The organism is Candidatus Arsenophonus triatominarum, assembly GCF_001640365.1.
Classification (GTDB): Bacteria; Pseudomonadota; Gammaproteobacteria; order Enterobacterales; family Enterobacteriaceae; genus Arsenophonus; species Arsenophonus triatominarum.
In genome coordinates this window covers 1-229129 of record NZ_LWMI01000006.1, presented here as the reverse complement: position 1 = coordinate 229129, position 229129 = coordinate 1, and the positions used below count along the sequence as shown (strand labels likewise).

The window sequence follows — 229129 nt, the reverse complement described above, 5'->3', positions numbered from 1 at the left end:
ATATTAGTAGTAAGTAAACAATTAATTTTTACTATGGTATCGATACATTTGTTTACGAATTGCCTCAGCAAACTGCTCATGACAACTTCTAAGCGGTGAGCCAGGACGATAAATTAAAACAACCGAACGTGAAGGAACAGGGTTAATACAATCAAGATAATAAACACCATCACGTTTTATCTCTTTCGGTACAGATAAATTTGGCAATAGTGTTATACCACTTCCGGCTGCCACCATGTTACGTAATGTCTCTAAACTGGTGGCGCGAAAGTGGGTATCATCTTTTGCCCCGACCTGAAAACAATATCCCATCGCTTGATCACATAAACAGTGTCCATCTTCCAACATAAGTAATTTCTGGCCAACAAGCTCACGCATTTCAATTTCCTTACGATTGAACCATGGATGCCCTTCATAAATTGCTAATCGCATAGGTTCCTCATACAGAGGAATTTCAATAAAAGCTTCGGTCTCTTTCACTTGCGCTAATATTGCACAATCTAGTTTGCCATTATTTAATTGCGCTAACAAATGGTGTGTTTGTGATTCATGTAAATACATCTCCAATTTAGGAAATAAACGGTGTAATTCTGGAATGATGTGAGGTAAAAGATAAGGACCAATAGTAGGAATTAATCCTATGTGTAACGGGCCTGACATGCTTTCACCTTGTAAGGAAGCCATTTCCTGCAGTATTTTAACTTCTCGCAATACTGTTCTGGCTTGTTCAACTAATAATAACCCCTGCTGAGTAAACAGAACCTTTCGGCTTGTCCGCTCTAATAACATAACACCTAAATCGTCTTCCAATTTACGAATTTGACCGCTTAGGGTCGGTTGACTAACATGGCAAGCATCTGCAGCACGCCGAAAATGTTTATGCTCAGCTAATGCAACAAGGTACTCCAAATCACGAATATTCATGCCTACTCCTTCCCTAAATAGAAATTTGATAGAATCAACCTATCTATTCATCATAATGCATCCAGTTTTCCTATCAACGAAAAAATTCGGCAAAAAAATTTATCTTCATAATTCATAGACAAAAACGAATAAATTAAACGCTTTCGCGGTGAGTTGTTTAGCGCCAATAACTGATTCTACTAAGCAGCTAACATTTCACAACTAAGTTGCGACCATAAATCAATGCTTCAACACCCTATTTATTGAAATTCAGATTCACTAAGCATCGATTGAACACATCACCAATAAAGACTTCACTGAACTTTTATGATCAAATTAATGGTCATTGCTGAATTTAAATCGATATATTGAGATAATTATTTTATCAATAATATTATTATGTTAAAGCAAATATTTTTTTAATCCTTAAATAAAATCTTTATATCGAAATATATTAATCGACGATCCTATACGCCATTAATTTTCCTTTATCCTGTATATATTGTTGTTATCAATAAAAAGAAAATATTAGTATCATCAACCCTCTCATTAATAAATCTTGTACACTGAACTAACATTAATTGTTGTATTTTTATTCAATGAAATACATGAGTACTGAAATTTTAGTCATTAAGGCTGACAATAGTGAAAACCAAACTACCCACATTTATTGAGTTATACCGTCAATTAGTTGCCATACCATCAATTAGTTCTGTCGATGCAAGACGCGATCTAAGTAATGAAACATTAATTAATCTACTGGCAGAATGGCTTACGACTCTAGGTGGTAAAATAACAATTCAACCTGTACCAGATAGCCGCCATAAATTCAATTTACTGGCTACTTTTGGCCAAGGAGAGGCTGGATTACTACTTTGCGGGCATACTGATACGGTTCCTTTTGATGACGGGCGCTGGACAAAAGATCCTTTTCAATTAACGGAATATAAAGACAAGTTATATGGTTTAGGCACCGCGGTATGAAAGGTTTTTTCGCTTTTATTATTGATACTTTACGCAATGTCGATATTGATCAGTTAAAGCATCCCATCTATATTCTGGCAACCGCTGATCAAGAAACCACCATGACCGGAGCAGGTTATTTTGCTACAACTGTCAACGACGGCCGAAAAGTGATCCACTCTTTTACTCAAGATTAGATTCAGTGAATAATTCCGGCTTTTCTTTTCTGCACGAGTTTCGCACAGGCATATAAAATTCCAGAAATGGCTTAAAAGCAATGGTTAATTTGTAAGTTACTAAAACGTATAAATTTGTTTAAACTACAATAAGTTGCTTTTAATTTATAAGATTTTTTCTATTTATATATTATGCTGAATTAAACTTAAAAATAGAGCGTTTTTTTATTGGTGCGAAACTCGTGTTCTGTTTTAATTGATAGCTTTTTCCTTTTATCTGAATAACGTCACGAGCTTCGCACAAAACTAATTTGGGTACGCTGCTAATAAAACACAGATGTGCTTAGTAATAGCATTTTTGATTACGTCCCAATTTTGTTTATAAAGGGTTATTTTTTCAGATATACGACGTTTATGTTGTTCAAACCACGCAGAAATAGCGAGAAAAATATGATTTCTTTGCGCTCGGCTCGTGCGAGCCTGACAGCGTTCAACACCACAATTTTGTTTAACTCCTCGATGATAAACTTCAACAGACCAACGAGCATCCATGATAGATTTGACGTATTCACTGGTGGGATTGTCTTTGTTTGTTACTCTGTAATCAATACGGCCGTTTTTGGCTGTAAATTTGAAAACAGTCACCCAACCGTAGCCTCGTAAGTGTATTGGAGTTCCTTCTTCTGAGATGTCTAACTTGTTCAGTTGTTTGTTATGGTTAACAATCCTGTTTTTCCTCAGCGTGGTTACCCAGACCCAACCATGAGAGCGAATTGATTTCAGATTATCCAGGCTAAGAATACCAGGCATCCATCACTACCGCTTCTGGTATGATCCCTCTTTTTTTAGCAAGAGCGAGCATTTCGGAAAAGTGCGTGTTTTTTGTTTTTCCATCAGAATCTTTATCATAAATACGATAATCAATAGGAATTGATTCAACAGTTGTTAAATTATGCCAAAGTAAATTAACTAAACCGATGCCAGCAATAACATCATGTTCATTACCTGAATATTGATAATGGACCATCTCTATTTTTTTACTACGTGTTTTGGCAATCAATGTATCATCGGCAATTAGTACACAAGGGCTTTTTTTGTCTACAGAAGGTTGAACTAATCGCCATAAGTCTTTAGGTCGAAAACATCCACGAGTTTCGCACAGGCATATAAAATTCCAGAAATGGCTCAAAAGCAATGGTTAATTTGCAAGTTACTAAAACGTATAAATTTGTTTAAACTACAATAAGTTGCTTTTAATTTATAAGATTTTGTCTATTTATATATTATGCTGAATTAAACTTAAAAATAGAGCGTTTTTTTATTGGTGCGAAACTCGTGACATCTACTTTTTAGCCATCGGCTAACAGTGTCATGAGATAAAGGCGATGGGCTTACTTCTGATAACGCCAAGCCAGAGTATCTTACACTGCTTACTTGTAAGAATGTTTTGTAGATATCTTTAATGCATGGATAAACTGACAAAATATAAACATCCTAATTTTTTCTTGTTTTGAACTTTATACTTCTTTTTCGGAGCTTGAGAAACTCGTGATATATTGGGAATTTACCTTGCCGCATAATTGCCCAATCAACCTGCATTTGCTGCCCCGGTTTGGTTTCGAAACGGACAATCGGCTCAGCGAGTTCAGTAAGATTTTCCATAATTGTTTAACAATGCTCTATTGGACATATTCATGGCGGTGATGTGTAGTGGTCAACTAAAATTGGCCACCCTACCTGACTGTTCACGGAACAGTCGCTCTGATTCGTTTGGCGTTAATCCACCCGTTATACCAGTGAGGTCTTATATAGCTAGGCGACTTAATTTTGATTACAAGGTGTGTTATGAGTTATACAATTGATTTTCGACGTAAAGTAATATCTGTAAGGAAAGCCGAAGGTTTAACAATTCGAGAAACTGCGAAACAATTCCGTATTGGAAAAGCGTCTTTAGTACGTTGGCTTAAACGACCAGAGCCAAAAAATTCAACGCCACGTAAGAGGAAGCTCGATAAAAATGCTTTAGCAAAAGATGTGGAACAGTATCCAGATGCTTACCAAAAGGAACGGGCAGAGCGATTCGGTGTTTGTAAAAAGACTATTTGGCAATCCCTTAAAAAGCTGGGATTAACCTATAAAAAAAACTCTATTCCATCCAAAAACCAACGAAAGCGACAGGCTGGCACATCAGCAAAAAAGACAACAGTATGAAAAAAAAGATAAATCTGTTGTTTTTATTGATGAAAGTGGTTTTTCACATGACACTCCACGAACTCACGGCTATTCCCCAAAAGGTCACCGTTGTTTTGGCCTGAAAAACTGGGGTGCTAAGGGAAGAACAAATGTTATTGGCGCTTTATTGGGAACAACCCTTTTTGCTATCGGATTATTTGATTGCAATATTAATCGTGATGTTTTTTATGTTTGGATCACAAAAATATTGCTCCCAGAACTTCCTGAAAATTCTGTTATTTTTATGGACAACGCTAGCTTTCACAAAGGTAAGAATATTGAACAGGCAATTATAAACGCAGGACACCAGATAGAATATTTGCCTGTGTATTCACCAGATTTAAATCCTATAGAACATAAATGGTCTCAAGCTAAACGTAAAAAGATGGAAACAGGATGCACTATCGATGACCTGTTTTTAATACATATGCTGTAATCAAAATTAAGTCGCCTAGCTATATCGCTATAGTAGTGGGTTATGTAGCGAATAATGGCTGACTGAGCAGTACTAAAGCTTTAGTAGCCAGTCGTTGGCACCCATTCGGTCTTCAGACTACGGAAGAATCGTTCCATCGGACTATTATCCCAACAATTCCCTCTGCGACTGATACTTTGGGTCATCTGATAACGCCACAATGCCTGCCTATACTGACGACTGGTATAATGACTTCCCTGATCACTATGGAACATCACCTGTTTGGGATGCCCACGTAGTTCCCAAGCCATTTGTAGTGCTTTGGCGGTTAATTCTGAGTCTGGTGCAAATGACATTGCCCAGCCCACCGGTTTTCGGGCAAACAAATCCAATACCACAGCCAGATAGGCCCATCGTGAGCCTGTCCAAATATAGGTTACATCGCCGCACCAAACCTGGTCAGGCTTTGTAACAGCGAACTGCCTATTGAGCAGATTTGGAATATCAATACGTTCATTTCCACCGCGGTTGTATTTATGTTTTCGCTCTTGGCAACTGACGATGATTAATTCTTTCATCAACTTACCCGCTAACCACCGCCCAAGTTTCACGTTGTGTGTATTGGTAACCATCGTGGCGATAGTCCTTGGCCAGCAGAGCCGCCACTAACGTTCCACGCTTCGCTGACTAGGCTACGTTTTATCGTCCGCTCAATATCTGGCTCCTTAGGCCGACACCAATAGCGATAACTGCTTCGGTGAACATTAAAAATACGACACAAAGTTTTCACCGGATAAAGCACTCTTAGCTTTTCAACTACCGAAAATTTTTCAGTGAGTCGGACATTAAGAGCGCAGTAGCCTTTTTTAAGATGTCATTCTCCATTTCCAGCCGGTGGATTTTTTTCTTCATTTCTCTGAACTCAATTTGTTCAGGTGTTAATGGCAGACCAGGCGATGTTTTCCCTTGACGTTCTAAACGAAGGGCTCTTACCCACCGGCTAATCGCTGAAAGACTGACGTTCATGCCTTTCGCGGCTTCCTGGTAGGTGTAATTTTGGTCAAGGACTAATGGCGGTTTCACATTTAAATTCAGCAGTAATTATTTTACTCATTTCGGCACCTATAAAAATTATGAGGTAAGCATATAGCTAGGCGACTTAATTTTGATTACAAGGTGTGTTATGAGTTATACAATTGATTTTCGACGTAAAGTAATATCTGTAAGGAAAGCCGAAGGTTTAACAATTCGAGAAACTGCGAAACAATTCCGTATTGGAAAAGCGTCTTTAGTACGTTGGCTTAAACGACCAGAGCCAAAAAATTCAACGCCACGTAAGAGGAAGCTCGATAAAAATGCTTTAGCAAAAGATGTGGAACAGTATCCAGATGCTTACCAAAAGGAACGGGCAGAGCGATTCGGTGTTTGTAAAAAGACTATTGGCAATCCCTTAAAAAGCTGGGATTAACCTATAAAAAAAACTCTATTCCATCCAAAAACCAACGAAAGCGACAGGCTGGCACATCAGCAAAAAAGACAACAGTATGAAAAAAAAGATAAATCTGTTGTTTTTATTGATGAAAGTGGTTTTTCACATGACACTCCACGAACTCACGGCTATTCCCCAAAAGGTCACCGTTGTTTTGGCCTGAAAAACTGGGGTGCTAAGGGAAGAACAAATGTTATTGGCGCTTTATTGGGAACAACCCTTTTTGCTATCGGATTATTTGATTGCAATATTAACCGTGATGTTTTTTATGTTTGGATCACAAAAATATTGCTCCCAGAACTTCCTGAAAATTCTGTTATTTTTATGGACAACGCTAGCTTTCACAAAGGTAAGAATATTGAACAGGCAATTATAAACGCAGGACACCAGATAGAATATTTGCCTGTGTATTCACCAGATTTAAATCCTATAGAACATAAATGGTCTCAAGCTAAACGTAAAAAGATGGAAACAGGATGCACTATCGATGACCTGTTTTTAATACATATGCTGTAATCAAAATTAAGTCGCCTAGCTATATCACCTCAACTTAGGTGACCAAATTTAGTATGCCACTACAATGCAGTAAATCGAATTTGTGGGTGTTGTGAATTACATATCGATATTCGTCCACTACCCGGTCTGTCACTAAAAAATTTGGATGAATTATTACATGCCGCACTTAAACCGATTAAACATCGTTGGCCGGATCGCTTAACTATCGAGGAACTTTATCCGCCTATTCCCTGTTTTGAATACCCTATAAATCATAACATGGTGAAAATAATTGAAAATTTATTAGATAAAAAAGCTCAAACCGTTAATTACTTGCACCGAAGCGCCCTTTATTCAAATGCGATGTCCAACATTAATATTAAGGCCAGGTTCGATAGAGCAGGCTCACCAACCTGATGAATTTATTGAACTTAAATATATAAAACCGACAATTGAATTACTCACGAGTTTCGCACCAATAAAAAAACGCTCTATTTTTAAGTTTAATTCAGCATAATATATAAATAGACAAAATCTTATAAATTAAAAGCAACTTATTGTAATTTAAACAAATTTATACGTTTTAGTAACTTGCAAATTAACCATTGCTTTTAAGCCATTTCTGGAATTTTATATGCCTATGCGAAACTCGTGTTACTTTCACAAATGATATCCCATTTTTGCTTGATGTATAGCTAGGCGACTTAATTTTGATTACAAGGTGTGTTATGAGTTATACAATTGATTTTCGACGTAAAGTAATATCTGTAAGGAAAGCCGAAGGTTTAACAATTCGAGAAACTGCGAAACAATTCCGTATTGGAAAAGCGTCTTTAGTACGTTGGCTTAAACGACCAGAGCCAAAAAATTCAACGCCACGTAAGAGGAAGCTCGATAAAAATGCTTTAGCAAAAGATGTGGAACAGTATCCAGATGCTTACCAAAAGGAACGGGCAGAGCGATTCGGTGTTTGTAAAAAGACTATTTGGCAATCCCTTAAAAAGCTGGGATTAACCTATAAAAAAAACTCTATTCCATCCAAAAACCAACGAAAGCGACAGGCTGGCACATCAGCAAAAAAGACAACAGTATGAAAAAAAAGATAAATCTGTTGTTTTTATTGATGAAAGTGGTTTTTCACATGACACTCCACGAACTCACGGCTATTCCCCAAAAGGTCACCGTTGTTTTGGCCTGAAAAACTGGGGTGCTAAGGGAAGAACAAATGTTATTGGCGCTTTATTGGGAACAACCCTTTTTGCTATCGGATTATTTGATTGCAATATTAACCGTGATGTTTTTTATGTTTGGATCACAAAAATATTGCTCCCAGAACTTCCTGAAAATTCTGTTATTTTTATGGACAACGCTAGCTTTCACAAAGGTAAGAATATTGAACAGGCAATTATAAACGCAGGACACCAGATAGAATATTTGCCTGTGTATAGCTAGGCGACTTAATTTTGATTACAGCATATGTATTAAAAACAGGTCATCGATAGTGCATCCTGTTTCCATCTTTTTACGTTTAGCTTGAGACCATTTATGTTCTATAGGATTTAAATCTGGTGAATACACAGGCAAATATTCTATCTGGTGTCCTGCGTTTATAATTGCCTGTTCAATATTCTTACCTTTGTGAAAGCTAGCGTTGTCCATAAAAATAACAGAATTTTCAGGAAGTTCTGGGAGCAATATTTTTGTGATCCAAACATAAAAAACATCACGGTTAATATTGCAATCAAATAATCCGATAGCAAAAAGGGTTGTTCCCAATAAAGCGCCAATAACATTTGTTCTTCCCTTAGCACCCCAGTTTTTCAGGCCAAAACAACGGTGACCTTTTGGGGAATAGCCGTGAGTTCGTGGAGTGTCATGTGAAAAACCACTTTCATCAATAAAAACAACAGATTTATCTTTTTTTTCATACTGTTGTCTTTTTTGCTGATGTGCCAGCCTGTCGCTTTCGTTGGTTTTTGGATGGAATAGAGTTTTTTTTATAGGTTAATCCCAGCTTTTTAAGGGATTGCCAAATAGTCTTTTTACAAACACCGAATCGCTCTGCCCGTTCCTTTTGGTAAGCATCTGGATACTGTTCCACATCTTTTGCTAAAGCATTTTTATCGAGCTTCCTCTTACGTGGCGTTGAATTTTTTGGCTCTGGTCGTTTAAGCCAACGTACTAAAGACGCTTTTCCAATACGGAATTGTTTCGCAGTTTCTCGAATTGTTAAACCTTCGGCTTTCCTTACAGATATTACTTTACGTCGAAAATCAATTGTATAGCTAGGCGACTTAATTTTGATTACAGCATATGTATTAAAAACAGGTCATCGATAGTGCATCCTGTTTCCATCTTTTTACGTTTAGCTTGAGACCATTTATGTTCTATAGGATTTAAATCTGGTGAATACACAGGCAAATATTCTATCTGGTGTCCTGCGTTTATAATTGCCTGTTCAATATTCTTACCTTTGTGAAAGCTAGCGTTGTCCATAAAAATAACAGAATTTTCAGGAAGTTCTGGGAGCAATATTTTTGTGATCCAAACATAAAAAACATCACGATTAATATTGCAATCAAATAATCCGATAGCAAAAAGGGTTGTTCCCAATAAAGCGCCAATAACATTTGTTCTTCCCTTAGCACCCCAGTTTTTCAGGCCAAAACAACGGTGACCTTTTGGGGAATAGCCGTGAGTTCGTGGAGTGTCATGTGAAAAACCACTTTCATCAATAAAAACAACAGATTTATCTTTTTTTTCATACTGTTGTCTTTTTTGCTGATGTGCCAGCCTGTCGCTTTCGTTGGTTTTTGGATGGAATAGAGTTTTTTTTATAGGTTAATCCCAGCTTTTTAAGGGATTGCCAAATAGTCTTTTTATAGCTAGGCGACTTAATTTTGATTACAGCATATGTATTAAAAACAGGTCATCGATAGTGCATCCTGTTTCCATCTTTTTACGTTTAGCTTGAGACCATTTATGTTCTATAGGATTTAAATCTGGTGAATACACAGGCAAATATTCTATCTGGTGTCCTGCGTTTATAATTGCCTGTTCAATATTCTTACCTTTGTGAAAGCTAGCGTTGTCCATAAAAATAACAGAATTTTCAGGAAGTTCTGGGAGCAATATTTTTGTGATCCAAACATAAAAAACATCACGATTAATATTGCAATCAAATAATCCGATAGCAAAAAGGGTTGTTCCCAATAAAGCGCCAATAACATTTGTTCTTCCCTTAGCACCCCAGTTTTTCAGGCCAAAACAACGGTGACCTTTTGGGGAATAGCCGTGAGTTCGTGGAGTGTCATGTGAAAAACCACTTTCATCAATAAAAACAACAGATTTATCTTTTTTTTCATACTGTTGTCTTTTTTGCTGATGTGCCAGCCTGTCGCTTTCGTTGGTTTTTGGATGGAATAGAGTTTTTTTTATAGGTTAATCCCAGTTTTTTAAGGGATTGCCAAATAGTCTTTTTACAAACACCGAATCGCTCTGCCCGTTCCTTTTGGTAAGCATCTGGATACTGTTCCACATCTTTTGCTAAAGCATTTTTATCGAGCTTCCTCTTACGTGGCGTTGAATTTTTTGGCTCTGGTCGTTTAAGCCAACGTACTAAAGACGCTTTTCCAATACGGAATTGTTTCGCAGTTTCTCGAATTGTTAAACCTTCGGCTTTCCTTACAGATATTACTTTACGTCGAAAATCAATTGTATAACTCATAACACACCTTGTAATCAAAATTAAGTCGCCTAGCTATACAAACACCGAATCGCTCTGCCCGTTCCTTTTGGTAAGCATCTGGATACTGTTCCACATCTTTTGCTAAAGCATTTTTATCGAGCTTCCTCTTACGTGGCGTTGAATTTTTTGGCTCTGGTCGTTTAAGCCAACGTACTAAAGACGCTTTTCCAATACGGAATTGTTTCGCAGTTTCTCGAATTGTTAAACCTTCGGCTTTCCTTACAGATATTACTTTACGTCGAAAATCAATTGTATAACTCATAACACACCTTGTGATCAAAATTAAGTCGCCTAGCTATAATGATCAATTGATCGCTAAAAACCAAGAATATCAGTTGGTGGATAGCCAATTTAAAAATAATGGGGAGGGAACGATAACTGCATATGATAGCAGCAATGTTGATAACGCAAATCGCGATCCGGCGGTTAAATTACAAATTGATATGCGCACTAACAGTAACTTTATTGACAAAGGACAAGTAGTTTTTGGAGTTCAAAAAAATGATAAGCCAAGCGTTACTCCAAGTAGTGAAGTAACTCACTATCAATATGGCACTTTAAGCATCATTAAAGACGGCACTAGCACAATGCCTGCTGATTGGGCGAAAGTTTTTACACCACAATAAATCGCATAAAATCAGTCACGAGTTTCGCACAGGCATATAAAATTCCAGAAATGGCTTAAAAGCAATGGTTAATTTGCAAGTTACTAAAACGTATAAATTTGTTTAAATTACAATAAGTTGCTTTTAATTTATAAGATTTTGTCTATTTATATATTATGCTGAATTAAACTTAAAAATAGAGCGTTTTTTTATTGGTGCGAAACTCGTGTCAGTAATAATACCAAGTATGGTTACTGGTAATTACCTACAATAACAGGTTCTAATATAGGCAATAACAGAAATAAAAATAGTTAATTATAAATAAAATCCCTTGAAGATTAATTCAAGAGATTTTTAACCGCTGAATAGATTATTGTAATAAAGAGATATCAGCTACCTGTAAAAATAAATCACGCAACTGACTTAGTAAGGTCAGACGATTGATCCTGACTATTTGATCGCTATCCATCACCATTACATTATCAAAGAAAGCATCGATAACCTCACGCAGTGAAGCTAATTCAGTTAATGCGCTTTGATATTGTCCGTCAGCCAATAATGGTGCCAGTTTATCTTGTAAAACAACCAGATGAGCCGTTAAGGTGACTTCTTCGGGCGCTTTTAACACTGTCGCGGCAACATTGTCATTCAATTTTTCATCTGACTTATTCAGAATATTGGCAACCCGTTTATTAGCTGCCGCCAGTGCTTCTGCCGTTGGCAAAGTCCGAAAATGGGTAACGGCTTTCACACGAGCATCAAAATCTGCCGGTTTAGTTGGGCGACGAGCTAAAACAGCCTGGATAGTATCAATGCGGTAACCTTGCTCTTGATACCAGGCACGAAAACGTCCCAGCATAAACTCAACAACATCATCGACAACATTTTTATTGGTTAGCTTATTAGCATACAACTGAGCCGCCTGCTGAGTTAATGCTAATAAATCCAGATTGTAACCCTTTTCAACAATAATACGTAACACACCAAGCGCCGCACGTCGTAAGGCAAAGGGATCTTTATCGCCCTTAGGCGGTTGGCCAATACCAAAAATACCTACCAGAGTATCCATTTTATCTGCCAGGGCCAACGCAACCGCGACATGATTAGAAGGTAATTGATCACCAGCAAAACGGGGTTGATACTGCTCCTTGATTGCCACGGCCACATCTTCCGCTTCACCATCCCGACGGGCGTAATACATCCCCATAACACCTTGTGTGTCGGTAAATTCGAACACCATATTGGTCATCAAATCACATTTGGATAACAAACCGGCGCGAGTAGCATGATTGACATCGGCACCAATTTTAGCTGCGATCCAGCCGGCTAACACTTCTAAACGATCGGTTTTATCACGCAATGTACCAAGCTGTTTTTGAAATAAAACCGTTTCTAGTCGGGGTAAATATTCTTCTAAACGCTTTTTACAATCAGTTTTAAAGAAAAATTCAGCATCTGCCAAACGTGGACGGATCACCTTTTCATTACCAGCAATGATTTGCTGTGGCTCAGAAGATTCAATATTGGCAACAAAAATAAAATTAGCCATCAAATTACCAATCTGATCATAAACAGGGAAGTATTTTTGATCGCCTTTCATGGTATGAACTAACGCTTCCGCTGGTACAGACAAAAATTTCTGCTCAAATTTTGCGGTTAATACCACCGGCCATTCAACCAATGATGTTACTTCTTCGAGTAAACTATCGGACAATTCAACAGTACCGCCTAATTGCTGCTCTACCTTATTCGCTTCATGCTTGATTAAGGACTTACGCTCTTCATAATCAGCAATAACTTTACCACGTTCACGTAAGATCGCAGGGTATTGTTCTGCTGAATCAATAGTCAGTTCAGCTTCTCCCATAAATCGATGGCCACGGATCACGCGATCGCTCTGAATACCCAATACTTCACCTTCGAGCAGCTGATCACCCAATAACATGATTAAGGTATGAACAGGCCGGACAAATTGTGTTGCCTTGTCTCCCCAGCGCATCAGTTTTGGGATCGGTAACTGATTCAATGCACTCGCTATCATATCAACAAGCAACTCTTTTGCGGCACGGCCTTTACTGGTCGCACGATAAAATAACCACTCCCCCTTATCGGTGACCAAACGTTCTGCCTGCTCAACGGTGATGCCACAGCCACGAGCCCAACCTTCAGCGGCCTTCGTCGGTTTACCTGTCGCATCAAAAGCCTGACTAATTGCCGGGCCACGCTTCTCAACTTCACGATCAGCTTGATGTGCGTCCAAATTGGTTATTTTTAATGCTAAACGACGGGGAGAGGCATACCAAAGCACTTCACCATACTGCAGTTCAGCCTGTTCTAATTGATGTTTAAAATTTGCCGCAAATGATCCAGCTAATGAACGAAGAGCCTTCGGCGGTAACTCTTCTGTGCCGATTTCCACCAGGAAAGTCTGTTGCATAATGACAGCCTCTTAGTTCTTATTTTTACAAATTGGAAAACCTAATGCTTCACGAGCAGCATAATAAGCTGCTGCAACCCCTTTGGTTAAGGTACGAATACGTAAAATATAACGTTGCCGTTCAGTGACTGAAATAGCTTTACGTGCATCCAATAAATTAAACGTATGGGCAGCTTTTAAAATTCGTTCATAAGCGGGTAAAGGCAGTGGTGTTTCTAGTGACAATAAATATTGTGCTTCTTTTTCATATTCTTCAAAACATTTGAATAGAAAATCAACATTAGCATACTCAAAATTATAAGCCGACTGCTCAACTTCATTTTGATGATGAATATCACCATAGGTTGTTTTGCCTAACGGGCCATCAGACCAGACTAGCTCATACACACTGTCAACCGTTTGAATATACATAGCCAAGCGCTCAAGGCCGTAGGTGATCTCGCCGGTAACCGGTTTACACTCCAAGCCTCCGACTTGCTGAAAATAGGTAAACTGGGTGACTTCCATCCCATTTAGCCAAACCTCCCAACCAAGTCCCCAGGCTCCCAAAGTTGGATTTTCCCAGTTATCTTCAACAAAGCGGATATCATGAACAGTGGGATCTAACCCCAATGCTTTTAATGAGCCAAGATATAACTCTTGAATATTATCCGGTGAGGGCTTAATAATGACTTGAAATTGATAATAGTGCTGAAGACGATTAGGATTTTCACCATAACGTCCATCAGTTGGCCGACGAGATGGTTGCACATAAGCAGCAGCGATTGGCTCCGGGCCTAGTGCCCGCAAGCAAGTCATCGGATGCGACGTCCCTGCACCAACTTCCATATCCAATGGTTGAATAATGGTGCAGCCTTGACGCGCCCAGTAATCCTGTAATGTTAGGATCAATCCCTGAAAGGTTTTGGTATCAAACTTTTGCATGTTAGATTTGCGCGATAGATAGATTGTGATTTAAAAAAGTGATTCAGTATACCCTTTGGCGAACAGATATGCAGCACTGATTACACATTGATGTTGTTTTACATGAAAACAGCCTGATAAATCTTTAGTAATTTTAAGTTAGCTGATTGATTAACCCCATCACTAGTTAATCATTAACATTGAAAATTAATTCAAAGGTTATCAGCAAAAAAGATATTTTCAATTTGGCTTATTGCAATACTTTTGTTTTGCCTATTCATATGACTGCGCAAGGTTATTATATAAAATAAAATCATGGTCCGCTACAATTTCATTGCAATTTTAATAACAAAATCTGGCTCTAAATCATTAGCATTGATACTAATATAATAAAAATGGTCTTTACTACTATAAGATATGACGGTTTCACCAGTGAACACGGTGAAATTTCTCACAAAATGAATAAAATTTGTATCATTGCCGGCAATATTATGACTGGCATTATTCAGACGTTAATTGATCAAGTTCATCATAACGTCCAAAATGAATAAACTATTTCACCATTTTTAAACTGTAAACGAAGGTTATTATTCGCTATTGTAGAATCTAATATCTGTTGACTTACTTCATAGAATTGTTTGGCATTTCTTATATCCTCATTCCCGTTTTTATTAGAATCAAGCAGAGCCATTTCCTTATTGATAATATTGTGAAGTTTTTTAGTTAGATAATTTTTAATCATGAAAAACCTCTAATACATATCAACAAAATAATGTAATAAGATTGATATTAATATAAGAAACACTGTTTTTAAGTAAAAATTTAATTATATCAGTTGGTTAATTTGTAAATTACATCTAAACCGCAGCTTTCCAACTTTTAATACTTACTGCATTGAATAATAAAAACCGCCAATATAGCCAATGATTATACTCAGACTGAGTCGTTAATTATTTAGTATTTCCTGGCATCGAAAGGAGCCAAAAAGTTAATGTTTATTTGGCTTTATTGCTAATAAATTCACACTATCACGAATTTCGCACAGGCATATAAAATTCCAGAAATGACGTAAAAGCAATGGTTAATTTGCAAGTTACTAAAACGTATAAATTTGTTTAAATTACAATAAGTTGCTTTTAATTTATAAGATTTTGTCTATTTATATATTATGCTGAATTAAACTTAAAAATAGAGCGTTTTTTTATTGGTGCGAAACTCGTGACTATGTCTTATTGTTATTAATACTCAATAATGGCTCGTTCAGCTTAACTAACTCATTTTTCAAAAAACATTCACTTTCAAATATTATCATAATAAGATATGATATTTACTCATTTATTTTCTATTAAGATAATTAACATAACTTTTTGATATAACAAATTTTTGCTCATTAGCGTCGAATAAAATATTGCAGTAAAACGATTCAATATGAAACAATCCGTTAAATTAAAGTTGCAAAAACAGATGTAATTAACATGAAAATATTATTTTTAATGCTGACATTATTAACTCTAACCAGCTGCACTTCTACAGCCACAATCAACATTGATTGAGCTTGACAAAAAAAGTCGTGAGTTTAACCATTCAGCCCTGTTAAACATTAGTCATATTCAGCAGCTCAAGGCGTCTTCTAATAGTAGCCAAAAATGGCAATATTCGACATTTTTTCCTGCCACCGCTGAACAAGCATCCCCTGTTTATTATTATGCACTCGCTAACGCCCATAAAATTATTATTTATACCGACAATGCCAATTTTTGGCTTACAGTTAAAAATAAACTGCAAGCACAAGGAGCAATGGCAATTTAAAAAAATGTTTTTAGCAAAACAGGCTCAAATTACATTTATTAAAAACTAAAATAGCTAAAAATAAATTAAATAATCTTAATTAAAAATCATTCATTAATACTTCCTAAAGTAATATATTTCTATAACCTTTTGTTAACAAAGTAAATTTATTGATTTCTTATATTAAAATATGCCTTTATGAAAAAGATAACTAACTAATTCAGGATTAACTTTAACACTCAAGTTACAAAAATAATGCTCTTTTAATAACGAATAAAATAAAAATAATCATAATAAAAAGGCATTAATAGACTCGTTTGAATAATTTATTGCCAAATTTATAAAACCTACCATAAATTATAACTTTCCTCTTTTTTTAATTAATTAAAGTATCTATTTTTAGCAATCAAAATGCATTGCCCATTTAATATTAGCGCCTATATCGATATTATTGTCCTGGCAAGTAATAGCAATACTGATTAAAATCCCTATCATCAATTTATTAATATCCGATAATAGACCGATACCTCACAATAGGAGTAATAAAAAAATGACGCCACGACGCTGCCATTGGGTCACTAGCGATGAGGAATATATTGCCTATCATGATCAAGAGTGGGGAAAAGCAGAAAAAAATAGTCAGAAATTATTCGAAATGCTCTGCCTTGAGGGTCAACAAGCCGGTCTCTCTTGGTATACTATTTTGAAAAAACGTGTTGGCTATCGTGACTGTTTCTACCATTTTAATCCAACTAAAATTGCCAAAATGACGCAACAAGATGTTGATCGTTTAATGCAAGAACCCCGTATTGTGCGTAATCGCCTGAAAATTAATGCTATCATTACCAATGCTCAAGCTTACTTAGCCATGATCCAATCAGGTGAAGATTTTAGCCAATTCCTCTGGCAATTTGTCGATGGAAAAACACAAATCAACCATTGGCAACATCAGAGTAAAATACCTACTCATACCAATATTTCTGATCATCTTTCGATTGCTTTAAAAAAACGTGGCTTTAAATTTGTTGGTAGCACCATCTGTTACGCCTTTATGCAAGCAATCGGTATGGTAAATGACCATTTGAGCGATTGTATTTGTCGACAGAAAAAAAACGAGTAATAAAAATATCATTATGATAAATTTATAATCACAAAAATATAAAAGAATTATAATATCGTCTAACTAATTTGCTAATCCAGCCTTTATTATAGCGATAATACCAGAATATTGTTGCCATTTATTTAATAGTCACCTGCAAAGCTGATAAAGAAAAATATGATGCATTCACAATTTGGTAAAAATTTTTCCAATTTATCTAGTATCTCCCTGTTAATGAAAGATCTAAATGAACGATGGGTTCTTGTATTTTTGGTCGCTAAAAATAATGCCATAACTTTATACTCATCATAATGGCACTAGATAAAATAAATAACAGGGTTAGATACTGCAAAACACGTTCAGATAAACGCAACATTAAATATTTGGCCAACGGAATAGCCATTAATGATCCTATGCATAGGGTAAGTGCAAGAATAATGTGAGTATGTCCATTGCGCATATAAGCAATTGCTGATGAACCTGACAAAATAGTTGTTATAAAAATCGAGGTGCCAATCGCTTGTTTGATAGATAATTTTAGATAGCGTAGCAATAGTGGTATAGCTAGGCGACTTAATTTTGATTACAGCATATGTATTAAAAACAGGTCATCGATAGTGCATCCTGTTTCCATCTTTTTACGTTTAGCTTGAGACCATTTATGTTCTATAGGATTTAAATCTGGTGAATACACAGGCAAATATTCTATCTGGTGTCCTGCGTTTATAATTGCCTGTTCAATATTCTTACCTTTGTGAAAGCTAGCGTTGTCCATAAAAATAACAGAATTTTCAGGAAGTTCTGGGAGCAATATTTTTGTGATCCAAACATAAAAAACATCACGATTAATATTGCAATCAAATAATCCGATAGCAAAAAGGGTTGTTCCCAATAAAGCGCCAATAACATTTGTTCTTCCCTTAGCACCCCAGTTTTTCAGGCCAAAACAACGGTGACCTTTTGGGGAATAGCCGTGAGTTCGTGGAGTGTAGTAGTTCAGACTTGATCTGACAGTTGCCGGTTATTTATACAGTACCTGTCAGGTTAAATTTGATTTAAATCTTTTTCTCTCCAAAGTTGTTTTCCATCGTGTAAAGTTGCCATAGGAGTTCGACCGCAACACATTTTTCCTTGATGAGTGCGTTGGTTATTATATTCCGCTAACCATTTATCTAAATCAGCTTGTAATTCATCTAAAGCCCTATAGATTTTCTTACGAAAAGCCACCTGATAGAACTCTTGTAATACAGTTTTATGAAAGCGTTCACAAATCCCATTGGTTTGAGGTGAACGAGCTTTAGTTTTTGTATGATCAATATCATTGATAGCGAGATAAAGTTGATAATCGTGATGTTCAACTTTACCACAATACTCACTGCCTCTGTCCGTCAGTATACGTAACACCGGTAACCCATGCTGGGAATAAAAAGGGAGAACCTTGTCATTTAATAAATCTGCCGCCGTTATCGCGCTTTTTGTTGTGTAAAGCTTACAATGAACGACTTTACTGTAAGTATCAATGTAAGTTTGTTGATAAACACGACTAACGCCTTTTAAATGACCGACATAAAAAGTATCTTGTGAACCCAGATAACCTGGATGCGCTGTTTCAATTTCACCACAGGCTTCATCATCTTGCGCTTTCTTTTCTAGAGCACTGATTTTGTGATTCTGACAGGATAATTCCTTTTGTTGCGATTTTATCTTCAAGCGCTTTTAGGCGTTTTGTAAAATTATCGAGATTATGGCGCAGCCAAATTGTAGTGGTCAACTAAAATTGGCCACCCTACCTGACTGTTCACGGAACAGTCGCTCTGATTCGTTTGGCGTTAATCCACCGTTATACCAGTGAGGTCTTATATCGCTATAGTAGTGGGTTATGTAGCGAATAATGGCTGACTGAGCAGTACTAAAGCTTTGGTAGCCAGTCGTTGGCACCCATTCGGTCTTCAGACTACGGAAGAATCGTTCCATCGGACTATTATCCCAACAATTCCCTCTGCGACTGATACTTTGGGTCATCTGATAACGCCACAATGCCTGCCTATACTGACGACTGGTATAATGACTTCCCTGATCACTATGGAACATCACCTGTTTGGGATGCCCACGTAGTTCCCAAGCCATTTGTAGTGCTTTGGCGGTTAATTCTGAGTCTGGTGCAAATGACATTGCCCAGCCCACCGGTTTTCGGGCAAACAAATCCAATACCACAGCCAGATAGGCCCATCGTGAGCCTGTCCAAATATAGGTTACATCGCCGCACCAAACCTGGTCAGGCTTTAAGCGTGTTGCTTAATAGTGAAATAAGGGTATTTCGGTGATTGAAGTAAATTTTAGGCTGTTCTGAGATGGAAATTCCAAAGACCGGCACTAAGGAGTAAAAAGGTATCATCAATAAAGGGTCTACGATTCCGTAAAATTTGGGTCATACAACCGAGGCGCTTGATACCCGCGATGGCGTGTTCAACCGTAATACGGATGCCCGAGATTATTTTATTTTCTTGTTTTTGTTCAGGCGATAAAGGTCTTTTTCGAGTTCCTTTTTTTGGGATTTGTGTATTAGGATGCTGTTTATCTATACCTTGAAAACCGGTATCGGCCCAGATGGTTACCTCAGGGGGAATATGGCGAATTATATCGACTTTATCGAGTAAGCGTTTATCGTGACGGCGCCCATTTTTGATCATGGGGATAAATCCAATTTTCCTCGTTTCGTCAGTCATAATAAGCCCTTTTCGAGTGGTCTGTCTTTTCTTTCCCGAATACATTTTTTTTCGCCGACGCAGATTCTTAGGCTTTTGGACAGGTCGCTCTGTCCCATCAATAAAGACGTCTTTAACTCCAGGAAAGGCGCGAAAAAATTCCTCAGCAGAGCGAATTTGACGAACGGGCAAAACACATTCTCGCCCCAAGGTCATCTCTAAAACCGGCAATAATATTTTTACCCAGCGACATACCCGTGTTCTATCTAAACCAAAAAGAAGTCCTTGCAAATCATAGGTCGGATAACATTTTAAATACAATAAAATAAAAAGCAGTTTATCTAATGGGGTTGGGATAAATCCTTTCTGCCCTGCACCCATCTGCCGCTCGTGATCTTTTCGATTCTTTTTCCGATAAATCAAATAACAAGCTGAAAATTCAGCGGCTAAATTTTTCAATTCTTCGACTGATAATCCAATGATTGCTTTACATAAACGATTATCTCGTAACAACCGCTCTTTGTTGATTATTTCAAACCGTTATTTTCTAAGTTAAACCTCTTTTTATTGTCTATAGCGTGACAAAAAATGCAAGTCTCTATTCAGCAACTATTTTTTTGTAACAGCGAACTGCCTATTGAGCAGATTTGGAATATCAATACGTTCATTTCCACCGCGGTTGTATTTATGTTTTCGCTCTTGGCAACTGACGATGATTAATTCTTTCATCAACTTACCCGCTAACCACCGCCCAAGTTTCACGTTGTGTGTATTGGTAACCATCGTGGCGATAGTCCTTGCGCCAGCAGAGCCGCCACTAACGTTCCACGCTTCGCTGACTAGGCTACGTTTTATCGTCCGCTCAATATCTGGCTCCTTAGGCCGACACCAATAGCGATAACTGCTTCGGTGAACATTAAAAATACGACACAAAGTTTTCACCGGATAAAGCACTCTTAGCTTTTCAACTACCGAAAATTTTTCAGTGAGTCGGACATTAAGAGCGCAGTAGCCTTTTTTAAGATGTCATTCTCCATTTCCAGCCGGTGGATTTTTTTCTTCATTTCTCTGAACTCAATTTGTTCAGATGTTAATGGCAGACCAGGCGATGTTTTCCCTTGACGTTCTAAACGAAGGGCTCTTACCCACCGGCTAATCGCTGAAAGACTGACGTTCATGCCTTTCGCGGCTTCCTGGTAGGTGTAATTTTGGTCAAGGACTAATTTGGCGGTTTCACATTTAAATTCAGCAGTAATTATTTTACTCATTTCGGCACCTATAAAAATTATGAGGTAAGCATATCACCTCAACTTAGGTGGCCAAATTTAGTATGCCACTACAAATAGAGCGAACGCCACTCCCCGAAACAAAAATGCCTTTTTTTCTTAACTGCGGTGTTGACCGTGTGCAGGGTATTCAATGGCATACTTAACTACAGCGCTTTCAATCTGTTCATCTACTCTATTTTTTACGTTAGGCACCCGTCGATTTTGATCAATTAAAGCGTCTATCCCACCATCGTTAACAAGTTCCTGGTAGCGATAAAACGTATCTCGGGATACCCCCATAATCTTACAGGCTTTTGAGACGTTATTAAGCTCTTCAGCGAGGTTAAGTAACCTGACTTTATGTTTGTGATAGGATTATTTGTTTGATACATAGAATTACCTTTTATTTAATTATCTAATGATGTTAATTAAAACCGGTAACGCTCTTTTTTAAATCAGAATTGTCAGATTAAGTTAAGACTAATATAGATTATACCATCTAGGCGCCCTTTAAAATAGATGGACAATTGAGCAATGGTTAACGCCCAGTTACTAATCGGCATAGTCCATTTGTTGGATACTTGATTGATGCTAATATAGAGTAATTTTAATAAGCTGTTTTCATTAGGAAAAGCCCCTTTGGTTTTAGTTATAGCTAGGCGACTTAATTTTGATTACAAGGTGTGTTATGAGTTATACAATTGATTTTCGACGTAAAGTAATATCTGTAAGGAAAGCCGAAGGTTTAACAATTCGAGAAACTGCGAAACAATTCCGTATTGGAAAAGCGTCTTTAGTACGTTGGCTTAAACGACCAGAGCCAAAAAATTCAACGCCACGTAAGAGGAAGCTCGATAAAAATGCTTTAGCAAAAGATGTGGAACAGTATCCAGATGCTTACCAAAAGGAACGGGCAGAGCGATTCGGTGTTTGTAAAAAGACTATTTGGCAATCCCTTAAAAAGCTGGGATTAACCTATAAAAAAAACTCTATTCCATCCAAAAACCAACGAAAGCGACAGGCTGGCACATCAGCAAAAAAAACAACAGTATGAAAAAAAAGATAAATCTGTTGTTTTTATTGATGAAAGTGGTTTTTCACATGACACTCCACGAACTCACGGCTATTCCCCAAAAGGTCACCGTTGTTTTGGCCTGAAAAACTGGGGTGCTAAGGGAAGAACAAATGTTATTGGCGCTTTATTGGGAACAACCCTTTTTGCTATCGGATTATTTGATTGCAATATTAATCGTGATGTTTTTTATGTTTGGATCACAAAAATATTGCTCCCAGAACTTCCTGAAAATTCTGTTATTTTTATGGACAACGCTAGCTTTCACAAAGGTAAGAATGTTGAACAGGCAATTATAAACGCAGGACACCAGATAGAATATTTGCCTGTGTATTCACCAGATTTAAATCCTATAGAACATAAATGGTCTCAAGCTAAACGTAAAAAGATGGAAACAGGATGCACTATCGATGACCTGTTTTTAATACATATGCTGTAATCAAAATTAAGTCGCCTAGCTATAATGTCCTAAACTGCCGATGAACCGCCTCTACTGCATTGGTCGTATAAATGTGTTTTCTAATGGCTTTAGGGTATCGAAAATAAGCACTGAGCAACTCCCATTTACTTCGCCAGGATTCTAGCACTATCGGGTATTTTTCATCCCATTTCGTTTCCAGTTCATCAAGGGCAAGCTCAGCAGCCGCTTTAGTATCTGCACGATAAACCGGCTTAAAATCAGCCATAAAGGCTTTTTGGTCTTTACTGGCAATATAACGTAAGCTATTGCAAATTTGATGAACTACGCATAGCTGAACTTCTGTCTGCGGGAAAATACTGGCTATCGCTTCTGGAAACCCTTTTAATCCGTCAATACAAGCGATTAAAATATCTTGTATACCACGGTTATGTAAGTCAGTCAGAACGCTCAGCCAATGATGTGCTCCTTCTGTTTCAGACATATAGAGTCCTAACCATTCCTTATGCCCATCGGTGGTTAGTCCAAATACTGTGTAGATTGCCTTATTGATATAGTGACCATCATGTTTTATCTTGTAATGAATGGCATCGAGCCAGACAAAAGGATAGAGTGCCTCCAGAGGGCGTTGTTGCCAGGCTTTTAATTCAGGGAGTAATTTGTCAGTAATATGCGTAATAGCTCCATCTGATATTTCCAGTCCATATAATTCTGCAACATGTTTTTGAATATCACGATAACTCATGCCTAATGCAAATAACGATAGGATTTTGTTATCAATATCCTCTGATAATTTTGTCTGATTTTTCTTAATGAGCTGAGGCTCAAAAGCACCTGACCTGTCTCTGGGCGTTTTCAGTTCAAATTGACCTGATGTCGATTTAACCGTTTTTCGAGTATAGCCATTTTTACGCGTATCGATTGACGTTGTCGATAGTGTAGTGTTCTATTTCTGCCTGCAGGGCAGCTCCGGTCAGCTGTTTTATGAATGGTGTGAGTATTCCATCTGTACCGAGTAAATTTTTACCTGATTGTAATTGCTTCAACGCTTCATCAAAATTAAATGATTGATTTCTCATATGTCATACCTCTTTTTTTTGAGTTTAAGATATGACACAGATTTTGAACACTACCCATCCATACAAAAAAATAGGTTAAAACCGGTAATACAACAACTCCCCCACCAACGCCCGTTAAGCTAATAATTAACCTCGAAATTGCGCCAACTATCAATTCTGCTACGAAAAACATGATTAATTACCTTGCAGAGAGAATTTACATTAACCTGAGTTCGGGATAAGCATTATCAATTATGCTTGAAGATATGTTCCTGCCACAGGTATCTTTGGTTTAGATGGAATTAAACAATATGCAACCCGCCCGGCTAATAAATTCACTACAAAGTTAGCAGGAGAGCGGTGCCGCGTATGCTCTATCTGAAAAAGATTTTTTAACTCATCAAATACCGTTTCAATGACAGAACGATGACGCAAGATGGCTTTGTCGAAACAAGTCTGTTCAACAGGCTTCATTTTCTTCTTGATATTCGTTATAAGGTTAATTCCCATTGTTTTCAGTTGCTGTTTCAGTGAAGCCGATAAATACCCTTTATCCGCATACAAACAACTAGAAAGATCTTTTATCAGCTCAGGCAATGGTTTCCGATCATCTGTGTTTCCTGGTGTAAGTCGAAAACTGAGTATTTCCCCCAAATGATTGATAATTACATGAAGTTTGAAACCAAAGAACCAACCTGTTGAGGTTTTTCCTCGTTCAGTTATCCCATCGAAGACTTTATGCCGGCGGATCCGTAAGTTATCACACACAGCTATCGGAGTAGAATCGGCAACCGACAGACCCGTGCACTTTCCCTTAATTGACTCAAACAGTGCCGTTAAAGCTAAGGCACTGCGCGGAAGTAACTCTACGCAGCATGAATATGATGGCAAGTTAGGAAATTCCTTCCTGAGATATTAACGGACATGATAGAGATAAAATACCTTGAATTGTCTGAATCGGAGTTGATGAAACAAAACCACGAGTTTCGCACCAATAAAAAAACGCTCTATTTTTAACCTGAGTTCGGGATAAGGATCCTAATTTTTTATCACATATTCAAATAGTTAATTTAAAATAATTACATAAAACAGTATTAATTTTGGTTTTTTTCATGATTTTAGTAGAGAAAAATAGCTTCTTTTTTAACCTGCTATCACTAAGAATTTTCCTGCTTTTTTATCTTATTGATTTTAAAATATTTTTTGATAAATCGGCTATTTTTATTTTCTCACAACTATCGCTTATCCCGAACTCAGGTTATTTTTAAGTTTAATTCAGCATAATATATAAATAGAAAAAACCTTATAAATAAAAAACAACTCATTGTAATTTAAACAAATTTATACGTTTTAGTAACTTGCAAATTAACTATTGCTTTTAAGCCATTTCTGGAATTTTATATGCCTGTGCGAAACTCGTGAAAACAACCAGTGTCATCATTTCAGCCAATGAAAGCGGAGTAGACCGTCTACGACGCTTACTACCGTTATTCAGCAAAATTTCATGCATTTTTGGCTAGAAGTCTTTACAAAAATCATCCATCAGGCAATAAAGTTCAGTAAGATTTTCCATAATTGTTTAACAATGCTCTACTCTTTAACCAGATTGTTAGAGTATTTTAACGAAATATGCGCATTCAACTATTTGAATAGCAAGACTTTCACTTTATTTCTTATCCCGAACTCAGGTTACATTAGTGATCAAACGGGCCATCAGGAAAGTGATAGTTAACGATAAATATCAATCCTAAACATGAGGTTAAAATATGGCCAACATACCTGTTCATCAAAGCAGGAACATGATTACAGCCATCGTTCCGGATTTGATGTAAAAGGGAAAATTTATATAGGATGAACTGGAACTAAAATTTCAGTCGCAATAATAACAACCAATAGTCCAACTAAAACTGGAATAGACGTACGTTTAACTACCTCAAAAGGCGAAATTTTTGCCATCCCAGACACCGCAACCACTACGCCGGATACAGGTGACATTGTTCGACCAAGATTAGAGGCCTGTAACATAGGGATCACTAAGTAAGTTGGATTAATTCCCATTTTGTTGGCTAAACGTGGGATCAATTCAACAAAAGAGTAAAATGGCGCATTACCGGAACCGGTTGTCATCGCCGCCAACATAGTAATCACCACCAGAACAATCATCATCATTATAGAGCCAGAACCAAAAGATTGTGACAAATTAATCAAAGAGGAAATAAAACCGATAGTAGTTAATCCTTGCGCAAATACCCCTGCAGCCACTAGCAGTACGACAACTGAGACAAATGCATCAGCCATACCACGATAACAAACATCTAACCCATCAAACACCGTTTTTACTTTAAAACAGCGCACAAATTCAATCAAACTCGTTAGAATAATACAACCAACAATAATCGTAATAATATGTAATTGAAGTGCCCATTTACCATCAAAAATTAAAACCCCAATAATCGGTGTAAAAGGTAAAATAGCATAATAGTCAGGCGCTTTGGTCTTAATTTCATTAACATCAAGCTTTTCTGTTTTTACCTGCTCACGTCTGTCGAGATAGCGCTGCCAAAAAAAGTGGCTAATGGCCATAACAATAATTGCAATAATCGAAATCGGTAAAGTGGTTTTAAAAGCGAAATCGATTAGTGGCATGCCTGATGCTTTCGCTGCTAACACAACATCACCTGATGTAGGAGCCAAAATTATTGCCGCAGGTGAGGCACAGATTGCTGCAGCGGCGCCGCGACTAATGCCGACATTCACCATAATCGGAAATAGGGTCGCCATCAATAAGATCCCTAGTCCCGCTGCTGAAGACACAGCCAGTGACATTAAGCAAGCAACAATATAGGCTGCAACCATTAATGCATAGGGTGAATCAATCATTTGTAATGGCTTAGACGCTATTTTGGCCACAACATCATTAGCCCCGATATGAGTCATATAAGCAGCAAAACCACATAAGATCATAATCATCATCCCTAAATCACCACCACGGTTCATCAGTAGATATTTGATATATTCTAAAATATCGGTGGTTTTCCAACCTGTCACTGGCACATCATTCGGTAATATATTTTTCCCCATAATTGCGCTGATAATAAGCAGCAATATTCCGCCTATCATTAAAACACCGGTGGCCGAATAGCCTTTAATAATATAACGACCTATTCCAATCGTAACCAATACACCAATCAAGAGTTCCATCATTTCACTCCTCTACATCTACACCAAGGCCGTCAAAAAATAATAATAAAAAATTTATTTGATTATCATGGATATTATTTATATTAATAATAAAGTAACTATGAAAAAACAATTTACCAATTAAAGTTTGATTAATAACAGTATTAATCCTTGTTTCGCCTATTTTATCACCATTAAATACTAACTTTTAAGCAGTGTTATCAATTTTTATCTTTTTTTACCTATTTTTAGAACACAAAAGTATTTTTTATACCTAATTATAAGTATTTTTTATAAAAAAACCAAACTGTTACTAATATTTAACAATTAAAAACAAAATAATAATTCATAATAAACAATATATTATGTTATTAAGCGTCAAATTATTGCGGAGTGAGCAACAGAATACCATAATCAATTCTTATGCTTGATGTGATTCATCGATAATATAAGGTGCATTTTCATATGAAGAGATCATTAAAATATACAGCAGGGATTATTGATCTATTAGTAATTATTTATTTAGGCCAACCGCTTCAAACACGATCAAAACTTCAACTAATGAACCTACTGTTAATATTGTGCTTATCGGGGCCGGTATTATGAGTGCGACACTAGCAACATACTTAGCAGAATTGCAATCAGATTGGCAAATCCGCATGTATGAGCGACTAGATAGGATCGCGGGTGACACATCTAATGGCTGGAATAATGCAGGTACCGGTCATTCAGGCTTTATGGAAATGAATTATACACCTGAAAAAGATGGGCAAATTGATATCACTCAAGCAATAGAAATTGCCAATCAGAGGGTGTTCATAATTCTGTGTCAGGGGATTTTATATTTTGATTATACCATCTAGGCGCCCTTTAAAATAGATGGACAATTGAGCAATGGTTAACGCCCAGTTACTAATCGGCATAGTCCATTTGTTGGATACCTGATTGATGCCAATATAAAGTAATTTTAATAAGCTGTTTTCATTAGGAAAAGCCCCTTTGGTTTTAGTTAATTTCCTAAATTGCCGATGAACCGCCTCTACTGCATTGGTCGTATAAATGGGTTTTCTAATGGCTTTAGGGTATCGAAAATAAGCACTGAGCAACTCCCATTTACTTCGCCAGGATTCTAGCACTATCGGGTATTTTTCACCCCATTTCGTTTCCAGTTCATCAAAGGCAAGCTCAGCAGCCGCTTTAGTATCTGCACGACAAACCGGCTTTAAATCAGCCATAAAGGCTTTTTGGTCTTTACTGGCAATATAACGTAAGCTATTGCGAATTTGATGAACTACGCATAGCTGAACTTCTGTCTGCGGGAAAATACTGGCTATCGCTTCTGGAAACCCTTTTAATCCGTCAACACAAGCGATTAAAATATCTTGTATACCACGTTATGTAAGTCAGTCAGAACGCTCAGCCAATGATGTGCTCCTTCTGTTTCAGACATATAGAGTCCTAACAATTCCTTATGCCCATCGGTGGTTAGTCCAAGTACTGTGTAGATTGCCTTATTGATATAGTGACCATCATGTTTTATCTTGTAATGAATGGCATCGAGCCAGACAAAAGGATAGAGCACCTCCAGAGGGCGTTGTTGCCAGGCTTTTAATTCAGGGAGTAATTTGTCAGTAATATGCGTAATAGCTCCATCTGATATTTCCAGTCCATACTAATTCTGCAACATGTTTTTGAATATCACGATAACTCATGCCTAATGCAAATAACGATAGGATTTTGTTATCAATATCCTCTGATAATTTTGTCTGATTTTTCTTAATGAGCTGAGGCTCAAAAGCACCTGACCTGTCTCTGGGCGTTTTCAGTTCAAATTGACCTGATGTCGATTTAACCGTTTTTCGAGTATAGCCATTTTTACGCGTATCGATTGACGTTGTCGATAGGGAGTGTTCTATTTCTGCCTGCAGGGCAGCTTCGGTCAGCTGTTTTATGAGTGGTGTGAGTATTCCATCCGTACCGAGTAAATTTTTACCTGATTGTAATTGCTTCAACGCTTCATCAAAATTAAATGATTGATTTCTCATATGTCATACCTCTTTTTTTGAGTTTAAGATATGACACAGATTTTTGAACACTACCGCCAATCAATTTGAAATTTCCAAACAATTCTGGGCTTACCAACTAAAACACAGGGTTCTTCACCAATCCCAAACTTTTATAAATCCTGTTCCACGCATTGCCTTTGTTTGGGGAAAAGATGACATTAATTTCTTAGCAAAACGCTATGCAGCTATGATCAAAAATCCTATGTTTTATGGCATGAAATATTCTACCTCTGCGGAGGAAATTAAATCGTGGGCACAACTTATTATAACCTGAGTTCGGGATAAGAAATAAAGTGAAAGTCTTGCTATTCAAATAGTTGAATGCGCATATTTCGTTAAAATACTCTAATAATCTGGTTAAAGAGTAGAGCATTGTTAAACAATTATGGAAAATCTTACTGAACTTTATTGCCTGATGGATGATTTTTGTAAAGACTTCGAGCCAAAAATGCATGAAATTTTGCTGAATAACGGTAGTAAGCGTCGTAGACGGTCTACTCAGCTTTCATTGGCTTAAATGATGACACTGGTTATTTTGTTTCATCCACGAGTTTCGCACAAAACTAATTTGGGTACGCTAATAAAACACGGATGTGCTCAGCAATAGCATTTTTGATTACATGCCAATTTTGTTGATAAAGAGTTATTTTTTCAGATATACGACGTTTATGTTGTTCAAACCACGCAGAAATTGCGAGAAAAATATGATTTCTTTGCGCCCGACTCGTGCGAGCCTGACAGCGTTCAATACCACAATTTTGTTTAACTTCTCGATGATAAACTTTAACAGACCAACTGGCATTCATGATAGATTTGACGTATTCACGGGTGGGGTTCTCTTTGTTTGTTACTAAGTAATCAATACGGCCGTTTTTGGCTGTAAATTTGAAAACAGTCACCCAACCGTAGCCTCGTAAGTGTATTGGAGTTCCTTCTTCTGAGATGTCTAACTCGTTCAGTTGTTTGTTATGGTTAACAATCCTGTTTTTCTTCAGCGTGGTTACCCAGACCCAACCATGAAAGCGAATTGATTTCAGATTATCCAGGCTAGAATACCAGGTATCCATCACTACCGCTTCAGGTATGATCCCTCTTTTTTTAGCAAGAGCGAGCATTTCGGAAAAGTGCGTGTTTTTTGTTTTTCCATCAGAATCTTTATTATAAATACGATAATCAATAGGAATTGATTCAACAGTTGTTAGATTATGCCAAAGTAAATTAACTAAACCTATGCCAGCAATAACATCATGTTCATTACACGAGTTTCGCACCAATAAAAAAACGCTCTATTTTTAAGTTTAATTCAACATATAGCTAGGCGACTTAATTTTGATTACAAGGTGTGTTATGAGTTATACAATTGATTTTCGACGTAAAGTAATATCTGTAAGGAAAGCCGAAGGTTTAACAATTCGAGAAACTGCGAAACAATTCCGTATTGGAAAAGCGTCTTTAGTACGTTGGCTTAAACGACCAGAGCCAAAAAATTCAACGCCACGTAAGAGGAAGCTCGATAAAAATGCTTTAGCAAAAGATGTGGAACAGTATCCAGATGCTTACCAAAAGGAACGGGCAGAGCGATTCGGTGTTTGTAAAAAGACTATTTGGCAATCCCTTAAAAAGCTGGGATTAACCTATAAAAAAAACTCTATTCCATCCAAAAACCAACGAAAGCGACAGGCTGGCACATCAGCAAAAAAGACAACAGTATGAAAAAAAAGATAAATCTGTTGTTTTTATTGATGAAAGTGGTTTTTCACATGACACTCCACGAACTCACGGCTATTCCCCAAAAGGTCACCGTTGTTTTGGCCTGAAAAACTGGGGTGCTAAGGGAAGAACAAATGTTATTGGCGCTTTATTGGGAACAACCCTTTTTGCTATCGGATTATTTGATTGCAATATTAATCGTGATGTTTTTTATGTTTGGATCACAAAAATATTGCTCCCAGAACTTCCTGAAAATTCTGTTATTTTTATGGACAACGCTAGCTTTCACAAAGGTAAGAATATTGAACAGGCAATTATAAACGCAGGACACCAGATAGAATATTTGCCTGTGTATTCACCAGATTTAAATCCTATAGAACATAAATGGTCTCAAGCTAAACGTAAAAAGATGGAAACAGGATGCACTATCGATGACCTGTTTTTAATACATATGCTGTAATCAAAATTAAGTCGCCTAGCTATAATATATAAATAGACAAAATCTTATAAATTAAAAGCAATTTATTGTAATTCAAAAAAATTTATACGTTTTAGTAAGTTGCAAATTAACCATTGCTTTTAAGCCATTTCTGGAATTTTATTTGCCTGTGCCAAACTCGTGGATATTTTTAATGCATGGATAAACTGACAAAATATAAACATCCTAATTTTTTCTTGTTTTGAACTTTATACTTCTTTTTTGGAGATTGCGAAACTCGTGTTAATGTTAAATCTAACCATTAACTGGAATATTTGTGGACTACTTGGCGTCGGCAGTATCTGTTTAAATCCGCAAGTTGGCAGTACCACCCTTTCGTGATTGTAACCAATGATTGCTCAACCATCGCCGCGCCTAACATCAATTTTGGCAGCGCACCGTTAGTTAGCAGCTTTCCGAATGTGTCGCAAACCATTTCTATATACTTGCACTAAAGGTAGTCTGTACAATGTGGGGATAAACAATGGTACTAATTCCGTTAGCAATGTGCGTAATATGAAAAAGGGCATTGACTTGATCAGCTATGATATTTACCAAGGTACAACCAATACTCGCTGGGGATCGAGTGGTAGCGAATTGTGGTCTAGTGCCAATTCGACCACTATTAGTGCCGATCAGCTGACCAGTACCTACAATTATGTAGCGAAAGTGCTAACTGGCCAAGCTACCCCGAATCAATCCGGTAACTATAGCGATACACTAACGGTAAATGTCGCTTTTTGATTATCAGGGAGACTATAAAAAGCTGCCACCACTCGCAGCTATGGTAAATCGCCTGTAATAAAAACAGGCAATCGGCCATAATCAAAGCGCCAATCTTAAGCTGCTATTGGCGCCAGAATATGGGTAATTATCAATCGTGACCAAATAGATCGCGGGTATAAACTTTCTGTTTCACATCTTCTAGTTCCGGCACCAATCGATTGGCCAAAATAATATCGCACTGGGCTTTGAAATCGGCCAAATCGGTAATTACTTTGGAGTGAAAAAACTCGCTTTGTTGTAAAACCGGCTCATAAACCACTACTTCGATTCCCTTTGCTTTAATCCGTTTCATCACACCTTGTACTGCCGATGCGCGGAAATTATCCGAGCCAGCTTTCATCACTAACCGGTAAACGCCTACTTTTTGCGGATTTTGACTAATAATCGTTTCGGCAATGTAATCTTTACGCGTTCGATTCGATTCTACGATCGCATTAATCAAATTGTTTGGTACATCATCATAGTTAGCCAGTAGCTGCTTGGTATCTTTTGGTAAGCAATAACCACCATAACCAAAAGAGGGGTTGTTATAGTGGCTGCCAATACGCGGATCAAGTGAAACACCCTCAATAATTTGGCGACTATCCAATCCGCGGTTATGAGCGTAAGTATCTAACTCATTAAAATAGGCCACTCGCATCGCCAGATAAGTATTGGCAAATAATTTTATCGCTTCCGCTTCCGTGGAATCAGTAAATAGCACCGCGACATCTTTTTTCAGTGCGCCTTCTAATAATAAATCGGCAAAAATTTTGGCACGTTCGGAACGTTCACCCACCACAATACGAGAAGGATAAAGATTGTCATATAGAGCTCTGCCTTCACGTAAAAACTCTGGTGAAAAAATGATATTTTTATACCCTTTCTCTTGTTGCAAGCGGGCGACAAACCTCACTGGGATGGTTGACTTAATAACAATGGTAGCGGCTGGATTAATATGGTTTACATCATCAATCACCGCTTCTACAGAAGAAGTATTAAAATAATTAGTTTTGGCATCATAATCAGTCGGGGTAGCAACAATCACATAATCTGCCCCCTGGTAAGCCTGTTGTTTATCCGTCGTTGCCCTAAAGTTCAATTTTTTTTCTGTCAGGAACGCTTCAATTTCTTTATCCACTATGGGTGATTGCTGGTTATTCAGCATTGTTACTTTTTCAGCAATAATATCTAACGCAACCACCTCATGATGTTGCGCTAACAACATCGCATTCGACAGGCCAACATAACCTGTTCCTGCAATAGCAATTTTCAAAACTAACCTCTCAAATATTTAGGATCCAGGCTAAACGTGATAATAAGTCCGATACCAGTCAACAAACGTTTTTACCCCCTTCTTTAATCGAAATCTGTGGCCGATAACCGGTTAACGAAAACAAATCTTTGGTATCAGCCCAGGTGGTATGGACATCACCGGCTTGCATCGGCAGAATATTTTTAATGGCCTTTTGTCCTAATGCCTGCTCGAGAGCCGAAATAAAATCCAATAATTTTATTGGCTGACTATTACCAATATTATAAATACGATAAGGCACATCACAGCTAGCCGTTAAAGATTTATCGCTCTTTTTTGGCGGAATGACATCAGCAATAGATAATATTCCTTCAACAATATCTTCAACAAAAGTAAAGTCGCGGCTCAGATCGCCATTATTATATACATCTATCGGTTTCATCTCCAAAATAGCTTTAGTAAATTTAAATAATGCCATATCTGGCCGGCCCCAAGGACCATAAACAGTAAAAAAAACGTAACCCGGTGGTCGGCAAATTATACAGATGAGAGTAAGCATGCGCCATTAACTCATTAACTCTTTTAGTGGCAGCATAGAGGGAGATGGGATGATCAACGGACATATTGGTAAAACAAGGAAATTGATTATTGGTACCATATACCGAGCTGGAAGAAGCATAGATCAAATGAGGGATTTGGCCATAATAACAACCTTCCAATATCGACAAAAAACCAGTTAAATTACTATCTGCATAAGTGAAAGGATCCTTTAAAGAGTAGCGGACACCCGCTTGCGCTGCCAGATGGATCACTCTATCAAATTTACCTAAGGTAATCACTTCAATTACCTTTTCCCGCTCAATAATATCCAGCCGCAAAAACTGAAATTGCGAATAAATTGTTAAGCGCTCAAGGCGAGCTTTTTTAAACCAGGATCATAGTAATGATTAAGATTATCCAACCCAACAACATCATGACCATGTTGTAATAAACGCTGACATAACGTAAATCCAGTAAAACCGGCACATCCTGTTATTAAATATTTCATAGCTATTTTTAAGTTCTACACGAGTTTCGCAAGCTCCAAAAAAGAAGTCACGAGTTTCGCACAGGCATATAAAATTCCAGAAATGGTTTAAAAGCAATGGTTAATTTGCAAGTTACTAAAACGTATAAATTTGTTTAAATTACAATGAGTTGCTTTTAATTTATAAGATTTTGTCTATTTATATATTATGTTGAATTAAACTTAAAAATAGAGCGTTTTTTTATTGCACGAGTTTTGCACCGACAAATAAACAAGTTATTTTTTAAGTTTAATTCAACATAATATATAATTCGCAAAATTTGCTAATTCAAATATAACTTATTGAAATAAATATATATTTTATATTATTTAGTATCTTGCGGATAAAACATTATTTTAGCTATTTTTAGAACTTTATAGCTAGGCGACTTAATTTTGATTACAAGGTGTGTTATGAGTTATACAATTGATTTTCGACGTAAAGTAATATCTGTAAGGAAAGCCGAAGGTTTAACAATTCGAGAAACTGCGAAACAATTCCGTATTGGAAAAGCGTCTTTAGTACGTTGGCTTAAACGACCAGAGCCAAAAAATTCAACGCCACGTAAGAGGAAGCTCGATAAAAATGCTTTAGCAAAAGATGTGGAACAGTATCCAGATGCTTACCAAAAGGAACGGGCAGAGCGATTCGGTGTTTGTAAAAAGACTATTTGGCAATCCCTTAAAAAGCTGGGATTAACCTATAAAAAAAACTCTATTCCATCCAAAAACCAACGAAAGCGACAGGCTGGCACATCAGCAAAAAAGACAACAGTATGAAAAAAAAGATAAATCTGTTGTTTTTATTGATGAAAGTGGTTTTTCACATGACACTCCACGAACTCACGGCTATTCCCCAAAAGGTCACCGTTGTTTTGGCCTGAAAAACTGGGGTGCTAAGGGAAGAACAAATGTTATTGGCGCTTTATTGGGAACAACCCTTTTTGCTATCGGATTATTTGATTGCAATATTAATCGTGATGTTTTTTATGTTTGGATCACAAAAATATTGCTCCCAGAACTTCCTGAAAATTCTGTTATTTTTATGGACAACGCTAGCTTTCACAAAGGTAAGAATATTGAACAGGCAATTATAAACGCAGGACACCAGATAGAATATTTGCCTGTGTATTCACCAGATTTAAATCCTATAGAACATAAATGGTCTCAAGCTAAACGTAAAAAGATGGAAACAGGATGCACTATCGATGACCTGTTTTTAATACATATGCTGTAATCAAAATTAAGTCGCCTAGCTATATATGTCTGTGCGAAACTCGTGAAGTATAAAGTTCAAAACAAGAAAAAATTAGGATGTTTATATTTTGTCAGTTTATCCATGCATTAAAGATATCTACAAGACATTCTTACAGGTGAGCAGTGTGAGATACTCTGGTTTGGCGTTATCACGAGTTTCGCACAGGCATATAAAATTCCAGAAATGGCTTAAAAGCAATGGTTAATTTGCAAGTTACTAAAACGTATAAATTTGTTTAAATTACAATAAGTTGTAGTAGCTCAGACTTAATCTGACAGTTGCCGGTTATTTATACAGTATCTGTCAGGTTAAATTTGATTTAAATCTTTTTCTCTCCAAAGTTGTTTTCCCTCGTATAAAGTTGCCATAGGCGTTCGACCGCAACACATTTTTCCTTGATGAGTGCGTTAGTTATTGTTATTCGTCTAACCATTTGTCTAAATCAGCTTGTAATTCGGCTAAATTATCGAAGATTTTCTTACGAAAAGCCACCTGATAGAACTCTTGTAATACAGTTTTATGAAAGCGTTCACAAATCCCATTGATTTGAGGTGAACGAGCTTTAGTTTTTGTATGATCAATATCGTTGATAGCGTTGATAATCGTGATGCTCAACTTTACCACAATACTCACTGCCTCTGTCCGTCAGTATACGTAAAATCGGTAATCCATGCTGGGTGTAAAAAGACAGAACCTTGTCATTTAATAAATCTGCCGCCGTTATCCCGCTTTTCGTTGTGTAAAGCTTACAATGAACGACTTTACTGTAAGTATCAATGTAAGTCTGTTGATAAACACGACCAACGCCTTTTAAATGACCGACATAAAAAGTGTCCTGTGACCCCAAAAACCCTGATGTGCTGTTTCAATCTCACCATTGGCCTCATCATCCTGTGCTTTTTTCGAGTGCGCTGATTTGTGATTCTGACAGGATAATCCCTTCTGTCGCTATTTTATCTTCTAGCGCCTTTAGACGTTTTTTAAAATTTTCAAGATGATGACGTAGCCAAATAGAACGAACACCACTTCCCGAAACAAAAATTCCTTTTTTTCTTAGTTCATTACTACTGCGGTGTTCTCCGTGTTCAGGGGATTCAATCGCATACTCAACTACAGTGCTTTCAATTTGTTCATCTACTCTATTTTCTACAAGCCTGTTGCTCAATAGCAAAATTAATTATGACTTACAAAAAAACCAGCCGATGATGATAAAATCATCAATTTTTGCATTAAAAATAACCTATGTAAGATTAAAAAATAAACTATTTTTGTATTTTTTAGATGTATCTAACTTGTTTTTATTTTAAGCAACTTTATTTCACTATTGAGCAACATGCTTTACGTTAGGTACCCGTCGATTTTGATTAATTAAGGCATCGATCCCACCATCGTTAACAAGTTATTGATAGCGATAGAAAGTATCTCGGGATACCCCCATAATCTTACAGGCTTTTGATACGTTATGAAGCTCTTCAGCAAGGTTAAATAACCCGACTTTATGTTTGATGATAGGATTATTTGTTTGATACATAGAATTACCTTTTATTTTATTATCTAATGATTTTAATTAAAATCGGTAACTCTCTTTTTTAAATCACAATTGTCAGATTAAGTTAAGACTAATACGGCATGTCATTTTTCTATTAGCCATTAGTGAAGCTGACTATGAAGAAGCTATCGCTATTTATGAGTTATTTGTAACTTTCGTCAAAGAAAAAGCGACTAAAAGATTAATTAATAGTAGGAATTTCAATGATTTTCAGGTTATTGCTAAAGATAGTTTGAGTCGTATTAATTAATAATTTCCACTTAATAGTGGAAAAGTGGAAATAATAAATAAAAGTGTGATTTTTAGTGATCATTATCATAAGATAGGTAACTTTTTTATCTTTTTGCAAGTCACTTATTTTTAGTTTACTTTAAACTGGCAAGCCAAATTTCCAGAAATCAATTATTATTCAGTAGGCTATTTTCACTTAACGATCTCACTAAATAAACAAATAATTAATCAACTTTACATTACCTAATGTACTGATCTAAAACAAAAATAATAATATTCCAACGCGTTGAATAACAACATAAATAATAAAAAATTAGCCTTTGATTTAGTTAAACTTCCAGTTTGATTAAAATTAATTCTCTATTTTTGTCTTTATTTTTCCAGATATTTGTCAGTTTAAAGTGGAAATGTTTCCTCTCCAAAACCATACTGGAAAGAACTAAAGTTATTAACAATGGCAAAAGACCAGTTTTATATTAATTTCCAAATGGGATAGCGAAAGTTTATGAGTCAATCCTCAATTGTCTTTAATGTCGCAAAAGATAACCTGGATGTAGAAGAGACTGTCACCAATAAATTAATTTCTATTATTGATGGCTGGCTAAAAGCTCAAGGGGCCCATACAACTGATGTTCAACAACAGATGCTACGTTCTCACGTTAAAGCGATGGTAGAAAGAGCAAAAACAGGTGAGTCTTTACCTGAAGTGGATGTCTCACTATTTGAGGAAATATCCCCTGAATCAATTGCCTTAGCCGAGAAAGTTGTTAATACCTTGCCCGGTTTAGCTTACGAAGAGGCTTATCTGCTCTCAGTTCATTTTGAAGTAGCACGTTCTAACTCATAAAGATAATAGGAGAATTAAATATGAAACAGATCCATGTCGTTATTGGTGACCGTTTAGGCAAAGGACAAAAAGTAGCTACCGGTGTTGAAGCTGCCGGTGGTAAAGCAACAGTCATTCCCGGTGTTGCTGCTGATATGAAGTTAGGCGACGCAATGAAAGAGCATAATGCAGACTTTGGGATCTCATTTTGTGGTAGTGGCGGTGCCGGTGCCATTACTGCACAGACTAAGTATGGTTATAAAGCACGTTATGGAATGCGTTCTATTGAAGAAGGCGAAACAGCGATTGCAGATGGCTGTATTGTCCTCGGATTTGGTTTTATGGACAAAGAAGAGTTGGGCGAACGTTTAGTTAAAGCATTCAATAAGAAACATGGCAATGCATGATGAAACAGAAAATTGTAGTGGCCAATTTTAGTTGACCACTACACCCTATTAAAATGTGAGCAACAACAACGAGATGAACGAACTCGCAATCTCTTTAGTCGGATGGCGGGATTCCCAACGCACAAAGAACTTAGTACGTTCGATTTTAAGTTTGCAACGGGCGTTCCTAAGCAGCAAATACAGGAATTAAGCGCATTAACGTTTATTGAGCGTAATGAAAATGTAGTGTTGCTTGGCCAAAGCGGTGTAGGCAAAACGCATTTAGCTATTGGATTAGGATTAAAAGCAGTACAGGCCAAGAGGAAAACCCGCTTTACGACAGCGGCTGAACTGATGTTGCAACTCTCAACGGCTAAACGACAAAATAAGCTCAAACAATATCTATCACGTTCGGTGATGGCACCGAAGTTGTTGATCATAGATGAGATTGGATACCTACCGTTTGGGCGAGAGGAAGCAAACCTATTTTTCAATGTGATTGCCAAGCGTTATGAGCATAGCAGTGTTATATTGACGAGTAACTTATTATTTGGGCAATGGCCCAGTGCCTTTGCTGATGACGTAACATTAACCGCCGCTATGCTTGATCGTTTACTTCATCATTCGCATGTACTGCAATTGAGCGGTGAAAGCTATCGATTGAAAGAGTAAGCGGCGCTCAGGAGCAATAACCGAGTAAAATAGTGGATCAATTTTGATTGATCATATGTTAGCTAAAAAGTGGATCAGTTTTCGGTGATCGTTGACAGAATACAATAACCAACGCACTCATCAAGGAAAAATGTGTTGCGGTCGAACGCCTATGGCAACTTTATACGAGGGAAAACAACTTTGGAGAGAAAAAGATTTAAATCAAATTTAACCTGACAGATACTGTATAAATAACCGGCAACTGTCAGATCAAGTCTGAGCTACTACACGAGTTTTGCACAGCATATAAAATTCCAGAAATGGCTTAAAAGCAATGGTTAATTTGCACGTTACTAAAACATATAAATTTGTTTAAATTACAATAAGTTGCTTTTAACTTATAAGATTTTGTCTATTTATATATTATGCTGAATTAAACTTAAAAATAGAGCGTTTTTTTATTGGTGCGAAACTCGTGTATCAATTTTATTGCACTCTAAAAGTAAAACCCCATTGTAATTTTACTCACAATGGGGTTTTTTATGTTTTAGAGTCAGCCGATAAGCCGGGTTCTGTCGTGGACAACCATTCATCTAGGCCAGCACTTGCGCACTGACTCAAGCAGCCTACCCGGGTTCGATGCGGGCCGCATCTAGTGAACCCCTATTTGGCCTTGCTCCGGGTGGAGTTTACCGTGCCACAAACTGTTGCCAGTTGCGCGGTGCGCTCTTACCGCACCCTTTCACCCTTACCTGTGCTTAATAGCCATCGGCGGTTTGCTCTCTGTTGCACTAGTCGTAGGCTTTCGCCTCCCAAACGTTATCTGGCACCCTGCCCTATGGAGCCCGGACTTTCCTCCCCTTTATTAACAATTACCTAGGGTAATCAACAATAAAGCAGCGGTTGTCTGGCTAACTCCAACGCCGAATTATAGGGATTTAACATTAATTTGTATAGTTATTTATCACAATTGGCCAACAGCTAATCTACTTGATTGCACTATCAGCACTAACTTGTTGTTCAAGGCTATATTTATATAGTGCATTCTTCTTTAAACCATAAATTTCTGCCGTAATAGCTGCCGCCTTCTTTAACGGCAATGATTGCTGTAGTAACGCTAACGTTTTTTTCACCTCTGAGGAAATAGCTGCTTCACCCTCCTGTGGTGCTCTATATCCCTGAACCACCAATACCATTTCGCCACGAGAACGATTTTCATCAACTTTTACCCAATCAAGTAGTTCTCCAACCGGCAAACCATGAATAGATTCCCAGGTTTTTGTTAATTCGCGAGCTAAGACAACATAACGCTCAGCGCCCCAAATAGCGACCATATCTGCTAATGTGTCTAACAAACGATGTGGTGATTCATAAAAAATAAGTGTTCTCGACTCCTCCGTTAACGCTTGCAATACCTCTTGTCGACTCTTACGTTTTGCTGGCAAAAATCCCTCATAACAAAAGCGATCTGAGGCGATACCGGCAGTGGAAAGGGCCGTAATTGCTGCGCATGGCCCTGGCAAAGGAACTACCAGAATACCTGCTTGGCGACAAGATTTTACCAAATGATAACCAGGATCATTAATTAGCGGTGTCCCTGCATCAGAAACTAACGCTATACTTAGTCCCTGTTTTAATTGAGGAATTAATTGATCTGTTTTCTGTTGTTCATTATGATCATGTAAGGAAATCATGCGGGTATTGATAGCAAAGCGCTGCAATAATAAACCCGTACGCCGGGTATCTTCCGCTGCAATAAGATCTACCTGCTTAAGGATCTGCAATGCACGCAGAGTGATATCATCCAAATTACCAATAGGAGTTGGTACAATATATAGTGTTGATACCATTTCTACCTCTATATCTTGATTAGGTTCATTCATTGTTTATTCCGAATAACCAATTAAAATTGAGCAATAATAATTACATCACTGGACAAAGTATGCGTTCTTCAATTTTTGTTAAAAAAGGTTTGATATGTATAGCGATACTATCCTCTCTTTTGTTAGTAGGATGTCATTTCCCAGTAGATCAAAGTAAACCGACTGCCAATGCAACCTTACAAGCAAGCTCTAAAATCAGCCATTATCAATCAATTATTGATGCGGCTAATGGTACACCATCTGCTGAAGCTTTGCGTGCCTATATCGCGCAAGAACCCCTATTAAAAGATAAGGTTAATCACCAGAAAAATATTGATGCTTTTTGGCAAATGTTAATCAGTTTGCCTGCTGAACAAATTCAAAAATTAGCCGTTAGGGCAGATGAAAATGTCTTACAGGGTTGGGTTGATCTGCTTGATTTATACCATAATAACTACCAAGATCCGGGGGCATTACAAAATGCGTTTAATGACTGGAAAATACGCTATCCAGCCAATCCGTGTGTTAAAACTTCCCCAACAGCACTCATACAAATCATTCATCAATCTTCAATCAGTAGCAACCCTAAAATTGGTCTATTCTTGCCTTTAAGTAATAACGGTAAAATATTTGCTGAAGCGATTTTACAAGGTTTCCTTGATGCCCAAAAAGGTTTACCCATCGATCCGACAACCGCGACCAGCTCATCTGAGCAAAATAGCCAAAATAGTGATCCCGTTAAAAGTATTATTGATTCAATTACTAGCAGTAGCAATAATATGACGCAGGAAAACAATCCACAAACCCCATCGCTTGTTATTGACAATGTACCTATTAATAATCAACAGGTTAAAGTATACGATACCAATACTCAATCGATTGAGTCACTCCTGCAACAAGCTGAACAGGATGGCATTACCTTAGTCGTCGGGCCACTTTTAAAACCGGATGTACTTAGAGCTATTCAAATAAATACTCCATTAAATCTTTTGACATTAAATGAATTAGATAATGATAAAATGCCGCTTAAAAATAATGTCTGTTACTTTTCTCTGTCACCTGAAGATGAAGCGGTTAATGCGGCTCGCCATATGGCAAAAGAGGGCAAACATGTACCATTGATCCTGATCCCTTCTTCTCCTTTTGGGGAACGTATCGCAAATATATTTACACAAGAGTGGCAAAAATTGAAACAAACCCCAGTATGTAAACAAAATTTTGGTAATATTGATAGCCTAAAAGCTAGAACTGCTCAAAGTACTGGAATACAGATGATAGGCACTCCAATAGTAATTGCCGAACAGCAAAATACCAACGATACGGCAGAGGCGATTGATGCGGTGTATATTGTAGCCACAAGTGATGAATTGTCATTGATTAAACCGATGATAGATATCGCAACCGATAGTCGCACACGTCCAACGCTTTATGCCAGTTCTCGTAGTCATCAAACAGATTTAAGTACCGATTATTATCTGGAAATGGAAGGCTTACAATTTAGTGAAATCCCTTTACTTGCTGGCGCTAATTCCACTTTACTAACACAAGCTAATCAACGACTCTCTGCTGATTACTCCCTAATTCGTCTTTACGCTATGGGAATTGATGCCTGGTTATTAGCTAATCATTTCAATCAATTACAACAACATGATATTGAATTAAATGGAGCCACAGGCAAACTAAGTGTAAATAGTAACAATTGCATAATTTTTCGTACCCTACCGTGGTTAAAATTTAAACAAGGGACTGCAATTTATTAGCCGCAATGTGAGTTTCCCTGTTGGAGAAATTGATTTAGTTATGAAAGATCAAAACACTTGGGTGTTTGTTGAAGTACGCCTTCGCCGCCATGATAACTTCGGTAATGCATTAATGTCAGTAACTTTAAACAAACGAAAAAAAATACTTGCAGCCGCTAAATTATGGCTGCTTAAACAAAATGAAAACATAGAAACCGCTTTATGTTTATGTCGTTTTGATATTTGTGCTACTACCGGCAATCAATTTGAGTGGTTACCAAATGCCTTTAGTGACTATGATGCCATCCACTAATTATATGTAAGTAGGTCTTAACGTGTTGGAGAAAATTAAAGCCTGTTTTACCGAAAGTATTCAAACACAAATTGCCGCTGCTGAAGCATTACCCGATGCTATTTCTCGTGCAGCGATTATGATCGTTCACGCCTTACTAAATGGCAATAAAATCTTATGTTGCGGCAGTGGCGGCTCAGCAGTTATTGCACAACGCTTTGCGACCAGTATGATCAATCAATTTGAAGCTGAACGTCCGAGTCTGCCCGCTTTATGTCTTAACACAGACAATGCGATTATAACCTCGATCGCTAATGGCCAAAACCCCGAAGAGGTATATGCAAAACAAGTGCGTGCATTAGGCCAATCTGGTGACGTACTTCTTGCAATTGCGACCAAAGGTGATAGTCGCGTTGTGATAAAAGCGGTTGAAGCTTCACTCGCACGTGATATGACGATTGTGGCCTTAACCGGTCATGATGGTGGAGAATTAGCCGGCTTACTAGGTACACAGGATGTAGAAATTCGAATACCTTCGCAAAGAAGCATTAGAATTCAAGAAGTTCACCTATTAACAGTTAACTGTTTATGTGATCTAATCGATAATACACTTTTTCCGCATCAAGATGACTAAGGAGTAATAATGAGACTATTTCCTCTAATTACCATAATATGCAGTACCCTTTTATTACAAGGATGCATTGGGGCTGCTGTAATAGGCTCAGCGGCGGTCGCTACAAAAAGTGCGACGGATCCAAGAAGTGTCGGTCGCCAGGTCGATGATGGAACATTAGAAGCCCGCGTTAGTGCTGCTATTAACAAAGATCAAGAAATTACCCGCAATGCACGTGTTATTACTACAGCTTATGAAGGTAAGATACTGCTTACCGGCCAAGCGCCCGATCTTGCATTAGCCGAAAGAGCGAAACAGATAGCAACCAAAGTAGAAGGTGTTGAAGCAGTTTATAATGAGATCCGTCAGGCAACGCCGGTTGATCTTGGTACGGCTTCTAAAGATACCTGGATAACCACCAAAATAAAATCACAAATTCTTACCAGTGATTCGGTTAAATCATCAACCGTCAAAGTTATTACTGAAGGTGGAGAGGTATTTTTACTTGGTATTCTAACTCAACAAGAAGGAGCTGCTGCAGCAAAAATCGCCAGTGAGACAGATGGAGTTAAACGCGTAACTACCGCATTTACCTACCTTAATTAATATTTTTTCATTTAATATAAAAAGTGATTATCTTTCTAATTTGTTACCCTACAGCCTTGAGGCTGGGTAGCAAATTTTAGGGTAGCGCACTTTAGCTGCTATATTCTACGACGCTCAATAACCTTTGCTATCTTTAACGAAAATGAAATATTTTTAGCACCATTTTAAAATAGCCCAATCCTAAAAAAACCTACACCAACAAATTAAGCAACTTTCCTCGAGATTTAATCGCTTGTGTTATTACCTGAAGTTAATATATTGACAACAATAATTATTTTATATCTAAAGCATAACTCAATCACGAGTTTCGCACAAACCTAATTTGGGTATACTAATAAACCCCCTGATCTGCTCAGCAATAGCATTTTTGATTACATGCCAATTTTGTTGATAAAGAGTTATTTTTTCAGATATAAGGCGTTTATGTTGTTCAAACCACGCAGAAATAGCGAGAAAAATATGATTTCTTTGCGCCCGACTCGTGCGAGCCTGACAGCGTTCAATACCACAATTTTGTTTAACTTCTCGATGATAAACTTCAACAGACCAACGGGCATCCATGATAGATTTGACGTATTCACGGGTGGGATTCTCTTTGTTTGTTACTAAGTAATCAATACGGCCGTTTTTGGCTATAAATTTGAAAACTGTCACACCCAACCATAACCTCGTAAGTGTATTAAGGTTCCTTCTTCTGAGATGTTTAACTTGTTCAATTGTATATTAAGGTTAACAATCCGATTTTTTCTCAGCGTAGCTACCCAAACCCAACCATGAGCTTCAGATTATCCAGGCTAGAATACCAAGCATCCACATCGCTACCGCTTCTGGTATGATTCCTCTTTTTTTAGCAAGTGCGAGCATTTCGGAAAAATGCGTATTTTTTGTTTTTCCATCGGAATCTTTATCATAAATACGATAATCAATAGGAATTGATTCAACAGTTGTTAGATTATGCCAAAGTAAATTAACTTATAGTAGCTCAGACTTGATCTGACAGTTACCGGTTATTTATACAGTACCTGTCAGGTTAAATTTGATTTAAATCTTTCTCTCGCCAAAGTTGTTTTCCCTCGTATAAAGTTGCCATAGGAGTTCGACCGCAACACATTTTTCCTTGATGAGTGCGTTGGTTATTGTATTCGTCTAACCATTTGTCTAAATCAGCTTGTAATTCGGCTAAATTACCGAAGATTTTCTTACGAAAAGCCACCTGATAGAACTCTTGTAATACAGTTTTATGAAAGTGTTCACAAATCCCATTGGTTTGAGGTGAACGAGCTTTAATTTTTGTATGATCAATATCGTTGATAGCGAGATAAAGTTGATAATCGTGATGCTCAACTTTACCACAATACTCGCTGCCTCTGTCCGTCAGTATACGTAAAATCGGTAATCCATGCTGGGTGTAAAAAGGCAGAACCTTGTCATTTAATAAATCTGCCGCCGTTATCGCGCTTTTTGTTGTGTAAAGCTTACAATGAACGACTTTACTGTAAGTATCAATGTAAGTCTGTTGATAAACACGACCAACGCCTTTTAAATGACCGCCATAAAAAGTGTCCTGTGACCCCAAATAACCCGGATGTGCTGTTTCAATCTCATCATTGGCCTCATCATCCTGTGCTTTTTTTTCGAGTGCGCTGATTTGTGATTCTGACAGGATAATCCCTTCTGTCGCTATTTTATCTTCTAGCGCCTTTAGACGTTTTTTAAAATTTTCAAGATGATGACGTAGCCAAATAGAACGAACACCACTTCCCGAAACAAAAATTCCTTTTTTTCTTAGTTCATTACTACTGCGGTGTTATCCGTGTGCAGGGTATTCAATGGTATACTCAACTACAGCGCTTTTAATCTGTTCATCTACTCTATTTTTTACGTTAGGTACCCGTCGATTTTGATTAATTAAGGCATCGATCCCACCATCGTTAACAAGTTCTTGATAGCGATAGAAAGTATCTCGGGATACACCCATAATCTTACAGGCTTTTGAGACGTTATGAAGCTCTTCAGCAAGGTTAAGTAACCCGACTTTATGTTTGATGATAGGATTATAGCTAGGCGACTTAATTTTGATTACAGCATATGTATTAAAAACAGGTCATCGATAGTGCATCCTGTTTCCATCTTTTTACGTTTAGCTTGAGACCATTTATGTTCTATAGGATTTAAATCTGGTGAATACACAGGCAAATATTCTATCTGGTGTCCTGCGTTTATAATTGCCTGTTCAATATTCTTACCTTTGTGAAAGCTAGCGTTGTCCATAAAAATAACAGAATTTTCAGGAAGTTCTGGGAGCAATATTTTTGTGATCCAAACATAAAAAACATCACGATTAATATTGCAATCAAATAATCCGATAGCAAAAAGGGTTGTTCCCAATAAAGCGCCAATAACATTTGTTCTTCCCTTAGCACCCCAGTTTTTCAGGCCAAAACAACGGTGACCTTTTGGGGAATAGCCGTGAGTTCGTGGAGTGTCATGTGAAAAACCACTTTCATCAACAAAAACAACAGATTTATCTTTTTTTTCATACTGTTGTCTTTTTTGCTGATGTGCCAGCCTGTCGCTTTCGTTGGTTTTTGGATGGAATAGAGTTTTTTTTATAGGTTAATCCCAGCTTTTTAAGGGATTGCCAAATAGTCTTTTTACAAACACCGAATCGCTCTGCCCGTTCCTTTTGGTAAGCATCTGGATACTGTTCCACATCTTTTGCTAAAGCATTTTTATCGAGCTTCCTCTTACGTGGCGTTGAATTTTTTGGCTCTGGTCGTTTAAGCCAACGTACTAAAGACGCTTTTCCAATACGGAATTGTTTCGCAGTTTCTCGAATTGTTAAACCTTCGGCTTTCCTTACAGATATTACTTTACGTCGAAAATCAATTGTATAACTCATAACACACCTTGTAATCAAAATTAAGTCGCCTAGCTATATTTGTTTGATACATAGAATTACCTTTTATTTTATTATCTAATGATTTTAATTAAAACCGGTAACTCTAGTAGTGTTCAAAAATCTGTGTCATATCTTAAACTCAAAAAAAAGAGGTATGACATATGAGAAATCAATCATTTAATTTTGATAAAGCGTTGAAGCAATTACAATCAGGTAAAAATTTACTCGGTACGTATAGAATACTCACACCACTCATAAAACAGCTGACCGAAGCTGCCCTGCAGGCAGAAATAGAACACTACCTATCGACAACGTCAATCGATACGCGTAAAAATGGCTATACTCGAAAAACGGTTAAATCGACATCAGGTCAATTTGAACTGAAAACGCCCAGAGACAAGTCAGGTGCTTTTGAGCCTCAGCTCATTAAGAAAAATCAGACAAAATTATCAGAGGATATTGATAACAAAATCCTATCGTTATTTGCATTAGGCATGAGTTATCGTGATATTCAAAAACATGTTGCAGAATTATATGGACTGGAAATATCAGATGGAGCTATTACGCATATTACTGATAAATTACTCCCTGAATTAAAAGCCTGGCAACAACGCCCTCTGGAGGCACTCTATCCTTTTGTCTGGCTCGATGCCATTTATTACAAGATAAAACATGATGGTCACTATATCAATAAGGCAATCTACACAGTACTTGGACTAACCACCGATGGGAATAAGGAATTGTTAGGACTCTATATGTCTGAAACAAAAGGAGCACATCATTGACTGAGCGTTCTGACTGACTTACATAACCGTGGTATACAAGATATTTTAATCGCTTGTGTTGACGGATTAAAAGGGTTTCCAGAAGCGATGGCCAGTATTTTCCCGCAGACAGAAGTTCAGCTATGCGTAGTTCATCAAATTCGCAATAGCTTACGTTATATTGCCAGTAAAGACCAAAAAGCCTTTATGGCTGATTTAAAGCCGGTTTATCGTGCAGATACTAAAGCGCCTGCTGAGCTTGCCCTTGATGAACTGGAAACGAAATGGGGGTGAAAAATACCCGATAGTGCTAGAATCCTGGCGAAGTAAATGAGAGTTGCTCAGTGCTTATTTTCGATACCCTAAAGCCATTAGAAAACCCATTTATACGACCAATGTAGTAGAGGCGGTTCATCGGCAGTTTAGGAAATTAACTAAAACCAAAAGGGCTTTTCCTAATGAAAACAGCTTATTAAAATTACTCTATATTGGCATCAATCAGGTATCCAACAAATGGACTATGCCGATTAGTAACTGGGCGTTAACCATTGCTCAATTGTCCATCTATTTTAAAGGGCGCCTAGATGGTATAATCAAAATATAAAATCCCCTGACACAGAATTATGAACATCCTCGTAACTCTCTTTTTTAGATCAGAGTTGTCAGATCAAGTTAAGACTAATACACAACGGCTTGCCATTTCAATTACTTTTTTAACTAATTTATTGATTCCTTGCCATGCTTCATTTGGTGATGATGCTAACATATAAGCGGGTGTTGTTATTACTTTATTATCTTCATCAACCACAATATCATCAAAGGAGCAAATAATATGTTTTCCTCCCATTTGTTCTATTAGAGCAATAGTTTTTTTATCATTGCCTATTGTTAACTTAACCGCTTTATTTAAAATTTTAGGTAGCATAACAGGCGCAATACACATCAATCCCATGGGCTTACCTTGTTGGTGAATTTCGCGACAAAATGTTAATAAATCTTTATCTATTTCACAATCACTTCCTTTAATAGCAAAATTAGATAAATTTTTTGCTACCCCAAAACCACCAGGAATAATGACTGCACTAAATTTATTTGCATCTGCAGATGATAAAGGTGCTATTTTCCCACGTGAAATACGTGAAGATTCTACCATTATGTTCCTTTTTTCTTGATTTTTTTCTCCATTTATATGATTAATAACATCTAGTTGCTCTCTATTAGGCGCTAAAACACACATTTCAACATTATTTTTACTCAAAGATAACATAGTAAGTACTGATTCATGGATTTCGCTGCCATCGAATACACCACATCCGCTTAAAATTACTGCAATAGGTTTCATATTTGACTCCATTTGTAGTAGATTGTTACTAATTCATTTAATGCGATAACATGGAACTTGATCATAAATTTTAATGAATCTTGTAACAAAAACGATTATATTTGTTATGTTGATTGGCTGACAAAAAAATGAAGGTTTCTATTTTACTCACCATCTACATTGATTCATATCATAATTGGTGAGTAAAAAACGATTTCCCTGGTGTTGGCGCAATATTCGCGCACCCCAACTTCGGTTGGGGGTTATTTTTTTTCAGCGCCGACTAACCATCGCTTCAAAACTTTAACATCTTTTTGCCAATCTACTTTTAATTCATCAAACCATTCCTGAATATTATCCCACCAGGCAGGTAAATCAGGAGATTGGAGCTGTTGAGCTAACTGCTGGAGACGGCGCAAACCAACTGCACCTGTTGCACCTTTAATTTTGTGGGCTTCTACAACAATCCCATTTCGATCTTTGGCCACAATATTAGAATCCAATAAAGATAGGTATCCTGGCATCACATTTTCAAAGATCTTTATGCTCTCTTCAATCAGTTTTGGTCCAACTAATTCGAAGTATTGGTTGAGCATATTGATATCTAATACGTCATCATGATTAGCAAGTTGTTTTAGCGGAATGTTGATGGATTGATTTTTACAATCAATCAAATATTTTTCAATAATCTTTATTAATGCACTTACCGAGAGTGGTTTACTCAATACATCATCCATACCAGCAGCAAGATACTCTTTTTTGTCTTTCAATACATTAGCTGTTAATGCAATTAAAGGTGGAAGTTTATCATTAGCATAGATTTGACGAAACTGACGTGCAATATCGAGACCGGTCATATCAGGAAGTTGGATATCCAATAAAACCAAATCGTAGCTATCAATTTTGAACATTTTTAATGCTTCTTTTCCATTCATAGCAACATCAACGGTATGGCCTAATTTTTCTAATACAGATCGCGCGACGATGATATTTAATTCAATATCTTCCACCAAAAGAATATGCAACTTGGGTAGTAAAACAGCTTCTGGTGTTGGCGTTTCAACCGTTTTTGCAACAATTGGCGCTATAACGGATACAGTGAAGCAAGAACCTACCCCTAATGTACTATCGACCTGTATATCTCCCCCCATGCTTTGCGCTAACCGTTTAGAAACAGCAAGACCAATTCCAGTACCCGTTTCTGGTCGGCCACCAGCACTACCCTTTACCTGATAGTACATGGCAAAAATTTTTTTTTGCTCCTCTTTTGGGATTCCAATACCGCTATCAATAACCTGAATAAAAAGTTGCTCATGTCCTTCATACCAAATACGAACTTTGATCTCACCTTGTTGGGTAAATCTCACGGCATTACCGATTAAATTCCATAGTATTTGCCGTAACCGTGTTGCATCGGTAATGATCTTGCTCGGTAAATTTTCTTTTACTTCTAAGATAAATTTTAAATCTTTAGGTTGTACTAAAAGCCCCGATAAATTTTCAAGATCAGACATAAATTCATTAAAATCAATTTGTTGACTATCTAAACTAACCTTGCAGCGTTCAATCTTATCCATCTCAATAATATCATTGAAAATATTACCTAAAGTGATAGCGCTGACATGAATAGTTTTCAAATAATTTGTTTGTTCATTGGTTAATTCTGTATCGAGTAATATACGACTCAGTCCAACAATCCCATTAAGCGGCGTACGAAGCTCATGGCTGATGGTTGAAATAAACGTTGTCTTATCCCTACTGGCATTTTCTAACGCTTCCTGATAATGCTTACGCTCGGTAATATCGCGTCCAAACCCTACTAACCCATGACGTTTTCCAACCCGATCATAAAACGGGACTTTACGTATTTCAAAGCATGCTTTCCGTCCATCGGGATATACCAACCATTGTTCATAGGTCAGTGACACATTATGACGAAATACTTTTTCATCAGTTTCCAGCTCCTTTTCGGCAACTTCCTCACCATAAATTTCACGATAAGTTAGTCCAATAAGCTGCTTTTCACTGCGACCTGTCAATAATTCCATTGCTCGATTACAACAAGAAAAATCATTATTTTCATCACGATAATAAACAAGATCAGGTGATGCATCTAAAAATGATTGTAATAATATAGACTGCTGTTCAAACTCAAGTTGTGTCTGTTCTCGGCGCTTCATCTCTTTTTGCAATTTTTCTAATAATTCTAAATGCGCCTTTTGTATTTTTTCCCGCTCTGCAATTTCCAAATTGAGCTGAGCAATATTTCCTTTAAGTTTGTCAGTAAGCTCGGCATCACGCTTACGCATAACTTCTAATTTATCAACCATGCCTGATAAACGACGACGAGGCTCTTCAAGTTGTTCGACAACAACAGAAAGAAAATAGACCGCCCAAGGCGTAATAATCAATCCAAAAAAGATAGAGCGAACCAAATCAATATTATGAACATTGCCATATAATAAAATATCAACCGCGATCTGTAATACCATGGCTAATACGACAAGTGCTGTGGCTAATAGTAAGGAAAATCCAATTAAGCCAAGCTTCATCATTAAATCAACATAATATTGAGCAAGTCCTTTAAGCAGCTTCATACACACTCCGATACAAAAAATCAGCTTAAATCATAACTTATATAGATAAAAAACAGAGGGATCTAACATACATTATGAGGGATAATTTACATTTAGATTTTCATGAATAATGAATTAATTTATAAACGAAATTTTATAATTATCAGATAAATAAAAATTTAATAAACAAAAAATATAGATTTAAAAAAGAAAAAAGGGTAGTATTTGATACTCCCCTCAATCATGATATACCTTATTTTATAACACGTAGCGTCGGGCGTCGGCGTCCTTTCGGTGGCTCATCATCAGAAGATGAAATCGGCGTTATTTCTTGCGCTTCGTTTGATAGCTCAGTATCACTAACCAGTACTAAATTTTCACTTTGAGCAATAGAATTACCTGCACCACCCTCATATTCTGGCTCAGGTTCAAACATCATTCCTGCTCCATTTTCGCGCCCATAGATAGCAATAATAGCGCTCATAGGTACTTCAACATGGCGAGGAACGCCACTAAAACGGGCATTGAAGCTGACAATTTCATTAGTCAGTTCTAAATTACCGACGGCAGAAGGTGTAATATTTAAAATAATCTGTCCTTTATGCGCATATTCCATCGGTACATTTACGCCAAAAATATTAACATCCACAACTAAATGGGGTGTCATATTATTGTCGAGAAGCCATTCATAATGAGCCCTAAGAAGGTAAGGACGACGTGGCGACATTCCTAACAATTCCATAATAAATTAACCTGTGGTAGATAAAAGCATCTCACGCTCAGCTTCAGTTAATGAAGCAAGGAAAGAGTCTCGCTCAAATACACGTTCCATATAAGAACGAATGCCCTCTGTTTCTTTTCCTTTAGGGATGTCGATCTTCCAGTAAGGTAAACGCCATAAAAGGGGAGCTAAATAGCAATCAACTAGACTAAATTCTTCGCTCATAAAAAACGGTCTTTCTTTAAAAATTGGCGAGATTGCTATCAGTTCCTCCCTTAACTGCTTACGGGCAGCATCAACTTGAGGATCCTTATTTTCAATCTTATACATCAAAGAATACCAATCCTTGTCTATCCGATATATCATCAAACGACTATTACCACGAGCAACGGGATAAACAGGCATCAATGGTGGATGCGGAAAGCGTTCATCAAGATATTCCATAACAATACGGGAATCATACAATGTTAATTCTCTATCAACTAGCGTTGGTACTGTTTGGTAAGGATTTAGATCAATCAAATCTTGAGGCAAATTACCTGCTTCAACATTCTCAATCTCAACGCTCACGCCCTTTTCTGCCAATACGATCCGCACTTGATGGCTAAATATGTCGGTCGGGCCGGAAAACAGTGTCATTACCGAACGTTTGTTGGCAGCGACAGCCATGAAAACCTCCAAGTTTTATTAAAAAAGAATAAACAGCCATAATATAATTAATCAGGCTATTCTTACATATTTAAAATGCTGGTGAACCAACTTGCTCGGTTAACAGACATTTGACCTTTATTTATTAAACTACAATTAATACATGTTATTTCCACCAAATCTGGTGAGAAATAGATAAGAAAATAATGGCCTACAGTCTATCAGATTTTGTTCAATATGGGGGAAAGTTTGACAAGATTTTATGATAAATGTACAAAATTAAAGCTATTTTTTATTGAAAAAATTAATAAAAAAAATTAAATTAATAATCTCAAGATGATATAAATTTATAACATGCAAAAAGACCGCCTTTAGGCGGGCTTTTTGTTAATAATTTGTTGTAAAAACAAGAAATTAACGTTTAGAGTATTGTGGACGACGACGCGCTTTACGCAGTCCCACTTTCTTACGCTCAACAGAACGCGCATCACGAGTAACAAACCCAGCTTTACGTAGTTCTGAACGTAGTGTCTCGTCATATCCCATCAATGCACGTGTAATACCATGACGGATTGCACCTGCTTGACCAGAAATCCCACCACCTTTAACGGTAATGTATAGATCCAGTTTCTGCAACATATCAACCAATTCTAACGGTTGGCGAACAACCATTCGCGCCGTTTCGCGGCCAAAATATTCTTCTAGGCTGCGTTGATTGATAGTAATATTACCGCTACCTGACTTAATGAAGACACGTGCGGAAGAGCTTTTGCGGCGACCAGTGCCGTAGTATTGATTTTCAGCCATTGCCTATATCCATCCCGATTAAATGTCAAGAACTTGCAGCTGCTGTGCCGCGTGGTTGTGATCACTACCCGCATAAACTTTCATTTTACGGTACATCGCACGACCAAGAGGTCCTTTGGGTAGCATACCTTTAACTGCAATTTCAATTACACGCTCAGGGTGACGGGCAATCATTTCTTCGAAGGTCGCTTGTTTGATACCACCGATATAACCAGTATGGCGATAGTAGATTTTGTCTTCACGCTTGTTACCAGTAACAGCAACTTTTTCTGCATTAACAACAATGATGTAATCACCAGTATCGACATGCGGAGTATATTCCGCTTTATGCTTGCCGCGCAAACGACGAGCAATTTCAGTTGCAAGACGGCCTAAAGTTTTTCCATCTGCATCAACAACGTACCAGTCGCGTTTTACGGTTTCTGGTTTAGCTGTAAAAGTTTTCATTAAAGCTTACCCATATAGTAAGTTACATGTTGGCGAACACTCATATTTTAAAAAATACTTCAGCATGTTCACGCTAATTTTTGTCCAGTAAATCCTACTACCCCTTCGAGTAGTCAAGCTGACATTAATGCAAGATTTTTGGGAAATAAAAAACTTGCTGTAACGTGTGGGGTGGCAAGATTATAGAGAATTTTTTGCCAAAAATCGACCAAAAAAATAAATTTCTCGTCAATTTATTGTATTATTACCCGCTAATCAAGCTATATGAGGTAATTTTAGGTATTCTTCACTCTGCATTTCTTGCAATCTTGATAAACAACGTTGATATTCAAAACGTAACAAATGCCCTTGGTAAAGTTTATCCATTGCTACCTCAGCATTAATAATCAACTTAACTTTTCGTTCATAAAATTCATCAATCAGAGCGAGAAAACGCCTGGCTACATCTTCATGGAGTTCTGACATCAACAAAACATTATACAGTAGTACCGTATGATAATCTTTCGCTAAAACGATATAGTCATTTTGACTACGAGCATCTTCACATAATACTTTAAATTCAATCGATAAAATGCCTTCTGCGGTACAAATTGCCGGCATAGTACGATGATTAATCTCAAGAATAGGAAACCTAACTCCAGATTTGCCGGCTAATTTAATAAATATCTCATCCATACGATTGCAGTTCGCTTCACCAATTGGCGTAAGATAAAGACCGGCTTGCTTCAAAGTACGTAAACGATAATCAATACCTGCATCAACATTGATAATGTCACAATATTTTTTAATTTGTTCGATCGCGGGTAGAAAACGTGTTCGTTGCAATCCATTTCGATAGAGTTCATCTGGAGGAATATTAGACGTTGCTATTAAGCAAATGCCTCTGGCAAATAAAGCTTTCAATAACGTTGCCAAAATCATGGCATCAGTAATATCAGAGACAAAAAACTCATCAAAGCATAAAACATCGGTCCGTTTTTTAAATCTATCGGCAATAATTTCCAATGGATCTGGCTGACCTTGTAACTCAATCATTTCATTCTGCACTCGCCACATGAAACGATGAAAATGTAAGCGTAATTTTCTGCCATCTGGTAAACTCTGATAAAAAAGATCCATCAACCAAGTTTTACCTCGGCCAACACCACCCCACATATATAATCCCTGCACAGACTCACGATTTGTATGAGGTTTCTTAGCAAATAATTGGCCAATTTTATTTTTCAATGATAACTGAGATGTTTTATTAAGCAACTGATGATGAATAATATCTAAACGTGCTATCGCCTCACTTTGCACCTCATCAAATTGATAATCACCGGTAGCCAAAAACTGTTGGTAAAGTTTAGTGGGAGTCAACAATGCCATCAACGTGATACTCCTTAAAAATGTCATAATTTTATTGACCAATGAAACCAATCATAAACGTTATCACGAGTTTCGCACAGGCATATAAAATTCCAGAAATGGCTTAAAAGCAATGGTTAATTTGCACGTTACTAAAACGTATAAATTTGTTTAAATTACAATAAGTTGCTTTTAATTTATAAGATTTTGTCTATTTATATATTATGCTGAATTAAACTTAAAAATAGAGCGTTTTTTTATTGGTGCGAAACTCGTGGTTATATCGATAATCTTTGCTACTTTAATACCTCAAAATACTATGAAATCATTAGCAATAACTTTTCCCACTTTCACTTATGGCCTTTTAACAGGTATAGTGACTGCTATACTGTGAATTTATTTCTATGAAAATAAATGTTGTTTTGTTAATGAAGGAGTCAACATGACTTGGGAATATGCACTAATCGGTCTAATTGTAGGTTTCATTATTGGTGCACTAGTAGTTCGCTTCGGCAATACCAAGCTACGCAACCAACAAGCTTTACAAGCTGAACTTGAAAAGAAAAACCATGAATTGGAAGAATATCGTAAAGAATTGGTTAGCCATTTTGCGCGTAGTGCAGAGTTACTCGATAGCATGGCGCAAGATTATCGTCAACTCTATCAGCATATGGCGAAAAGTTCTCATGAATTGATGCCTAATATGCCAATACAAAACAACCCTTTTAACTATCGTTTGACTGAATCAGAATTAGACAATGATCAAGCTCCCGTTAATTTACCACCTAAAGATTACTCTGAAGGTTCTTCTGGCTTATTTCGCACAATAAAAGAAAAAAGAAGGTAAATTAGGTTACATATATTAATAAAATTGCATCTTTACTTAGTTTTGATGGTAGCGTATCCACCTGATAGAGTTATTTTGTTGTAAAAAATTAATATCATGTAAATACATGTAAAAAAACGATTACTACTATCTGTTGGCTGAACTTTTTTGCATAATTTAAAGTCTTAAACCTGCTGAGGCCTTATTCTATCCAGGATAGCAAATTACCTTAAATAAATTAGGTATGTAAGAGAATTGAATTCATGATGAAAAAAGAGAAACATTTTTTAACTATATTAGCTATGAGTATCAGTCTTTCACTCATAAATATACCTGCAGTAAGTCATTCTGCATCAATGCCACCAATTACTTTATCATCTGGTCAAGAATTACCTAGCCTAGCACCGATGCTAGAAAAAGTACTTCCTGCCGTAGTTAGTATTCGTGTATCTGGAACACATGTTCAAAATCAACAGCTACCCGAAGAATTTAAATTCTTTTTTGGGCCCAATTTTCCCTCACAACAACAAAGTATTCTCCCTTTTGAAGGATTAGGCTCCGGGGTTATTATTGATGCTGAAAAAGGTTATATCCTAACTAATAACCATGTCATCGATAATGCTAATAGCATCCAAATTCAGCTTAATGATGGCAGAGAAATTGACGTTAAGCTTATCGGCCGTGATCCTCAAACAGATATCGCCCTATTACAAATCAAGGATTCAAGTACAGCAAATCTGAAAAAATTGAACTTAGTGGCGATTAAAATAGCTGATTCCGATAAACTGCGAGTTGGTGATTTTGCTATTGCTGTTGGTAACCCTTTTGGCTTAGGTCAAACAACAACATCAGGCATTATTTCTGGATTGGGTCGTAGTGGTTTAAACGTAGAAAGTCTAGAAAATTTTATTCAAACTGACGCTTCTATTAATAGAGGTAACTCAGGTGGCGCATTAGTTAATCTCAATGGTGAACTGATTGGCATTAATACCGCTATTTTAGCGCCTAGTGAGGGTAGTATTGGTATCGGCTTTGCAATTCCGTCCAATATGGCTAAATCTCTTAGCGATCAAATTATCAAATATGGTAAAGTAAAACGTGGATTGCTAGGGATCAAAGGCATTGAAATGACTTCTGATGTAGCGAAAGCATTGAAGATTGATGTGCAAAAAGGGGCATTTGTCAGTGAAGTGATACCAAATTCTGCAGCAGCTAAAGCAGGCATTCAATCTGGTGATATTTTGGTTTCGATTAATAACAACTATGTCAATAGTTTCGCTGAATTGAAAGCTAAAATTGGCACTAGTGAAATCAGTAAGCAGATCACCATCGGTCTACTACGCAAAGGCAAGCCAATGGAAGTGAATGTTACCTTAAAAGATAGTGATTCCAGCAGTACGAAAGCCGAAATTTTAACCACATCACTAATGGGAGCCACTTTGAGCAATAGTACAATCAAAGGCACTAAAGGTGTTAAGGTCGATAACGTTTCGTCTAATTCACCTGCAGCCATGCTTGGCCTGGCAAAAGGTGATCTTATTATTAGTGCCAACGAACAACGGATAGAAAATATTAATCAACTGCGTAAAATTATTGAAACTAAACCTACTGCTTTAGCATTAAATATTTTACGTGGTGATCAAAATATCTACTTATTACTTCGCGGTAATAATATATTCAATTAATCACCCAGCAAACAGGTACTGGTACTGTTAACTATCGTACCTGTTTGTATTTATGGTATCCTGCTATTTTATTATCTCGTTTATCTTTTATTACAGAATACTTACTTATGTTCATCAAGCTTTTTCGTGCCGTCATTGTAGGGCTTGTTATCGCTACTATTTTGCTAATAGCTATTCCATCTATACGCCCAAAAGGACTCACTGACCTCCTCGACGGTAAAAAAGATGATCAACCAATTAGTTATAGTAAAGCGGTACGTAGAGCAGCACCGGCAGTTGTTTATGTTTATAGCAGCGGTACCGGTAGTTTTTCCCAAAATGGGCGCGAATTAACTGCATTAGGCTCTGGTGTCATTATGAGTAGTAACGGTTATATTATTACCAATAGACATGTCGTTAATAACGCGGATCAAATTCAGATTGCACTACCTGATGGATTAATTTTTGACGCACTCATCGTTGGCTCAGATAGCTTAACAGACTTGGCTGTTTTAAAAATAGACGCCGAAAATCTTCCTGTGATTCCGATTAACCCACAACGTAAAGCTCACGTTGGCGATATCGTGTTAGCCATCGGTAACCCCTATAATTTAGGACAAACGGTAACACAAGGAATTATGAGCGCCACCGGGCGTGTAGGGCTAAGTCCCACCCGCCGACAGAATTTTCTACAAACCGATGCATCTATTAATCATGGAAATTCAGGCGGAGCGCTAATTAATACTGAAGGTGAATTGATGGGAATTAATACACTCTCATTTGATCATTCAGAAAATGGTTTTACGCCTGAGGGGTTAGGTTTTGCTATTCCAACAGAATTAGCAACTAAAATTATGGAAAAACTTATTCGTGATGGGCGAGTGATCCGCGGTTTTATCGGTATCACTGCGCGGGACTTACCCCGTATTCGCTCTAACATTAACGATATTAATCAAATTAAAGGGCTACGTATTTTTCAGGTCGCGGCAAATGGCCCTGCAGAAAATGCCGGTATTCAAGTCGGTGACATTATTATTTCTGTTAATGGTCAGCCGGTTATCTCGGCTGCGGAAACAATGGATCAAGTTGCTGAAATTAGTCCTGGCAGTATCGTCCCTGTCACACTACTACGCAACGAAAAAACAATGACTGTCCACGTTAAAATTGAAGAGTACAATGAAGGTAAATCACTACTACAATAAGTAAGAATCAGCAGTCTAACTTATATTAGTCTTAACTTAATCTGACAATTATGATTTAAAAAAGAGCGTTACCGGTTTTAATTAACATCATTAGATAATTAAATAAAAGGTAATTCTATGTATCAAACATAAAGTCGGGTTACTTAACCTCGCTGAAGAGCTTAATAACGTCTCAAAAGCCTGTAAGATTATGGGTGTATCCCGAGATACGTTTTATCGCTACCAGGAACTTGTTAACGATGGTGGGATAGACGCTTTAATTAATCAAAATCGACGGGTGCCTAACGTAAAAAATAGAGTAGACGAACAGATTGAAAGCGCTGTAGTTGAGTATGCGATTGAATACCCTGCATACGGTCAACACCGCAGTAGTAATGAACTAAGAAAAAAAGGCATTTTTGTTTCGGGGAGTGGCGTTCGCTCTATTTGGCTGCGCCATAATCTCGATAATTTCACGAGTTTCGCACCAATAAAAAAACGCTCTATTTTTAAGTTTGATTCAGCATAATATATAAATAGACAAAATCTTATAAATTAAAAGCAACTTATTGTAATTTAAACAAATTTATACGTTTTAGTAACTTGCAAATTAACTATTGCTTTTAAGCCATTTCTGGAATTTTATATGCCTGTGCGAAACTCGTGAATTTTACAAAACGCCTAAAAGCGCTTGAAGATAAAATCGCAGACAGAAGGAATTATCCTGTCAGAATCACAAAATCAGTGCTCTAGAAAAGAAAGCGCAAGATGATGAAGCCTGTGGTGAAATTGAAACAGCGCATCCAGGTTATCTGGGTTCACAAGATACTTTTTATGTCGGTCATTTAAAAGGCGTTGGTCGTGTTTATCAACAAACTTACATTGATACTTACAGTAAAGTCGTTCATTGTAAGCTTTACACAACAAAAAGCGCGATAACGGCGGCAGATTTATTAAATGACAAGGTTCTCCCTTTTTATTCCCAGCATGGGTTACCGGTGTTACGTATACTGACGGACAGAGGCAGTGAGTATTGTGGTAAAGTTGAACATCACGATTATCAACTTTATCTCGCTATCAATGATATTGATCATACAAAAACTAAAGCTCGTTCACCTCAAACTAATGGGATTTGTGAACGCTTTCATAAAACTGTATTACAAGAGTTCTATAGCTAGGCGACTTAATTTTGATTACAGCATATGTATTAAAAACAGGTCATCGATAGTGCATCCTGTTTCCATCTTTTTACGTTTAGCTTGAGACCATTTATGTTCTATAGGATTTAAATCTGGTGAATACACAGGCAAATATTCTATCTGGTGTCCTGCGTTTATAATTGCCTGTTCAATATTCTTACCTTTGTGAAAGCTAGCGTTGTCCATAAAAATAACAGAATTTTCAGGAAGTTCTGGGAGCAATATTTTTGTGATCCAAACATAAAAAACATCACGATTAATATTGCAATCAAATAATCCGATAGCAAACAGGGTTGTTCCCAATAAAGCGCCAATAACATTTGTTCTTCCCTTAGCACCCCAGTTTTTCAGGCCAAAACAACGGTGACCTTTTGGGGAATAGCCGTGAGTTCGTGGAGTGTCATGTGAAAAACCACTTTCATCAATAAAAACAACAGATTTATCTTTTTTTTCATACTGTTGTCTTTTTTGCTGATGTGCCAGCCTGTCGCTTTCGTTGGTTTTTGGATGGAATAGAGTTTTTTTTATAGGTTAATCCCAGCTTTTTAAGGGATTGCCAAATAGTCTTTTTACAAACACCGAATCGCTCTGCCCGTTCCTTTTGGTAAGCATCTGGATACTGTTCCACATCTTTTGCTAAAGCATTTTTATCGAGCTTCCTCTTACGTGGCGTTGAATTTTTTGGCTCTGGTCGTTTAAGCCAACGTACTAAAGACGCTTTTCCAATACGGAATTGTTTCGCAGTTTCTCGAATTGTTAAACCTTCGGCTTTCCTTACAGATATTACTTTACGTCGAAAATCAATTGTATAACTCATAACACACCTTGTAATCAAAATTAAGTCGCCTAGCTATATCAGGTGGCTTTTCGTAAGAAAATCTTCGGTAATTTAGCCGAATTACAAGCTGATTTAGATAAATGGTTAGCGGAATATAATAACCAACGCACTCACCAAGGAAAAATGTGTTGCGGTCGAACTCCTATGGCAACTTTACACGATGGAAAACAACTTTGGAGAGAGAAAGATTTAAATCAAATTTAACCTGACAGGTACTGTATAAATAACCGGTAACTGTCAGATCAAGTCTGAGCTACTAAATCTAACTAAGCTACTGATTTTTACCTTAGTAAAATAGTAGATTATATTTTCTTTGCAATAATACGTTCTATATTGGCTCCTAAACTACGCAGTTTCTCTTCTATTTTCTCATATCCCCTATCGATATGATAAATCCGATCAACAGTTGTTTTTCCTTTCGCAATACATCCAGCAAGTACTAAACTAGCAGATGCCCGTAAATCCGTAGCCATGACTTGTGCACCCATAAGTTGTTCAACACCATGACAAACAACAGTATTTCCTTCTATTTCTGCATGGGCGCCCATACGAATTAACTCTGGGATATGCATAAAACGATTTTCAAAAATAGTTTCTGTTATTGTACTAACACCTTCAGCCACTAAATTAAGTAAGCTAAATTGTGCCTGCATATCGGTTGGAAAGCCCGGATGCGGTTCTGTTCTGATAGTCACTGCTTTTGGCCGCTTACCATGCATATCCAGCTGGATCCAATCCTCGCCAATTTCAATCTCTGCACCCGCTTCACGTAATTTAGCTAATACTGCATCCAATGTAGCTGGTTTAGTATTGCGGCAGATTACTTTACCTCCAGATATAGCAGCTGCAACCAGGAAGGTACCTGTTTCAATCCGATCAGGTAAAATTCGATAAATACCACCACCTAAGCGCGCAACTCCTTCAATAATAATGCTGTCTGTACCTGCACCCGTGATCTTTGCCCCTAATGAATTTAAAAAGTTGGCTGTGTCTTCAACTTCAGGTTCACGAGCTGCGTTTTCAATAACGGTTTTTCCTTCTGCCAGAGTTGCAGCCGTCATAATAGACACGGTGGCGCCGACACTAACTTTATCCATAACAATATTGGCGCCTTGCAAACGACCATCAACCGATGCTTTAACATAACCTTCATCTAAGGTAATTTTGGCACCAAGTTGTTCAAGCCCTGCAATATGCAAATCAACTGGACGCGCACCAATCGCACATCCTCCCGGTAGAGATACTTGGCCTTGACCGAAACGAGCCACTAATGGAGCCAAAGCCCAAATAGATGCACGCATCGTCTTGACTAATTCATAAGGAGCACAAAATTTATTAATACCACGTGCATCAACAAAAATAGCGCCATTACGCTCAACTTTTGTATCTAACTGATTAAGTAATTCAATTGTTGTATCAATATCTTTTAGCTTTGGAACATTTTGTAATTCAACGGGTTCTTCTGCTAAAAGCGATGCAAACAATATCGGTAGTGCCGCATTTTTTGCACCAGAAATCGAGACCTCTCCCATCAAACGAGTTGGCCCCTTTAATCGAAACTTGTCCATCAAGAAATTCTCTATGAGTAATATTTATATTATTAATGCAAAAGTATAGTCTTAAAACCATTAAGCTTACGATCTCTTTTCCATTCTGCGGGGGTATAAGCTTTAATTGATAATGCATGGATCCGATTATCTGCAATATATTCCATTAGTGGTGCATAAATCACTTGCTGCTGCTTAACCCTACTCATACCGTCAAACATTTCACCAACAGCAATTATTTGAAAATGACTACCATCGCCATTGACAATCACTTCATCAAGTTTCAATTGTTCTATTAATACTTGCTTTATTTCATTTGTATTCATAATTAAACTCAATTCTAACATTAAAGACAATCCATCTATCCTAATCGATCTATCATCTGCTGCAAATCAAACAAAACGCCCTTGGCATAAAAATGCACAAGAGCGCTTGCTTTATATATTAAACTATTTTTAAAATTTATGACCCAATTAGTTCATAAAATCCTCAAGTTTATAAAGCCTAATAAGGGTCTTAAAACGCTCACTAATACCTTCAAATACCCATTTATTCTCTGACTGCTGTTCTGATTTTAACCTAATAAACATAGCGAGTCCGGTAGAATCGATATGAGATAACTGGGAAACATTAATCGCGTTAATACCTTTTAGCAACTGATTTCTCTGTTGCCAAAAAGCCGGCAGAGTATCACGATCAAGCTCACCGGTTAAAATCAACATTTGACCTTTCTGCTCCCAAGTCAACATGGGTATCATGATTTTTTATTTTCCAGTGTAATGGGATTTTTTGCACTACTGAGCAACTCTTGTGTCAAGCCGTCAATACCTTTGGTACGTAAAATATTAGCCCATTCATTTTGTTTAGTTGTAATTAAACTAACACCTTCAGTAATCATATCATAAGCCTGCCAATAGCCAGTCTTGCTATTTTTACGCCATTGAAAATCAAGACGTACAGGTGGTCGGCCCTGTGGATCGGCAATTGTTACCCGAATAGCAACCACATTCCTATCACCCAGTGGTTGTTCTGGCGCAATTTGATATTGTTGCCCATGATACATTGCCAAAGCTTGCCCATAAGCTTGTTCCAAATAGGCTTCAATCGCCCGAAAATAAGCATCCCGTTGTGACGGGGTTGCACTACTATAATAAGATCCTAAGACTAATGCTCCTGCATACTTAATTTGTACATAAGGCATAAGTTCTTCACGAACAACCCTGCGTAGGTAATCTGGATTTTGCCGGATCATAGGCAGCTCGTTTTTTAAGCGGGTAAAAGTTTTAGCAGCGGCTTCTTGCATCAGTTTATATGGGTTGGTTTGATCTATCGCCATCGCAAACGGGGCAACCACTAACAAAGCCACTATTAAGAAACGTTTAAACATAAAATAGGTTCCTTTTCTTATCATATTAGATTGTTCATCATGGTGTCGTGGAAGATTTTTCGTTATTTCCGGAAACTGAGCTTGCTCTATTCGAACGATTAGGATCGCCACTTCTATATAAGAATTGCCCAATTAAATCTTCCAATATTATGGCAGGTTTAGTATCTTCAATGCGTCCACCGTCCTTAAGAAAGGTAATTCCCATATCAGGATCATAAAAACCCACATTAAGTGCTAAAAACTGCTCACCTAATAATCCCGCAGTAAGTATCGACAATGAGCTGTTGTCAGGAATATTATCATATTGACTAAAAATCGCTAAGGTAACACGTGGTGTATAAGTTTTCTTATCCAACATAATATCGACTATTCGGCCAACCACCACACCACCTATCTTTACCGGCGAGTTTACTTTCAATCCGCCTACATTGGTAAAAGAAGCAGTAACTTTATAAGTCGGTTGATTACCAAATGATTTAATACCTGCAACTTTTAAACATAAAAAGACAATTGCAGCTAATGCAATCAAAACAAATAGTCCAACTAGAATTTCACTTTTCTTACTTTGCATGAATTAATTCCCAAACATCAGTGCAGTAAGCACAAAATCTAAACCCAACACAGCTAATGACGAATGAACAACGGTTCTGGTTGTTGCACGACTTATCCCTTCCGATGTTGGGATGGCATCATAACCATTAAATAAAGCTATCCAGCTGACCGTAAAAGCGAATACCACACTTTTAATAAAACAGTTGAGAATATCCTTTTTCCACTCAATAGCAGATTGCATCGATGACCAAAAAAAACCTTCATCAATTCCTTTCCAATCAACACCGACTAGCGCACCACCTAATATGCCCACGGCGACAAAAATTAATGCCAGTAATGGCATACTGATCAGTCCCGCCCAAAAACGCGGCGCAATCACTTGACGTAATGGATCAACCGCCATCATTTCCAAACTAGAGATCTGCTCTGTTGCTTTCATCAATCCTATTTCTGCCGTTAATGCAGAACCTGCTCTACCAGCAAATAAAAGTGCGGTCACCACTGGCCCTAGTTCCCTTAATAAAGAAAGAGCTACCATCATGCCAAGACTGGATTCAGCACTAAACATGGTCAAGACTAAATATCCTTGTAAACCAAGTACCATGCCAATGAATAATCCCGATACAGCAATAATTAATAAAGATAAGACTCCTACATTGTAGAGCTGTTTTATTAATAATGGCCATTGTTTTGCAAATTCAGGTTTGCCAAATAAAGCCCGACATAACAAATAGCCAGCACGACCAAATGTCGCCACCATAGCTAGTGAACGATGGCCTAATGCGGCTAATGTATCAATTAGTATCATCCCATCACCCTAATAAATCTGCTGCATAATTTCCTGCCGGAAACTTAAATGGTACCGGACCATCTGCTATACCATCAAGAAACTGCCTAACCCGCGCATCCTTATTTTGTTGCAATTCTTTCGCTGTGCCTTCAGCAATAACATGTTGCTCTGCAACAATATAAGCTTTATCCGCTATGCTCAACACTTCTGGCACATCGTGAGAAACAGTAATACAAGTAATACCTAATGCATGATTAAGTTCATCAATAAGTTTAACCAAAACTCCCATGGTTATCGGATCTTGCCCAACAAAAGGTTCATCAAATAGAATTAATTGTGGATCAAGGGCAATAGCGCGTGCCAATGCTGCTCGTCGCGCCATACCACCTGATAGTTCAGCCGGCATAAGATTGGCCGCACCTCTCAACCCGACTGCCTCTAGTTTCATCATGACCACTGTTCGAATAATTTCTGCTGCTAAAACAGTGTGCTCACGTAAAGGGAAAGCAACATTGTCAAAAACATTCATATCAGTAAACAAGGCACCAGACTGAAACAACATACTCATTTTCTTGCGAGCAGCATAAAGTTCCGCGCGTGATAGTGTTGGAATATTAACACCATCAAACCAAATTTCTCCCTTATCTGGCTGTAATTGTCCACCAATCAAACGTAGCAAAGTTGTTTTTCCAATACCTGATGGCCCCATGATTGCCGTAATTTTTCCCCTGGGGATCGTCAAGCTCATATCGGTAAAAATCAGCCGTTGACCCCGAATAAAAGACATATCTTTGATTTCTACGATATTACCTACAGACTTCTTCATGACAATAATAGCCTTTCTGTCTAATTATCATTTAAGTATATTTACTCAGTATGGAACATATTACCTAAAAACTAGCATATATTCGCTATCAATATTATTGCCAATTTTACTTTTTTTCATTACATCGTCACAATAAACAAATTTTCAAATGTTATCATAGTGAAAAATGCTATTTTTTCTAATAATACAACGTACGGATAATATATTGATGACAGTAATACAAAGCGAGTGATATGAAAAAACGAGTCTTCTAAAGATCTATTAACCCATATAATTAAATTACTTATATCAAATTGGGGAATAAAAATGTCTGAAATTGATTTTCAAAAAACAGCGAAGAAGGTATTGGAGATTGAACGTAGCGGGCTTGCCAATTTGGAGCAATATATCAATGATGATTTTAACCAAGCTTGTGAACTGATTTTTAAATGTACTGGCAAAGTCGTTGTTATGGGGATGGGTAAATCAGGCCATATTGGCCGTAAAATTGCAGCCACATTAGCCAGTACAGGAACACCGGCTTTTTTTGTCCATCCAGGAGAAGCCAGTCATGGTGATTTAGGCATGATTAGTAGTCAAGATATTGTTCTGGCTATTTCTAACTCCGGTGAGTCAAATGAAATATTAGCACTCATTCCAGTGTTAAAACGCCAACATATTGCGCTAATTTGTATGACAAAAAACCCTGCTAGTAGCATGGGAAAAGCGACAGATTTTCACCTTTGTATCAAAGTACCGCAGGAAGCTTGTCCATTAGGTCTAGCGCCAACAACAAGCACAACAGCGATGTTAGTTATGGGAGATGCGATTGCGGTCGCTTTACTTGAAGCGCGGGGTTTTACCGCTGAAGATTTTGCACTTTCTCATCCAGGTGGCACATTGGGACGCAAACTTTTATTAAGAGTGAGTGACCTAATGCATACCAGGAAAAATATTCCAAATGTCATGAAACAGGCAACATTACAGCAAGCATTAGTGGAAATTACTCGCAAAAAACTAGGTATGGTTGTGATTTGTAATGAAGAAATGCAAATTGAAGGTATTTTTACCGATGGTGACTTACGACGCGTCTTTGCAATGAATATTGACTTAAATAATGCCAAAATTACCGATGTAATGACAGCCGGTGGTATTAGGGTAAAACCCGATATGCTAGCGGTTGACGCCTTAAATTTGATGCAACAACACCATATTACTTCCTTACTGGTGGCAAAAGCAGATACACTTATTGGTGTTATTCATCTGCATGATCTTTTGCAAGCTGGCATCATATAATTATTGGAAATAATACATGAATAATGGTAATAAAATAACAACCTGTTATGGCCCAATAGACCAACATATCGTTGAAAAAGCACGTCTTATAAAATTACTAATTTGTGATGTTGATGGTGTCATGACAGATGGCTTAATTTATATGGGGAATAATGGTGAAGAACTAAAAGCATTCAATGTAAAAGATGGTTATGGTATCCGTTGTTTACTGACCTCTGCAATTGAAGTTGCCATTATTACTGGACGTAAAGCTAAGTTATTGAAAGATCGTGCCAAAACACTCGGTATTAATTATTTTTACCAAGGGCAAAGTGAAAAAAAATTAGCTTATAATGATCTGATAACCCGATTAAAACTCCAACCTCAACAGATTGCTTATATTGGTGATGATTTAATTGACTGGCCTGTCATGTCGCAGATAGGGCTTTCGGTTGCTGTAGCTGACGCGCATCCAATGTTGTTAAGTAAAGCGCATTATGTTACATATCAAGTAGGCGGCAAAGGTGCGGTACGTGAAATTTGTGATCTGATTCTGCTTGCTCAAGATAAGATAGAAAATGCCCAAGGTTTATCAATATAGGCAAAAATGAAACAACGATGAGCAAATTTAAGTTTTGGCTTAACATTATATTAACACTAATTGTTTTAGCGCTTATTGGCTGGAACTTAGCTGATTTTAATCAATCAAAAGCACCCGCTATGGTTGATAACAGCCAACCAAATTATCAAACTGGTAATGCCATTACCCATGTCTATGATCCAATGGGTAAATTGGCCTATAAACTGATAATGGATGAGACACACCACTTTTCGAGTAATAAAACCAGCTGGTTTATTAATCCAGTATTAACAACTTATGACACAAAAAGTATCCCCACTTGGGCCGTACGCGCCAATAAAGCCAAATTAACAAACGACAACATGCTCTATTTATATGGTAATGTTCAAGTAAATAACTTAAATCCAACTTCAGATTTACAAAAAATTTTGACGGAAAATGCCATCGTTAACCTAATTACCCAGGATGTTTCATCTGATGATAAAGTCACAGTAATTGGTATCGGTTTACGATCAGTGGGTATGAAAATGCGCGGTAATATGAGAACGCATACCGCAGAGTTAATTGAAGATGTCAAAACCTATTATGAAATCCCCAATAAGCAAACAGCTCCCGAAGGAAACAACTAAAATAATGATATTGGCAAAAAAGATCTTCATTAATGTAGCATTGACTAGTTCAATATTCATATTAAGCTTGCCAGCAATAGCGCTGAGAAGTGATTCTCAACAACCCATTCAGATTGATTCAGTTAAACAGTCACTTGATTTAGAAAAAAATATTACCACATTTACAGAAAATGTTGTCATAAAACAAGGTTCTATAGATGTTCGAGCTGATAAAGTCGTTGTCACTCGTCCGAACGGCGATGCCAAAAAGATGGTTGTCGAAGCCTATGGTACGCCAGCCAATTTCTATCAATTACAAGATGATGGTAAACCGATCAAAGGTCACAGCGATAAAATACGTTATGAAATGGAGAAAGAGCTGGTTATCCTAACAGGTAATGCCTACCTTGAACAACTAGATAGCAATATTAAAGGTGACAAAATTACCTATTTAGTCCCAACCCAACAAATGGAAGCATTTAGTGATAAAGGGAAACGAGTAACGACCACACTGTTACCTTCCCAATTACAAGAAAAAGGCCCTGGGGTAAAAAGTACAAATAATAGTAAGAGTAAATAATAAAAAATGGCGAAATTAACTGCGAAACATTTGGCAAAAACATACAAAAACCGTAAGGTTGTTGAAGACGTCAGCCTGGAGGTCAGTTCAGGTGAAATCGTTGGTTTATTGGGACCAAACGGTGCAGGTAAAACGACAACCTTCTATATGGTAGTTGGTATCGTTCCTCGTGATACTGGAAAAATTGCTATCGACGATGAAGATATTAGTTTACTGCCGCTTCACGAACGGGCTCGTAGGGGAATAGGCTATTTACCACAAGAAGCCTCAATATTTCGCCGGCTAAACGTTTACGATAATCTGATGGCTGTATTAGAAATTCGTAAAGATTTAACATTCGAAGAAAAACAGCAACGTGCCGAAGAATTGATGGAAGAGTTTAGTATTACTCATTTGCGAAATAACCTCGGTCAATCACTTTCTGGCGGGGAGCGTCGCCGTGTAGAAATAGCCCGGGCATTAGCGGCTGATCCTAAATTTATTCTTTTAGATGAACCTTTTGCCGGTGTTGATCCGATTTCAGTATTAGATATAAAAAAAATAATCCAACACTTGAGAGATTATGGTTTAGGCGTATTAATAACCGATCACAATGTGAGAGAGACATTAGATGTCTGTGAACGTGCTTACATTGTCAGTCAAGGTCATCTTATCGCTCATGGAACTCCTAAAGCGATTTTAGAAAATGAACAAGTCAAACGCGTCTATTTGGGAGACGGTTTCCGCCTCTAACCGTGACTAATTAAAGTTGGTAAATTTTTTTATTATGTTATTCCCAAGGAGACTAAGCCAATTTTATGAAACAGAGTTTGCAACTCCGACTCAGTCAGCAGTTGGCGATGACACCACAGCTACAACAAGCTATTCGTTTGTTGCAACTTTCAACATTAGAACTTCAACACGAAATTCAGCAAGCTCTTGAAAGCAATCCTTTACTTGAACAAGATGACCTCTACCAGGAAATTGAAGCATCAGATATTAATGATAACGAACCAGCGGCACTAGATAGTTTTGACGCCATCGAACAAAATGATGTGCCAGGCGAATTACCTTTAGATACTAATTGGGAAGAAATTTATCCCTCAGATAACTATCCAACTCTAACCAATAATTTTAGTGACAATGATTTTCCTATCTACCAAGGAGAAACATTGCAAACGTTGCAAGATTATTTATCCTGGCAAGCATCATTAACACCTTTTACTGAAATAGATGCCGCAATTGCCACCGCCATTATTGATGCTGTGGACGATTCCGGCTATTTAAGCACCACTATTGAAGATATTTACGCGGGTTTAGCCCTAGCAAATATTACCCAGGAAGAAGTTGAAATTGTATTAAAACGGATCCAGCACTTCGATCCGATCGGCGTCGCAGCCAAAAATTTAAAAGACTGCTTACTAATTCAGTTATCCGCGTTACCTCGCGAGACTCCTTTTTTAAAAGAAGCTAAACTAATAATTAACGACCATTTAGAATTACTTGGCAATCGTGATTTTCGGCAACTTAGCCGAAAAACCAAATTAAAAGAAACGGCCTTGAAAGAAGTTATCGATATGATCCAACGATTAGATCCTAAACCTGGGCAAATCATTCAAACTAATGAACCACAATATATTGTCCCCGATGCTCTGGTTCGCAAAATAGATAATGACTGGCAAGTAGCTCTAAATACTGAAAACATTCCACGCTTAAAAATCAATCAACATTATGCTTCTCTAGGTAAATACTCTGATAATGAAAAAGATAATCAATTCATCCGTAACAACTTACAAGATGCGAAATGGTTAATAAAAAGTTTAGAAAGTCGTAATGAAACTTTATTAAAAGTTGCCCAATGTATTGTTGAAAATCAACAACAGTTTTTTGAATATGGTGAAGAGCATATGAAACCTATGGTACTAGCGGATATTGCTTATCAGGTTGATATGCACGAATCGACGATTTCCCGTGTCACATCGCAAAAATATCTACATAGTCCAAGAGGTATCTTTGAACTGAAATACTTTTTTTCTAGCCATGTCAACACTGATACCGGAGGAGAAGCCTCTTCTATCGCTATACGCGCGCTAGTAAAAAAACTTATTGCGACAGAGAACCCTGTAAAACCCTTGAGTGATAACAAATTAACAAGCATACTAGCAGAACAGGGTATTCAAATTGCTCGTCGTACAGTTGCTAAATATCGAGAGTCTCTATCCATTCCACCCTCGAATCAGCGTAAAAAACTGATTTGAATTAACTGAGAAGGAAGATACTATGGAATTTCAAATTACTGGCCAAAATATTAAAATTACGGAAGCATTACGCCAAACCGCGGAAGAAAAGTGTTCAAAACTTGAACAATATTTTGACCATATCAATGCTATTCATGTAATTTTAAAAGTACAGAAATTTAATCAAATTGCTGAGGCAACGGCGAAAGTGAATGGAGCAGAACTACATGCTTCTGCTCAAGAAGATGATATGTATGCGGCAATTGATGCCATGGTAGAAAAAATGGCGCGCCAGCTTACTAAATACAAAGAAAAATTGAAACAACATTAATCTGTGTTATTAAACAACAAGGGCACTATGACACTAAATAATGTAGATTATCGATGCTCGTATCGTTCATACCAGATATTCATTATGGATATCTGGTATAATTGCCCTAAGTGAATAAATTCAATGAACAGTGAAAAAAAATTATCATTAAGCTCGGTATTAACACCATCATGTACACTAAATAATGTACTTTGTACGAGTAAAAAACGAGCACTAGAAATTATTAGTGAAGTTGCTGCAATTGCACTGAATGTACCTGAAAGTGTCGTTTTTGACTCATTATTAACCCGTGAAAAAGTCGGCACAACCGGTATCGGTGGAGGTATTGCAATCCCACATGGCAAATTAAATGAAAGCAATTCATCCGACGCAGTTGGTGTTTTTCTCCATTTAGGTGAACCTATTGCTTTTGATGCCATTGATAATCAGTCAGTCGATTTACTGTTTGCATTATTAGTTCCTTCAGAGCAATGTAAAACACATTTACATACTCTCTCTTTAATTGCCAAACGGTTAGCTGATAAGAACCTATGTCGTCGTTTACGCGCTGCGCAAAGTAATGATGAACTCTATAAAATCATTACTGAATAACTGGTTTCTAAAAAATCTAAGCTAAATAATGATTTTTCATTGTGAAGAAACTTAAGGGGTATGACTCATGGTGCTGATGATAGTCAGTGGCCGTTCTGGTTCAGGTAAATCAGTTGCTCTACGGGCACTGGAGGATATGGGTTTTTATTGTGTTGACAATCTGCCCGTTATTTTACTGCCAGAATTGGCAAATTCACTTGCTGAACGACAAACTTCTGCGGCCGTGAGTATTGATGTTCGTAATATGCCAGACAACCCAACAATTTTCGAAAATGCGTTAAAAAATCTACCTGCTAGTTTTTCCCCACAATTACTTTTTCTTGATGCAGATCGTAATACGCTGATCAGAAGATATAGTGATACACGCCGTTTACATCCACTCTCCAATAAAAATTTATCATTAGAAAATGCTATTGATGAGGAAAATGATCTATTAGAGCCACTCCGCTCACGAGCAGATTTAGTTATCGACACCTCTGAAATGTCAGTACATGAACTGGCTGAAATGCTTAGAGCACGTTTATTAGGTAAACGGGAACGTGAATTGACCATGGTTTTCGAATCCTTTGGCTTTAAACATGGTATTCCGATCGATGCAGATTATGTGTTTGATGTCCGTTTTTTACCTAACCCACATTGGGATCCTAAATTACGTCCTATGACAGCTCTCGATCGTCCTGTTGCTGCCTTTCTTGACCGACACACCGAAGTGCATAACTTTATCTATCAAACACGTAGTTATCTTGAATTATGGTTACCCATGTTAGAATCTAATAACCGTAGCTATTTGACGATTGCTATCGGTTGTACCGGAGGTAAACACCGTTCAGTTTATGTTGCCGAACAACTGGCTGATTACTTTCGTTCTAGAGGCAAAAATGTTCAGTCGCGTCATCGGACGTTAGAAAAGAGAAAGTCATGACTGTCTATCACCGCATTATTATAAAAAATCAACAGGGTATGCAGGCCAGCAATGATGCTCTGTGAACTAATCCAACAATTTGAATCTTCGGTGCTGTTGCGCAATTGCCATAATATAGAAGCTCAAGCAGATAGTGTTATAGCAATGTTGATGTTAGACTCAGAACAAGGTAGTTATATCGATATTGAAGTAACCGGTCCAGATGAAGAGCAGGCAATAGCAATTATTCAATTTTTTCATCATAAACTTGAAGACGATTAACCAGTCTTTTTCAAAAAGTTTAATTAAATCAACGTTATTAGACAGCCACCTTTCACCGCTATCAACTACCTCAAAATTATGCGATATCTGCTAACACTATTATTCTCTCAATGTCATTTAATACGCTGTGGCAAATTGAGTAAAAGTCATTCTGCCACACTAAAATGCTACTGAGTTGGCATCAACCCCATCGATATAGCTAGGCGACTTAATTTTGATTACAAGGTGTGTTATGAGTTATACAATTGATTTTCGACGTAAAGTAATATCTGTAAGGAAAGCCGAAGGTTTAACAATTCGAGAAACTGCGAAACAATTCCGTATTGGAAAAGCGTCTTTAGTACGTTGGCTTAAACGACCAGAGCCAAAAAATTCAACGCCACGTAAGAGGAAGCTCGATAAAAATGCTTTAGCAAAAGATGTGGAACAGTATCCAGATGCTTACCAAAAGGAACGGGCAGAGCGATTCGGTGTTTGTAAAAAGACTATTTGGCAATCCCTTAAAAAGCTGGGATTAACCTATAAAAAAAACTCTATTCCATCCAAAAACCAACGAAAGCGACAGGCTGGCACATCAGCAAAAAAGACAACAGTATGAAAAAAAAGATAAATCTGTTGTTTTTATTGATGAAAGTGGTTTTTCACATGACACTCCACGAACTCACGGCTATTCCCCAAAAGGTCACCGTTGTTTTGGCCTGAAAAACTGGGGTGCTAAGGGAAGAACAAATGTTATTGGCGCTTTATTGGGAACAACCCTTTTTGCTATCGGATTATTTGATTGCAATATTAATCGTGATGTTTTTTATGTTTGGATCACAAAAATATTGCTCCCAGAACTTCCTGAAAATTCTGTTATTTTTATGGACAACGCTAGCTTTCACAAAGGTAAGAATATTGAACAGGCAATTATAAACGCAGGACACCAGATAGAATATTTGCCTGTGTATTCACCAGATTTAAATCCTATAGAACATAAATGGTCTCAAGCTAAACGTAAAAAGATGGAAACAGGATGCACTATCGATGACCTGTTTTTAATACATATGCTGTAATCAAAATTAAGTCGCCTAGCTATATTGAACGCTGTCAGGCTCGCACGAGCCGAGCGCAAAGAAATCATATTTTTTTCGCTATTTCTGCGTGGTTTGAACAACATAAACGTCGTATATCTGAAAAAATAACCCTTTATCAACAAAATTGGGACGTAATCAAAAATGCTATTACTGAGCACATCCGTGTTTTATTAGCGTACCCAAATTAGTTTTGTGCGAAACTCGTGTCTTTGTCAGATAGAGCAGAGCATACGTGGCACCGCTCTCCTACTAACTTTGTAGTGAATTTATTAGCAGGGCGGGTTGCATATTGTTTAATTCCATCTAAACCAAAGATACCTGTGGCAGGAACATATCTTCAAGCATAATTGATAATGCTTATCCCGAACTCAGGTTAAATAATATTTAACAAAGCGTTTATTCTGGGTGGCGATCCTTCAATAAACGGAGCGCATTTGCGGTCACTAATGCAGTGGCACCGGAATCCGCTAAAATAGCCATCCATAAGCCGGTTATGCCTAATAAACTGGTCACCAGGAAGATAGCTTTTAGTCCTAAAGCGATAGTAATGTTTTGACGAATATTGGCTCTGGTTGCTCGTGATAACATAATGATCTCGGCTAATCCAGTTAGCCTGTTATGAGTCAATGCCGCATCAGCGGTTTCAAGAGCGACATCCGTTCCATTACCCATGGCGATGCCAACATTTGCGGCCTTCATTGCGGGAGCATCATTAATACCATCGCCAACCATGAGTGTATGGTTGGTTTTACTGAGTGCTATAATGGCATTGACTTTGTCTTCAGGTAACAGCCCTGCCCGATAATCTAAACCAACTTTTTGCGCAATTGATTCAGCTGCCAGTGGGTTATCACCCGTTAACATGACGGTTTTAATACCCAGTTTTTGCAGTTTATTAACCGCATCAATGGCATCTGAGCGTAATGTATCTTGCATAGCAATAATGCCAAGTAGCTTGTTATCGACTAGTACCACAACAACAGTTTTACCTTGATTTTCAAGTGTTTTTACTGTTTGTTGCCATTGTATGGTTAATATATCGTCAGAGATTTTATTCGGTGCTGATACCAGAATATATTTATCTGCCAAATAACCTTCCACTCCAATACCAGCCAATGCTTTATGATTTTGGGCGGGTTCAACATTTATTTCTAGCGCTTGAGTCTTAGCCAAAATCGCTTTTGCTAAAGGATGGTGTGATCCGCTTTCGATTGAAGCGGTAAATTGCAATAGTGTTTCTTCGGTCACTGTTTCAGCGGTTATGATGTCAGTAACTTGTGGTTTCCCTTCGGTAAGTGTACCTGTTTTATCCAGGGCAACTTGGGTGACAGAACTTAATTGCTCTAAGGCTGCGCCACCTTTAATCAGGGCTCCTCGACGCGTTGCTGCTGCCAGAGCAGAAGTAATTGCCGCTGAAGTAGAGATCACTAAAGCGCAAGGGCAGCCTATTAACAGCAAGGTTAGACCACGATAGATCCATATGTCCCATGATTCAGCAAAAAATAGTGGTGGAATAATAATAATCAATGTTGCGACTAACATAATAAGGGGCGTGTAAATTTGGCTAAAACGATCAATAAATCGTTCAATTGGGGCGCGGCGTTCTTCAGCTTCTTCAATTAATATCATTATGCGATCGATCGCATTTTGACCTTGTTCAGATATTACTTTCATTTGTATAGCACGATCGATAGAAAGTGCGCCGGCTGATACTTTTTCCCCCGTTTTTCGTTCAATAGGCATTGATTCACCGGTTAATGCACTTTCATCAAAACTGGCAAATTCATTCACTAATTCAGCATCAGTGGGTAAACGGCCACCAGGAAGGATTTCAATGATATCGCCTGGTTGCAGTGTTGAGACAGGGACAGTGGTTTTTACACCATTTTTAATGAGCATCGCTTGTTCAGGAATAAGGGCCATTAAACTACTGATGCCTCGGCGTGTGCGTCCAGCGGCATATGACTCTAATCTTTCTCCTATCATAAACAACAACAGTACCATCGCGGCTTCTTCGCTTGCATTAATGAATAATGCGCCTATTGCCGCAACACTCATTAATGTTTCTATTGCAAAAAAAGTACCTGAGCGTATCAGTTGTATTGCTCTAACTGTAATCGGGTAGAGTCCATATAATGTTGTTAAAATAAAAGCAATTTGTCCTACTTTTACATCAATGAAGGAAATTCCCCAACTGATTAACATAAAAAATATTAAAATAATGATAGGGTTAGATTCACTAAATGGATTATTTTGCCTCTTTTTTGCGGCTGATTCGGTGGTATTGAGGTTATATAATTTGAAGCCCGCTTTTTGCACAGCTTTGATTACATCATCACGAACATCATCATCAGCATCGACAATTAACTTTTCGGTTGTAAACAGTACCTTTACTTGTTTGACATGATTGACCTTGCTAACGGCTATTTCAATTTTACGCGCGCAGCTTGCGCAATCCATACCACTTACAATCCAATGAAAGCGGTGCTTTTTTCTTGAAATAAAGGCATTACTTTTCTCATATGTAAGTGTGCATTCACTTATAAGGTTATATTGATTGGTATCACTGCATGCCTGCTGATCTGTAAGTTTAGTGTTACTCTTCGCAGGATGAAGTTCTTCATCAGCGCTATTTTTTGCCGATAGCGATACGGTTTTTTTGCTATGTTTGTGACCAATAACTTTCTTTTTATCGCTGCAGTGGCTATTGGTTGTGCAACATTTTGCAGTATGCTTATGTTGTTGATGGGTATGCACACACAGTATCCCCTTTTTAATTCACTCACTTAAAATTTCGTTTCTATGATTTACTTTACACTTTAGAGTTAACTCTAAAGTCAAACATAAAAGAGGGGATTTTTTGACAAAGAATGCTATTTAGCACGAGTTTCGCAAGCTCCGAAAAAGAAGTATAAAAGTTCAAAACAAGAAAAAATTAGGATGTTTATATTTTGTCAGCTTATCCATGCATTAAAGATATCTACGAAACATTCTTACAAGTAAACAGTGTAAGATACTCTGGTTTGGCGTTATCAGAAGTAAGCCCATCACCTTTGTCTCAGACACTATTAGTCGATGGCTAAAAAACAGGTGTTTTCGACCTAAAGACCTGTGGAGATTAGTTGAAACATATATAGACAAAAAAAGCCCTTGTGTACTAATAGCTGACGATGCACTAATTGCCAAAACACGTAGTAAAAAAATAGAGATGGTTCATTACCAGTATTCAGGTAACGAACATGATGTTATTGCTGGCATAGGTTTAGTTAATTTACTTTGGCATAATCTAACAACTGTTGAATCAATTCCTATTGATTATCGTATTTATGATAAAGATTCTGATGGAAAAACAAAAAACACGCACTTTTCCGAAATGCTCGCTCTTGCTAAAAAAAGAGGGATCATACCAGAAGCGGTAGTGATGGATGCCTGGTATTCTAGCCTGGATAATCTGAAATCAATTCGCTCTCATGGTTGGGTCTGGGTAACCACGCTGAGAAAAAATCGGATTTGTTAACCATAACAAACAACTGAACAAATTAGACATCTCAGAAGAAGGAACTCCAATACACTTACGAGGTTATGGTTGGGTGACAGTTTTCAAATTTACAGCCAAAAACGGCCGTATTGATTACAGAGTAACAAACAAAGACAATCCCACCCGTCAATACGTCAAATCTATCATGGATGCCCGTTGGTCTGTTCGAGAAGTTAAACAAAATTGTGGTATTGAACGCTGTCAGGCTCGCACGAGTCGGGCGCAAAGAATCATAGGTAGTGTTCAAAAATCTGTGTCATATCTTAAACTCAAAAAAAAGAGGTCACGAGTTTCGCACCAATAAAAAACGCTCTATTTTTAAGTTTTAATTCAGCATAATATATAAATAGACAAAATCTTATAAATTAAAAGCAACTTATTGTAATTTAAACAAATTTATACGTTTTAGTAACTTGCAAATTAACCATTGCTTTTAAGCCATTTCTGGAATTTTATATGCCTGTGCGAAACTCGTGGAGGTATGACATATGAGAAATCAATCATTTAATTTTGATGAAGCGTTGAAGCAATTACAATCAGGTAAAAATTTACCCGGTACGGATGGAATACTCACACCACTCATAAAACAGCTGACCGAAGCTGCCCTGCAGGCAGAAATAGAACACTACCTATCGACAACGTCAATCGATACGCGTAAAAATGGCTATACTCGAAAAACGGTTAAATCGACATCAGGTCAATTTGAACTGAAAACGCCCAGAGACAGGTCAGGTGCTTTTGAGCCTCAGCGCATTAAGAAAAATCAGACAAAATTATCAGAGGATATTGATAACAAAATCCTATCGTTATTTGCATTAGGCATGAGTTATCGTGATATTCAAAAACATGTTGCAGAATTATATGGACTGGAAATATCAGATGGAGCTATTACGCATATTACTGACAAATTACTCTGTAGTGGTCAACTAAAATTGGCCACCCTACCTGACTGTTCACGGAACAGTCGCTCTGATTCGTTTGGCGTTAATCCACCGTTATACCAGTGAGGTCTTATATCGCTATAGTAGTGGGTTATGTAGCGAATAATGGCTGACTGAGCAGTACTAAAGCTTTGGTAGCCAGTCGTTGGCACCCATTCGGTCTTCAGACTACGGAAGAATCGTTCCATCGGACTATTATCCCAACAATTCCCTCTGCGACTGATACTTTGGGTCATCTGATAACGCCACAATGCCTGCCTATACTGACGACTGGTATAATGACTTCCCTGATCACTATGGAACATCACCTGTTTGGGATGCCCACGTAGTTCCCAAGCCATTTGTAGTGCTTTGGCGGTTAATTCTGAGTCTGGTGCAAATGACATTGCCCAGCCCACCGGTTTTCGGGCAAACAAATCCAATACCACAGCCAGATAGGCCCATCGTGAGCCTGTCCAAATATAGGTTACATCGCCGACCTGGTCAGGCTTTGTAACAGCGAACTGCCTATTGAGCAGATTTGGAATATTAATACGTTCATTTCCACCGCGGTTGTATTTATGTTTTCGCTCTTGGCAACTGACGATGATTAATTCTTTCATCAACTTACCCGCTAACCACCGCCCAAGTTTCACGTTGTGTGTATTGGTAACCATCGTGGCGATAGTCCTTGCACCAGCAGAGCCGCCACTAACGTTCCACGCTTCGCTGACTAGGCTACGTTTTATCGTCCGCTCAATATCTGGCTCCTTAGGCCGACACCAATAGCGATAACTGCTTCGGTGAACATTAAAAATACGATACAAAGTTTTCACCGGATAAAGCACTCTTAGCTTTTCAATTACCGAAAATTTTTCAGTGAGTCGGACATTAAGAGCGCAGTAGCCTTTTTTAAGATGTCATTCTCCATTTCCAGCCGGTGGATTTTTTTCTTCATTTCTCTGAACTCAATTTGTTCAGGTGTTAATGGCAGACCAGGCGATGTTTTCCCTTGACGTTCTAAACGAAGGGCTCTTACCCACCGGCTAATCGCTGAAAGACTGACGTTCATGCCTTTCGCGGCTTCCTGGTAGGTGTAATTTTGGTCAAGGACTAATTTGGCGGTTTCACATTTAAATTCAGCAGTAATTATTTTACTCATTTCGGCACCTATAAAAATTATGAGGTAAGCATATCACCTCAACTTAGGTGGCCAAATTTAGTATGCCACTACACTCCCTGAATTAAAAGCCTGGCAACAACGCCCTCTGGAGGCGCTCTATCCTTTTGTCTGGCTCGATGCCATTCATTACAAGGTAAAACATGATGGTCACTATATCAATAAGGCAATCTACACAGTACTTGGACTAACCACCGATGGGCATAAGGAATGGTTAGGACTCTATATGTCTGAAACAGAAGGAGCACATCATTGGCTGAGCGTTCTGACTGACTTACATAACTGTGGTATACAAGATATTTTAATCGCTTGTATTGACGGATTAAAAGGGTTTCCAGAAGCGATAGCCAGTATTTTCCCGCAGACAGAAGTTCAGGCTATGCGTAGTTCATCAAATTCGCAATAGCTTACGTTATATTGCCAGTAAAGACCAAAAAGCCTTTATGGCTGATTTTAAGCCGGTTTATCGTGCAGATACTAAAGCGGCTGCTGAGCTTGCCCTTGATGAACTGGAAACGAAATGGGGTGAAAAATACCCGATAGTACTAGAATCCTGGCGAAGTAAATGGGAGTTGCTCAGTGCTTATTTTCGATACCCTAAAGCCATTAGAAAACCCATTTATACGACCAATGCAGTAGAGGCGGTTCATCGGCAGTTTAGGAAATTAACTAAAACCAAAGGGGCTTTTCCTAATGAAAACAGCTTATTAAAATTACTCTATATTGGCATCAATCAGGTATCCAACAAATGGACTATGCCGATTAGTAACTGGGCGTTAACCATTGCTCAATTGTCCATCTATTTTAAAGGGCGCCTAGATGGTATAATCAAAATATAAAATCCCCTGACACAGAATTATGAACACCCTCAAATTTATAGCCAAAAACGGCCGTATTGATTACTTAGTAACAGACAAAGAGAATCCCACCCGTGAATACGTCAAATCTATCATGGATGCCCGTTGGTCTGTTGAAGTTTATCATCGAGAAATTAAACAAAATTGTGGTATAGCTAGGCGACTTAATTTTGATTACAAGGTGTGTTATGAGTTATACAATTGATTTTCGACGTAAAGTAATATCTGTAAGGAAAGCCGAAGGTTTAACAATTCGAGAAACTGCGAAACAATTCCGTATTGGAAAAGCGTCTTTAGTACGTTGGCTTAAACGACCAGAGCCAAAAAATTCAACGCCACGTAAGAGGAAGCTCGATAAAAATGCTTTAGCAAAAGATGTGGAACAGTATCCAGATGCTTACCAAAAGGAACGGGCAGAGCGATTCGGTGTTTGTAAAAAGACTATTTGGCAATCCCTTAAAAAGCTGGGATTAACCTATAAAAAAACTCTATTCCATCCAAAAACCAACGAAAGCGACAGGCTGGCACATCAGCAAAAAAGACAACAGTATGAAAAAAAAGATAAATCTGTTGTTTTTATTGATGAAAGTGGTTTTTCACATGACACTCCACGAACTCACGGCTATTCCCCAAAAGGTCACCGTTGTTTTGGCCTGAAAAACTGGGGTGCTAAGGGAAGAACAAATGTTATTGGCGCTTTATTGGGAACAACCCTTTTTGCTATCGGATTATTTGATTGCAATATTAATCGTGATGTTTTTTATGTTTGGATCACAAAAATATTGCTCCCAGAACTTCCTGAAAATTCTGTTATTTTTATGGACAACGCTAGCTTTCACAAAGATAAGAATATTGAACAGGCAATTATAAACGCAGGACACCAGATAGAATATTTGCCTGTGTATTCACCAGATTTAAATCCTATAGAACATAAATGGTCTCAAGCTAAACGTAAAAAGATGGAAACAGGATGCACTATCGATGACCTGTTTTTAATACATATGCTGTAATCAAAATTAAGTCGCCTAGCTATATTGAACGCTATCAGGCTCACACGAGCCGAGCGCAAAGAAATCATATTTTTCTCGCTATTTCTGCGTGGTTTGAACAACATAAACGTCGTATATCTGAAAAAATAACCCTTTATCAACAAAATTGGGACGTAATCAAAAATGCTATTACTGAGCACATCCGTGTTTTATTAGCGTACCCAAATTAATTTTGTGCGAAACTCGTGTCTTTGTTAAAGGTAAGCCGGATCCAGAGATTTTTTTATAGCTAGGCGACTTAATTTTGATTACAGCATATGTATTAAAAACAGGTCATCGATAGTGCATCCTGTTTCCATCTTTTTACGTTTAGCTTGAGACCATTTATGTTCTATAGGATTTAAATCTGGTGAATACACAGGCAAATATTCTATCTGGTGTCCTGCGTTTATAATTGCCTGTTCAATATTCTTACCTTTGTGAAAGCTAGCGTTGTCCATAAAAATAACAGAATTTTCAGGAAGTTCTGGGAGCAATATTTTTGTGATCCAAACATAAAAAACATCACGATTAATATTGCAATCAAATAATCCGATAGCAAAAAGGGTTGTTCCCAATAAAGCGCCAATAACATTTGTTCTTCCCTTAGCACCCCAGTTTTTCAGGCCAAAACAACGGTGACCTTTTGGGGAATAGCCGTGAGTTCGTGGAGTGTCATGTGAAAAACCACTTTCATCAATAAAAACAACAGATTTATCTTTTTTTTCATACTGTTGTCTTTTTTGCTGATGTGCCAGCCTGTCGCTTTCGTTGGTTTTTGGATGGAATAGAGTTTTTTTTATAGGTTAATCCCAGCTTTTTAAGGGATTGCCAAATAGTCTTTTTACAAACACCGAATCGCTCTGCCCGTTCCTTTTGGTAAGCATCTGGATACTGTTCCACATCTTTTGCTAAAGCATTTTTATCGAGCTTCCTCTTACGTGGCGTTGAATTTTTTGGCTCTGGTCGTTTAAGCCAACGTACTAAAGACGCTTTTCCAATACGGAATTGTTTCGCAGTTTCTCGAATTGTTAAACCTTCGGCTTTCCTTACAGATATTACTTTACGTCGAAAATCAATTGTATAACTCATAACACACCTTGTAATCAAAATTAAGTCGCCTAGCTATAACAGCGGCCAATTTTATCGATGTATTACCTATGAAGCGATTGGTTTTGAAGATTCACAAGCAGGAATTACAGCCACGAGTTTCGCACCAATAAAAAAACGCTCTATTTTTAAGTTTAATTCAGCATAATATATAAATAGAAAACAACTTATTGTAATTTAAACAAATTTATACGTTTTAGTAACTTGCAAATTAACCATTACTTTTAAGCCATTTCTGGAATTTTATATGCCTGTGCGAAACTCGTGACAGCATTAAATTAGAGCGAATATTTTTTCTGTTGGCATATCGTCAAAAGACAATTTAGTGGGTGCTGATTTACGAGTAGATTCTTTTGAAAAAATTAATTTTGAGCAACTGCTATGTCTATAACTGAATGCTTTAATTATTTAATATAAATAGTAAACATTTACTAAAATAACGTATTTTCCATCTTTAGGTCAGGCAACAAACTAGTCATTGAGGTCGGTGATATATAGTTTTACTTATAAATGTTGACAGCGCTTTTTCACTGCCAGCATTTAGAACAACCATTACCTTAATACATTTAAGAATATGTAACGGGCATGTTTTGCAACTGCTGAATACTAAAATCAACAACAGGAAGCTCTGGAGAAAATAGATGTCTGGTAGTTTTATATGGAAATATTTTCCCTTTACTTACAATATGTTCCCTAATTTTTTTAGGGCAAAAAGGCTCACCGTTACACCAGTGGTAAACACTTACACATTCATAGGTATAATCAAGCATGACACAAGGAAGACATGCTAGACCTAACCGATATGCAGCACAATATCGATGATTACCATCCATAATAATCCCAGTTTGTTTTTCTATTGGGACAGTCGTTATCCATCTCTGACAGTGAATAATCTCCTCTACTAATATTTCTACATGTTCAATGTTGACCTCTTCAGATGGACGGATCAATACAAGTGGTCGCAATACTACGTTATATATCATGTTTACCTCATCTGATATCAGCAAGTACGTTAAGTAGGGTATCAATCTCTTCTTCACTGTTGTATGCATGCACAGATGCACGTACGACAGCGTCAAGTCCACGATTTTTCATATCAATAAATGTTGAATTAAATCGTGAACAGGAAACATTCATACGACGTGGATGAGTGGATAGATACTTTTGTACATTTTCTGGAATAATATTCTTGACGGTAAACGTAACAATCCCAGATAAATATTTCCCGCGATCATGTATCTGAATGTGAGGTAAATCCTTCAGACCGGTTCTAAGTTGTTTCCCAAGATGAAGAATTCGTTGAGTTATATTTTCTTGGCCTAATGATGTAGCATATGCGGCAGCAGCTCCCAGACCAAGACGATCCGCAATATTAGCTTCCCAGCATTCAAAACGACGTGCTCTATGATTAATGCGATAATGATTAGCACTTTCCAGCTTCGCGGCATGATGATCAAGCAATATTGGCTCTATTGTTGAGCTTAATATGTTATCTATCCATAGAAAACCAGTACCACGTGGAGCACGTAAGTATTTGCGACCAGAAGCGGTTAGTACATGACAGCCAATTTTTTTGATATCCAATGGTAAATGCCCAATTCCCTGGCAGGCATCCAGAAAAAACCATACGCCAGCTTCACGCGCGAGTGCGCCAATTTCCTCGACGGGTTGTATTGGCCCGCCATGTGTACCAAGCAATGGTAGGCTTATTAGTCGGACATTGGGATTATCCAATGCTTTCTTTAGGTGTTCCAGACAAACAGCACCGGTTTCATCTTCATTCAGTACTTTAACCTTTATACCATCTCGTTTTTGTCTTTGCAGATAAGGTATATAATTTCCTGCATACTCAGTTGTTGAGGTAAGAAGAATGTCACCAAATTTCAATGGTAAAGAATAAAATGCCATATTCCAGGCACGAGTCGCATTCTCCATCAGTGCGATATCAGCAGGTTTTGCATTGATAAGCCTTGCTAGTTCCTGATAGATATTTTCAATTGACTGTCGCTGGGTCACAGCAGCTTCATAGCCACCGATGATGATTTCTCTGGAGTAATGTTCCCTTATCGCACGTATAACTGGTTCAGGCATTAAACTTGCCCCCGCATTATTAAAATGGATGACATGCTCCGTTCCTGGAGTATCAGCGCGAAGCTGCGTCAGACAAAGTGTCACTATTATGCCCCTCTGCTTTCAGACTAACCATATATCCTGCTAAGTACGGAATGGGAAGGAATTCATGATGAAGACGACGGAATGTATCATCGGGATCAAGTTCACTGAATAGTTCAGGATGGATCCATTTTGCTAATTGCTGGATGGCAATGACATCGTAAGGACTGTTGTAGAACTGATGCCAAATAGCGAAAAATGCATTATTATGCTGAGCTGAACTGTTTTTATAGGCAGGGCGGGTAGTAAACCATGCTAGTCTAGTTTGGGCTTCTTTAATATTCGCACCAGGGCCGAGAGGTATCCATCGCCCACCAGGTACTGATGCCTGAAAATTACCACTGGTTAAAATTACAATATCGGGATTGGCTGATACTATCTGCTCTGGATTGATGGTAAAAAAGGAACCTGGAGATAACGATGCAGCTATGTTTTCTCCCCCAGCAAGTTTGACAAATCGCCCAAAACTTCCTTTACCAAACGTCATACAACACTCATCTGAATATCCTCCTAGACGCTCAAGAAACACTTTAGGTAAGGAAGACGTTAACTTATTTACCTGGGAGGTTACACGTTTTAGCTCCATATCACGGAATTGAAGGTAGGCGGTGGCAAGCTCCATTTTGCCAAACAGTTTGCCAAACAGTTTTACCGTCGGGGGAATATGTGCTATTGGTTCATAACGAAAGTCAACATAGACGATAGGGATCCCTGCGCTGGAAAGCGCCGCCTCATATCCTGAATCTACGATCGCTTTTCTTGCATCCATGTTCATGATGATAACGTCAGGTTTGAGGCTAATGGCCAGCTCTACATCGAAAGTTCCCTGTTCGCTACCACCAAAAGTAGGGATTTTTTCCAAAAGGGGAAAACGTTTTCGATACTGTTGCCATGTCGCTGGATCTGACTGAATTAAATCCTTTCTCCAGGCAACCACTCGCTTAGCTGGATTTTCCTTATCTAACATTGCAACAAGGTAAAGTTGTCGACCTTCGCCTAGGATCACGCGCTGAACCGGAAGTTTGACTGACACAGTTCTACCGAGGAGATCGGTCACCGGAGTAACTATTTGTTCCGCTTGCACACTGGAAGAAATTAGCAATATGGTAAAAAATAAAAACCCTACTATCATAGCTCATACCCTATAGTGTCAACGACGGCCGAAAAGTGATCCACTTTTAGGACTTATCAACGGTTGAATATTGATCCACTCTTTTACTCAAGATTAGATTCAGTGATAATTCCGGCTTTTCTTTTCTGTTTTAATCGATAGCTTTCTCCTTTTATCTGAATAACGTGTGAATGATGTAAAATTCTGTCTAACATTGCGGATGTTAAAGCGATGTCTCCCGCAAAAGTTTGCTCCCATTGACCGAAAGGGAGATTTGATCACGAGTTTCGCACAAAACTAATTTGGGTACGCTAATAAAACACGGATGTGCTCAGCAATAGCATTTTTGATTGCGTCCCAATTTTGTTGATAAAGGGTTATTTTTTCAGATATACGACGTTTATGTTGTTCAAACCACGCAGAAATAGCGAGAAAAATATGATTTCTTTGCGCTCGGCTCGTGTGAGCCTGACAGCGTTCAATACCACAATTTTGTTTAACTTCTCGATGATAAACTTCAACAGACCAACGGGCATCCATGATAGATTTGACGTATTGACGGGTGGGATTGTCTTTGTTTGTTACTATGTAATCAATACGGCCGTTTTTGGCTGTAAATTTGAAAACAGTCACCCAACCGTAGCCTCGTAAGTGTATTGGAGTTCCTTCTTCTGAGATGTCTAACTTGTTCAGTTGTTTGTTATGGTTAACAATCCTGTTTTTCCTCAGCGTGGTTATCCAGACCCAACCATGAGAGCGAATTGACTTCAGATTATCCAGGCTAGAATACCAGGCATCCATCACTACCGCTTCTGGTATAATCCCTCTTTTTTTAGCAAGAGCGAGCATTTCGGAAAAGTGCGTGTTTTTTGTTTTTCCATCAGAATCTTTATCATAAATACGATAATCAATAGGAATTGATTCAACAGTTGTTAGATTATGCCAACGTAAATTAACTAAACCTATGCCAGTAATAACATCATGTTCATTACCTGAATATTGATAATGGACCATCTCTATTTTTTTACTACGTGTTTTGGCAATCAATGTATCATCGGCAATTAGTACGCAAGGGCTTTTTTTGTCTATAGAAGGTTGAACTAATCGCCATAGGTCTTTAGGTCGAAAACATCTACTTTTTAGCCATCGACTAATAGTGTCATGTGATAAAGGCGATGGGCTTACTTTTGATAACGCCAAACCAAAGTATCTTACACTGCTTACTTGTAAGAATGTTTTATAGATATTTTTAATGCATGGATAACCGGACAAAATATGAACACCCTAATTTTTTCTTGTTTTTAAATTTATACTTCTTTTTTGGAGATTGCGAAACTCGTGCTTGATATTCGTTATAAGGTTAATTCCCATTGTTTTCAGTTGCTGTTTCAGTGAAGCCGATAAATACCCTTTATCCGCATACAAACAACCAGAAAGATCTTTTATCAGCTCAGGTAATGGTTTCCGATCTTCTGTGTTTCCTGGTGTAAGTCGAAAACTGAGTATTTCCCCCAAATGATTGATAATTACATGAAGTTTGAAACCAAAGAACCAACCTGTTGAGGTTTTTCCTCGTTCAGCTATCCCATCGAAGACTTTATGCCGGCGGATCCGTAAGTTATCACACACAGCTATCGGAGTAGAATCGGCAACCGACAGACCCGTGCACTTTCCCTTAATTGACTCAAACAGTGCCGTTAAAGCTAAGGCACTGCGCGGAAGTAACTCTACGCAGCGTGAATATGATGGCAAGTTAGGAAATTCCTTCCTGAGATATAAACGGACATGATAGAGATAAAATACCTTGAATTGGCTGAATCGGAGTTGATGAAACAAAACAACCAGTGTCATCATTTCAGCCAATGAAAGCTGAGTAGACCGTCTACGACGCTTACTACCGTTATTCAGCAAAATTTCATGCATTTTTGGCTCGAAGTCTTTACAAAAATCATCCATCAGGCAATAAAGTTCAGTAAGATTTTCCATCATTGTTTAACAATGCTCTATTCTTTAACCAGATTGTTAGAGTATTTTAACGAAATATGCGCATTCAACTATTTGAATAGCAAGACAAGACTTTCACTTTATTTCTTATCCCGAACTCAGGTTAAGATAACGTCTTACCGTATTTCGATAAATCCCCAATTTCATTGCAATCTTTCGATTACTCATGTCCTGTTTATGTAAAATTTTAATTTCCATAATCGTCTCAAAAATGATCATAGGCTCTCCTATTTTTAACCTGAGTTCGGAATAAGCGGTAGTTATGAGAAAATAAAATAGCTCATTTATCAATAAAAACCTTTTAAAATCAATAAAATGATAAAAAAAGAAAGATTTTTAGTAATGGTAGGTTAAAAAACAACCTATTCTCTCTTCTAAAATCATGAAAAAAATCAAAATCAAGCACATATTTTATGTAATACTTTTTAAGTAACTATTTGAATATATAATAAAAAAATTAAATTCCTTATCCCGAACTCAGGTTATTTTTAGGAGAGCAGATTAAACCCTGGGTCAGATTTCAACCGCTGGGGTGGATCATTTTTGCACCGTTGCTAACACTATAGATTTATTTGATTCTTTGGAGGAGTGGCTAACTTTCAACGTGATAAAAAATGTGATGAGATACATCACAGCGACACAAATAAACAAAGCAGGCAATCCTGGCCAAAGAAGAGTTACTCCGCCAAGAGCAATACCCGCAATAGAAGCAAACTGGCTTATACTTTGTGTCAGGCCAAGTACATAACTTTGTTTTCCCTTAGCCGCGGCACGAGATATTAATGCGGTTAGTACGGGTGTTGTTGCGCCAAGCAATACTCCCCACAAAAAATAGAGGGCAATAAACAACCCAGTTTGACGCACAGCTGCAAGCAGCAAGGTTATAAGGAAACAACCGATTATTATGCTCAACATACGCTTTAGGGTGGCGTGCATATTATGAGGTTCGAACCACCGTGCCCAAAATGTAGCAGAAACAATTACACCAGTAGCCTGTAGACCATATGCCAATCCTATCAGCCAGTTCGGAGCATTGAAAAGGCTGGTAACATAAAGTGAAAACGGGGTTTGCGTTATCATTCTGCTCATTAATAGCAGACTAAGAATAAGCAATAATCCAGCCATTGCTCTATTATTGACGGTGCGTAAAGTGCTTTTTTCTTCTAGGAGAGGGGAGGCGGACGATGCGCTTTTAGTCGGGCCATCATCAGGTAATACTAAGAGCACCAAAAGAGCACATAGAGCACAAATAATGGATGCACTCAGATTGATCCAGAAAAAGCTCAATAGATCGAGAATAGCTCCTCCAGTGATAGCACCCAAAAGTGCTCCTGTATTAGTAGAAACCTGCAACCATGCGAATAAACGTGTATGTTGTGATGCCGGTACCATGGCAATACCATAAGCCTGTGCTGGAGCGATATACCCGGCACAAGCGCCCTGAACAAAACGCAGAATAAGTACAATCCATACATCATTTGCGAAGGCGAGTCCTAACTGCGTTAGAGCAAGACCAGCCAGCGCGCGGATCATCATTGTTTTATTGCCGATCCTGTCACCAACGCGCCCCCAGAACGCGCTTGTCAATATAATGCCTAGCATAGGGGCAATATAAACACCGGTGCCGGCAAAACTCAGCAGTTCCTGCGATGTCATACTTGCTAAATGTAACGGCCAGAAAGGTCCGCTCATCTCCATTGCGCCCATTGAGAGCAATTGTACGATAAACAAGAACTGAACAATAAACACTACGCTACCTGTCACGCACATTCTTTTACCACCCTAATTTTCGGCCAGCTGACGGGGATAGGGACGGTGGCAGTGTTTTCCCCTATATACTCACAACACCAAAGATAGATTTCATTGATATAAGGCACTGGCACATTAAGACGTTTTCCAATAGCAACCAAAAGGCTAAGACCACAGGCAATATCTTCCTGAAAGACTCTATGGTGTTGATCAAAAACATATCCTTCTTCATTTTTAGCTTTAATGAGAGGGAGCGGAATTCCTTCGTATGCCTGATTCGTTCTTAGAACACTTAGCAATGTACGAGAATCAGCAATAAGATCACCGTAGGCCTCGACGATTTCCTGCTGCAAAGGTTGTACTGAGCTGAGATCGATGTGGAGTGCAGCTTCAGCTGCCTTACGTAGCAACTGATTTTCCTCATCACAACGGGCAAGGAAGTAGGCACCTAACTCTGGGCAATCATTCCACCAACAAGGGATATGGCTGAAGGAATGTTTGTGCCATTGCCCCCATGGACCGATTAAACCGTAAATTACGGAGCCATGCATAATTGGATTACCTGGAGTTAGGGTAATTTCGAGGTAATCAGCAAGTAGCATCACAGGTGATTCATAAAGTTGGTTTAGATAACCGATTAATATCTCAGCCATTTCTGGCTTTTCCCTACGGTGTAATGCAACATAAAGATGTAATTTAGCGCCACCAAGTTTGACACTTTTCCCCCTGATAAGCTCAAAAGCAATATGGGAAACATCTTTCATCCCCCATAATACGATGTTAGGAAGAGTTCCTAAACGATACTCTGCCAGCCAGTCAAAACCACCAAAACCAGGAATTGCACCGACAAACACCGGTTTATTACGTGGTAGTGCTGGCTGAATACGTCTTAGTACACTATCTCTTACATGAATTGGTGTAGTAATTATAATAACATCTGCGTCACGGCAAGCTTCATAAGGACACGCTGTTACACAAGAGGGACTCGCTTTTAATAGGGTTCCGTCATTCAATAACGCATGAATTTGCCCACCATTTTTTCTATAGGCCGCAGGAAATTCGGGTTGGCTGCTGAAAAGCGTAACGTCGACTTTAGGATTTTGACTGAATAAAACCGCTGTAAGGTGACCGGTATTACCAGCACCAAAGATAGTTACTTTCAGTTTACACTCAGCGATCATGATTTACACTCCAGAATTGCGGAAAAAGCAAACCAGTTATCAAGTTGATCCCAGATTTCTGGAGCAGTCAAATCTCGTTCTTTAAGCCATTCTTCATTGAAAATAGTGTGCAGATATTTTTCACCTCCATCAGCGATGACCAGCGCCACATTGCCCTTGATTATCCCTTTACCGATTAGTTCTAGCGCCTTATAAATTGCTCCCCCAGTAGAACCGCCAACCAAGAAACCAAAACGTCGAGCAAGATAACGGGCTGTTTCAAAAGCGCAAGCATCAGAAACCTGTTCGCCGTAATCAATGCAGCTATAATCTAGTACTAGACCAACCGTATCCCCTTTTGGTGTCCCTGTCCCTGACTGGTAATATGGCTTGCCTGGTTTACCAAATACGATGGAACCTTCCGGTTCAACAGCGATAGTGACAGTATCAGGATTATGAACCTTGAGCCCGTGTGCAATACCCGTTATAGAACCACCAGTGCCGACGCAGCCTACCCATGCGTCAACCCGACCAATTTGGTGGACAATTTCACGAACCAGATCAGCATACCCACCTGCGTTGGCGGCATTATCAGACTGATTCATAAAGACAGCACCTGATATTTCACTGGCGATCTCGGCAGCCATACGTTGGCGTTCAATAACAGCGACTTCATTTTCACCATAGTCACCTTTAACATAGCGGATCTCAGCCCCCAACGCTCGCATGATGGATATTTTGTCCTGAGCTGCATGGTGATCGACAACGGCGATAAATTTAAGACCGAATTCAATAGAGGCTAACGCTAATCCAATACCGGTGTTTCCAGAAGATGACTCAACAATCGTTCCACCCGGTTGGATGCGCCCAGATTTAAGTGCCGCAACAATCATATTTCTGGCCATACGGTCTTTCATACTACCACCAGGGTTATTTTTCTCGACTTTGATGTATAACCGTGAGTCTGCTTGTGTCAATGGCAACTGTATGACAGGAGTATTGCCTATTAAATCAGTTACTTTGCTGAAAATCATTTAAAAATTCCTTAATTGTCAACGGTGAACATCAATTTATTACTGGGATTCATCAATGCGGTAAGTCGTGTTGGGAGTGGATGACGATGGAATTGATTTTCCAGTAAATCCATCTGATAACCGGCAGTGTTAACAAATACCAAAAGATCCCCAGGTTGAGGTAAGTGAAGAAACGAAATCAGTCGATTAGTGATGACATCTTCATCCAGGCAACTATGCCCAGCAATCCATGCTTTCCCTGGTGAGTGATTTTGAGCGTGATTACTGGATCGAAGATGGATTGGATCGATTAGAAATTCAGAATTAAACCAGGTCTCGCAAGCACTGAAACTACTACCTTCAATAAATATAACAGAACTGTCATCGGTGTGAGGGCGGACTCGGCATACTCGAAATACGCTTATGGCGCTCTGATTTACCAGGCTTCTACCTGGCTCAATACAAAGTGTTAAACCTTCCTTACACAAAATATCAGATATACGATCACCTACAGAGTTTTGACTCTCTAGAAATACTGTTAACCATTGTTCAGCATTGAGTTCACCACCATATGGGTAAAAGCATGCAGGAACCTTACCCGTACGATAATCTGCAAATTTTTGTGAGGATAACCAAGTTTTGTAGCACTGACTTTCTACATACTGTACCGGTAACCCTCCTCCGATATCGATAATTCGAGGATCTAATCCAAGGTTACGGGCGTATGTAATTAAGGGTAAGGTGTCAAGCAAAGCACTAACCCTTGTTTCAGGGGCATAACCGCTGAGATGAAAATGAAAACCAGCAAGTTCTAGGTGCTTATTGTCTACCAGCGAGTGAAGAGCGATGATAATTTCATCGCTTAACATACCAAAACGGCTGGAGCAATTTGCATCTGGACGCAGTCGTAGCAATAGACTAATCTTTTCGAAATTTCCTCTCCAGATCTGAGCAAGTTCAATAATATCCCGTAGTTCCTGATAAGAATCTACCGCAATCCGTGCCCCCTTAAGAATTAGTTCCTGCAAAAAATCACGCGTTTTAGCCGGCCCAGTTGCGCACAGGTCAACTCCATGGCATCCAGCACGGATGGCATCATGTAATTCCTGGAGGCTGGAAACATCTGCACCAGCTCCAGCAGATACTGCAGCTTGTAGTAGTGCCTGTGATTTGTTAACTTTTACCCCATAATAAAATTTACTTTTAATACCGAAACTCTCTGTAACCGCAGCCATAGCTTTAAAATTATTAGCCATAGTATGCGGCCAGACGATATTGAGTGGCGAGCTATACATATCCGTTAAGCGGGTAAGAATTTCTGGCGACTGTAGTAACCAGTCAGTAATAACTGGATCGAGGTAGGGAGGCAAATCTTTGGCAAAGTTTACCTGCCAGGAAGTTTTTTGGGGATTAGCAATGTTGAGTAGTGAAGACATTTTTATTACCTCAAAAATCAACGGTTACTGAAGCAAGGAAAGTGCGTGGAGCGCCTTGTGCAATCGTGCTGTAGGAAGCAACGCCTGCCCAGTAATGACGGTCAAACACATTCTGCACATCAAAACGGAAGGTGGCCGGAATACTATAAACCTGAGTTTTATAGGCAACCCCCATATCTACTGTTATCCATGAACCAATGGACTGAGTGTTTACCTGATTGACATACTGTTTTCCGCTGTAATTGATTTGACTGTTCAGTGAAAGGCCATTTAATACTGGTAAGGCATATTTCACGCCTATGTTTGCCTGTACTGGAGATACGCCAACAGGTTTATTACCTCGAACACCAGAAGTTGGTAATTTAGTCAGTTCAGCATCAATCAATGAGAGACTTCCTGTCATGCGTAGCCCCTCCAGTGGTTCCCCAGAAAGATTCAGTTCGATCCCTCGGTTGCGTTGTTCATTGTTAGTGCTGAAGGTATTACTACTATCAATTGCTCCACTTGGTTTTGTTATTTGGAAGAGTGCAAGGTTAATCAGAAGTTCACCTTGATTATATTTGACCCCGACTTCGTACTGGTTTGAGCGATAAGGTCGCATAACCTGGCCTGCATTCTTCGCAGTTCCAGGAGCTATATCACCTTTACTGAGTCCTTCAATATAATTTGCGTATAGTGACAAAGATTGCCATGGTCGATAGACCAGTCCAAGCATTGTGGTAAAGGCTGATTCGTCATACGTTGAGGATCGTTCTCCGTTAGCGGAAAAATTATCGGAACGAACTCTTTGGAAGCGAATACCAGGGATAATATCAACATTGCCATCGAGAAGTGTTAGCGTATCGGCTAATGCCAGACCACTCAGTTGATTTGAAGATATTTTGGGTACATGAGTTGGGGTAGGTGGTATAGTGACATCTTCTGCTGTTGGAGAGTAAATATTGGAATTAACCTTTTGTCCCCATGTACTAGCAACAGCTAGGCGATCATGATAGTAACTGGCCTGAAATGTCATCTCATGTTCTACTGGTCCGGTTGTAAAATAGCTCTTAGCACCTGTTTCTAAGTTGTAACGATTAACATTAAAGCGAAAATTAGTAATAGTTGATACGACATCTCCCCGTTCATTGATAATGTTTGGTGTTTGTTCCGATATGCGTGAGACAAAAGAACGACTACCCCCTGCGTTAGCAAAAAAAGTTACATTATCATTAATGTCGTATTCAGTGTGGAGTAATACACCTTGGTCACGGATCTTCCACCACATTCCCTTTTGAGCAATGTTTGTCTTTCCATCTGGAGCTGCTGGAACATCAATATTTGGGGAAACGGTAAAAGGTCGGTTAGGTGATTTTGCGTGCTGATATTGATCCAGTAAGTCAAGAGATACCCGAAATCCACCTTTTGCATAATCAAGTGCAAGTGCCCCAAGAACTGCATTTTTGCTTGCATTATTTAGTGATAAATTACCACTATTACCTCCGCCATTAAAACGAATTCCCCACATTTCACCATCTGGTTTTAACCATAATCGGCCAACATCGATGTAGGTGCCAAATTGGCTATCTGATTCCCAGGTTGTTGTAATCTGAGTAACATCCCTATTGGTTGCACGTTTAGTTACTGCATTGATTACACCGCCAACACCGCCATTAGGTGACATACCGTAAAGCCCAGCACCTGGTCCCTTAAGCACCTCAATGCATTCAAGATATTGGGTTAATAGTTGATAGTTAGGAGCTACACCATAAACACCATTCAGTGCGACTTCACCAATGTTACCTTCACCAAGAGGAAATCCCCTTATTATAAAGGAATCCAGAATACCTCCTGAAAGAGCAGTAACACGGACTGACGAATCGTGTTGAATAACATCTCCAAGCGTTTTGGCTTGACGATCATTAATATATTTAGAAGTGTAACCTTTGATACTGAAAGGGGTATTTTGTACGTTTTTACTTCCTAACAGGCCAATATTGGCTCGTTGTATAATATCGCCATCGTCAGTTGCATTTGATGTTTTTCCGATAACAACAATAGGTTCCTCCTCGCTGGCAGCACTCAGCGTAATGTGGTTAGTAAGAACAAAAGTAGTAAGATGGCATAGCAAAATAGTTTTATTACGATTTACTGTCATTGCTTTATTCTCAGAAATCACTCTTATCAAGCGAGCAGAGGGTTATTAAGACCATGTTGTATACGGTAATCGGTATATTGTTGTAAATGCATTCTCATTAATGAACGGGTGAACCATGGATGATGCATGAAATGCTGTCGTTCCTGATCCCAGAATTCTTCATCAAGACGTGGGCGTAGTTCGTTGAAAACACGATCTAGTTCTTCACCGAGAATGCTCCACATCCGGTTGTCTGGAATGCGATAAAGATCGGTCAAAAACCAAGCAAGTTCATGTAAGTGACTAACAAAGCAAGCATCCACGATGAACGTTCTCACGGGTTCAATGTCGTCTTCAAATACAGTGGATAGAATACCAGGCCATGAATAAGGTTTAAGTTCATAACCTTGTTTACGAAGAGCAGGAGCCCAAGTGCGGCCATCACCAAAGTCACGAATAAGCACTGCCTGTGCAATACCCTTTTCATCAAACAGAATCTGAGTATTTTGTTGATGAGCTTCGAGAGCTACACCGTAAATCAGATACATTGCCAGGACAGGTTTAAGAACAATATACGCATAATCACGGAACCAGTTACTCGGATCCTGACCCGATAATTCAATAAATTCACTGATTACTGGTAGTGGTCGGTGTGGTAATTCGGTAAACAACGCCGCGACCGTTACTGCCAGCGTATTAGAATCTCTTTGCCAAGGTGATGTGTTGCGGAATACGACTGAAAGAAATTCACCTTCCGCATCATTTTTCCGTTCCGGATGAAGGAAATGCCATGCAGCCTCTTCACGGAAGCAATCAAGCATACCATCAAAGCCATTTTCCGCTTTTAAGATCGCATCAATGATTGAACTGATGCGTGGACCCATATGAATCGATTTAGCTTGCAAACTGCGCATTTCACTCGTCATCCAGATTGCGACTGGTAATTTGATAAAAGGCAATTTAGACGAGGTTGGTAGCATAGTCCTGAATGACATGGAAGGTGCTGTTTCAAGCATAGGGCCATCGGTCAGGAGTATTCCATCTTTAATTTCTTTTGCAAAATGTTTATGGATCCAGTGCTTGAGATGCCATGGATGGAGAGGAAGGGGAAGCCACATGTCAGGTTCGAGTCCTTCATTTTTCAACCACTCACACCATATCGGCCAAGTATCAGGAAAAACCTCTGAAAGCCATTGATGAATATCTTTAACATGAGGCATTTTTTCGCAATATGTCATGTCTGCTCGTAAAGCCCCTATACGAAGGGTAACTCGAGCACCAAATTCGGCAGATAAATCTTCAATATCCTGCTCATTCAATCCTGGACGAGATTTCCAGGTTGGATAGTAGGGATGTCCTTCCAGTGCTCCCCATTGATCGAGGAGAGTCGCTCCATCACGTATATCGTAGTGTGCCCTTACCCATTTGGTAAAAAATCTTTCATGATCCTTTTCCATTTTTTTGGCAATAGTTGCTCGCCAATTCTTCCTGTGTTTTCTAGCCATTCTGTCATTGTGGATGCTATTTGCGACATCATTATTGAATTGGTTTATCCCTTCCATGGTTGGCCTGAAATCAAGATCATTTAGAATAATGTCAATCAAATGTTCATGTGTTTGAATCTGTACTTTATGGCCATTGGAACTTTCAAGGAATATATTCCCTCTATTAATAATTGTATTTGCTGGATAAATTGTTGTTTTTTCAAAATGAAGTTTGCTAATACCATCAGAAAGAGGGTACGAAATGTGATTATTAGAAATAATAACTCTTGTTACATCCAATAACTTTTCTGCAAAAAGGCATCGGACTATTCTGGTAAGTGCGTTGCACATTGAATAATCAAATAAATTGGGATGATTATTCTCATTCGTGCTTAATTTCCCTGGCTGTTCCATCATTTTCTCTTTCTAGGTTAGAGTATTGAAACTATAAAGATCATACCTACTGAAAAAATAACACGAGTTTCGCACCAATAAAAAAACGCTCTATTTTTAAGTTTAATTCAGCATAATATATAAATAGACAAAATCTTATAAATTAAAAGCAACTTAATTGTAATTTAAACAAATTTATACGTTTTAGTAACTTGCAAATTAACCATTGCTTTTAAGCCATTTCTGGAATTTTATATGTCTGTGCGAAACTCGTGAATAATACTAATCACGTTACTAGTCTTGAAAAATTCGAGTCACTAAGTTAGCATCAAAATTAATTTATGTAAATAATAATAAATATTATTATCATTCGTATAATTTGTTGTCGTGGTATCGTGGCCAGTTTGCAAAATGGATAAAATTAATTTATTATCAAGAAATTAGGTGGTTTTTATGAAGGAATATGTCACATATCTTTTTGTCCCCACAAATAAAAAGGAGTTATTTTCTAAAGCTCTTGAATGCGGTGCCGACGCAATAATTATTGACCTACACGAGTTTCGCACAAACCTAATTTGGGTACGCTAATAAAACACGGATGTGCTCAGTAATAGCATTTTTGATTACGTCCCAATTTTGTTGATAAAGGGTTATTTTTTCAGATATACGGCGTTTATGTTGTTCAAACCACGCAGAAATAGCGAGAAAATATGATTTCTTTGCGCTCGGCTCGTGCGAGCCTGACAGCGTTCAATACCACAATTTTGGTTAACTTCTCGATGATAAACTTTAACAGACCAATGGGCATCCATGATAGATTTGACGTTGACGAGTGGGATTATCTTTGTTTGTTACTAAGTAATCAATACGGCCGTTTTTGGCTGTAGATTTGAAAACAGTTACCCAACCGTAGCCTCGTAAGTGTATTAAGGTTCCTTCTTCTGAGATGTCTAACTCGTTCAGTTGTTTGTTATGGTTAACAATCCTGTTTTTCCTCAGCGTGGTTACCCAGACCCAACCATGAGAGCGAATTGATTTTAGATTATCCAGGCTAGAATACCAGGCATCCATCACTACCGCTTCTGGTATGATCCCTCTTTTTTTAGCAAGAGCTAGCATTTCGGAAAAGTGCGTGTTTTTTGTTTTTCCATCAGAATCTTTATCATAAATAACCTGAGTTCGGGATAAGAAATAAAGTGAAAGTCTTGCTATTCAAATAGTTGAATGCGCATATTTCGTTAAAATACTCTAACAATCTGGTTAAAGAGTAGAGCATTGTTAAACAATTATGGAAAATCTTACACGAGTTTCGCAAGCTCCGAAAAAGAAGTATAAAGTTCAAAACAAGAAAAAATTAGGATGTTTATATTTTGTCAGTTTATCCATGCATTAAAAATATTGTAATAGCTCAGACTTGATCTGACAGTTGCCGGTTATTTATACAGTACCTGTCAGGTTAAATTTGATTTAAATCTTTCTCTCTCCAAAGTTGTTTTCCATCGTGTAAAGTTGCCATAGGAGTTCGACCGCAACACATTTTTCCTTGATGAGTGCGTTGGTTATTATATTCCGCTAACCATTTATCTAAATCAGCTTGTAATTCATCTAAAACCCTATAGATTTTCTTACGAAAAGCCACCTGATAGAACTCTTGTAATACAGTTTTATGAAAGCGTTCACAAATCCCATTGGTTTGAGGTGAACGAGCTTTAGTTTTTGTATGATCAATATCATTGATAGCGAGATAAAGTTGATAATCGTGATGTTCAACTTTACCACAATACTCACTGCCTCTGTCCGTCAGTATACGTAACACCGGTAACCCATGCTGGGAATAAAAAGAGAGAACCTTGTCATTTATAGCTAGGCGACTTAATTTTGATTACAGCATATGTATTAAAAACAGGTCATCGATAGTGCATCCTGTTTCCATCTTTTTACGTTTAGCTTGAGACCATTTATGTTCTATAAGATTTAAATCTGGTGAATACACAGGCAAATATTCTATCTGGTGTCCTGCGTTTATAATTGCCTGTTCAATATTCTTACCTTTGTGAAAGCTAGCGTTGTCCATAAAAATAACAGAATTTTCAGGAAGTTCTGGGAGCAATATTTTTGTGATCCAAACATAAAAAACATCACGATTAATATTGCAATCAAATAATCCGATAGCAAAAAGGGTTGTTCCCAATAAAGCGCCAATAACATTTGTTCTTCCCTTAGCACCCCAGTTTTTCAGGCCAAAACAACGGTGACCTTTTGGGGAATAGCCGTGAGTTCGTGGAGTGTCATGTGAAAAACCACTTTCATCAATAAAAACAACAGATTTATCTTTTTTTTCATACTGTTGTCTTTTTTGCTGATGTGCCAGCCTGTCGCTTTCGTTGGTTTTTGGATGGAATAGAGTTTTTTTTATAGGTTAATCCCAGCTTTTTAAGGGATTGCCAAATAGTCTTTTTACAAACACCGAATCGCTCTGCCCGTTCCTTTTGGCAAGCATCTGGATACTGTTCCACATCTTTTGCTAAAGCATTTTTATCGAGCTTCCTCTTACGTGGCGTTGAATTTTTTGGCTCTGGTCGTTTAAGCCAACGTACTAAAGACGCTTTTCCAATACGGAATTGTTTCGCAGTTTCTCGAATTGTTAAACCTTCGGCTTTCCTTACAGATATTACTTTACGTCGAAAATCAATTGTATAACTCATAACACACCTTGTAATCAAAATTAAGTCGCCTAGCTATAATAAATCTGCCGCCGTTATCGCGCTTTTTGTTGTGTAAAGCTTACAATAAAATAGTTGCTGAATAGAGACTTGCATTTTTTGTCACGCTATAGACAATAAAAAGAGGTTTAACTTAGAAAATAACGGTTTGAAATGATCAACAAAGAGCGGTTGTTACGAGATAATCGTTTATGTAAAGCAATCATTGGATTATCAGTCGAAGAATTGAAAAATTTAGCCGCTGAATTTTCAGCTTGTTATTTGATTTATCGGAAAAAGAATCGAAAAGATCACGAGCGGCAGATGGGTGCAGGGCAGAAAGGATTTATCCCAACCCCATTAGATAAACTGCTTTTTATTTTATTGTATTTAAAATGTTATCCGACCTATGATTTGCAAGGACTTCTTTTTGGTTTAGATAGAACACGGGTATGTCGCTGGGTAAAAATATTATTGCCGGTTTTAGAGATGACCTTGGGGCGAGAATGTGTTTTGCCCGCTCGTCAAATTCGCTCTGCTGAGGAATTTTTTCGCGCCTTTCCTGGAGTTAAAGACGTCTTTATTGATGGGACAGAGCGACCTGTCCAAAAGCCTAAGAATCTGCGTCGGCGAAAAAAATGTATTCGGGAAAGAAAAGACAGACCACTCGAAAAGGGCTTATTATGACTGACGAAACGAGGAAAATTGGATTTATCCCCATGATCAAAAATGGGCGCCGTCACGATAAACGCTTACTCGATAAAGTCGATATAATTCGCCATATTCCCCCTGAGGTAACCATCTGGGCCGATACCGGTTTTCAAGGTATAGATAAACAGCATCCTAATACACAAATCCCAAAAAAAGGAACTCGAAAAAGACCTTTATCGCCTGAACAAAAACAAGAAAATAAAATAATCTCGGGCATCCGTATTACGGTTGAACACGCCATCGCGGGTATCAAGCGCCTAGGTTGTATGACCCAAATTTTACGGAATCGTAGACCCTTTATTGATGATACCTTTTTACTCCTTAGTGCCGGTCTTTGGAATTTCCATCTCAGAACAGCCTAAAATTTACTTCAATCACCGAAATACCCTTATTTCACTATTAAGCAACACGCTTATAGAATTACCTTTTATTTAATTATCTAATGATGTTAATTAAAACCGGTAACGCTCTTTTTTAAATCAGAATTGTCAGATTAAGTTAAGACTAATACAAATGAAAACAGCTTATTAAAATTACTCTATATTGGCATCAATCAGGTATCCAACAAATGGACTATGCCGATTAGTAACTGGGCGTTAACCATTGCTCAATTGTCCATCTATTTTAAAGGGCGCCTAGATGGTATAATCAAAATATAAAATCCCCTGACACAGAATTATGAACACCCTCCCATCAGGCAATAAAGTTCAGTAAGATTTTCCATAATTGTTTAACAATGCTCTAATCTTTAACCAGATTGTTAGAGTATTTTAACGAAATATGCGCATTCAACTATTTGAATAGCAAGACTTTCACTTTATTTCTTATCCCGAACTCAGGTTAATATACAATTGAACAAGTTAGACATCTCAGAAGAAGGAACCTTAATACACTTACGAGGTTATGGTTGGGTGACAGTTTTCAAATTTATAGCCAAAAACGGCCGTATTGATTACTTAGTAACAAATAAAGAGAATCCCACCCGTCAATACGTCAAATCTATCATGGATGCCCGTTGGTCTGTTGAAGTTTATCATCGAGAAATTAAACAAAATTGTGGTATTGAACGCTGTCAGGCTCGCACGAGTCGGGCGCAAAGAAATCATATTTTTCTCGCTATTTCTGCGTGGTTTGAACAACATAAACGCCGTATATCTGAAAAAATAACTATTTATCAACAAAATTGGCATGTAATCAAAAATGCTATTGCTGAGCAGATCAGGGGGGGTTATTAGTTATACCATTAGGTTTGTGAGAAACTCGTGTATTAGTTAAAGATTATCTTCAGAAAAAGTATCAAAAATTAGGGTACATTCCGTACCCTATTGTGATGAAAGGTGAATAGAAAAGTTTATTCCTGTGAAGCGAGTTTTTTTTCGAGATAATGGATATTGGTACCACCTTTGAAAAAATTGCTGTCATCCATAATTTTTTGTTGTAATTCTATGTTAGTTTTAATGCCATCAATAATTAATTCAGATAAGGCATTTTTCATCCGAAGGATAGCAATTTCCCGGGTTTCACCATATGTGATCAGCTTACCAATCATAGAGTCATAGTAAGGTGGAACGGTGTAACCTGCATAAATGTGTGATTCCCAACGTATACCAAAACCACCAGGAATATGGAGGCGAGTAATTTTACCCGGACTTGGCAAGAAGGTATTTGCATCTTCTGCATTAATTCGGCACTCTATTGCATACCCATGAATTTTAACATCTTTTTGTTTAATAGATAGGGGTAAGCCAGAAGCGATCCTTAACTGTTCTTTAATCAGATCAACCCCAGTGATCATTTCCGTCACAGGATGCTCAACTTGAATACGCGTATTCATTTCAATAAAGTAGAATTCGCCATTTTCATAAAGGAATTCAAAAGTACCGGCACCACGATAATCGATATCAAGACAAGCTTTTGCGCAGCGCTCGCCAATGCTTTTACGCATATCAACTTTAATACCTGGTGCAGGCGCTTCTTCAACCACTTTTTGATGGCGACGTTGCATTGAGCAATCACGTTCTGCTAAATAAATCTCATTGCCTTGACCGTCAGCAAGTACTTGAATCTCAATATGGCGTGGATTTTCCAGGAACTTCTCCATATAAACCATACTATTATTAAAGGTAGCTTTGGCTTCGGCACGAGTTAGAGTAATGGCTTGTTCTAGCTCACTTTCGTTACGAACAACGCGCATACCGCGGCCACCACCACCACCAGATGCTTTAATAATAACTGGGTAGCCAATTCGATTAGCAATTGTTTTATTGGTTTTTATGTCATTTCCTAAAGGTCCGTCTGAGCCAGGAACACAAGGAACACCGGCTTTTTTCATCGCCTCAATGGCAGAAACTTTATCACCCATAAGTCGAATAGTTTCTGGTTTAGGACCAATAAATATAAAACCAGAGCGTTCCACTTTTTCGGCAAAGTCGGCATTTTCAGATAGAAAACCATAACCAGGGTGAATGGCTTCTGCAGCAGTAATTTCTGCTGCAGAGATGATTGCTGGAATATTAAGATAACTTTCAGCTGAAGCGGCAGGTCCGATACAGACAGTTTCATCAGCAAGTAATACATGTTTTAAGTCACGATCGGCGGCAGAATGCACGGCGACGGTTTTTATTTTTAGTTCTTTACAGGCACGTAAAATGCGTAAAGCAATTTCGCCACGGTTGGCGATAACAATTTTTTTAAGCATAGGATGCCTCGTTATTCGATGATAACCAATGGCTCGTCAAATTCAACCGCTTCTCCATTTTCCAGCAGAATTGCTTTAACTACACCTGCTTTGTCTGCTTCGATCTGATTCATCATTTTCATCGCTTCGACAATACATAGAGGATCCCCTAGCTTAACCGTTTGACCGACTTCAACAAATGGTTTTGCTTCTGGACTTGGTGCTCGGTAGAAGGTACCTACCATTGGCGAGCGAACAGTATAACCACTGATTTCTGCTTTTTTCTCATTTGTTGTTTCAGGTAAAATTTGAGAAGGTGCTATGGCGTTTGCTAAAGCCGGTTGATGCGTGGTTGGCGCTGCCATATACTGTTGTAAATTTGGTAAATTCTGCACGATTGTACGGCTAATACGCACTGATTCTTCACCTTCCGAAATTTCTAGTTCAGAAATGCCAGATTCTTCAACAAGCTCAATCAATTTTTTAATTTTACGAATATCCATAAGCTAATTCCGCATTTTTATTCTTTACATTTATTAGGTTGGGATTCATCAATGGTTGCTAATTCTTCAATATTTAATAAGAATTTAACCGCGGCTTCTAATGCAAAAATATAACCATCAGCATGGAAACCACAGATGACGCCGTTTGCAATATCGGAGAGATAGGAGTGATGCCTAAATGACTCACGTGCATAAATATTAGTAAGGTGGATCTCATAAAAAGGAATGGCAACGCTTAATATTGCATCTCGTACTGCCACACTAGTATGCGTTAATGCTGCAGGGTTAATCAATATAAAGTCGACTTTCCCTTGAGCTTGATGGATTTCATTAATAAGCTCATGTTCCGCATTAGATTGAAAATGACTTAATTTAACTCCTAATTGTTTTGCTTTTTGGCTCGTTTGGTTAACAATATCCTGAAGTGTAAGAGCACCATAGAATAGTGGTTCTCTAGTCCCCAGCATATTTAAATTTGGGCCATTTAGCAGCAAAATGTGGAAATCTTTTGCCATTTTGCGGGTATCTCCGACTGATAATTGATAATTAGACAACATAACTTGATGCTAATAGTTTGTCATCTTTTTCTCATAATGAAAACGTTTATTTTGACGACAAAGAGCGATATTATAAACATTTCATAGCAATTAGCAGCAAAATTTTAGTCTAATCAGCAAGCTTGTCTCTAATATTAGAAATTTAACGTATTTTTACCAGTGTCTGGCCAGTAATTTGGTTATTGATTACACGCGTTTCGCACCAATAAAAAAACGCTCTATTTTTAAGTTTAATTCAGCATAATATATAAATAGACAAAATCTTATAAATTAAAAGCAACTTATTGTAATTTACACAAAATTATACGTTTTAGTAACTTGCAAATTAACCATTGCTTTTAAGCCATTTCTGGAATTTTAATATGCCTGTGCGAAACTCGTGCTCTATTCCAACCTGTTAGGTCCTCGTATTGCCCTTACATTGATTTTACAAGGTCAGGCCAGTTCAGTGACTCAATTTAGTGTAGCCATGGCTAAAATATTACCATTAGCGTTAAAAGAATTAGGCGCTTACGCTAAAAACGAAACCAAACAAATGTTCGATCAAATAGATAATCTATGGTGGAATAGCAAAATGCATGTCCCTGAAAAATTTCTGGTCCTAAAACGAGACTATGAAACCAGAGTACACGTATACCAATCATGCCGCCAAAAAATATCCAACACGGACACAAATTGTCACTTCCTAAGAATTATAAACACTATAAGCTATCCCAATTTGCGCAACTACTACAGCTGTGGCCAACAAAATATTCTACTGCCTTACTAGCTAAAAATGGTTATTGGACACGTGAAGACTTTCCACAAATAGCAAAATTTACTGAAATTTGCGATAATTTGGAATTAAAGCAGCGATAAAATCATTAATTTCTGCTAAAAATATAGTAGTCCCCCATGTAATTAATTAAATAAGTTTAACTATCTTAATGTTTCATCAAAATATAACTTATTGTAAAATAATGATAAAAATTTTTTAATTAAAATTAACAAATTTAAACTAAAGTTTAATTAATAAATAGCCAATAATAAGTAGCACTTGTTAAATTTATCTGCTAGGATTTGTGCAAATTTTGTTCAACTTGAAACGAGGAGAAGCGCCATGCCCTCTCGAACGATGAGGACTAACGCCGTCTTCGCTTTCTTGGTGTTATTGTTTTCAACTAATTTTAGTTATTCATCAACCAGTACGAGTTTGTCTCTAAAAGAGTATTATCACAAACCTGTGCAGACAAAAGAACTAACTCGTCTGCCTGATATACGAAAATACCCTTCAGGAGCTGCTCGCAAGAAAGCGTTTTTAAAAGCGATTGTCCCAATAATTGAAAAGTACAACTACAACATCATGCAAGATCGCCAGTGGTTATTATCCAAACGTTACAATAAAAATTGGAACGCTGCTGATAAACAACGATTAAATCAAATTTGTACCAGTTATAATATACAATGCAGTTCACCTGCTAGCTTAAACTGGAACAAGCTGTTAAGTCGTATTGATATTGTTCCTACCCATTTTGTTGTTACCCAAGCAGCAACAGAATCAGGTTGGGGAGCTTCTGGCTTAGCACAGAAAAATAATAATTTGTTTGGCATGAAATGCGGTCGTAAATGTACCTACAGTCCAGGTACCATCAAAGGCTATGCGGTTTATTCATCTGTCGATGCATCTGTCAATGCATACTTAAGAAATTTGAATACCAATAATGCCTATCAGTTATTGCGCAATTCACGCGCACAGCAGCGTAGAACTCAGAATTCATTAAATACCAGTGTATTAATTGATAATCTGAAAAACTACTCACAACTTGGAGATAAATATAATCGTTATTTACAAAATATGTTCTCAAGTAACGAAGAGTTAATCACCCAAGTTCAGCAGAATATGACAAAGCATATTTAATCAACTTTGCTGTAATAATTACTAAAAATAAAATCCATACATAATAAATGTGTGGATTTTATTATTTTTTAAATGTTAACACCCTAATCCCTAACACAATAGCATCATTTAAAATTCATTTTATTCACTAACTTCAAAGAAAAACAAAAAATAGCATACCTATAATCACCCCAACAGTCCCTAAAATAGTTTCCATTAAAGTCCAAGTTTTTAATGTCGGACCCTCGGTAGCACCAGTAAACTTACTAAACAACAAAAATCCAGAGTCATTTACATGGCTTAGTACTATTGAGCCGCCAGATATACAAACTGCCAAAGCGGCTAAAATTGCGCGCCAGAATAACCTAACTCACTGAGCACCGGCAATATAAGTCCAATAGTCGTTAAACAAGCTACCGTCGCTGAACCTTGAATAATACGTACAGCAGCAGCTAATACAACACGAGTTTCGCACAAACCTAATTTGGGTATACTAATACATATTAGTCTTAACTTAATCTGACAATTCTGATTTAAAAAAGAGAGTTACCGGTTTTAATTAACATCATTAGATAATAGAATAAAAGGTAATTCTATGTATCAAACAAATAATCCTATCACAAACATAAAGTCGGGTTACTTAACCTTGCTGAAGAGCTTAATAACGTCTCAAAAGCCTGTAAGATTATGGGGGTATCCCGAGATACTTTCTATCGCTATCAAGAGCTTGTTAACGATGGTGGGATCGATGCCTTAATTAATCAAAATCGACGGGTACCTAACGTAAAAAATAGAGTAGATGAACAGATTGAAAGCGCTGTAGTTGAGTATGCGATTGAATACCCTGCACACGGACAACACCGCAGTAGTAATGAACTAAGAAAAAAAGGAATTTTTGTTTCGGGAAGTGGTGTTCGTTCTATTTGGCTACGTCATCATCTTCACGAGTTTCGCACCAATAAAAAAACGCTCTATTTTTAAGTTTAATTCAGCATAATATATAAATAGACAAAATCTTATAAATTAAAAGCAACTTATTGTAATTTAAACAAATTTATACGTTTTAGTAACTTGCAAATTAACCATTGCTTTTAAGCCATTTCTGGAATTTTATATGCCTGTGCGAAACTCGTGATCTTGAAAATTTTAAAAAACGTCTAAAGGCGCTAGAAGATAAAATATCGACAGAAGGGATTATAGCTAGGCGACTTAATTTTGATTACAAGGTGTGTTATGAGTTATACAATTGATTTTCGACGTAAAGTAATATCTGTAAGGAAAGCCGAAGGTTTAACAATTCGAGAAACTGCGAAACAATTCCGTATTGGAAAAGCGTCTTTAGTACGTTGGCTTAAACGACCAGAGCCAAAAAATTCAACGCCACGTAAGAGGAAGCTCGATAAAAATGCTTTAGCAAAAGATGTGGAACAGTATCCAGATGCTTACCAAAAGGAACGGGCAGAGCGATTCGGTGTTTGTAAAAAGACTATTTGGCAATCCCTTAAAAAGCTGGGATTAACCTATAAAAAAAACTCTATTCCATCCAAAAACCAACGAAAGCGACAGGCTGGCACATCAGCAAAAAAGACAACAGTATGAAAAAAAAGATAAATCTGTTGTTTTTATTGATGAAAGTGGTTTTTCACATGACACTCCACGAACTCACGGCTATTCCCCAAAAGGTCACCGTTGTTTTGGCCTGAAAAACTGGGGTGCTAAGGGAAGAACAAATGTTATTGGCGCTTTATTGGGAACAACCCTTTTTGCTATCGGATTATTTGATTGCAATATTAATCGTGATGTTTTTTATGTTTGGATCACAAAAATATTGCTCCCAGAACTTCCTGAAAATTCTGTTATTTTTATGGACAACGCTAGCTTTCACAAAGGTAAGAATATTGAACAGGCAATTATAAACGCAGGACACCAGATAGAATATTTGCCTGTGTATTCACCAGATTTAAATCCTATAGAACATAAATGGTCTCAAGCTAAACGTAAAAAGATGGAAACAGGATGCACTATCGATGACCTGTTTTTAATACATATGCTGTAATCAAAATTAAGTCGCCTAGCTATATCCTGTCAGAATCACAAATCAGCGCACTCGAAAAAAAAAGCACAGGATGATGAGGCCAATGGTGAGATTGAAACAGCACATCAGGGTTATTTGGGGTCACAGGACACTTTTTATGCCGGTCATTTAAAAGGCGTTGGTCGTGTTTATCAACAGACTTACATTGATACTTACAGTAAATCGTTCATTGTAAGCTTTACGCAACGAAAAGCGGGATAACGGCGGCAGATTTATTAAATGACAAGGTTCTGCCTTTTTACACTCAGCATGGATTACCGATTTTACGTATACTGACGGACAGAGGCAGTCAGTATTGTGGTAAAGTTGAGCATCACGATTATCAACTTTATCTCGCTATCAACGATTGGCAACTTTATACGAGGGAAAACAACTTTGGAGAGAAAAAGATTTAAATCAAATTTAACCTGACAGATACTAAGCGTGTTGCTTAATAGTGAAATAAGGGTATTTCGGTGATTGAAGTAAATTTTAGGCTGTTCTGAGATGGAAATTCCAAAGACCGGCACTAAGGAGTAAAAAGGTATCATCAATAAAGGGTCTACGATTCCGTAAAATTTGGGTCATACAACCTAGGCGCTTGATACCCGCGATGGCGTGTTCAACCGTAATACGGATGCCCGAGATTATTTTATTTTCTTGTTTTTGTTCAGGCGATAAAGGTCTTTTTCGAGTTCCTTTTTTTGGGATTTGTGTATTAGGATGCTGTTTATCTATACCTTGAAAACCGGTATCGGCCCAGATGGTTACCTCAGGGGGAATATGGCGAATTATATCGACTTTATCGAGTAAGCGTTTATCGTGACGGCGCCCATTTTTGATCATGGGGATAAATCCAATTTTCCTCGTTTCGTCAGTCATAATAAGCCCTTTTCGAGTGGTCTGTCTTTTCTTTCCCGAATACATTTTTTTCGCCGACGCAGATTCTTAGGCTTTTGGACAGGTCGCTCTGTCCCATCAATAAAGACGTCTTTAACTCCAGGAAAGGCGCGAAAAAATTCCTCAGCAGAGCGAATTTGACGAGCGGGCAAAACACATTCTCGCCCCAAGGTCATCTCTAAAACCGGCAATAATATTTTTACCCAGCGACATACCCGTGTTCTATCTAAACCAAAAAGAAGTCCTTGCAAATCATAGGTCGGATAACATTTTAAATACAATAAAATAAAAAGCAGTTTATCTAATGGGGTTGGGATAAATCCTTTCTGCCCTGCACCCATCTGCCGCTCGTGATCTTTTCGATTCTTTTTCCGATAAATCAAATAACAAGCTGAAAATTCAGCGGCTAAATTTTTCAATTCTTCGACTGATAATCCAATGATTGCTTTACATAAACGATTATCTCGTAACAACCGCTCTTTGTTGATCATTTCAAACCGTTATTTTCTAAGTTAAACCTCTTTTTATTGTCTATAGCGTGACAAAAAATGCAAGTCTCTATTCAGCAACTATTTTAATCTATCACGAGTTTCGCACCAATAAAAAAACGCTCTATTTTTAAGTTTAATTCAGCATAATATATAAATAGACAAAATCTTATAAATTAAAAGCAACTTATTGTAATTTAAACAAATTTATACGTTTTAGTAACTTGCAAATTAACCATTGCTTTTAAGCCATTTCTGGAATTTTATATTCTTGTGCGAAACTCGTGTCTATTATGCAAAAAAATTGAATGAATTAATCGAGAATAGTTTTTTGTCTAAAAGGAGTGAATTGTTATTATCAATTCGTAAATGGATTACGCTTTTTTGGCTATAAATGTTTGTATAGTTTTTGCTATCCCCCAAACACCGATAGCTCGTCGACTGAGTCGATAAAGTTTTTTAGGATGACGGATATTATAGAGTGCAATTAATGAAAAACTAGCAATGAGCAGTGGTTTGAAAACTAACATTTTTTGCCAGGTACGATCATAAGATGCAGTAATTGTTAACCAATGTTCAGACGTAGCTGATAACGCATTACGTTGCTGTTGAATATTAGTCAACAATTGCTGCTTTTTTAATACCAGTTGTTTACGTTTACTCAGTTTCATCTTCATTCTGTTTTAACTGTTTGATATCCTGTTTTAATTGTTCACGGGTTGCGGCTAATAGAGTCTTGCTATGGGCTATTTTTAATGTCCAGCAAGTACCTAATAACGCTAGGATAAGTAAAACAGCGGTTGTAATCGCAACGACTTGTATACGATAGGCTGGATCAACCATGAGAAAAATTAATACCAGCAAACTCATAAGGCCAAATGCGATCAATAGTAATGTGGTGCCGGCTAATAAAATCAGTTGGACAAAGGTCTGCTTTTCTTGTTCGAGTTCGACTGCAACAAGTTGCAGCCTTGTCTCAACCATATTAATAAGAATAGAACCTATTCGTTGTAAGGTGCTTAGCAAGCCTTTAGCCGGTCCATCTGGATGTTGATTTTCTCGCATATTAACGTTTAGCCAGTAAAATGCCTAATATAAGCCCGACAACGGCACCAACACCAACACCTGTCCATGGATTTTCATGTACATAATCATCAGCACGGCCGGCAACTTCCTTAGTTTGATGAATAATTTTACCGCCTACATCACTCAGTTTTTGGCGAGAATCATCTAACGCTTTTTCTGCTTTACGGCGAATTTTGTCAATTTCTGCTTTGGATTTATTTTCTGTATTGTGCAAAACTTCTTCCAAAGAATCCGCTAATGATTTTAATTCTGTACGCAGGTTTTCGGTATTTTTCATAACGTTAACCTCTCTCAATAAATAATGTTAATTTTTATCACTCTTATTCTTTGAGAATAGTAAAAGAACCAATAAAATCAATCTATATCTCATTTAAGGTAATTTAAAATTTGTTATATTGAAATATAAAAATAATTATACTGGTATGAAAATTTGATAAACGGTTTGACCGAAAGCTATGCTGTTACCAGGAAAGTAGGCAACAGCATTAAGTTAGGTTGGATTTAGGGATTACGGCGCTTAAATTTTTTCTTTAGTACTACGGCTATACTGCCTATTGTGCCAATAAAAAGCAAAACAACCGGGATCAGCATCAAAATACTCATGATTTGGCGTTCCTAGTATTGATTGAAAGAGTGGGCTTTTACCGAATACATAACCAATAGTGGTTAAAATCAATACCCAAAGTAATCCACTAAGCCAATTAAAAAACTGGAAGCGTTTATCAGGTAAACCGGATAGGCCGGCGATGGTAGGTAGGATGGTCCTGATAAAAGCAAAAAAGCGGCCAATAAGCAGCGCTGCCAAGCCATGGCGATGAAACAGGCCATAAGCACGTTGGTGATAATGTTCAGGTAAATGAGAAAGCCAGCTTTGCACAATTTTATTATTTTCTAGCCATTTACCCTGAAGATAGCCTACCCAGCAACCCAAACTGGTGCCTGCGGTTAAGATAATAACTGTCAATGGATAATTGATAGTGCCTTTAGCTATTAGGACGCCTACTAGAATAAGTAAACTGTCACCGGGTAAAAAAGCGGCAGGTAATATTCCATTTTCCAAAAATAATATTATAAATAATATAATGTCGATAGCCCATACTAAATGAAGGATTCATTAGCATATTGTAATCTTGATGCCAGAGTGCAAAAAAACTCTTTAACTAATTCCATCAAGTGTTTCCTAAATACCGTGATCTTTAAACCTAATTGGCAGTTATTACCTATTATCCCTTATTAGACACGAGTTTCGCACCGACAAATAAACAAGTTATTTATAAGTTCAATTCAACATAATATATAATTCGCAAAAATTGCTAATTCAAATATAACTTATTGAAATAAATATATATTTTATATTATTTAGTATCTTGCGGATAAAACATTATTTTAGCTATTTTTAGAACTTTATATGTCTGTGCGAAACTCGTGTTAGAGATAATGTGAATCTAGTTAAAAGGGTTGTAGTATGAGCCTAAATATTAAATTCAGATATAAGCATAATATATTTAGATTAGTGTAATACTCTAACAAAATCATAAATAACTAAATAGCAAATTTTTCGTTGAAATTGACTCTCTGTTTAATATTTTATTTTTTTACAATTCATGAAGTACATTTACCTATATCTTGTGTTTCGCTAGCAGATCTTTTATTTTAATAGCTAGCAAAGGGGAGTAACTTCTTTAGCCGGTCTATCGTCATTACGGTGTTATGTGCCCAGTAATCGGGCATCACAGGTGGATATCAAAGTAGCTTTTGTGTTGTAAGTAAACCTTGCCAGTGGGCAAGGTTTACTTATAATTTAAATTAGTGGAATAGAAACCTATGAAGACTAAAATGGATTATAGCGGCTGAGCCTTCTGCAGGAATCAGCCGTTTTTCGTTTCTAGGAGCTAAAATGCATTCTGTTGGTACTCCCGTATTATGGGCAATCTTTACTGTTGTTATTGCGATTATGTTACTTATTGATATTTCTTTACAGGGTAAGCATCCGGGAAGAGAAATAACAGTAAGACAGGCTGTTGTATGGAGTTTTATTTGGATTAGTTTGGCATTATTGTTTGCCCTAGGTTTATGGTTTTATTTTAAACAGACAACTAGCCTAACGATTGCTAACCGCCAAACAATGGCTTTTTTAACCGGTTATTTACTGGAAAAAGCGTTAGCTGTTGATAATGTATTTGTTTGGTTAATGCTATTTAATTATTTTTCAATCCCAGTCAATTTACAGCGCCGAGTTCTTATCTATGGTATCTTGGGTGCGATAGTATTGCGTACTATCATGATCTTTACAGGTAGTTGGCTAGTCTCTCAGTTTCACTGGGTTTTGTATCTCTTTGGCATTTTTCTATTATTTACTGGTATAAAAATGTTCTTTGTTAAAGAAAATGATCAATCGATTGATAAAAAACCACTAGTAAAATGGGTCGGTTCTCATTTACGCATGACAAATACTTTACATGGTGAGCGTTTTTTTATTCGTCAACAAGGTATTTTATTCGCTACTCCGTTGATTATGGTATTAATTTTAGTTGAGATTAGTGACATTATTTTCGCCGTGGATAGCATTCCTGCTATTTTTGCAGTAACCACGGATCCTTTTATTGTATTGACTTCAAATCTATTTGCGATTTTAGGCTTGCGAGCGATGTATTTTGTTTTATCAGGTATTGCTGAAAAGTTCTCTATGCTAAAGTATGGGCTATCTATTATCTTAATTTTCATTGGCATAAAAATGTTATTAATGGATATTTTTTATATTCCAACCGCTATATCGCTAAGTATTGTTGCAGGGATTTTAACATTAACGATATTCATTAATCATATTGTTAATAAATAAAAAAATTATTTAATTACAAAATAAATATCTTTAAATATTATAATGTTGTATCCCTTTATATTGATTAACAATGATAGAAAGGGATATTGCTACTTTCTCTATTAGTAAAATGAGTTCTACTAGTTAATTTATTAATAAAAGAGTTAGTTAATTGTTTATCTAATAAATCTGTTTTTATCTATCACGAGTTTCGCACAAAACTAATTTGGGTACGCTAATAAAACACGGATGTGCTCAGTAATAGCATTTTTGATTACGTCCCAATTTTGTTGATAAAGGGTTATTTTTTCAGATATACGACGTTTATGTTGTTCAAACCACGCAGAAATAGCGAGAAAAATATGATTTCTTTGCGCTCGGCTCGTGCGAGCCTGACAGCGTTCAATACCACAATTTTGTTTAACTTCTCGATGATAAACTTCAACAGACCAACGGGCATCCATGATAGATTTGACGTATTGACGGGTGGGATTGTCTTTGTTTGTTACTCTGTAATCAATACGGCCGTTTTTGGCTGTAAATTTGAAAACAGTCACCCAACCGTAGCCTCGTAAGTGTATTAAGGTTCCTTCTTCTGAGATGTCTAACTTGTTCAGTTGTTTGTTATGGTTATAGCTAGGCGACTTAATTTTGATTACAGCATATGTATTAAAAACAGGTCATCGATAGTGCATCCTGTTTCCATCTTTTTACGTTTAGCTTGAGACCATTTATGTTCTATAGGATTTAAATCTGGTGAATACACAGGCAAATATTCTATCTGGTGTCCTGCGTTTATAATTGCCTGTTCAATATTCTTACCTTTGTGAAAGCTAGCGTTGTCCATAAAAATAACAGAATTTTCAGGAAGTTCTGGGAGCAATATTTTTGTGATCCAAACATAAAAAACATCACGGTTAATATTGCAATCAAATAATCCGATAGCAAAAAGGGTTGTTCCCAATAAAGCGCCAATAACATTTGTTCTTCCCTTAGCACCCCAGTTTTTCAGGCCAAAACAACGGTGACCTTTTGGGGAATAGCCGTGAGTTCGTGGAGTGTCATGTGAAAAACCACTTTCATCAATAAAAACAACAGATTTATCTTTTTTTTCATACTGTTGTCTTTTTTGCTGATGTGCCAGCCTGTCGCTTTCGTTGGTTTTTGGATGGAATAGAGTTTTTTTTATAGGTTAATCCCAGCTTTTTAAGGGATTGCCAAATAGTCTTTTTACAAACACCGAATCGCTCTGCCCGTTCCTTTTGGTAAGCATCTGGATACTGTTCCACATCTTTTGCTAAAGCATTTTTATCGAGCTTCCTCTTACGTGGCGTTGAATTTTTTGGCTCTGGTCGTTTAAGCCAACGTACTAAAGACGCTTTTCCAATACGGAATTGTTTCGCAGTTTCTCGAATTGTTAAACCTTCGGCTTTCCTTACAGATATTACTTTACGTCGAAAATCAATTGTATAACTCATAACACACCTTGTAATCAAAATTAAGTCGCCTAGCTATATGGTTAACAATCCTGTTTTTCCTCAGCGTAGTTATCCAAACCCAACCATGAGAGCGAATTGATTTCAGATTATCCAGGCTAGAATACCAGGCATCCATCACTACCGCTTCTGGTATGATCCCTCTTTTTTTAGCAAAAGCGAGCATTTCGGAAAAGTGCGTGTTTTTTGTTTTTCCATCAGAATCTTTATCATAAATAACCTGAGTTCGGGATAAGAAATAAAGTGAAAGTTTTGCTATTCAAATAGTTGAATGCGCATATTTCGTTAAAATACTCTAACAATCTGGTTAAAGAGTAGAGCACACGAGTTTCGCACAGGCATATAAAATTCCAGAAATGGCTTAAAAGCAATGGCTAATTTGCAAGTTACTAAAACGTATAAATTTGTTTAAATTACAATAAGTTGCTTTCAATTTATAAGATTTTGTCTATTTATATATTATGCTGAATTAAACTTAAAAATAGAGCGTTTTTTTATTGGTGCGAAACTCGTGGGATAATCTTTCTTATTCAATGACCTCAACTTGATAACTGATAATCGGAGAATTATCATTAATGACATCTTGTCGACGTTGATCAAAAAAACGTTTCGTCGCTAGCATAATAATGCTAATAATAGTAATAAGGAATATAACCGATTTATTCACAATATTTTCCCAAGCTTTCATTATTCATATATTTAGTAACTATTATTGTCTATCCTCTAATAGGATCAATAATTTCTAATTAACCTTCTTAGTTAGTGGGGAAACCATGATCAGTTGGCCATTTCTTGCTGTGTTATTTTCTGGTTGGCTCTATATTGATGCTGCCTATCGCGGTCCACAATGGCAATGCTGGCTGTTTCGCCCAGTTACGCTATTATTGTTAGTATTTTGGGCCAGGAGTGCCGATTTTACTGATGCTGCCGGCTATCTGATCATGGCGGGTCTGTTGGTGATGCTAATTGCTGACAGCTGGCAAATGCTTTCCAAGGAACGCTTATTGCCCACTATTTTCTTGCTGTCTCTAAGCTACCTACTTTATACCATCAGTTTTGCTATGCAGATGAATTTCACTTTCTACTTGCCATTACTGACTATCCTACTAATCCTTAGTGTCATGGTATTAATTATAATCTGGGCACCTCTTGGTTCACTACGCGCACCTGCCATTTTTCTACTAACAATGTCATTCATTATGGCTTGGATAGCGGGTGAACAATATTTCGGTCTAGCAAGAGAACATAATTTTTCCATTATGATAGGTGCATTTTTACTTTTTATTGCCAACAGTATTTGGCTTATCGCCAACTTTCGTTATCCATTTAAAGCTTCTAAAGCAACAATTACCGCTTGCTATTTTATTGGTCAATTTTTCATTGTACGTTCGCTTTACTTATAAGTTGGATTAATAACCATTTTTCAGCTAAACACGAGTTTCGCACAAAACTAATTTGGGTACGCTAATAAAACACGGATGTGCTCAGTAATAGCATTTTTGATTACGTCCCAATTTTGTTGATAAAGGGTTATTTTTTCAGATATACGACGTTTATGTTGTTCAAACCACGCAGAAATAGCGAGAAAAATATGATTTCTTTGCGCTCGGCTCGTGCGAGCCTGGCAGCGTTCAATACCACAATTTTGTTTAACTTCTCGATGATAAACTTCAACAGACCAATGGGCATCCATGATAGATTTGACGTATTGACGGGTGGGATTGTCTTTGTTTGTTACTATGTCACGAGTTTCGCACAGGCATATAAAATTCCAGAAATGGCTTAAAAGCAATGGTTAATTTGCAAGTTACTAAAACGTATAAATTTGTTTAAATTACAATAAGTTGTTTTTAATTTATAAGATTTTGTCTATTTATATATTATGCTGAATTAAACTTAAAAATAGAGCGTTTTTTTATTGGTGCGAAACTCGTGTATGTAATTAATACGGCCGTTTTTGGCTGTAAATTTGAAAACAGTCACCCAACCGTAGCCTCGTAAGTGTATTAAGGTTCCTTCTTCTGAGATGTCTAACTTGTTCAGTTGTTTGTTATGGTTAACAATCCACGAGTTTCGCACCAATAAAAAAACGCTCTATTTTTAAGTTTAATTCAGCATAATATATAAATAGACAAAATCTTATAAATTAAAAACAACTTATTGTAATTTAAACAAATTTATACGTTTTAGTAACTTGCAAATTAACCATTGCTTTTAAGCCATTTCTGGAATTTTATATGCCTGCGCGAAACTCGTGTAAAAAAGGAGAAGGAATATAATGCGATTAAAAAAGGGGATAGAGGTACGCTTTATATGCAGGGAACAAGATTTGTTCGCTTTGAAGGCAAAGCCAATGCAAAATAGCTAAATTTATCAGCCAATAATGCATTGCCCTTGTAATTACTTGCGATTTATTTTTTTATAGTTAGTCAGTTTTTTGACTTTTCTGCCAGGCTAAAAGTTCAAAAACGCCGAATAGAAAGATTTTTATTTGCAGCCATCGAGGATGTTTTTCTGTTTTAGCAAAAGCGGTATGCAAAAAAATGGCTTGCATGGCATGCATAAAAATCATAAATATCATTGCTACATCTATAAAATATTTTAATGGTTTTGGAAACGGATGAATTAAATTAAACATCATGAATCCCCAAACAAAAACCATTAATAATTTTCCAGCATTTATTAACATGATATTTTCCAACTGATTATTGATTACGAATATAAAGACAGTAAGCGACTTGCCCAGCAACTTTTTTACGATGAAGCTGCCAATTTTTAGGTAACAAGGCTAAATTAGCTTCTGCTTCTGCCTCAACATAGATCCAACAATTTTCGCTTAACCAACCATTTTGTTCTAATAGCAAGGCTGTTTGTTGCAATAGATCTTTACGAAAAGGCGGATCAAGAAAAATGACATCATAGGCTGTGCCGTTCTGTGCCAGATAGTTCAATGTATCGCTATTAATCACTTGTACATTTTTTGCCTCTAATTTAGCTAGATTGGCCACAAGTTGTGTTGCGACGGAGCGCTCTAATTCAATTAAGGTAGCTGAAGCGGCATAGCGAGAAAGTGCTTCAATAGCTAAAGCGCCACTACCAGCAAAACAATCAAGGCAGCGAGCCTCCTGAATAACAGGCATTAACCAATTAAATAAAGTTTCTCTGATCCTATCTGTTGTGGGGCGTAAGCCCTCACTATAAAAAACAGGTAGTTTACGCCCTCGCCATTTCCCGCCAATGATACGAATTTGGCCACGTGATGCAGATTGTATTTTTCTTGCCATAATTTACATAGTTTAGTCATTACAGTTTGTTAATATAGGTGATAATAATACCAATGTTTATCGACAGCATGTACAACATAAAAATTATCGCTAATTTAACATGAAATGGGTGTCAGATATGTGTTGCAATCAAATCAAGTGATACACTGCCATCCTATTTTTATTATTTACATTGGTAACACCATATTTTTACCGCTAGGAGTGTAATGGCAGATGGCTAAAAAGAGAAAAAAAAGTTTTTTTTCCTGGCTAGGTTTAGGATCTGAAAATGAAGTGCAAGAAAGAGAGACAGAGCAACAATCCGAACCGAAAGTAGAAGACAGCTCTGAAGAGGTGACGGATGTAATAGCAACATCACAGCAGTTTGCAAAAGTAGAAAAGGGGCAACCTCAAGTAGCGGAAGAAAAAAACGATCAATGCCAAACAGCAGACATGAAAGCCGCAAAAATTGTTACACCTAGTCAGCAGATAACCACTTTGCAAGACATAGATGAACAGAAAAAAGTACCGCCGATACAACAGCCAAAAAAACCGACAAAAGAGAATTTCTTTGCGCGGTTAAGACAAGGTTTATTAAAAACGCGGCAGAATATGGGGGTCGGTTTTGTTAGTTTTTTTCGTGGTAAAAAAATTGATGATGAGCTATTTGATGAGCTAGAAGAACAACTTTTAGTTGCTGATGTGGGGCTAGAAACAACACGAAAGATTATAGATAGCCTAACTACCCATGCTAATCGTAAAGAGTTGAATGATGCTGCGATGCTTTATAGCAAATTGCGCGAAGAGATGGCCAATATCTTATTTGATGTTGATAAGCCATTGGTTATAGAAAATAAGCTACCTTATGTAATATTGATGGTTGGGGTTAATGGGGTCGGTAAAACCACAACAATTGGTAAGTTAGCCCACCAATATCAGGCAGAAGGTAAATCAGTAATGCTAGCGGCTGGCGATACATTTAGGGCAGCGGCGGTTGAACAATTGCAAGTTTGGGGAGAGCGTAACAATATCCCGGTTGTTGCTCAGCATACTGGCGCAGATCCTGCTTCAGTTATTTTTGATGCCATTCAGTCGGCGAAAGCGAAGGGAGTCGACATATTGATTGCTGATACTGCCGGACGATTGCAAAATAAAGCACATTTGATGGAAGAGTTGAAAAAAATTGTCAGAGTTATGCAAAAACTTGATCAACAAGCGCCTCATGAAGTGATGCTAACATTAGATGCGAGTACTGGTCAAAATGCAATTAATCAGGCTAAAATTTTTCATGAGGCAGTGGGGTTAACTGGCATTATTTTAACTAAACTTGATGGTACAGCTAAAGGTGGCGTGATTTTTGCTATTGCCGATCAGTTTAAGATCCCGATTCGCTATATTGGGATTGGTGAAGGCATTGATGATCTCCGGCCATTTGTAGCTAATGATTTCATCGAGGCGCTTTTTGTCCGAGAGGATTAATATCAATGATTCGCTTTGAACATGTTAGTAAAGCTTATCGTGGTGGCAAGCAAGCACTTCAGGGCGTTGATTTTCATATTCATCCTGGAGAAATGGCATTTCTTACCGGCCATTCGGGGCGGGGAAAAGTACCTTATTAAAGTTAATTTGCGGTATTGAACGCCCCAGTACTGGCCATATTTGGTTTGGTGGTCATCACATTAGTCGCTTAAAAAAACGGGAAGTCCCTTTTTTACGTCGGCAGATAGGTATGATCTTTCAAGATCATCATTTGTTGTTTGATAGAAACGTATATGACAATGTCTCAATGCCGCTGATTATTGCCGGTGCCAGCTCTGAGGATATTCGTCGTCGGGTTTCTGCCGCTTTAGATAAGGTGGGTTTACTTAATAGAGCGAAAAGTTATCCAATCCAATTATCAGGTGGGGAACAGCAGCGGGTAGGTATAGCTCGCGCAATTGTTAATAAGCCTAGTGTATTGCTAGCAGATGAGCCAACGGGTAATTTGGATGATGAATTATCTGAAGGCATTATGCGATTGTTTGAAGAATTCAATCGAGTTGGGGTAACAGTTTTGGTAGCCACTCATGATCTTGAGCTTATTGAGCGTCGTCATTATTCTATTTTGACATTAAGCGAGGGAAGAATGGTAGGAGGTCAAAATGGTTAAAAAACCTATCCATAAAATAGGCAAAGCCAAGGCATTGAAAGGAGGGTGGCGAGAGCAATGGAGCTATGCTTGGTTAAATACATTAGCTGATATGTTACGCCAGCCTTTAGCCACGCTTTTGACGGTGGCTGTTATTGCTATTTCGATAACGTTGCCCAGTCTTTGTTATATTGTTTGGAAAAATGTTTCACAAGCCGTGCAACAATGGTATCCCGCACCCCAATTAACCCTTTATTTGGATAAATCATTAGATGAAAAAGGCGCTGAACAGACAGTCGCTGAGCTTAAGCAATTAGATGGTGTTAAGAGTGTTAATTACCTGTCGCGGGAAGAAGCCATGATTGAGTTTTACAATTGGTCAGGATTCGGCCCAGCGTTAGACCTGTTGGAAGAAAATCCTTTACCGGCAGTAGCCATTATCACGCCTAAAATTGATTTTCAAAATTCACAATCATTGATAAACCTGCGTAATAAAGTAGGTCAATTAGCTGGAATTGAAGATGTTCGCATGGATGATAGTTGGTTTACCCGTTTAGCAGCATTAACAGGGCTGATTGGACAAATTGCCATGGTGATTGGTATTTTAATGGTTATGGCGGTATTTTTAGTGATAGGCAATAGTATAAGACTAAATATTTTTGCCCGTAGGGATACGATTAATGTCATGAAATTGATTGGAGCGACAGATGGTTTTATTATGCGTCCTTTTTTAAATAGTGGTATTATACTGGGATTCTTTGGTGCTTTACTCTCATTAATACTTTCTGCATTATTGATATGGCAACTGACCGGTATCGTTACACAGGTAGCGGGTGTATTTGGTACTACATTTCATATTCAAGGTTTTTTATGGGATGAGGTGCTATTAGTTATATTGATTGCCGCAATGATTGGCTGGTTAGCGGCTTGGCTGGCTACAGCTCAACACTTAAGACGTTTCACGCCAGAGTGATCATTATCAGCAGGAAAAGTGATTTGGATGATCAATATTGAACTTTTATGCTGACATTTTGTCGAAGTTAAAAGTTCAATGTAATTAAATCAAGGCAATTTTCTTCGATACCAAGCAGTGGTAAACTACTCGATATCAGATTAATCGCTGAGCAATGGAATCTGCTCAAATATAAACTTTTTTATTTAGAACTAACTCTTAGTTTATTGAATTCAAAGAGGATATCAATGACCAAAGATATGCAATCATTAGCATTAATTCCACAAGGTAGCATTGAAGCTTATGTGCGATCAGCTAATGCTTATCCGATGCTGACCGCAGAGGAAGAACAAGAATGTGCAAAACGGCTGCATTATCATGGTGATTTAAATGCGGCTAAACAGCTTATACTCTCTCATTTACGTTTTGTTATTCATATCGCGCGTAATTATTCAGGTTATGGATTGCCACAAGCGGATCTGATCCAAGAAGGTAATATCGGTCTAATGAAAGCTGTGCGTCGTTTTAATCCTGAAGTTGGCGTACGTTTAGTTTCATTTGCTGTTCATTGGATAAAAGCTGAAATTCATGAATATGTATTGCGTAATTGGCGGATAGTTAAAGTTGCCACCACTAAAGCTCAACGTAAGCTTTTTTTCAATTTGCGTAAGAATAAGAAACGTATCGGCTGGTTTAATCAAAATGAAGTCGATATGGTTGCCAAGGAGCTAGGCGTAACCAGCAAGGATGTTCGTGAGATGGAATCGCGAATGGCTGCACAAGACATGGCATTCGACATGAATGACGATGATGATCATGGTGAAAATACGACTATTGCCCCCGTTTTATATCTACAGGATAAATCTTCTGATTTTGCCGTTAGCATTGAGGAAGATAATTGGGAAAACCATGCTACTGATAAATTAACGCAGGCATTATCCACCTTAGATGAGCGCAGTCAGGATATCATTCGTGCGCGTTGGCTTGATGAAGAAAACAAGACCACTTTACAGGATTTAGCCGATAAATATAGTGTATCGGCTGAACGTGTTCGTCAATTAGAAAAAAATGCCATGAAAAAACTTCGGTTAGTAATGGAAGCTTAAAATAAACCACATTCGCGTGATGTAAAAACCTAGCTGAAATTTTTGTTATGTAGCCAATTTAAAGTTTGGCAATTAACTATATGAAAAGTTGTTGAAAGATAGAAAGGTAATAGTAAATTTATTTTGATTGTTACCTGTTAAAATAAAAAGGCATTTACCTGTGATGCTATCTTAGTCTTAACTTAATCTGACAATGCACATGGCTCTTTATATCAATTTAATAATTATCAAATCTACATTCTATTTTATGAAATTTTTGATTTTATTGATTGTTATTGAGTAAGGATTTAAAAAATTTAACTGTTTTTAATTAAGCGATATTTTTTCACTGTGTTTGCTAGTGAACGCAGGATATGCATAGGTATTAGCAAATTTATGCTAAATTTGGTAGAACCTGAAACTGAGCTGTCAGATCTGATTGCCTGTTAGTAGCCAATCGATTCGATCTAACATATAGAGCTGATTTCAACGTTGAGTAATTGGATTCTGCCGATTTTCTTTAGATCTGCCATTAGCTATCGCTATCGTTTCATCAAGTTTTCGTCTTATCTTCTATTTATATATTTGTTCAGTAAGTAGTAGGGTATAAACAATAACAAAAAAGCACTTATATAAAATATAAAAGTGCTTTTTAATCAGTATGTTAACCACTTATGGCTAGTTCATACCATATTTTTTCAATTTCTTACGTAGAGTTCCACGGTTGATGCTTAACATTAACGCAGCACGGGTCTGATTTCCACGGGTATATTGCATTACCATATCTAATAATGGTTTTTCCACCTCAGCCAATACTAATTCATATAAGTCATTAACATCCTGGTTATTAAGTTGGGCAAAATAGTTTTTCAGTGCTTGTTTAACTGAATCACGTAGTGGCTTTTGAGTTATTTGATCTTGTGAATTTACAGTAGCAACGGTTAGTACGTCAGAATTTCCGCGTTGTTCGAACATAGTTCTGTCAGCTCTTTTCTTTGATTTACGCAAAATTTTTCGAAATATGCCTCCAACACTTCCAGCTGTTCGCTGGCATCCTCCATGGTGTTGAATGTGCGCCGAAACTGGTCATCAGGTGCATGTTCTCTTAAGTACCAAGAGACATGCTTGCGTGCGATGCGGATTCCTTTGCTTAGACCGTAAAAGTCATGCAGCTCCTTAACATGCGCTTGCATTAAGCACTGCACCTCAAATAGGCATAGGTGGCAGTAACTCACCTGTTTCCAGGTAATGCTGGATTTCCCGAAAGATCCAGGGTCTTCCCTGAGCAGCCCTACCAATCATTAAGGCATCAGCCCCAGTATAGTCAAGCACTGCTCTGGCTTTAAGCGGGTCAGTAATATCGCCATTAGCGATAATAGGAATAGTAACATTTTGCTTAGCTGCTCGAATGCTGTCATATTCAGCTACACCATTAAATAAGCAAGAACGAGTTCTGCCATGAATAGTTACAGCTTGAATACCACAATGTTCGGCCAGTTGAGCTATTTTTATACAGTTCCGTTCTTCAGGAGACCAACCAGTGCGAACCTTTAATGTAACAGGAACATCAACCGCATTCACAACAGCTAATAGAATTTTCTCAATCAGCTCTGGATAGCGCAATAATGCTGAACCTGCTAACTTACGGTTCACTTTCTTGGCAGGGCAACCCATATTGATATCGATGATCTGAACACCATTTGCAGCATTAATTCGTGCAGCTGCTGCCATTTCATCGGGATCACTACCTGCAATTTGCACAGAACGAATGCCTAATTCATCACTATGGATCATTCTCAATCTGGATTTGTCTGTTTTCCAAACCTGAGGATTGGAAGAGAGCATTTCCGACACTGTCATATCAGCACCCATTGAGTAACACAGTGACCGAAAAGGCCTATCGGTGATACCCGCCATTGGTGCTGCAATGAGACAGTTTTTTATCTGATATTGACCAATATACATAGGCGATAAAAGAACACCATCCTGTGACTGCAAGGGCGCGTATATTACGCATTTTTTACGAGATATGAAAGGGCAAACTTTGAGCAAATTGATATTTCTTTGAAAAATTTTATCTTGATTTTTTTGATTACAAATAATATTCATAAAAATCAATATAATGAAAATTTCTGATTTGTTTTCAAATTTTGTTATTCTTTATCGTAAATTCCTTGTTAGGTTAGATTATCGCTGTTGATTGTATAAAAATCAACCTTGATCACTATTTTTATGATGGTTATTGAAAAGACATTATTTTGCATAAACAATAAAATAGTTGCTGAATAGAGACTTGCATTTTTTGTCACGCTATAGACAATAAAAAGAGGTTTAACTTAGAAAATAACGGTTTGAAATGATCAACAAAGAGCGGTTGTTACGAGATAATCGTTTATGTAAAGCAATCATTGGATTATCAGTCGAAGAATTGAAAAATTTAGCCGCTGAATTTTCAGCTTGTTATTTGATTTATCGGAAAAAGAATCGAAAAGATCACGAGCGGCAGATGGGTGCAGGGCAGAAAGGATTTATCCCAACCCCATTAGATAAACTGCTTTTTATTTTATTGTATTTAAAATGTTATCCGACCTACGATTTGCAAGGACTTCTTTTTGGTTTAGATAGAACACGGGTATGTCGCTGGGTAAAAATATTATTGCCGGTTTTAGAGATGACCTTGGGGCGAGAATGTGTTTTGCCCGCTCGTCAAATTCGCTCTGCTGAGGAATTTTTTCGCGCCTTTCCTGGAGTTAAAGACGTCTTTATTGATGGGACAGAGCGACCTGTCCAAAAGCCTAAGAATCTGCGTCGGCGAAAAAAAATGTATTCGGGAAAGAAAAGACAGACCACTCGAAAAGGGCTTATTATGACTGACGAAACGAGGAAAATTGGATTTATCCCCATGATCAAAAATGGGCGCCGTCACGATAAACGCTTACTCGATAAAGTCGATATAATTCGCCATATTCCCCCTGAGGTAACCATCTGGGCCGATACCGGTTTTCAAGGTATAGATAAACAGCATCCTAATACACAAATCCCAAAAAAAGGAACTCGAAAAAGACCTTTATCGCCTGAACAAAAACAAGAAAATAAAATAATCTCGGGCATCCGTATTACGGTTGAACACGCCATCGCGGGTATCAAGCGCCTCGGTTGTATGACCCAAATTTTACGGAATCGTAGACCCTTTATTGATGATACCTTTTTACTCCTTAGTGCCGGTCTTTGGAATTTCCATCTCAGAACAGCCTAAAATTCACTTCAATCACCGAAATACCCTTATTTCACTATTAAGCAACACGCTTAATAAAAGTAATTAGTTTGATAATTGTTACAATTTTGTGATTTTTTATAGCAGCAGATTTTTAGCAAAATTTTTATTGTCGGGTTAGCGCATTAGCATACACTAACCTCGCTTATGGCTAATCCGCTTTTTTTATTCCGGTTATTCGGCACCACCCTTCTTTTTCTATTATCGGCTCAATATTAAATTGTTGTTGGTAAGCGGTTATAACTGCTTCAGCCTGACTGTCTAATATTCCAGACAGTCCAAGTAAGCCATTTGGATTGGTTAATCCACCGATTGCACCAGCTAATTCGCGTAATGGGCCAGCTAAGATATTAGCAATAACAATATCCGCTTTTAGATCTTCAGGTTGATCTTTTGCCAAATACAGAACTAATTTATCGGCGACTCTATTTTGTTCGGCGTTGTTATGGCTAGCTAGGATAGCTTGAGGATCGATATCAATACCAATCGCTTTTTTGGCGCCTAGTTTAAGCGCGGCAATGGCCAGTATGCCTGAGCCACAACCAAAATCGATAACTGTTTTATCTTTCAAATTTAAGCTATCTAACCACTCTAAACAGAGTGATGTAGTAGGATGGGTGCCGGTACCAAACGCTAAACCAGGATCCAAAATGACATTAACCGCATTGGGATCAGGCGTATCACGCCAGCTAGGACAAATCCATAGTTTGTGTCCAAAACGCATGGGATGGAAATTATCCATCCATTCACGTTCCCAATCTTTATCCTCTATTTGTTCAATTTTATGAACAAAATTTTTACCCAATAAGGGGTAACTTTCAAGTTGGCTGATAACCTGCTCCATATCGCTTTCAGCATCAAATAAACCAATAACATCTGTATCTCCCCAAAGGCGAGTTTCACCCGGTAAGGGTTCAAAAACAGGGTTGTCGTAGCTATCCTGAAAGATGACAGAAACCGCTCCGGTTTCCGTTAATATATCACTTAAGGCTTCTGCCTGCTCGGCTGTCGAATTCAAACGTATTTGTATCCAGGGCATAAATATTCTCCACGAGTTTCGCACAGGCATATAAAATTCCAGAAATGGCTTAAAAGCAATGGTTAATTTGCAAGTTACTAAAACGTATAAATTTGTTTAAATTACAATAAGTTGCTTTTAATTTATAAGATTTTGTCTATTTATATATTATGCTGAATTAAACTTAAAAATAGAGCGTTTTTTTATTGGTGCGAAACTCGTGTTCTCTTGAGATCGTAGGTTATTAGTTCATTTTTATCGGTGTAGATAATGATTTTTTCTCACCAACAACATTACCGATTAAAAAAACAATCAAACTCAATAATAGAGCGGGTACGATGGGGTGAAAATTTAAAAATTTAACATCAAAGGCGGTCAATAATGTGTAAGAAAGGGCACCGAGGATCATTGAACTTAATGCACCAAAACGGTTTGCTTTTTGCCAATATAGCCCGAGTATTAATGGCCAAAGAAAAACAGCCTGTAATCCACCAAAAGCCAGTAAATTTAACCAAATAATCATTTGTGGTGGATGCCAGGCGGCTAATAGTAATAAAGCACCCAGAATGAGGGTAGAAGCACTTGAGATCCAGGTTAATTTTCTCTCTTTTTTTATCTCCTCTGGTGCAATATTTAAATATAGATCTTTTATAATAGTTGCTGAAGATTGGAGCAATTGTGAATTAATTGTTGACATAATGGCAGCCATTGGGGCTGCTAAGAAAATTCCTGCGGCGAACGGAGGTAAAACCGTGATCATTAATGTTGGGATGACCTGATCTGGGATCGTTAAATCCGGTAAAATAGCTCGACCTAATGCACCTGCTAAATGCATTCCCAACATTAAAATAACCATCACAATGGTACCGATGATGATCCCTCGGTGCATCGCTTGGCTATTTTTATAAGAAATGCAGCGAACAGCAGTATGTGGTAAGCCAATAACGCCAAAACAAACTAATATCCAGAAGGAAAACATAAATGGCATACTAAAGATGTTATCAGCACCTTGTGGCGTGATTAGTTTTGGATCAATCGTTTTTAGTGTCTCTGTTGCTGCGGCCAGACCGCCTGCCTTGTGAATAGTCGCAACCAGCAGAATAATGGTCCCTACTAACATAACAAAGCCTTGTATGGTGTCATTAAGGACACTGGCTCTAAAACCACCAAATGCAGTATAAAGCGCAATAGTGATGCCAAATATTAATAACCCTATTTCATAGGGGATATTTGCCGCAGTTTCAAGTAGACGAGCTCCGCCGATAAATTGAACTGTCATAGCACCGAAGAAAGCGATGAGTAAACTAATGCTAGCAATCCATACCAGTAAACGGCTTTGAAAACGAGCATACAGCATGTCATTAAGTGTCACCGCATTATAGCGACGAGCCAAAATGGCAAACTTTTTACCTAGTACACCAAGCGACAGCCAAATAGTCGGAACTTGAATTAAGGCAAGTAGCACCCAGCCAAGGCCATATTTATAGGCTGCACCAGGACCACCTATGAAAGAGCTAGCACTGATGTAGGTAGCAGTGATGGTCATCGCCAAAACAACCCCGCCCATAGAGCGATTACCTAGAAAGTATTCATGCAAAAATTCGCCTTTTTGACGTCGATGATAAGCATAAATAGACAGCAAACAAACCAATAATAAATAACCAATAAGTGGTAATAGAATTTCAATTTGCATCTTTATCTTCCAATGACATTTGTTTAAAAATGAATTTAACCATTAAGACACAAAGTAAAATAAAAATCAGAGGTAAATATAAACATGAAAATTCAAACCATAATGGCATCCCAGTTATTCCCATTTCCTCACCAGGGAGGTAGGCAGTCATAATCCAACTACATAAATAAGCAACAGTAAGAAAAACTGACCAACGAGCTTCTTTGTTGGATTGAAGAAAATGTTTGTCCATTGGTTCTCCTGGTAGTAAAAATTTAATCTGAGGGTTTGTATATTACACGAGTTTCGCAAGCTCCGAAAAAGAAGTATAAAGTTCAAAACAAGAAAAAATTAGGATGTTTATATTTTGTCAGTTTATCCATGCATTAAAGATATCTACAAGACATTCTTACAGGTGAGCCGTGTGAGATACTCTGGTTTGGCGTTATCAGAAATAAGCCCATCACCTTTGTCTCATGACACTAAGCCTGTTGCTAAATAAGGGCATTAATTAGAATTTATCAAAAAATTAAAAGTTGACTATAAAATAATCACACTTAAAATTGAAAATAATCCATTTTAGATTAAAAAATAAACCACTCTCGTGTTTTTGAGGTGTATGTGAGTCGTTTTTGTTTAAAGCAGCATGAGTTCACTATTTGGCAACAGGCTTACTATTAGTCGATGGCTAAAAAGCAGGTGCTTTTGACCTAAAGACCTGTGGAGATTAGTTGAAACATCTACACGAGTTTCGCTATCTCCAAAAAAGAAGTATAAAGTTCAAAACAAGAAAAAATTAGGGTGTTCATATTTTGTCCGGTTATCCATGAATTAAAAATATCTATAAAACATTCTTACAAGTAAGCAGTGTAAGATATTCTGGTTTTGGCGTTATCAGAAGTAAGCCCATCGCCTTTATCTCATGACACTGTTAGCCGATGGCTAAAAAGTAGATGTTTTCGACCTAAAGACTTATGGCGATTAGTTCAACTTTCTATAGACAAAAAAAGCCCTTGCGTACTAATTGCCGATGATACATTGATTGCCAAAACACGTAGTAAAAAAATAGAGATGGTCCATTATCAATATTCAGGTAATGAACATGATGTTATTGCTGGCATAGGTTTAGTTAATTTACTTTGGCATAATCTAACAACTGTTGGATCAATTCCTATTGATTATCTTATGTAGTAGATCTGACAGTTACCGGTTATTTATACAGTACCAGTCAGGTTAAATTTGATTTAAATCTTTCTCTCTCCAAAGTTGTTTTCCATCGTGTAAAGTTGCCATAGGAGTTCGACCGCAACACATTTTTCTTTGATGAGTGCGTTGGTTATTATATTCCGCTAACCATTTATCTAAATCAGCTTGTAATTCATCTAAAGCCCTATAGATTTTCTTACGAAAAGCCACCTTGTCACCGATCATGCAAAACTGATCCACTTGGTATTATTCGTACATTTTTGTACGGGTAATTTATGTTAACCAAGGAGATATTTGTGGATATTCATGTTCGCTTTGCACAAGGACAAAGCATTAGAAAAATGGCCCGTGAACTGGGCATTTCCCGTAACACCGTAAAACATCATTTACAACAGCAGGAGATGCCAACTTATGCTAAAAGAAGTCAACAATCGAGTAAACTGGCACCCTTTAAACCTTATTTGCTTCAGCGAATTGAATTGGCTAAACCTGATTGGATCCCTGTAACAGTCCTATTTGATGAGGTAGTTGAAAGAGGCTATCAAGGCGGTATTGCTCAGTTACGTCGATTTGTTTGTCAATTTAAACCAAGCATTGTTCCCAAAGCTGTCGTCCGTTTTGAAACACAGCCAGGTCAACAAATGCAAATCGACTTCACGACCATCCGGCGAGGCAAACGATCACTAAAAGCGTTTGTTGCAACGCTTGGCTACTCGTGTGCTACCTATGTAAAGTTCTTTGATAATGAGCGGACAGAAGCCTGGCAGCAAGGTTTAAAAGAAGCTTTCGACTATTTTGGTGGTGTGCCACAGCAAGTATTGTGTGATAACGCAAAAACACTCATCATCGAACGAGATGCTTATGCAGAAGGTGAACATAAATTGCATGTCGAAAGATTACGGGTTTAAATTGAGCGCTTGCAAGCCATACAGGGCAAAAACGAAAGGTAAAGTAGAGCGCTTTAACCACTATTAAAAAAACAGCTTTATCATACCATTAAATACCGCACTTCGTGCTCATAATCTTTGTAGTGGCATACTAAATTTGGCCACCTAAGTTGAGGTGATATGCTTACCTCATAATTTTTATAGGTGCCGAAATGAGTAAAATAATTACTGCTGAATTTAAATGTGAAACCGCCAAATTAGTCCTTGACCAAAATTACACCTACCAGGAAGCCGCGAAAGACATGAACGTCAGTCTTTCAGCGATTAGCCGGTGGGTAAGAGCCCTTCGTTTAGAACGTCAAGGGAAAACATCGCCTGGTCTGCCATTAACACCTGAACAAATTGAGTTCAGAGAAATGAAGAAAAAAATCCACCGGCTAATCGCTGAAAGACTGACGTTCATGTCTTTCGCGGCTTCCTGGTAGGTGTAATTTTGGTCAAGGACTAATTTGGCGGTTTCACATTTAAATTCAGCAGTAATTATTTTACTCATTTCGGCACCTATAAAAATTATGAGGTAAGCATATCACCTCAACTTAGGTGGCCAAATTTAGTATGCCACTACAATAGTATATCTCGCATGCCAAGGGAAGACTGGAGTTTTTTCATCAAGCCTGTTGCTCAATAGCAAAATTAATTATGACTTACAAAAAAACCAGCCGATGATGATAAAATCATCAATTTTTGCATTAAAAATAACCTATGTAAGATTAAAAAATAAACTATTTTTGTATTTTTTAGATGTATCTAACTTGTTTTTATTTTAAGCAACTTTATTTCACTATTGAGCAACATGCTTATCGCTCCCAGCATGGCGGATGGTGCTATTCGTAGCTCTTGTTTGTAAAAAGCGATCATGACTAAGCCGGCTTGTACTTTATCGGTTAAGGCACCATTGTTGCTTTTTACTGAATCCCTAAACCGCTCATAAACCTGAACTTCAAAAGCAGGGTCTATCCATGCGGCATAGCGAATAGCCACAAGTTCATCTGCCCAGCTTCCAGATTCAGTACCTCCTTTGATGATGTTGACCGAAGCTATTTTTGTAGCTTCGCTTAAAGATTGAACAAATGCGATTATTCCCTCCGATTTAAGAAAGTTTGATGGGCGTTGCGACTCGCTGGCTTTACCTTGCGCAACTGCCGCACGGTGTAAATCATTTAGACAATAACGCCCGAAAGCATCTTGACGAACAACGGTATTTTCAATAACAACTAAAAAATAGTTGCTGAATAGAGACTTGCATTTTTTGTCACGCTATAGACAATAAAAAGAGGTTTAACTTAGAAAATAACGGTTTGAAATGATCAACAAAGAGCGGTTGTTACGAGATAATCGTTTATGTAAAGCAATCATTGGATTATCAGTCGAAGAATTGAAAAATTTAGCCGCTGAATTTTCAGCTTGTTATTTGATTTATCGGAAAAAGAATCGAAAAGATCACGAGCGGCAGATGGGTGCAGGGCAGAAAGGATTTATCCCAACCCCATTAGATAAACTGCTTTTTATTTTATTGTATTTAAAATGTTATCCGACCTATGATTTGCAAGGACTTCTTTTTGGTTTAGATAGAACACGGGTATGTCGCTGGGTAAAAATATTATTGCCGGTTTTAGAGATGACCTTGGGGCGAGAATGTGTTTTGCCCGCTCGTCAAATTCGCTCTGCTGAGGAATTTTTTCGCGCCTTTCCTGGAGTTAAAGACGTCTTTATTGATGGGACAGAGCGACCTGTCCAAAAGCCTAAGAATCTGCGTCGGCGAAAAAAATGTATTCGGGAAAGAAAAGACAGACCACTCGAAAAGGGCTTATTATGACTGACGAAACGAGGAAAATTGGATTTATCCCCATGATCAAAAATGGGCGCCGTCACGATAAACGCTTACTCGATAAAGTCGATATAATTCGCCATATTCCCCCTGAGGTAACCATCTGGGCCGATACCGGTTTTCAAGGTATAGATAAACAGCATCCTAATACACAAATCCCAAAAAAAGGAACTCGAAAAAGACCTTTATCGCCTGAACAAAAACAAGAAAATAAAATAATCTCGGGCATCCGTATTACGGTTGAACACGCCATCGCGGGTATCAAGCGCCTCGGTTGTATGACCCAAATTTTACGGAATCGTAGACGCTTTATTGATGATACCTTTCTTACTCCTTAGTGCCGGTCTTTGGAATTTCCATCTCAGAACAGCCTAAAATTTACTTCAATCACCGAAATAATACCCTTATTTCACTATTAAGCAACACGCTTTAATTTTGACATAAAAATATTTCTCCGTAATGAAATGAATTAAGGTATTAACGTGAAAGATTTTGCAGATTGAACCCTAAACCCGTTATACTTCCCAAAAAGGAGGTATCGTTATGGGTCAGGTTGCATTTGATACACTACAGGCATCAGAAGAGCTTCAAACGGCTGGGCTTACTAGTCAGCAAGCTAAACTTGTTGTACGTAAATCACATGAGGTTGCTGATGTAGCGACTAAAGCTGATATTGCTGACGTTAAGCGTGATATAGCTGATGTCCGTAAAGACTTATCTGCTGAGATTGCTGATGTTCGTAAAGATATGGCTGCTCGTTTTGAGAAGACTGATGCTCAAATCGCTGATGTTCGCAAAGATATGGAAAATCGCCTTGACAAACTTGGATTGCAATTAACAGTGAGGCTTGGTGGCATGTTAATTTTGGCTATAGGTGCTGCTCTAACCGCTATACTTAAACTTGTCCACTAAATCCTTTCACTTGTTGCTGCTTCCATCTCGGCAACAAGAATTTCCTCAAATTTTCTAATCGCCTTATCATTGTACCGAAAAGACTCAACCTGCTTGTTACTGTAGGGTGATTTATCGAGATACATTTCACCATATTCTTTAACTTTCATGTTGTTATCGTTAGCCATCCGTCCTATTTTATTTGCTGAGACATTAAACATTTTACCAATCTGTTTTGCGGTGTAATGCTTCTCAGTGATGAGAGGTAAAGGAATAACTTCACTACCTGCGATAGGATTAACTAACCCAGCTATGATGGCTTGTTTTGCGTTATCGGAAAGATGAGTCGCCCATTCAAATATCCTTTCTGCGTTATCCATTTGAATTTGAATGGCTTTAGCCTGAATTTCTATCGCCTTTGCTTTACGGAATTCAGGTAATCCACTGCCTTCGTCTTTATGGGGTTTTATCTGCAAGATAGCTTGATTGAAATAATTATCTTCTAATGCTTCGAACCAATCCCACGCCTGATCAGTTTCAAGCATTTTTGCATGACGAGAAGCACCACGATCTGTCCATAAATACAGAACATTTGTATGTTTACTAACCAATCCTCTTAATGATGAATGGTTAATAAATAACCTTAACTCCTCACCTTCTATTTTGAAATAATGTTTGCCTTCTACGAAGCGATCTCTATAGCTAGGCGACTTAATTTTGATTACAGCATATGTATTAAAAACAGGTCATCGATAGTGCATCCTGTTTCCATCTTTTTACGTTTAGCTTGAGACCATTTATGTTCTATAGGATTTAAATCTGGTGAATACACAGGCAAATATTCTATCTGGTGTCCTGCGTTTATAATTGCCTGTTCAATATTCTTACCTTTGTGAAAGCTAGCGTTGTCCATAAAAATAACAGAATTTTCAGGAAGTTCTGGGAGCAATATTTTTGTGATCCAAACATAAAAAACATCACGATTAATATTGCAATCAAATAATCCGATAGCAAAAAGGGTTGTTCCCAATAAAGCGCCAATAACATTTGTTCTTCCCTTAGCACCCCAGTTTTTCAGGCCAAAACAACGGTGACCTTTTGGGGAATAGCCGTGAGTTCGTGGAGTGTCATGTGAAAAACCACTTTCATCAATAAAAACAACAGATTTATCTTTTTTTTCATACTGTTGTCTTTTTTGCTGATGTGCCAGCCTGTCGCTTTCGTTGGTTTTTGGATGGAATAGAGTTTTTTTTATAGGTTAATCCCAGCTTTTTAAGGGATTGCCAAATAGTCTTTTTACAAACACCGAATCGCTCTGCCCGTTCCTTTTGGTAAGCATCTGGATACTGTTCCACATCTTTTGCTAAAGCATTTTTATCGAGCTTCCTCTTACGTGGCGTTGAATTTTTTGGCTCTGGTCGTTTAAGCCAACGTACTAAAGACGCTTTTCCAATACGGAATTGTTTCGCAGTTTCTCGAATTGTTAAACCTTCGGCTTTCCTTACAGATATTACTTTACGTCGAAAATCAATTGTATAACTCATAACACACCTTGTAATCAAAATTAAGTCGCCTAGCTATATTGCGATTAAAATTATTTGAGATTATTTTAGCATCGGTGCCATATCCCTGAGCAAGCATATCAGTTGTGGATCACTCGCTGAGATTTATATTCGATGACAGGTAATTGAGTATTTTGAATTGTGACTAATTTAGACATAACTATTTCTCCGTAATTAAACGAATGGTTAGGGTGTTTTTGGAATTGAAAATGAGTGTGAATTTAGACTGAGATTTTAGCCGAAATTAGCTAAAATCAGAATTCACTATGAGCGGTAAGTAATTGATTTATAGTGAGTGAAATCGCTTGTTTTCGCGTGTAAATGCGTATATTAAATGAGCTATATATTTTTAAGTAATTGATATATAGATACATTATATTTATTTATTATCTTATGGAGTGTAAGCAAACAATAGCGTCAGGAGGTAACCATGCTTTTGTTGGATTTGACTACTACACGAGTTTCGCACCAATAAAAAAACGCTCTATTTTTAAGTTTAATTCAGCATAATATATAAATAGACAAAATCTTATAAATTAAAAGCAACTTATTGTAATTTAAACAAATTTACACGTTTTAGTAACTTGCAAATTAACCATTGTTTTTAAGCCATTTCTGGAATTTTATATGCCTGTGCGAAACTCGTGTACTATTTTCCACAAATTATGCGTTTTTTAGCTTTGGCAAAGACAAAATAAGTAAAAAATTATCCAAAATAGCTAAATGACTGTTATTATCATCAGTATCTCGGCATTTATTTGCCTAATTAATCGTCAATTACCGCAGAAAATAATATGACTCAATCTAATTATAATGCAGAGGCAATCGAGGTCCTCAGTGGTTTAGAACCTGTACGTCGTCGCCCAGGCATGTACACCGATACTTCTCGACCAAATCACCTGGCACAGGAAGTAATTGATAATAGCGTGGATGAGGTGCTTGCCGGTTATGCTAAACGTATCGATGTCATCTTGTATGAAGATCAGTCACTGGAAGTGATTGATGATGGCCGAGGTATGCCGGTTGATATTCATCCAGAAAAGAAGGTACCGGCTGTAGAGCTGATTTTGGGGCAGTTACATGCCGGGGGAAAATTTTCTAATAAAAATTATCAATTTTCTGGCGGGCTACATGGTGTTGGTATTTCAGTGGTCAATGCATTATCAAAACGTATTGAAGTAACTGTTAGTCGTGATAGCCAAATATACCGAATTGCTTTTGAAAATGGTGAAAAAGTTCAGGAACTTGAGGTAATTGGTAGTTGTGCTAAACGCACGACCGGTACCGGTGTCCGTTTTTGGCCTGATAGCCATTTTTTTGACACCCCACGCTTTTCTATTTCGCGTTTAGTGCACGTATTAAAAGCTAAGGCTGTGCTATGCCCTGGTGTTGAAATCGTCTTTAAGGATAAAATAAATAATACTGAGCAGACATGGCATTATAAAGATGGCTTGACCGACTATCTAATGGAAGCAGTGAACAGTTTAGTTACTTTACCTGAGAAAGCGTTTGTTGGTAATTTTGCCGGCCAAATAGAAATGGTCGATTGGGCCCTGCTTTGGTTACCAGAAGGTGGAGAACTATTAACCGAAAGTTATGTTAACCTTATTCCAACCACACAGGGGGGTACCCATGTTAATGGGTTACGCCAGGGCTTACTGGATGCGATGAGGGAGTTTTGTGAATACCGTAATTTACTTCCGCGCGGTGTGAAATTGACAGGTGATGATATTTGGGAACGCTGTGCTTATGTCCTATCAGTCAAAATGCAAGATCCACAATTTGCCGGCCAAACCAAAGAACGTCTTTCTTCTCGCCAGAGTGCTGCGTTTGTTTCCGGGGTAGTAAAAGATGCTTTTAGTTTGTGGTTAAACCAAAATGTTCAAGAAGCTGAGCAATTAGCGGAACTCACTATTTCAAGTGCGCAAAGGCGTCTGCGAGCAGCGAAAAAAGTTGTGCGCAAGAAACTGACCAGCGGGCCTGCGTTACCCGGCAAGTTAGCCGATTGTACGTCTCAAAATCTTAATTTTACTGAGCTATTTTTAGTTGAAGGAGATTCAGCCGGCGGCTCGGCTAAGCAGGCTCGTGATCGTGAATATCAGGCGATTATGCCGCTAAGAGGGAAAATATTGAATACTTGGGAAGTCTCTTCCGATGAGGTTTTAGCTTCACAGGAAGTCCATGATATTTCAGTAGCTATTGGCATTGATCCAGACAGCGATGATCTTAGCCAACTCCGTTACGGTAAGATTTGTGTTCTTGCCGATGCAGATTCAGATGGATTGCATATTGCAACCTTACTCTGCGCGCTTTTTGTTCGCCACTTTCCCGCTTTAGTAAAAGCAGGCCATATTTATATTGCTATGCCACCCTTATACCGTATTGATCTAGGTAAAGAAGTCTATTATGCCCTTGATGAAGGTGAAAAAGCCGCGGTCCTCGACAGACTAAGCTATAAGCGCGGGAAACCGAATGTTCAGCGCTTTAAAGGGTTAGGCGAAATGAATCCGACTCAATTACGCGAAACCACACTTGATCCCAATACACGACGTTTAGTGCAGCTCATTATTAATGATGAGAATTATCAAGAAACACTAGCGATGATGGATATGTTATTGGCGAAAAAACGGGCAGAAGATCGTCGAAATTGGTTACAAGATAAAGGCGATGCGATAGAAATTGAAGTGTAATCGACACTGTTAACCAGAGACTAAGGAATCAAATGAATGAGTGAGATAACTCACGATGGTGTAGAGCAGCAACCACTTTATACCTTTACCGAAAATGCCTATCTCAATTATTCCATGTACGTCATCATGGACAGAGCATTGCCATTTATTGGTGATGGGTTAAAACCTGTTCAGCGACGAATTGTTTATGCCATGTCTGAACTTGGTTTGAGTAATGTCGCTAAGTATAAAAAATCAGCTCGTACAGTCGGTGATGTATTGGGAAAATATCATCCGCATGGTGATAGCGCTTGTTATGAAGCCATGGTGTTGATGGCACAACCATTTTCCTATCGTTATCCATTAGTTGATGGTCAGGGAAATTGGGGAGCCCCTGATGATCCTAAATCGTTTGCGGCTATGCGTTACACTGAGTCAAGATTGTCAAAATACGCTGAAACGCTACTCAGTGAATTAGGATTGGGAACGGTATCCTGGACACCTAACTTTGATGGAACATTAATGGAACCCAAAACACTACCGGCAAGATTACCCAATATTCTGCTAAATGGCACGACAGGAATTGCCGTTGGTATGGCGACCGATATTCCGCCGCATAATGCTCGTGAGGTAGCAAGCGCGTTAGTTGCTTTACTGGAAAATCCAAAAGCTGATCTTAAAATGTTGATGGGTTTTATTCCCGCTCCTGATTATCCAACAGAAGCAGAAATTATTTCATCAAAAGAAGATATTCAAAAAATTTACCAAACAGGCCGTGGTTCTATTCGGTTACGTGCTGTATGGGAAATGGATGATGGTAATGCCGTTATTACTGCACTACCTCATCAAGTTTCAGGTGCTAAGGTGTTGGAGCAGATTGCTTCACAAATGCGCGCCAAAAAATTACCGATGGTAGAAGATCTACGTGATGAATCAGATCATGAAAATCCAACACGTTTAGTGATTGTACCTAGAAGTAATCGGATTGATTTAGAACAAGTGATGACACATTTATTTGCCACGACCGATCTAGAAAAAAGTTATCGGGTCAATTTGAATATGATTGGCCTGGATAATCGTCCTGCAGTTAAAGGACTGGTAGAAATTTTAAATGAATGGTTATTATTTAGACGAGAAACCGTACGTAATCGCTTAAATCATCGTTTAGAAAAAGTATTAAAACGCTTACATATCCTTGACGGTTTATTAATAGCTTATCTTAATATAAATGAGGTTATCCATATTATCCGTAATGAAGATGAACCTAAAGCAGTATTAGTGTCTCGTTTTGCGCTTTCAGAAACTCAGGCTGAATCTATTCTGGAATTGAAATTGCGTCATTTGGCTAAACTAGAGGAATTTAAATTACGTGGTGAGCAAGATGAATTAGCTAAAGAGCGTGATCAACTGCAAGCTATTTTAGGCTCTGAGCGTCGTTTAAACACCTTGATCAAGAAAGAAATTGAAACGGATGCCCAGACTTATGGTGATGATCGTCGCTCACCACTTAAGGAGCGTATTGAAGCAAAAGCCATGAATGAACATGATATTTTGCCTTCTGAGCCGATTATTATTGTCCTTTCTGTTATGGGATGGGTGAGAAGCGCAAAAGGCCATGATATTGATCCGACTAATCTTAACTATAAAGCCGGAGATGGTTTCCGTAGCGCAGCAAGGGGCAAAACGAATCAACCGGTTGTTTTCCTTGATAGTACTGGACGTAGTTATTCCCTTGATCCGCTTGATCTTCCTTCTGCTCGCGGACAAGGAGAGCCGCTTACTGGTAAATTGGCATTACCACCTGGCGCAACGATTGAACATGTATTGACTGCTCCCGAAGAGCAAAAATATTTGTTAGCATCGGATGCAGGTTATGGTTTTATTTGTACTTTTAGCGATTTAGTGGCAAAAAATAAAGCAGGTAAAGCATTAATTACCTTACCTAATAATGCAAAGGTACTAGCGCCATTGGAAGTCAATAATGAACAGCAAGATTTATTATTGGCAATTACTAACGCAGGGAGAATGTTAATATTTCCTATTAGTGATCTCCCTCAGCTCTCTAAAGGTAAAGGCAATAAAATTATTAATATTGTAGCGGCTCAATCAGCCAGCAGAGAGGATTTGCTAGTTTGGTTAATGTGTTTGCAGCCTCAGTCTTCAATTACCCTCTATTTTGGCAAACGAAAACTGAAATTAAATCCAGAAGATTTGCAAAAATATCGTGCTGAACGAGGTCGTAAAGGTTCTTCATTACCTCGTGGATTACAAAGTATTGAGCGTATAGAAGTAACTCCTCCTAGTAATGGATAATTTCGATTTTTTAAGGTGTGTGAAGTCACTTATCACTTGAGGTAAATATGTTAGCTATTGTTCGTATTATTATTGTGATCCTATTTACGATATTGGTTTGCGTGTTCGGTTGTTTTTATTGCTTATTCAGTCCAAGAAATCCACGCCATGTTATGCGCTTTGGCCGACTGTTTGGCAAATTATCTTATGTTTTTGGTATTACCATTATTAATCGGGTGCCTTCTGAAGCGAAAGATTATGGTCCTAGTATTTATATCGGTAATCATCAAAATAACTATGATATGGTAACTATGTCAAATGTAGTACAGCCAAATACCGTTACTGTTGGAAAAAAAAGCTTAGTATTTATCCCTTTTTTCGGTCAATTATATTGGTTGGCCGGTAATATTTTCATTGATAGGGCTAATCGAACTAAAGCGCACAATACAATTTCACAGGTTGTTAAGCAGATTAAAAAAAGAAAAATTTCTGTTTGGATGTTTCCTGAGGGAACCCGTAGTCGTGGTCGAGGTTTACTGCCATTTAAAACCGGTGCATTTTATGCAGCAATTGCAGCTGGGGTTCCGATAGTACCAGTCTGTTTATCTGAAACAGAAGGGCGCATTAAACTGAATCGTTGGAATAATGGAGTAGTGATTGTCGAAATGCTACCGCCTATTGATACAACAAAGTATAATCGGGAAAACGTGCGTGAATTAGCAGAATATTGCCATGATTTATTCAAAGCTAAAATTGCAGAATTAAATAAAGAAGTGGCAGAAATAGAACAAAAAATGAAATAAAGTTTAAGTTCATTTTTCAAGCAAATTAGTTTCTAAATTATCATATTTAACAATATATTAATATTTGGCGTTGTATCAATCTATCGTCTTAATGGAATATAGTTATCAAACAATTGTGATAATACAATTACTAGCGGATAGTAAGATAAGGATCTTTCCTAGATGAACAATAAATGGCGCTAGCTTATTAATGATTTTGTGGAGAAGATATGTCACTAAGTCGGCGTCGATTTCTTAAGCTATCAAGTATAGCTATGAGTGTTTCTATGCTTCCTGCTGCGGTTAGAGCAGAAAAAAATGAAGGGTATCCATTATTACCAATCCCACCTTTATTAGAATCTCATTTTGGTCAACCGCTGTTTCTTACGTTGAAAAAATCTTATTGGTCTTTTGATGGTAGCCATCGCACTAATACTATTGGTTGCAATGGTTATTATTTGGGGCCAACCATTCGAGTAGAAAATGGTAGTGATTTAAAATTGGTATATAGCAATCGACTTTCTGAAGAAGTAGCTATGACAGTTAGTGGGTTGCAAGTTCTAGGAACTCAAATTGGTGGGGCGGCAAGATTAATGTCACCCAATGTTGATTGGTCGCCGGTACTGCCGATCCGTCAACCGGCTACGACCTGTTGGTATCATGCTAATACACCTGGCAAGATGGCAAAACAAATTCATGATGGCTTGGTTGGTATGTGGATTGTGTCAGATAAAACCAGTAAGAATTTAAATATTCCTAATCATTACGGTGTTGATGATTTTCCTATTATTATGCAAGATAAACGGCTAGATAGTTTTGGCGTACCTCACTATAAAACAACAGCTGAAGGTTTTTTAGGTGATACTTTATTAGTTAATGGTGTGCAGGAGCCGTATATTAAAGTTGCTCGCGGCTGGCTCCGCTTACGGTTGCTTAATGCATCAAGTTCAAGGCGTTATATATTGGAAATCAGTGATAAGCGGCCATTTTATTTGATAGGCAGTGATCAAGGGCTGCTACCTGCTCCAGTAAGTATCGAAAGATTACCTATGGCGCCTGGCGAGCGTCGAGAAGTGTTGATTGATATGTCCAAAACAGAGTTATTGACAATAACGGCTGGAAGAGCAGCAGGGGTTATGGATCGTATTAAAGGACTTTTCGAACCGTCAACTTTATTAAATTCAACCAAAGTTTTAACCATTTGTTCTTCAGGATTATTATCCTTAGTGACAGATAATTTACCAGAGACTCTGGTTAATGACACGAGCCAAATCACATCGACGATCCGTAATCGTGAAGTGATCCTTAGCAAACCTTTTGGCATTAATGGTATGATGCGGGATGTAAATCGTATTGACTTAATCACCCAGCAGGGAGCATGTGAACGCTGGACGGTAAAAGCGCATGAACCGCAAGCATTTCATATTGAAGGTGTTCGTTTCAGAGTTATTAATCATAATGGCATTGTACCAGGGCCGGAAGATTATGGCTGGAAAGATACAGTATGGATAAATGGATACAGTGAATTATTAGTTAATATGCTACAGCCGTCTTATGATCATTTTCCTTTTTTGTATTTTAGTCAAAATTTAGAGAAAGCGGATAAAGGCTCAGTTGCGCAGATGGTGATCAATCCATCAGCTTAATTTATTTCTATAATATAGAATATTTTTGTGGCTGATTATAAAAAAAGTAATTGTATTATTTTATGTTTTGTTATTTCGATTGTTATTTATTATTTAAAATTATCTATATAATAGTAATTAATAATTTGATCGTTTTTATAAAAATGTAGATTTATCGAAGAGTGATTGGATTTATTAAATGTAAAATCCAATTTTCTATTATGCCAATATGGTGACCTAATGAATATTAGTTTAATCGCAGCAATGGCGGCGGATCAGGTGATTGGTTTGGAAAATAATATGCCATGGGTGTTATCCGGTGATTTAGCCTGGTTTAAGCGTAATACGTTAAATAAGCCAGTTATAATGGGACGTATAACTTATGAATCTATAGGTAAACCTTTACCTCAACGTTTGAATATTATTCTTAGTCATACTCATTCGAGTGATGATAATGGCGTTATTTGGGTTAACTCAGTTGATGAGGCACTAGCTGCAGCAGGAGAAGTAGAAGAAATAATGATTATAGGCGGGGGAAAAATTTATGAATTATTCTTACCTCTGGCGAATCGTCTTTATTTAACGCATGTAGATGCGGAAGTGATTGGTGATACCTATTTTCCTGTTTATGAGCCTAATGAGTGGGACTTTGTATTTACTGAATACCATGAAGCAGATGATAAAAATTCTCATAATTATTGTTTTGAAATATTAGAACGCCGCTCATAAAGCTAAGTGAGATTCTTAATGGTAATAAAAAATCGAAGGCTAATACTTCGGTTTTTTATTATTAATTTGAATTAGGTTATGTTAAATATATAAATAAAAATTAAATTTGTATTATTAATTAAATAATTTAAGTCAAATATTTATAAATAAGGGTCTATTCAAATAGCTTTTATAGCCATTATTTGTCATATTAAAACAAAATTAATTAATTTATTACTTATATTCCATTATCTGTTGCATAGCAGAATAAGCATAGTATTAGTTATCTTTTGGTAATTGCAGGCTGGTGAAAATACTTTTTATCTTCCCAGCGTAATAAAGTCAGTTTTCCTCCCCAGCAACAACCGGTATCAAGCCCATAAATACCTTCAGGTGTTCCTTTCCCTTCAAGGGAAGCCCAATGACCAAAAATAATGGCATATTCTGGTGGTATTTTTCGCGGCAGATCAAACCAAGGCTTTAAAGAAGGAGGTGTGTTTTCAGGTTTATTTTTCCAGGTCATGTTTAACTGACCATCAGAAAAGCAATAACGCATACGTGTTAGGACGTTAGTACTAAAGCGTAAACGGGATAACCCTGTTAGATTGGGTGACCAGTTGTTCGGTATATCGCCATACATGGAGTCGATAAATAAAGGATAGGTATCACTACTAAGAATAGCCTCTACTTCTTTGGCACACATCTGTGCTGTTGCTAAATCCCATTGTGGTGTGATCCCAGCATGTGCCATGATGATTTTTTTCTTATTGTCAACTTGTAATAATGGTTGACGTCGTAACCAATTAACTAATTCATCAGCATCAGGCGCTGTCCGTAATTTTTTCAGTTTGTCTTTGGGTTTATTATGGCTAATATTGGCATGTACACCGATAAGGTGGAGATCATGATTACCTAGTACCATTCTAACGGATGAGCCTAATGTTTTAATGTAACGTAAAACTTTGAGTGAATCCGGGCCACGGGAGACGAGATCACCGGTGAGCCATAAAACATCCTTTTGTGGTTCAAATTTCACTAGTTTGAGAAGTGCTTTAAGTTCACGATAGCAACCGTGAATATCTCCTATAAGATAAGTAGCCATAATTAGTTTATAACTGTTGGGATAGCAAGACGAAAGACTGGGATATCAACATAAAAATTTTTACCATCATTATCTAACATCACATAATGGCCCTCCATGGTTCCCATTGGCGTTTCTATAATAGCGCCACTGGTATAACGAAATTCGGCACTTGGTTGAATGATAGGTTGCTCTCCTACGACGCCCTGTCCTTGTACTTCGGTACGTTTACCATCACTATTGGTAATTAACCAATAGCGACTTATTAGCTGTACCGGCGTGCGGCCAAGATTGCGAATAGAAACCGTATAGGCAAAAACAAATCTGGCTTCTTCCGGTAAAGATTGATTTTCAATATAGACACTTTGAACTTGTATACAGATGTTAGGTTCATTTAGCATAGTGCCCCCAAAGTTTATCACTATTAGCGAGTGGTTTTAGCCAATTTGCTGGCTAACTTGCAATAATTTTCTACTGAAATATTTTCAGCGCGACAATTTGGATCAATACCTAATTGCTCAAAATCTTGCACGCTAAATAAATCACTTAAACTATTACGAATAGTTTTACGTCGTTGATTAAATGCCTGTGTAGTAATACGACTTAATAATTTGACATCACAAATAGGGTAAGGGTTTCGTTGATGAGGAATTAAATGCACGACAGCTGAATCCACTTTTGGCGCAGGTGTAAAAGCCGACGGAGGTACTGCTAAGATAGGGATTATCTGACAATAATATTGCGCCATAACGCTAAGGCGACCATATGCTTTAGTATTTGGTCCTGCGACTAAGCGATTTACAACCTCTTTTTGTAGCATAAAATTCATGTCAGCAATAGCATTAGTATATGTAAAAAGATGGAACATTAGCGGAGTTGAAATATTGTAAGGAAGATTACCGAACACTCTAAGGGGTTGACCTTTTTCTTTCGCTATTGCGCCAAAATCAATCGTCATTGCATCGTTTGGTATAATTGTTAGTTTAGCACTCAGCGCAGGGTGTGCAGCTAAACGGGCGGCAAGATCACGATCTAACTCGATTACCGTCATATTCTCTATAAGTGCACTAATAGGTAATGTTAGGGCGCCTAAACCAGGACCAATTTCAACAATAGCTTGATCAGGCTTTGGGTTAAAAGCAGTAATCATATTGTCAATAATAAATGGGTCAGTTAAAAAATTTTGCCCAAAGCGCTTACGGGCAAAGTGCCCTTGATGGATTCGTTTATTCATTGTTATTTTGTATCATGCTAATAGCTAATTTTAAGGCGGTTATAAAACTGTTAACATCTGCTTGCCCACTTCCTGCTAGCTCGATCGCTGTACCATGGTCAACCGATGTACGAATAAAGGGTAAGCCTAAAGTAATGTTTACCGCGTGGCCAAAACCTTGATATTTTAGCACAGGCAGACCTTGATCGTGATACATAGTTAAAATCACATCAGCTCGGTTCAGATATTTGGGTTGGAATAGTGTATCCGCAGGGAAAGGACCATAAAGCTGCAAACCTTCATGACGCAATTTCTCGATAACTGGGATGATAGTATCGATTTCCTCATGTCCCATATGTCCGCCTTCGCCGGCATGAGGATTTAATCCACAGATATAAGTGGCGGGTGTTTTAATGCCAAATTTAGATTTTAATTCTTCATTTAAAATATAAATAACTTCTTGTAGGCTTTGAAAAGTAATTGCATCGGGAACCTGTTTGATAGGTAAATGGGTTGTTGCTAGCGCAACGCGCAATGTTTTTGTCGCTAACATCATGACGACTTTTTTTGTTTTACTTCTGTCAGCAAAAAATTCAGTATGCCCGGTAAAGGGAATACCTGCATCATTGATAATTCCTTTATGAACAGGGCCGGTAACTAATGCTGAAAATTCACCAGTCATACAGCCATCGCAGGCGCGGCTAAGTGTTTCTATTACATAAGTGCTATTTCGTTTATTAAGTTGGCCTGCTTTGACCGGTGCAGGTAATTTTATCGGTAACACGGTCAATGTTTTGGCAGCTTGGTTGTTATTCGAAGTTCCTGGCGAATAAATAGTTAATTCTAATTTTAAGCCGAGTTGATCCGCTCGGCTTATTAGTAAGTCTGGATCAGCACAAACAACTAATCTAACCGGCCAATTTTGTTGAGCGAGTTGGATCAAAAGATCAGGACCTACCCCGGCCGGTTCACCGGGAGTGAGAACGATAGTATTAGTTTTTTTTTCATAAAGATTACTGTGCATCGCTATCATTAAGAATTTTTACATAGGCAGATGCGCGTAGTTCTTGCATCCAAATTTGCGCTTCTTCGTTAAATTTACGATTAAATAATAGACGATAGGCATGATCTTTCTGGGCTACATCGGTTTTATCAACTTGGCGAGTATCTTCCAGCTGAATAAGATGCCAGCCAAAAGAGGACTGGATTGGTTGACTTGTTTCACCTTTATTTAAACGCATTAAATCATCACGAAATGCTGGATCATAAACATTGGGCATATTCCAGCCAAGTTCACCACCACGTAATGCAGAGCCAGGATCTTGTGAGTATTTTTTAGCTGCTTCGGCAAAGGTTATTTGACCCGTTTTAATTTGCTGTGCAATTTGTTGTATTTTTGCATATGCCTGTTCGCTATTCATAATAGGTGAGAGCTTAATAAGTATATGGCGAGCTTTCACTTCGGTAACCGAAATTGGCATATTGCCACTTTGTATATCATTAAGTTTTAAGATATGAAAGCCGACACTAGAACGTATAGGTCCAATGATATCACCTTTTTTAGCTTGCTGAATTCGTTGAGCAAAAACGGTTGGCAATTCTTCAACTTTACTCCAGCCCATTTGCCCGCCTTTTAAAGCATTAGGATCGACAGAGTAAGTAATGGCCAGCTTACCAAAATCAGCGCCTTGCTTTAATTGGGCGATAATTTTATTTACTGTAGCCATCGCTGATTGACTTTGTTCATTAGTTGGATTTTCTGGTAATGGGATCAAAATATGGCTTAAGTTAACATTAGCATCTTGGCCAGCTTGTGAATTAAGTTGGGCAGCCAGTGAGTCTACTTCTTGCGGCAGGACGGTTATCCGTCGACGAACCTCATTATTACGTACTTCTGCGATCATCATTTCTCTACGAACATCGCTGCGGTAACTTTGTAAATTGATACCATCCATTGACAATCGTTGCTGTAGTTGGCCAACCGTTAATCTATTTTGGGCTGCAATATTGGCGATAGTAGCATCTATTGCTTGATCAGGGATCTGGATCTGCATTTTTTCGGCTATTTGCATAATAATTTTGTCAATGATCAAGCGTTCTAATATTTGGTGACGTAATGCATTTTCATCGGGAATTTGTTGTCCTGCATTTCTGGCGTTTATTCTTACTATATCTAGCATATTATCTACGTCACTTTGTAGCACAACTCCATCATTAACAATAGCAGTCACTTTATCCAATGGTTGTGGCGCGGCCAGTGTGGTAGTGCTGACTGTGAACAACAAGCTAATAATCAGTTTTCTCCAATAATTCATAAAATTCTCATTTTGTTCGATTATATTAAGGTTTGATCCTATTTCAGGTTTCTTCTATTTGATAGATGAAAATATCAATTTTATTAGAAGGCTCGTTGATAAGGTAAAATACCACTAGCAAGCATATCTTGACTTCCCAAATTATGATTATTATTTAGGCCTCTTAGTTCCACATTGATTGACCAGCGATTATCATAGTCACTACTGAAGTTTTGTTGTTGCCAGCCGACGATTTTACGCTCATAGCCCATATTAATTGACCAGCAGCACGTACTATATTGTAAACCGATTAATCGACTGGCGGGTTGGTTTTCTTTTAGATCATGATAGTATGAGCCAACAAAGCCCCAGCGATCACCTAAAGGCCAACTCACTACCAACCCCATTTGAGAAATTCCTTTTTGAAAGGCTGGTGCGGCGTCTTTGAGAGTTGCTTGAATATAATCGCGATCGACAAAGCGGTAATTTAGCTGAATTAAACGATCTGAATCCAGGCGATATTCGGTCACAACATTCCTCATCGTAATATCACCCAGCCGTCTATCATACTGGAGCCCACCGCGTAGTCCCCAGTTATCCGTTAAACGTAAATAAGCATCACCGGCCCATAGTAATGAACCGGTATTACTTTTATCTTCAATCGGTAAATCGGAATCTTCAGTTCTGGGCCGCTCAAAATAGTATATTTGTCCGACAGAAAAATTAAAACGTTCAGTTAATTCTTCATCATAAATACGTGTAGTGATACCGGTCGTCAATTGGTTAGCTGAAGTGATACGATCTAGGCCGCTATAAATGCGGTTACGAAATAAACCGTTATAGTCAGCCTGTAGTAAGGAGGAATCATAATTATTAATATCACTTTGGTCGCGATAAGGCACATAAAGATATTGCACCCGGGGTTCTAACGTTTGCACATAATTGCTATTTGTCAGCAGGTCACGTTCGAAAACCAGTTTCGCATCAGAAGTTACTGACGGTAAGACGCGAGTAACATGTTTTTTTAACGTGCCATTAGCCAGCTTGTCAGGGATATCCTGATCATAATAAGTTGCCATTACCCTTACAGTATTGTTAATACTGGCCCAATCATTTGCTAATGGCAGGTTCAATTCTGGCTCGATATGTAACCGAGTGGCATCAGGATTATTGGCCCCAACACTGGTAATACGCGCTGCTTGGGCATACGTTTTCAGATCAAATGGCCCTAGATCATATTTATAAAAATTTAGGTCTAATTGCGGTTCAGTTTTGTAAACTTTACTATTCGGTGAATCGACAAAAACCTGAAACTGTTTATGAGTTAAGGTTGCATTCCAGTTAGGTTGTGCATAACCGACATTTAATTTCTGAGTAACATAGCCGTCAGTACTATTACCGTATTTAGAGGTAAAATCAGTGAAATATTTTGGATCACTGACTTTGGTATAATCGATATTAAAACGCCATACTTGATTGAGTACGCCCGAATGACCCCAATATAGAAGCCAGCGATCATCAATATCACGAGCGGGATACTTGCCACTATTTTTATCTTTAATATAACTGCGGTCGTGTTTTAGCCAATCAACGGCAACGGTACCGGCTCCAGCAATCGTCAGATAACGAAACTCGTTATTCAGTTTTACGCCACGAAAGGTCATAAATTGTGGTGTAATGGTTGCATCGTAGTTAGGCGCGATATTCCAGTAAAAGGGTAGCGCGAAGTCTAAGCCTGAACCTTTAGAATAACTACCATTCGGTAGTAGAAAACCGGATCGACGTTTATTGCCAATCGGTAATTGTAAATAAGGGCTATAAAAAACAGGCACATTAGCAATGCGAAAACGTGCATTCCATATTTCGGCAACTTGTTCTTGGCGATCTAAAATAACTTCTGAGCCAACAACGCTCCAGCTATCATTACCTGGAAGGCAGGCAGTAAACATGCCTTTTTCTAAAATGGTGTAGCGATTTTCACCGCGCAATTTCATTTTATTTGCGTAGCCGCGACCCTGACGCCCGACCATCAAATAGTCACCTTTTTCGACATCGGTATCTTTATTACTAAGATTTGACCATGCCTTTGGCCCTTTTAGGATGATTTGTGGATCATCATAATGTACATTTCCTGTTGCTACTACCGTACGCAATGGGTTTTTACTTGTTGTCTCCGTTTGGGTCAATTTAACTTCATCGGCGGTGAGAGTCTGGTTACCTTGTTGAATATCTACATTACCTTTATACTCGATGAAATGGGGATATTCACCAGCCACATCTTCTGCGGTGATATGGATGGGTAGATCATTGGGATTACCTTTCACGATGGGTTTAGTATATACCGGTACCCCTAGCATGCATTGTTCTGTTAGATCAGTATGGGCCTGTTGGCTATGAACAGCTATCCAAATCATGGTAGCAAGTAGTGTCGGGTGACTTTTTTTCATCATTCTGTATGTAGTTCCTTCATCGATATTATCGTGTAGGCAAAAGTTCAACAATTAACGTACTTAACGGCTCTTGTCTGTATAAAACCATCAACTATATATTCAGGTTATTAGGCACAGAGTAGTATGATAATGCAAAATTATACTCAGGGCATTGGGGAATTGAGAAGTTTATGCGGTATTGGGGAAAAATTATTGGTGTTATGTTGGGGATCATGTCTGGCACTTATATTTGGGGTGTTATCATCGGTTTCATTATCGGTCATGCATATGATAAAGCATCAGAACAGCAAAATTTAGAGAAAACAGGCGCTAAACAGAGCCATCAGGCACTTTTTTTCGTCAGCACATTTCAGATTTTAGGCCATTTAACGAAAGCAAAAGGCCGAGTCACTGAAGTTGATATTCAACTAGCAACAAACCTGATGGACAGAATGCAGTTGCATGGTGATGCCAGAATTTCAGCACAAAATGCATTTAGAGAAGGTAAGGAACAAAATTTTCCTCTAAGACAAACGCTGAAAAAATTACGCCGCGCTTGTTTCGGTCGATTTGACCTTATCCAGATGTTTCTGGAAATTCAAATACAAGCTGCTTTTGCCGATGGCGCTTTACATCCAAATGAGCGAAAAGTACTGTTTATTATTGCTGAAGAGTTAGGCATTTCACATAATCAGTTTGAACAATTCTTACATATGATGGAAGGCGGTCGACGATTTGAGCATAGTAGTAACTATTCTTATGGTTCCAATCGCTATCGACATACTGCTCAAGGACCAACATTAGCGGATGCTTGTAAGGTATTAGGTGTGCAACCTGATGATGAACAAACCAAAATTAAACGTGCTTATCGTAAATTAATGGCTGAACATCATCCAGATAAATTGGTTGCTAAAGGATTACCACCAGAAATGATAGAAATTGCCAAACAAAAAGCACAATCCATTCAATTAGCTTATGATTTAATTAAAAAAGAGCGTCACCTTAAATAACATGAGTTCGGGATAAGCATTATCAATTATGCTTGAAGATATGTTCCTGCCACAGGTATCTTTGGTTTAGATGGAATTAAACAATATGCAACCAGGCCGGCTAATAAATTTACTACAAAGTTAGCAGGAGAGAGGTGCTGCGTATGCTCTATCTGACAAAGATTTTTTAACTCCACGAGTTTCGCACAGGCATATAAAATTCCAGAAATGGCTTAAAAGCAATGGTTAATTTGCAAGTTACTAAAACGTATAAATTTGTTTAAATTATAATAATTTGCTTTTAATTTATAAGATTTTGTCTATTTATATATTATGCTGAATTAAACTTAAAAATAGAGCGTTTTTTTATTGGTGCGAAACTCGTGAACTCATCAAATACCGTTTCAATGACAGAACGATGACGCAAGATGACTTTAAGCGTGTTGCTTAATAGTGAAATAAGGGTATTTCGGTGATTGAAGTAAATTTTAGGCTGTTCTGAGATGGAAATTCCAAAGACCGGCACTAAGGAGTAAAAAGGTATCATCAATAAAGGGTCTACGATTCCGTAAAATTTGGGTCATACAACCGAGGCGCTTGATACCCGCGATGGCGTGTTCAACCGTAATACGGATGCCCGAGATTATTTTATTTTCTTGTTTTTGTTCAGGCGATAAAGGTCTTTTTCGAGTTCCTTTTTTTGGGATTTGTGTATAGCTAGGCGACTTAATTTTGATTACAGCATATGTATTAAAAACAGGTCATCGATAGTGCATCCTGTTTCCATCTTTTTACGTTTAGCTTGAGACCATTTATGTTCTATAGGATTTAAATCTGGTGAATACACAGGCAAATATTCTATCTGGTGTCCTGCGTTTATAATTGCCTGTTCAATATTCTTACCTTTGTGAAAGCTAGCGTTGTCCATAAAAATAACAGAATTTTCAGGAAGTTCTGGGAGCAATATTTTTGTGATCCAAACATAAAAAACATCACGATTAATATTGCAATCAAATAATCCGATAGCAAACAGGGTTGTTCCCAATAAAGCGCCAATAACATTTGTTCTTCCCTTAGCACCCCAGTTTTTCAGGCCAAAACAACGGTGACCTTTTGGGGAATAGCCGTGAGTTCGTGGAGTGTCATGTGAAAAACCACTTTCATCAATAAAAACAACAGATTTATCTTTTTTTTCATACTGTTGTCTTTTTTGCTGATGTGCCAGCCTGTCGCTTTCGTTGGTTTTTGGATGGAATAGAGTTTTTTTTATAGGTTAATCCCAGCTTTTTAAGGGATTGCCAAATAGTCTTTTTACAAACACCGAATCGCTCTGCCCGTTCCTTTTGGTAAGCATCTGGATACTGTTCCACATCTTTTGCTAAAGCATTTTTATCGAGCTTCCTCTTACGTGGCGTTGAATTTTTTGGCTCTGGTCGTTTAAGCCAACGTACTAAAGACGCTTTTCCAATACGGAATTGTTTCGCAGTTTCTCGAATTGTTAAACCTTCGGCTTTCCTTACAGATATTACTTTACGTCGAAAATCAATTGTATAACTCATAACACACCTTGTAATCAAAATTAAGTCGCCTAGCTATAAAAGGCGTTGGTCGTGTTTATCAACAAACTTACATTGATACTTACAGTAAAGTCGCTCATGTAAGCTTTACACAACAAAAAGCGCGATAACGGCGGCAGATTTATTAAATGACAAGGTTCTCCCTTTTTATTCCCAGCATGGGTTACCGGTGTTACGTATACTGACGGACAGAGGCAGTGAGTATTGTGGTAAAGTTGAACATCACGATTATCAACTTTATCTCGCTATCAATGATATTGATCATACAAAAACTAAAGCTCGTTCACCTCAAACTAATGGGATTTGTGAACGCTTTCATAAAACTGTATGACAAGAGTTCTATCAGGTGGCTTTTCGTAAGAAAATCTATAGGGCTTTAGATGAATTACAAGCTGATTTAGATAAATGGTTAGCGGAATATAATAACCAACGCACTCATCAAGGAAAAATGTGTTGCGGTCGAACTCCTATGGCAACTTTAACACGATGGAAAACAACTTTGGAGAGAGAAAGATTTAAATCAAATTTAACCTGACAGGTACTGTATAAATAACCGGTAACCGTCAGATTAAGTCTGAACTACTACATCTTGCGAAGCTCACATGGCTGCGGGCAATCACAAACTTTTTCAATGCCAATATTACTTAATCCACCACAACTTCCTTGAAGTTCCTTGCGTTTAATAATATACCCAAGTGACATAGCAATAAAAACAAGCAGAAAGAAAACCAAAGTAGCGATAAATATTTTTAACATAATGACTCCGCTACATTTTTTTTACTAAATAAGGTTTAAATGCCGAACTATAACGTTCTTCGAAACCTTTATTAGTCGTAACGACCATGAAAACCGGTAAATTTAAACGTTCAGCTAACTCCATTCCTTTTTCAGCCCCCAACACATTTAGGCCAGTAGATAAACCATCTGCCATCATGCAAGTCGGGGCGATAACAGTAATAGAAATCAAATTATGAATAATCGGTCTACCGGTCTTCGGATCAATAGTATGTGAATAATAAACTCCATCTTGTTCAAAATAATTACGATAGTCACCAGAGGTAGCAACTGACATATTTCCAGGCTCAATAATTTCTTGTACCGACTGTTCTAGCCCTTTATCCGAAGGTTTTTCAATCGCAATACGCCACGCTACACCTTTACCATTATGGCCTTTTGTCCGGACTTCACCACCAATATCGACCATATAATTATCAATATTTTGTGACTCTAAATATTCTGCTATAACATCAACGCCGTAACCCTTAGCGATAGCTGAGAGATCTATATAGAGCTGAGGTATTTTTTTTATCAGGCTATTACCACTAATCGCAAGTTTATCAATACCAATCCATTGCCGGCGCAACTGCAGCGTCTCTTCCAGTGGTGCTTTGGTTATCCTTCCTTCAGGGCCAAATCCCCATAAATTAACTAATGGTCCGATAGTAATATCGAGCGCACCATTGGTTAATTTATTAATATGAATCGCTTCTTTAATCACTGTCATCATGCCTAACGAAACAGGAAATGGCGTATTTACATGTTGAAATTGATTAAATTGGCTTAATTCAGATTTAAGGCGGTAAGTTGACATTTGATTGTTAACTTCTTCTAAACGGCTGTCAATATCGTCACGCAATGTTTCCCAAAAAGGATGAGATGATTCACTGACATACTTAACAACATAGTAAGTTCCCATCGTTTGCCCTTGAATACTCTTTTGCTCTGTCTCAAAACAACCACAAAGCATGAAAATAGTAGATAAGGTAATAATCCAATTGAATAATTTATTTTTTAGCATAAAATTTTTTTAAGTATATTAAGTCCATATTAACTCAATGATTATACAAAAAGTTAAAATACCGGAAACAATCAACCACCAAAATCATCTAATAAAATATTTTCATCTTCAACACCTAAATCTTTAAGCATCTTAATAACTGCGGCGTTCATCTCAGGAGGACCACACATATAAAACTCACAATCCTCTGGCGCTGGATGATCTTTCAAATAGTTTTCATATAAAACGTTATGAATAAAGCAAGTATACCCTTGCCAGAGTTATCTTCAGGTATTCCATCTGATAGCGCAACATGCCAGGTAAAATTTTCATTATCAGCAGCTAATTGATCAAAATCTTCAACATAAAATAATTCACGTTTTGAACGAGTCCCATACCAAAAACTGATTTTTCGTTTAGATTTTAAACGCTTTAATTGATCAAAAATATGTGACCGCATTGGTGCCATACCCGCACCACCACCAATAAAAATCATTTCCGCATTTGGTTTCTTTAGCAAAAAATTCACCAAATGACCCAGAAATAGTAACTTTGTTGCCTGGTTTTAATGACCAAATATATGAAGACATAATACCTGGAGGTAAATCTGCAGCTTTCGGCGGAGGTGTTGCTATCCTGACATTTAACATGATAATCCCATGCTCTTCTGGATAATTTACCATCGAATAAGCTCTTACTGTCTGCTGTTTTACTTCAGAAACATAACGAAATAAATTGAATTTATCCCAATCTTCACGATATTCATCAGGTACATCAAAATCAGCATAAGAAACTTTATGTGGAGGACATTCGATCTGAATAAAGCCACCCGCCCGAAATGGGACAACTTCTCCTGCTGGAATCTTCAATTTTAATTCTTTAATGAAAGTTGCTTTATTCTCATTCGAAATAACTTCACATTCCCATTTTTTACACCAAAAATTTCCTCAGGTAATTCGATTTACAGATCCTGTTTTACATTAACTTGGCAAGCCAAACGACATCCAGCTCTAGCTTCACGCTTATTAATATAGGCGAGTTCAGTAGGCAGGATATCACTGCCACCATGCTTGAGTGTCACCCGACATTGGCCACAAGAACCACCCACCTCCACCACAGGCAGATGAAACAAAAATTCCCTGATTGGACAACTATTTAATAGCTTGTCACCTGCTGGCGCAGCAAAACTCTTTTCAGGGTCACCATTAACTTCAATTTTTACATCCCCTGTGTTTACTAACATACATGAGTTTCGCACCAATAAAAAACGCTCTATTTTTAAGTTTAATTCAGCATAATATATAAATAGACAAAATCTTATAAATTAAAAGCAACTTATTGTAATTTAAACAAATTTATACGTTTTAGTAACTTGCAAATTAACCATTGCTTTTAAGCCATTTCTGGAATTTTATATGCCTATGCGAAACTCGTGTATGTAATCAATACGGCCGTTTTTGGCTGTAAATTTGAAAACAGTCACCCAACCGTAGCCTCGTAAGTGTATTGGAGTTCCTTCTTCTGAGATGTCTAACTTGTTCAGTTGTTTGTTATGGTTAACAATCCTGTTTTTCCTCAGCGTGGTTACCCAGACCCAACCATGAGAGCGAATTAATTTCAGATTATCCAGGCTAGAATACCAGGTATCCATCACTACCGCTTCTGGTATGATCCCTCTTTTTTTAGCAAGAGCGAGCATTTCGGAAAAGTGCGTGTTTTTTGTTTTTCCATCAGAATCTTTATCATAAATACGATAATCAATAGGAATTGATTCAACAGTTGTTAGATTATGCCAAAGTAAATTAACTAAACCTATGATGCCAGCAATGACATCATGTTCATTACCTGAATATTGATAATGGACCATCTCTATTTTTTTACTACGTGTTTTGGCAATCAATGTATCATCGGCAATTAGTACGCAAGGGCTTTTTTTGTCTATAGAAGGTTGAACTAATCGCCATAAGTCTTTAGGCCGAAAACATCTGCTTTTTAGCCATCGGCTAACAGTGTCATGAGATAAAGGCGATGGGCTTACTTCTGATAACGCCAAACCAGAGTATCTTAACACTGCTTACTTGTAAGAATGTTTTATAGATATTTTTAATGCATGGATAACCGGACAAAATATGAACACCCTAATTTTTTCTTGTTTTGAACTTTATACTTCTTTTTTGGAGATTGCGAAACTCGTGCCCTATATACTCTTCACCCAATACTGCTACATGATGAATAACAGGGCCATCCTCTACTACTTGAGCGGGCACTCCTGCAATCGGGAGGTCGAGCCCTTTTTTAATTTTTATCATAAGAATTGCACAAGTTTATCAATTAAACCCTAAGCTAACGATTTCAAATGAAATCAGATAGCAACCAATAATTAAAAGGCTGTTGAATAATTGAAACAAGCCAGCTAATGAATATCCACTAATTAATTACAATTTACCTATTATTTTAACGCAGATGATTTTATCAGTTCCCTCGCTTTCTGTCTGATATAGCTAGGCGACTTAATTTTGATTACAGCATATGTATTAAAAACAGGTCATCGATAGTGCATCCTGTTTCCATCTTTTTACGTTTAGCTTGAGACCATTTATGTTCTATAGGATTTAAATCTGGTGAATACACAGGCAAATATTCTATCTGGTGTCCTGCGTTTATAATTGCCTGTTCAATATTCTTACCTTTGTGAAAGCTAGCGTTGTCCATAAAAATAACAGAATTTTCAGGAAGTTCTGGGAGCAATATTTTTGTGATCCAAACATAAAAAACATCACGATTAATATTGCAATCAAATAATCCGATAGCAAAAAGGGTTGTTCCCAATAAAGCGCCAATAACATTTGTTCTTCCCTTAGCACCCCAGTTTTTCAGGCCAAAACAACGGTGACCTTTTGGGGAATAGCCGTGAGTTCGTGGAGTGTCATGTGAAAAACCACTTTCATCAATAAAAACAACAGATTTATCTTTTTTTTCATACTGTTGTCTTTTTTGCTGATGTGCCAGCCTGTCGCTTTCGTTGGTTTTTGGATGGAATAGAGTTTTTTTTATAGGTTAATCCCAGCTTTTTAAGGGATTGCCAAATAGTCTTTTTACAAACACCGAATCGCTCTGCCCGTTCCTTTTGGTAAGCATCTGGATACTGTTCCACATCTTTTGCTAAAGCATTTTTATCGAGCTTCCTCTTACGTGGCGTTGAATTTTTTGGCTCTGGTCGTTTAAGCCAACGTACTAAAGACGCTTTTCCAATACGGAATTGTTTCGCAGTTTCTCGAATTGTTAAACCTTCGGCTTTCCTTACAGATATTACTTTACGTCGAAAATCAATTGTATAACTCATAACACACCTTGTAATCAAAATTAAGTCGCCTAGCTATAGAGCAAGTGATTTAGTTCAAGCAAATAAGAATAAATTTTTTAATATATTGAGAACACTTCGCAAAAAGCGATCATTTAAATCATTTTTCCGAAGAATGTCAGAATTTTTGGCAAAATAAGCCAAAAATGACAGGAGACAAAATTATTAATTTTTTAATATAAAAAACTACAATACAAATGTATGATTAATATTTGTGTATTTTTTTGTACAATATATCACTTTATGTATGGAAGCTTATGAAACTCTCTTTTTTTATTAGCATAGGGATCTTTTCCCTGTCATTTTTTATCAATAATAGCTACTCAGCGACAAAGTTATATTATCCATTAGATAGCAGTAATAACGGCAAAAAATATTTAAATAATTCAATATTTATTCAAATTTTCAAAGAAGAAAGACTGCTTGAACTCTATACTAAAAATGAAAAAGGCTTATTTTCACTGTTTAAAAGCTATCCAATCTGTAATTTCTCTGGTGGATTAGGACCTAAGAAAAGACAAGGTGACTTAAAGAGTCCTGAAGGGTTTTATCGCATTACACGCGCACAATTAAAACCTGATAGCAAATATTATCGCGCTTTTAATTTAGGTTTTCCCAATAAATACGACCAAGCTCATGGCTATACTGGCGCTTATTTGATGGTACATGGTGGCTGTAAATCAATTGGCTGCTACGCGATGACTGATCGCTATATAAATGAAATTTATCGTTATGTCGAAAATGCATTACAAAATGGTCAAGATGAAATACAGGTCAATATATATCCATTTAAAATGACTTCTACCAATATGAATCGCCATCGTAATTCACGTTACTATACCTTCTGGCGACAACTGCAACCCGCATATGAATATTTTACTAAAACAAATCAATTGCCGGTAATTAATATTCAGCAAGGACAATACTTAGTAAACAAATTTCCTAACCATCAATCATCGCCAGCTACAGCAGATGAAAGGCTACAATATGCGCTTACCAAAATGGAATAAGACAAAACTCCCCGGCTGAATTCGGTGCCAATTCTCATTACCAGTTAAAGGCTTGGTTGCAATCACTGAGACTATATCAGTTGTTTGCATATGTTGCTGAAAATCGATTTCAATATCATTATCAAGCAATTTTGCCTTACCAAAAGGTGCTTTGCGGGTAAGCCAATGCAAATCAGCTGAGCAATAGGCCACCATATATTGCCCATCTGAAATCAACATATTAAGTACCCCCATCAGTTTTAATTGATCAGCCAGTTTGGCAATAAACCGATATACAGTTAACCAGTTTGTCGGTTTTTTAGGGTATTTTTCTGCCAATTGATATAAAATCCAAAAAAATACCCACTCACTATCCGTCTTTCCAATTGGCCGATAATGCCCTACTGGTAATTTTTTATAACCCTCAAGTTGGCCGTTGTGTGCATAAGTCCAATTTCTGCCCCACAGTTGCCTGATAAAAGGATGGGTATTTTCTAATAACACATCGCCCCGATTTGCCTGGCGAATATGCGCAATAACTGCCTCTGACTTAATCGGGTACTCTTGCACAAAGCGTGCAATAGGCGATTGATAACATGGCTTGGGTTCTTTAAACGTTCGGCAACCTCGACCTTCTAAAAAGTGATCCCCCAACCATCTTTATGTGGCCCAGTCTGGCCTCCTCGCGGGATAAGACCACTTAAACTAAAATTAATATCTGTCGGGACACTAGCACTTATACCAAGCAATTCACACATAATGCCTCCTTTATTATTGCCAGAATGAAATTTCCAAATCTAAGCATAATCACGCTAACTAATCACATCTCTACCCGACAATATTGCCTAGCAATATTATTTCACCATTTCTTTTTCTATTAGCTGAATTAAGATATGGATCACTTTAATATGAATTTCTTGGATCCGATCGGCATAGCCAAAATGAGGTACTCTAATCTCAATATCAGCGGTTCCTGCCATTTTTCCACCCTCTTTACCTGTCAATGTGATCACTTGCATCTTTTTAGCACGTGCAGCCGCGATTGCCTTGATGATATTGCCAGAATTACCTGATGTTGAGAGCGCAAATAATATATCCCCTTCTTTACCTACAGCCTCTATATAACGGGAAAAAACATAGTCATAACCAAAATCATTACCAACGCAAGAGAGATGACTAACATCAGAAATCGCAATTGCTGGATAACCTGGACGATTTTCACGATAACGTCCGGTTAATTCTTCTGCAAAATGCATAGCATCACAGTGCGAGCCACCATTACCACAAGATAATACTTTTCCTCCCGCTTTAAAGGCGTTGGACAAAATAATCGCGGCTTGTTCAATTGCTTCGATATTTTCTCTGTTATTAAGAAAATTGTTCAATGTCACCGCCGCTTCTTTTAATTCAGCACAAATAAGCTCCTGATACATCATTTTTACTCCTAATAAAATATTATTTTTTTAACAATCCCAGTGTAACGGATTAAACTTTATGAAATAAATATCAATACCACTTATCACAACCAAGTTAAGCTCAATAAATAATTTGTGAACTTCATTGTAATTAATATGTAAAAATATTGATAAATAAAATTACATAGATTAAAGATAAGAAAAAAATAGATATGACCTCCGATGATTTGGCTTGATCATAATCAAGGAGTACCATTATGGCTCTACTCACTATTTTTCTATTTATCGGTTTAATCGGAATTCTTTGCTATCACAAAGCAAATCTATTATTTAGTAGCTTAATTATGGCTAGTACTGATTTATGGTATTTTTGGACATTATAGCTAGGCGACTTAATTTTGATTACAAGGTGTGTTATGAGTTATACAATTGATTTTCGACGTAAAGTAATATCTGTAAGGAAAGCCGAAGGTTTAACAATTCGAGAAACTGCGAAACAATTCCGTATTGGAAAAGCGTCTTTAGTACGTTGGCTTAAACGACCAGAGCCAAAAAATTCAACGCCACGTAAGAGGAAGCTCGATAAAAATGCTTTAGCAAAAGATGTGGAACAGTATCCAGATGCTTACCAAAAGGAACGGGCAGAGCGATTCGGTGTTTGTAAAAAGACTATTTGGCAATCCCTTAAAAAGCTGGGATTAACCTATAAAAAAAACTCTATTCCATCCAAAAACCAACGAAAGCGACAGGCTGGCACATCAGCAAAAAAGACAACAGTATAGCTAGGCGACTTAATTTTGATTACAGCATATGTATTAAAAACAGGTCATCGATAGTGCATCCTGTTTCCATCTTTTTACGTTTAGCTTGAGACCATTTATGTTCTATAGGATTTAAATCTGGTGAATACACAGGCAAATATTCTATCTGGTGTCCTGCGTTTATAATTGCCTGTTCAATATTCTTACCTTTGTGAAAGCTAGCGTTGTCCATAAAAATAACAGAATTTTCAGGAAGTTCTGGGAGCAATATTTTTGTGATCCAAACATAAAAAACATCACGATTAATATTGCAATCAAATAATCCGATAGCAAAAAGGGTTGTTCCCAATAAAGCGCCAATAACATTTGTTCTTCCCTTAGCACCCCAGTTTTTCAGGCCAAAACAACGGTGACCTTTTGGGGAATAGCCGTGAGTTCGTGGAGTGTCATGTGAAAAACCACTTTCATCAATAAAAACAACAGATTTATCTTTTTTTTTCATATAGCTAGGCGACTTAATTTTGATTACAGCATATGTATTAAAAACAGGTCATCGATAGTGCATCCTGTTTCCATCTTTTTACGTTTAGCTTGAGACCATTTATGTTCTATAGGATTTAAATCTGGTGAATACACAGGCAAATATTCTATCTGGTGTCCTGCGTTTATAATTGCCTGTTCAATATTCTTACCTTTGTGAAAGCTAGCGTTGTCCATAAAAATAACAGAATTTTCAGGAAGTTCTGGGAGCAATATTTTTGTGATCCAAACATAAAAAACATCACGGTTAATATTGCAATCAAATAATCCGATAGCAAAAAGGGTTGTTCCCAATAAAGCGCCAATAACATTTGTTCTTCCCTTAGCACCCCAGTTTTTCAGGCCAAAACAACGGTGACCTTTTGGGGAATAGCCGTGAGTTCGTGGAGTGTCATGTGAAAAACCACTTTCATCAATAAAAACAACAGATTTATCTTTTTTTTCATACTGTTGTCTTTTTTGCTGATGTGCCAGCCTGTCGCTTTCGTTGGTTTTTGGATGGAATAGAGTTTTTTTTATAGGTTAATCCCAGCTTTTTAAGGGATTGCCAAATAGTCTTTTTACAAACACCGAATCGCTCTGCCCGTTCCTTTTGGTAAGCATCTGGATACTGTTCCACATCTTTTGCTAAAGCATTTTTATCGAGCTTCCTCTTACGTGGCGTTGAATTTTTTGGCTCTGGTCGTTTAAGCCAACGTACTAAAGACGCTTTTCCAATACGGAATTGTTTCGCAGTTTCTCGAATTGTTAAACCTTCGGCTTTCCTTACAGATATTACTTTACGTCGAAAATCAATTGTATAACTCATAACACACCTTGTAATCAAAATTAAGTCGCCTAGCTATATTACGGCTTTTTAAGTCCATCAGCACGGATGCGAAAAATGTTAACGGAGGTTGTTTATCCTTTAGCCCAGCAAGATAAAAAACCCGCTAAAAAGTCACCTGGCGAAACATGTATCAACACGTCTTTAAAGTCGATCCACTTGCTTGTCTCTTATTGTGGGAAAAAATTACTTTTCGCAGGAATGAATTTTGGATTGAATCGTAAAGAACTTATGGCACGTCACCATGATCTGGCTTGTTTGCGGTGGCGATAAAAACTCACGACAGGGTAGATCTATCTTTTTGTTCAAAATTGATTAACAATTAATCGTGTTTTAACCATCTATTCCGTTCCTTATCTCAACCTTCAACATAATTTTGGCAAAATTTAGAAGAAAATAAAAAGGATTTCATCATGGCGCAGATTAATGAGTAACCATTTCGGGTATTAATTTCTTATACATCAAGGCTGGCGTATGTTAATGGAATGTCTTTCCGTCTAACGCCACGGGTGGCTTAAAAAGTGTCGCGCTGGCAATCGGGGCATACTCCTATATTCGCCGTCAATTCAAAGTACCTATTGGAAAAATGGGAGGTATTAAGAGCCTTTAGCACGTATCGCTGCTAATGCTTATTTAATGGATGCCGCTTCAACGTTAATTACGACGGCAATTATATCTGGCGAAAAACCAGCAGTCCTCTCTGCGATTGTGAAATATCACTGTACCCACCATCGAAGCCAAAGAGCCATTATTGATGCGATGGATATTGCTGGTGGTAAAGGAATTTGTATAGGTCCCGCAAATTTTCTCGCTCGCTTTTATCAAAGGGCTCCCATTGCTATCACCGTTGAAGGTGCCAATATTTTAACACACAGTATGATGATTTTTGGCCAAGGGGCTATTCGCTGTCATCCTTATATTTTGCATGAAATAACCGCAACACAAAATAACGATATTATCGCCTTTGATAAATTACTCTTTAGCCATTTAAGTCATGCAATAAGGAACCTATTGCGCAGTTTCTACTTGGGTATAATAACAAACGGCAGAACAAGCAAAGCACCAACAAAAGATAATACTCCACGAGTTTCGCACCAATAAAAAAACGCTCTATTTTTAAGTTTAATTCAGCATAATATACAAATAGATAAAATCTTATAAATTAAAAGCAACTTATTGTAAGTTAAACAAATTTATACGTTTTAGCAACTTGCAAATTAACCATTGCTTTTAAGCCATTTCTGGAATTTTATATGCCTGTGCAAAACTCGTGTACTCGCCGCTTCTATCAGCAATTGAATCGCCAAAGTGCTAATCTTGCCTTACTTGCTGATATTTCTATGGCCGTATTAGGTTGGCGGGTTAAAACGTCGTGAGTGGATTTCTGCCCGTTTAGGCGATATTTTAAGCCACCTCTATTTAACATCCGCCACACTAAAACGTTTTGAAGATGATGGCCGCCCAGCAATGGATTTACCTATTGTTGAATGGGTAATAAAAGATTGTCTATTTCAATCAGAAAAAGCCATGCAAGCACTGCTACGAAACTTTCCCAATCGTCTGGTTGCTATGTTAAGCCGTATTATCATTTTTCCATTGAGTTATCGTTATGCACCACCTAACGATCAACTTGATCATAAACTAGCAAAAATTATGATGACACCATCAGAAACACACGAGCGTATTGGTTGCGGTCAATATATGACGCCAAGTGAGCATAACCCTTATGGCATAATTAATGCCGCATTATCAGATATTATTGCCGCCGAACCAATTTTTGAACGCTTGACCAGTCAAGCTAGCCATAAGCCACACCTTACCAATTTAGATAAACTTGCCGAACAAGTATTCGCCGATGCTAAAATTAGCCAACAAGAAGCTGACATTTTACGTAAAGCAGAAGCTAGCCGTTTAAGATCGACACGAGTTTCGCAATCTCCAATAAAAGAAGTATAAAGTTCAAAACAAGAAAAACACGAGTTTCGCACCAATAAAAACTATTTTTAAGTTTTATTCAGCATAATATATAAATAGACAAAATCTTATAAATTAAAAGCAACTTATTGTAAGTTAAACAAATTTATACGTTTTAGTAACTTGCAAATTAACCATTGCTTTTAAGCCATTTCTGGAATTTTATATGCCTGTGCGAAACTCGTGATTAATAGAGAAAATAAGAATTAAAAATATCTATTTAGCTATAGTCTATTCATATAGGATATAGATAACAGCAGCGAGTTATGTAAATGAAAACTTTTTCCTGGCGTCATATAGAAATTTTTCGCGCGGTCATGACCACCAAAAACCTAACCGATGCAGCACAATTAGTTAGAACATCTCAGCCTACAGTCAGCCGTGAAATTAGTCGTCTAGAAAGTCTGTTACGATTTAAGTTATTTGATAGGATCAAAGGACGGCTATTGCCAACGGCTCAGGGATTAAGGTTATTCGCAGAAGTCGAACGTTCTTATTATGGATTAGAAAGGATCTATAATATGGCGGAAATTATCAGACAATTTGAGGGTGTTCATAATTCTGTGTCAGGGGATTTTATATTTTGGTTATACCATCTAGGCGCCCTTTAAAATAGATGGACAATTGAGCAATGGTTAACGCCCAGTTACTAATCGGCATAGTCCATTTGTTGGATACCTGATTGATGCCAATATAGAGTAATTTTAATAAGCTGTTTTCATTAGGAAAAGCCCCTTTGGTTTTAGTTAATGTCCTAAACTGCCGATGAACCGCCTCTACTGCATTGGTCGTATAAATGGGTTTTCTAAGTGGCTTTAGGGTTGTAGTGGCCAATTTTAGTTGACCACTACAAATATGCGTAATAGCTCCATCTGATATTTCCAGTCCATATAATTCTGCAACATGTTTTTGAATATCACGATAACTCATGTCCTAATGCAAATAACGATAGGATTTTGTTATCAATATCCTCTGATAATTTTGTCTGATTTTTCTTAATGAGCTGAGGCTCAAAAGCACCTGACCTGTCTCTGGGCGTTTTCAGTTCAAATTGACCTGATGTCGATTTAACCGTTTTTCGAGTATAGCCATTTTTACGCGTATCGATTGACGTTGTCAATAGGTAGTGTTCTATTTCTGCCTGCAGGGCAGCTTCGGTCAGCTGTTTTATGAGTGGTGTGAGTATTCCATCCGTACCGAGTAAATTTTTACCTGATTGTAATTGCTTCAACGCTTCATCAAAATTAAATGATTGATTTCTCATATGTCATACCTCTTTTTTTTGAGTTTAAGATATGACAGAGATTTTTGAACACTACCGACAATTTAGAGACACTCAACTTTCAATTGCCTGCTTACCGGTATTTAGTCAGTCGTTATTACCTAAAGCCTGTAAGCGGTTTCTACTCGATTACCCTGAAGTTAACTTTACCATTACCTCTCAAGAGTCACCTATATTAGAGGAATTGCTTTCGGCACAATATTATGATATCGGTTTGACAGAAACATCGGCAGATACCCACCGGCACCTATTGGTGATATTTTGACTAGCCTAAATGAAGTCGTTGTGTTACCTCCTATGCGCCCACTGAGTAAAAAAAATATTTAACTGCTAAAGACTTTAATAATGTTGCTTTTATTAGTCTTTCAATAACGGATAGTTATCGACAAGTCATTGATACATTTTTTGCAGAACAACATATTAGCCGGCGAATGATAATGGAAGTACATAATGATTCCTCTGTTTGTGCTATGGTAAGGGAAGGATTAGGTATATCAATCGTCAACCCATTTACCGTTATCGATTTTTCACAACATGATCCTGATAGCTTTTGCACCAGAACCTTTTATTAAACCCATTCCTTTCACTGTCAATTTAATTAAACCAATGCATCGGCCTTTTTCTGAAATTACCGAACGGTTTATTCAACGCCTAAAAATTACGATTAAAGAATTTGAAACTCAGTTACTGACTGCCTTTGATTATTGATTATTTTTAATCTGATCCATTAACCAACTTAAGTTTATAGAATTCAATAATAATCTTAATATTACTAACTTATTTTTAATTAACACATTGATAATTAAAAATAATTAGATTATTTTTTGATTATTTAATAATCTGTCATGCTGAGACAATAGGATCATTTCCTTAGTTAACTGTTTTATTGATAAATTGTCGATCCACAGTAATACTCTTTTATAAATGGGCGAAATTTGCCGAACTAGCGACTAAAATACTATTTGCTGGATAATTGTGAACATTAATGGTTATTAGAAACAAACTAAATTTTTATGCCACCAAATTTACTGGGGCAATAAAGGTAACAGATCTGGTGAAATCGTGTTGCTATCCAGTGTGGATACTCATTTTATGCCACACTTTACTGTCAATTGTATTATTTTTCTTTGAATTTTTACTATTTGCTATAAGTGATTAAACATTCCGTATTAAGGAAAACATTATGAAAGTTGTTTCCATCATTACAATGGCTACTCTCTTTACTTTCAGCGCATTAGTTCAAGCCACTAATTTGAAAATGTCAGTCTACAATCCAGGTGAAAAAAGTATTTTTCCCGTCTCTTCTGAAATTATTAGTGGTGATCACCAAGCAATCCTTATTGATGCACAATTTCAAAAAAAGTGATGCGGAAGAATTAGTTAATCGTATAAAAAAACTAAATAAAACACGAGTTTCGCACAGGCATATAAAATTCCAGAAATGGCTTAAAAGCAATGGTTAATAAGTTACTAAAACGTATAAATTTATTTAAATTACAATAAGTTGCTTTTAATTTATAAGATTTTGTCTATTTATATATTATGCTGAATTAAACTTAAAAATAGAGCGTTTTTTATTGGTGCGAAACTCGTGTAAAAAACTAACAACAATTTATATTAGTCATTCTGATCCCGATTATTATTTTGCACTAGAGGTCATTACTAATGCTTTTCCTAACGCAAAAGTATTAGCAACTGCCGAAACCGTTAAAGCGATAAAAGCGACCAAAGATGGTAAACTGGCCGATTGGGGACCTATATTGAAAGAACAGGCACCAACCAAGATTATTGTTCCTGATGTGTTATAAGGTAATACATTAGTGGTTGATGGTGAAAAAATTAAAATTCAGGGATCAAAATGTGCCGCACCTGATCGTACTTTTGTCTGGATCCCAAAACTTAAAGCTGTTGTTGGTGGCGTACTTGTCTCTGACAATATCCATGTCTGGACGGCTGATACACAAAGCAAAGCACCTCGCCAACATTGGCAACAAGCCCTAGAAAGTATCAAACAACTTAAGCCAAAAGTCGTTATTCCCTGTCATTACCTTGAACCATAAGCAAAAGATATTACTACCGTTACTTTTACACAAAACTATTTGAAAAAACTAGAAAAAATTTTAGCGAAAAGCAAAAATTCAATTGAAGTTATTGACATGATGCAGCAAGCTTACCCAAATTTAAAGGAGCCTGCTAGTCTTGAATTAAGCGCCAAGGTATTGAAAAGCGAAATGAAATGGCCACAATAATTTCGCGAGGAAAAAATGTCACCAATACACGAGTTTCGCAATCTCCAAAAAAGAAATATAAATTTAAAAACAAGAAAAAATTAGGATGTTCATATTTTGTCCGGTTATTCATGCATTAAAAATATCTATAAAACATTCTTACAAGTAAGCAGTGTAAGATACTCTGGTTTGGCGTTATCAGAAGTAAGCCCATCACCTTTATCTCATGACACTGTTAGCCGATGGCTAAAAAATAGATGTTTTCGACCTAAAGACTTATGGCGATTAGTTCAACCTTCTATAGACAAAAAAAGCCCTTGCATACTAATTGCCGATGATACATTGATTGCCAAAACACGTAGTAAAAAAATAGAGATGGTCCATTATCAATATTCAGGTAATGAACATGATGTTATTGCTGGCATAGGTTTAGTTAATTTACTTTGGCATAATCTAACAACTGTTGAATCAATTCCTATTGATTATCGTATTTAACCTGAGTTCGGGATAAGCGGTAGTTATGAGAAAATAAAAATAGCTCATTTATCAATAAAAACCTTTTAAAATCAATGAAATGATAAAGAAAGTAAAGAATTTTAGTAATGGTAAGTTAAAAAAATAACCTATTCTCTCTTCTAAAATCATGAAAAAAATCAAAATCAAGCACATATTTTATGTAATGCTTTTTAAGTAACTATTTGAATATATGAATAAAAAAATTAAATTCCTTATCCCGAACTCAGGTTATTTATGATAAAGATTCTGATGGAAAAACAAAAAACACGCACTTTTCCGAAATGCTAGCTCTTGCTAAAAAAAGAGGGATCATACCAGAAGCGGTAGTGATGGATGCCTGGTATTCTAGCCTGGATAATCTGAAATCAATTCGCTCTCATGGTTGGGTCTGGGTAACCACGCTGAGGAAAAACAGGATTGCTAACCATAACAAACAACTGAACAAGTTAGACATCTCAGAAGAAGGAACTCCAATACACTTACGAGGCTACGGTTGGGTGACTGTTTTCAAATTTGCAGCCAAAAACGGCCGTATTGATTACATAGTAACAAACAAAGACAATCCCACCCGTCAATACGTCAAATCTATCATGGATGCCCGTTGGTCTGTTGAAGTTTATCATCGAGAAGTTAAACAAAATTGTGGTATTAAACGCTGTCAGGCTCGCACGAGCCGAGCGCAAAGAAATCATATTTTTCTCGCAATTTCTGCGTGGTTTGAACAACATAAACGTCGTATATCTGAAAAAATAACCCTTTATCAACAAAATTGGGACGTAATCAAAAATGCCATTACTGAGCACATCCGTGTTTTATTAGCCTACACGAATTTCGCACCAATAAAAAAACACTCTATTTTTAAGTTTAATTCAGCATAATATATAAATAGACAAAATCTTATAAATTAAAAGCAACTTATTGTAATTTACATAAATTTACACGTTTTAGTAACTTGCAAATTAACCATTGCTTTTAAGCCATTTCTGGAATTTTATATTCCTGTGCGAAACTCGTGCAATAACCTTACACTATATTTTTGATCCTTTCTGTGGTTGGTGTTATGGCGCGTCTCCATTGATAGAAATTGCAGCTAGTCAGCCGAATATTAAACTACAACTTCATGGTGGTGTTATGCTGACAGGCCACAACCGAGTAAAAATAGACGATCAATGGCGTCAATTTTTGTTGGATACTGATAAGCAGGTAGCCGGTATAACGGGACAAGCATTTGGAGATAATTATCACCAAATGTTACAACAAAATGATGTAATACTTGATTCATTACCACCGATAACAGCAATTATTACCGCTAATAAATTAGCAGATAAAGGTTTAGCAATGTTAAAGGCCATCCAAACGCGCACTATATTGATGGTCTTCGGGTTAGTGACGAAAACATTTTATTGCAATTAGCCCAACAGATTGGACTAGACAAACAGTTATTTCAACAAACTTTTGCCATAAATAAAGATGAACCAACAAACAAGCATATCCAATCAAGTCGTACCTTATTACATCAAGTTGCTCGTTCCGGTTTTCCGACCCTAATTGCTCAGCATAATGAAAACCTGATGGTAATAAATTTAGATAAATATTTTACTCAACCACAACTATGGCAAAAATATCTGGAAAATTTATCGGCGGCTTCCTTATCATAAAAATTATTTATGCTTTTCCATGGATGGAAAGAGGTTAACTATTATTTATTTAGAATAATAAATTTAAAAACAATAAAAATGGAGCCTTTAGCAATTTAACGCAGCCTATTATTGTAAAGTTAAGCTGCGTTTAGAGATTATTTATTTACATTTATCAGTTAATTTAACCACTGCTGCTTTAATAATATCACGATTAATAGATGCAAATACTATCAAGCCTTTTGCACTTTCGTTATTTTTTAGCACTTTATTATGTAAATTCTCATCAATAGTATCTACCTTAAACTCTCTTGAGCCTAAAAAAGCTTTGAAACAATATTTAGACAAATCAATGTCTTTTTCAGAGGCATTTACCACCGTAACATCAAATGTTTTTGTGTAATAGGATTTTTTTGCAGAAGAGATACTACCGGTTTCTTTTTGGCTTGCAAATACCGTAATACCATCTGGCACAGATGCAATAATTGAAAATGAACAACAGAAAAGAAAAGATAATAACAAACTTACTTTTTTCATTTTAACTTTCCTCATATTTCATCTAACGAGTTAAAAGCACATAAAAATTAATAAAGTCTTTTTTCAATAAAAAATACCAGTCTAAGTTTAACAAAGTTACCCATAGCCCCAAATATCGATATGCTAACTTGTTAGAGAATAATTTTTATGAGCCAATCTTCTTTAAAATATTTAATCAACACTAAACTAAATACCTGCACTAGCTAATGCAGTGCCAAAAGCAATTTTATCTGGCTTATAGCGTATCTTGATCCATAAAAGAATGTAATATAAGAAGCCAAGACAAGCAGATAATAGCATTAAATAAGGTAAAATATATACCCCTAACCAAGCCCCATAAGCCGCCACAAGTTTAATATCTCTTTGTGCTAATCCTCTACGCTTAATAGCTAATTTAAAAAAACCATAAATAAACCAAAATATTAAATAACTAATCAAGGCACCATAAATAGCCAATAACAACTGTTCATTAGATTGCATGGCATGAAAAAGCAACGCTATAGCTAGGCGACTTAATTTTGATTACAGCATATGTATTAAAAACAGGTCATCGATAGTGCATCCTGTTTCCATCTTTTTACGTTTAGCTTGAGACCATTTATGTTCTATAGGATTTAAATCTGGTGAATACACAGGCAAATATTCTATCTGGTGTCCTGCGTTTATAATTGCCTGTTCAATATTCTTACCTTTGTGAAAGCTAGCGTTGTCCATAAAAATAACAGAATTTTCAGGAAGTTCTGGGAGCAATATTTTTGTGATCCAAACATAAAAAACATCACGATTAATATTGCAATCAAATAATCCGATAGCAAAAAGGGTTGTTCCCAATAAAGCGCCAATAACATTTGTTCTTCCCTTAGCACCCCAGTTTTTCAGGCCAAAACAACGGTGACCTTTTGGGGAATAGCCGTGAGTTCGTGGAGTGTCATGTGAAAAACCACTTTCATCAATAAAAACAACAGATTTATCTTTTTTTTCATACTGTTGTCTTTTTTGCTGATGTGCCAGCCTGTCGCTTTCGTTGGTTTTTGGATGGAATAGAGTTTTTTTTATAGGTTAATCCCAGCTTTTTAAGGGATTGCCAAATAGTCTTTTTACAAACACCGAATCGCTCTGCCCGTTCCTTTTGGTAAGCATCTGGATACTGTTCCACATCTTTTGCTAAAGCATTTTTATCGAGCTTCCTCTTACGTGGCGTTGAATTTTTTGGCTCTGGTCGTTTAAGCCAACGTACTAAAGACGCTTTTCCAATACGGAATTGTTTCGCAGTTTCTCGAATTGTTAAACCTTCGGCTTTCCTTACAGATATTACTTTACGTCGAAAATCAATTGTATAACTCATAACACACCTTGTAATCAAAATTAAGTCGCCTAGCTATAACACAAGTAATGGGTAGACTAATAAATCTGGCAAATAACCTGTCTGATGATCAATAAACGCAAGTAATACGCTAAACCAGACGAAAAAAAGTAAAATCACTATATGGCACGAGTTTCGCAAGCTCCGAAAAAGAAGTATAAAGTTCAAAACAAGAAAAAATTAGGATGTTTATATTTTCACGAGTTTCGCACCAATAAAAAACGCTCTATTTTTAAGTTTAATTCAGCATAATATATAAATAAACAAAATCGTATAAATTAAAAACAACTTATTGTAATTTAAACAAATTTATACGTTTTAGTAACTTGCAAATTAACCATTGCTTTTAAGCCATTTCTGGAATTTTATATGCCTGTGCGAAACTCGTGATTTTGTCAGTTTATCCATGCATTAAAGATATCTACAAAACATTCTTACAGGTGAGCAGTGTGAGATACTCTGGTTTGGCGTTATCAGAAGTAAGCCCATCGCCTTTATCTCATGACACTATTAGTCGATGGCTAAAAAGCAGATGTTTTCAACCTAAAGACCTGTGGAGATTAGTTGAAACATCTATAGACAAAAAAAAACCTTGTGTACTAATAGCTGACGATACACTAATTGCCAAAACACGTAGTAAAAAAATAGAGATGGTTCATTATCAGTATTCAGGTAACGAACATGATGTTATTGCTGGCATAGGTTTAGTTAATTTACTTTGGCATAATCTAACAACTGTTGGATCAATTCCTATTGATTATTGTATTTATGATAAAGATTCCGATGGAAAAACAAAAAATACGCATTTTTCCGAAATGCTCGCACTTGCTAAAAAAAGAGGGATCAAGCCTGAAGCGGTAGCGATGGATGCTTGGTATTCTAGCCTGGATAATCTGAAATCAATTCGATCTCATGGTTGGGTTTGGGTAACTACGCTGAGAAAAAATCGGATTGTTAACCGTAATATACAATTGAACAAGTTAGACATCTCAGAAGAAGGAACCTTAATACACTTACGAGGTTATGGTTGGGTGACAGTTTTCAAATTTATACACGAGTTTCGCACAAAACTAATTTGGGTACGCTAATAAAACACGGATGTGCTCAGCAATAGCATTTTTGATTACATGCCAATTTTGTTGATAAAGAGTTATTTTTTCAGATATACGGCGTTTATATTGTTCAAACCACGCAGAAATTGCGAGCAAGAAAAATATGATTTCTTTGCGCCCGACTCGTGCGAGCCTGACAGCGTTCAATACCACAATTTTGTTTAACTTCTCGATGTATAAGAAATTAATACCCGAAATGGTTACTCATTAACCTGCGCCATGATGAAATCCTTTTTATTTTCTTCTAAATTTTGCCAAAATTATGTTGAAGGTTGAGATAAGGAACGGAATAGATGGTTAAAAAACGATTAATTATTAATCAATTTTGAACAAAAGGATAGATCTACCCTGTCGTGAGTTTTTATCGCCACCGCAAACAAGCCAGATCATGGTGACGTGCCATAAGTTCTTTACGATTCAATCCAAAATTCATTCCTGCGAAAAGTAATTTTTTCCCACATAAGAGACAAGCAAGTGGATCGACTTTAAAGACGTGTTGATACATGTTTCGCCAGGTGACTTTTAGCGGTTTTTTTGTCTTGCTGGGTTAAGGGATAAACAACCTCCTTTAACATTTTTCGCATCCGTGCTGATGGACTTAAAAAGCCGTAATAGCGGATCATGTGAAACCATTTTTCTGGCACATGAGACGCAAACTGGGTAATAAATTCATCGGATGTCATGACCAGGTCTTCCTGTTTTTTCGTGCGGTGGCTCTTATAGCGTAACGTGATGTTATCTTCGCCGGAATAATGTTTTAAGCGACTGAGCGAGACAGGGGGGTTTATTTAGATAAAATCCGAGATAAAGGGTGACATGGGTAATATTAGAAAGAATATCAGAAAGATTAATATTCCACCCGCGCTTGTAGTGAGTGTTAAGTAATTGATTCTATGATGCTTTACTTCTTCCTTCAGCTTTAAGCTCATCGGGAATGGTGAGCGTGTAATAATGTTTTCTCAATAATGCTGTTATCCGATATCGCCACATTGTCATAATGTTTTCGCGATAAAAGCTGATATCCCGCCAGGTATTCTTTTTAGTCACCCCGCCGGCTGTGGTTGAAAAATGAATATGCGGATGCCATTTTTGGTCTCGTCCCCAGGTATGGATGGCAGTGAAAACGCCTGGGGTGATATTGAGGTCACGGCAGATGGTTAATATCACATCAGCGGCTAATCGATTCATTTCACCGAGAAGCCAACGGTTGGCGCGAATAATAGGGCAATATTCACAAGGCATGGTAAAAGTGATGTGCTGCCAAGGAAATTCGGGTAACCAAGCTAGCGTATTGTTAATCCATTGTAGGCAAGCTTTGACGCCACAATGGGGGCAGCTTCGACTTTTGCAGGTAAATTTAACCCGTTTCTCAGAATTACATTGAGGGTCAGGACAGCGCCAAATTGACCACCCCATAAGCGAAGTGCCGCAAGCCATAATCTTTACCATGGTTTCCATCACAACAGTGCGGACCCTATCAGGGGGTTGGCGATTAAGCCAAGTGAGCCAGCGTTGACCAAATTGAAAAACATGACTAAAACGCGGTGACATAAAAGGGACCAAAAGATTGAGACAATAGGTATCGGGTTATACCAGTACTAACAAGCAATGACAAGTCGTCGCCATAGGCGACCATCTTGATGATAAACTTCAACAGACCAACGGGCATCCATGATAGATTTGACATATTGACGGGTGGGATTGTCTTTGTTTGTTACTCTGTAATCAATACGGCCGTTTTTGGCTGTAAATTTGAAAACAGTCACCCAACCGTAGCCTCTTAAGTGTATTGGAGTTCCTTCTTCTGAGATGTCTAACTTGTTCAGTTGTTTGTTATGGTTATAGCTAGGCGACTTAATTTTGATTACAGCATATGTATTAAAAACAGGTCATCGATAGTGCATCCTGTTTCCATCTTTTTACGTTTAGCTTGAGACCATTTATGTTCTATAGGATTTAAATCTGGTGAATACACAGGCAAATATTCTATCTGGTGTCCTGCGTTTATAATTGCCTGTTCAATATTCTTACCTTTGTGAAAGCTAGCGTTGTCCATAAAAATAACAGAATTTTCAGGAAGTTCTGGGAGCAATATTTTTGTGATCCAAACATAAAAAACATCACGGTTAATATTGCAATCAAATAATCCGATAGCAAAAAGGGTTGTTCCCAATAAAGCGCCAATAACATTTGTTCTTCCCTTAGCACCCCAGTTTTTCAGGCCAAAACAACGGTGACCTTTTGGGGAATAGCCGTGAGTTCGTGGAGTGTCATGTGAAAAACCACTTTCATCAATAAAAACAACAGATTTATCTTTTTTTTCATACTGTTGTCTTTTTTGCTGATGTGCCAGCCTGTCGCTTTCGTTGGTTTTTGGATGGAATAGAGTTTTTTTTATAGGTTAATCCCAGCTTTTTAAGGGATTGCCAAATAGTCTTTTTACAAACACCGAATCGCTCTGCCCGTTCCTTTTGGTAAGCATCTGGATACTGTTCCACATCTTTTGCTAAAGCATTTTTATCGAGCTTCCTCTTACGTGGCGTTGAATTTTTTGGCTCTGGTCGTTTAAGCCAACGTACTAAAGACGCTTTTCCAATACGGAATTGTTTCGCAGTTTCTCGAATTGTTAAACCTTCGGCTTTCCTTACAGATATTACTTTACGTCGAAAATCAATTGTATAACTCATAACACACCTTGTAATCAAAATTAAGTCGCCTAGCTATAACAATCCTGTTTTTCCTCAGCGTGGTTACCCAGACCCAACCATGAGAGCGAATTGATTTCAGATTATCCAGGCTAGAATACCAGGCATCCATCGCTACCGCTTCTGGTATGATCCCTCTTTTTTTAGCAAGAGCGAGCATTTCGGAAAAGTGCGTGTTTTTTGTTTTTCCATCAGAATCTTTATCATAAATACAATAATCAATAGGAATTGATCCAACAGTTGTTAGATTATGCCAACGTAAATTAACTAAACCTATGCCAGCAATAACATCATGTTCATTACCTGAATATTGATAATGGACCATCTCTATTTTTTTACTACGTGTTTTGGCAATCAATATATCATCGGCAATTAGTACGCAAGGGCTTTTTTTGTCTATAGAAGGTTGAACTAATCGCCATAGGTCTTTAGGTCGAAAACATCTACTTTTTAGCCATCGACTAATAGTGTCATGAGATAAAGGCGATGGGCTTACTTCTGATAACGCCAAACCAGAGTATCTTACACTGCTTACTTGTAAGAATGTTTTATAGATGTTTTTAATGCATGGATAACCGGACAAAATATGAACACCCTAATTTTTTCTTGTTTTGAACTTTATACTACTTTTTTGGAGATTGCGAAACTCGTGTTATAGCCAAAAATGGCCGTATTGATTACTTAGTAACAAACAAAGAGAATCCCACCCGTGAATACGTCAAATCTATCATGGATGCCCGTTGGTCTGTTGAAGTTTATCATCGAGAAGTTAAACAAAATTGTGGTATTGAACGCTGTCAGGCTCCCACGAGTCGGGCGCAAAGAAATCATATTTTTCTCGCAATTTCTGCGTGGTTTGAACAACATAAACGCCGTATATCTGAAAAAATAACTCTTTATCAACAAAATTGGCATGTAATCAAAAATGCTATTGCTGAGCAGATCAGGGGGTTATTGTATACCCAAATTAGGTTTGTGTGAAACTCGTGTATGGCTAAGATCTGTGATCAGCAAAAATATGATAGTGAAAGGAATAAAAAGAGTAATAAAAAGGAGATATCTACTAGGAGAGTCATGCGATCTATAATTAAATAGATAAAGGGGTAAATAACTAACTAATAAATGGCTTAATGGTAATAAAATAATTGTTATAACAAATGCTTGAATCAACAGCCAATACGAAAAAGTGGTGAGCCCAGCTCGGGCTGGCGACAATCGCAAACAGAGAATCCCCTTTAGATCTCCATCTTGGACAAGTTATTTCTCGTGGGGAAAAAATGAAATTCACTACACGAGTTTCGCACAGGCATATAAAATTCCAGAAATGGCTTAAAAGCAATGGTTAATTTGCAAGTTACTAAAACGTATAAATTTGTTTAACTTACAATAAGTTGCTTTTAATTTATAAGATTTTGTCTATTTATATATTATGCTGAATAAAACTTAAAAATAGAGCGTTTTTTTATTGGTGCGAAACTCGTGCACTATTCAAAAATCAGTAGAACTGGGCGTCAATATCATTACTCCACTTATTTCTGAACGCTGTAATGTTAAATTAGATCCTGGGCGACTCATTAAAGACCAACAACAATGGCAGAACATTGCCATTTCTGCTTGCGAACAATGTGGACGTAACAAAATCCCCTTAATCCGTCCAGTCATGCCTCTTGAAGCTTGGTGCACAGAAAAAGATGATGCATTAAAAATTAATCTCCATCCTAAAGCCCAATCAAGTATTAATACACTGCCCGCAGCGGTAAATAAAATTAGGTTACTCATTGGCCCAGAAGGCGGGCTTTCGCCAGATGAAATAATAATGACAACTAATTACCAATTTACTAATATCCTACTTAGGCCTCGGATATTAAGAACACGAGTTTCGCACCAATAAAAAAACGCTCTATTTTTAAGTTTTATTCAGCATAATATATAAATAGACAAAATCTTATAAATTAAAAGCAACTTATTGTAAGTTAAACAAATTTATACGTTTTAGTAACTTGCAAATTAACCATTGCTTTTAAGCCATTTCTGGAATTTTATATACCTGTGCGAAACTCGTGAAGAACAGAAACCACTGCGTTAACTGCAATCACAGCATTACAAGTTCGCTTCGGCGATCTTGGTTAAGGAGACAAAATGTTCAAATTAGGTATTGTGATGGATCCCATCTCAACCATAAAAATTAAAAAAGATAGTAGTTTCGCTATGCTATTAGAAGCACAACGCCGTGGATATGAAATTCACTATATGGAAATGGACGATCTCTATTTATTACAAGGCGAAGCATTCGGACGTACCAGACAACTGATCAACATCAAACAAGATATTGCACAATGGTATGAATTTGGTGCTGAACAAGATATTGCTTTGAAAAATCTTGATGTTATTTTAATGCGTAAAGATCCCCCCTTTGATACTGAATATATTTATGCCACTTATATTCTTGAAAGGACAGAACAAGCGGGTAGTCTAATTGTCAATAAACCTCAAAGCCTGCGGGATTGTAACGAAAAATTATTTACCGCCTGGTTTCCTCAGTTAACACCTGATACGTTAGTAACCCGAAATAATAAAAAACTACGAGAATTCCATCAAAAACATGGTGATGTCATCTTTAAACCTCTGGATGGAATGGGTGGCGCATCGATTTTCCGTTTAAAGAAAGATGATCCTAATGTCAGTGTCATTATTGAAACATTAACTCAACATGGCCAGCGCTTCTGTATGGCTCAGGATTACTTACCTGCTATCAAGCAAGGTGATAAACGGGTGTTGGTTGTCGATGGTGAACCAGTTCCTTATTGCTTAGCTCGTATTCCTGCTCAAGGTGAAACGCGAGGAAATTTAGCGGCCGGAGGATATGGTGAAGCGAGACCATTGACAGAAAGTGATTGGAAAATTGCCAGAACGGTCGCACCTATATTAAAGGAAAAAGGATTAATTTTTGTTGGCTTAGATATTATTGGTGATCGCTTAACCGAAATTAATGTTACCAGTCCTACCTGTATACGCGAAATTGAAGCAGCATTTTCGGCTATATCAATTATAGGTATGTTATTTGATGCAATAGAAAAACGGATGACTGCAAAAACAGTAAATTAACCACAGCTAACACTACAGTTAACTGAATAATAAGATAGGATACTATAAATGTTTTCTATTGTTATAAAATATTAATATCTTACAGTCAGCCGAAAATAAAATTTAAACAATCGCGAATGTATTTCATTAATTATTTTTTAACTTTTAATTCAGGTATATTTTATTGATAATTCAGGAAAATAAGTTTAATAATATGAATTTACAAAACCACTTTCTCATTGCCATGCCAACGTTATTAGATCCGTATTTTCAAAAGTCGGTAGTTTATATCTGTGAGCATAATGAAAAAGGTGCTATGGGTCTCGTTATCAATAGACAAATTGAACAAATTTCAATCAATAGTATATTAAAAAATTTAAACATTAAAACGACAGAATACGATCATATAACTGAATTAAGTCAACCGGTTTTTTCTGGTGGCCCGATCGCAGAAGATCATGGTTTCATTCTACATTCACCACAAAATAGTTTTAGTTCTACCTTAAAACTTTCTGATGAAATTATGATCACGACGTCAAAAGACATTCTCGAAACTTTAGGCACTACCAAACAACCAGAAAAAACGCTTATCGCCTTGGGATATTCAAGCTGGGAACAAGGGCAACTGGAAAAAGAGATAATGGAAAATAGTTGGCTAACCGCCAAAGCAAATAACAATATCATTTTTCACACCCCCATTTCTGAACGTTGGCATGAAGCCGCTGCTTTAATTGGGATTGATATCTTTAATATTTCAAATCAAGCGGGTCATGCATAATGGCAAACAGAACAATTATTGCTTTTGATTTCGGTACACTGAGTATAGGTATCGCCATTGGGCAGGAAATTACAGCAACTGCACGCCCTTTAACTGCAATAAAAGCAAAAGATGGTAAGCCCAACTGGTTAGACATTAAAAAAATAATACAAGAGTGGCAACCTGAATTGGCTATCGTTGGACTTCCTCTCAATATGGACGGAACAGAGCAGCCAATAAGTAATCAAGCCCGTAAATTTGCTAATCGTCTGCATGGGCGCTTTGGTATCCAAGTTACATTACACGATGAACGCTTAACAACAATAGAAGCGCGAGCACAACTATTTAATCAGGGTGGCTATCGGGCGTTAAATAAAAGTAAGATTGATTCCATTTCTGCTGTCATTATTTTAGAAAGTTGGTTTGAACAACATGCTTAATCAGCATAATTACAATAAACTGTCACGCATAGCCGTGACAATGAAATTATATTTTTATCCTATTTCATTTTTATTTAGCATCTAAATTTTATGAATACAATCCAACAAAATCTGGTTAATGTCAAAAATCGTATTATACAAGCGGCAAAAAAATATCATCGAGAGCCCGAAGATATTACTCTGCTGGCCGTTAGTAAAACTAAATCTTGTGATGCAATTCAAGAGGCTATCAATGCGGGACAATACCAGTTTGGCGAAAATTATCTGCAAGAAGGGATAGAAAAAATTGCCTATTTTAGTAACAAACAAGATTTAATATGGCATTTTATCGGCGCACTACAATCCAATAAAAGTCGATTAGTAGCAGAGCATTTTGATTGGTGTCATACTATTAATAGATTAAAAATAGCACAACGATTAAATAATCAGCGTCCGATAAATAAAGCGCCACTAAACGTGCTAATCCAAATTAATATCAGTGATGAAATAAGTAAATCAGGTATCACACCAGCAGAGTTAGATAAATTAGCAGCTGAAATTGTATTATTACCAAACCTAAAATTACGTGGTTTAATGGCAATTCCAGCACCAAATAATGAGCTTAGCCAACAGATGTCAATTTTTCGTAGCACGGAAAATTTATTCAATCGGTTAAAAAAACAATATCCAGATATTGATACACTTTCAATGGGCATGACCGCAGATCTTGATATTGCAATTGCTTGTGGTTCAACATTAGTCAGAATTGGCACAGCTATTTTTGGTTCCCGATAATGAATCAATTTGAAAATCAAGGCAATCAATAAAAGGAGCAATATAATGCAACAGCGAAAAATTACCTTTATCGGCGCTGGGAATATGGCTCACGCGATTATTGCCGGATTAAATTCAGCTGGCTATCCGGCAAATAACATCACAGTCTGCTCCCCCACCACCAAAAATCGTGATCAACTTGTAAAAAAATATGGTATACATGGAAAAAGCGATAACAGTGATGCAAGCAAACATGCTGATGTTATTATGCTTGCTGTTAAGCCCCAGATTATGGAAACTGTTTGTCAACCACTAAAAGAACAGGTTAATTTTGCCAATAAACTGATTTTGACAATTGCCGCTGGAATTCCGGTGAAACGTTATCAACAATATCTCGCGCCTAACATAAATCTGGTGCGTGTTATGCCTAACACGCCATCTCTAGTGGGCCAAGGTGTTAGTGGTTTGTATGCCATGGATTCAGTATCAGAGAATGATAAAACTTTTGCCACAGAACTAATGGCAAGTGTTGGCAAAGTTTTCTGGCTGACTAACGAAACCGCAATTAATGATATTATTGCCGTTACTGGTAGTGCACCTGCTTACTTTTTCCTATTTATGGAATTAATGCAACAGGAGGCTGAACGACTTGGTTTTGATAGTAAAACAGCAAGAGAGCTGGTTTTATATACCGCCCAAGGTTCTGCTGCTCTGGCGGCAAGCAAATCAAATCTCTCTTTTGCGACACTAAGAGAACAAGTGACTTCGAAAGGCGGGACTACGGCTAAAGCCTTAGAGCGATTTTATCAAGCTAATTTATCTCAAATTGTCACCAACGCAATGCGTGCCGCAATCCGCCGTGCTGAAGAAATGGAAAAACAATATTGATTTATCAGGATAATTAAATGCAATTTTTAACTTTTATCGTACCAACCATTATTCAACTATACATTATTATTTTATTGCTACGAGTTTGGATGCAATGGGTCAGAGCAGATTTCTACAATCCATTTTCCCAATTTGTGGTCAAAACAACTCAACCGATTGTAGGCCCCTTACAGCGCTTTATTCCTGCCATTGGGGCGATTGATACCGCAACTTTATTGGTCGCCTATATTCTTACCATAGCCAATATGCTTTTTGTCATGTGGGCAACGAACACGCTTGCTTTAATCAGCATAGCGCTATTACCTATTAACTTTATTCAATTATTAACTTATGCCGGCAAGTTAGTTTTTTGTCTGATCTTAATTCGAGCTATTCTTAGTTGGATAAGCCAAGGCCGTAATCCTATTGATTATATGCTTATGCAATTAACTGAGCCTTTAATGTCACCTATTCGCCGTATTATCCCTGCTATGGGCGGATTAGATTTCTCAGCCATGATAGTAATGCTGATTTTGATTGCTTTAAATTATCTGCGCCTGGATATTCTGCTATTTATTGATCCGACTATTACCAGCATACTCTATTCAGTTGGCTATTTAATGTAAAGGCGAGCAAATTTCATGCATAAAGTGGTATTAGCAACGGGTAATGCCGGCAAGGTAAGTGAATTCTCTGAACTATTAAAAGAGTGTAACTTAAATATTATTGCCCAAACTGAGTTAGCTATTAGTGCAATTGAAGAAACTGGGCTAACTTTTATTGAGAATGCGATATTAAAAGCACGCTATGCGGCAAAAGCTTCTGGTTTCGCGGCCATTGCCGATGATTCAGGCCTTTCGGTTAATGCGTTAAAAGGTGCGCCGGGGATCTATTCAGCTCGCTTCGCGGGTGAAAATGCATCTGACGAAGAAAATTTGCACAAACTATTATCCATCATGAAAGATATTCCGGACAACCAACGCCAAGCTCAATTCCATTGTGTACTCGTTTATCTGCGTCATTTCGCCGACCCAACACCGATTATATGTCGCGGTATATGGCAAGGGGTGCTAACCCATGAACCTAAAGGTAGCAACGGTTTTGGTTATGATCCGATTTTTTATGACAGCAAACTAAAACTTACCGCAGCTCAATTAACTAAAGTGCAAAAAAATGCAGTATCGCATCGTGGGCAAGCATTAAAGATGTTATTAGGATCTTTAACTAATGCTTAAATTACCGCCATTGAGTCTGTATGTGCATATTCCCTGGTGCGTGCAAAAATGCCCTTATTGTGATTTTAATTCACATGCACTAAAAGGTGAGTTGCCCCAACAAGAATATGTCACACATCTACTAACCGATCTTCAAGCTGACCTTGCACTGATAAATGGTCGCCAAGTTAATAGTATTTTTATTGGTGGCGGTACACCCAGTCTACTTGACGTTAAGGCAATGCAATCTTTGCTTGATGGTATACGTCAAAGATTATCGCTGGCAGCTGATGCCGAAATCACCATGGAGGCAAATCCTGGTACCGTTGAGGCTGAACGTTTTAGCCAATATCAACAAGCTGGCATTAATCGGATTTCTATTGGAGTGCAAAGTTTTGCTGCCGATAAACTCACAAGATTAGGCAGAATACATGGCTCCGAAGAAGCTATCCAAGCCGCTTTTCTGGCTTCAGCATTAAATTTACGTAGTTTTAATCTTGATCTAATGCATGGTTTACCTGATCAGTCACTTGAACAGGCACTTTCTGATCTGCAACAAGCAATTGATTTATCTCCGCCCCACATTTCTTGGTATCAATTAACGATTGAACCGAATACCCATTTTGGTTCCTGCCCGCCAGTATTGCCTAATGATGATGCGCTGTGGGAGATTTTTTCAGAAGGACATCAGCTACTTAATAAAGCCGGATATCAACAATATGAAATATCTGGTTATGCCAAGCCTGGCTATCAGTGTCAGCACAATTTAAATTATTGGCGTTTTGGCGATTATCTAGGAATTGGCTGTGGCGCACACGGAAAAATCTCTTTTGCCGATGGTCGTATTTTGCGAACAATGAAAACGAAACATCCCCGTGGCTATCTATCGGGGAACTATCTCTATCAACAAAAGGAAGTAAACCAACCAGATAGGCCTTTTGAATTCTTTATGAATCGCTTTCGCTTGCTTGAGGCAGTAGTACCAAGACAGGATTTTATTGATTACACCGGTTTAGCGGAAAATATCATTCGTCGTCAACTTGATAACGCGCTGGAGCAAGGTTATATCACAGAAACAAAATCTAGCTGGCAGATCACCGAACAAGGCAAATTATTTCTTAATTCTTTGTTAACACTATTTTTATAAAGCCATTTACATCCCATTTAGTGTAGGATGTATAAGCATTATCAATTATGCTTGAAGAGATGTTCCTGCCACAGGAATCTTTGGTTTAGATGGAATTAAACAATATGCAACCCGCCCGGCTAATAAATTCACTACAAAGTTAGCAGGAGAGTAGTGCCGCGTATGCTCTATCTGACAAAGATTTTTTAACTCATCAAATACCGTTTCAATGACAGAACGATGACGCAAGATGGCTTTGTCGAAACAAGTCTGTTCAACAGGCTTCATTTTCTTCTTGATATTCGTTATAAGGTTAATTCCCATTGTTTTCAGTTGCTGTTTCAGTGAAGCCGATAAATACCCTTTATCCGCATACAAACAACCAGAAAGATCTTTTATCAGCTCAGGTAATGGTTTCCGATCATCTGTGTTTCCTGGTGTAAGTCGAAAACTGAGTATTTCCCTCAAAAGATTGATAATTACATGAAGTTTGAAACCAAAGAACCAACCTGTTGAGGTTTTTCCTCGTTCAGCTATCCCATCAAAGACTTTATGCCGGCGGATCCGTAAGTTATCACACAGCTATCGGAGTAGAATCGGCAACCGACAGACCCGTGCACTTTCCCTTAATTGACTCAAACAGTACCGTTAAAGCTAAGGCACTGCGCGGAAATAACTCTACGCAGCGTGAATATGATGGCAAGTTAGGAAATTCCTTCCTGAGATATAAACGGACATGATAGAGATAAAATACCTTGAATTGGCTGAATCGGAGTTGATGAAACAAAACAACCAGTGTCATCATATCAACCAATGAAAACTGAGTAGACCGTCTACGACGCTTGCTACCTTTATTCAGCAAAATTTTATGCATTTTTGGCTCGAAGTCTTTACAAAAATCATCCATCAGGCAATAAAGTTCAGTAAGATTTTCCATAATTGTTTAACAATGCTCTACTCTTTAACCAGATTGTTAGAATATTTTAACGAAATATGCGCATTCAACTATTTGAATAGCAGGACTTTCACTTTATCACGATTTTCGCACAAAACTAATTTGGGTACGCTAATAAAACACGGATGTGCTCAGCAATAGCATTTTTGATTACATGCCAATTTTGTTGATAAGAGTTATTTTTTCAGATATACGGCATTTATGTTGTTCAAACCACTGAGAAATAGCGAGAAAAATATGATTTCTTTGCGCTCGGCTCGTGCGAGCCTGACAGCATTCAATACCACAATTTTGTTTAACTTTTCGATGATAAACTTCAACAGACCAACGAGCATCCATGATAGATTTGACGTATTGACGGGTGGGATTGTCTTTGTTTGTTACTATGTAATCAATACGGCCGTTTTTGGCTGTAAATTTGAAAACTGTCCACCCAACCATAACCTCGTAAGTGTATTGGAGTTACTTCTTCTGAGATGTCTAACTTGTTCAGTTCTTTGTTATGGTTAACAATCCTGTTTTTCCTCAGCGGTGGTTACCCAGACCCAACCATGAGAGCGAATTCATTTCAGATTATCCAGGCTAGAATACCAGGCATCCATCACTACCACTTCTGGTATGATCCCTCTTTTTTTAGCAAGAGCGAGCATTTCGGAAAAGTGCGTGTTTTTTATTTTTCCATCAGAATCTTTATCATAAATACGATAATCAATAGGAATTGATCCAACAGTTGTTAGATTATGCCAAAGTAAATTAACTAAACCTATGCCAGCAATAACATCATATTCATTACCTGAATATTGATAATGGACCATCTCTATTTTTTATTACGTGTTTTGGCAATCAATATATCATCGGCAATTAGTACGCAAGGGCTTTTTTTGTCTATAGAAGGTTGAACTAATCGCTATAGGTCTTTAGGTCGAAAACATCTACTTTTAGCCATCGACTAATAGTGTCACGAGATAAAGGCGATGGGCTTATTTATGATAACGCCAAACCAGAGTATCTTACACTGCTTACTTGTAAGAATGTTTTATAGATATTTTTAATGCAATGGATAACTGGACAAAACATGAACACCCTAATTTTTTCTTGTTTTGAACTTTATCCTTCTTTTTCGGAGCTTGTGAAACTCGTGTTTATTTCTTATCCCGAACTCAGGTTACTATAGTATTCCTACGCTTACCATCTGCAAGGAGCTACTGCATACTGTAGCATGGTATTTTGCCCTGTACGATTATTACCTTGTAAGCACAATTCTCTCAAATTGTGATAATTACCACTTTGCAATGCATTTTTTAAAAGAGCACCTCTAAATTCACCATGTAAATTATCGCTATTAGAAAATTCTAAACTCCCCTCTTTGAAGCGGGCAATAAATTTTGCTGAATCAGCAACTTCTTCGATTGCACAAAAATTTTTATGGCTATACTTCGGGTTGTCTAGGTCTTTTTCAAGCTGCTGGCGTATTTTTTCATCATCGCTCATACATTGGATACTAGCCCTGATATAATCATCATTACTATCATTTCCACTACCAAAATATCAGGGTTATCAGATATATATTGGCGAAAAGCCATACCTGTCATAACTGCACAAAAAGCACCATAAGAGGTGGTTGGACTATCAACTATCTCATTAGTTTGATATACAGTATGTTCTGCGATCTGTAATCGATAATTCCATTTACCATATTCATTAGGTGGATCAGCATCAATGGTAAAATCTTTTTTGTGTTCAGGTTTGGCTAAATCAATCAATCGTTCAAATTTCAGTAGTTGTTTATTTTGTGAAGTATCATGGCATGCCGGCTGATTAATATGATCAAATAATATCTCTATTGCTTGCCGCTTCACGCTACCGTGAAAAAAGTCTTTAATCCGATCCCATAACCCCATATTTTGCGCTTCGCTTCAGCCAATGAATGTTTCTGCATTCATAACGCGATTAAGTCGACTTTCACTAAAGTTATAATTGTAATTATTGCCTAAATTCAATATGGTAGACATGCATTGTACTCCTATCAAAAGCAATTTTTTAGTAATTTATTTCATATAACCTGTTTTCATTTTAAGTTTTATACTTAATATTCTATTTTTGTTGAAAGTAATCACTAGTAAAACCGTCTATTTAACGATAAGCATTATTATGCTTACAAACTGTACTAATTTTTAGGATTGCTATATAGCTAGGCGACTTAATTTTGATTACAAGGTGTGTTATGAGTTATACAATTGATTTTCGACGTAAAGTAATATCTGTAAGGAAAGCCGAAGGTTTAACAATTCGAGAAACTGCGAAACAATTCCGTATTGGAAAAGCGTCTTTAGTACGTTGGCTTAAACGACCAGAGCCAAAAAATTCAACGCCACGTAAGAGGAAGCTCGATAAAAATGCTTTAGCAAAAGATGTGGAACAGTATCCAGATGCTTACCAAAAGGAACGGGCAGAGCGATTCGGTGTTTGTAAAAGACTATTTGGCAATCCCTTAAAAAGCTGGGATTAACCTATAAAAAAAACTCTATTCCATCCAAAAACCAACGAAAGCGACAGGCTGGCACATCAGCAAAAAAGACAACAGTATGAAAAAAAAGATAAATCTGTTGTTTTTATTGATGAAAGTGGTTTTTCACATGACACTCCACGAACTCACGGCTATTCCCCAAAAGGTCACCGTTGTTTTGGCCTGAAAAACTGGGGTGCTAAGGGAAGAACAAATGTTATTGGCGCTTTATTGGGAACAACCCTTTTTGCTATCGGATTATTTGATTGCAATATTAATCGTGATGTTTTTTATGTTTGGATCACAAAAATATTGCTCCCAGAACTTCCTGAAAATTCTGTTATTTTTATGGACAACGCTAGCTTTCACAAAGGTAAGAATATTGAACAGGCAATTATAAACGCAGGACACCAGATAGAATATTTGCCTGTGTATTCACCAGATTTAAATCCTATAGAACATAAATGGTCTCAAGCTAAACGTAAAAAGATGGAAACAGGATGCACTATCGATGACCTGTTTTTAATACATATGCTGTAATCAAAATTAAGTCGCCTAGCTATATCGGGTATTACACTGATTTTTGTCACTTACATATCCCAGATACAGCGACATTTATTTTGTCAGGCTAAATTTACCTAAAATGAAAAATGGGGATATTGAGCTTAACCTGACTAATATCTGCAACAATAACAGATAAAAACCAGATTAAACTTTATTGATTGGATAAATCTCGATTAAATTAAACGCTTAATTTAGTAATAACTTGGTTAAATTGCACGGTTAAAATAAAATATGTGATAGTTTAAAAAATTATTTCAACTTATTTAATAGATCAATACGAAGCTGCTCCATATGGGCAATTTTATGACAAACCTGTTGACCAAACTGGCGAAAATTATCTTCCTGCTTTTTCCATTCTAATTCTAAATCCTGCTGTAATCCGCTTAGTCCACCCAGCAAATTTTGCAGCGACTGGTTTGCATCACCACCCGTCAATAATTGTTTACGCCCCATTTCATTAATACTATCTTGCAATATTCCACCTAAACTTTCATTGAGTAAAATACGGCTGTCAGCTTCAATCGTTTTTAACTGCTGATGATGAAAGATCAGGCTATCGGCGCGTTGTTCAATAACCTTATCAATCTGCTTATCCAAATTTTGTTTTAGTATATTTAAGCGATTTCTCACTTGACTGTCCTGTCCCATCACCCGAATAACCAGATTATCGAGTATTTGCTCAGCTTCAACTAATTTCTGCTCAGTATGCTGTTTGATCCATGGTAAACCTGCACGAACCACGCTTTGATAACCAACAGCTTGTTCTCTTTGCATCGGGGTTAACGGCAATACTTTATTATTAAAGGTAACTTCACCATCAGGCGTGATCTGCAAATTCCCACTGACACCTTTTACTTGTATCTGCTGTTTGGTAATAATAATGTCATCTTTAAGATTTACAGAACATTGATGCTCTTTCGCTACGACAAAAGTTGCCATCAATAATGTACAAACAATTAATATAATACGTAACATATTTTCTCTTTTAACCCACAGCTTTGTATTGCCATATACTAAAAAACGGAGCGACCTATCCGTTGCGATAATAATTCTAAGGCAGCGCAACCTGCCAAAGAGTTCCCTGATTTATTCAATTCAGGTGACCATACCGCTACTGTAAAAGCATTAGGTACAACACAAATGATCCCACCGCCAACACCTGATTTACCCGGCATTCCAATACGAAAAGCAAATTCACCAGAACCATCATACATACCACAAGTCATCATCAAGGCATTAATTTGTCGGGCTTGAATTGGTGTGATGATCTGATCATTATTTAATAATCGTCCATTGTTGGCTAAATAATTAAAACATTGAGCCAATTCCACACAATTCATACTTAGCGAACAACAATGAAAATAAGTTTCTAATACCGCTAAAACATCGCTCTTGAAATTACCAAAAGATTTCATTAAATAGGCAATTGCTGCATTGCGACTCGCATGCTCCATTTCCGATTTCGCAACTTGGTTATCATAACTAATATCCGTTTGACCGGTAAGTGAACGAACAAACTCCAGCATTCGTTGCTTAGGTGTGCTAAACCGAAACTGCAACATATCAGTAATAATAATAGCCCCGGCATTAATAAAAGGATTCCGCGGTATACCCTTTTCCATTTCTAATTGTACCAATGAATTAAAGGGTAATCCTGACGGCTCTTTACCAACCCGACACCAAATTTCATCTTCCTGGTAACGGGTCATGGCTAAGGTAAGACCAAGTACTTTAGAAATTGACTGAATAGAAAAACGCTCATATGCATCACCGGCTGAAAATATCTCTCCTTCGACAGTACAAACAGCCATTGCCAAATGATGATTCGGCACTTCTGCTAACGCTGGGATATAATTTGCTACTTTTCCTTGTCCGATCAGAGCACGAACCTGTTGTAAAATATCTATGAGTAATGTATTAGAAAGCGTTGGGTTTAAAGTTTTCATATTTTAATACTATCCGATATTATTTTTACTTCCTATAAATTATCATGATAAAAATATAATCTATTTATTAGAATAATTTTTATCTATTTTCTATTTATGCTTAAAAAATTTAATTAATTTCAAAACTCATAATTATCAAATACCTATTATACAGCTAAATATCACTTAGTTAAGTTAATGACAAAAAAATCTAGTATTCACTATAATATAAAAAACATAATAAAATTTTAACTTATTATATAAAACATAACCACCCAACATTAAGCATCAGTAAAATTAATTAATATATTTAAACAGTTTAATGAATACAATGTAAAAATGGATAGCTAATTTAATATTTGTTTTAGCCAATATTATAAGCATGCTACTATTAGCCATTTGAAAAATATATTAATATTTTTTATATTTGTATAATAAATGGAATGGCAGACAACCAGTTTGATTGATATAAAGCTTATTAAAAATATATTGTTGTAATAAAAACAATATTTATTACTTAAAATTGAAATATTAGAATAATAATTCATTCTTTTTACTCAATCAGTTAATATAAATTTAATTTTCTCTTTATTTAGTATAAAAAATAAGATAGCATATTATTTGCCAATTAACCATCTTCTAATTAAAAGATATAAAAACTACATTTAAAATTGTTATAAAATACATTTATTTTTCTTTAATTATTATTAACTAAAAATACAGTTTTTAAAAAAAGTCTATTAATAAACTTATCTACGCCAAAAAAGTAATCTTTAAATATCGATTCTTCATTTAGACAAATTAAAGCATGCCAAAAACACTTACACAAGTTTCGCACAGGCATATAAAATTCCAGAAATAGCTTAAAAGCAATGGTTAATTTGCAAGTTACTAAAACGTATAAATTTGTTTAAATTACAATAAATTGCTTTTAATTTATAAGATTTTGTCTATTTATATATTATGCTGAATTAAACTTAAAAATAGAGCGTTTTTTATTGGTGCGAAACTCGTGACTTAGTCACAATAATCTGTCTAATAACATTTAAAGCTGATTGATCCCATCAAATAATTCAGAAGTAACCACCTTTTTCATACCGTGATTTTTTAACCATTCTTCTACTAATTTACGATGCTCTTCTGTACATCTGCCAGTTTTTTCTCCATACAGATCAATCCTTCCCAATCTAAGTAACCACTGGCGTCCATCGCTAAACCATTAGGCTGAATAAGCTCTATAATAAAGATATCAACCATACTATCAATCTTATCAACGGGCGTTTTAGCGGGAAAAGACCAATTTACTGAGAAACCAACCTCTTGAAATTCGTCTATATGTAGTTTTTTGCATAAACGACGGCTACGCTGTTTAGACATTATTTTATCCTCTCAAACATAAGATCAAATATTCCATGGCCTAACTGCTGGCCACACTTTTCAAATTTAGTCACCGGTCGCGTAGCGGGTCGCTGAACATAATCGCCTACTGCTGACAAATTTCGATAATCACTGATTTCACGCATTACATTTAACATATGCTCTGCATAAGGTCGCCAATCGGTTGCCATATGAAATATACCACCTAATTCCAATTTATGTAAAACAAGCTTAGCAAAGGACTGCTGAACAATTCGGCGCTTATTATGCCTTACTTTGTGCCAGGGATCAGGGAAAAAAAGTTGCACCATATTTAACGAACCATCTGGCAACATTTTCTCCAATACTTCAATTGCGTCATGACACATAACCCGTAAATTACTCAGATTGGCTTCTTTCGCCGCTGCCAAACAAGCACCAATTCCCGGTGTATGGACTTCAATACCGAGAAAATTTTTAGCCGGATTTTGTCCGGCCATGGCAACCAATGATGCCCCCATACCAAAACCAATTTCCAGGATCACCGGCGCATTATTGCCAAATAGTGAATTAAATGATAGAGGCTCACCGGTAAAATCTACCCCCATCTTAGGCCATAACATTTGCAGTGCATTTTCCTGACGAGGAGTTAATCTCCCCTGACGGCGGACAAAGCTACGAACACGACGTATTACTTTGCCCTCTTCATTAACTTTTGGAGTAATAACATTTTTCATCATAAGTATTGAGATTATTTTTACCAATTAATACTATTCATAATAGAGATAATTATATTATGAGCAGTTGAATATGAAAATGACAGGTAAAAAGCATTACTCTATTGACGGAATAAAAAACTTCATCAAAGCTAATATCTGGCTAAAGAGTAAATATTTATTCCTTGCGGAAAAAACAACTAGCAATGATACCATCGCTCATATCAAAAGCTACTTTTTATAAGACTGTTTAGGGTAAAGACTTTTTATATGGATACACTACAATTTTCGCAAGCTATACTTAACTGGTATCATCGTTATGGGCGCAAAACACTCCCCTGGCAACGAGAAAAATCCCCTTATCACGTCTGGTTATCTGAAGTAATGTTGCAGCAAACACAGGTTGCTACCGTGATCCCTTATTTTGAGAAATTTATTAGCCATTTCCCTGACATCACATCTTTAGCCAATGCCCCGCAAGATGAAATCTTACACCTATGGACTGGCCTCGGTTACTATGCCAGAGCCCGCAATTTGCATAAAGCAGCGCAACAAATTGTGGCTAAATATGATGGCCATTTCCCCAATAAATTCGAACAAGTTATTTCACTTCCAGGCATAGGACGCTCCACTGCTGGCGCTATTTTATCGTTATCTCAAAACCAACATTTCCCGATCCTGGATGGTAATGTAAAACGCGTGCTTATTCGTTACTATGGAATTGATGGTTGGCCCGGTAAAAAAGAAGTTGAAAACCAACTATGGGCTATCAGTACTCTGTTAACTCCCGCAAATGATGCTCAATATTTTAATCAGGCGATGATGGATATCGGTGCTATGATCTGTAGTCGTAGTAAACCTAAATGCGAACTCTGCCCGTTACAAAAAGATTGCCATGCTTTTATAAACCATAGCTGGCAAAATTTTCCAACCAAAAAACCTAAACAACAAATTCCCACCAAATGTGGCTGGTTTTTGATTCTACAATATGAAAATTCAATTTGGCTGGAGAAGCGTCCTCCTTCTGGTATTTGGGGAGGCTTATATATTTTTCCACAATTTAATACGCTTGATGCACTAAACGAGTGGCTTAATAATTCCGGTATTGTATATAACAAAATTGAGCAATTAATTACATTTCGTCATACCTTTAGCCACTTTCATTTAGATGTTATACCTATTTATGTCACTATTAATCAGTTTTCTGCTTGTATGGATGAAACACAAGGACTTTGGTATAACTTACAGCAAGATATAAAAATTGGCTTAGCAGCACCGGTTGAAAACTTACTTAAACAATTTAGATATTAACTTTACCGCTCTGAGGATCCACTTAATGAGTAGAACTATTTTTTGTACTTTTTTACAACGTGAAGCTGAAGGTTTGGATTTTCAGCTTTATCCTAGTGAAATAGGTAAACGGATTTTTAATCAAATATCTAAAGAAGCCTGGGGACAATGGATGAGCAAACAAACCATGCTGATCAATGAAAAAAAGCTTAGCACGATGAATCCTGAAGACCGAAAGCTACTAGAGCAAGAGATGGTAAAATTTCTGTTTGAGGGCCAAGAAATTCATATTGAAGGCTACACCCTGCCTAAAAAATAATTGTTAACCCCATCAGAATTTTTTCCATTCTGATGGTTTTTTATCTGACAAACTGTGAATGATATGAAAAAGCTGCTGCTCCCTCTGATCATTGTCCAACTTTTGCTGGCTTGCTCCAGTAAAAAAGAGAGCTCATTTCATCCTGAAGACATCAAAGATACCAATGGATTTGATATTTTAGTTCAGCAATTTGCTCACAATATTGAGAATATTTGGGGAATTCAGGAAGTTCTGATTGCTGGGCCAAAAGATTATGTCAAATATACTGATCAATACCAAACCCGTAGCCATATCAATTTTGACAGCGGCAGCATCACAATTGAAACCATCGCTGGCGTAGAGCCAAAGGAATACTTAAAAAAAGCCATTGTTACTACTCTATTGATGGGCGATGATCCAAGCTCCATTGATCTCTACTCTGGTATTAATAATATCGCTATCCGTAAAGAGCCATTTTTATATGGTCAAGTACTTGATCATACGAATCAACCGATCCGCTGGGAATGGCGAGCAACAAAATTTGCCGACTATCTATTAGAAAATAAATTACAGCGACGTCAGTCAGGATTACACGTCATCTGGTCAATTACTATCCAATTAGTGCCAAATCACCTGGATAAACGAGCTCATAAGTATTTACCATATATCCGCCAGGCAGCGGCAAAATATGGCGTTGATCAATCGTTGATCTTGGCAATTATGCAAATAGAGTCTAGTTTTAATCCTTACGCAGTCAGTCGCTCTGATGCTTTAGGTTTAATGCAAATTATGCCAAACACTGCTGGCAGAGACGTTTTTCGTGCCCAAGGAAAATCAGGCATACCAAGTCGCAATTATTTATTTGATCCTGCCAATAATATTGATCTGGGAACCGCCTATTTATCATTGCTACAAAACACTTATTTAGGTGAAATCACTAATGCCACCTCGCGCCGCTATGCGATCATCACTGCCTATAATGGTGGAGCCGGTAGTGTATTAAGAGTATTCCATAACGATAAAAAGCTGGCAGCACAGATTATTAACCAAATGCCACCAGGTGATGTTTACCAAACATTAGTGACTAAACATCCGGCTGCTCAATCACGTAATTATCTGATTAAAGTAAATAATGCGCAGAAAAATTATCGTTAACAGCCTTTTTACTTAGTTAAGTTGGTACCCTTATAATAAAGGGTACCATTTCTAATCGGCACGAGTTTCGCACAGGCATATAAAATTCCAGAAATGGCTTAAGCAATGGTTAATTTGCAAGTTACCAAAACGTATAAATTTGTTTAAATTACAATAAGTTGCTTTTAATTTATAAGATTTTGTCTATTTATATATTATGCTGAATTAAACTTAAAAATATAGCTAGGCGACTTAATTTTGATTACAGGGTGTGTTATGAGTTATACAATTGATTTTCGACGTAAAGTAATATCTGTAAGGAAAGCCGAAGGTTTAACAATTCGAGAAACTGCGAAACAATTCCGTATTGGAAAAGCGTCTTTAGTACGTTGGCTTAAACGACCAGAGCCAAAAAATTCAACGCCACGTAAGAGGAAGCTCGATAAAAATGCTTTAGCAAAAGATGTGGAACAGTATCCAGATGCTTACCAAAAGGAACGGGCAGAGCGATTCGGTGTTTGTAAAAAGACTATTTGGCAATCCCTTAAAAAGCTGGGATTAACCTATAAAAAAAACTCTATTCCATCCAAAAACCAACGAAAGCGACAGGCTGGCACATCAGCAAAAAAGACAACAGTACGAAAAAAAAAGATAAATCTGTTGTTTTTATTGATGAAAGTGGTTTTTCACATGACACTCCACGAACTCACGGCTATTCCCCAAAAGGTCACCGTTGTTTTGGCCTGAAAAACTGGGGTGCTAAGGGAAGAACAAATGTTATTGGCGCTTTCTTGGGAACAACCCTTTTTGCTATCGGATTATTTGATTGCAATATTAACCGTGATGTTTTTTATGTTTGGATCACAAAAATATTGCTCCCAGAACTTCCTGAAAATTCTGTTATTTTTATGGACAACGCTAGCTTTCACAAAGGTAAGAATATTGAACAGGCAATTATAAACGCAGGACACCAGATAGAATATTTGCCTGTGTATTCACCAGATTTAAATCCTATAGAACATAAATGGTCTCAAGCTAAACGTAAAAAGATGGAAACAGGATGCACTATCGATGACCTGTTTTTAATACATATGCTGTAATCAAAATTAAGTCGCCTAGCTATAGAGCGTTTTTTTATTGGTGCGAAGCTCGTGATCGGCAAAAAAGCTTCGAACAATTTTTATATACCACTTGTTAAGTTGTTGAAAAAACAAGCATGAGAAAGCTTATTGCAATAATTTTAATTGACGAAAATATCATAATCAGGTTTAATACGCCCTGTTGCCCGGATAGCTCAGTCGGTAGAGCAGAGGATTGAAAATCCTCGTGTCGGTGGTTCGATTCCGCCTCCGGGCACCATGATTTCAAGGGGTTACGGGAGTAGCTGTTTCCCCCTTCAGAATATCCTGTTTCGTAATTTGCATAACTATGAAATATGGCCGACATCGATACTCTCGACAAAAACTGTATTCAACCTGAGTTCGGGATAAGAAATAAAGTGAAAGTCTTGCTATTCAAATAGTTGAATGCGTATATTTCGTTAAAATACTCTAACAATCTGGTTGAAGAGTAGAGCATTGTTAAACAATTATGGAAAATCTTACTGAACTTTATTGCCTGATGGATGATTTTTGTAAAAGACTTCGAGCCAAAAATGCATGAAATTTTGCTGAATAACGGTAGTAAGCGTCGTAGACGGTCTACTCAGCTTTCATTGGCTGAAATGATGACACTGGTTGTTTTGTTTCATCAACTCCGATTCAGCCAATTCAAGGTATTTTATCTCTATCATGTCCGTTTATATCTCAGGAAGGAATTTCCTAACTTGCCATCATATTCACGCTGCGTAGAGTTACTTCCGCGCAGTGCCTTAGCTTTAACGGCACTGTTTGAGTCAATTAAGGGAAAGTGCACGGGTCTGTCGGTTGCCGATTCTACTCCGATAGCTGTGTGATAACTTACTGATCCGCCGGCATAAAGTCTTCGATGGGATAGCTGAACGAGGAAAAACCTCAACAGGTTGGTTTTTTGGTTTCAAACTTCATGTAATTATCAATCATTTGGGGGAAATACTCAGTTTTCGACTTACACCAGGAAACACAGAAGATCGGAAACCATTACCTGAGCTGATAAAAGATCTTTCTGGTTGTTTGTATGCGGATAAAGGGTATTTATCGGCTTCACTGAAACAGCAACTGAAAACAATGGGAATTAACCTTATAACGAATATCAAGAAGAAAATGAAGCCTGTTGAACAGACTTGTTTCGACAAAGCCATCTTGCGTCATCGTTCTGTCATCGAAACGGTATTTGATGAGTTAAAAAATCTTTGTCAGATAGAGCATACGCGGCACCGCTCTCCTGCTAACTTTGTAGTGAATTTATTAGCAGGGCGGGTTGCATATTGTTTAATTCCATCTAAACCAAAGATACCTGTGGCAGGAACATCTCTTCAAGCATAATTGATAATGCTTATCCCGAACTCAGGTTAATGTTACGTCATCAGCAAAGGCACTGGGCCATTGCCCAAATGATAAGTTACTCGTCAATATAACACTGCCATGCTCATAACGCTTGGCAATCACATTGAAAAATAGGTTTGCTTCCTCTCGCCCAAACGGAAGGTATCCAATCTCATCTATGATCAACAACTTCGGTGCCATCACCGAACGTGATAGATATTGTTTGAGCTTATTTTGTCGTTTAGCCGTTGAGAGTTGCAACATCAGTTCAGCCGCTGTCGTAAAGCGGGTTTTCCTCTTGGCCTGTACTGCTTTTAATCCTAATCCAATAGCTAAATGCGTTTTGCCTACACCGCTTGGGCCAAACAACACTACATTTTCATTACGCTCAATAAACGTTAATGCGCTTAATTCCTGTATTTGTTGCTTAGGAACGCCCGTTGCAAACTTAAAATCGAACGTACTAAGTTCTTTGTGCGTTGGGAATCCCGCCATCCGACTAAAGAGATTGCGAGTTCGTTCATCTCGTTGTTGTTGCTCACATTTTAATAGGGACAGTAAAAACTCTCCGTAGCTTTTGTCTTGGGCGATGCACTGTTCGGCAAGTGATGACCAATGAGTCGGAACAGAATTTAATTTCAATGACTCACACAGGTGTTCAATTTGTTCATGCAATAACATGTTCACCTCCCAGCAATGCTTCATATACGCTGATTGAGTGTTGCAAATTGACAGATTCAAGGGGCGGTACGATACGGATATTAAACGTATTAGTCTGCGAGATAGATTGGCAAATCCTTGCTGGTAAGGGAAGAAGATACTTAACTTCCTTAGCTAATCTGTTTGCTGGCTTTTCTAAGATTGTTCCATGAATCCGCTGATGTGAGACTCGTTCTAACCATGGACCCACTTTTGCATTGGCTATCTCGATATCCAGTTCAAGATTATGAGCATCAAGTGCGGTATTTAATGGTATGATAAAGCTGTTTTTTAAATAGTGGTTAAAGCGCTCTACTTTACCTTTCGTTTTTGCCCTGTATGGCTTGCAAGCGCTCAATTTAAACCCGTAATCTTTCGACATCTGAAGCATTTCGACATGCAATTTATGTTCACCTTTTGCATAAGCATCTCGTTCGATGATGAGAGCTTTTGCGTTATCACACAATACTTGCTGTGGCACACCACCAAAATAGTCGAAAGCTTCTTTTAAACCTTGCTGCCAGGCTTCTGTCCGCTCATTATCAAAGAACTTTACATAGCTAGCACGCGAGTAGCCAAGCGTTGCAACAAACGCTTTTAGTCACGAGTTTCGCACCAATAAAAAAACGCTCTATTTTTAAGTTTAATTCAGCATAATATATAAATAGACAAAACCTTATAAATTAAAAGCAACTTATTGTAATTTAAACAAATTTATGCGTTTTAGTAACTTGCAAATTAACCATAGCTTTTAAGCCATTTCTGGAATTTTATATGCCTGTGCGAAACTCGTGTTAGTGATCGTTTACCTCGTCGGATGGTCGTGAAGTCGATTTGCATTTATTGACCTGGCTGTGTTTCAAAACGGACGACAGGTTCGGGAACAATGCTTGGTTTAAATTGACAAACAAATCGACGTAACTGAGCAATACCGCCTTGATAGCCTCTTTCAACTACCTCATCAAATAGGACTGTTACAGGGATCCAATCAGGTTTAGCCAATTCAATTCGCTGAAGCAAATAAGGTTTAAAGGGTGCCAGTTTACTCGATTGTTGACTTCTTTTAGCATAAGTTGGCATCTCCTGCTGTTGTAAATGATGTTTTACGGTGTTACGGGAAATGCCCAGTTCACGGGCCATTTTTCGAATGCTTTGTCCTTGTGCAAAGCGAACATGAATATCCACAAATATCTCCTTGGTTAACATAAATTACCCGTACAAAAATGTACGAATAATATCAAGTGGATCAGTTTTGCATGATCGGTGACACCCGATTACAACGGCAGCAGCAGGTCCAACAACGCGGCCGGTTTAGCGATAGCGAAAAGGAGTATTGAGATGCCGATGGCTGCATTGGGACTTTTTGTTTTTCACCTTAAAACTACCCCTTATCAAACGTTACAAATCAACCGGCGCTGGCGCTACGGATTTAACAGTCAGCTCGGTATCCGGCCGGCTTATCAGTTTATTGGCAGCGATAATGACGATATTAGCCTCTCAGCCACCCTTTACCCGGAATTGACCGGCGGGAGACTGTCCTTGATTGCGTTGGAGGTGATGGCCGAAAGTGGCAAGGCTGGCCCTTTCTTGATGGTGAAGGCAATATTTACGGCATGTTCGTGATAGAAGAAATCAGCCAAAGCAAAAGTCTTTTTTTTGCCGATGGAGCACCTCGTAAGATTGAATTTACCCTTAAGTTAAAATGGGTCGATGATTCCTTCTCATCCATGTTTGGTGATTTAAATGAGCAAATTAAGGGACTTTTCTAATGCGCTTTTTCACCACTGCACGAGTTTCGCACAGGCATATAAAATTCCAGAAATGGCTTAAAAGCTATGGTTAATTTGCAAGTTACTAAAACGTATAAATTTGTTTAAATTACAATAAGTTGCTTTTAATTTATAAGATTTTGTCTATTTATATATTATGCTGAATTAAACTTAAAAATAGAACGTTTTTTTATTGGTGAGAAACTCGTGCACTGAAAACATCCCAGCATTTGCGCTAACGGCAGGCAGCAAAATATTAATCCTTTGATTAAAGGCCGATTGATGTCACTGACGCTGACCGATAATCGGGGATTTGAAGCCGGACGGCAAACTGGCTTTACCCCGACGCGGAGAAACTGTAGTGGTCAACTAAAATTGGCCACCCTACCTGACTGTTCACGGAACAGTCGCTCTGATTCGTTTGGCGTTAATCCACCGTTATACCAGTGAGGTCTTATATCGCTATAGTAGTGGGTTATGTAGCGAATAATGGCTGACTGAGCAGTACTAAAGCTTTGGTAGCCAGTCGTTGGCACCCATTCGGTCTTCAGACTACGGAAGAATCGTTCCATCGGACTATTATCCCAACAATTCCCTCTGCGACTGATACTTTGGGTCATCTGATAACGCCACAATGCCTGCCTATACTGACGACTGGTATAATAAGCGTGTTGCTTAATAGTGAAATAAGGGTATTTCGGTGATTGAAGTAAATTTTAGGCTGTTCTGAGATGGAAATTCCAAAGACCGGCACTAAGGAGTAAAAAGGTATCATCAATAAAGGGTCTACGATTCCGTAAAATTTGGGTCATACAACCGAGGCGCTTGATACCCGCGATGGCGTGTTCAACCGTAATACGGATGCCCGAGATTATTTTATTTTCTTGTTTTTGTTCAGGCGATAAAGGTCTTTTTCGAGTTCCTTTTTTTGGGATTTGTGTATTAGGATGCTATTTATCTATACCTTGAAAACCGGTATCGGCCCAGATGGTTACCTCAGGGGGAATATGGCGAATTATATCGACTTTATCGAGTAAGCGTTTATCGTGACGGCGCCCATTTTTGATCATGGGGATAAATCCAATTTTCCTCGTTTCGTCAGTCATAATAAGCCCTTTTCGAGTGGTCTGTCTTTTCTTTCCCGAATACATTTTTTTTCGCCGACGCAGATTCTTAGGCTTTTGGACAGGTCGCTCTGTCCCATCAATAAAGACGTCTTTAACTCCAGGAAAGGCGCGAAAAAATTCCTCAGCAGAGCGAATTTGACGAGCGGGCAAAACACATTCTCGCCCCAAGGTCATCTCTAAAACCGGCAATAATATTTTTACCCAGCGACATACCCGTGTTCTATCTAAACCAAAAAGAAGTCCTTGCAAATCATAGGTCGGACAACATTTTAAATACAATAAAATAAAAAGCAGTTTATCTAATGGGGTTGGGATAAATCCTTTCTGCCCTGCACCCATCTGCCGCTCGTGATCTTTTCGATTCTTTTTCCGATAAATCAAATAACAAGCTGAAAATTCAGCGGCTAAATTTTTCAATTCTTCGACTGATAATCCAATGATTACTTTACATAAACGATTATCTCGTAACAACCGCTCTTTGTTGATCATTTCAAACCGTTATTTTCTAAGTTAAACCTCTTTTTATTGTCTATAGCGTGACAAAAAATGCAAGTCTCTATTCAGCAACTATTTTAATGACTTCCCTGATCACTATGGAACATCACCTGTTTTGGATGCCCACGTAGTTCCCAAGCCATTTGTAGTGCTTTGGCGGTTAATTCTGAGTTGGTGCAAATGACATTAAGCCTGTTGCTAAATAAGGGCATTAATTAGAATTTATCAAAAAATTAAAAGTTGACTATAAAATAATCACACTTAAAATTGAAAATAATCCATTTTAGATTAAAAAATAAACCACTCTCGTGTTTTTGAGGTGTATGTGAGTCGTTTTTGTTTAAAGCAGCGTGAGTTCACTATTTGGCAACAGGCTTATTGCCCAGCCCACCGGTTTTCGGGCAAACAAATCCAATACCACAGCCAGATAGGCCCATCGTGAGCCTGTCCAAATATAGGTTACATCGCCGCACCAAACCTGGTCAGGCTTTGTAACAGCGAACTGCCTATTGAGCAGATTTGGAATATCAATACGTTCATTTCCACCGCGGTTGTATTTATGTTTTCGCTCTTGGCAACTGACGATGATTGATTCTTTCATCAACTTACCCGCTAACCACCGCCCAAGTTTCACGTTGTGTGTATTGGTAACCATCGTGGCGATAGTCCTTGCGCCAGCAGAGCCGCCACTAACGTTCCACGCTTCGCTGACTAGGCTACGTTTTATCGTCCGCTCAATATCTGGCTCCTTAGGCCGACACCAATAGCGATAACTGCTTCGGTGAACATTAAAAATACGACACAAAGTTTTCACCGGATAAAGCACTCTTAGCTTTTCAACTACCGAAAATTTTTCAGTGAGTCGGACATTAAGAGCGCAGTAGCCTTTTTTAAGATGTCATTCTCCATTTCCAGCCGGTGGATTTTTTTCTTCATTTCTCTGAACTCAATTTGTTCAGGTGTTAATGGCAGACCAGGCGATGTTTTCCCTTGACGTTCTAAACGAAGGGCTCTTACCCACCGGCTAATCGCTGAAAGACTGACGTTCATGCCTTTCGCGGCTTCCTGGTAGGTGTAATTTTGGTCAAGGACTAATTTGGCGGTTTCACATTTAAATTCAGCAGTAATTATTTTACTCATTTCGGCACCTATAAAAATTATGAGGTGAGCATATCACCTCAACTTAGGTGGCCAAATTTAGTATGCCACTACAAAGGGGGGCGATGTGCTACCCTTCGGTTTGGTGGTTTTTCTACAAAGGAAGACGTGAAACAAGGTCTCGGTTTTGTCTTGTTGTTAGAAGATAGCCAAGGAAAAATTAGCCATTTCGTTACAGAAATTAGATAAACAGAAAGAAAGCACGAAATGGCATTGTGAGTTTTTGATTTGGCCATTGTTGAGTTTGTGGTGGTGGACTTGGATATTTATTTTTGTTGGTAAATTATGATAATTTTCTCAGATGATGATGAAAAAAAGCGTATTTTAATCGAGAAATTAAAAGCAATCACAGTGGATGATTTTAATGCCTTTCTTCATCATAAAAACATCACAACAATGTGCAGTATGTGTCATCGAGCAGGTGAACAGATTATTGATGAGACGGATGTTAAGGATATTCCGAGTAAACCGTCGTCGAATCGATTCGTCACGTTTTTTCATCATCAACCCGTTATTCATGGCGATAGTGATATTAATTATTATTATAAACTAACGTGTAATCACTGTGGATACATTACTACGTATAACCTGAGTTCGGGATAAGCATTATCAATTATGCTTGAAGATATGTTCCTGCCACCGGTATCTTTGGTTTAGATGGAATTAAACAATATAGCTAGGCGACTTAATTTTGATTACAGCATATGTATTAAAAACAGGTCATCGATAGTGCATCCTGTTTCCATCTTTTTACGTTTAGCTTGAGACCATTTATGTTCTATAGGATTTAAATCTGGTGAATACACAGGCAAATATTCTATCTGGTGTCCTGCGTTTATAATTGCCTGTTCAATATTCTTACCTTTGTGAAAGCTAGCGTTGTCCATAAAAATAACAGAATTTTCAGGAAGTTCTGGGAGCAATATTTTTGTGTTCCAAACATAAAAAACATCACGATTAATATTGCAATCAAATAATCCGATAGCAAAAAGGGTTGTTCCCAATAAAGCGCCAATAACATTTGTTCTTCCCTTAGCACCCCAGTTTTTCAGGCCAAAACAACGGTGACCTTTTGGGGAATAGCCGTGAGTTCGTGGAGTGTCATGTGAAAAACCACTTTCATCAATAAAAACAACAGATTTATCTTTTTTTTCATACTGTTGTCTTTTTTGCTGATGTGCCAGCCTGTCGCTTTCGTTGGTTTTTGGATGGAATAGAGTTTTTTTTATAGGTTAATCCCAGCTTTTTAAGGGATTGCCAAATAGTCTTTTTACAAACACCGAATCGCTCTGCCCGTTCCTTTTGGTAAGCATCTGGATACTGTTCCACATCTTTTGCTAAAGCATTTTTATCGAGCTTCCTCTTACGTGGCGTTGAATTTTTTGGCTCTGGTCGTTTAAGCCAACGTACTAAAGACGCTTTTCCAATACGGAATTGTTTCGCAGTTTCTCGAATTGTTAAACCTTCGGCTTTCCTTACAGATATTACTTTACGTCGAAAATCAATTGTATAACTCATAACACACCTTGTAATCAAAATTAAGTCGCCTAGCTATATGCAACCAGCCCGGCTAATAAATTCACTACAAAGTTAGCAGGAGAGCGGTGCCGCGTATGCGCTATCTGACAAAGATTTTTTAACTCATCAAATACCGTTTCAATGACAGAACGATGACGCAAGATGGCTTTGTCGAAACAAGTCTGTTCAACAGGCTTCATTTTCTTCTTGATATTCGTTATAAGGTTAATTCCCATTGTTTTCAGTTGCTGTTTCAGTGAAACCGATAAATACCCTTTATCCGCATACAAACAACCAGAAAGATCTTTTATCAGCTCAGGTAATGGTTTCCGATCATCTGTGTTTCCTGGTGTGAGTCGAAAACTGAGTATTTCCCCCAAATGATTGATAATTACATGAAGTTTGAAACCAAAGAACCAACCTGTTGAGGTTTTTCCTCGTTCAGCTATCCCATCGAAGACTTTATGCCGGCGGATCCGTAAGTTATCACACACAGCTATCGGAGTAGAATCGGCAACCGACAGACCCGTGCACTTTCCCTTAATTGACTCAAACAGTGCCGTTAAAGCTAAGGCACTGCGCGGAAATAACTCTACGCAGCGTGAATATAATGGCAAGTTAGGAAATTCCTTCCTGAGATATAAACGGACATAATAGAGATAAAATACCTTGAATTGGCTGAATCGGAGTTGATGAAACAAAACAACCAGTGTCATCATTTCAGCCAATGAAAGCTGAGTAGACCGTCTACGACGCTTACTACCGTTATTCAGCAAAATTTCGTGCATTTTTGGCTCGAAGTCTTTACAAAAATCATCCATCAGGCAATAAAGTTCAGTAAGATTTTCCATCATTGTTTAACAATGCTCTACTCTTTAACCAGATTGTTAGAGTATTTTAACGAAATATGCGCATTCAACTATTTGAATAGCAAGACTTTCACTTTATTTCTTATCCCGAACTCAGGTTACGTATAGTGTTAGACCTGTATTACGGTGGTTAGTGGGGAATTAACGCTTGACTGTTTTGTCATGGTTTTTGGAATGGGGAGTGACATCCTTGCGTTCTTTTTCTGTTGAGAAATGTTAGACAGTTTAGATAAATATCTGCCATTTTTATTTTGGTATCCATTCTCTGTATACGGAAATTTTAGTTAATGAATATGTCGTCTTGATCAAGACTTAGAAGGTTGAAATAAATACATAAATTACCCCGATTTGCCGAAATTAATGCACTTTTGATCACACCTAAAACGGGGACGTTAATCACCTATACTGCTAGACAAAAATTAAGCACTAATTACGTATTTGTTTTTTTCATGATCACAAATACTGTAAAAAAGAACAGTGCTGCCAACCTGCTGCCAATATATAATTTTGGTCTTCTTTTTTAGTGCAGAAAAATGTTTCTAATAAGCTCTTTTTTATGAGTTAAATCATTGATAATAAAAAGTGTTTTTTTTCATGCTGCCCAAGGCGGGACTTGAACCCGAACAGCATTAAGGCCGAGGGATTTTAAAAACAATCGTACGATTTGAGAAAGTGAGTAACTAGAGCTGTTACAAAATATGAAAAACTGAAATGAATTATAAAATTATTTTTCTTGTTCTTGATTGTTTTTAGGATGGGGAAATACGAACTCCATGACTGGCTTCAATCAAGCGACGAGATTCTTCTTCGGAATAGCCATTTAAATCAATAATTTTTTTATCTGTATAAACTTCAATCCTAACATTACGTTGTTGATTGAACATTTTTAATATCCCTAATAACTTTTTTGTCACATCACCCTTTGAGAGTGTTTTAAATAATATTCTCAAAGGGCTTGGCGACTTTACTGAAAAACATAAAACTTCACCAACATCTAATCCGGCTTGTCTATATTCTAACATGAAATCGTCTTTTAAGTCATCGGGTAGAGACATATGGATAGAACTGTATTCAGGGATGATTTTAGAAGGTTTCGTGTTTCAATATCGTTGATAGACTTGGGATGACTTAAAATTACCGAGACATTTTTGCGACACTTTAAATTTAAAAATACATGTCATCTAAATTACTTTAATTTATTGTATTTAAAGGATAAATTTGGCGGCCCCTGCTGGATTTGAACCAGCGACCAAGCGATTACGAGTATATTGCCACCCTTCATCATAAAGTGTGATGCGAAAGTATGACGTAAAACGTGGGACAATTGACCATCAGGTAATTCTATATTGGCACGCTTAATAGCCGATCACGAGTTTCGCACAGGCATATAAAATTCCAGAAATGGCTTAAAAGCAATGGTTAATTTGCAAGTTACTAAAACGTATAAATTTGTTTAAATTACAATAAGTTGCTTTTAATTTATAAGATTTTGTCTATTTATATATTATGCTGAATTAAACTTAAAAATAGAGCGTTTTTTTATTGGTGCGAAACTCGTGCCGATCTAAAAGCATAATAGCAAGGGGTAAATAATTTTCCTTTTTTCTTCGGTAATTCGTTATATAGCTCAGAACTAATCGGAACTATTTGATTTCTTTTACCTTTAGTTTTTATAAAAGTAATTTTATATTTTGTTATTTGTGTATTAGTAAGACTTTCAGCTTCAGACCATCTTGCACCTGTTGATAGTGCTATTTTCACAACTAATAGCAAATCTTTCTCGCTGCTTTCAGAGAAAGATTTTAAAAGATCGTGTATTTGCTCATGAGTCAAGAATGCCATTTCTATTTCATCGGTACGGAATGCTCTGACATTTTCAATTGGATTATTTTTATTCCATTCACCAAGACGTCTAAGTTCATTAAAAACTGCTCTGAAATAAGCGAGTTCTAAATTGACGGTTCTAGGGGTAACAACTTGTTTTCGTGTATTACGTAATAATTTTCCTGATAAACGCAATTCCCTATATTTTGAAAAAATTTGAACGTTAAATTCAGACACTAGTGGATCACCCATTTTATCAGCAACCCAGTTCATAGTTTGAAAACGCCTTTTACCATCCATCACTTAGTGTGATACCATGAGATTTATACCAGATATCAATTAAATCTTTTAATTTACGTCGCTCCGTTCTTTCATCTTGAATCCAAGGCTTACCCTCAGCTTTATCCATTTCATAATGTTCATAAGCAAGAGCTTCTCTTTTAGTAGTAAACTTCTTACGAATTCGTTTACCTTTCTTGTTAGCCACCCGATTTTCTACGTAAAAATCAGCTATCCATTCTCCTGATGGTAATTTTCTAACTCCCATTGTGTTCTTATCCGTTGATCATAAATTCGCCGATTACACGGCCTATGACATGTATATCTGAGATATCACAATCAAAAGCCATACCGACACCAGATACTCTGACTCGTTTAATTGGAATGAGTGTCAAATCTCTAAAGCTGATTTTTCCTTCAATATCTACTAGCCATTTACCATCAAAAACATCTGAAAATTCACGATTAACTATTAAATGTTTTTCATTGTTTATAACACTGATGAGATCGTTCGGTAGGGGATTATTTTTAGGAAACATCCGTTTATCGATCATCACATGGCCTAATTCACAGATTTGTCTATCAACTAGTTTATAATTTTCTATTTCTAGGGTATCTAATATTGAATCATCAAATTTCTTTCCTTGACCAGATACTAACCATTCTAAATTTACACCTGTTTCAGCAACACAGCAGATAACCATATCCGCAGGGAAAATCCCTCTTTTATATCTAGAGGATAAGGAGCTAGCTGCCATATTAAAATGGACAGCTAACATTAATTTTGAATTGAATCCATATGCTTCAACAATTCGATCAAGGACTTCTCCGGCATCAACATCTGGGTTAAATTCGAATTTTGCCATATTTCACCATTAATTTTCTTTTTTTTATAAAAAATAACATTTACTTTTCGCTAAAAGATAATTGATATTTGTTTGAAATTAGATAATAAAGAATATTTCATCATATTTAGCGATATTGATAAACAGAATTAAACAGGAGTTTGCCTTATGCGTCCAAAGATTACAATTGTTATCCCTGAACCTTACTTACCTTTAGACGAATACTGTCGCCGTACTGGTATGGATAAAGGTACAGCTCGCCGTCTTATTGAATACGGTAAATTACCAATTAAACCTAAAGGTAACGGACTTGTTGAAATCAATATGGCTGCTTTAACTATTCAAGCCTTAAGTGTTTATGATGCTTTGGTTGAAGAATAGATGATCATTTATTTTTGGAGAATTAGCTATGTTTGATTATCAAGTATCCAAACAAGCAAAATTTGATGATGCTTGCCGTATGTTTCCGCTTTCTTAGTAAAGGTGAATTAGCTGATATAGCTAGGCGACTTAATTTTGATTACAAGGTGTGTTATGAGTTATACAATTGATTTTCGACGTAAAGTAATATCTGTAAGGAAAGCCGAAGGTTTAACAATTCGAGAAACTGCGAAACAATTCCGTATTGGAAAAGCGTCTTTAGTACGTTGGCTTAAACGACCAGAGCCAAAAAATTCAACGCCACGTAAGAGAAAGCTCGATAAAAATGCTTTAGCAAAAGATGTGGAACAGTATCCAGATGCTTACCAAAAGGAACGGGCAGAGCGATTCGGTGTTTGTAAAAAGACTATTTGGCAATCCCTTAAAAAGCTGGGATTAACCTATAAAAAAAACTCTATTCCATCCAAAAACCAACGAAAGCGACATGCTGGCACATCAGCAAAAAAGACAACAGTATGAAAAAAAAGATAAATCTGTTGTTTTTATTGATGAAAGTGGTTTTTCACATAACACTCCACGAACTCACGGCTATTCCCCAAAAGGTCACCGTTGTTTTGGCCTGAAAAACTGGGGTGCTAAGGGAAGAACAAATGTTATTGGCGCTTTATTGGGAACAACCCTTTTTGCTATCGGATTATTTGATTGCAATATTAATCGTGATGTTTTTTATGTTTGGATCACAAAAATATTGCTCCCAGAACTTCCTGAAAATTCTGTTATTTTTATGGACAACGCTAGCTTTCACAAAGGTAAGAATATTGAACAGGCAATTATAAACGCAGGACACCAGATAGAATATTTGCCTGTGTATTCACCAGATTTAAATCCTATAGAACATAAATGGTCTCAAGCTAAACGTAAAAAGATGGAAACAGGATGCACTATCGATGACCTGTTTTTAATACATATGCTGTAATCAAAATTAAGTCGCCTAGCTATAACAAGCTGAAAATTCAGCGGCTAAATTTTTCAATTCTTCGACTGATAATCCAATGATTGCTTTACATAAACGATTATCTCGTAACAACCGCTCTTTGTTGATCATTTCAAACCGTTATTTTCTAAGTTAAACCTCTTTTTATTGTCTATAGCGTGACAAAAAATGCAAGTCTCTATTCAGCAACTATTTTTGAGAAAAAAGACGCCATCGCCGCAGGAAAAATACAAGCCAAAAAGCAAACAGGCAACCCAAAAGCCCCTACCTCCGTATCAAAAGAAGAAAAAGACGCGCTGAACTGGTTTGAGCGAACCGTGTTAAAACCCATTGATGATTGGGGGAATCCATGAAACCGATTAGTCGTTGCTATTTATCGCATGATGAAGTGCACCTTGTTGATGCCAAAATCATGCTGGAGTTATCCGCTTGTGGACGGGGTTTTTTAACGGTAGAAACTGAAACGGATTACACTGGAAAATTAGTGAGGTTTGATACGGGCTACCCAAATTCACTGTATCGCTATTTCACGGGCTATGTCGAACGCGCTCAACCCACCGATAATGGTTTTCAAAAATTGTTCGTCCGTGAGTTGGTAGGTCTATTTGATAAAATGTGGCCGTGTTCATTTCAGCACCCCACATTAAAAAAAATTATCGATTATTTACAGGAAAATAGCGGATTGACGTTCATTCTACCCGATGTAAAATATAGCAATACGCCAATCCCCCACTTCACGCATAATGGAACTGGCTTTCAGTTACTCACCCATCTCGGAGCTGTTTTTAGTATTGAGGATTATGTCTGGTATCAAATGCCCGACGGTAAAGTGTTTGTCGGCAGTTGGGTAGACTCCATGTTTAAAAATGACAATCATGAAGTCCCCGCGCCATTTTCAAAAAAACAGGCCGCAGGGAATAGCGCGACATTTCCATTAATCCCAGCTTTACGGGCTGGAACGGTGGTAAACGGTAAACGTGTTAACAGGATCCAGCTTGAAAATGAAGATATTACCCTGTATAGCTAGGCGACTTAATTTTGATTACAGCATATGTATTAAAAACAGGTCATCGATAGTGCATCCTGTTTCCATCTTTTTACGTTTAGCTTGAGACCATTTATGTTCTATAGGATTTAAATCTGGTGAATACACAGGCAAATATTCTATCTGGTGTCCTGCGTTTATAATTGCCTGTTCAATATTCTTACCTTTGTGAAAGCTAGCGTTGTCCATAAAAATAACAGAATTTTCAGGAAGTTCTGGGAGCAATATTTTTGTGATCCAAACATAAAAAACATCACGATTAATATTGCAATCAAATAATCCGATAGCAAAAAGGGTTGTTCCCAATAAAGCGCCAATAACATTTGTTCTTCCCTTAGCACCCCAGTTTTTCAGGCCAAAACAACGGTGACCTTTTGGGGAATAGCCGTGAGTTCGTGGAGTGTCATGTGAAAAACCACTTTCATCAATAAAAACAACAGATTTATCTTTTTTTTCATACTGTTGTCTTTTTTGCTGATGTGCCAGCCTGTCGCTTTCGTTGGTTTTTGGATGGAATAGAGTTTTTTTTATAGGTTAATCCCAGCTTTTTAAGGGATTGCCAAATAGTCTTTTTACAAACACCGAATCGCTCTGCCCGTTCCTTTTGGTAAGCATCTGGATACTGTTCCACATCTTTTGCTAAAGCATTTTTATCGAGCTTCCTCTTACGTGGCGTTGAATTTTTTGGCTCTGGTCGTTTAAGCCAACGTACTAAAGACGCTTTTCCAATACGGAATTGTTTCGCAGTTTCTCGAATTGTTAAACCTTCGGCTTTCCTTACAGATATTACTTTACGTCGAAAATCAATTGTATAACTCATAACACACCTTGTAATCAAAATTAAGTCGCCTAGCTATATTGGCGCTTTATTGGGAACAACCCTTTTTGCTATCGGATTATTTGATTGCAATATTAACCGTGATGTTTTTTATGTTTGGATCACAAAAATATTGCTCCCAGAACTTCCTGAAAATTCTGTTATTTTTATGGACAACGCTAGCTTTCACAAAGGTAAGAATATTGAACAGGCAATTATAAACGCAGGACACCAGATAGAATATTTGCCTGTGTATTCACCAGATTTAAATCCTATAGAACATAAATGGTCTCAAGCTAAACGTAAAAAGATGGAAACAGGATGCACTATCGATGACCTGTTTTTAATACATATGCTGTAATCAAAATTAAGTCGCCTAGCTATATCTGACCCATTCAGACCCAAATATGCGGTTGATGTGCAGCTGCTCGATAGTGATGGTAACGAATCCGCCACACCAACATACAAAGCCGTGCCTTTGTAGTGGCATACTAAATTTGGCCACCTAAGTTGAGGTGATATGCTTACCTCATAATTTTTATAGGTGCCGAAATGAGTAAAATAATTACTGCTGAATTTAAATGTGAAACCGCCAAATTAGTCCTTGACCAAAATTACACCTACCAGGAAGCCGCGAAAGGCATGAACGTCAGTCTTTCAGCGATTAGCCGGTGGGTAAGAGCCCTTCGTTTAGAACGTCAAGGGAAAACATCGCCTGGTCTGCCATTAACACCTGAACAAATTGAGTTCAGAGAAATGAAGAAAAAAATCCACCGGCTGGAAATGGAGAATGACATCTTAAAAAAGGCTACTGCGCTCTTAATGTCCGACTCACTGAAAAATTTTCGGTAGTTGAAAAGCTAAGAGTGCTTTATCCGGTGAAAACTTTGTGTCGTATTTTTAATGTTCACCGAAGCAGTTATCGCTATTGGTGTCGGCCTAAGGAGCCAGATATTGAGCGGACGATAAAACGTAGCCTAGTCAGCGAAGCGTGGAACGTTAGTGGCGGCTCTGCTGGCGCAAGGACTATCGCCACGATGGTTACCAATACACACAACGTGAAACTTGGGCGGTGGTTAGCGGGTAAGTTGATGAAAGAATTAATCATCGTCAGTTGCCAAGAGCGAAAACATAAATACAACCGCGGTGGAAATGAACGTATTGATATTCCAAATCTGCTCAATAGGCAGTTCGCTGTTACAAAGCCTGACCAGGTTTGGTGCGGCGATGTAACCTATATTTGGACAGGCTCACGATGGGCCTATCTGGCTGTGGTATTGGATTTGTTTGCCCGAAAACCGGTGGGCTGGGCAATGTCATTTGCACCAGACTCAGAATTAACCGCCAAAGCACTACAAATGGCTTGGGAACTACGTGGGCATCCCAAACAGGTGATGTTCCATAGTGATCAGGGAAGTCATTATACCAGTCGTCAGTATAGGCAGGCATTGTGGCGTTATCAGATGACCCAAAGTATCAGTCGCAGAGGGAATTGTTGGGATAATAGTCCGATGGAACGATTCTTCCGTAGTCTGAAGACCGAATGGGTGCCAACGACTGGCTACCAAAGCTTTAGTACTGCTCAGTCAGCCATTATTCGCTACATAACCCACTACTATAGCGATATAAGACCTCACTGGTATAATGGTGGATTAACGCCAAACGAATCAGAGCGACTGTTCCGTGAACAGTCAGGTAGGGTGGCCAATTTTAGTTGACCACTACACTTTACCTTTGCCCATGGCAGGGGTTGAAAGTGGTCTGTTCCAGTTCCCCCCAGAAGGAACCATAGTCGAAATTGCGTTTGAAGGCGGTAGAGCTGATAAGCCCTTTATTCGTCAAACCCTCAGCCAAAATAATACCCTGCCAGATATATAGCTAGGCGACTTAATTTTGATTACAAGGTGTGTTATGAGTTATACAATTGATTTTCGACGTAAAGTAATATCTGTAAGGAAAGCCGAAGGTTTAACAATTCGAGAAACTGCGAAACAATTCCGTATTGGAAAAGCGTCTTTAGTACGTTGGCTTAAACGACCAGAGCCAAAAAATTCAACGCCACGTAAGAGGAAGCTCGATAAAAATGCTTTAGCAAAAGATGTGGAACAGTATCCAGATGCTTACCAAAAGGAACGGGCAGAGCGATTCGGTGTTTGTAAAAAGACTATTTGGCAATCCCTTAAAAAGCTGGGATTAACCTATAAAAAAAACTCTATTCCATCCAAAAACCAACGAAAGCGACAGGCTGGCACATCAGCAAAAAAGACAACAGTATGAAAAAAAAGATAAATCTGTTGTTTTTATTCATGAAAGTGGTTTTTCACATGACACTCCACGAACTCACGGCTATTCCCCAAAAGGTCACCGTTGTTTTGGCCTGAAAAACTGGGGTGCTAAGGGAAGAACAAATGTTATTGGCGCTTTATTGGGAACAACCCTTTTTGCTATCGGATTATTTGATTGCAATATTAATCGTGATGTTTTTTATGTTTGGATCACAAAAATATTGCTCCCAGAACTTCCTGAAAATTCTGTTATTTTTATGGACAACGCTAGCTTTCACAAAGGTAAGAATATTGAACAGGCAATTATAAACGCAGGACACCAGATAGAATATTTGCCTGTGTATTCACCAGATTTAAATCCTATAGAACATAAATGGTCTCAAGCTAAACGTAAAAAGATGGAAACAGGATGCACTATCGATGACCTGTTTTTAATACATATGCTGTAATCAAAATTAAGTCGCCTAGCTATACAACCCGGGGAGCAATTACAGCAACAACGCAAAGAAGTTTTTCAGCGCATGACGCAGGAGGGGAGTTGGCATCGTGAAACAGACCAAAGCATTAATGAATCATCGATGTTACGCACTGTCAACGCTGATAAAGAACAGCGCGAACTGGTTGTAAGAGAAACAACGGTACAGGCAACGGATACGCTTACCGTATTAGGTACCCGAAAACTGTTAGCGGGAGCAATCCAACATTTATCCGAGGGTGATTACGCAATAGCAACATCAAAAAACTATATGGCCAGCATTGAAAAAGATATGACGGTTAATGTTGGACAAAACTCAACAATAGAAATTGGTCAAAAGCTCATAGAGAAAGTCGGACAGATTAAGCAAAGTATTGCTGGTACACAACAACACATTATCGCGCCTGTAGTTTGGATAGGTAGCGAACAAATTAATGTTGCACAGCTGATGATAGATACACTAGAAGTCATTAAAGCGTTGGCAGAGCTAACCGCCGCACACACCCATAACAACACAGGCGCACCACTTAACGCATCATCAATCAAAAGCACTGGCCGTAAGTCAAACAATTTAAAAGAAAAATACTCGCCCGTTATTAGTTGTATTAGTCTTAACTTAATCCGACAATTCTGATTTAAAAAAGAGCGTTACCGGTTTTAATTAACATCATTAGATAATTAAATAAAAGGTAATTCTATGTATCAAACAAATAATCCTATCATCAAACATAAAGTCGGGTTACTTAACCTCGCTGAAGAGCTTAATAACGTCTCAAAAGCCTGTAAGATTATGGGGGTATCCCGAGATACGTTTTATCGCTACCAGGAACTTGTTAACGATGGTGGGATAGACGCTTTAATTAATCAAAATCGACGGGTGCCTAACGTAAAAAATAGAGTAGATGAACAGATTGAAAGCGCTGTAGTCGAGTATGCGATTGAATACCCTGCACACGGTCAACACCGCAGTAGTAATGAACTAAGAAAAAAAGGCATTTTTGTTTCGGGGAGTGGCGTTCGCTCTATTTGGCTGCGCCATAATCTCGAAAATTTTACAAAACGCCTAAAAGCGCTTGAAGATAAAATCGCAACAGAAGGAATTATCCTGTCAGAATCACAAATCAGTGCTCTAGAAAAGAAAGCGCAAGATGATGAAGCCTGTGGTGAGATTGAAACAGCGCATCCAGGTTATCTGGGTTCACAAGATACTTTTTATGTCGGTCATTTAAAAGGCGTTGGTCGTGTTTATCAACAAACTTACATTGATACTTACAGTAAAGTCGTTCATTGTAAGCTTTACACAACAAAAAGCGCGATAACGGCGGCAGATTTATTAAATGACAAGGTTCTCCCTTTTTATTCCCAGCATGGGTTACCGGTGTTACGTATACTGACGGACAGAGGCAGTGAGTATTGTGGTAAAGTTGAACATCACGATTATCAACTTTATCTCGCTATCAATGATATTGATCATACAAAAACTAAAGCTCGTTCACCTCAAACTAATGGGATTTGTGAACGCTTTCATAAAACTGTATTACAAGAGTTCTATCAGGTGGCTTTTCGTAAGAAAATCTATAGGGCTTTAAATGAATTACAAGCTGATTTAGATAAATGGTTAGCGGAATATAATAACCAACGCACTCATCAAGGAAAAATGTGTTGCGGTCGAACTCCTATGGCAACTTTACACGATGGAAAACAACTTTGGAGAGAGAAAGATTTAAATCAAATTTAACCTGACAGGTACTGTATAAATAACCGGTAACTGTCAGATTAAGTCTGAGCTACTACATATTAGTCAGTAATATTATCTATCATCCAGCGTTTGCCCACCAAGTGTGGGCTTTTTTATACCTGCAATAAAACAGCCTGATCTCGTTTATAAGCGCTTTTTGCGCCTTCCATGTCTACGACCATAAAATGCCATAAAGGTAATGCTGTGGATCAATTTTCAGTGATCGTTGACAAGCAATACGGGTCACATTTACTTTGGTGCTGACACCCCACGAAATAAAAGTTTTTACCACGTAAAACGCGCTACACCGCACCCGCCTGCACAATTTGGATCTAAACATTATTTCAGTTTTAACGTGCGACAAAATCTATCGCCAGAACCCGCTACGCCTAGAGCCTTTGAGAAAACTCCAAACTGAAATGTGTGAAAAGAATTTCAGTAAATTTCAATTTTGCAGGAGAATAAAAACGCCCAAATAAAAATAACTTATTAATATTAAAAGGATTTTTTATTTTACGTGGGATTTTGGTTAGGATAGTTAAAAAAGAAAAAACAAAAAATCATTTGATAACAATATGTTAAAGTAAAGACGTTACTGAAATCTAATGAATGATTTCCATTGGTTAGTATCAACTAAAGTTACTAGACATCGTCCTGCTTTTTGCTTAGCCGTCACACCGGATTCTTTTATGCTACAATGCGGACAATGTCTTTGCTGAACTGGTTACTTTTTTGTCGCACATTTTATACTTAACTAGTGTCATTTGCTTGCCATCGTCATAGGTTATTTTTTGTTATCTACCCGATATTGGCACACAAATCAAAAAAAACCTGCTGCCATTAACTCACAGATGCAAAAAAGCCACTCGTTAAAAAGTGGCTTAATGCACTGATAAATAAGTAAAATTTTGGTGGCCCCTGCTGGATTTGAACCAGCGACCAAGCGATTATGAGTCGCCTGCTCTAACCACTGAGCCAAAGGGCCTAAGTGGGATGCATTATACGTGCTGTTTTTGTGCGGGTCTAGTCTTTATAAATCATATGCTTGTTTTATAAACAAAATCAGTAAAATTAATGATTTTGCTGTGTGTAATTTATTTATTAACTATTTCAGTTTAAATTCATGGCCAATGACTGAACAAAAATAATTATTGATAAATTTGCATTCAAAAGTTAACAGCCAAGTTATGGATGAAATATAAACTAACTCATTAGGAAATCTGCAAAAGTCTATTGATAGAGTTTAAGTATTGATAATAGGTTATGAGCATAATTGATGTTGAACAACATCAAGAAAATAAATATTAAAAACTTATACGCCTTATCTTATAAGAAATAACAATCTGGATAAAATAAATAATCTGATTAATATAAATTATTGTATGACATTATTATGTTGAATTTAAAGAAAACGTTAGAAAAATTATATAGTATAAATTCGATATATCTGATTATATATCAATACTAATAACATATTCAGTAATATTAATATATATCTATTGTTGTAATACCATTAATCAAAAATAGGCCAATTGCATTTATTTTAAATTTAATACTATTAGGGAAATAGGAAGTATGGCATATATAAATATGGATACCAATCGTTGTTCAATGTTTACTAATTACGCAATAAATCTTAACCCGATAGAAGGAAAAGAATTAGCGACGTCACCGAAAGGCTTACTTGAACATATCACGAGTTTCGCACCAATAAAAAAACGCTCTATTTTTAAGTTTAATTCAGCATAATATGTAAATAGACAAAATCTTATAAATTAAAAGCAACTTATTGTAATTTAAACAAATTTATACGTTTTAGTAACTTGCAAATTAACCATTGCTTTTAAGCCATTTCTGGAATTTTATATGCCTGTGCGAAACTCGTGTCTAAATTTAACAATGCAAATTTCGATCATGCTTCATTAAACGAAGTAAACGTAAAACGCAGTACTTTTCAAAAAGCAATATTTACTGAAGCCAATTTAAGCCAATCAAACATAAGACTGTCTAATTTATCTGACACAAATATGCAGGATGCAAAATTAAATGACACAGATTTTCTCGGTTCAGCTTTTATATTAGCAAATATGAGCAGAGCTAATCTAACAAAGGCAAAAATGTTTTTTGTAAATATGACCGGAGCAACGCTAAATAACGCAAATCTATATCAAGCAGATTTAAACAATACGACTTTAAAGAAAGCAAGTCTAAAAGAGACCATTCTAATTGAAGCAAAGTTTAATAATGCAGATCTTGTAGGCACTGCTCTGGAAAAAGAAAATCTATCAGAAGCAATACCACGAGTTTCGCACCAATAAAAAAACGCTCTATTTTTAAGTTTAATTCAGCATAATATATAAATAGACAAAATCTTATAAATTAAAAGCAACTTATTATAATTTAAACAAATTTATACGTTTTAGTAACTTGCAAATTAACCATTGCTTTTAAGCCATTTCTGGAATTTTATATGCCTGTGCGAAACTCGTGAATACATAAAGATGCAAAATATAAAAAAACATCGGTACTGAACCATAGGTTACTAAGGGTTTTAACCATGGTAAATTTTGTTTTAACTCAAGTAACCGAAGCAGTAGTAAGCCAATACCCAGCGTCAACATAATGAATAATAAAGAAGGCGGATATTTGGTAATATTCAAAAAACTCATCATCGTATCCAGCCAAGAGCTCGCTAATATCCATGGTTTATCACCATAGATATTAATTGTTCTTAAACAAATAAAACCAACTAACAGGCCAACACCCCAGCAATTTAGTTTCTTCAATCGCTGTTGCTGATTACAACTTTCTGTAAACCATGAACCAGCCAAATAACTAAATATAATTAAACCAATCCATGGCAGTATTAGATAAGATGTACGCGCTTTGATACTGTCAGTAATCTCAACCCATCCTCTATCATGCAGTATTGCCCAGGGAATATGCATAAAATGATCGGTTGGGAATGGGAAATGCAATGTATCTAATAGATTATGACCTGCAATCAATAAAACAGTCAGTACTACCAACAGCCATCTTGGTAACCAAAGTAAAATTGCTAAGGCGATCATCAAAAACCCAATCGCCCATATGACCTGCAGAAAAACTTTTGCCGGCGGTAATTGAAAAGTCCAAGCAAAATTGATCAACGTGAGTTCAAGGATGACACGAGTTTCGCACAAGCATATAAAATTCCAGAAATGGCTTAAAAGCAATGGTTAATTTGCAAGTTACTAAAACGTATAAATTTGTTTAAATTATAATAAATTGCTTTTAATTTATAAGATTTTGTCTATTTATATATTATGCTGAATTAAACTTAAAAATAGAGCGTTTTTTTATTGGTGCGAAAGTCGTGATGATAAGAAATAACCCGCGTTTAAATAAAAATTGACTAGTGGCTAACTGGGAATATGTTTTTTTACTTCCATATAAATAAGCCGATAAACCGGTCAAAAAAATAAAAAAACGGCGCACAAAGATGAGTAGTAAATCGACTAAAAAAAGATCAGCCGGTGTTTCACCCGCTATCATTGGATCAGGGATCTGCATATGAAGGAAAAATGTTTCTCGCGCATGATCTAATAACATTAAAAGCATGACAATGCCTCTTAATGCATCGATCGATAATAATCGATTACTAATGTTGGACGGGCAAGTTATAGCGCAATTCATAGTAATGAAAACTCCCTGTGTGGCCTAGTTAAAATAAAAAATGCTTCATTAGTGATAAATAGCAAAATGATTATGTAATAATATAACATTATGCTATCGAATTAATTAATAAAAAACAATAACTATGCATCCCTGCACAAATAACAATTAATAATGCTGTCGCATCATTGTTTTTTTATTTAACTAAAAATAAATATTTTTATTACTTTTCATTAAAATGTGAAAATAATTAGTTAATAACATTAAGAAAAAATATTCACCAATTTATCAACAAATAAAACATTGTATTTTACATATATTTAATTAATTATTAAAATTACCCCAAATTATCTTACTATTTAGTCTTCAACAAAAAATAACTAAATGGCCAGACTATTATTTGATATTACACAGAAAAATATTGCTATATCCCGATTAAACCAAAATAAATACAAATAATTATAAATATTAATTTAATTTTAATTTTAATTTTAATTTTAATTTTAATTTTAATTTTAATTAACAAAATTGCATGATATTTCCCAAGATTAAAACATCTATCACTAAGATTTAATTATTTTACTTTAATCTACTATTAAGATCACATTTTTATATCAATTAGCTTACTTCCATTTTTTTATTTTGCCAACCTAGGCTTATATTTTTTCGTTTAGTAAATCAAAAAGCATTTTATTCGTGAACAAACTCATAAAAACAAAAATTACCATTAGATAAACATATCTGTTTTTATCTAAAGTTACATGCAAATTGAAACGATTCAGCTTGCATAAAATAAAACCTAAAATAGCTTTTGTGGTTTAAGTGTATAAAAACTGCAGCGTTTCACTCATTTATATGAATAGGAGAAAACATGTTTCATGTGCCTAAAAAAGATATCCATTTAGCACAAATTGCCGATCATAAACAACATGCCATCGCACAAGTTGCCCAAGCATTGATCAATGCGGGTTACGTTACGCCAGATTATCTAATGGGTATGCAAAAAAGGGAAAATCAAGCGTCAACTTATTTAGGCAATGGTATTGCGATTCCTCGTGGTACCGTAGAAACGCGCCATAATGTATTACAGACAGGTGTACAAGTATTTCAGTTTCCACAGGGCATAGATTGGGATAATGGCCACAAAGCTTATATTGTCATCGGCATAGCTGCTAAATCAGAGGAACATTTAACCTTATTACGACAACTGACACACATTCTAAGTGATGAAAATATTGCCAAGCAATTGGCAACCACGACATCAATAGACACAATATATAATATATTGCTTGCCCAAGAGTCGATTGATGATTTCATTTTCAACGCTTCCATGATCTCTTTAGATGTTAATACCGACCATATCATGACACTGCAAGCGTTAAATATTAATCACTTACAGGATGCAAATGCCATTAATAATGATTTTATCGTTGATGTGATCACTAATCCACCGCTTTATTTAGGCCAAGGTATCTGGCTGAGTGATAGTAAAAAAGGTAATCTAAAAACAGCAATGGCCATTGCGCGCCCTAAAGAACCTTTATCTCATCAAGATCATCAACTTTGCCTACTTATCACGCTATCATGCAAAGATAATCTAGCTAATAATACTTTAAATCACCTGGCCAATTTATTGATCGATAAAAAAATAGCGAAATTGTTACAAGCACCAGATGCCGTACAAGTATTTAGCTTGCTAACAACTGAAACAAACGAAGAAAAAGAGACATTATCCGTGAAGTTTACGTTAAACAATAAACATGGATTACATGCACACCCAAGTTCGTAATTAGTTAATATAGCTAGGCGACTTAATTTTGATTACAGCATATGTATTAAAAACAGGTCATCGATAGTGCATCCTGTTTCCATCTTTTTACGTTTAGCTTGAGACCATTTATGTTCTATAGGATTTAAATCTGGTGAATACACAGGCAAATATTCTATCTGGTGTCCTGCGTTTATAATTGCCTGTTCAATATTCTTACCTTTGTGAAAGCTAGCGTTGTCCATAAAAATAACAGAATTTTCAGGAAGTTCTGGGAGCAATATTTTTGTGATCCAAACATAAAAAACATCACGGTTAATATTGCAATCAAATAATCCGATAGCAAAAAGGGTTGTTCCCAATAAAGCGCCAATAACATTTGTTCTTCCCTTAGCACCCCAGTTTTTCAGGCCAAAACAACGGTGACCTTTTGGGGAATAGCCGTGAGTTCGTGGAGTGTCATGTGAAAAACCACTTTCATCAATAAAAACAACAGATTTATCTTTTTTTTCATACTGTTGTCTTTTTTGCTGATGTGCCAGCCTGTCGCTTTCGTTGGTTTTTGGATGGAATAGAGTTTTTTTTTATAGGTTAATCCCAGCTTTTTAAGGGATTGCCAAATAGTCTTTTTACAAACACCGAATCGCTCTGCCCGTTCCTTTTGGTAAGCATCTGGATACTGTTCCACATCTTTTGCTAAAGCATTTTTATCGAGCTTCCTCTTACGTGGCGTTGAATTTTTTGGCTCTGGTCGTTTAAGCCAACGTACTAAAGACGCTTTTCCAATACGGAATTGTTTCGCAGTTTCTCGAATTGTTAAACCTTCGGCTTTCCTTACAGATATTACTTTACGTCGAAAATCAATTGTATAACTCATAACACACCTTGTAATCAAAATTAAGTCGCCTAGCTATACAATAAAAAAATTTAACAGCAAAATCACTATTACTAATTTGGATGGGAGCGGAATTCCCGCTAATGGCCATAATATAACCTGAGTTCGGGATAAGAAATAAAGTGAAAGTCTTGCTATTCAAATAGTTGAATGCGCATATTTTGTTAAAATACTCTAACAATCTAGTTAAAGAGTAGAGCATTGTTAAACAATTATGGAAAATCTTACTGAACTTTATTGCCTGATGGATGATTTTTGTAAAGACTTCGAGCCAAAAATGCATGAAATTTTGCTGAATAACAGTAGTAAACGTCGTAGACGGTCTACTCAGCTTTCATTGGTTGAAATGATGACACTGGTTGTTTTGTTTCATCAACTCCGATTCAGCCAATTCAAGGTATTTTATCTCTATTATGTCCGTTTATATCTCAGGAAGGAATTTCCTAACTTGCCATCATAATTCACGCTGCGTAGAGTTACTTCCGCGCAGTGCCTTAGCTTTAACGGCACTGTTTGAGTCAATTAAGGGAAAGTGCACGGGTCTGTCGGTTGCCGATTCTACTCCGATAGCTGTGTGTGATAACTTACGGATCCGCCGGCATAAAGTCTTCGATGGGATAGCTGAACGAGGAAAAACCTCAACAGATTGGTTCTTTGGTTTCAAACTTCATGTAATTATCAATCATTTGGGGGAAATACTCAGTTTTCGACTTACACCAGGAAACACAGATGATCGGAAACCATTACCTGAGCTGATAAAAGATCTTTCTGGTTGTTTGTATGCGGATAAAGGGTATTTATCGGCTTCACTGAAACAGCAATTGAAAACAATGGGAATTAACCTTATAACGAATATCAAGAAGAAAATGAAGCTTGTTGAACAGACTTGTTTCGACAAAGTCATCTTGCGTCATCGTTCTGTCATTGAATCGGTATTTGATGAGTTAAAAAATCTTTGTCAGATAGCGCATACGCAGCACCGCTCTCCTGCTAACTTTGTAGTGAATTTATTAGCCGTGCGGGTTGCATATTGTTTAATTCCATCTAAACCAAAGATACCTGTGGCAGGAACATCTCTTCAAGCATAATTGATAATGCTTATCCCGAACTCAGGTTAATATAATGAGTGTCATTGGATTAGTTGCACGTCAAAATCATCGTATCCAATTTAAGATCAGTGGCCTTGACGCCCAAGCAACCTTACATGCTATTGAACAGGTCATTAGCGCTAATATGGATGAGGAAATTGCATGAAAAGTAAGGTTGCTACCATTACATTAAATCCCGCCTATGATTTATAGCTAGGCGACTTAATTTTGATTACAGCATATGTATTAAAAACAGGTCATCGATAGTGCATCCTGTTTCCATCTTTTTACGTTTAGCTTGAGACCATTTATGTTCTATAGGATTTAAATCTGGTGAATACACAGGCAAATATTCTATCTGGTGTCCTGCGTTTATAATTGCCTGTTCAATATTCTTACCTTTGTGAAAGCTAGCGTTGTCCATAAAAATAACAGAATTTTCAGGAAGTTCTGGGAGCAATATTTTTGTGATCCAAACATAAAAAACATCACGATTAATATTGCAATCAAATAATCCGATAGCAAAAAGGGTTGTTCCCAATAAAGCGCCAATAACATTTGTTCTTCCCTTAGCACCCCAGTTTTTCAGGCCAAAACAACGGTGACCTTTTGGGGAATAGCCGTGAGTTCGTGGAGTGTCATGTGAAAAACCACTTTCATCAATAAAAACAACAGATTTATCTTTTTTTTCATACTGTTGTCTTTTTTGCTGATGTGCCAGCCTATCGCTTTCGTTGGTTTTTGGATGGAATAGAGTTTTTTTTATAGGTTAATCCCAGCTTTTTAAGGGTTTGCCTAATAGTCTTTTTACAAACACCGAATCGCTCTGCCCGTTCCTTTTGGTAAGCATCTGGATACTGTTCCACATCTTTTGCTAAAGCATTTTTATCGAGCTTCCTCTTACGTGGCGTTGAATTTTTTGGCTCTGGTCGTTTAAGCCAACGTACTAAAGACGCTTTTCCAATACGGAATTGTTTCGCAGTTTCTCGAATTGTTAAACCTTCGGCTTTCCTTACAGATATTACTTTACGTCGAAAATCAATTGTATAACTCATAACACACCTTGTAATCAAAATTAAGTCGCCTAGCTATAGTCGGTATGTTAGACAATATTGAAAAAGGTGCCGTCAACTTAAAAATAGTTGCTGAATAGAGACTTGCATTTTTTGTCACGCTATAGACAATAAAAAGAGGTTTAACTTAGAAAATAACGGTTTGAAATGATCAACAAAGAGCGGTTGTTACGAGATAATCGTTTATGTAAAGCAATCATTGGATTATCAGTCGAAGAATTGAAAAATTTAGCCGCTGAATTTTCAGCTTGTTATTTGATTTATCGGAAAAAGAATCGAAAAGATCACGAGCGGCAAATGGGTGCAGGGCAGAAAGGATTTATCCCAACCCCATTAGATAAACTGCTTTTTATTTTATTGTATTTAAAATGTTATCCGACCTATGATTTGCAAGGACTTCTTTTTGGTTTAGATAGAACACGGGTATGTCGCTGGGTAAAAATATTATTGCCGGTTTTAGAGATGACCTTGGGGCGAGAATGTGTTTTGCCCGCTCGTCAAATTCGCTCTGCTGAGGAATTTTTTCGCGCCTTTCCTGGAGTTAAAGACGTCTTTATTGATGGGACAGAGCGACCTGTCCAAAAGCCTAAGAATCTGCGTCGGCGAAAAAAAATGTATTCGGGAAAGAAAAGACAGACCACTCGAAAAGGGCTTATTATGACTGACGAAACGAGGAAAATTGGATTTATCCCCATGATCAAAAATGGGCGCCGTCACGATAAACGCTTACTCGATAAAGTCGATATAATTCGCCATATTCCCCCTGAGGTAACCATCTGGGCCGATACCGGTTTTCAAGGTATAGATAAACAGCATCCTAATACACAAATCCCAAAAAAAGGAACTCGAAAAAGACCTTTATCGCCTGAACAAAAACAAGAAAATAAAATAATCTCGGGCATCCGTATTACGGTTGAACACGCCATCGCGGGTATCAAGCGCCTCGGTTGTATGACCCAAATTTTACGGAATCGTAGACCCTTTATTGATGATACCTTTTTACTCCTTAGTGCCGGTCTTTGGAATTTCCATCTCAGAACAGCCTAAAATTTACTTCAATCACCGAAATACCCTTATTTCACTATTAAGCAACACGCTTTTAGTTAAAACCCATGGATTATATCCAACAGGTAAAGGCATTAATGTTGCTAATACATTAAAAAATCTAAACATTAATGTCACTGTTGGTGGTTTTTTAGGGAAAGAAAATTTAACCGGTTTCCAACAGGATTTCAAGGAGCGCGGGATCATAAATCGTTTTCATGTCATCGAGGGTAGAACTCGAATTAACGTCAAATTGACAGAAAAAAATAGTGTAGTTAGTGATTTTAATTTTTCCGGTTTTGAAGTCAACAAACAGGATTGACAGCATTTTGCTGAACGTAGCACGCTCCGCGTGAGCGGCGCAGCTACGCTGCTTCGGGGATGTTAATAAGCTGAGTACTATTTTATACTCTGCGAAAAAATACCCATAGGGTAATTTACTCAAATATATATCCCGCGTCCTGCTAAACTGCTTTTCACCATCAATGACGGCTGGAATAAGTTCCTCGAAAAACACGGTAGACAGCGTCAGTTCGTGAACCCGTCTATCTGTCGAGCGTATGCTTGCCTGCGACACTTGTTCCATGCTATTGTTGCGCTTCGCCTGAATGCTCCCACAGCCGTTTTTTCTGCCAGAGCTGTAAATCAAAAGCCTGCAGCTCATGCGGCTTCAAAGCCACAGAGCTGTGGTTAGCACAGCAGGTTCATATTTTGCCTGATTGCGACTGGCAACATATTACTTTCACCATGCCTCATCTCCTTTTGTAGTGGTCAACTAAAATTGGCCACCCTACCTGACTGTTCACGGAACAGTCGCTCTGATTCGTTTGGCGTTAATCCACCGTTATACCAGTGAGGTCTTATATCGCTATAGTAGTGGGTTATGTAGCGAATAATGGCTGACTGAGCAGTACTAAAGCTTTGGTAGCCAGTCGTTGGCACCCATTCGGTCTTCAGACTACGGAAGAATCGTTCCATCGGACTATTATCCCAACAATTCCCTCTGCGACTGATACTTTGGGTCATCTGATAACGCCACAATGCCTGCCTATACTGACGACTGGTATAATGACTTCCCTGATCACTATGGAACATCACCTGTTTGGGATGCCCACGTAGTTCCCAAGCCATTTGTAGTGCTTTGGCGGTTAATTCTGAGTTGGTGCAAATGACATTGCCCAGCCCACCGGTTTTCGGGCAAACAAATCCAATACCACAGCCAGATAGGCCCATCGTGAGCCTGTCCAAATATAGGTTACATCGCCGCACCAAACCTGGTCAGGCTTTGTAACAGCGAACTGCCTATTGAGCAGATTTGGAATATCAATACGTTCATTTCCACCGCGGTTGTATTTATGTTTTCGCTCTTGGCAACTGACGATGATTAATTCTTTCATCAACTTACCCGCTAACCACCGCCCAAGTTTCACGTTGTGTGTATTGGTAACCATCGTGGCGATAGTCCTTGCGCCAGCAGAGCCGCCACTAACGTTCCACGCTTCGCTGACTAGGCTACGTTTTATCGTCCGCTCAATATCTGGCTCCTTAGGCCGACACCAATAGCGATAACTGCTTCGGTGAACATTAAAAATACGACACAAAGTTTTCACCGGATAAAGCACTCTTAGCTTTTCAACTACCGAAAATTTTTCAGTGAGTCGGACATTAAGAGCGCAGTAGCCTTTTTTAAGATGTCATTCTCCATTTCCAGCCGGTGGATTTTTTTCTTCATTTCTCTGAACTCAATTTGTTCAGGTGTTAATGGCAGACCAGGCGATGTTTTCCCTTGACGTTCTAAACGAAGGGCTCTTACCCACCGGCTAATCGCTGAAAGACTGACGTTCATGCCTTTCGCGGCTTCCTGGTAGGTGTAATTTTGGTCAAGGACTAATTTGGCGGTTTCACATTTAAATTCAGCAGTAATTATTTTACTCATTTCGGCACCTATAAAAATTATGAGGTAAGCATATCACCTCAACTTAGGTGGCCAAATTTAGTATGCCACTACAAAACTGGGTAATAAATTCATCGGATGTCATGACCAGGTCTTCCTGTTTTTTCGTGCGGTGGCTCTTATAGCGTAACGTGATGTTATCTTCGCCGGAATAATGTTTTAAGCGACTGAGCGAGACAGGGGGTTTCTTTAAGCGTGTTGCTTAATAGTGAAATAAGGGTATTTCGGTGATTGAAGTAAATTTTAGGCTGTTCTGAGATGGAAATTCCAAAGACCGGCACTAAGGAGTAAAAAGGTATCATCAATAAAGGGTCTACGATTCCGTAAAATTTGGGTCATACAACCGAGGCGCTTGATACCCGCGATGGCGTGTTCAACCGTAATACGGATGCCCGAGATTATTTTATTTTCTTGTTTTTGTTCAGGCGATAAAGGTCTTTTTCGAGTTCCTTTTTTTGGGATTTGTGTATTAGGATGCTGTTTATCTATACCTTGAAAACCGGTATCGGCCCAGATGGTTACCTCAGGGGGAATATGGCGAATTATATCGACTTTATCGAGTAAGCGTTTATCGTGACGGCGCCCATTTTTGATCATGGGGATAAATCCAATTTTCCTCGTTTCGTCAGTCATAATAAGCCCTTTTCGAGTGGTCTGTCTTTTCTTTCCCGAATACATTTTTTTTCGCCGACGCAGATTCTTATAGCTAGACGACTTAATTTTGATTACAAGGTGTGTTATGAGTTATACAATTGATTTTCGACGTAAAGTAATATCTGTAAGGAAAGCCGAAGGTTTAACAATTCGAGAAACTGCGAAACAATTCCGTATTGGAAAAGCGTCTTTAGTACGTTGGCTTAAACGACCAGAGCCAAAAAATTCAACGCCACGTAAGAGGAAGCTCGATAAAAATGCTTTAGCAAAAGATGTGGAACAGTATCCAGATGCTTACCAAAAGGAACGGGCAGAGCGATTCGGTGTTTGTAAAAAGACTATTTGGCAATCCCTTAAAAAGCTGGGATTAACCTATAAAAAAAACTCTATTCCATCCAAAAACCAACGAAAGCGACAGGCTGGCACATCAGCAAAAAGACAACAGTATGAAAAAAAGATAAATCTGTTGTTTTTATTGATGAAAGTGGTTTTCACATG

General features: G+C 37.5%; 220 protein-coding genes, 2 tRNA genes, 1 other RNA gene and 93 pseudogenes. 144 read left to right on the top strand and 172 right to left on the bottom strand.

The annotated features are described in order from the left end of the window. Positions 1–21: 21 nt before the first annotated feature. Positions 22–924, bottom strand: coding sequence for a DNA-binding transcriptional regulator OxyR (gene oxyR / locus AYJ55_RS03945; protein WP_063654389.1), 903 nt, complete (start codon positions 922–924; stop codon positions 22–24). 624 nt (positions 925–1548) lie between these two features. Here oxyR and AYJ55_RS03940 point away from each other — a divergent pair. Next, positions 1549–2018: pseudogene (locus tag AYJ55_RS03940) on the top strand (M20/M25/M40 family metallo-hydrolase); the annotation flags it as partial. A 330-nt stretch (positions 2019–2348) separates the two neighbouring features. Here AYJ55_RS03940 and AYJ55_RS35495 read toward each other — a convergent pair. The 3 genes and pseudogenes from AYJ55_RS35495 to AYJ55_RS30480 form a co-directional block, all read right to left on the bottom strand. After that, positions 2349–3186 (bottom strand): annotated as a pseudogene (locus AYJ55_RS35495) (IS701 family transposase); the annotation flags it as partial. A 155-nt stretch (positions 3187–3341) separates the two neighbouring features. Next, a complete protein-coding gene (locus tag AYJ55_RS28000) occupies positions 3342–3524 on the bottom strand; it encodes a hypothetical protein (protein ID WP_162505295.1) in 183 nt (60 codons plus the stop codon). Between the two features lie 12 nt (positions 3525–3536). Beyond that, the gene (locus AYJ55_RS30480; RefSeq protein WP_187153174.1) at positions 3537–3704 is read right to left on the bottom strand and encodes a hypothetical protein; all 168 of its coding nucleotides are present in this window, start codon (positions 3702–3704) and stop codon (positions 3537–3539) included. A 183-nt stretch (positions 3705–3887) separates the two neighbouring features. Between AYJ55_RS30480 and AYJ55_RS03930 the strand changes: the two genes are divergently transcribed. Together AYJ55_RS03930 and AYJ55_RS24865 are read left to right on the top strand one after the other, a co-directional pair. Continuing rightward, positions 3888–4253, top strand: coding sequence for an IS630 transposase-related protein (locus AYJ55_RS03930; RefSeq protein WP_063653415.1), 366 nt, complete (start codon positions 3888–3890; stop codon positions 4251–4253). Further along, the gene (locus AYJ55_RS24865) at positions 4177–4710 is read left to right on the top strand and encodes an IS630 family transposase (RefSeq protein ID WP_162505291.1); all 534 of its coding nucleotides are present in this window, start codon (positions 4177–4179) and stop codon (positions 4708–4710) included. Before AYJ55_RS03930 ends, AYJ55_RS24865 begins: the two co-directional genes overlap by 77 nt. Positions 4711–4730: 20 nt before the next feature. On the opposite strand, the pseudogene AYJ55_RS32590 reads toward AYJ55_RS24865, so the two are convergent. After that, positions 4731–5803 (bottom strand): annotated as a pseudogene (locus AYJ55_RS32590) (IS3 family transposase); the annotation flags it as partial. Positions 5804–5872: 69 nt separating this feature from the next. Here AYJ55_RS32590 and AYJ55_RS31560 point away from each other — a divergent pair. From AYJ55_RS31560 to AYJ55_RS27970, 5 genes and pseudogenes are all read left to right on the top strand, one after another. Further along, positions 5873–6157 (top strand): IS630 transposase-related protein, encoded by a 285-nt coding sequence (locus AYJ55_RS31560; protein ID WP_063654386.1) that lies wholly within the window; start codon positions 5873–5875, stop codon positions 6155–6157. A 3-nt stretch (positions 6158–6160) separates the two neighbouring features. Then, the gene (locus tag AYJ55_RS31555; RefSeq protein WP_162505291.1) at positions 6161–6694 is read left to right on the top strand and encodes an IS630 family transposase; all 534 of its coding nucleotides are present in this window, start codon (positions 6161–6163) and stop codon (positions 6692–6694) included. Positions 6695–6757: 63 nt separating this feature from the next. Continuing rightward, positions 6758–7190: pseudogene (locus tag AYJ55_RS27975) on the top strand (M20/M25/M40 family metallo-hydrolase); the annotation flags it as partial. Positions 7191–7401: 211 nt separating this feature from the next. Continuing rightward, positions 7402–7767, top strand: a complete 366-nt coding sequence (locus tag AYJ55_RS03900) for an IS630 transposase-related protein (protein ID WP_063653415.1) — start codon at positions 7402–7404, stop codon at positions 7765–7767. Continuing rightward, positions 7691–8125 (top strand): transposase, encoded by a 435-nt coding sequence (locus AYJ55_RS27970; RefSeq protein ID WP_162505292.1) that lies wholly within the window; start codon positions 7691–7693, stop codon positions 8123–8125. The genes AYJ55_RS03900 and AYJ55_RS27970 overlap by 77 nt, the downstream gene beginning before the upstream one ends. A gap of 15 nt (positions 8126–8140) precedes the next feature. Here the strand turns inward: AYJ55_RS27970 and AYJ55_RS03890 are convergent, their stop codons facing one another. The 6 genes from AYJ55_RS03890 to AYJ55_RS03865 all read right to left on the bottom strand — a co-directional run bounded on the left by AYJ55_RS03890 (position 8141) and on the right by AYJ55_RS03865 (position 10683). Beyond that, positions 8141–8629 (bottom strand): IS630 family transposase, encoded by a 489-nt coding sequence (locus tag AYJ55_RS03890; RefSeq protein WP_063653499.1) that lies wholly within the window; start codon positions 8627–8629, stop codon positions 8141–8143. Further along, positions 8598–8951, bottom strand: a complete 354-nt coding sequence (locus tag AYJ55_RS03885; protein WP_281181091.1) for an IS630 transposase-related protein — start codon at positions 8949–8951, stop codon at positions 8598–8600. Before AYJ55_RS03885 ends, AYJ55_RS03890 begins: the two co-directional genes overlap by 32 nt. A 26-nt stretch (positions 8952–8977) precedes the next feature. Next, on the bottom strand, positions 8978–9466 hold the full coding sequence (locus AYJ55_RS03880) for an IS630 family transposase (RefSeq protein ID WP_063653499.1): 489 nt from the start codon (positions 9464–9466) through the stop codon (positions 8978–8980). Positions 9467–9577: 111 nt separating this feature from the next. Further along, complete coding sequence (locus AYJ55_RS03875; RefSeq protein ID WP_063653499.1) at positions 9578–10066, bottom strand: IS630 family transposase; 489 nt, start codon at positions 10064–10066, stop codon at positions 9578–9580. Next, a complete protein-coding gene (locus tag AYJ55_RS03870; protein ID WP_063653415.1) occupies positions 10035–10400 on the bottom strand; it encodes an IS630 transposase-related protein in 366 nt (121 codons plus the stop codon). The genes AYJ55_RS03875 and AYJ55_RS03870 overlap by 32 nt, the downstream gene beginning before the upstream one ends. Beyond that, entirely contained in the window at positions 10384–10683 is a 300-nt protein-coding gene (locus AYJ55_RS03865) for an IS630 transposase-related protein (protein ID WP_063654382.1), read from the bottom strand. Before AYJ55_RS03865 ends, AYJ55_RS03870 begins: the two co-directional genes overlap by 17 nt. Before the next feature lie 10 nt (positions 10684–10693). On the opposite strand from AYJ55_RS03865, the gene AYJ55_RS03860 reads away from it, so the two are divergent. Continuing rightward, on the top strand, positions 10694–11047 hold the full coding sequence (locus AYJ55_RS03860; RefSeq protein ID WP_162505290.1) for a hypothetical protein: 354 nt from the start codon (positions 10694–10696) through the stop codon (positions 11045–11047). Between the two features lie 349 nt (positions 11048–11396). Here the strand turns inward: AYJ55_RS03860 and glyS are convergent, their stop codons facing one another. From glyS to AYJ55_RS03845, 3 genes are all read right to left on the bottom strand, one after another. Next, the gene (gene glyS, locus AYJ55_RS03855) at positions 11397–13466 is read right to left on the bottom strand and encodes a glycine--tRNA ligase subunit beta (protein ID WP_063654379.1); all 2070 of its coding nucleotides are present in this window, start codon (positions 13464–13466) and stop codon (positions 11397–11399) included. Positions 13467–13475: 9 nt separating this feature from the next. After that, positions 13476–14387, bottom strand: a complete 912-nt coding sequence (glyQ, locus tag AYJ55_RS03850) for a glycine--tRNA ligase subunit alpha (RefSeq protein WP_063654377.1) — start codon at positions 14385–14387, stop codon at positions 13476–13478. Between the two features lie 508 nt (positions 14388–14895). Beyond that, complete coding sequence (locus AYJ55_RS03845) at positions 14896–15108, bottom strand: hypothetical protein (protein ID WP_063654375.1); 213 nt, start codon at positions 15106–15108, stop codon at positions 14896–14898. Between the two features lie 803 nt (positions 15109–15911). On the opposite strand from AYJ55_RS03845, the gene AYJ55_RS03840 reads away from it, so the two are divergent. Continuing rightward, complete coding sequence (locus AYJ55_RS03840) at positions 15912–16175, top strand: hypothetical protein (protein WP_063654373.1); 264 nt, start codon at positions 15912–15914, stop codon at positions 16173–16175. 529 nt (positions 16176–16704) lie between these two features. After that, entirely contained in the window at positions 16705–17274 is a 570-nt protein-coding gene (locus AYJ55_RS03835; RefSeq protein WP_063654371.1) for a DNA-3-methyladenine glycosylase I, read from the top strand. A 256-nt stretch (positions 17275–17530) separates the two neighbouring features. Here AYJ55_RS03835 and AYJ55_RS03830 read toward each other — a convergent pair. From AYJ55_RS03830 to AYJ55_RS27965, 8 genes and pseudogenes are all read right to left on the bottom strand, one after another. After that, positions 17531–17821 (bottom strand): annotated as a pseudogene (locus AYJ55_RS03830) (TSUP family transporter); the annotation flags it as partial. A 15-nt stretch (positions 17822–17836) separates the two neighbouring features. Further along, a complete protein-coding gene (locus AYJ55_RS03825; RefSeq protein ID WP_074167902.1) occupies positions 17837–18253 on the bottom strand; it encodes a transposase in 417 nt (138 codons plus the stop codon). Positions 18254–18297: 44 nt separating this feature from the next. Beyond that, positions 18298–19015 (bottom strand): annotated as a pseudogene (locus AYJ55_RS03820) (integrase core domain-containing protein); the annotation flags it as partial. Positions 19016–19020: 5 nt separating this feature from the next. Beyond that, positions 19021–19536: pseudogene (locus AYJ55_RS03815) on the bottom strand (IS3 family transposase); the annotation flags it as partial. Positions 19537–19589: 53 nt separating this feature from the next. Further along, positions 19590–20471, bottom strand: a complete 882-nt coding sequence (locus AYJ55_RS03810) for a transposase family protein (protein WP_063654365.1) — start codon at positions 20469–20471, stop codon at positions 19590–19592. Between the two features lie 102 nt (positions 20472–20573). Next, positions 20574–21226, bottom strand: a pseudogene (locus AYJ55_RS32585) (transposase); the annotation flags it as partial. A gap of 73 nt (positions 21227–21299) precedes the next feature. Further along, positions 21300–21618: pseudogene (locus tag AYJ55_RS03795) on the bottom strand (helix-turn-helix domain-containing protein); the annotation flags it as partial. A gap of 72 nt (positions 21619–21690) precedes the next feature. Continuing rightward, positions 21691–21879 (bottom strand): annotated as a pseudogene (locus tag AYJ55_RS27965) (IS256 family transposase); the annotation flags it as partial. Between the two features lie 35 nt (positions 21880–21914). Between AYJ55_RS27965 and AYJ55_RS03790 the strand changes: the two are divergent. Both AYJ55_RS03790 and AYJ55_RS03785 read left to right on the top strand, forming a co-directional pair. Further along, positions 21915–22280 carry an IS630 transposase-related protein gene (locus AYJ55_RS03790; RefSeq protein WP_063653415.1) on the top strand — a complete coding sequence of 122 codons (366 nt, stop codon included), beginning with the start codon at positions 21915–21917 and terminating at the stop codon, positions 22278–22280. Continuing rightward, on the top strand, positions 22204–22737 hold the full coding sequence (locus AYJ55_RS03785) for an IS630 family transposase (RefSeq protein WP_342668138.1): 534 nt from the start codon (positions 22204–22206) through the stop codon (positions 22735–22737). Before AYJ55_RS03790 ends, AYJ55_RS03785 begins: the two co-directional genes overlap by 77 nt. 22 nt (positions 22738–22759) lie before the next feature. Here AYJ55_RS03785 and AYJ55_RS03780 read toward each other — a convergent pair. The 4 genes and pseudogenes from AYJ55_RS03780 to dcuC form a co-directional block, all read right to left on the bottom strand. Further along, positions 22760–23795 (bottom strand): annotated as a pseudogene (locus tag AYJ55_RS03780) (IS256 family transposase); the annotation flags it as partial. A gap of 231 nt (positions 23796–24026) precedes the next feature. Next, a pseudogene (locus AYJ55_RS03770) lies at positions 24027–24758 on the bottom strand (IS982 family transposase); the annotation flags it as partial. A 394-nt stretch (positions 24759–25152) separates the two neighbouring features. Continuing rightward, positions 25153–25284 carry a hypothetical protein gene (locus tag AYJ55_RS34425; protein ID WP_281181083.1) on the bottom strand — a complete coding sequence of 44 codons (132 nt, stop codon included), beginning with the start codon at positions 25282–25284 and terminating at the stop codon, positions 25153–25155. Positions 25285–25616: 332 nt separating this feature from the next. Next, positions 25617–26978 carry an anaerobic C4-dicarboxylate transporter DcuC gene (gene dcuC, locus AYJ55_RS03765; RefSeq protein WP_063654353.1) on the bottom strand — a complete coding sequence of 454 codons (1362 nt, stop codon included), beginning with the start codon at positions 26976–26978 and terminating at the stop codon, positions 25617–25619. A 521-nt stretch (positions 26979–27499) separates the two neighbouring features. Between dcuC and AYJ55_RS03760 the strand changes: the two are divergent. Then, positions 27500–27754, top strand: a pseudogene (locus AYJ55_RS03760) (malate:quinone oxidoreductase); the annotation flags it as partial. Positions 27755–27793: 39 nt separating this feature from the next. Here the strand turns inward: AYJ55_RS03760 and AYJ55_RS03755 are convergent. After that, a pseudogene (locus AYJ55_RS03755) lies at positions 27794–28999 on the bottom strand (IS256 family transposase). Positions 29000–29042: 43 nt separating this feature from the next. Between AYJ55_RS03755 and AYJ55_RS03750 the strand changes: the two are divergent. Continuing rightward, positions 29043–29294 carry a malate:quinone oxidoreductase gene (locus tag AYJ55_RS03750; RefSeq protein WP_063654349.1) on the top strand — a complete coding sequence of 84 codons (252 nt, stop codon included), beginning with the start codon at positions 29043–29045 and terminating at the stop codon, positions 29292–29294. Positions 29295–29405: 111 nt separating this feature from the next. After that, positions 29406–29534, top strand: a pseudogene (locus AYJ55_RS34420) (IS982 family transposase); the annotation flags it as partial. 49 nt (positions 29535–29583) lie between these two features. Here the strand turns inward: AYJ55_RS34420 and AYJ55_RS03745 are convergent. Then, positions 29584–30282, bottom strand: a pseudogene (locus AYJ55_RS03745) (IS701 family transposase); the annotation flags it as partial. Positions 30283–30367: 85 nt separating this feature from the next. Here AYJ55_RS03745 and AYJ55_RS03740 point away from each other — a divergent pair. The 3 genes from AYJ55_RS03740 (at position 30368) to AYJ55_RS35490 (ending at position 31952) form a co-directional block, all read left to right on the top strand. Beyond that, positions 30368–30733, top strand: coding sequence for an IS630 transposase-related protein (locus AYJ55_RS03740; RefSeq protein WP_063653415.1), 366 nt, complete (start codon positions 30368–30370; stop codon positions 30731–30733). Then, positions 30657–31190: an IS630 family transposase gene (locus AYJ55_RS03735; protein ID WP_162505291.1), complete on the top strand. Its 534-nt coding sequence runs from the start codon at positions 30657–30659 to the stop codon at positions 31188–31190. Before AYJ55_RS03740 ends, AYJ55_RS03735 begins: the two co-directional genes overlap by 77 nt. Before the next feature lie 438 nt (positions 31191–31628). Beyond that, positions 31629–31952: a spore coat protein U domain-containing protein gene (locus tag AYJ55_RS35490; RefSeq protein ID WP_074167898.1), complete on the top strand. Its 324-nt coding sequence runs from the start codon at positions 31629–31631 to the stop codon at positions 31950–31952. A 130-nt stretch (positions 31953–32082) separates the two neighbouring features. Here the strand turns inward: AYJ55_RS35490 and AYJ55_RS03725 are convergent, their stop codons facing one another. Together AYJ55_RS03725 and AYJ55_RS03720 are read right to left on the bottom strand one after the other, a co-directional pair. After that, entirely contained in the window at positions 32083–33249 is a 1167-nt protein-coding gene (locus tag AYJ55_RS03725) for a nucleotide sugar dehydrogenase (RefSeq protein ID WP_063654343.1), read from the bottom strand. A 30-nt stretch (positions 33250–33279) separates the two neighbouring features. Next, positions 33280–34276 (bottom strand): annotated as a pseudogene (locus AYJ55_RS03720) (NAD-dependent epimerase/dehydratase family protein). A gap of 432 nt (positions 34277–34708) precedes the next feature. Between AYJ55_RS03720 and AYJ55_RS03715 the strand changes: the two are divergent. The 3 genes and pseudogenes from AYJ55_RS03715 to AYJ55_RS30470 all read left to right on the top strand — a co-directional run. Beyond that, the gene (locus AYJ55_RS03715) at positions 34709–35074 is read left to right on the top strand and encodes an IS630 transposase-related protein (protein WP_063653415.1); all 366 of its coding nucleotides are present in this window, start codon (positions 34709–34711) and stop codon (positions 35072–35074) included. Then, positions 34998–35531 (top strand): IS630 family transposase, encoded by a 534-nt coding sequence (locus AYJ55_RS03710; protein WP_162505291.1) that lies wholly within the window; start codon positions 34998–35000, stop codon positions 35529–35531. The genes AYJ55_RS03715 and AYJ55_RS03710 overlap by 77 nt, the downstream gene beginning before the upstream one ends. 88 nt (positions 35532–35619) lie before the next feature. After that, positions 35620–35748 (top strand): annotated as a pseudogene (locus tag AYJ55_RS30470) (IS701 family transposase); the annotation flags it as partial. Positions 35749–35860: 112 nt separating this feature from the next. Here the strand turns inward: AYJ55_RS30470 and AYJ55_RS03705 are convergent. Both AYJ55_RS03705 and AYJ55_RS24860 read right to left on the bottom strand, forming a co-directional pair. Continuing rightward, positions 35861–36702 (bottom strand): annotated as a pseudogene (locus tag AYJ55_RS03705) (integrase core domain-containing protein); the annotation flags it as partial. 249 nt (positions 36703–36951) lie between these two features. Further along, positions 36952–37083 (bottom strand): helix-turn-helix domain-containing protein, encoded by a 132-nt coding sequence (locus tag AYJ55_RS24860; protein ID WP_074167897.1) that lies wholly within the window; start codon positions 37081–37083, stop codon positions 36952–36954. A gap of 754 nt (positions 37084–37837) precedes the next feature. Between AYJ55_RS24860 and AYJ55_RS03700 the strand changes: the two genes are divergently transcribed. The 4 genes and pseudogenes from AYJ55_RS03700 to AYJ55_RS24855 all read left to right on the top strand — a co-directional run. Beyond that, positions 37838–38179 (top strand): transcriptional antiterminator, encoded by a 342-nt coding sequence (locus tag AYJ55_RS03700; protein ID WP_063654341.1) that lies wholly within the window; start codon positions 37838–37840, stop codon positions 38177–38179. Positions 38180–38199: 20 nt separating this feature from the next. Then, positions 38200–38565 (top strand): SFCGS family glycine-rich protein, encoded by a 366-nt coding sequence (locus AYJ55_RS03695; protein ID WP_063654339.1) that lies wholly within the window; start codon positions 38200–38202, stop codon positions 38563–38565. A gap of 45 nt (positions 38566–38610) precedes the next feature. Next, positions 38611–39244 (top strand): annotated as a pseudogene (gene istB, locus AYJ55_RS03690) (IS21-like element helper ATPase IstB); the annotation flags it as partial. Positions 39245–39307: 63 nt separating this feature from the next. After that, a pseudogene (locus AYJ55_RS24855) lies at positions 39308–39427 on the top strand (IS481 family transposase); the annotation flags it as partial. Positions 39428–39740: 313 nt separating this feature from the next. Here AYJ55_RS24855 and rnpB read toward each other — a convergent pair. Together rnpB and rsmI are read right to left on the bottom strand one after the other, a co-directional pair. After that, positions 39741–40114: RNase P RNA component class A (gene rnpB / locus AYJ55_RS03685), an RNA gene on the bottom strand. Between the two features lie 67 nt (positions 40115–40181). Beyond that, positions 40182–41078 carry a 16S rRNA (cytidine(1402)-2'-O)-methyltransferase gene (gene rsmI / locus AYJ55_RS03680; protein ID WP_063654337.1) on the bottom strand — a complete coding sequence of 299 codons (897 nt, stop codon included), beginning with the start codon at positions 41076–41078 and terminating at the stop codon, positions 40182–40184. Between the two features lie 26 nt (positions 41079–41104). Between rsmI and AYJ55_RS32575 the strand changes: the two genes are divergently transcribed. From AYJ55_RS32575 to dolP, 4 genes are read left to right on the top strand one after another with little or no spacing between them, the layout of a single operon-like run. Beyond that, the gene (locus tag AYJ55_RS32575) at positions 41105–42817 is read left to right on the top strand and encodes a penicillin-binding protein activator (RefSeq protein ID WP_245677265.1); all 1713 of its coding nucleotides are present in this window, start codon (positions 41105–41107) and stop codon (positions 42815–42817) included. Between the two features lie 7 nt (positions 42818–42824). Continuing rightward, positions 42825–43109 (top strand): YraN family protein, encoded by a 285-nt coding sequence (locus tag AYJ55_RS32570; protein WP_063654335.1) that lies wholly within the window; start codon positions 42825–42827, stop codon positions 43107–43109. 22 nt (positions 43110–43131) lie between these two features. Continuing rightward, on the top strand, positions 43132–43722 hold the full coding sequence (diaA, locus tag AYJ55_RS03665) for a DnaA initiator-associating protein DiaA (RefSeq protein WP_063654333.1): 591 nt from the start codon (positions 43132–43134) through the stop codon (positions 43720–43722). A 9-nt stretch (positions 43723–43731) separates the two neighbouring features. Continuing rightward, entirely contained in the window at positions 43732–44307 is a 576-nt protein-coding gene (gene dolP / locus AYJ55_RS03660) for a division/outer membrane stress-associated lipid-binding lipoprotein (RefSeq protein ID WP_032115681.1), read from the top strand. Between the two features lie 294 nt (positions 44308–44601). On the opposite strand, the pseudogene AYJ55_RS35485 reads toward dolP, so the two are convergent. The 4 genes and pseudogenes from AYJ55_RS35485 to AYJ55_RS03640 form a co-directional block, all read right to left on the bottom strand. Continuing rightward, a pseudogene (locus AYJ55_RS35485) lies at positions 44602–45279 on the bottom strand (transposase); the annotation flags it as partial. 58 nt (positions 45280–45337) lie between these two features. Then, positions 45338–46381: pseudogene (locus AYJ55_RS27945) on the bottom strand (IS481 family transposase). Positions 46382–46386: 5 nt separating this feature from the next. Then, positions 46387–46875 (bottom strand): IS630 family transposase, encoded by a 489-nt coding sequence (locus AYJ55_RS24835; RefSeq protein ID WP_074167893.1) that lies wholly within the window; start codon positions 46873–46875, stop codon positions 46387–46389. Continuing rightward, the gene (locus AYJ55_RS03640) at positions 46844–47209 is read right to left on the bottom strand and encodes an IS630 transposase-related protein (protein ID WP_063653415.1); all 366 of its coding nucleotides are present in this window, start codon (positions 47207–47209) and stop codon (positions 46844–46846) included. The genes AYJ55_RS24835 and AYJ55_RS03640 overlap by 32 nt, the downstream gene beginning before the upstream one ends. Positions 47210–47370: 161 nt before the next feature. Between AYJ55_RS03640 and AYJ55_RS03635 the strand changes: the two are divergent. After that, positions 47371–48577 (top strand): annotated as a pseudogene (locus tag AYJ55_RS03635) (IS256 family transposase). A 63-nt stretch (positions 48578–48640) separates the two neighbouring features. Here AYJ55_RS03635 and elbB read toward each other — a convergent pair. The 7 genes from elbB to zapE form a co-directional block, all read right to left on the bottom strand. Then, positions 48641–49315: an isoprenoid biosynthesis glyoxalase ElbB gene (gene elbB, locus AYJ55_RS03630; protein WP_063654331.1), complete on the bottom strand. Its 675-nt coding sequence runs from the start codon at positions 49313–49315 to the stop codon at positions 48641–48643. Positions 49316–49557: 242 nt separating this feature from the next. Beyond that, on the bottom strand, positions 49558–51891 hold the full coding sequence (gene arcB, locus AYJ55_RS03625; RefSeq protein ID WP_063654328.1) for an aerobic respiration two-component sensor histidine kinase ArcB: 2334 nt from the start codon (positions 51889–51891) through the stop codon (positions 49558–49560). A 232-nt stretch (positions 51892–52123) separates the two neighbouring features. Then, on the bottom strand, positions 52124–52612 hold the full coding sequence (gene sspB, locus AYJ55_RS03620; protein ID WP_063654326.1) for a ClpXP protease specificity-enhancing factor: 489 nt from the start codon (positions 52610–52612) through the stop codon (positions 52124–52126). 6 nt (positions 52613–52618) lie between these two features. Further along, the gene (sspA, locus tag AYJ55_RS03615) at positions 52619–53260 is read right to left on the bottom strand and encodes a stringent starvation protein SspA (protein WP_063654325.1); all 642 of its coding nucleotides are present in this window, start codon (positions 53258–53260) and stop codon (positions 52619–52621) included. A 393-nt stretch (positions 53261–53653) separates the two neighbouring features. Next, entirely contained in the window at positions 53654–54046 is a 393-nt protein-coding gene (rpsI, locus tag AYJ55_RS03610; RefSeq protein ID WP_032115675.1) for a 30S ribosomal protein S9, read from the bottom strand. 18 nt (positions 54047–54064) lie between these two features. Further along, positions 54065–54493 carry a 50S ribosomal protein L13 gene (gene rplM, locus AYJ55_RS03605; RefSeq protein WP_063654323.1) on the bottom strand — a complete coding sequence of 143 codons (429 nt, stop codon included), beginning with the start codon at positions 54491–54493 and terminating at the stop codon, positions 54065–54067. Positions 54494–54748: 255 nt separating this feature from the next. Further along, the gene (gene zapE, locus AYJ55_RS03600; RefSeq protein WP_063654321.1) at positions 54749–55861 is read right to left on the bottom strand and encodes a cell division protein ZapE; all 1113 of its coding nucleotides are present in this window, start codon (positions 55859–55861) and stop codon (positions 54749–54751) included. Positions 55862–56282: 421 nt separating this feature from the next. Here zapE and zapG point away from each other — a divergent pair, with 421 nt between their 5' ends. The 5 genes and pseudogenes from zapG to AYJ55_RS03575 all read left to right on the top strand — a co-directional run. After that, the gene (zapG, locus tag AYJ55_RS03595; protein WP_063654319.1) at positions 56283–56687 is read left to right on the top strand and encodes a Z-ring associated protein ZapG; all 405 of its coding nucleotides are present in this window, start codon (positions 56283–56285) and stop codon (positions 56685–56687) included. A gap of 245 nt (positions 56688–56932) precedes the next feature. Then, complete coding sequence (locus AYJ55_RS03590; protein ID WP_063654317.1) at positions 56933–58351, top strand: Do family serine endopeptidase; 1419 nt, start codon at positions 56933–56935, stop codon at positions 58349–58351. 107 nt (positions 58352–58458) lie between these two features. Further along, positions 58459–59532: an outer membrane-stress sensor serine endopeptidase DegS gene (degS, locus tag AYJ55_RS03585; RefSeq protein WP_063654643.1), complete on the top strand. Its 1074-nt coding sequence runs from the start codon at positions 58459–58461 to the stop codon at positions 59530–59532. A gap of 112 nt (positions 59533–59644) precedes the next feature. Next, a pseudogene (locus AYJ55_RS03580) lies at positions 59645–59986 on the top strand (helix-turn-helix domain-containing protein); the annotation flags it as partial. Positions 59987–60171: 185 nt separating this feature from the next. Beyond that, a pseudogene (locus AYJ55_RS03575) lies at positions 60172–60683 on the top strand (DDE-type integrase/transposase/recombinase); the annotation flags it as partial. A gap of 21 nt (positions 60684–60704) precedes the next feature. Here AYJ55_RS03575 and AYJ55_RS03570 read toward each other — a convergent pair. Both AYJ55_RS03570 and AYJ55_RS03565 read right to left on the bottom strand, forming a co-directional pair. Next, on the bottom strand, positions 60705–61193 hold the full coding sequence (locus AYJ55_RS03570; protein ID WP_063653499.1) for an IS630 family transposase: 489 nt from the start codon (positions 61191–61193) through the stop codon (positions 60705–60707). Next, positions 61162–61527: an IS630 transposase-related protein gene (locus AYJ55_RS03565; RefSeq protein ID WP_063653415.1), complete on the bottom strand. Its 366-nt coding sequence runs from the start codon at positions 61525–61527 to the stop codon at positions 61162–61164. The genes AYJ55_RS03570 and AYJ55_RS03565 overlap by 32 nt, the downstream gene beginning before the upstream one ends. A 36-nt stretch (positions 61528–61563) precedes the next feature. Between AYJ55_RS03565 and AYJ55_RS03560 the strand changes: the two are divergent. Next, positions 61564–61752, top strand: a pseudogene (locus AYJ55_RS03560) (IS481 family transposase); the annotation flags it as partial. Between the two features lie 98 nt (positions 61753–61850). Here the strand turns inward: AYJ55_RS03560 and murA are convergent. From murA to mlaF, 7 genes are all read right to left on the bottom strand, one after another. Beyond that, a complete protein-coding gene (murA, locus tag AYJ55_RS03555) occupies positions 61851–63116 on the bottom strand; it encodes a UDP-N-acetylglucosamine 1-carboxyvinyltransferase (protein WP_063654311.1) in 1266 nt (421 codons plus the stop codon). Between the two features lie 32 nt (positions 63117–63148). Next, positions 63149–63421 carry a BolA family iron metabolism protein IbaG gene (gene ibaG / locus AYJ55_RS03550; protein WP_063654642.1) on the bottom strand — a complete coding sequence of 91 codons (273 nt, stop codon included), beginning with the start codon at positions 63419–63421 and terminating at the stop codon, positions 63149–63151. Between the two features lie 147 nt (positions 63422–63568). Next, entirely contained in the window at positions 63569–63844 is a 276-nt protein-coding gene (mlaB, locus tag AYJ55_RS03545) for a lipid asymmetry maintenance protein MlaB (protein WP_245677264.1), read from the bottom strand. A gap of 5 nt (positions 63845–63849) precedes the next feature. Continuing rightward, entirely contained in the window at positions 63850–64482 is a 633-nt protein-coding gene (gene mlaC / locus AYJ55_RS03540; RefSeq protein WP_063654309.1) for a phospholipid-binding protein MlaC, read from the bottom strand. 37 nt (positions 64483–64519) lie between these two features. Next, on the bottom strand, positions 64520–65053 hold the full coding sequence (gene mlaD, locus AYJ55_RS03535; protein WP_063654307.1) for an outer membrane lipid asymmetry maintenance protein MlaD: 534 nt from the start codon (positions 65051–65053) through the stop codon (positions 64520–64522). A 3-nt stretch (positions 65054–65056) separates the two neighbouring features. After that, the gene (mlaE, locus tag AYJ55_RS03530; protein WP_063654641.1) at positions 65057–65839 is read right to left on the bottom strand and encodes a lipid asymmetry maintenance ABC transporter permease subunit MlaE; all 783 of its coding nucleotides are present in this window, start codon (positions 65837–65839) and stop codon (positions 65057–65059) included. Positions 65840–65846: 7 nt separating this feature from the next. After that, positions 65847–66650 carry a phospholipid ABC transporter ATP-binding protein MlaF gene (gene mlaF / locus AYJ55_RS03525; protein ID WP_063654305.1) on the bottom strand — a complete coding sequence of 268 codons (804 nt, stop codon included), beginning with the start codon at positions 66648–66650 and terminating at the stop codon, positions 65847–65849. Between the two features lie 306 nt (positions 66651–66956). On the opposite strand from mlaF, the gene kdsD reads away from it, so the two are divergent. The 14 genes and pseudogenes from kdsD to AYJ55_RS30465 all read left to right on the top strand — a co-directional run. After that, complete coding sequence (kdsD, locus tag AYJ55_RS03520; RefSeq protein WP_063654304.1) at positions 66957–67925, top strand: arabinose-5-phosphate isomerase KdsD; 969 nt, start codon at positions 66957–66959, stop codon at positions 67923–67925. Between the two features lie 16 nt (positions 67926–67941). Next, a complete protein-coding gene (gene kdsC / locus AYJ55_RS03515) occupies positions 67942–68505 on the top strand; it encodes a 3-deoxy-manno-octulosonate-8-phosphatase KdsC (protein ID WP_063654303.1) in 564 nt (187 codons plus the stop codon). 17 nt (positions 68506–68522) lie between these two features. Next, on the top strand, positions 68523–69113 hold the full coding sequence (gene lptC, locus AYJ55_RS03510) for an LPS export ABC transporter periplasmic protein LptC (RefSeq protein WP_063654302.1): 591 nt from the start codon (positions 68523–68525) through the stop codon (positions 69111–69113). Between the two features lie 4 nt (positions 69114–69117). Beyond that, complete coding sequence (lptA, locus tag AYJ55_RS03505) at positions 69118–69672, top strand: lipopolysaccharide ABC transporter substrate-binding protein LptA (RefSeq protein WP_063654301.1); 555 nt, start codon at positions 69118–69120, stop codon at positions 69670–69672. 6 nt (positions 69673–69678) lie between these two features. Then, positions 69679–70404, top strand: coding sequence for an LPS export ABC transporter ATP-binding protein (gene lptB / locus AYJ55_RS03500; protein WP_063654300.1), 726 nt, complete (start codon positions 69679–69681; stop codon positions 70402–70404). A 65-nt stretch (positions 70405–70469) separates the two neighbouring features. After that, positions 70470–71909, top strand: coding sequence for an RNA polymerase factor sigma-54 (rpoN, locus tag AYJ55_RS03495; RefSeq protein WP_063654299.1), 1440 nt, complete (start codon positions 70470–70472; stop codon positions 71907–71909). A gap of 22 nt (positions 71910–71931) precedes the next feature. Further along, positions 71932–72219 carry a ribosome hibernation promoting factor gene (gene hpf / locus AYJ55_RS03490; protein ID WP_063654297.1) on the top strand — a complete coding sequence of 96 codons (288 nt, stop codon included), beginning with the start codon at positions 71932–71934 and terminating at the stop codon, positions 72217–72219. 123 nt (positions 72220–72342) lie between these two features. Then, positions 72343–72810 (top strand): PTS IIA-like nitrogen regulatory protein PtsN, encoded by a 468-nt coding sequence (gene ptsN, locus AYJ55_RS03485; protein WP_063654295.1) that lies wholly within the window; start codon positions 72343–72345, stop codon positions 72808–72810. 67 nt (positions 72811–72877) lie between these two features. Further along, on the top strand, positions 72878–73732 hold the full coding sequence (gene rapZ, locus AYJ55_RS03480; RefSeq protein WP_063654293.1) for an RNase adapter RapZ: 855 nt from the start codon (positions 72878–72880) through the stop codon (positions 73730–73732). After that, positions 73729–73993, top strand: a pseudogene (locus AYJ55_RS03475) (HPr family phosphocarrier protein). The gene rapZ and the pseudogene AYJ55_RS03475 overlap by 4 nt, the downstream one beginning before the upstream one ends. Before the next feature lie 232 nt (positions 73994–74225). Continuing rightward, entirely contained in the window at positions 74226–74591 is a 366-nt protein-coding gene (locus AYJ55_RS03470; protein WP_063653415.1) for an IS630 transposase-related protein, read from the top strand. After that, a complete protein-coding gene (locus AYJ55_RS03465; protein WP_162505291.1) occupies positions 74515–75048 on the top strand; it encodes an IS630 family transposase in 534 nt (177 codons plus the stop codon). The genes AYJ55_RS03470 and AYJ55_RS03465 overlap by 77 nt, the downstream gene beginning before the upstream one ends. 17 nt (positions 75049–75065) lie before the next feature. Continuing rightward, positions 75066–75257 (top strand): annotated as a pseudogene (locus AYJ55_RS35480) (IS701 family transposase); the annotation flags it as partial. Positions 75258–75293: 36 nt separating this feature from the next. Beyond that, positions 75294–75416 (top strand): annotated as a pseudogene (locus tag AYJ55_RS30465) (IS982 family transposase); the annotation flags it as partial. Between the two features lie 49 nt (positions 75417–75465). Here the strand turns inward: AYJ55_RS30465 and AYJ55_RS03460 are convergent. Then, positions 75466–77826 carry a zinc/cadmium/mercury/lead-transporting ATPase gene (locus tag AYJ55_RS03460; protein WP_063654291.1) on the bottom strand — a complete coding sequence of 787 codons (2361 nt, stop codon included), beginning with the start codon at positions 77824–77826 and terminating at the stop codon, positions 75466–75468. Positions 77827–78020: 194 nt separating this feature from the next. Here AYJ55_RS03460 and AYJ55_RS35475 point away from each other — a divergent pair. Together AYJ55_RS35475 and AYJ55_RS03445 are read left to right on the top strand one after the other, a co-directional pair. After that, positions 78021–78836: pseudogene (locus AYJ55_RS35475) on the top strand (IS701 family transposase); the annotation flags it as partial. Positions 78837–79095: 259 nt separating this feature from the next. After that, a pseudogene (locus AYJ55_RS03445) lies at positions 79096–79521 on the top strand (transposase); the annotation flags it as partial. Between the two features lie 8 nt (positions 79522–79529). Here the strand turns inward: AYJ55_RS03445 and AYJ55_RS03440 are convergent. After that, positions 79530–80689 (bottom strand): IS3 family transposase gene (locus AYJ55_RS03440; RefSeq protein WP_162505285.1). Its coding sequence is split into 2 segments (ribosomal slippage): positions 79530–80434 and positions 80434–80689, totalling 1161 coding nucleotides; the frame shifts between segments, so codons are not numbered across the junction. Positions 80690–80762: 73 nt separating this feature from the next. Between AYJ55_RS03440 and AYJ55_RS03430 the strand changes: the two are divergent. From AYJ55_RS03430 to AYJ55_RS35470, 4 genes and pseudogenes are all read left to right on the top strand, one after another. Further along, positions 80763–81546: pseudogene (locus tag AYJ55_RS03430) on the top strand (IS256 family transposase); the annotation flags it as partial. Positions 81547–81577: 31 nt separating this feature from the next. Next, a pseudogene (locus AYJ55_RS03425) lies at positions 81578–81724 on the top strand (IS701 family transposase); the annotation flags it as partial. A 28-nt stretch (positions 81725–81752) separates the two neighbouring features. Next, positions 81753–82574 (top strand): IS630 family transposase, encoded by an 822-nt coding sequence (locus AYJ55_RS03420; protein ID WP_063654281.1) that lies wholly within the window; start codon positions 81753–81755, stop codon positions 82572–82574. A gap of 17 nt (positions 82575–82591) precedes the next feature. Further along, positions 82592–82783 (top strand): annotated as a pseudogene (locus AYJ55_RS35470) (IS701 family transposase); the annotation flags it as partial. 78 nt (positions 82784–82861) lie between these two features. On the opposite strand, the gene AYJ55_RS03415 reads toward AYJ55_RS35470, so the two are convergent. The 19 genes and pseudogenes from AYJ55_RS03415 to AYJ55_RS03330 all read right to left on the bottom strand — a co-directional run bounded on the left by AYJ55_RS03415 (position 82862) and on the right by AYJ55_RS03330 (position 101045). After that, positions 82862–83350 carry an IS630 family transposase gene (locus tag AYJ55_RS03415; RefSeq protein WP_063653499.1) on the bottom strand — a complete coding sequence of 163 codons (489 nt, stop codon included), beginning with the start codon at positions 83348–83350 and terminating at the stop codon, positions 82862–82864. Continuing rightward, positions 83319–83684, bottom strand: a complete 366-nt coding sequence (locus AYJ55_RS03410; RefSeq protein WP_063653415.1) for an IS630 transposase-related protein — start codon at positions 83682–83684, stop codon at positions 83319–83321. Before AYJ55_RS03410 ends, AYJ55_RS03415 begins: the two co-directional genes overlap by 32 nt. Before the next feature lie 584 nt (positions 83685–84268). Next, positions 84269–84535 (bottom strand): ParB N-terminal domain-containing protein, encoded by a 267-nt coding sequence (locus AYJ55_RS32565; protein WP_245677262.1) that lies wholly within the window; start codon positions 84533–84535, stop codon positions 84269–84271. 157 nt (positions 84536–84692) lie between these two features. Then, the gene (locus tag AYJ55_RS03400) at positions 84693–85877 is read right to left on the bottom strand and encodes an aminotransferase class V-fold PLP-dependent enzyme (RefSeq protein WP_222703407.1); all 1185 of its coding nucleotides are present in this window, start codon (positions 85875–85877) and stop codon (positions 84693–84695) included. Next, a complete protein-coding gene (locus AYJ55_RS03395; protein WP_063654275.1) occupies positions 85846–87006 on the bottom strand; it encodes an ABC transporter substrate-binding protein in 1161 nt (386 codons plus the stop codon). Before AYJ55_RS03395 ends, AYJ55_RS03400 begins: the two co-directional genes overlap by 32 nt. 83 nt (positions 87007–87089) lie before the next feature. Next, positions 87090–87263: pseudogene (locus AYJ55_RS24820) on the bottom strand (ATP-binding protein); the annotation flags it as partial. Positions 87264–87282: 19 nt separating this feature from the next. Next, on the bottom strand, positions 87283–88257 hold the full coding sequence (locus tag AYJ55_RS03390) for an IS701 family transposase (protein ID WP_063654273.1): 975 nt from the start codon (positions 88255–88257) through the stop codon (positions 87283–87285). A gap of 45 nt (positions 88258–88302) precedes the next feature. Next, positions 88303–88971 (bottom strand): annotated as a pseudogene (locus tag AYJ55_RS03385) (IS982 family transposase); the annotation flags it as partial. A gap of 111 nt (positions 88972–89082) precedes the next feature. Next, a pseudogene (locus AYJ55_RS24815) lies at positions 89083–89208 on the bottom strand (IS21 family transposase); the annotation flags it as partial. Positions 89209–89526: 318 nt separating this feature from the next. Further along, the gene (locus AYJ55_RS03375; protein WP_063654267.1) at positions 89527–90759 is read right to left on the bottom strand and encodes an MFS transporter; all 1233 of its coding nucleotides are present in this window, start codon (positions 90757–90759) and stop codon (positions 89527–89529) included. Next, on the bottom strand, positions 90750–91919 hold the full coding sequence (locus AYJ55_RS03370; RefSeq protein ID WP_063654265.1) for an NAD/NADP-dependent octopine/nopaline dehydrogenase family protein: 1170 nt from the start codon (positions 91917–91919) through the stop codon (positions 90750–90752). The genes AYJ55_RS03375 and AYJ55_RS03370 overlap by 10 nt, the downstream gene beginning before the upstream one ends. Next, entirely contained in the window at positions 91916–92932 is a 1017-nt protein-coding gene (locus AYJ55_RS03365; RefSeq protein ID WP_063654263.1) for a PLP-dependent cysteine synthase family protein, read from the bottom strand. The genes AYJ55_RS03370 and AYJ55_RS03365 overlap by 4 nt, the downstream gene beginning before the upstream one ends. 11 nt (positions 92933–92943) lie before the next feature. Further along, entirely contained in the window at positions 92944–94347 is a 1404-nt protein-coding gene (locus AYJ55_RS03360; protein ID WP_063654261.1) for a Y4yA family PLP-dependent enzyme, read from the bottom strand. A 10-nt stretch (positions 94348–94357) separates the two neighbouring features. Further along, positions 94358–96484 (bottom strand): TonB-dependent receptor, encoded by a 2127-nt coding sequence (locus AYJ55_RS03355; RefSeq protein WP_162505284.1) that lies wholly within the window; start codon positions 96482–96484, stop codon positions 94358–94360. Positions 96485–96510: 26 nt separating this feature from the next. After that, on the bottom strand, positions 96511–98364 hold the full coding sequence (locus AYJ55_RS03350) for an IucA/IucC family protein (protein ID WP_425393771.1): 1854 nt from the start codon (positions 98362–98364) through the stop codon (positions 96511–96513). A gap of 546 nt (positions 98365–98910) precedes the next feature. Further along, a pseudogene (locus AYJ55_RS35465) lies at positions 98911–99510 on the bottom strand (transposase); the annotation flags it as partial. Positions 99511–99796: 286 nt separating this feature from the next. Then, positions 99797–100201: pseudogene (locus tag AYJ55_RS03340) on the bottom strand (integrase core domain-containing protein); the annotation flags it as partial. Positions 100202–100222: 21 nt separating this feature from the next. After that, positions 100223–100711, bottom strand: a complete 489-nt coding sequence (locus AYJ55_RS03335) for an IS630 family transposase (protein ID WP_222703423.1) — start codon at positions 100709–100711, stop codon at positions 100223–100225. Continuing rightward, complete coding sequence (locus tag AYJ55_RS03330) at positions 100680–101045, bottom strand: IS630 transposase-related protein (RefSeq protein ID WP_063654252.1); 366 nt, start codon at positions 101043–101045, stop codon at positions 100680–100682. The genes AYJ55_RS03335 and AYJ55_RS03330 overlap by 32 nt, the downstream gene beginning before the upstream one ends. 171 nt (positions 101046–101216) lie before the next feature. Here AYJ55_RS03330 and AYJ55_RS27930 point away from each other — a divergent pair, with 171 nt between their 5' ends. The 4 genes and pseudogenes from AYJ55_RS27930 to AYJ55_RS24800 form a co-directional block, all read left to right on the top strand. Beyond that, the gene (locus AYJ55_RS27930) at positions 101217–101729 is read left to right on the top strand and encodes a helix-turn-helix domain-containing protein (protein ID WP_063653633.1); all 513 of its coding nucleotides are present in this window, start codon (positions 101217–101219) and stop codon (positions 101727–101729) included. After that, a complete protein-coding gene (locus AYJ55_RS27925) occupies positions 101681–102115 on the top strand; it encodes a transposase family protein (RefSeq protein WP_063653775.1) in 435 nt (144 codons plus the stop codon). Before AYJ55_RS27930 ends, AYJ55_RS27925 begins: the two co-directional genes overlap by 49 nt. Before the next feature lie 150 nt (positions 102116–102265). Further along, positions 102266–102412: pseudogene (locus AYJ55_RS32560) on the top strand (IS256 family transposase); the annotation flags it as partial. A gap of 183 nt (positions 102413–102595) precedes the next feature. Beyond that, positions 102596–102988 (top strand): annotated as a pseudogene (locus AYJ55_RS24800) (transposase); the annotation flags it as partial. A 116-nt stretch (positions 102989–103104) separates the two neighbouring features. On the opposite strand, the gene accC reads toward AYJ55_RS24800, so the two are convergent. From accC to aroQ, 3 genes are read right to left on the bottom strand one after another with little or no spacing between them, the layout of a single operon-like run. Further along, on the bottom strand, positions 103105–104451 hold the full coding sequence (accC, locus tag AYJ55_RS03310; RefSeq protein ID WP_063654250.1) for an acetyl-CoA carboxylase biotin carboxylase subunit: 1347 nt from the start codon (positions 104449–104451) through the stop codon (positions 103105–103107). Positions 104452–104462: 11 nt separating this feature from the next. Beyond that, positions 104463–104933: an acetyl-CoA carboxylase biotin carboxyl carrier protein gene (accB, locus tag AYJ55_RS03305; protein ID WP_063654248.1), complete on the bottom strand. Its 471-nt coding sequence runs from the start codon at positions 104931–104933 to the stop codon at positions 104463–104465. A gap of 17 nt (positions 104934–104950) precedes the next feature. Then, positions 104951–105448 carry a type II 3-dehydroquinate dehydratase gene (gene aroQ, locus AYJ55_RS03300; protein ID WP_063654634.1) on the bottom strand — a complete coding sequence of 166 codons (498 nt, stop codon included), beginning with the start codon at positions 105446–105448 and terminating at the stop codon, positions 104951–104953. A 421-nt stretch (positions 105449–105869) separates the two neighbouring features. Between aroQ and AYJ55_RS35460 the strand changes: the two genes are divergently transcribed. Both AYJ55_RS35460 and AYJ55_RS03290 read left to right on the top strand, forming a co-directional pair. Then, the gene (locus tag AYJ55_RS35460; protein ID WP_074167891.1) at positions 105870–106259 is read left to right on the top strand and encodes a DUF4056 domain-containing protein; all 390 of its coding nucleotides are present in this window, start codon (positions 105870–105872) and stop codon (positions 106257–106259) included. Positions 106260–106589: 330 nt separating this feature from the next. Further along, positions 106590–107387, top strand: a complete 798-nt coding sequence (locus AYJ55_RS03290; RefSeq protein ID WP_063654244.1) for a protein bax — start codon at positions 106590–106592, stop codon at positions 107385–107387. A gap of 133 nt (positions 107388–107520) precedes the next feature. On the opposite strand, the pseudogene AYJ55_RS24790 reads toward AYJ55_RS03290, so the two are convergent. Further along, a pseudogene (locus AYJ55_RS24790) lies at positions 107521–107825 on the bottom strand (GntT/GntP/DsdX family permease); the annotation flags it as partial. Between the two features lie 136 nt (positions 107826–107961). Between AYJ55_RS24790 and AYJ55_RS03280 the strand changes: the two are divergent. The 4 genes and pseudogenes from AYJ55_RS03280 to AYJ55_RS24785 form a co-directional block, all read left to right on the top strand. Next, positions 107962–108338 (top strand): annotated as a pseudogene (locus AYJ55_RS03280) (helix-turn-helix domain-containing protein); the annotation flags it as partial. 261 nt (positions 108339–108599) lie between these two features. Beyond that, positions 108600–108965, top strand: a complete 366-nt coding sequence (locus tag AYJ55_RS03275; RefSeq protein WP_063653415.1) for an IS630 transposase-related protein — start codon at positions 108600–108602, stop codon at positions 108963–108965. Further along, positions 108889–109422: an IS630 family transposase gene (locus tag AYJ55_RS03270; RefSeq protein WP_162505291.1), complete on the top strand. Its 534-nt coding sequence runs from the start codon at positions 108889–108891 to the stop codon at positions 109420–109422. Before AYJ55_RS03275 ends, AYJ55_RS03270 begins: the two co-directional genes overlap by 77 nt. Before the next feature lie 32 nt (positions 109423–109454). Then, positions 109455–109808, top strand: a pseudogene (locus AYJ55_RS24785) (IS481 family transposase); the annotation flags it as partial. Positions 109809–109932: 124 nt separating this feature from the next. Here the strand turns inward: AYJ55_RS24785 and AYJ55_RS27915 are convergent. The 6 genes and pseudogenes from AYJ55_RS27915 to AYJ55_RS03240 form a co-directional block, all read right to left on the bottom strand. Then, positions 109933–110367 (bottom strand): transposase family protein, encoded by a 435-nt coding sequence (locus AYJ55_RS27915; RefSeq protein WP_063653775.1) that lies wholly within the window; start codon positions 110365–110367, stop codon positions 109933–109935. Further along, positions 110319–110831, bottom strand: a complete 513-nt coding sequence (locus AYJ55_RS27910) for a helix-turn-helix domain-containing protein (protein ID WP_063653633.1) — start codon at positions 110829–110831, stop codon at positions 110319–110321. The genes AYJ55_RS27915 and AYJ55_RS27910 overlap by 49 nt, the downstream gene beginning before the upstream one ends. A gap of 371 nt (positions 110832–111202) precedes the next feature. Next, entirely contained in the window at positions 111203–111499 is a 297-nt protein-coding gene (locus tag AYJ55_RS03255; protein WP_032115696.1) for a YqjK-like family protein, read from the bottom strand. After that, positions 111486–111893 (bottom strand): phage holin family protein, encoded by a 408-nt coding sequence (locus AYJ55_RS03250; protein ID WP_032115697.1) that lies wholly within the window; start codon positions 111891–111893, stop codon positions 111486–111488. The genes AYJ55_RS03255 and AYJ55_RS03250 overlap by 14 nt, the downstream gene beginning before the upstream one ends. A gap of 1 nt (position 111894) precedes the next feature. After that, positions 111895–112191: an ElaB/YgaM/YqjD family protein gene (locus AYJ55_RS03245; RefSeq protein WP_063654238.1), complete on the bottom strand. Its 297-nt coding sequence runs from the start codon at positions 112189–112191 to the stop codon at positions 111895–111897. Between the two features lie 224 nt (positions 112192–112415). Continuing rightward, a pseudogene (locus AYJ55_RS03240) lies at positions 112416–113084 on the bottom strand (DedA family protein). A gap of 727 nt (positions 113085–113811) precedes the next feature. Between AYJ55_RS03240 and AYJ55_RS03235 the strand changes: the two are divergent. Then, entirely contained in the window at positions 113812–114753 is a 942-nt protein-coding gene (locus AYJ55_RS03235) for a TerC family protein (RefSeq protein WP_063654236.1), read from the top strand. A gap of 200 nt (positions 114754–114953) precedes the next feature. Here AYJ55_RS03235 and AYJ55_RS24775 read toward each other — a convergent pair. The 4 genes and pseudogenes from AYJ55_RS24775 to AYJ55_RS03215 all read right to left on the bottom strand — a co-directional run. Next, positions 114954–115379, bottom strand: a pseudogene (locus AYJ55_RS24775) (transposase); the annotation flags it as partial. 8 nt (positions 115380–115387) lie between these two features. Next, the gene (locus AYJ55_RS03225) at positions 115388–115876 is read right to left on the bottom strand and encodes an IS630 family transposase (protein ID WP_063653499.1); all 489 of its coding nucleotides are present in this window, start codon (positions 115874–115876) and stop codon (positions 115388–115390) included. Then, positions 115845–116210 (bottom strand): IS630 transposase-related protein, encoded by a 366-nt coding sequence (locus tag AYJ55_RS03220; RefSeq protein ID WP_063653415.1) that lies wholly within the window; start codon positions 116208–116210, stop codon positions 115845–115847. The genes AYJ55_RS03225 and AYJ55_RS03220 overlap by 32 nt, the downstream gene beginning before the upstream one ends. Before the next feature lie 37 nt (positions 116211–116247). Beyond that, positions 116248–116445: pseudogene (locus tag AYJ55_RS03215) on the bottom strand (IS701 family transposase); the annotation flags it as partial. Positions 116446–117001: 556 nt separating this feature from the next. Between AYJ55_RS03215 and AYJ55_RS03210 the strand changes: the two are divergent. Further along, positions 117002–117631: a lysoplasmalogenase gene (locus AYJ55_RS03210; RefSeq protein ID WP_063654233.1), complete on the top strand. Its 630-nt coding sequence runs from the start codon at positions 117002–117004 to the stop codon at positions 117629–117631. 47 nt (positions 117632–117678) lie between these two features. Here the strand turns inward: AYJ55_RS03210 and AYJ55_RS03205 are convergent. The 4 genes and pseudogenes from AYJ55_RS03205 to rsmD form a co-directional block, all read right to left on the bottom strand. Further along, positions 117679–117969: pseudogene (locus AYJ55_RS03205) on the bottom strand (transposase); the annotation flags it as partial. Between the two features lie 155 nt (positions 117970–118124). Next, entirely contained in the window at positions 118125–118307 is a 183-nt protein-coding gene (locus AYJ55_RS24765; protein ID WP_074167889.1) for a hypothetical protein, read from the bottom strand. Positions 118308–118653: 346 nt separating this feature from the next. Beyond that, a complete protein-coding gene (locus AYJ55_RS03200) occupies positions 118654–118917 on the bottom strand; it encodes a DUF1145 family protein (RefSeq protein WP_063654231.1) in 264 nt (87 codons plus the stop codon). A gap of 16 nt (positions 118918–118933) precedes the next feature. Then, on the bottom strand, positions 118934–119512 hold the full coding sequence (rsmD, locus tag AYJ55_RS03195) for a 16S rRNA (guanine(966)-N(2))-methyltransferase (RefSeq protein ID WP_063654230.1): 579 nt from the start codon (positions 119510–119512) through the stop codon (positions 118934–118936). Positions 119513–119725: 213 nt separating this feature from the next. Here rsmD and ftsY point away from each other — a divergent pair, with 213 nt between their 5' ends. The 4 genes and pseudogenes from ftsY to rpoH all read left to right on the top strand — a co-directional run bounded on the left by ftsY (position 119726) and on the right by rpoH (position 123677). Further along, positions 119726–120970 carry a signal recognition particle-docking protein FtsY gene (gene ftsY / locus AYJ55_RS03190; protein ID WP_063654229.1) on the top strand — a complete coding sequence of 415 codons (1245 nt, stop codon included), beginning with the start codon at positions 119726–119728 and terminating at the stop codon, positions 120968–120970. A 5-nt stretch (positions 120971–120975) separates the two neighbouring features. Continuing rightward, positions 120976–121640, top strand: a pseudogene (ftsE, locus tag AYJ55_RS03185) (cell division ATP-binding protein FtsE). Further along, the gene (gene ftsX, locus AYJ55_RS03180) at positions 121633–122592 is read left to right on the top strand and encodes a permease-like cell division protein FtsX (RefSeq protein WP_063654227.1); all 960 of its coding nucleotides are present in this window, start codon (positions 121633–121635) and stop codon (positions 122590–122592) included. The pseudogene ftsE and the gene ftsX overlap by 8 nt, the downstream one beginning before the upstream one ends. 227 nt (positions 122593–122819) lie before the next feature. Continuing rightward, complete coding sequence (rpoH, locus tag AYJ55_RS03175) at positions 122820–123677, top strand: RNA polymerase sigma factor RpoH (RefSeq protein WP_063654225.1); 858 nt, start codon at positions 122820–122822, stop codon at positions 123675–123677. Between the two features lie 657 nt (positions 123678–124334). Here rpoH and fis read toward each other — a convergent pair. Beyond that, the gene (gene fis, locus AYJ55_RS03170; protein WP_032115641.1) at positions 124335–124631 is read right to left on the bottom strand and encodes a DNA-binding transcriptional regulator Fis; all 297 of its coding nucleotides are present in this window, start codon (positions 124629–124631) and stop codon (positions 124335–124337) included. Further along, a pseudogene (dusB, locus tag AYJ55_RS03165) lies at positions 124598–125621 on the bottom strand (tRNA dihydrouridine synthase DusB). The gene fis and the pseudogene dusB overlap by 34 nt, the downstream one beginning before the upstream one ends. 391 nt (positions 125622–126012) lie before the next feature. Between dusB and AYJ55_RS03160 the strand changes: the two are divergent. Then, on the top strand, positions 126013–126912 hold the full coding sequence (locus AYJ55_RS03160) for a transposase family protein (protein ID WP_063653812.1): 900 nt from the start codon (positions 126013–126015) through the stop codon (positions 126910–126912). A gap of 169 nt (positions 126913–127081) precedes the next feature. Here the strand turns inward: AYJ55_RS03160 and prmA are convergent, their stop codons facing one another. From prmA to AYJ55_RS03145, 3 genes are all read right to left on the bottom strand, one after another. Then, positions 127082–127969: a 50S ribosomal protein L11 methyltransferase gene (gene prmA / locus AYJ55_RS03155; protein ID WP_063654223.1), complete on the bottom strand. Its 888-nt coding sequence runs from the start codon at positions 127967–127969 to the stop codon at positions 127082–127084. A gap of 223 nt (positions 127970–128192) precedes the next feature. Further along, on the bottom strand, positions 128193–129641 hold the full coding sequence (gene panF, locus AYJ55_RS03150) for a sodium/pantothenate symporter (protein ID WP_063654221.1): 1449 nt from the start codon (positions 129639–129641) through the stop codon (positions 128193–128195). Beyond that, a complete protein-coding gene (locus AYJ55_RS03145; RefSeq protein WP_063654219.1) occupies positions 129631–129873 on the bottom strand; it encodes a YhdT family protein in 243 nt (80 codons plus the stop codon). Before AYJ55_RS03145 ends, panF begins: the two co-directional genes overlap by 11 nt. Positions 129874–129987: 114 nt before the next feature. On the opposite strand from AYJ55_RS03145, the gene AYJ55_RS34410 reads away from it, so the two are divergent. Further along, the gene (locus AYJ55_RS34410; RefSeq protein ID WP_281181079.1) at positions 129988–130122 is read left to right on the top strand and encodes a hypothetical protein; all 135 of its coding nucleotides are present in this window, start codon (positions 129988–129990) and stop codon (positions 130120–130122) included. A gap of 328 nt (positions 130123–130450) precedes the next feature. After that, positions 130451–130802, top strand: a pseudogene (locus AYJ55_RS03140) (IS701 family transposase); the annotation flags it as partial. Between the two features lie 51 nt (positions 130803–130853). Here AYJ55_RS03140 and AYJ55_RS03135 read toward each other — a convergent pair. After that, positions 130854–131039: pseudogene (locus tag AYJ55_RS03135) on the bottom strand (IS481 family transposase); the annotation flags it as partial. Between the two features lie 62 nt (positions 131040–131101). On the opposite strand from AYJ55_RS03135, the pseudogene istA (AYJ55_RS03130) reads away from it, so the two are divergent. The 3 pseudogenes from istA (AYJ55_RS03130) to AYJ55_RS03125 form a co-directional block, all read left to right on the top strand. Further along, positions 131102–131647, top strand: a pseudogene (istA, locus tag AYJ55_RS03130) (IS21 family transposase); the annotation flags it as partial. Then, positions 131645–131798, top strand: a pseudogene (locus AYJ55_RS35455) (IS21 family transposase); the annotation flags it as partial. The pseudogenes istA (AYJ55_RS03130) and AYJ55_RS35455, both read left to right, overlap by 3 nt. A gap of 127 nt (positions 131799–131925) precedes the next feature. After that, a pseudogene (locus tag AYJ55_RS03125) lies at positions 131926–132162 on the top strand (transposase); the annotation flags it as partial. Positions 132163–132520: 358 nt separating this feature from the next. Here the strand turns inward: AYJ55_RS03125 and AYJ55_RS03120 are convergent. Continuing rightward, the gene (locus AYJ55_RS03120; RefSeq protein ID WP_063654209.1) at positions 132521–132982 is read right to left on the bottom strand and encodes a KilA-N domain-containing protein; all 462 of its coding nucleotides are present in this window, start codon (positions 132980–132982) and stop codon (positions 132521–132523) included. 94 nt (positions 132983–133076) lie between these two features. On the opposite strand from AYJ55_RS03120, the gene AYJ55_RS27905 reads away from it, so the two are divergent. The 3 genes from AYJ55_RS27905 (at position 133077) to AYJ55_RS03105 (ending at position 134513) form a co-directional block, all read left to right on the top strand. After that, the gene (locus tag AYJ55_RS27905; protein ID WP_063653633.1) at positions 133077–133589 is read left to right on the top strand and encodes a helix-turn-helix domain-containing protein; all 513 of its coding nucleotides are present in this window, start codon (positions 133077–133079) and stop codon (positions 133587–133589) included. Next, positions 133541–133939: a transposase family protein gene (locus tag AYJ55_RS27900; protein WP_162505280.1), complete on the top strand. Its 399-nt coding sequence runs from the start codon at positions 133541–133543 to the stop codon at positions 133937–133939. Before AYJ55_RS27905 ends, AYJ55_RS27900 begins: the two co-directional genes overlap by 49 nt. A gap of 205 nt (positions 133940–134144) precedes the next feature. After that, the gene (locus AYJ55_RS03105) at positions 134145–134513 is read left to right on the top strand and encodes a hypothetical protein (RefSeq protein WP_063654205.1); all 369 of its coding nucleotides are present in this window, start codon (positions 134145–134147) and stop codon (positions 134511–134513) included. On the opposite strand, the gene AYJ55_RS24750 is transcribed toward AYJ55_RS03105, so the two are convergent. The 4 genes and pseudogenes from AYJ55_RS24750 to AYJ55_RS03090 form a co-directional block, all read right to left on the bottom strand. Next, positions 134510–135037, bottom strand: a complete 528-nt coding sequence (locus AYJ55_RS24750) for a hypothetical protein (RefSeq protein WP_245677261.1) — start codon at positions 135035–135037, stop codon at positions 134510–134512. The two genes, AYJ55_RS03105 and AYJ55_RS24750, sit on opposite strands and share 4 nt — an antisense overlap. A 9-nt stretch (positions 135038–135046) precedes the next feature. Continuing rightward, positions 135047–135208: pseudogene (locus tag AYJ55_RS35075) on the bottom strand (ORF6N domain-containing protein); the annotation flags it as partial. A 5-nt stretch (positions 135209–135213) separates the two neighbouring features. After that, positions 135214–135702, bottom strand: coding sequence for an IS630 family transposase (locus AYJ55_RS03095; protein WP_063653499.1), 489 nt, complete (start codon positions 135700–135702; stop codon positions 135214–135216). Continuing rightward, positions 135671–136036, bottom strand: a complete 366-nt coding sequence (locus AYJ55_RS03090; RefSeq protein WP_063653415.1) for an IS630 transposase-related protein — start codon at positions 136034–136036, stop codon at positions 135671–135673. Before AYJ55_RS03090 ends, AYJ55_RS03095 begins: the two co-directional genes overlap by 32 nt. An 812-nt stretch (positions 136037–136848) precedes the next feature. Between AYJ55_RS03090 and parE the strand changes: the two genes are divergently transcribed. From parE to folA, 5 genes are all read left to right on the top strand, one after another. Beyond that, positions 136849–138744 carry a DNA topoisomerase IV subunit B gene (gene parE, locus AYJ55_RS03085; RefSeq protein ID WP_063654193.1) on the top strand — a complete coding sequence of 632 codons (1896 nt, stop codon included), beginning with the start codon at positions 136849–136851 and terminating at the stop codon, positions 138742–138744. 36 nt (positions 138745–138780) lie between these two features. Then, positions 138781–141036, top strand: a complete 2256-nt coding sequence (gene parC, locus AYJ55_RS03080; RefSeq protein ID WP_063654191.1) for a DNA topoisomerase IV subunit A — start codon at positions 138781–138783, stop codon at positions 141034–141036. Between the two features lie 47 nt (positions 141037–141083). Then, positions 141084–141818: a 1-acylglycerol-3-phosphate O-acyltransferase gene (locus AYJ55_RS03075; protein ID WP_063654189.1), complete on the top strand. Its 735-nt coding sequence runs from the start codon at positions 141084–141086 to the stop codon at positions 141816–141818. A 209-nt stretch (positions 141819–142027) separates the two neighbouring features. Next, positions 142028–143443, top strand: a complete 1416-nt coding sequence (ftsP, locus tag AYJ55_RS03070; protein WP_063654187.1) for a cell division protein FtsP — start codon at positions 142028–142030, stop codon at positions 143441–143443. Between the two features lie 219 nt (positions 143444–143662). Next, positions 143663–144151 (top strand): type 3 dihydrofolate reductase, encoded by a 489-nt coding sequence (gene folA, locus AYJ55_RS03065; RefSeq protein ID WP_063654185.1) that lies wholly within the window; start codon positions 143663–143665, stop codon positions 144149–144151. A gap of 277 nt (positions 144152–144428) precedes the next feature. On the opposite strand, the pseudogene apaH reads toward folA, so the two are convergent. From apaH to lptD, 6 genes and pseudogenes are all read right to left on the bottom strand, one after another. Beyond that, a pseudogene (gene apaH / locus AYJ55_RS03060) lies at positions 144429–145232 on the bottom strand (bis(5'-nucleosyl)-tetraphosphatase (symmetrical) ApaH); the annotation flags it as partial. A 2-nt stretch (positions 145233–145234) separates the two neighbouring features. Beyond that, the gene (gene apaG, locus AYJ55_RS03055; protein ID WP_032114535.1) at positions 145235–145612 is read right to left on the bottom strand and encodes a Co2+/Mg2+ efflux protein ApaG; all 378 of its coding nucleotides are present in this window, start codon (positions 145610–145612) and stop codon (positions 145235–145237) included. Between the two features lie 23 nt (positions 145613–145635). Continuing rightward, positions 145636–146445 (bottom strand): 16S rRNA (adenine(1518)-N(6)/adenine(1519)-N(6))-dimethyltransferase RsmA, encoded by an 810-nt coding sequence (gene rsmA / locus AYJ55_RS03050; protein ID WP_063654181.1) that lies wholly within the window; start codon positions 146443–146445, stop codon positions 145636–145638. Beyond that, entirely contained in the window at positions 146438–147457 is a 1020-nt protein-coding gene (pdxA, locus tag AYJ55_RS03045) for a 4-hydroxythreonine-4-phosphate dehydrogenase PdxA (RefSeq protein ID WP_063654179.1), read from the bottom strand. The genes rsmA and pdxA overlap by 8 nt, the downstream gene beginning before the upstream one ends. Continuing rightward, entirely contained in the window at positions 147438–148739 is a 1302-nt protein-coding gene (gene surA / locus AYJ55_RS03040) for a peptidylprolyl isomerase SurA (RefSeq protein WP_063654178.1), read from the bottom strand. Before surA ends, pdxA begins: the two co-directional genes overlap by 20 nt. Before the next feature lie 83 nt (positions 148740–148822). Then, positions 148823–151165: an LPS assembly protein LptD gene (gene lptD, locus AYJ55_RS03035; protein WP_063654631.1), complete on the bottom strand. Its 2343-nt coding sequence runs from the start codon at positions 151163–151165 to the stop codon at positions 148823–148825. A gap of 173 nt (positions 151166–151338) precedes the next feature. Between lptD and djlA the strand changes: the two genes are divergently transcribed. After that, positions 151339–152157: a co-chaperone DjlA gene (gene djlA, locus AYJ55_RS03030; RefSeq protein ID WP_063654176.1), complete on the top strand. Its 819-nt coding sequence runs from the start codon at positions 151339–151341 to the stop codon at positions 152155–152157. A 26-nt stretch (positions 152158–152183) separates the two neighbouring features. On the opposite strand, the pseudogene AYJ55_RS32555 reads toward djlA, so the two are convergent. The 4 genes and pseudogenes from AYJ55_RS32555 to AYJ55_RS03020 all read right to left on the bottom strand — a co-directional run. Beyond that, positions 152184–152330, bottom strand: a pseudogene (locus AYJ55_RS32555) (IS982 family transposase); the annotation flags it as partial. 294 nt (positions 152331–152624) lie between these two features. Then, complete coding sequence (locus tag AYJ55_RS34405; RefSeq protein ID WP_162505268.1) at positions 152625–152843, bottom strand: transposase family protein; 219 nt, start codon at positions 152841–152843, stop codon at positions 152625–152627. Between the two features lie 29 nt (positions 152844–152872). Further along, on the bottom strand, positions 152873–153361 hold the full coding sequence (locus AYJ55_RS03025) for an IS630 family transposase (protein WP_063653499.1): 489 nt from the start codon (positions 153359–153361) through the stop codon (positions 152873–152875). Continuing rightward, a complete protein-coding gene (locus AYJ55_RS03020) occupies positions 153330–153695 on the bottom strand; it encodes an IS630 transposase-related protein (RefSeq protein WP_063653415.1) in 366 nt (121 codons plus the stop codon). Before AYJ55_RS03020 ends, AYJ55_RS03025 begins: the two co-directional genes overlap by 32 nt. Before the next feature lie 35 nt (positions 153696–153730). On the opposite strand from AYJ55_RS03020, the pseudogene AYJ55_RS27885 reads away from it, so the two are divergent. After that, positions 153731–154243: pseudogene (locus tag AYJ55_RS27885) on the top strand (integrase core domain-containing protein); the annotation flags it as partial. 52 nt (positions 154244–154295) lie between these two features. Here the strand turns inward: AYJ55_RS27885 and nqrM are convergent. The 7 genes and pseudogenes from nqrM to AYJ55_RS02990 form a co-directional block, all read right to left on the bottom strand. Further along, the gene (gene nqrM / locus AYJ55_RS24730; RefSeq protein WP_074167886.1) at positions 154296–154469 is read right to left on the bottom strand and encodes a (Na+)-NQR maturation NqrM; all 174 of its coding nucleotides are present in this window, start codon (positions 154467–154469) and stop codon (positions 154296–154298) included. Between the two features lie 10 nt (positions 154470–154479). Beyond that, positions 154480–155511: an FAD:protein FMN transferase gene (locus AYJ55_RS03010; protein WP_063654175.1), complete on the bottom strand. Its 1032-nt coding sequence runs from the start codon at positions 155509–155511 to the stop codon at positions 154480–154482. Between the two features lie 71 nt (positions 155512–155582). Continuing rightward, positions 155583–156733 (bottom strand): annotated as a pseudogene (nqrF, locus tag AYJ55_RS03005) (NADH:ubiquinone reductase (Na(+)-transporting) subunit F). A gap of 192 nt (positions 156734–156925) precedes the next feature. Continuing rightward, a pseudogene (locus AYJ55_RS03000) lies at positions 156926–157616 on the bottom strand (IS701 family transposase); the annotation flags it as partial. Between the two features lie 69 nt (positions 157617–157685). Next, positions 157686–157799: pseudogene (locus tag AYJ55_RS24725) on the bottom strand (hypothetical protein); the annotation flags it as partial. 211 nt (positions 157800–158010) lie between these two features. Continuing rightward, a complete protein-coding gene (locus tag AYJ55_RS02995; RefSeq protein WP_063653499.1) occupies positions 158011–158499 on the bottom strand; it encodes an IS630 family transposase in 489 nt (162 codons plus the stop codon). Continuing rightward, the gene (locus AYJ55_RS02990; protein ID WP_063653415.1) at positions 158468–158833 is read right to left on the bottom strand and encodes an IS630 transposase-related protein; all 366 of its coding nucleotides are present in this window, start codon (positions 158831–158833) and stop codon (positions 158468–158470) included. The genes AYJ55_RS02995 and AYJ55_RS02990 overlap by 32 nt, the downstream gene beginning before the upstream one ends. Before the next feature lie 275 nt (positions 158834–159108). On the opposite strand from AYJ55_RS02990, the gene AYJ55_RS02985 reads away from it, so the two are divergent. Continuing rightward, positions 159109–159861, top strand: a complete 753-nt coding sequence (locus AYJ55_RS02985; RefSeq protein WP_063654171.1) for a L,D-transpeptidase family protein — start codon at positions 159109–159111, stop codon at positions 159859–159861. Here the strand turns inward: AYJ55_RS02985 and AYJ55_RS02980 are convergent. Together AYJ55_RS02980 and lpcA are read right to left on the bottom strand one after the other, a co-directional pair. Continuing rightward, positions 159832–160598 (bottom strand): annotated as a pseudogene (locus AYJ55_RS02980) (class II glutamine amidotransferase). The gene AYJ55_RS02985 and the pseudogene AYJ55_RS02980 sit on opposite strands and share 30 nt — an antisense overlap. A 96-nt stretch (positions 160599–160694) precedes the next feature. Further along, a complete protein-coding gene (gene lpcA / locus AYJ55_RS02975; RefSeq protein ID WP_063654629.1) occupies positions 160695–161273 on the bottom strand; it encodes a D-sedoheptulose 7-phosphate isomerase in 579 nt (192 codons plus the stop codon). A gap of 398 nt (positions 161274–161671) precedes the next feature. On the opposite strand from lpcA, the gene AYJ55_RS02970 reads away from it, so the two are divergent. Beyond that, positions 161672–162037 (top strand): IS630 transposase-related protein, encoded by a 366-nt coding sequence (locus AYJ55_RS02970; protein ID WP_063653415.1) that lies wholly within the window; start codon positions 161672–161674, stop codon positions 162035–162037. A gap of 19 nt (positions 162038–162056) precedes the next feature. Here AYJ55_RS02970 and AYJ55_RS02965 read toward each other — a convergent pair whose 3' ends face one another. From AYJ55_RS02965 to AYJ55_RS02955, 3 genes are read right to left on the bottom strand one after another with little or no spacing between them, the layout of a single operon-like run. Next, on the bottom strand, positions 162057–162518 hold the full coding sequence (locus AYJ55_RS02965) for an IS630 family transposase (RefSeq protein ID WP_063654041.1): 462 nt from the start codon (positions 162516–162518) through the stop codon (positions 162057–162059). Positions 162519–162541: 23 nt separating this feature from the next. Continuing rightward, positions 162542–163030, bottom strand: coding sequence for an IS630 family transposase (locus AYJ55_RS02960; RefSeq protein ID WP_063653499.1), 489 nt, complete (start codon positions 163028–163030; stop codon positions 162542–162544). Continuing rightward, entirely contained in the window at positions 162999–163364 is a 366-nt protein-coding gene (locus AYJ55_RS02955; RefSeq protein WP_063653415.1) for an IS630 transposase-related protein, read from the bottom strand. The genes AYJ55_RS02960 and AYJ55_RS02955 overlap by 32 nt, the downstream gene beginning before the upstream one ends. A 66-nt stretch (positions 163365–163430) precedes the next feature. Between AYJ55_RS02955 and AYJ55_RS02950 the strand changes: the two genes are divergently transcribed. The 3 genes and pseudogenes from AYJ55_RS02950 to AYJ55_RS02930 form a co-directional block, all read left to right on the top strand. Continuing rightward, positions 163431–163655, top strand: a complete 225-nt coding sequence (locus AYJ55_RS02950; RefSeq protein ID WP_162505276.1) for a hypothetical protein — start codon at positions 163431–163433, stop codon at positions 163653–163655. A 189-nt stretch (positions 163656–163844) separates the two neighbouring features. Then, a pseudogene (locus tag AYJ55_RS35450) lies at positions 163845–165338 on the top strand (acyl-CoA dehydrogenase domain-containing protein); the annotation flags it as partial. A gap of 290 nt (positions 165339–165628) precedes the next feature. Beyond that, positions 165629–165922 (top strand): annotated as a pseudogene (locus tag AYJ55_RS02930) (LysR family transcriptional regulator); the annotation flags it as partial. A 10-nt stretch (positions 165923–165932) separates the two neighbouring features. On the opposite strand, the pseudogene AYJ55_RS35445 reads toward AYJ55_RS02930, so the two are convergent. Continuing rightward, positions 165933–166620, bottom strand: a pseudogene (locus tag AYJ55_RS35445) (transposase). A 31-nt stretch (positions 166621–166651) separates the two neighbouring features. Between AYJ55_RS35445 and AYJ55_RS34400 the strand changes: the two are divergent. The 10 genes and pseudogenes from AYJ55_RS34400 (at position 166652) to AYJ55_RS32535 (ending at position 171040) form a co-directional block, all read left to right on the top strand. Then, positions 166652–166903, top strand: a complete 252-nt coding sequence (locus AYJ55_RS34400) for a LysR substrate-binding domain-containing protein (RefSeq protein WP_074167885.1) — start codon at positions 166652–166654, stop codon at positions 166901–166903. A 67-nt stretch (positions 166904–166970) separates the two neighbouring features. Then, positions 166971–167210: pseudogene (locus AYJ55_RS34395) on the top strand (LysR substrate-binding domain-containing protein); the annotation flags it as partial. Between the two features lie 611 nt (positions 167211–167821). Further along, positions 167822–168004 carry a hypothetical protein gene (locus AYJ55_RS02915; RefSeq protein WP_063654157.1) on the top strand — a complete coding sequence of 61 codons (183 nt, stop codon included), beginning with the start codon at positions 167822–167824 and terminating at the stop codon, positions 168002–168004. Positions 168005–168218: 214 nt separating this feature from the next. Then, entirely contained in the window at positions 168219–168446 is a 228-nt protein-coding gene (locus AYJ55_RS35070) for an MBL fold metallo-hydrolase (protein WP_063654155.1), read from the top strand. A gap of 12 nt (positions 168447–168458) precedes the next feature. Then, positions 168459–168698, top strand: a complete 240-nt coding sequence (locus AYJ55_RS35065; protein ID WP_063654153.1) for a hypothetical protein — start codon at positions 168459–168461, stop codon at positions 168696–168698. Positions 168699–168737: 39 nt separating this feature from the next. Further along, positions 168738–168887: a hypothetical protein gene (locus AYJ55_RS35060; protein WP_342668134.1), complete on the top strand. Its 150-nt coding sequence runs from the start codon at positions 168738–168740 to the stop codon at positions 168885–168887. A gap of 96 nt (positions 168888–168983) precedes the next feature. Further along, positions 168984–169355: pseudogene (locus AYJ55_RS02900) on the top strand (IS701 family transposase); the annotation flags it as partial. 257 nt (positions 169356–169612) lie between these two features. Beyond that, positions 169613–170260 (top strand): annotated as a pseudogene (locus AYJ55_RS02895) (transposase); the annotation flags it as partial. 196 nt (positions 170261–170456) lie between these two features. Next, positions 170457–170795 (top strand): hypothetical protein, encoded by a 339-nt coding sequence (locus AYJ55_RS32540; protein ID WP_245677260.1) that lies wholly within the window; start codon positions 170457–170459, stop codon positions 170793–170795. Beyond that, positions 170786–171040 (top strand): hypothetical protein, encoded by a 255-nt coding sequence (locus AYJ55_RS32535; protein ID WP_245677259.1) that lies wholly within the window; start codon positions 170786–170788, stop codon positions 171038–171040. The genes AYJ55_RS32540 and AYJ55_RS32535 overlap by 10 nt, the downstream gene beginning before the upstream one ends. 141 nt (positions 171041–171181) lie before the next feature. Here the strand turns inward: AYJ55_RS32535 and AYJ55_RS02885 are convergent, their stop codons facing one another. The 4 genes from AYJ55_RS02885 to AYJ55_RS02870 form a co-directional block, all read right to left on the bottom strand. Continuing rightward, on the bottom strand, positions 171182–171556 hold the full coding sequence (locus AYJ55_RS02885; RefSeq protein ID WP_063654147.1) for a DUF4354 family protein: 375 nt from the start codon (positions 171554–171556) through the stop codon (positions 171182–171184). A 186-nt stretch (positions 171557–171742) separates the two neighbouring features. After that, a complete protein-coding gene (locus AYJ55_RS02880) occupies positions 171743–172051 on the bottom strand; it encodes a prepilin peptidase (protein WP_063654144.1) in 309 nt (102 codons plus the stop codon). Positions 172052–172078: 27 nt separating this feature from the next. Then, complete coding sequence (locus tag AYJ55_RS02875) at positions 172079–172567, bottom strand: IS630 family transposase (protein WP_063653499.1); 489 nt, start codon at positions 172565–172567, stop codon at positions 172079–172081. Further along, positions 172536–172901, bottom strand: a complete 366-nt coding sequence (locus AYJ55_RS02870) for an IS630 transposase-related protein (protein WP_063653415.1) — start codon at positions 172899–172901, stop codon at positions 172536–172538. Before AYJ55_RS02870 ends, AYJ55_RS02875 begins: the two co-directional genes overlap by 32 nt. A 410-nt stretch (positions 172902–173311) precedes the next feature. Between AYJ55_RS02870 and AYJ55_RS02865 the strand changes: the two are divergent. Beyond that, positions 173312–173968, top strand: a pseudogene (locus tag AYJ55_RS02865) (transposase); the annotation flags it as partial. A gap of 21 nt (positions 173969–173989) precedes the next feature. Here the strand turns inward: AYJ55_RS02865 and AYJ55_RS35440 are convergent. The 6 genes and pseudogenes from AYJ55_RS35440 to AYJ55_RS02840 all read right to left on the bottom strand — a co-directional run. Further along, a pseudogene (locus tag AYJ55_RS35440) lies at positions 173990–174206 on the bottom strand (IS701 family transposase); the annotation flags it as partial. Between the two features lie 186 nt (positions 174207–174392). Next, positions 174393–175582: pseudogene (locus AYJ55_RS02855) on the bottom strand (IS91 family transposase). A gap of 83 nt (positions 175583–175665) precedes the next feature. Then, positions 175666–175887 (bottom strand): annotated as a pseudogene (locus tag AYJ55_RS35435) (IS701 family transposase); the annotation flags it as partial. Positions 175888–175895: 8 nt separating this feature from the next. After that, positions 175896–176384, bottom strand: coding sequence for an IS630 family transposase (locus tag AYJ55_RS02850; RefSeq protein ID WP_063653499.1), 489 nt, complete (start codon positions 176382–176384; stop codon positions 175896–175898). Next, positions 176353–176718 carry an IS630 transposase-related protein gene (locus tag AYJ55_RS02845; protein ID WP_063653415.1) on the bottom strand — a complete coding sequence of 122 codons (366 nt, stop codon included), beginning with the start codon at positions 176716–176718 and terminating at the stop codon, positions 176353–176355. The genes AYJ55_RS02850 and AYJ55_RS02845 overlap by 32 nt, the downstream gene beginning before the upstream one ends. Positions 176719–176755: 37 nt before the next feature. Next, positions 176756–177319: pseudogene (locus tag AYJ55_RS02840) on the bottom strand (transposase); the annotation flags it as partial. A 74-nt stretch (positions 177320–177393) separates the two neighbouring features. Here AYJ55_RS02840 and AYJ55_RS02835 point away from each other — a divergent pair. The 10 genes and pseudogenes from AYJ55_RS02835 to hemW all read left to right on the top strand — a co-directional run. After that, positions 177394–177707 (top strand): annotated as a pseudogene (locus AYJ55_RS02835) (transposase); the annotation flags it as partial. A gap of 512 nt (positions 177708–178219) precedes the next feature. Next, positions 178220–178627, top strand: a pseudogene (locus AYJ55_RS02830) (RsmE family RNA methyltransferase); the annotation flags it as partial. A 248-nt stretch (positions 178628–178875) separates the two neighbouring features. Beyond that, entirely contained in the window at positions 178876–179841 is a 966-nt protein-coding gene (gene gshB, locus AYJ55_RS02825) for a glutathione synthase (RefSeq protein WP_063654134.1), read from the top strand. Between the two features lie 193 nt (positions 179842–180034). Continuing rightward, the gene (locus tag AYJ55_RS02820) at positions 180035–180598 is read left to right on the top strand and encodes a YqgE/AlgH family protein (RefSeq protein WP_063654627.1); all 564 of its coding nucleotides are present in this window, start codon (positions 180035–180037) and stop codon (positions 180596–180598) included. After that, complete coding sequence (gene ruvX / locus AYJ55_RS02815) at positions 180598–181017, top strand: Holliday junction resolvase RuvX (RefSeq protein WP_063654132.1); 420 nt, start codon at positions 180598–180600, stop codon at positions 181015–181017. Before AYJ55_RS02820 ends, ruvX begins: the two co-directional genes overlap by 1 nt. A 90-nt stretch (positions 181018–181107) precedes the next feature. Continuing rightward, positions 181108–181791, top strand: a complete 684-nt coding sequence (locus tag AYJ55_RS02810; protein ID WP_063654130.1) for a YggS family pyridoxal phosphate-dependent enzyme — start codon at positions 181108–181110, stop codon at positions 181789–181791. 45 nt (positions 181792–181836) lie between these two features. Further along, positions 181837–182658, top strand: a complete 822-nt coding sequence (proC, locus tag AYJ55_RS02805; RefSeq protein ID WP_063654128.1) for a pyrroline-5-carboxylate reductase — start codon at positions 181837–181839, stop codon at positions 182656–182658. A 17-nt stretch (positions 182659–182675) separates the two neighbouring features. Continuing rightward, the gene (locus AYJ55_RS02800; protein WP_063654126.1) at positions 182676–183263 is read left to right on the top strand and encodes a YggT family protein; all 588 of its coding nucleotides are present in this window, start codon (positions 182676–182678) and stop codon (positions 183261–183263) included. A gap of 15 nt (positions 183264–183278) precedes the next feature. After that, on the top strand, positions 183279–183872 hold the full coding sequence (gene rdgB / locus AYJ55_RS02795) for an RdgB/HAM1 family non-canonical purine NTP pyrophosphatase (protein WP_063654124.1): 594 nt from the start codon (positions 183279–183281) through the stop codon (positions 183870–183872). Next, positions 183865–184998 carry a radical SAM family heme chaperone HemW gene (hemW, locus tag AYJ55_RS02790; RefSeq protein ID WP_063654122.1) on the top strand — a complete coding sequence of 378 codons (1134 nt, stop codon included), beginning with the start codon at positions 183865–183867 and terminating at the stop codon, positions 184996–184998. The genes rdgB and hemW overlap by 8 nt, the downstream gene beginning before the upstream one ends. 45 nt (positions 184999–185043) lie before the next feature. Here hemW and AYJ55_RS02785 read toward each other — a convergent pair. The 4 genes and pseudogenes from AYJ55_RS02785 to AYJ55_RS02770 form a co-directional block, all read right to left on the bottom strand. Next, positions 185044–185914, bottom strand: a pseudogene (locus AYJ55_RS02785) (IS982 family transposase). A 115-nt stretch (positions 185915–186029) separates the two neighbouring features. Then, a pseudogene (locus tag AYJ55_RS35430) lies at positions 186030–187004 on the bottom strand (IS701 family transposase). Positions 187005–187117: 113 nt separating this feature from the next. After that, positions 187118–187423 carry a hypothetical protein gene (locus AYJ55_RS02775; RefSeq protein ID WP_063654120.1) on the bottom strand — a complete coding sequence of 102 codons (306 nt, stop codon included), beginning with the start codon at positions 187421–187423 and terminating at the stop codon, positions 187118–187120. Beyond that, positions 187420–187833 (bottom strand): hypothetical protein, encoded by a 414-nt coding sequence (locus AYJ55_RS02770; RefSeq protein ID WP_063654118.1) that lies wholly within the window; start codon positions 187831–187833, stop codon positions 187420–187422. The genes AYJ55_RS02775 and AYJ55_RS02770 overlap by 4 nt, the downstream gene beginning before the upstream one ends. Before the next feature lie 323 nt (positions 187834–188156). On the opposite strand from AYJ55_RS02770, the gene AYJ55_RS31515 reads away from it, so the two are divergent. Both AYJ55_RS31515 and AYJ55_RS31510 read left to right on the top strand, forming a co-directional pair. Then, positions 188157–188441: an IS630 transposase-related protein gene (locus AYJ55_RS31515; protein ID WP_063654116.1), complete on the top strand. Its 285-nt coding sequence runs from the start codon at positions 188157–188159 to the stop codon at positions 188439–188441. Between the two features lie 3 nt (positions 188442–188444). Then, positions 188445–188978, top strand: a complete 534-nt coding sequence (locus AYJ55_RS31510) for an IS630 family transposase (RefSeq protein WP_162505291.1) — start codon at positions 188445–188447, stop codon at positions 188976–188978. A 273-nt stretch (positions 188979–189251) separates the two neighbouring features. Here AYJ55_RS31510 and AYJ55_RS02755 read toward each other — a convergent pair whose 3' ends face one another. The 4 genes and pseudogenes from AYJ55_RS02755 to trmB form a co-directional block, all read right to left on the bottom strand. Beyond that, positions 189252–189977, bottom strand: a complete 726-nt coding sequence (locus tag AYJ55_RS02755; protein ID WP_063654114.1) for a DUF2884 family protein — start codon at positions 189975–189977, stop codon at positions 189252–189254. Positions 189978–190015: 38 nt separating this feature from the next. After that, on the bottom strand, positions 190016–190948 hold the full coding sequence (gene glsB, locus AYJ55_RS02750) for a glutaminase B (RefSeq protein WP_063654112.1): 933 nt from the start codon (positions 190946–190948) through the stop codon (positions 190016–190018). Positions 190949–191972: 1024 nt separating this feature from the next. After that, positions 191973–192304: pseudogene (locus tag AYJ55_RS02745) on the bottom strand (YggL family protein). Beyond that, positions 192304–193023, bottom strand: coding sequence for a tRNA (guanosine(46)-N7)-methyltransferase TrmB (trmB, locus tag AYJ55_RS02740; protein ID WP_063654110.1), 720 nt, complete (start codon positions 193021–193023; stop codon positions 192304–192306). The pseudogene AYJ55_RS02745 and the gene trmB overlap by 1 nt, the downstream one beginning before the upstream one ends. 246 nt (positions 193024–193269) lie before the next feature. On the opposite strand from trmB, the gene mutY reads away from it, so the two are divergent. The 7 genes and pseudogenes from mutY (at position 193270) to AYJ55_RS02705 (ending at position 198183) form a co-directional block, all read left to right on the top strand. Continuing rightward, complete coding sequence (mutY, locus tag AYJ55_RS02735) at positions 193270–194310, top strand: A/G-specific adenine glycosylase (RefSeq protein ID WP_063654108.1); 1041 nt, start codon at positions 193270–193272, stop codon at positions 194308–194310. A gap of 25 nt (positions 194311–194335) precedes the next feature. Further along, positions 194336–194608, top strand: a complete 273-nt coding sequence (locus AYJ55_RS02730; RefSeq protein ID WP_063654106.1) for an oxidative damage protection protein — start codon at positions 194336–194338, stop codon at positions 194606–194608. A 63-nt stretch (positions 194609–194671) separates the two neighbouring features. After that, positions 194672–195742: a membrane-bound lytic murein transglycosylase MltC gene (gene mltC, locus AYJ55_RS02725; protein WP_063654104.1), complete on the top strand. Its 1071-nt coding sequence runs from the start codon at positions 194672–194674 to the stop codon at positions 195740–195742. 255 nt (positions 195743–195997) lie between these two features. Beyond that, entirely contained in the window at positions 195998–196468 is a 471-nt protein-coding gene (locus AYJ55_RS32525) for an IS630 transposase-related protein (protein WP_063654101.1), read from the top strand. Beyond that, positions 196390–196821, top strand: coding sequence for a transposase (locus tag AYJ55_RS02715; RefSeq protein ID WP_074167881.1), 432 nt, complete (start codon positions 196390–196392; stop codon positions 196819–196821). Before AYJ55_RS32525 ends, AYJ55_RS02715 begins: the two co-directional genes overlap by 79 nt. 183 nt (positions 196822–197004) lie before the next feature. Further along, positions 197005–197080: transfer RNA gene (locus AYJ55_RS02710), tRNA-Phe, on the top strand. 231 nt (positions 197081–197311) lie between these two features. After that, positions 197312–198183 (top strand): annotated as a pseudogene (locus AYJ55_RS02705) (IS982 family transposase). Positions 198184–198207: 24 nt separating this feature from the next. On the opposite strand, the pseudogene istB (AYJ55_RS02700) reads toward AYJ55_RS02705, so the two are convergent. The 3 genes and pseudogenes from istB (AYJ55_RS02700) to AYJ55_RS02690 form a co-directional block, all read right to left on the bottom strand. Beyond that, positions 198208–198864 (bottom strand): annotated as a pseudogene (gene istB / locus AYJ55_RS02700) (IS21-like element helper ATPase IstB); the annotation flags it as partial. Then, positions 198851–199471 (bottom strand): annotated as a pseudogene (gene istA / locus AYJ55_RS02695) (IS21 family transposase); the annotation flags it as partial. The pseudogenes istB (AYJ55_RS02700) and istA (AYJ55_RS02695), both read right to left, overlap by 14 nt. A 251-nt stretch (positions 199472–199722) precedes the next feature. Beyond that, complete coding sequence (locus AYJ55_RS02690; RefSeq protein WP_063654099.1) at positions 199723–200088, bottom strand: NUMOD1 domain-containing DNA-binding protein; 366 nt, start codon at positions 200086–200088, stop codon at positions 199723–199725. A 132-nt stretch (positions 200089–200220) separates the two neighbouring features. Between AYJ55_RS02690 and AYJ55_RS02685 the strand changes: the two are divergent. Next, positions 200221–200651: pseudogene (locus AYJ55_RS02685) on the top strand (phage tail protein). A 365-nt stretch (positions 200652–201016) separates the two neighbouring features. Here the strand turns inward: AYJ55_RS02685 and AYJ55_RS24685 are convergent. The 12 genes and pseudogenes from AYJ55_RS24685 to AYJ55_RS02630 all read right to left on the bottom strand — a co-directional run. After that, positions 201017–201337: pseudogene (locus AYJ55_RS24685) on the bottom strand (integrase core domain-containing protein); the annotation flags it as partial. Between the two features lie 30 nt (positions 201338–201367). Continuing rightward, entirely contained in the window at positions 201368–201586 is a 219-nt protein-coding gene (locus tag AYJ55_RS34390; protein ID WP_162505268.1) for a transposase family protein, read from the bottom strand. Positions 201587–201601: 15 nt separating this feature from the next. Continuing rightward, entirely contained in the window at positions 201602–202267 is a 666-nt protein-coding gene (locus AYJ55_RS02680; protein WP_063654097.1) for a transposase family protein, read from the bottom strand. A gap of 83 nt (positions 202268–202350) precedes the next feature. After that, positions 202351–202485 (bottom strand): hypothetical protein, encoded by a 135-nt coding sequence (locus AYJ55_RS34385; protein ID WP_281181076.1) that lies wholly within the window; start codon positions 202483–202485, stop codon positions 202351–202353. Between the two features lie 134 nt (positions 202486–202619). Further along, positions 202620–203413: pseudogene (locus tag AYJ55_RS32520) on the bottom strand (IS3 family transposase); the annotation flags it as partial. A 713-nt stretch (positions 203414–204126) separates the two neighbouring features. Next, positions 204127–204615, bottom strand: a complete 489-nt coding sequence (locus tag AYJ55_RS02660; RefSeq protein WP_222703421.1) for an IS630 family transposase — start codon at positions 204613–204615, stop codon at positions 204127–204129. Continuing rightward, positions 204584–204949, bottom strand: a complete 366-nt coding sequence (locus AYJ55_RS02655) for an IS630 transposase-related protein (RefSeq protein ID WP_063653415.1) — start codon at positions 204947–204949, stop codon at positions 204584–204586. The genes AYJ55_RS02660 and AYJ55_RS02655 overlap by 32 nt, the downstream gene beginning before the upstream one ends. A 29-nt stretch (positions 204950–204978) precedes the next feature. Further along, positions 204979–205800: an IS982 family transposase gene (locus tag AYJ55_RS02650; protein ID WP_162505326.1), complete on the bottom strand. Its 822-nt coding sequence runs from the start codon at positions 205798–205800 to the stop codon at positions 204979–204981. Between the two features lie 767 nt (positions 205801–206567). Then, complete coding sequence (locus AYJ55_RS02645; RefSeq protein WP_063654089.1) at positions 206568–206840, bottom strand: hypothetical protein; 273 nt, start codon at positions 206838–206840, stop codon at positions 206568–206570. Positions 206841–207357: 517 nt separating this feature from the next. Further along, positions 207358–207915 (bottom strand): phage integrase, encoded by a 558-nt coding sequence (locus AYJ55_RS02640; RefSeq protein WP_245677256.1) that lies wholly within the window; start codon positions 207913–207915, stop codon positions 207358–207360. A 16-nt stretch (positions 207916–207931) separates the two neighbouring features. Next, positions 207932–208189 (bottom strand): site-specific integrase, encoded by a 258-nt coding sequence (locus AYJ55_RS32510; protein ID WP_063654087.1) that lies wholly within the window; start codon positions 208187–208189, stop codon positions 207932–207934. A 7-nt stretch (positions 208190–208196) separates the two neighbouring features. Next, positions 208197–208787: a phage repressor protein CI gene (locus AYJ55_RS02630; protein WP_063654082.1), complete on the bottom strand. Its 591-nt coding sequence runs from the start codon at positions 208785–208787 to the stop codon at positions 208197–208199. 147 nt (positions 208788–208934) lie between these two features. Here AYJ55_RS02630 and AYJ55_RS02625 point away from each other — a divergent pair, with 147 nt between their 5' ends. From AYJ55_RS02625 to AYJ55_RS02605, 5 genes are all read left to right on the top strand, one after another. After that, complete coding sequence (locus AYJ55_RS02625; protein ID WP_063654080.1) at positions 208935–209147, top strand: hypothetical protein; 213 nt, start codon at positions 208935–208937, stop codon at positions 209145–209147. Between the two features lie 153 nt (positions 209148–209300). Beyond that, complete coding sequence (locus tag AYJ55_RS02620; RefSeq protein WP_063654078.1) at positions 209301–209666, top strand: IS630 transposase-related protein; 366 nt, start codon at positions 209301–209303, stop codon at positions 209664–209666. Next, a complete protein-coding gene (locus AYJ55_RS02615; protein WP_162505266.1) occupies positions 209632–210123 on the top strand; it encodes an IS630 family transposase in 492 nt (163 codons plus the stop codon). The genes AYJ55_RS02620 and AYJ55_RS02615 overlap by 35 nt, the downstream gene beginning before the upstream one ends. 176 nt (positions 210124–210299) lie before the next feature. Next, on the top strand, positions 210300–210494 hold the full coding sequence (locus AYJ55_RS02610) for a hypothetical protein (RefSeq protein WP_063654076.1): 195 nt from the start codon (positions 210300–210302) through the stop codon (positions 210492–210494). Continuing rightward, positions 210491–211168 (top strand): hypothetical protein, encoded by a 678-nt coding sequence (locus tag AYJ55_RS02605; RefSeq protein ID WP_074167879.1) that lies wholly within the window; start codon positions 210491–210493, stop codon positions 211166–211168. The genes AYJ55_RS02610 and AYJ55_RS02605 overlap by 4 nt, the downstream gene beginning before the upstream one ends. Positions 211169–211183: 15 nt before the next feature. On the opposite strand, the gene AYJ55_RS02600 is transcribed toward AYJ55_RS02605, so the two are convergent. Together AYJ55_RS02600 and AYJ55_RS02595 are read right to left on the bottom strand one after the other, a co-directional pair. Beyond that, positions 211184–211672 (bottom strand): IS630 family transposase, encoded by a 489-nt coding sequence (locus AYJ55_RS02600; RefSeq protein WP_063653499.1) that lies wholly within the window; start codon positions 211670–211672, stop codon positions 211184–211186. Next, on the bottom strand, positions 211641–212006 hold the full coding sequence (locus AYJ55_RS02595; protein WP_063653415.1) for an IS630 transposase-related protein: 366 nt from the start codon (positions 212004–212006) through the stop codon (positions 211641–211643). Before AYJ55_RS02595 ends, AYJ55_RS02600 begins: the two co-directional genes overlap by 32 nt. Between AYJ55_RS02595 and AYJ55_RS02590 the strand changes: the two genes are divergently transcribed. From AYJ55_RS02590 to AYJ55_RS02560, 6 genes and pseudogenes are all read left to right on the top strand, one after another. Further along, positions 212005–212364: a transposase gene (locus AYJ55_RS02590; protein WP_063654074.1), complete on the top strand. Its 360-nt coding sequence runs from the start codon at positions 212005–212007 to the stop codon at positions 212362–212364. The genes AYJ55_RS02595 and AYJ55_RS02590 overlap by 2 nt on opposite strands. Positions 212365–212555: 191 nt before the next feature. Beyond that, positions 212556–213721, top strand: a protein-coding gene (locus tag AYJ55_RS02580; protein ID WP_162505265.1) for an IS3 family transposase whose coding sequence is annotated in 2 segments (ribosomal slippage) — positions 212556–212811 and positions 212811–213721 — 1167 coding nt in all. Because the reading frame shifts where the segments join, the coding sequence is not laid out codon by codon here. Positions 213722–213914: 193 nt separating this feature from the next. Then, positions 213915–214280 carry an IS630 transposase-related protein gene (locus AYJ55_RS02575; RefSeq protein ID WP_063653415.1) on the top strand — a complete coding sequence of 122 codons (366 nt, stop codon included), beginning with the start codon at positions 213915–213917 and terminating at the stop codon, positions 214278–214280. Further along, complete coding sequence (locus tag AYJ55_RS02570; RefSeq protein WP_342668135.1) at positions 214204–214737, top strand: IS630 family transposase; 534 nt, start codon at positions 214204–214206, stop codon at positions 214735–214737. The genes AYJ55_RS02575 and AYJ55_RS02570 overlap by 77 nt, the downstream gene beginning before the upstream one ends. Positions 214738–214758: 21 nt before the next feature. Continuing rightward, positions 214759–215397 (top strand): annotated as a pseudogene (locus AYJ55_RS02565) (hypothetical protein); the annotation flags it as partial. A 63-nt stretch (positions 215398–215460) separates the two neighbouring features. Next, on the top strand, positions 215461–216501 hold the full coding sequence (locus AYJ55_RS02560) for an IS481 family transposase (protein WP_063654070.1): 1041 nt from the start codon (positions 215461–215463) through the stop codon (positions 216499–216501). A gap of 909 nt (positions 216502–217410) precedes the next feature. On the opposite strand, the gene AYJ55_RS02555 is transcribed toward AYJ55_RS02560, so the two are convergent. After that, a tRNA-Ile gene (locus AYJ55_RS02555) sits at positions 217411–217486 on the bottom strand. Between the two features lie 898 nt (positions 217487–218384). On the opposite strand from AYJ55_RS02555, the gene AYJ55_RS02550 reads away from it, so the two are divergent. Further along, positions 218385–218819 carry a pentapeptide repeat-containing protein gene (locus AYJ55_RS02550; RefSeq protein ID WP_063654068.1) on the top strand — a complete coding sequence of 145 codons (435 nt, stop codon included), beginning with the start codon at positions 218385–218387 and terminating at the stop codon, positions 218817–218819. 129 nt (positions 218820–218948) lie between these two features. Here the strand turns inward: AYJ55_RS02550 and AYJ55_RS02545 are convergent, their stop codons facing one another. Together AYJ55_RS02545 and AYJ55_RS02540 are read right to left on the bottom strand one after the other, a co-directional pair. Next, positions 218949–219650, bottom strand: a complete 702-nt coding sequence (locus AYJ55_RS02545; protein ID WP_162505262.1) for an acetyltransferase domain-containing protein — start codon at positions 219648–219650, stop codon at positions 218949–218951. Between the two features lie 154 nt (positions 219651–219804). Further along, the gene (locus tag AYJ55_RS02540; RefSeq protein ID WP_162505261.1) at positions 219805–220092 is read right to left on the bottom strand and encodes a hypothetical protein; all 288 of its coding nucleotides are present in this window, start codon (positions 220090–220092) and stop codon (positions 219805–219807) included. A gap of 943 nt (positions 220093–221035) precedes the next feature. Here AYJ55_RS02540 and fruB point away from each other — a divergent pair. Beyond that, positions 221036–221944 carry a fused PTS fructose transporter subunit IIA/HPr protein gene (gene fruB, locus AYJ55_RS02535; protein WP_187153158.1) on the top strand — a complete coding sequence of 303 codons (909 nt, stop codon included), beginning with the start codon at positions 221036–221038 and terminating at the stop codon, positions 221942–221944. A 32-nt stretch (positions 221945–221976) separates the two neighbouring features. On the opposite strand, the gene AYJ55_RS02530 is transcribed toward fruB, so the two are convergent. Beyond that, on the bottom strand, positions 221977–222465 hold the full coding sequence (locus tag AYJ55_RS02530; RefSeq protein ID WP_063653499.1) for an IS630 family transposase: 489 nt from the start codon (positions 222463–222465) through the stop codon (positions 221977–221979). Between the two features lie 17 nt (positions 222466–222482). Continuing rightward, positions 222483–222800 (bottom strand): annotated as a pseudogene (locus AYJ55_RS32505) (IS630 transposase-related protein); the annotation flags it as partial. A 232-nt stretch (positions 222801–223032) separates the two neighbouring features. On the opposite strand from AYJ55_RS32505, the pseudogene AYJ55_RS02525 reads away from it, so the two are divergent. Both AYJ55_RS02525 and AYJ55_RS34380 read left to right on the top strand, forming a co-directional pair. Further along, a pseudogene (locus AYJ55_RS02525) lies at positions 223033–223906 on the top strand (IS982 family transposase). 34 nt (positions 223907–223940) lie between these two features. Continuing rightward, positions 223941–224072, top strand: coding sequence for an HPr family phosphocarrier protein (locus tag AYJ55_RS34380; protein WP_162505259.1), 132 nt, complete (start codon positions 223941–223943; stop codon positions 224070–224072). 66 nt (positions 224073–224138) lie between these two features. Here AYJ55_RS34380 and AYJ55_RS02520 read toward each other — a convergent pair whose 3' ends face one another. Then, entirely contained in the window at positions 224139–224627 is a 489-nt protein-coding gene (locus tag AYJ55_RS02520) for an IS630 family transposase (protein WP_063653499.1), read from the bottom strand. Between the two features lies 1 nt (position 224628). Continuing rightward, a complete protein-coding gene (locus AYJ55_RS02515; RefSeq protein ID WP_063654061.1) occupies positions 224629–224961 on the bottom strand; it encodes an IS630 transposase-related protein in 333 nt (110 codons plus the stop codon). Between the two features lie 165 nt (positions 224962–225126). Between AYJ55_RS02515 and AYJ55_RS02510 the strand changes: the two genes are divergently transcribed. The 3 genes and pseudogenes from AYJ55_RS02510 to AYJ55_RS35425 form a co-directional block, all read left to right on the top strand. Further along, positions 225127–226026 (top strand): transposase family protein, encoded by a 900-nt coding sequence (locus AYJ55_RS02510; protein ID WP_063653812.1) that lies wholly within the window; start codon positions 225127–225129, stop codon positions 226024–226026. Continuing rightward, a pseudogene (locus AYJ55_RS24670) lies at positions 225968–226342 on the top strand (PfkB family carbohydrate kinase); the annotation flags it as partial. The gene AYJ55_RS02510 and the pseudogene AYJ55_RS24670, both read left to right, overlap by 59 nt. A gap of 126 nt (positions 226343–226468) precedes the next feature. Beyond that, a pseudogene (locus AYJ55_RS35425) lies at positions 226469–226785 on the top strand (transposase zinc-binding domain-containing protein); the annotation flags it as partial. A 9-nt stretch (positions 226786–226794) separates the two neighbouring features. On the opposite strand, the pseudogene AYJ55_RS02500 reads toward AYJ55_RS35425, so the two are convergent. From AYJ55_RS02500 to AYJ55_RS02490, 3 genes and pseudogenes are all read right to left on the bottom strand, one after another. After that, a pseudogene (locus AYJ55_RS02500) lies at positions 226795–227959 on the bottom strand (IS3 family transposase). A 43-nt stretch (positions 227960–228002) separates the two neighbouring features. Then, a pseudogene (locus AYJ55_RS24660) lies at positions 228003–228170 on the bottom strand (transposase); the annotation flags it as partial. Between the two features lie 50 nt (positions 228171–228220). Next, a complete protein-coding gene (locus AYJ55_RS02490) occupies positions 228221–228697 on the bottom strand; it encodes a transposase family protein (protein WP_281181084.1) in 477 nt (158 codons plus the stop codon). A gap of 19 nt (positions 228698–228716) precedes the next feature. Here AYJ55_RS02490 and AYJ55_RS02485 point away from each other — a divergent pair. Further along, on the top strand, positions 228717–229129 hold a 413-nt coding region (locus AYJ55_RS02485; protein WP_063654058.1), incomplete at its 3' end, for an IS630 transposase-related protein.

Excerpts from the sequence above, each read along its gene's own strand:
- AYJ55_RS03590 (WP_063654317.1), top strand. The coding sequence starts at position 56,933 with ATGAAAAAAGAGAAACATTTTTTAACTATATTAGCTATGAGTATCAGT.
- AYJ55_RS03360 (WP_063654261.1), bottom strand. The coding sequence starts at position 94,347 with ATGTCTTCACTACTCAACATTGCTAATCCCCAAAAAACTTCCTGGCAG.
- AYJ55_RS02515 (WP_063654061.1), bottom strand. The coding sequence starts at position 224,961 with ATGAGTTATACAATTGATTTTCGACGTAAAGTAATATCTGTAAGGAAA.
- AYJ55_RS27900 (WP_162505280.1), top strand. The coding sequence starts at position 133,541 with ATGTATTCGGGAAAGAAAAGACAGACCACTCGAAAAGGGCTTATTATG.
- AYJ55_RS24860 (WP_074167897.1), bottom strand. The coding sequence starts at position 37,083 with ATGTATCAAACAAATAATCCTATCATCAAACATAAAGTCGGGTTATTT.
- AYJ55_RS02775 (WP_063654120.1), bottom strand. The coding sequence starts at position 187,423 with ATGAGCGATGATGAAAAAATACGCCAGCAGCTTGAAAAAGACCTAGAC.
- AYJ55_RS02845 (WP_063653415.1), bottom strand. The coding sequence starts at position 176,718 with ATGAGTTATACAATTGATTTTCGACGTAAAGTAATATCTGTAAGGAAA.
- AYJ55_RS27925 (WP_063653775.1), top strand. The coding sequence starts at position 101,681 with ATGTATTCGGGAAAGAAAAGACAGACCACTCGAAAAGGGCTTATTATG.
- prmA (WP_063654223.1), bottom strand. The coding sequence starts at position 127,969 with ATGCCCTGGATACAAATACGTTTGAATTCGACAGCCGAGCAGGCAGAA.
- AYJ55_RS03740 (WP_063653415.1), top strand. The coding sequence starts at position 30,368 with ATGAGTTATACAATTGATTTTCGACGTAAAGTAATATCTGTAAGGAAA.
- lptD (WP_063654631.1), bottom strand. The coding sequence starts at position 151,165 with ATGAAAAAAAGTCACCCGACACTACTTGCTACCATGATTTGGATAGCT.
- AYJ55_RS02575 (WP_063653415.1), top strand. The coding sequence starts at position 213,915 with ATGAGTTATACAATTGATTTTCGACGTAAAGTAATATCTGTAAGGAAA.
- AYJ55_RS02990 (WP_063653415.1), bottom strand. The coding sequence starts at position 158,833 with ATGAGTTATACAATTGATTTTCGACGTAAAGTAATATCTGTAAGGAAA.
- AYJ55_RS27930 (WP_063653633.1), top strand. The coding sequence starts at position 101,217 with ATGATCAACAAAGAGCGGTTGTTACGAGATAATCGTTTATGTAAAGCA.
- AYJ55_RS03640 (WP_063653415.1), bottom strand. The coding sequence starts at position 47,209 with ATGAGTTATACAATTGATTTTCGACGTAAAGTAATATCTGTAAGGAAA.
- AYJ55_RS34425 (WP_281181083.1), bottom strand. The coding sequence starts at position 25,284 with ATGCATGAAATTTTGCTGAATAACGGTAGTAAGCGTCGTAGACGGTCT.
- AYJ55_RS31560 (WP_063654386.1), top strand. The coding sequence starts at position 5,873 with ATGAGTTATACAATTGATTTTCGACGTAAAGTAATATCTGTAAGGAAA.
- sspA (WP_063654325.1), bottom strand. The coding sequence starts at position 53,260 with ATGGCTGTCGCTGCCAACAAACGTTCGGTAATGACACTGTTTTCCGGC.
- AYJ55_RS03145 (WP_063654219.1), bottom strand. The coding sequence starts at position 129,873 with ATGGACAAACATTTTCTTCAATCCAACAAAGAAGCTCGTTGGTCAGTT.
- AYJ55_RS32510 (WP_063654087.1), bottom strand. The coding sequence starts at position 208,189 with ATGGGAGTTAGAAAATTACCATCAGGAGAATGGATAGCTGATTTTTAC.
- AYJ55_RS03835 (WP_063654371.1), top strand. The coding sequence starts at position 16,705 with ATGACGCCACGACGCTGCCATTGGGTCACTAGCGATGAGGAATATATT.
- ptsN (WP_063654295.1), top strand. The coding sequence starts at position 72,343 with ATGAACAGTGAAAAAAAATTATCATTAAGCTCGGTATTAACACCATCA.
- aroQ (WP_063654634.1), bottom strand. The coding sequence starts at position 105,448 with ATGGCAAAAGATTTCCACATTTTGCTGCTAAATGGCCCAAATTTAAAT.
- AYJ55_RS03565 (WP_063653415.1), bottom strand. The coding sequence starts at position 61,527 with ATGAGTTATACAATTGATTTTCGACGTAAAGTAATATCTGTAAGGAAA.
- lpcA (WP_063654629.1), bottom strand. The coding sequence starts at position 161,273 with ATGTATCAGGAGCTTATTTGTGCTGAATTAAAAGAAGCGGCGGTGACA.
- mlaF (WP_063654305.1), bottom strand. The coding sequence starts at position 66,650 with ATGAAGAAGTCTGTAGGTAATATCGTAGAAATCAAAGATATGTCTTTT.
- AYJ55_RS03470 (WP_063653415.1), top strand. The coding sequence starts at position 74,226 with ATGAGTTATACAATTGATTTTCGACGTAAAGTAATATCTGTAAGGAAA.
- AYJ55_RS02595 (WP_063653415.1), bottom strand. The coding sequence starts at position 212,006 with ATGAGTTATACAATTGATTTTCGACGTAAAGTAATATCTGTAAGGAAA.
- ftsY (WP_063654229.1), top strand. The coding sequence starts at position 119,726 with ATGGCTAAAAAGAGAAAAAAAAGTTTTTTTTCCTGGCTAGGTTTAGGA.
- ftsX (WP_063654227.1), top strand. The coding sequence starts at position 121,633 with ATGGTTAAAAAACCTATCCATAAAATAGGCAAAGCCAAGGCATTGAAA.
- lptA (WP_063654301.1), top strand. The coding sequence starts at position 69,118 with ATGATATTGGCAAAAAAGATCTTCATTAATGTAGCATTGACTAGTTCA.
- AYJ55_RS03290 (WP_063654244.1), top strand. The coding sequence starts at position 106,590 with ATGCCCTCTCGAACGATGAGGACTAACGCCGTCTTCGCTTTCTTGGTG.
- AYJ55_RS03700 (WP_063654341.1), top strand. The coding sequence starts at position 37,838 with ATGAGTCAATCCTCAATTGTCTTTAATGTCGCAAAAGATAACCTGGAT.
- AYJ55_RS02950 (WP_162505276.1), top strand. The coding sequence starts at position 163,431 with ATGCGAAAAATGTTAACGGAGGTTGTTTATCCTTTAGCCCAGCAAGAT.
- AYJ55_RS03220 (WP_063653415.1), bottom strand. The coding sequence starts at position 116,210 with ATGAGTTATACAATTGATTTTCGACGTAAAGTAATATCTGTAAGGAAA.
- AYJ55_RS27915 (WP_063653775.1), bottom strand. The coding sequence starts at position 110,367 with ATGTATTCGGGAAAGAAAAGACAGACCACTCGAAAAGGGCTTATTATG.
- parE (WP_063654193.1), top strand. The coding sequence starts at position 136,849 with ATGACTCAATCTAATTATAATGCAGAGGCAATCGAGGTCCTCAGTGGT.
- rsmI (WP_063654337.1), bottom strand. The coding sequence starts at position 41,078 with ATGAATGAACCTAATCAAGATATAGAGGTAGAAATGGTATCAACACTA.
- ibaG (WP_063654642.1), bottom strand. The coding sequence starts at position 63,421 with ATGAATACAAATGAAATAAAGCAAGTATTAATAGAACAATTGAAACTT.
- AYJ55_RS03410 (WP_063653415.1), bottom strand. The coding sequence starts at position 83,684 with ATGAGTTATACAATTGATTTTCGACGTAAAGTAATATCTGTAAGGAAA.
- AYJ55_RS02605 (WP_074167879.1), top strand. The coding sequence starts at position 210,491 with ATGAAACCGATTAGTCGTTGCTATTTATCGCATGATGAAGTGCACCTT.
- AYJ55_RS02800 (WP_063654126.1), top strand. The coding sequence starts at position 182,676 with ATGCAATTTTTAACTTTTATCGTACCAACCATTATTCAACTATACATT.
- AYJ55_RS02915 (WP_063654157.1), top strand. The coding sequence starts at position 167,822 with ATGAAAGTTGTTTCCATCATTACAATGGCTACTCTCTTTACTTTCAGC.
- AYJ55_RS02625 (WP_063654080.1), top strand. The coding sequence starts at position 208,935 with ATGCGTCCAAAGATTACAATTGTTATCCCTGAACCTTACTTACCTTTA.
- dolP (WP_032115681.1), top strand. The coding sequence starts at position 43,732 with ATGAGACTATTTCCTCTAATTACCATAATATGCAGTACCCTTTTATTA.
- AYJ55_RS02680 (WP_063654097.1), bottom strand. The coding sequence starts at position 202,267 with ATGATCAACAAAGAGCGGTTGTTACGAGATAATCGTTTATGTAAAGTA.
- AYJ55_RS02630 (WP_063654082.1), bottom strand. The coding sequence starts at position 208,787 with ATGGCAAAATTCGAATTTAACCCAGATGTTGATGCCGGAGAAGTCCTT.
- ftsP (WP_063654187.1), top strand. The coding sequence starts at position 142,028 with ATGTCACTAAGTCGGCGTCGATTTCTTAAGCTATCAAGTATAGCTATG.
- AYJ55_RS02560 (WP_063654070.1), top strand. The coding sequence starts at position 215,461 with ATGTATCAAACAAATAATCCTATCATCAAACATAAAGTCGGGTTACTT.
- rpoH (WP_063654225.1), top strand. The coding sequence starts at position 122,820 with ATGACCAAAGATATGCAATCATTAGCATTAATTCCACAAGGTAGCATT.
- AYJ55_RS27905 (WP_063653633.1), top strand. The coding sequence starts at position 133,077 with ATGATCAACAAAGAGCGGTTGTTACGAGATAATCGTTTATGTAAAGCA.
- AYJ55_RS02690 (WP_063654099.1), bottom strand. The coding sequence starts at position 200,088 with ATGTTAACCAAGGAGATATTTGTGGATATTCATGTTCGCTTTGCACAA.
- gshB (WP_063654134.1), top strand. The coding sequence starts at position 178,876 with ATGTTCAAATTAGGTATTGTGATGGATCCCATCTCAACCATAAAAATT.
- rapZ (WP_063654293.1), top strand. The coding sequence starts at position 72,878 with ATGGTGCTGATGATAGTCAGTGGCCGTTCTGGTTCAGGTAAATCAGTT.
- ruvX (WP_063654132.1), top strand. The coding sequence starts at position 180,598 with ATGGCAAACAGAACAATTATTGCTTTTGATTTCGGTACACTGAGTATA.
- degS (WP_063654643.1), top strand. The coding sequence starts at position 58,459 with ATGTTCATCAAGCTTTTTCGTGCCGTCATTGTAGGGCTTGTTATCGCT.
- AYJ55_RS03355 (WP_162505284.1), bottom strand. The coding sequence starts at position 96,484 with ATGACAGTAAATCGTAATAAAACTATTTTGCTATGCCATCTTACTACT.
- arcB (WP_063654328.1), bottom strand. The coding sequence starts at position 51,891 with ATGAAGCTGCTTAAAGGACTTGCTCAATATTATGTTGATTTAATGATG.
- rsmD (WP_063654230.1), bottom strand. The coding sequence starts at position 119,512 with ATGGCAAGAAAAATACAATCTGCATCACGTGGCCAAATTCGTATCATT.
- glyQ (WP_063654377.1), bottom strand. The coding sequence starts at position 14,387 with ATGCAAAAGTTTGATACCAAAACCTTTCAGGGATTGATCCTAACATTA.
- AYJ55_RS03375 (WP_063654267.1), bottom strand. The coding sequence starts at position 90,759 with ATGTGCGTGACAGGTAGCGTAGTGTTTATTGTTCAGTTCTTGTTTATC.
- dcuC (WP_063654353.1), bottom strand. The coding sequence starts at position 26,978 with ATGATGGAACTCTTGATTGGTGTATTGGTTACGATTGGAATAGGTCGT.
- proC (WP_063654128.1), top strand. The coding sequence starts at position 181,837 with ATGCAACAGCGAAAAATTACCTTTATCGGCGCTGGGAATATGGCTCAC.
- AYJ55_RS02870 (WP_063653415.1), bottom strand. The coding sequence starts at position 172,901 with ATGAGTTATACAATTGATTTTCGACGTAAAGTAATATCTGTAAGGAAA.
- lptB (WP_063654300.1), top strand. The coding sequence starts at position 69,679 with ATGGCGAAATTAACTGCGAAACATTTGGCAAAAACATACAAAAACCGT.
- AYJ55_RS03245 (WP_063654238.1), bottom strand. The coding sequence starts at position 112,191 with ATGAAAAATACCGAAAACCTGCGTACAGAATTAAAATCATTAGCGGAT.
- AYJ55_RS02770 (WP_063654118.1), bottom strand. The coding sequence starts at position 187,833 with ATGGGGTTATGGGATCGGATTAAAGACTTTTTTCACGGTAGCGTGAAG.
- AYJ55_RS03020 (WP_063653415.1), bottom strand. The coding sequence starts at position 153,695 with ATGAGTTATACAATTGATTTTCGACGTAAAGTAATATCTGTAAGGAAA.
- AYJ55_RS02955 (WP_063653415.1), bottom strand. The coding sequence starts at position 163,364 with ATGAGTTATACAATTGATTTTCGACGTAAAGTAATATCTGTAAGGAAA.
- apaG (WP_032114535.1), bottom strand. The coding sequence starts at position 145,612 with ATGCTAAATGAACCTAACATCTGTATACAAGTTCAAAGTGTCTATATT.
- mutY (WP_063654108.1), top strand. The coding sequence starts at position 193,270 with ATGGATACACTACAATTTTCGCAAGCTATACTTAACTGGTATCATCGT.
- elbB (WP_063654331.1), bottom strand. The coding sequence starts at position 49,315 with ATGAAACCTATTGCAGTAATTTTAAGCGGATGTGGTGTATTCGATGGC.
- accB (WP_063654248.1), bottom strand. The coding sequence starts at position 104,933 with ATGGATATTCGTAAAATTAAAAAATTGATTGAGCTTGTTGAAGAATCT.
- AYJ55_RS02655 (WP_063653415.1), bottom strand. The coding sequence starts at position 204,949 with ATGAGTTATACAATTGATTTTCGACGTAAAGTAATATCTGTAAGGAAA.
- AYJ55_RS02640 (WP_245677256.1), bottom strand. The coding sequence starts at position 207,915 with ATGAACTGGGTTGCTGATAAAATGGGTGATCCACTAGTGTCTGAATTT.
- AYJ55_RS03365 (WP_063654263.1), bottom strand. The coding sequence starts at position 92,932 with ATGATTTTCAGCAAAGTAACTGATTTAATAGGCAATACTCCTGTCATA.
- AYJ55_RS02965 (WP_063654041.1), bottom strand. The coding sequence starts at position 162,518 with ATGAAAAAAAAAGATAAATCTGTTGTTTTTATTGATGAAAGTGGTTTT.
- mlaC (WP_063654309.1), bottom strand. The coding sequence starts at position 64,482 with ATGTTTAAACGTTTCTTAATAGTGGCTTTGTTAGTGGTTGCCCCGTTT.
- rplM (WP_063654323.1), bottom strand. The coding sequence starts at position 54,493 with ATGAAAACTTTTACAGCTAAACCAGAAACCGTAAAACGCGACTGGTAC.
- AYJ55_RS03870 (WP_063653415.1), bottom strand. The coding sequence starts at position 10,400 with ATGAGTTATACAATTGATTTTCGACGTAAAGTAATATCTGTAAGGAAA.
- AYJ55_RS03075 (WP_063654189.1), top strand. The coding sequence starts at position 141,084 with ATGTTAGCTATTGTTCGTATTATTATTGTGATCCTATTTACGATATTG.
- rdgB (WP_063654124.1), top strand. The coding sequence starts at position 183,279 with ATGCATAAAGTGGTATTAGCAACGGGTAATGCCGGCAAGGTAAGTGAA.
- AYJ55_RS03370 (WP_063654265.1), bottom strand. The coding sequence starts at position 91,919 with ATGATCGCTGAGTGTAAACTGAAAGTAACTATCTTTGGTGCTGGTAAT.
- AYJ55_RS02985 (WP_063654171.1), top strand. The coding sequence starts at position 159,109 with ATGAAACTCTCTTTTTTTATTAGCATAGGGATCTTTTCCCTGTCATTT.
- AYJ55_RS03395 (WP_063654275.1), bottom strand. The coding sequence starts at position 87,006 with ATGATAGTAGGGTTTTTATTTTTTACCATATTGCTAATTTCTTCCAGT.
- accC (WP_063654250.1), bottom strand. The coding sequence starts at position 104,451 with ATGCTTAAAAAAATTGTTATCGCCAACCGTGGCGAAATTGCTTTACGC.
- mlaD (WP_063654307.1), bottom strand. The coding sequence starts at position 65,053 with ATGCAAAGTAAGAAAAGTGAAATTCTAGTTGGACTATTTGTTTTGATT.
- fis (WP_032115641.1), bottom strand. The coding sequence starts at position 124,631 with ATGTTCGAACAACGCGGAAATTCTGACGTACTAACCGTTGCTACTGTA.
- zapG (WP_063654319.1), top strand. The coding sequence starts at position 56,283 with ATGACTTGGGAATATGCACTAATCGGTCTAATTGTAGGTTTCATTATT.
- AYJ55_RS03235 (WP_063654236.1), top strand. The coding sequence starts at position 113,812 with ATGCATTCTGTTGGTACTCCCGTATTATGGGCAATCTTTACTGTTGTT.
- AYJ55_RS02810 (WP_063654130.1), top strand. The coding sequence starts at position 181,108 with ATGAATACAATCCAACAAAATCTGGTTAATGTCAAAAATCGTATTATA.
- AYJ55_RS35490 (WP_074167898.1), top strand. The coding sequence starts at position 31,629 with ATGTGTCGCAAACCATTTCTATATACTTGCACTAAAGGTAGTCTGTAC.
- AYJ55_RS02540 (WP_162505261.1), bottom strand. The coding sequence starts at position 220,092 with ATGTTATTAGATCATGCGCGAGAAACATTTTTCCTTCATATGCAGATC.
- AYJ55_RS03350 (WP_425393771.1), bottom strand. The coding sequence starts at position 98,364 with ATGATGGAACAGCCAGGGAAATTAAGCACGAATGAGAATAATCATCCC.
- AYJ55_RS03330 (WP_063654252.1), bottom strand. The coding sequence starts at position 101,045 with ATGAGTTATACAATTGATTTTCGACGTAAAGTAATATCTGTAAGGAAA.
- AYJ55_RS27910 (WP_063653633.1), bottom strand. The coding sequence starts at position 110,831 with ATGATCAACAAAGAGCGGTTGTTACGAGATAATCGTTTATGTAAAGCA.
- AYJ55_RS02645 (WP_063654089.1), bottom strand. The coding sequence starts at position 206,840 with ATGTTAGAATATAGACAAGCCGGATTAGATGTTGGTGAAGTTTTATGT.
- AYJ55_RS03250 (WP_032115697.1), bottom strand. The coding sequence starts at position 111,893 with ATGCGAGAAAATCAACATCCAGATGGACCGGCTAAAGGCTTGCTAAGC.
- murA (WP_063654311.1), bottom strand. The coding sequence starts at position 63,116 with ATGGACAAGTTTCGATTAAAGGGGCCAACTCGTTTGATGGGAGAGGTC.
- AYJ55_RS03900 (WP_063653415.1), top strand. The coding sequence starts at position 7,402 with ATGAGTTATACAATTGATTTTCGACGTAAAGTAATATCTGTAAGGAAA.
- glsB (WP_063654112.1), bottom strand. The coding sequence starts at position 190,948 with ATGAAAACTTTAAACCCAACGCTTTCTAATACATTACTCATAGATATT.
- AYJ55_RS02510 (WP_063653812.1), top strand. The coding sequence starts at position 225,127 with ATGATCAACAAAGAGCGGTTGTTACGAGATAATCGTTTATGTAAAGCA.
- AYJ55_RS02755 (WP_063654114.1), bottom strand. The coding sequence starts at position 189,977 with ATGTTACGTATTATATTAATTGTTTGTACATTATTGATGGCAACTTTT.
- folA (WP_063654185.1), top strand. The coding sequence starts at position 143,663 with ATGAATATTAGTTTAATCGCAGCAATGGCGGCGGATCAGGTGATTGGT.
- AYJ55_RS02620 (WP_063654078.1), top strand. The coding sequence starts at position 209,301 with ATGAGTTATACAATTGATTTTCGACGTAAAGTAATATCTGTAAGGAAA.
- kdsD (WP_063654304.1), top strand. The coding sequence starts at position 66,957 with ATGTCTGAAATTGATTTTCAAAAAACAGCGAAGAAGGTATTGGAGATT.
- djlA (WP_063654176.1), top strand. The coding sequence starts at position 151,339 with ATGCGGTATTGGGGAAAAATTATTGGTGTTATGTTGGGGATCATGTCT.
- AYJ55_RS03105 (WP_063654205.1), top strand. The coding sequence starts at position 134,145 with ATGGGTCAGGTTGCATTTGATACACTACAGGCATCAGAAGAGCTTCAA.
- AYJ55_RS02730 (WP_063654106.1), top strand. The coding sequence starts at position 194,336 with ATGAGTAGAACTATTTTTTGTACTTTTTTACAACGTGAAGCTGAAGGT.
- pdxA (WP_063654179.1), bottom strand. The coding sequence starts at position 147,457 with ATGATAGCGATGCACAGTAATCTTTATGAAAAAAAAACTAATACTATC.
- zapE (WP_063654321.1), bottom strand. The coding sequence starts at position 55,861 with ATGGCATTGTTGACTCCCACTAAACTTTACCAACAGTTTTTGGCTACC.
- AYJ55_RS34385 (WP_281181076.1), bottom strand. The coding sequence starts at position 202,485 with ATGCCCTTATTTAGCAACAGGCTTAATGTCATTTGCACCAACTCAGAA.
- AYJ55_RS31515 (WP_063654116.1), top strand. The coding sequence starts at position 188,157 with ATGAGTTATACAATTGATTTTCGACGTAAAGTAATATCTGTAAGGAAA.
- AYJ55_RS03865 (WP_063654382.1), bottom strand. The coding sequence starts at position 10,683 with ATGAGTTATACAATTGATTTTCGACGTAAAGTAATATCTGTAAGGAAA.
- mlaB (WP_245677264.1), bottom strand. The coding sequence starts at position 63,844 with ATGTTGACTTGGGAGCAGAAAGGTCAAATGTTGATTTTAACCGGTGAG.
- rpsI (WP_032115675.1), bottom strand. The coding sequence starts at position 54,046 with ATGGCTGAAAATCAATACTACGGCACTGGTCGCCGCAAAAGCTCTTCC.
- hpf (WP_063654297.1), top strand. The coding sequence starts at position 71,932 with ATGGAATTTCAAATTACTGGCCAAAATATTAAAATTACGGAAGCATTA.
- AYJ55_RS34380 (WP_162505259.1), top strand. The coding sequence starts at position 223,941 with ATGAGTGTCATTGGATTAGTTGCACGTCAAAATCATCGTATCCAATTT.
- sspB (WP_063654326.1), bottom strand. The coding sequence starts at position 52,612 with ATGGAATTGTTAGGAATGTCGCCACGTCGTCCTTACCTTCTTAGGGCT.
- kdsC (WP_063654303.1), top strand. The coding sequence starts at position 67,942 with ATGAATAATGGTAATAAAATAACAACCTGTTATGGCCCAATAGACCAA.
- hemW (WP_063654122.1), top strand. The coding sequence starts at position 183,865 with ATGCTTAAATTACCGCCATTGAGTCTGTATGTGCATATTCCCTGGTGC.
- AYJ55_RS30480 (WP_187153174.1), bottom strand. The coding sequence starts at position 3,704 with ATGGAAAATCTTACTGAACTCGCTGAGCCGATTGTCCGTTTCGAAACC.
- AYJ55_RS03845 (WP_063654375.1), bottom strand. The coding sequence starts at position 15,108 with ATGATTAAAAATTATCTAACTAAAAAACTTCACAATATTATCAATAAG.
- trmB (WP_063654110.1), bottom strand. The coding sequence starts at position 193,023 with ATGATGAAAAATGTTATTACTCCAAAAGTTAATGAAGAGGGCAAAGTA.
- panF (WP_063654221.1), bottom strand. The coding sequence starts at position 129,641 with ATGCAAATTGAAATTCTATTACCACTTATTGGTTATTTATTATTGGTT.
- AYJ55_RS02885 (WP_063654147.1), bottom strand. The coding sequence starts at position 171,556 with ATGAAAAAAGTAAGTTTGTTATTATCTTTTCTTTTCTGTTGTTCATTT.
- AYJ55_RS32525 (WP_063654101.1), top strand. The coding sequence starts at position 195,998 with ATGAGTTATACAATTGATTTTCGACGTAAAGTAATATCTGTAAGGAAA.
- rsmA (WP_063654181.1), bottom strand. The coding sequence starts at position 146,445 with ATGAATAAACGAATCCATCAAGGGCACTTTGCCCGTAAGCGCTTTGGG.
- surA (WP_063654178.1), bottom strand. The coding sequence starts at position 148,739 with ATGAATTATTGGAGAAAACTGATTATTAGCTTGTTGTTCACAGTCAGC.
- AYJ55_RS02820 (WP_063654627.1), top strand. The coding sequence starts at position 180,035 with ATGAATTTACAAAACCACTTTCTCATTGCCATGCCAACGTTATTAGAT.
- AYJ55_RS03930 (WP_063653415.1), top strand. The coding sequence starts at position 3,888 with ATGAGTTATACAATTGATTTTCGACGTAAAGTAATATCTGTAAGGAAA.
- AYJ55_RS03210 (WP_063654233.1), top strand. The coding sequence starts at position 117,002 with ATGATCAGTTGGCCATTTCTTGCTGTGTTATTTTCTGGTTGGCTCTAT.
- AYJ55_RS03790 (WP_063653415.1), top strand. The coding sequence starts at position 21,915 with ATGAGTTATACAATTGATTTTCGACGTAAAGTAATATCTGTAAGGAAA.
- AYJ55_RS03200 (WP_063654231.1), bottom strand. The coding sequence starts at position 118,917 with ATGTTAATAAATGCTGGAAAATTATTAATGGTTTTTGTTTGGGGATTC.
- AYJ55_RS03160 (WP_063653812.1), top strand. The coding sequence starts at position 126,013 with ATGATCAACAAAGAGCGGTTGTTACGAGATAATCGTTTATGTAAAGCA.
- lptC (WP_063654302.1), top strand. The coding sequence starts at position 68,523 with ATGAGCAAATTTAAGTTTTGGCTTAACATTATATTAACACTAATTGTT.
- AYJ55_RS03715 (WP_063653415.1), top strand. The coding sequence starts at position 34,709 with ATGAGTTATACAATTGATTTTCGACGTAAAGTAATATCTGTAAGGAAA.
- mltC (WP_063654104.1), top strand. The coding sequence starts at position 194,672 with ATGAAAAAGCTGCTGCTCCCTCTGATCATTGTCCAACTTTTGCTGGCT.
- AYJ55_RS03275 (WP_063653415.1), top strand. The coding sequence starts at position 108,600 with ATGAGTTATACAATTGATTTTCGACGTAAAGTAATATCTGTAAGGAAA.
- AYJ55_RS02970 (WP_063653415.1), top strand. The coding sequence starts at position 161,672 with ATGAGTTATACAATTGATTTTCGACGTAAAGTAATATCTGTAAGGAAA.
- AYJ55_RS03255 (WP_032115696.1), bottom strand. The coding sequence starts at position 111,499 with ATGAAACTGAGTAAACGTAAACAACTGGTATTAAAAAAGCAGCAATTG.
- AYJ55_RS24750 (WP_245677261.1), bottom strand. The coding sequence starts at position 135,037 with ATGCTTGAAACTGATCAGGCGTGGGATTGGTTCGAAGCATTAGAAGAT.
- AYJ55_RS32565 (WP_245677262.1), bottom strand. The coding sequence starts at position 84,535 with ATGGATGGTAATCATCGATATTGTGCTGCATATCGGTTAGGTCTAGCA.
- nqrM (WP_074167886.1), bottom strand. The coding sequence starts at position 154,469 with ATGTTAAAAATATTTATCGCTACTTTGGTTTTCTTTCTGCTTGTTTTT.
- parC (WP_063654191.1), top strand. The coding sequence starts at position 138,781 with ATGAGTGAGATAACTCACGATGGTGTAGAGCAGCAACCACTTTATACC.
- AYJ55_RS03420 (WP_063654281.1), top strand. The coding sequence starts at position 81,753 with ATGAGTTATACAATTGATTTTCGACGTAAAGTAATATCTGTAAGGAAA.
- oxyR (WP_063654389.1), bottom strand. The coding sequence starts at position 924 with ATGAATATTCGTGATTTGGAGTACCTTGTTGCATTAGCTGAGCATAAA.
- AYJ55_RS03010 (WP_063654175.1), bottom strand. The coding sequence starts at position 155,511 with ATGCTAAAAAATAAATTATTCAATTGGATTATTACCTTATCTACTATT.
- AYJ55_RS02615 (WP_162505266.1), top strand. The coding sequence starts at position 209,632 with ATGCTGGCACATCAGCAAAAAAGACAACAGTATGAAAAAAAAGATAAA.
- AYJ55_RS03695 (WP_063654339.1), top strand. The coding sequence starts at position 38,200 with ATGAAACAGATCCATGTCGTTATTGGTGACCGTTTAGGCAAAGGACAA.
- AYJ55_RS03090 (WP_063653415.1), bottom strand. The coding sequence starts at position 136,036 with ATGAGTTATACAATTGATTTTCGACGTAAAGTAATATCTGTAAGGAAA.
- AYJ55_RS34400 (WP_074167885.1), top strand. The coding sequence starts at position 166,652 with ATGACAGAGATTTTTGAACACTACCGACAATTTAGAGACACTCAACTT.
- AYJ55_RS02650 (WP_162505326.1), bottom strand. The coding sequence starts at position 205,800 with ATGGAAAATCTTACTGAACTTTATTGCCTGATGGATGATTTTTGTAAA.
- rpoN (WP_063654299.1), top strand. The coding sequence starts at position 70,470 with ATGAAACAGAGTTTGCAACTCCGACTCAGTCAGCAGTTGGCGATGACA.